The following is a 230,686-nucleotide window of genomic DNA, read 5'->3' as shown; positions in this document are numbered from 1 at the left end:
TTTTGTAAGGAAGGCAAGTGCAAACATCAAGGCACTCACGATTAACACGGTCACATACATGCTGGCGGAAAAAGTGTTGAACAAGAACCCGTACATCATTTGCCCGAGCGGTGCAGCACATTGAGAGACCATTGTTAGATTGGCCATGACTTTTCCTAATTGAGCATTGGGTGTTTTCTTTTGCACATGTGAGATAACAACGATCGAAATCATGGTGAGCAGCATAGCAATTGGGAGACACCCTGCTAAAAAGAGAAAATAGGCTGGAAATGTACCAAATTGAAGAGCCACCTTGGATGTTGAAAATGCAACAGGCAGCAAAATGACTGCGATGACGAGCAGCCAGCGATACAAAGTAGGAATACGCCAATGTTTCGCTACAAGCCCAACTAGCAGGGCACCTGCGATGACGGCAAACTCAATGATGCCCATTCCTATTCCATACATGATGTCACTGCTTTTCATTGTGACTCTTAAAATAATGGGACCTCCAACGATAAAAAATGGTGTGAGGATGAAATTTAGCAGCGCTGCAAGCAGCATGGCTCTTTTTAAAAATGACTGGCTTCCGATATAGGAAAAGCCTTGTTTCATATCTTTCAAGAGTACTTTGGTCATCGGTTCTGCGAGTGGGCTAGGTGAGAAAGAGATATTTAACCGTAAAAGCATGCATGCTGATAGAAAAAATACAATGCTGCTAGCGCCTATGATGACCTGGCTCCCAATGAGTCCGTATAAAACGCCACCAATGATAGGAGCGACAACACCTGAAAGGGCCTGCACGCCATTCACGATGCCATTCGCTTGTTCTAATTTGTCTTCTTTCACTAGCTGAGGAATACTGGACATCACAGCAGGAGCATAAAACGTACTCATGACACCAAGGAGAATCATGACGGCTCCAATCATATAAAGTGAATCATGACCTGAAAATAACCAGAAATAAAAAGACAGAATCATAATGCCAGTAAGAACATCAAATAAAATCATCAAATTTCTTCTGTTAAACCGGTCAGCAATTGCTCCAGCTAATGGCGAAAGGAGGAGCGGGATATTGGATAAAGCGAAAAGCAGAGCATATAAATCAACACGATGTGTCATATCCAAGACGTGTAAAGATAGAACAAAACGAATCAAGGAAGACCCGAAAACGGAAATAATTTGCCCGAGCACGAGGTAGATAAAGTGGGTGGAACCATTTTTGGCTGATAACGACATGAAAATCACTCTCCTTTTAGACCGACCGTCAGTCTATAATGTATGCAGGATTGGTATTGAAGTGACCAATCACTGATTATTGTCTTCCGGTTCTCCAGTTAAACGTTGGAGAAGGAAGGAGAAACTCCCCTTTTCTGCATGTAATGAGGCTTCAAGGATTGCGATAAATGCTAGAGCTCGTTGTATGCTTTCCGCTGTGGTCCATTGGAAAAGTCCCTCATCAAAGATAACCTGTGCAGAAGCGAGGAGAAATTCGACAGTTTCTTGCGGGTAATCCGTTTGAAATATCCCTTCTTCTACCCCTTGCTGAATGACTTCTGCTAAAACGGGTGATAGCTCTGTAATGGCTTTGATCAAGCTTTTTTGATGCATCTCTGCATTAGCAGGCTGATGAAATTGTTCGATCATGCCTTCTTTATGGCTGCCCTGTTTAGGAGATTGTGCCATGATGATGCGAAATAATTTATCAACCACTGAGATATCTGGATCAGCGGCAATACGCTTTGCCTCGATGATATCTGCTTTTATGATCCGGTCAATGATTGCATCCATCACTTCTTCTTTGGAAGTAAAGTAATAATAGAATGTGCCTTTTGCAATGCCAACGGCTTTGAGGATGTCAATAATTGTGGTTTGCTGATAGCCTTTGGTTGAAAAAAGCTTCTCTGCTGCATTTAAGATGTCATTTTTGCGTTCCTCAGGATGTTTAACGGTTCTCATAAAGCCATCCTTTCTTTTGACTAGACTGTCGGTCGGTCCCTTGATTCGATTAAACACTTTTTGGCGTATCTTTGTCAATGGCTGTTTTTTTTAGCTTTGCATTTATTGTGCAATGACACTATGATACATTGAATGAAAACCCCTTCAGGAGAGATGCTGAATGCAATTTTTAACCAGTGAATTGGCGCAAGAGATGGTTGAACGTACGATGCATATTTTACATCAAAACATCAATGTCATGAATGCAGATGGTGTCATTATTGGGTCTGGTGAACGAAAAAGGATTGGACAAAAACATGATGGAGCACGTCTAGTGCTGTCAAGCGGAGATAGTGTGGAGATTGATCAGGAGACATCCCGCCGCTTAAAAGGCGTGAGACATGGAATCAATCTGCCTATTTGCTTTCGGGAACAAGTTGTTGGTGTCATTGGGATTACGGGTGAGCCAGAGGGCATTCGTCATCATGCTGAGCTGGTGAAAATGGCAGCTGAGCTCGTTTTAGAGCAATCTTTTCTGCTTGAACGCTTCCAGTGGCGGCAGCGAATAGAGAGTGAAATTGTGAATCAGCTCATCTCCGAATCTGACATGGGTGATCATCAGCTGAAGCACCGTGCTGACTGGCTTGGAATGGATTTAGACAAGCGGCGAATGGCTATTGTTTTTCAGCCGATTCCATCGTCTGAGGACACTGTACATAAAATGATGCATGCCATTCAATACGATAAGAATGCGGATGATTTACTAGGCATGACCTTCCGTCATGAATTGATCCTGTTAAGACAGCCGATATGTGACCATCAATTCAAGCATGTGATCGAACAGCTGCAACAAACAATGGCAGGTGCAGTTGATGGACAAGTGCTAGTGGGTGTAGGAACTGTCGCTGAGGACATGAGTCAATTACCGTTGTCCTTTCAGCATGCGAGAGAAGCCCTGCGGTTAGGAAAGGTGCTCCATCCAGAGGAAAGCATATATGTTTTTGAATCTTATCAGCTTGAAAGCTTGTTTATAAAAGCGAGAGCCGCCAAAGAGGGCAAACGGTGGAGTGATTTTTATCATCCGCTGATACAAGAAACGGAACTCGTTCAAACGTTAAAGGTTTACATTGAAGAGGGCGGGGATTTACAAAGAATCGTTGATCGTCTATTTATTCACCGTAATACACTGCGATATCGTTTAGATAAAATCCAGGCATTGACCGGAAAAGATCCTCGTCATGTGAAACAGTTGATGGAGCTGTACATAGCACAATTGGACAATCAACTGTCTTAATTGTGCATTTGCACAACTGGATGAAGAAATAAATAAAAGAAGTTCATCTGGATTCACAACTCGATCCCAATGGGTAAACGCTTACAATTAAGAAAAGACAATCAGGAGGGATGGAGTATGGGTGGAGATGTGACAGTAAGTACATTGGGCGCATTGACTGCGCTTGTGATCGCTATTGTTCTTATTTTAAGAAAAGTATCACCTGCTTATGGCATGCTGGCAGGCGCATTTATTGGCGGTTTGGTTGGCGGTGTAGATGTTGTGCAGACCGTGAACGTCATGATGGAAGGCGCAAAGGACATGATTCCGGCTGTTCTCCGAATCATGGCGGCAGGTGTACTGGCAGGTGTTTTAATTGAGTCGGGTGCTGCGTTATCTATTGCGGAGGCCATCGTGAAAAAGCTTGGAGAGGCGAGGGCACTTTTAGCACTCGCACTTGCAACAATGATTTTAACAACGGTGGGTGTTTTTGTAGATGTAGCAGTCATTACAGTAGCACCAATCGCACTTGCCATTGCCAAGCGTGCAAAACTTTCTAAAACGGGTATTTTACTTGCGATGATTGGAGGAGGGAAGGCTGGGAATATCATGTCACCGAATCCGAATGCCATTGCAGCCTCTGATGCTTTTGGTGTCCCGCTTACTTCCCTGATGGCGGCAGGTGTCATACCGGCTATTTTCGGGATAGCCGTCACGTATGTTTTAGCCAAAAAGCTTGCGAATAAAGGGACACCTGTTTTGGAAGAGGGAGCTGACCAAGGCGAGGTTCAAGTACCTGGTTTTCTACAAGCGCTTGTAGGCCCGCTTGTGACCATTCTCTTGTTAGCCTTGAGGCCGTTGTTTCAAATAAATATTGATCCAATGATTGCCTTACCAATAGGAGGAATTGTTGGCGCTCTTTTCATGAAAAAAGGGAAGTTTCTCAATGATTATGCGATGTCAGGGCTGCATAAAATGTCAGGTGTAGCGATCATGTTACTAGGGACAGGTACATTAGCTGGAATTGTATCGAATTCTTCCATGAAAGAGGTATTTATTCAGGCGCTTGACGCTTCGGGATTACCTCCTTACTTGCTTGCACCAACGTCTGGAATTTTTATGTCAGCAGCCACAGCTTCGACAACTGCAGGGACGGCAGTTGCAAGTGGTGTATTTAGCGGAACTCTTATTGGTCTTGGTGTATCTGCCCTTTCAGGCGCAGCTATGATTCACGCTGGCGCAACTGTGCTAGACCATATGCCACACGGAAGCTTTTTCCATGCAACGGCTGGAAGTGTTCAAATGGATATAAAAGAACGGTTGAAATTAATGCCCTTTGAATCGTTAATTGGTTTGACATTAACCGTTGTATCGACCATTATCTTTGGTATTTTCCAGCTGTTCGGCTGAGGACTTAATGAGAAACGAGGGGTTTTTGGATGAAGATTGTGATCGCACCAGATTCATTTAAAGAAAGTTTATCTGCTTATGAGACAGCATGTGCCATTGAACGAGGATTTCGCTCTATTTTGCCAGATGCAGAATATATGAAAATCCCAATGGCAGATGGAGGAGAAGGCACAGTTCAATCGTTAGTGGATGCGACAGGCGGAACCATTGTCAAGCAAGTGGTCACGGGCCCGCTTGGCAAACCTGTGGATGCCTTTTTTGGTATGTTGGGAGATGGGCAGACAGCTGTCATAGAGATGGCAGCAGCATCAGGATTACATCTTGTCCCGCCAGAAAAACGGAACCCCTTATTCACGACGTCTAGAGGGACAGGAGAATTAATGCTTGCAGCGCTGGATAAAGGAGCGAAGCATTTAATCATTGGGCTTGGCGGAAGCGCAACAAATGATGGTGGCGTTGGCATGATGCAAGGTTTAGGTGCTTCTTTTCTCGATAAAGCAGGCCAAGACCTCACGCCGGGCGGTGGATCACTGAATCAATTAGCTACTATTGATCTATCTCGACTGGATCCAAGATTGCAATCAGTCCGTCTGGAAGTGGCGTGTGATGTGGATAATCCTTTAACGGGTGAAAGAGGAGCGTCTGCTGTGTTCGGTCCTCAAAAGGGAGCAGATACAGAAATGGTTCAACTGTTGGACAAGAATTTATCTCATTTAGCACAAGTGGCTAAGCAGCAGCTTCATGTCTCCTTTGGGGATGCGGCAGGTGCAGGAGCGGCAGGAGGACTTGGTGCGAGTTTATTAGGCTTTTTACAGGCTGATCTGCAAAAGGGAATCAATATTGTACTGAAAGCCGTACATTTTGCTGACGTACTAAAGGACGCTGACCTAGTCATTACAGGGGAAGGGCGGATTGATCAGCAGACCATTTACGGCAAAACGCCAATCGGTGTAGCCAAAGCTGCGAAACAATATGGACTCCCTGTCATTGGCATCGCTGGATCCCTCTCAAAAGACAGTGCAGTCGTACATGATCATGGCATTGATGCACTTTTTAGTATTGTCCCTGGCGTCACGACTCTGGCTGAAGCCATGCATGATGCTAGTGTGCATGTAGAGAGAACAGCAAGGAATATTGCGGCTGCGATACAATTAAGCCGGATGATTTAAAAAACTTGTAGATGTAGATCTACAAGTTTTTTATTATGAAAGTTCTGAAATAACCTTTGAAAACGGATTGAAATCACTATGATATAGGCCCAAAAACAATTTATAACAACTATTCAATTTTGAGATTTTGAATTATAATGTTTAGGATGTCAGTTGGAGGAAATTAGTCCCTCATTGTTGATATATGTTTATGAATTTATAATTTTTGTGAGATTACTTTGTAGTAAGTTGATATAAGTGAAAAATAATTAAAAGGAGTTTTTAAATTTGAAGAACATCAGGGACAAAAAATTGTGGATTTTTAATGCTACTAATTCATTTGTAGGAAATCCTAAATGGTTATTCATTTATGTGAATAAGTATCGTCCAGATATTACTGCATATTGGATGTGTGACGATGAAGAAGTAATTAATAGAATTAGAAGTTTAGGGTACAATGCAGAATTGTACTCTTCTAAAAAAGCAGATAAAATTAAACAGCAGGCAGGGGTTTTTGTTGTACATCAAGTAAAAGAACATATACCTGTATTATTTAAAGACGAAGTTGTCATACTTAATCTATGGCATGGCGTTGGATGTAAATCTATAGAGAGAAAAGTTAATTCAGTCCAATTAAAAGAGAGAATATATAAAAAGTATATTAAATACAATTCTGTCTTTAAGAACAACCAACTCTTTCTAGTCACTTCCCCTTTAATGGAGAATCATTTTAAAGAACAAGTAGGCATAGATGATGACAAAATAATTAGAGCAGGATATCCTGCTGTAACTTATAAAGAGCCATTCTCTTCTTATAATCATGATGTTTTAAAAGAAAAAGGGCTACCTGAAGATACAAAAATTGCATTATATGCTCCTACATTTAGGGATGGATCTACTACTGCATTTTTCGGAAGAGCAATTCCTGATATGGAAAAATTAGTAGAAACACTAAAAGAACAAAATATACTAATGATCTTTAAAATGCACTATTTGGTAAATAATGATTATCAATATAATCTTCTGAAAGAAAAGTACAAAGATTGTCCACATTTACTATTCTGGAATGAAGATAATGATATCTATGAGATCTTCAATAAAATTGATATCGCTATAATGGATTATTCTTCAATATTTTATGATTTGCTTGCAGCTGGTGTCAAACATTTCACACGATATATCTTTGATTATGATGAGTATAATAATTTGCGAGATTTCGTTTTTGATTATAAAGAGATGACTTTTGGAAAAATTAGTAATAATTTTGGAGAGTTATTGGATTACCTGAGCTCTTACGAAGATAATAATGAAGAAGATAGAAGAGAAGAAATTTATGATTTGTTTTGGAAATACACAAATGATCATTCCTTTGAGGAAATTATTGAAAAAACTCTAAAGTTTAGTCCTGAAAAGAGGGACTTTCCTACTTTATATAGTTTTGATCTTTTTGATACGCTCATTCAAAGAAAAACTCTGGAGCCTGTAGGGATATTTTTCTATGTTGGAGAGGCTGCTAGATACAGTGGCCTTAAATTCCCTTCATATTTAGTTGAAAACTATCCACGTGTTAGATCTCAAGCTGAATCTTATGTAAGGGATTATTATAAGAAATCTTTAATTATTCGGGAAGATGATAGATTAGAAATCTTCTTCGATGATATTATGTCGAGGTTACAGGAGCTATATCATTTAACTGATCAACAAGTGGAATTTTTAAGAGCAGAAGAATTTAAGGCAGAAATAGAAAATATTGAACCTATGAAAGATAGAGTACAATACGTTGTAGATCTAATTAATCAAGGGAATGATGTTGTTCTTATTAGTGATATGTATTTACCTAAAGCGGTTATCCTCGAGATGCTAAAAAATGCAGATGAACGTCTTGCTGAATTACCTTTATTTTTATCAAGTGATTATGGAGATCAAAAAACAACAAGAAAACTCTATTTAAGAGTGTTTGAGGAAATGAACTATAATTACAGTAAGTGGGTACATTATGGGGATAATCAAGTGGCTGATTTTAAAGCAGCAAAGTCTTTAAATATTGAAGCTATACATCATAAAATGACAAAATTTAATGCATACGAAAAGCAGCTAGTCAATAGAACAAGAACCTATGATTCTTATTTAACTTCAAATTTATTTGCAAGATTTAGAGAGACAAATAAAGATGAAACTAGTTATTATGCTTATTCCTATGTAAGTCTGTATTTTGTTCCCTATATTCATTGGGCAATTAAACATGCAATGAGAAAAGGAATTGATACGCTTTATTTTATTTCTAGAGATGGTTATTATCTTAAGCTTATAGCGGATTCAATTATTGAGGCGAATAAATATGATATAAAGACCAAATATATTTATGGTTCAAGAAAGGCATGGAGGATTCCATCTTTTATCGATAAAGTGGATGAAGAATTCTATTCTGTGTTTGGAAATTTTGAAGGAATGACAGATTTCGCAAGTGTACTAGATGCACTATCAATGAATGAATCTAAATTCGATGAGATTTTCCCAGAATTAAGTCATTTAAAATCTATTGATAAGATTGATAAGAACACAAAAGAAGCGATTAAAACAACAGCCAAAAACTCTCTAAAATACGAAGCCTATTTATTAAGTAAAGCAAAAGAAGATAGAGAGATCATTACCAAATATTTAAAACAAGAAATAGATTTTAATGAGCGTTTTGCATTTGTAGAATATTGGGGAAGAGGTTACACTCAAGATTGCTTAGATCGGTTACTAAATGACGCATATGGAAGCGAAATAGAGACAATATTTTACTATGCAAGAAGTATTTATCCAACAACAGGGACTTCAGTGCGTTATAATTACACTTCTAAAATGACATCACTAATATTCGTTGAGTCATTATTTGCCAATATACCATATCAAAGCATCACGAGCTATTTTGAAAAAGATGGTATAATTAAGCCGGTGATCAAATCAAGAAGGTACGAAAAGAAACTTCATGATGCCATTAAAGATTATACTGTAGAATTTATTAACCATTTCTATGCTCTACCGCTTACAGATGAGGACAATATTGAGAGAAGTTTATATGATTATGCGGTTGATTATTTCCGAGTACACCCTACAGATCCATACATCTTGAATGTATTTGCTCCTCTGAAGGATTCAGTGAGACTATATGAACCGGAAGTTGAATATGCGCCTGAGATTACGTTAAAAAAGGTCATGCCCAAATTGATCGGGAAACCGATTGATTTGGAGACAAAAAATATGAAAATGTCGGTCGCAAGGTCTTCAAAAAGTATTAAATTTCTGCATAGGTTAGAAAAGAAATATCTTGAGAAAATACAAAAGAGAATAAGAAATAGAATGGCAAGAAATAAAAAAATACTCAAAAATATATCTAATGTATTTAAAGTCTAATTAATAAATCGGAAGGATATCTGTGAGGTGTCTTTCCGACCACTTTATTCTTTGGAGGAAACACAAATGTCTAATCTACCGAATTGTCCATCGTGCAGTTCAACTTATACATACGAGGATGGCAGCATGCTTATTTGTCCAGAATGTGCGCATGAATGGTCGCTAGAACAAGAACAAGCGGAAGAGGAACAGCTTGTTGTCAAAGATGCGAATGGAAATCTATTAAGTGATGGTGACACGGTCACTGTGATCAAAGATTTAAAAGTCAAAGGTTCTTCTTCGGTTTTAAAAATAGGAACGAAGGTCAAAGGGATTCGTTTAGTCGAAGGTGATCATAATATTGATTGTAAAATTCCTAGCTTTGGCGCGATGAAGTTAAAATCGGAGTTTGTGAAGAAAGTATAATATATGAAAAGAGGCTGTCGATCATCAGCCTCTTTTTTATTTCGATATTTATAGGTGAAAGGTATAATCTTAAACATCATTTCATACATATGTACCTATTGAAAATCATTCTTTTTTAAAAAAATCAAGCCTCTTTTCTTATAAAAATTCACTCTTTTCTTAACTCTACCTTAAAAAAGGCAGATGATTCTCTAAATTTTGCCTAATCCCCTTCACAACTTTTGGGCATTGCTGTACCATATGGAAGTGTTCTTCTATTTTTGACGGATCATGGTGTTTATCAGGAAATAGATGATAGATGATACTTAGACAAAGAAGGAGAGGTAACGTGACGAACGTTTTAGAACTGCAAAATGTATCTAGGCATATTCGCGGGAAAAAGATTGTTCAAGACTTGAGTTTCTCTGTTCAAGCGGGCGAAGTCTTTGGCTTCTTAGGGCCGAATGGCGCAGGAAAAACGACAACCATTCGCATGATGGTCGGTCTTTCTCCCATTACATCCGGTGACATTCTGATTAATGGTCATAGTATTCAAACCTCATATCAGCATGCCATCCAAGATGTCGGTGCAATTATTGAAAATCCAGAAATGTATAATCATTTAACGGCAAGACAAAACCTTGTTCATTTTGCCAGAATGAATGGAAAAGTGGATGAAGGTCGAATTGATGAACTGCTAGAACTAGTTAGTTTGCAGCATGTGAAACATAAGCGTGTCCGTACGTTTTCATTAGGAATGAAGCAGCGTTTGGGGATTGCTCAGGCATTGATACATAAACCGAAACTGCTAATCTTAGATGAGCCGACCAATGGACTAGATCCAGAGGGAATTCGTATGATACGAGATTACTTGAGAAGGCTGGCAAAGGAAGAAGGGCTTGCTGTCATTGTTTCAAGTCACCTCATGTCAGAAATGGAATTGATGTGTGATCGTTTTGCTATTATCCAAAAAGGAAAGCTGATTGCGATTGAGGATCAGCGTGCAGAGACGAAGCAGGATGATTTGGTCAATTATCGAATGAAAGTAGCATCAAGTGAGCTTGAAGAAGCTCAAAAGCTCATTGAAGCATTTGAGGAAGGCATCACAGTTAGAGAAGAGGAGCAGTACTTATTCTTCTCCATCCTAGAAGAGAAAATGCCACAATTGATTCGTCATTTGAGTGAGGCTTCTATTCATTTGTACGAAATCAAAATAGAAAAACAAACCTTAGAAGATAAGTTCTTAAGCTTAACAGGTAAAAAGGAGGCAGACGTATGATTCGCCTCATTCAAAACGAGTGGATGAAAATCAGTTATCGTGTGGGTACTTGGATTATGGTTGGGCTTCTTGTTTTAGGTATGATTGCGACGTTGATTTTTGCTGTTAAGACAAATGACGGAGATCAAGCATCCGGTGATTGGAAAACTGAGTTACAAGAAATCAATAAAGCAAAGAAGCAAGAATTGAAAGAGGATAATATAAGATTTTATAAGAGATCCCTTGAAACCGAAATAGCGATCAATGAGTATCGAATCAAACATGATTTACCTCCAGCCGATCAATTCGGTAAAAATGCATGGACTTATGTGAAAACAAATGCTAATTTGCTTCAGCTGGTCGGTGTATTTGTGATTATTATTGCAGCCACAATTGTCTCGGCTGAATATAAGCATGGTACAATTAAATTATTACTGATTCGTCCGCCATCCAGGTTGAAGGTTCTTTTGTCTAAATACTTTACCGTTCAACTATATTCACTTTTCCTGATCGCTGTCCTATTTATCTTATCCTTTATCTTAGGTGCGATATTCTTTGGACTAAACAATGATTATGTGTATTTGGCTTATCAAAATGGTGAAGTCATTGAACGGTCTCAGTTTGCAAATATGGTCTCTTATTATTTGGCGCATTGTGCTATGTTTGTTGTATTAGGGACACTTTCTTTTGCCATCTCAACGGTGTTTAGAAGTGAGGCCATTTCCATAGCGATTAGTGTATTAGCCTATGTTGTCGGAGCATCCATCACAAGCATTTTGATGTTCTTCTTTGATTGGGCGAAATACTTATTGTTTGCCAACGATCCTGTACAGTATTTCGCAGAAACACCTACTTATATCGAAGGCATGTCCCTAGGTTTCTCACTAACGGTCCTAGTCATTTATTGGGCCATCTTCTTGGCGGTTGCTTTAATCGTCTTCCAAAAGCGAGAAGTAAAAACAGGTTAATTTAACTTTTTAGGAGGTTTCTATCAATGATTAAGCGTAAAGGTGAAAAAATTATGGGGATTATCAGTATTGTCCTCAACGTAATTGGTGTTGGTTTTGGGGCGTTGATGCTTTCTGTGGACCCAGCATTTTATGAAGAAATGAATGAAGTGTTAAAAGAGGAAGGCAGCGCCTTGCCAGTTGAAACACTTGAGGCATCGGTTCATGCCTTTGGCGTTCAGTTTATGGTTGTTTCCGCAATTGCGGCTGTCTTAGCCCTTGTTGGTGTGATTGTTTTGAAAACAGACCGCCGTGCCGTGCTTTCTGGTATTCTTTTCTTGGTTTCGGCTGTGACTCTTTTAATTGGAACTGTTGGTCTTGCTTTCGTTCCGATGATCTTGTTGCTGATCGTTGGATTGATGTCACTCATTAGAAAACCGAAAACAGACATTCACACGAGTGAATATCCTTCATAATTCAAAAGAAAAAGACATGCGCTGGTTTGCGCATGTCTTTCTTTTTATATGATGCCAATCAGTTTGGCGATGATGAGTAAAACGATACTGAACCCCCACATCCAAAAGAAGGAGTAGCGGATATGTTTCCCCATATCGACCCCTGCAAGACCGATGGCAAGCCATACAGCAGGTGCAAGGGGGCTGACAAAGGTGCCGATGATATTTCCAATCATCATGGCGTATGCCGCAGATGTCCCTGACACACCAACCTCTGATGTAATCGATTCGACAATCGGCAAGAGTGCATAATAATAGGCATCCGTACTTGTCAGCATATCAAGCGGAACCCCAAATATCCCCACAATGATATGTAAAAATGGCAGTAAGAAAGCTGGCAAAATGTGAATACTGTCTACTGCAATCGCCTTCAGCATGCCCGTTCCTTCAAGAATTCCTAAAAAAGAACCTGCGGAGAAAATTACAGCTGCCATCATTAGTGCACTTGGAGCATGCGCCTTAATTCTCTCCATTTGTACATTCACATTCGGATAGTTCACCAAAAGTGCTAGTGAAAGACCAATCATAAACATATAACTAGCAGGAATCACGTTCAGCACGAGAAGGACAACAACAGCTAAAAATAGAATGAGGTTGACCCACATTAAGTGATAACGCTTTAAAGACGCATCGCCTGTTTCGCTGATCGATTGAATAGCACGATCCCAATCGGCGCCTTCTAATTGGACAGCAGCTATTTCATTTGCCGCGATTTTCACCCGAATTCGTTTTTCTTCTCTTTTTCCTAAAATGAATGCCATTCCTAATATGAGCACAACCCCGATCAACTGAATTGGAATGAGCGGTACCCACAGTTCAGATGGGTCCATATTAAGGACACTCGCTGCCCGTCCTGTGGGGCCGGCCCAAGGCACCATATTGGTTAATCCAGCACTTGTCCCGATTAACAATAGTAGTAAGTAAGGACTCATATGTAATTTTTTATAAAGTGGAAGCAGTGCAGGTACAGTTAATAAAAAGGTTGTAGCGCCTGCTCCGTCTAAGTGTGCGATGACTCCAATCAAGGCAGTTCCCATCGCAACTGTGACAACATTCCCTCTGGTCAGCTTGATTAACGTTTTAATTACAGGTTCAAAGAACCCTGTATCTTGTAAAATGCCAAAAAATAAAATGGCGAAGATGAACATGGTCGCCACTGGCAAAACTTTGATAATCCCTTGTTCAAAGAAAGTTTGAATGTCATTGATACCAAATCCCGCGATGAGCGCCCCTATTAAAGGCACCATGACCATGGCGACAATTGGACTTGCTTTCCCCCAAATCAGCAAAACAACAATCGTTAAAATAATCAACAATCCAACAAACGTTAACATAAGCCCCTCCCCCTACAATAAACCGTTTACATTTGTTTGTTTTTTTACCAATGCAATCCCACATTTGCATTGAAAAAAAGAGTATCAAAAATATGAGTATTAGGCAACCGCTTTCATACCTATACAATGGTAAAAAAGGATGGTGAATCCAATCGTGGCGCGGTGTTCAACATGTCAAAAAATTTAGAAAAAAATCCACTTAAAATGGTAAAATAAAAAACGTCTGTTTCGGACGTTTTTTATTAACAGTTGATAATTTACTTGATCCAGAAAAATGTCACTATAATTAATAGTAATAAATATAATGCAGAGCAACCTCTATAAATTCCTTTATTAAATTGTAGGGGAGGAGATATAAAAGTCACTAAAATGGTTGGACCAAACAAAGTGATTAAAAAAAATCTATAATCAAAAAAGAAAGTACAGATTGATAAGAGTATTGAAAAATAAAATACAATTATAAAAGAACTATTAATTGTGTTTTTAGAATCTCCCTTGTTTTCCTCTAAATGATCATCTAGTAATTTATCTATCTTTTTTTTATTAATAAACATAAGGACCTCCTATTGAATTTTTTTTAGTAAAAAGGGCGTTAATAATGCTTCTGTTAAAGCAGCAAGTAATGTCAACAGACATATCACCATAGTAAAAAATAAAATATCCGAAAAGAAATGTTTCTTGGGGGAATGTAGCCCTCTTATTTTTAAGTAGACAAAGTCTAACAATTTGAAACCAAGTGAACCTGATAATATCATGGCAGGAATTTCAAAGATACCATGAGGAATTAAAGCAGTTAATATATATAACAAATTGTTACCATGATCGGTAATACTTTGTAAAGAGGATAAGCCTACTAAAAATCCATTTAATAATAATAAGATAGATGTCAAAATACCAAATGTAAACATTGAGAAAATGAGAAATAAATTTGCAGCAAAGTTATGTTTGAAATATCCCAGAACTGTAACTTCATCAACAGTTTCTGGACTAAGACTAGGTAGAATATTGTTAAAAATAACCCCAAGAACTATACCTGCTATGTATAAAATACTTGCTATATAAAGTATACGTTTATTTCTGATTATTATTCCTGTCATTTTAGTAAAGTATCCATATCTTTTATAATTAAATCTTCAAAGTGCTGAATGTTTGTAAGGTGATCATATTCTTTAACAAGAGCACCGTTAATTAAAATACCAACTCTATCACATAGTTGTTGAGCGATATTAACAAGGTGTGTAGACATGATCACAGTATTACCTTGTTCGGCATAACGTTTAAGAAAGTTTTTCATCATCTTTGTAGTGGGAGGATCGAACGCACCTAATGGTTCGTCTAATATTAAAACTTCAGGTTCATGAATTATGGCTCCAGCAACAGATAATTTATGTTTCATACCAAATGAAAATGTAGAAATCATATCATTCTCATTTTGTTTTAAGTTAAATTGATCTAACAAAACTTCAATTCTATTATCCTTTATTTCAGAGGGTACGTCTTGTAAGTCAGCAATAAATTCCAGGTACTCTCTAGGGGTTAAATAATGATAGATAAAAGGAGAATCAGGAACATAACCTATATACTTAAGATAGGAAGATCTCTCAGAATATATAGTTTTCTCCTTGATAGTAATATTACCTTCGTATGGTTTCATAATCCCGAGAATACATTTTAAAAGTGTTGATTTTCCAGCACCATTCGGTCCTAGTAATCCATATACCTTACCTTGCTCTATTTTTAAATTTATAGATTTTAAAATTTGTTTATCTTTATATTTGAAAGATAGATTCTCAATTTTCATGTTTTCATCTCCCAATGTTTCGTTCCTATTCTTTTAATCCAAAAATAATAAAATAGAGAAATTCCAATGAAAAATAGACATGTTCCAGTCACAATAAGTAAAAAGAATATACTCCTATCAATAATTTCAAAAGTAACGAGAGCACCTGAGACCCCATACAATTGAAGGTAAAATGCTAGTAGTACCCCAAGAATAGTATGTTCAAAAAATGAGGCTTTAACAGACGAACCAATATCCTCTAAATTTTCCCAGTCTAAACGAGGATAGAGGAAAGTACCTATCACTTGGCCAGAACCTATAATAAGACTAATTGAATTAATCATGATATACAAAATAATTTGAGTCATAGTATCTAAGTTGAATAATAATAATATAACTAAAAATAATGAATTCATTATAATAAGAATTATAGATAAATGCAGTATTGATTTTCCTGCAATCAACTTGAAGATAGAAGCGCCTGAATTCTTATAAATATATAGATTTTCGCGCTCCGCATCTGCTGAAGTTATCCCAAGCAAGCCTTCTCCTAATAAAGAAGTGTTGTAAGTTACGGCAAATAAAATTGGATAAATAACAAAAAGTTCCGAGAAGTCAAACCACTTTTGATTTAAACTAATTCCTACCAATACACCTAATTCTATTGCAATCATATTTACAGATAGCACTAAGCGTCTCTTGATAGTAAAATTAGCTCTTAATAGAGCAGTAAGATCCTTTTTTAAAATTGCGATATTTTGCCGGGGAAAGAAATTTATTAAATAATTTAAAAAAGGTAATTTGATTGGTTTTATTCTCGGCAAAAGATTATTAGGTGTTGCTTCCTTTATAAGCAACACTTTCAAAACTATTAGATAGGAAATAGAGAGTAAAAGAAATCCTAGTGCAATTAAACCTAAAGAATATATGATAAATAAATAGATATCACTTTTTGTTGAAAGTAGGTACCAGTTAGTAGGCAGCCATGTGTTTGTTAATATCGTCTCTAATCTAAATACAGATATGAAATTTTCAATAGCTTCAAGAAGATCTTTTTCATAAAAGTAGTTAAGTCCGATCCAACCAAAAAAAGTAGTTGAAAGAGCAGATAAGAGTGCAATTCCTATAAAAGATAACAGACTAATTAACCTAGAATTCAAGATTTTGTATAAAAATTTAGAATAAGTGATATATGTGAGTAATGAGTAAATGCATGTAAGGCCAAAGATAAATATAAATAGTGGTACAAATGATAAAAAAAGGTATAATTTATTACTTGTATAAAAATTTATGAAAAAAAGTATAGGGAATACTATTATTGTTAATTTGAATAAAACATTTAGAAAAATTGTTGTGAAAAATCTCGATAATAGAACTTTTTTGGGATCTGTCTTTAAAGTATGTAAAAGAAGGAAATCTTCAGGGTATACATATCGATGTAAAATATCAGTTGATGATTTTAAAATATTCAAAACAAAAAAAAGAATAATAAAATTTGTACCTAATGATAAGATATGGACTGGTACATTAGGCAAAAGAGTAGTTGAAGCCTTATATAGAATAAAAAGGTAGACTAAAAAAAAGGGTGTAAAAACAAAAATAAGTCTATTTGATTTTAGTAAATTTTCGCTTGATGGGAAAAAGTAAATCAAACGGTTTAAAGTACGTCTATATGTAAGTTTAAAGTTTGCCATAAAAACTTTTTTGTTGAGCATTATATTCCTCCTAGACGAAAAGAAGGAGGAGTATAATTATACTCCTCAATTTCTTCACTTTGGATTTTACCATTCTGCAGCGTATTTTTTGCCGTGTTTTGTAGCCAATTTTTTCGCAGTAGCTACCATAGCAGCAGTGACAAGGCCAGTTCCACCCAAAACAACAGCTAATAGACTAAGTATTGTTAGGACATCGCCAGTAGTCATGATAACACCTATAGCAGCATAAGCGGTCTTGCGACTAATTCCTAAGTTTGTTGCAAGGTCTAATGCAAATTGATTACCTGAATTGAAATCAATAGAAGCTAAACTTGCAATACCTTCTGAAGAACCCATAAGGAAAGTAGCGATGGCAAAAAGAGAAACTATACTTGTAACACTCGCAATTTTAAAAAGATTGCTATTTTTCATATTTGAATTCACCTCCTTTCAGTTTACAAAAATAAGCTAGTTGAAAAAAGAGAAATAATACCTAAAGACATTGTTATACAAACGATTATGACAGTTTTTATATAGGAAATTTTGTGTATTTCTTTAATTGCAATACACCCTAGAATGGTAGACCACCAAAAAAAGGGGTCGATGATAATATTCAATATAATATCAATTGGCTTTTGAGAATTTGGATAAATAACTGAAAATGCAAAATCACTACCTAAAAAGAAAGAAAAGATAATGAGAATTATAAATTTGATAGCAACCGGTATGATAGAATAAATAAAACTTGGGAAAAACTCTTTAGCAGTAGCAACACCACCAAATAATATCCCAATGATATGTATTATAAAGAAGCTTACAAGAACCATTGCTGTAAATTGAACAATCCCTAATGCTAGTGTAATCATCATAATGAGTATGCTCATATCAGCAGTATAATCAATCCCATTTGTTTTAAAAGAATGATTAATTAATGTAGAGATTGTGGGGAAAATAGCTAAATAAAACCCTAAAAACAGACTTAACACAGCCAGGAAAACAAACCAAGAATGACGATAATTTTTTTCACTAGAGTATTTGATTAAGAGAAAGTTCTTAGGAGAAAAGACGAAATGATGTATTAGAGTAATAAAGTTGTGTTTATTATCCATAAATGCTCCTTGATTCAAAAAGTGTTTTTTTGCTAATTCTCACAAATAATGTATCATGTTTTGCCATATTATTTCAAGTTAGAATTTTGTTTATAAGCTGAATTTAAGCTGAATTTAAGGTTGGTTCTTGCATAAAAAGAAAAAAAGAATGTCTTTAAAGACATTCTTTTTTTCTTTTTAATATAAAATATTCATAGGCATCTAGTATTATTTTTCCTGTTAAATTTGAAGAGTGGAATGCATCTTCATAAGTGATTTGATCTTCTAACAAAATTACCTTTTTACTATCTGTAAAATTCATCATAAACACAAAGTCCTGCGATCCATCTGTTCGTTTCTGGACACTGACTCCCTCTGGAATTGAAGAGGATAGGATCGGTTTTATCCCTATTCCTGTGATGAGATCTTCGTAAAAATCATCATAAAACGCTTGCTCATTTTCAGAAGCCATATAGTATGCTTTCCCTTTGCCAAATGGACGGACAGTAAGGGCGGGCTGCCCTTCATAGCAGCCATTCTCAAAATGCCCTAACACAGAGGCTGATTCTGGGTGAATGGATTCGCAATATTGCCCGACATGGTAGGTGCGTCCATTTCCTGTGGTCATTAAAACGTGTTCATCTGGCATCAATGTGTTGATTTCCTCTGCCCAAACACCAAGTACATGGCGGAGAGGGCCAGGGAAACCACCGAGGAAACAGAGGTCGTTTTCATCAACCATGCCGCTCCAGTACGTTGCTACAAAAATGCCACCCTCTTTGACAAATGCTTCGATCTTTTCTGCCACGCCTGGTTTGATCATGTAGAGCATTGGCCCCACAAGCACTCGATAGGATGAGAAATCCTTTTCCATCCCGACAATATCAACAGGGATGCCCTTTTTCCAGAAACTGCGATAGTGAGTTTGGCAAGCCTCTACATAGCGTTTGTTGGTATTATTTAAGCCTTGCGCATCATCAATTGCCCAATGGTTTTCCCAATCATATATGATGGCGACCTCTGGTTGAACGGATGTACCCGCAATCGGTTGAAGCTGCTCCAGCTGTTTTCCTAAATCAGCGACTTCTTGAAACACACGCGTGTGTTCATGTCCTGAATGATCCACAACGGCTCCATGGAATTTTTCAGAGGCGCCCCGGCCTTGTCTCCACTGGAAATAAAGGACGGAGTCGGACCCGTGGGCAATCGCCTGCATGGCAGAGAGGTGTGCCATTCCTTTATGCTTTACCTTATTCACTTCATGCCAGTTCACGAGGCTTGGTGTGCTTTCCATCACAAGAAACGGCTGACCGCCCTTTAATGAACGATATAAATCGTGAACGAAGGCGACGTTTGACGCTAATTCTGCAGTGGTTTCTCTGCCGCTATGCCATGCTGGATAGCTATCCCATGAGATCACGTCGACTTCTTTTGCAAATTGATGATAATCCAGTCCAAGGAATGGACGCATATGCGGATAGTCGCCCATAAAATTGGTGGTTACTGGCACATGAGGTGTTAATTCTCTCAGCGGTTCAATCTCATTTTGATAAAAATTGATCGTTTGTGCTGTGACAAAACGCTTCCAGTCTAGGTTCATGCCATGAATCATGTGCTCGCCATGAGGGGCTGGTGACTCGATTTGTGACCAATCACTATATGTGTGGCTCCAAAACCCCGTCCACCATGCTTGGTTCAAAGCTTCAAGGTCATGGTTGTATTTGTCTTTCAAATAGTCTCTAAATGCTTCTTGGCAAAGATCACAATGACATTCACCGCCGTATTCATTTGAAATGTGCCACATGATCAGCGCTGGATGATCCTTGTAGCGTTCAGCGAGCAAACGATTGAGTGTATTCGTTTTTTCTCGATAAACCGGTGAGGTGAAGCAATGATTATGGCGAAGTCCGTGTAAGTTGCGCTGGCGGTTTGCTTCAACGCGTAAGACTTCTGGATATGTTTGCGAGAGCCAAGCAGGTCTTGCTCCGCTTGGCGTGGCGAGAATGGCGTGAGCTCCCTGCGCTGCCAAGCGATCCATGATATCATCCAGCCAGGCAAAATCATATTCCCCTTCTTTTGGCTCGAGCTTGCTCCAAGCGAAAATGTTGATAGAGAATGTTTGACAGTGTGCAAGCTTCATTAATCGAAAATCTTCGTCAATGATCTCCGGCATATGAAGCCATTGATCAGGATTATAGTCGCCACCATGCAAAAAGCCTTTCACATTTGGGTGAACGAGTGGGTAACGCTTTCCCATTTTGTCACGTCCTATCTGTTTAATTACGGTGTCATTTGTTTAAATACATCAAGAGAAGGCAGGGCTTTTCCGTTGAAATCAAACATGGCCTGATTTTCCCAAGCATTCCCGACTGTGCCGGTTGTTTGAATATAAGCGAGCCCGTATTGACTAGACCACGGAGCACCTTTTGCTGGAATCCAAAGCGGCTCCCAATAAAAGAACCCTTTCCCGCGATTGTTTTTTACTTGTGAAATTTTTTCTGATAGATCTCGTATAAAAGATGCCTGCCCTTGTGGTGATGCTGGATAACCGGCCGTATTGACTGAATCTTGGTTAAATGAGTTATCGAGGTTGTCACCATTTGCTGTTGTAAAGCCGTAGGCGGTTTCTACCACGATGACATCTTTGTTATAGCGGGCGCTAATATCATTCATGTTGTTAGTAAGACCGCTAAATCCCCCGTCCCAATACGGGTAGTAAGATAAACCGATCGTATCGAACGAAACGCCTCGTTTGGTGATTTCATCAAACCACCAGCGAGATGCACCATTGTCCCCTCCATGTGCAAGATGAAGCATGACTTTGATGTTTGAATCGACAGAGCGGACAGCATTTGTCCCCGCTTTTAGCAAAGCAGCGAGTCGGTCAAATTCACCGCCGCCTTCACCCCAGCTCTTTCCGTTCGGCCAAAGCATACCTGAATTTAATTCATTCCCGACCTGTACCATATTTGGTAGGGCATTTTGTGCTTTCATCGCTTTAAGTACATCGCTTGTGTAAGTGCCAACAGCTTTTTCTAAATCGCTTTGGGAGAGATTGATCCAAGCTTTCGGTTTGAACTGTTTACCGGGATCGGTCCAGAAATCACTGTAGTGAAAATCAAGCAGCACTTTCATGTTTTGTGCTTTTGCACGTTTCGAGAGAGCAATGGCGGTATTTAAATCGTTTGTCCCCCCGTTATAGGCACGGCCTTGGTTGTCGTATGGATGGTTCCAGAGTCTGATGCGCACATAGTTGACACCTTTCTCTTTTAATAGCTTGAGCGGATCAACCTGCTGCCAGTTTTGGTTGTAGTATTTGCCGCCGCTTCGCTCCACTTCTGCGAGCATGGAGATATCGGCTCCTTTGATGAAATCACCTTGCAATCCATTGATCGGTTTCACCGAAATCGTATCAGCCTTTGCTTCAGGCAGAATACCTAACCCCATCAGAAAGAAAACGACAACAGTGACAAGCAACCATTTCTTCATCAAATCTCCCCTTATCCTTTTGTCCCGCCTTGTGTGAGGCCGGATACAAATTGTTTTTGTAAAACAAGAAACAATAAAGCAACTGGAATCGCAATGAGTAAAGCCCCTGCTGCAAAGGTCGTGTAGCTGGCACCCATTTTGTCTGATACAAGATTGTATAGACCGATTGGGAGCGTATACATTTCGGGTGAGCGGACAATGACACTGGAGATAATGAAATCACCGAGCGGTCCTGTAAATGAGTTGATGGCAACAACGGCTAAAATCGGCTTGGCAAGCGGCATAATAATTTGGATGAAAATCCGGAAATGCCCTGCGCCATCCATTCTGGCTGATTCATCGAGATCCTTTGGAATCGCATCAAGATAGCCTTTCATTAAATACGTATTCATCGGAATTTGTCCGCCTGCATAAATCAAAATCAATGCGAGGTGGCTGTTAATGAGTCCAAGCATTTGAGCCAATACAAATATGGCAATCAGCGCTGAAAATTGAGGAATCATTTGCAGCAGCAAAAAGAGCATCAGTCCATTCTTGCGTCCTTTGAATCGGAACCTAGAAAAGGCATAACCTGTAAAGCTGACAAGGATCAACGTTAAGAGCATAGTCGCAATACTGATTTTCATTGAGTTCCAATACCATTTTGCATAAAGTGCCCCCTGACCGAAGAAGAGTTCTGTAAAGTGGCTGAACGTTGGATTCTTCGGAAACATGCTTGTGCTCATCAGGCTGTTCCCAGGATTAAAGGAAGCGCCGATCGTCCAAAGGAGTGGATATAGAATACAAACGGAGGCAATGAAAAGGATGAAATAAGTAATACTCAGGCGAATGAGCTTATTTTGTTTTGATCCCATATCACATCATGTCCTCCTCTTTAAATGAATTCGTTCTCTTAAATTGCCAAAGTGCAATGGCAATGACGAAGATTGACAGTAAGATCGTAACAGCGGCAGCGAGTGCATATTGAGAAGACTGCATCGTCAGTTTGTAAATCCAAGACACCAAGATGTCTGTGCCCCCAGCAGTTGAGCCAGCCACAGGCGGTCCTCCGCCATTAAATAAGTAGATGATATTAAAGTTGTTAAAGTTAAATGTATATTGCGTGATTAATATAGGTGCAATTGAATAGAGGACAAGCGGTAATGTGATGGAACGGAATTTCTGAAAGAAATTTGCCCCATCAATGGTTGCAGCCTCGTATAAATCTTCAGGAATGGCCTGCAAAACGCCAGTTGTCATAATGAACACAAAAGGAAAACCAAGCCAAGTCTGCATCGCAATAAGAGCGATTTTGCTCCAAAATGGATCTGTCAGCCATGGTTTTGGATCAATTCCAATCGATGCAAAAAGGGTATTGTTGATCGCACCAAACGTGTCGTTAAACAATCCAGCAAACACCAAAATGGTCACAAATCCTGGAACAGCCCACGGCAGAATCAAAATCGTTCTGAAAAACCGTTTTCCTTTTAAATCTTTTTGATTGAGCAGAACCGCTAGGAAAATGCCGACAGCACATTGAAGGGTCGATGCAGCCAACGTCCATACGACCGTCCAGCCTAGTACATCAATGAATGTGTCTCTCCAAATATCGATTGAAAAGATATTTTGAAAGTTTTTGATGCCTACCCAATCAATGAGATTGGCAGGAGGCGAGTGGTATAAATCATAGTTTGTAAAGGCCAGCGCAAAGCTGAACATAATAGGAAAGACAACAGAGAATAGAAGTAAAAAGAAAGCAGGAGTGCTCATTAAGTAAGGAAAGCCTTGGTCGATGAGCTGATGGTATTGAGCACGGATGGAATGAAGCGGAACCCCTTGATCACGTTTCTTTCCGTTCATAAATGCATCACGTATCATGAGTACATAAAAACCGATGCCAAATCCAGCTGTTAAAAGTGCAATAATTCCTTTTGCTAAAAGGAAAACAGAGTTGTCACGAGGCAGCATCGTACCAAGTGTGAACAGCCCCCAGAAGCCAATATTGAATAAATCATAAAACACAAGTAGAAAAGAAACGCCAAACAGGAAAAAGAGTGTCCCTTTGCCATACTGTTTGTTGTATATTTGCCCCATCCCGGGTATAAGAGAGAACATTAGCGCCCGTCTCCGGTGTGTCTTTGATTCCACTATGTGTGTGCGGTCTAGTTCAAGGTTACCCGTCACGTTTAACACCTACTTCATATGAAATTAGATCAAGTGCAGGCAGCATGACAGATGAACAGCTACCTGCGCTTGGTGTTTATTTGGAGTGATTCGCTTTAATTTGCGAGTCGATTTGTTTAACCGCATCATCAAATGCTTTTTTCACATCGGTACGGCCAGTCGCAATCAGCCCTAATGCGCTGTCAATTGGCTTCCACACCTCTGCCATCTCTGGATTGTTCGGTGTCAGTGTGGCATATTTCGTTTGCTTTGAAACAGCATCCGCATTAGCGTTTTCAGTAATGACTGGGTCTTTCATCAGTTTTTTCACTGGTGGAATTTCCTCTGTTACTTCAAAGCGCTTTTTCGAATTTTTTTCGTTCGTGATAAACTCAACAAATTTCTCGGCAAGTTCTTTATTTTTAGAATAAGAGGAGACGTTGTAGCTCTTTACACCTAAGAACGAGCTCATATGTTTTCCGTTAGGGAGTGTTGGTAGCTCGGACACGCCATAGTCGATACCCGCTTCTTTATAAGGACCAAATGACCATGGACCAGAAATCACAGCCGCTGCCTTTTTCTCAGTGAATAAGGAATTGAGGACATTGATTCCTTGCTCACCAATGATGCCTTTCGGGAAAAGTCCTTCGCTAAAGAATGTCTGAATGTATTTTCCGCCTTCGATGGCACCATCGTTATTAAGACCAATATCATTGACGTCATAAGAACCATCGTTTTTCTGTTTGAAAATATAGCCACCTGAACCGCCTAATACACTTTGTGCGTAGTAAATTTCATCCCACTTCGCAACAAAACCGTATTTCCCGTCCTTTGTCAGCTTTTTCGAAAGGTCATACCAGCCATCGAGTGTCGTTGGTGCCTTTTTCACAAGGTCTTTGTTATAGAAAAGCACAGTGGTTTCAACGGATTTTGGCAGGCCATATAGCTTACCATCTATCGTTTGTGATTGAATCGATTCGTCTGTGAAGGAATTGATCACTTTTTCATCTGGTTTGATTTCTTGTAACAATCCCTCTGTGACAGCTGATCCAATTTGGTCGTGAGGCATGGTGATGACATCTGGACCAGTGCCGGCTGCGCCATCAAGACGAAGCGCTTCAATTTGGTCGGCATATGCTTTTTCGACCACTTTGACTTTCACGTCGTTTTGTTTTTCAAATTCTTTGACGGCGTCTTGAATCCCATCAGACTTTTTGACATCCTCCCACACTAGCAAGGTCTTTGTACCTGTAGATGCCGGCTGTGTACCGCTTGAATTGTCATCTCCTGGTCCGCATGCTGACAGTAGCAGCACAGCAGTACCAACGACTGCCGATAATGTCGCCCATTTTCCCTTTTTCATTCGTAATCCCCTCTCGTTCTTTTTTCACAGATGATAAGAAAACGCTTTCTTAATGTGAGAATATCAACTTGAGTAAAAAAAGTAAACACATTTTATTAAATTTATTAAGTAAAATTTTTTACTGAAATAAAGAGAAAAGAAGCCCACCATATACGGCAGGCCTTCCAGCTGTTTATATCGTGCTTTTCCGAAAGACAGGTTCTGAGGCAATCAGCACGGTTTTTGGTAATGTTCTGCCATCAACAAGTCTTTCTAAAAGTAAATCGACAGCTGTTTCGCAAAGTAAAGAGGTATGGATGTGATAAGTTGTGAGCGGTGGTGACACATATTGAGAGACGTGAATATCGTTGATACTAAAGACACTCACTCGATTTGGTAAAGAAAAACCGCGTTCATTTAATGCTTGTAAACAGCCTATCGCAAGAGGATCACTTGCGACACAAAAAGCGGTTGGCAGGTGATCGCCGAGCTCGTCGATCGCCTTCATCATCAATGAATAGCCTTCATCTACAGAGAAGTGGTGACCGATATAGACCAATTGTTCATCCAGTTTGTTGTGTGCTGTCATGTACTGGCGGAAGGTCGTTTCACGAATATCTGGAATACGCCTATTTGTATTGAGATCAAGATCTGTCCCGCCAATAAATCCGATGGATGTGTGCTGTTTTTCGATAAAAGAATCGATAATCTTTTCTACAATTCGTTTCAGGTTTGGTTTCACAGAATCAAAGCGGTCTTCATCTGGTGATGTATCAATAAAGACGATATGTTTTGTGATTGCATATAATTGATCAAGCTCAGTTTTTTTAAATCGACCGATGGCGATGATGCCTTCTGTAGAAGGATCAATCGATTGAAGACCATCAGATGGGTTGTAAGCGGTAACATTTAAGCTTCTGGTATTGGTGAGTTCCTCAATGCCTAGACGAATGGATTTGAAATAAATATCTTCAAGCTCTTCTTTTTCGGTCATCCAATAGAGAAAGGCAATTTTTTTTAGTGAATGTTTGAATGTCTTTTTTTGATAGGACAAAGCTTCTGCTGCCGCGTATACTCTCTCACGTGTTTGATCCGTAACCGATAGGTTGGGATCTTGGTTCAGTACGCGAGACACGGTGGCGATGGATAATCCGGCTTTTTCCGCAATGTCCTTTATTTTAGCTGCCAAGTCAGCACCTCCTATAGAAAATATCTCCTTTCAGTATAGAGTCTTTAAAAAAATTAGTAAATATTTTTATTAAATTGATTGGTTTAGGCTGTTCTTTACGAGTTGGAAAGGAATTAGTAAGATATATGTATTGAAGATGTAGGATTAAGATTTCTGATAGGAGAGGGACAGATGTATTATGATGCACTGAAGACATTTGTGACAGTGGTAGAAGAGAAAAACTTTACAAAAGCAGCTCAGAAGCTACGGATTTCTCAACCGAGTGTCAGTCTTCACATTAAGAACTTGGAGCAGGAATTTCAGACGGTTCTGCTCAATCGTTCGCCAAAGCAATTAACGGTGACGCCAACTGGGGATATGCTGTACCATCGATCAAAACAAATCATTCGTTTATATGAACAGGCGAAGCAGGATATTTATGAGCATCATCATCTGGCACGAGGGAAGCTCACGATTGGAGCGAGTTTTACCATTGGGGAGTATGTGCTGCCGCAAATTTTGGCACAATTTCATCAGCTCTATCCGCATGTTGATATTGAGGTAGTCATTGATAATACAGAGGCGATCGCTAGACATGTTCGGTTGTTCCATGTCGACATCGGACTGATTGAAGGACAAACCAATGACAAAGAACTCTCTGTAGAAACGTTCCTAGAGGATGAACTGTATATCGTTGCCCCATTAGACCATCCGTTTGCAAAGAAAAAGGATGTCACCATTGATCAATTGCAAAATGAAACATGGATCACAAGAGAAGAAGGATCTGGGACAGGAGAATACTTACAGCACGTCCTGAAATCAAATGGACTGAAAGCGCGGACCTTTGTGACATTTAGCAGCAATCAAGCGATTAAAGAAGCTGTCATTCATGGAATGGGGCTGTCTGTTTTATCTAAATATGTCCTTCAGCGGGGCAGCATTGGCGGGGAATTGGCTGTCATTTCTGTGAGGGGAATGGACTTTAAACGGACATTTTCCTATGTCGAATCCCCGATGACAGGTGGGAATAAAAATAAGGAATTGCTTGTTGAGTTGTTGAGAAAAGAGAAAAAAGACGCTTCTCCGCAGTAGGAGAAACGTCTTTTTTTATAATCCTTTGATGTTGATTTCATCGACTGGTAGGAAAATCTCACCTGTATCTGTATACTTCATGGTGACTTGATCCCCTTCTTTTAAATAAATAATAAGAGGCTCTTTTTCAGATGACATGGTGTAGTTTTTTCCATCGTCTAGTAAGAAGGTGACGGTTGTATAATCACCGGTCTTTTCCTTATACACCCTCTTCACTTTGCCTGTTGACTCTTTCTTTTCTTGCTTTGATGAACTATTGACGGTACCGCCGCCTTTTTGAAGAGCAGTTTTATAGGCTCTTAGTGCTTCATTTGGAGTAGAAGCGTATGCGGCGATTTCAGGATTGGCTGCCGAAACAATAAAGTAGTTTTGCAGGAACCCGTTTGAATCGAGAACAGGTGTAAGCCAGCTGGCTTCCCCGTAGAAATTATAAAGAATCGGCATGCGGCCCTTCCATTTCTTCTCGATAAATCGTTTCTCAATAATTTGCAAAGCTCCCTGTGAATCCATGTAGGATTCTTCAAGATTACCCGTATAATACGTGGCTTTTCCTGTTCGGGCATTTGTTAGTGCATACCCGAGCATGGAATCAACGCCCTCTTTTGGACTGGTGAAATCTGTGAAGTAATACATATCCCCTTTTGAATCAAACACTGGACTTACATTGGCTTCCGTTCCCTCGTCTGAAGGCAGCTTCACATCTGATTTTCCAAAGAGGCTGTTCCAGAAACCATGTACATAGTTGCCGAAGTAACTATTTTGTAGACTGACCGCCTCTGGTGACACAGCGCCATCAATAAAGGCTGGTACTTTGTCTAAGGAATATTTCTTCGTTGCACCCGTTTTGGCATCCACAACAACCACACCTGAAGCTTTAAACCCGTTTCGTGCAGAGATGAAATCTCCAAATGTTTGGATGTAATAAGGCTTGCCATCATCATTGATCTCTAGCTGCGTGTCTCCATAGAAAATCAAATCTGGGTACTGAAGACGGATATGCCGCTCAATTTCCTTATTGAAATAGGAAGAAGGCGTATAGACCATCTCGGTTTTCACAAACTTTGGATTGGCAGATGAGTCGGTCGCACTTAATGTAAAGTAACCCGGTGTGCTACCAGAACGAATCCATTTAAAGAAATCGGAGAACTCGACGGGTGCGATATACACATACTCACCATTGACTTTCTGAATTTGCAAGCTGCCAAGCTCGTAGTAACTCGTGTTTGGCACCTGCCCGAACGATTTCTTCATCTTATTGCGAGCAAATTGCGGTGGTACACTCGCAGGTGTCTCTGTCTCATCGAACGCTTTGATTTCGACTTTTTGCTCCATTTTAGACACGTCGAATTTCTCATTTGCATTAAATAGAAAAGCGGTTGCCATATAAACACCGAGCAGCAATAATATGAGAAATAAAACGCCCTTGATCTTCCGCTCCAATCCCACTGATAAAAAGGCACCTGCTGCTGTCACAACAAGTCCAATGAGCCACAGTGATGATGGGTTGCGGTCTAAATTGGTGATGTAGTAGAAGCCGAAAATCCCGATGATAAACAGCAGTGCCAGTCCCGCAATCCACATAAGCGGCACCTGTTGTTCAGTCCCTTTCTTTCTAACGATTAACCTGAGTGGTGTGAGCAAAAGGGTCAGGACAAGACCGATCACAACCGAAAATAACAACATATATCCCACAAACAGATCTCCTTTCAAATCAATCACTCTTTTAGTATATACGAGTGAGACGGGGAAAAGATTCATCGGATGGCAGGTTCATTTAAATGCCGATCGAATCAATGGCGGATTGAACATCTTCCTTCAGCTCAAAAAATGTGAGTCTTTTTTCAATTTTTTCGATTAAGGCGTCAATGGCTTCACCTGACATATGGGTTTGGATGTTCCTTTGATGTTTGTACACGTTAATCAGAAGGTCATCAATCAGATCTACTATTTTTTTGGCTTCTTGGCGATCCTCTGCAAATTCATTTTGAAGTTGATGCCGGATGGCTCTGATCAGCGCTGTTTTCTGTTCTTCTTTGATCTTTGCCTTCAAAGCAGCCAGCTCTGCTGGTGTCATGTCTTCCGTGTTAAAGTTTGCTTGAGAGAAGATGGAGCTTGATGTATGCGTATCTGTCACTCTCTGCAAAAAACGATCTGCGTCTGTTGGTTGTTTCTTTGAAAATTCCATTTGTCGTACTCCTTAAGAAATACCCATATTCTTGGCAAGGGTTGTATCTGCATCGTGGTATTGTTTTCCTAGCTGGCTCATATCATCTGATATTGAATCCATCCACCTTTTCATATCCATCGCATGATCAATCGCTGCATCATACTTTTTGACCGAATAGAACTCATTTTCAAGACCCTCTGTTTTTAAGTGGCGAATCACAGCATCCACATCTGAAGCCGTCAGCTGATCATACGAGCCAAAACCGACAATTTGTTTGTATCTTGAACGGACGCGTTCCACCGATTGATCCACTTTGTCATCGAGTTTCTCAATTTTACGAATGATTTGCTGCATATGGTGCTCGGCATATGTAGAGAATTTACGACCTGTGTTCATGAGAACATGCGACTTGATTAAAATCGCTACCACACTTTGCGGATGGACATTTGATTGGCTCAATTGATGTAACATGGCGGCAGTGAGAGAAGGGTTTTTTCTCAACATATCATCAATGGTTTGAACGGAGCCATCTGACGAAAAGGAATACCGGTCTAAGCCATGGCTGCCGGCGAGGGCTTCAAGAAATAAATTCGCATCAAGTGAAGGGTTCACACTCATTGCCTGATTGAGGAGATTTTTCATAAATTGGACGGCCTTTGAGGAGTCCTCAGTGTAATCGACGCCTTCAGGTAAAGCGGCATCATACATCACTTTCACACGACCGATTTCTGTCGTATGACGATTTAAGAGAGATAGCCCGTCATTGAGATTGATATATTCTGTTAATCTACTACGGTAATCACCTTTTAATGCTTTGGCTTGCAGACCATCCGATAGATTTGGGTAAATATTCGGATTCTCAAAGGTGACCCCGCCTTTAATAAAATCATTTTTGACAAGAACATAGGAAGCATTTGATCCGCCAAGTGAATGCCCTGTCACATACATCTTCGCATTCGGCATTTTCTTATGGATCTCTTTTGCATACCGGTCCGCCTGCACCATTTGATTCTCTGCACCGTGTTCAAAGGGGATATTTTTAATCAAATACTTCGTATCTGAAATCAACCAATCTTGCACAATCTCATTTGTATAGGTCGTTGTCCCTGTCGTCATCTTCGTCGTGACTTCCTTTGACGTCTCTGACTGGCTAAAAGGAGGCAGCTTTGTCAAAATGGTAGAAAGAAGATCATCTGACTCTTTTTTTCCATGTTTTTTAATGGTATCTTTATATTGGCCTGCCCCAATCGGTTCTGAGCCGCGGTAGGCGATGACGGCGTTTTTGATTTTGGTGAGGTCTTTTCCGCCATTTGAGCGAGTGAAATCCTCTTCAGAAACAAGAGTTAAGGCATTGAGCCCTTTTTCGGTTTCTTTATAGTCAATGACGTACATGTTGTTACCATTACTTATTTTTATCATGTTTGAATCGCTATAATTATCTATTTTATAGGATTCGTCCGAAATCTTATTGTAGTCTTCGTCGCTAAGCGTATTTCTTGATATTTTTTTAGATAAAAATGTCACTCCTGTAATATTTATCATAATGATTATATTATAGAATGTATTAAATATCTATTATAGTCTGGGTTTATAGAGCATAAAGGTTAAAAATATATTTTAAATTTCAAAAGGTGGATATTGGTGCTAATGAAAAATACATTAAAAGTTTTATTTGCTCTAATTGTAATAATAATCATATCTGTGTTAGTGCTTTTAAACCAACATGATAAGCAAAATAAAACTAGCGATCCAGGAGGAAGGGATACTGTGCAAGAAAAAAAGAAAAGTGATCAACAAAAGGCAGAAGAATTCGCAGACAAAATGAAGCCAAAAATAGAAGAGGATCTTTATGAAATGGACATCCATCATTTCATAAAAAATATAACGTTTAAAAAGGAAGTTACCATAAGTCCAATGGGTTATATTGTAGTTGAAGGATACATTAACGATGAACCTGAGAAGTTCAATTTTTCTGCATCTTTAAAGTATAGAACTAACGAAATTAGTTCAATGAGTTATTCATACGAGTTATCAATTCGTTTCAGGGATTGGGAAAAATATAAAGATGAACCACAATTAAAAGAGAATTTCCTAAAAAGTCTCCCCAAAAAAGAACGAGAACAATATCTCAAAGACATTGGAGAAAAAGAGTAGAACAGGTACTAGCCTACCTGTTTTTATTTTGTCAAATTCAATAGTCAGCTGATTAAAGTTCATCAAGGAGTTTTGCTTTTTATGAAAAATATCATGAAATTTTCTATCATAATTGTGGTCGCCGTCATCTCCGTAACTGTGTTTGTTGTAGAGTACATTCATCAGAGTTTTTCAGATGAAGTAGTGCAAGAGAAAAGCGATCAAGAAAAGGCCGAAGAATTCGCAGAAAAGATGAAACCAAAAATTGAAGAATATTTACATGAAAAAGATATTCACAATTTTATTAAAACCATCACATTTAAAAAAAATGTATCTATAAGCCCTATGGGTTATGTCACAGTTGATGGATATATAAATAAAGATGCAGAAAAATATCATTTTTCTGCATCATTAATATACAAATCTAATGAAATAGGTTCGATGAGTCATTCTCCTGATTTATCATATCGCTTTAAAGACTGGGATAAATATAAAGATGAGCCTGAAATAAAGGAAAACTATCTTAAAAGACTCTCTGAAAAAGAACGTGAACAGTACCTCAAGGATATTGGGGATAAATAACAAAAAGTTAATTTTTCATTATTAAGAAGGTGGCAACGGTAGACATGAAAAACACAATAAAACTTGTATCTGTTTTGGTCGTTATCATCATTGTCTCAGTGACTTCGTTAATCACTCAGCACAATAAGCAAAGTAAAACAAATGATGTGGTAAAAGAAAAGAGCGATCAAGAAAAAGCAGAAGAGCTCGCAGAAAAAATGAAGCCTAAAATAGAAGAATGTTTACGCAAAGAAGACATCCATCACTTTATTAAGACCATAACGTTTAAGGAGAGGGTAACTATTAATCCTATGGGCTACATCGTAATTAGAGGATATATAAATGATGAGCCAGAAAAGTACGAGTTCTCCGCTTCATTAAAGTATAGAACAAAAGAAATCGGTTCAATGAGTTATTCAGCAGAACTAGGAGATCGTTTTGAGAACTGGGAAGATTTTGATCCTCAAGTGAAAGAAGACTATCTAAATAGTTTATCTAAAAAAGAACGCGAACAATATTTGAAAGACATTGGAGAAAAAGTGAAATAACAAGTCGACAAAGCCGATTGATTCCCTAAATCAATTTCAAAATATGCTATCATTCCCCTAACAACACTTACAAACAAGGGAGAGCTTTCAAACATGGCAAATAAAAAGAAATTGATCTTGGATGTAGACACTGGAATTGATGATGCGATTGGTATTTTGCTTGCAGTGAAAAGTAAGCGGTTTGATATGTTGGGGATCACAACGGTGTGCGGGAATGTGTCTGTTGAAGCTGCGACGTTGAGTACGTGTAAAGTGCTTGAGTTGGTTGAGGCAGAGGAAATCCCTGTCATCAAAGGTGCAGTAACGCCTCTTTTGAGAGCCCCTCATTATGAACATCGGGTGCATGGGGAGGATGGAATTGGCGGCGCTTTAAAAGATGTCGAGCCTAAGAAGACCGCAGATGAAGGTTTTGCGCCTGATTTTATCATTGACCAAGTACTGAAGTATTCGAAGCAGGTTACGCTTGTGTTGACAGGACCGTTAACGAATTTAGCCCTTGCGGTAAAAAAATGCCCTGAGCTGATTCATCACGTGAAAGAAGTCATTTTTATGGGGGGTGTCGTGCAGGGACAGGGGAATGTCACACCGGTTGCGGAATTTAATACATATGCAGATCCAGAAGCGGCGAAATTGGTGCTGGAGGCTGGTTTCCCTTCATTGACTCAAGTAGGGCTGGATGTCACGAGACAGGTCTTGTTAACGGATGAGAGAATTGATGCCATTCAAAATGAAACGTTAGCCAGTTATATCAGAGAGAGCACAAGCATTTACCGCCAGCGCTATTTTGAGCGGAATGGGGTGTGGGCATGTGCCATGCATGATCCGCTTGCTGTAAGTCTTGCAATTGATAAACAACTTGTGAATACACAGGCTTTTCATGTAGAAGTGGAGACGAAGAGTGAGTTCTGCGATGGTCAAATGATATGTGATTTTCAGCATCAATGGGGAAAAGATCGCAATCTTCAAGTGTGTATGGATGTAGATGCTGAAAGGTTTTTTGATTTAATGATCAAAGTCTTGAATTCTTAAAAAAGAAGTCTGTGCAAACGGGCTTCTTTTTTATAAGATGGGAACATGAGGAAATGTATGCGCTCACATGAATGAGGAAGGAGTGAAGTCAATTGGCTTTTGTCGGTTTAAGTAGTATGGATAAGATAAGGGCAGCAAGCAGAGGATTGCCGCCAAAACTGAAAGCAATTGCTGAGCACATTACGAGTGAGCCCCGCGACATCATCCATTTGTCGATTGTCGAGCTTGCCAAAAAGACAGCGAGCTCAGAGGCAACGATTTTTCGTCTTTGTAAAAGGCTTGGATTTGAGGGGTATCAAGATTTGAAGATTGCTATTGCCCAGGAAATAGACCAAACGAAGCCTGATTATGTAGATGAAGAGATGAGTCTTGACGATGATACTGCCGTTTTTATGCAAAAGGTATTTCAGGCGAACATCACTGCATTAAAGGATAGTTTTCAATTGTTGAATCCAGAAGATGTAGAAAGAGCCGTACAATTAATCCATGAAGCAGAGCGCTTAGAGTTTTATGGCAGCGGTGGGTCTGGTCTCATCGCCACAGATGCTTTTCACAAATTTATGAGAACAGGCATCAACTGTATTGTTCATACAGATTCTCACTTTCAAGCGATGTCGGCAGGTCTGCTTGATCAAAAGAGCACAGTGCTTGGTATATCTCATTCTGGTCGAAATAAGGATTTACTGGATGCGATGAAAACAGCCAAGGAAAAAGGAGCGAAAACCATTGGCATTACAAGCTATCAGCGTTCTCCATTGAGTCAGCTTGCAGATGTCACGCTGTATACATCAACGCAAGAAACGGCTTTCCGAACGGAAGCGATGTCTGCTAGGCTTGCCCAGCTTACTGTGATTGATGTGCTATATTTTGCGCTTGCACATTTAAGGCAGCAGGAAACATTAACAAACTTAAAGCAAATGAGAGAAACCATTTCTCAAAAAAGAGTGTAATGGTTTCAAAAATAAATTTTTCTATTAGTGAAAAATGCTGTTGTGGTAACGATTCTGAGGTTTTTAGTGAAAATTATTTTCTTTTTGATCGTTGAATGTCGAAAAAAATATTCCTATAATGGGATTTATCAGGTACACCGGCACCACGACACTTTATTTCAAATCAATGATTGGGCGTGATACAGATGAAGGGAAACCAGGCGGTAATTGGTTTGGATATTGGAACAACAAGTACAAAGGCGGTTCTATTTGGACCACAGGGGAAAGTCATATCAAAGCATTCTGTTCCTTATGACCTCATTCACCCCCAGCCAGCATGGGTTGAGCAGAACCCTGAACATATTTTAGATGCTGTGATTGCGAGTGTAAGAGGCGCATTGACGAAAGCAGCATTTGATGCAAAAAACCTCATAGGTGTGGGAATTAGTACGGCGATGCATTCCTTAATCGTCATGGATGAGAATGGAAAAGCATTAACAAACAGTATCATTTGGGCTGATAACAGAAGTGCAGAACAAGCGAAACGAATCATAACGGACTTAGATGGCTTTCAAATTTATAAAAGAACCGGAACACCGATCCATCCAATGTCACCGCTTTCAAAAATACGATGGATCAAGGAAATGACACCTGACGTCTTCAATCAGGCAGCAAAATTCATTTCCATCAAAGAGTATGTTCTTTATCATTTCTTCGGTCAGTATGTGGTCGATTATTCAATCGCATCAGCAACAGGACTGTTCCGATTGGAAACGCTTCAATGGGACGAGGAGGCACTACGTATTGCAGGAATTCAGGTGAATCAGCTGTCTGAACTTGTTCCAACGACGCATCAGCTGCGTGGGCTTCAGCCAGAAATTGCGCTGCGAATGGGCATTGAAAAAGATACACCATTTGTTGTGGGTGCAAATGACGGTGTATTAGCGAATCTTGGTGTTGGTGCGATTGGCAAAGGTGAGGTAGCAGTCACGATTGGGACAAGTGGTGCAGTACGTACAGTCGTAGATCAGCCAATTACAGATGAGCAATCAAGAACATTTTGCTATGCATTGACGGACAAGCATTGGGTGGTCGGAGGACCGACCAATAACGGCGGGATTATGCTGAGATGGCTGAAGGATGAATTTGGGTCGTCAGAGGTGGAGGTAGCGAAGCGTCTAGGTGTAGACCCTTACGATCTGATGATTGATATTGCAGAAAAGGTTCCAGCTGGCTCAGAAGGACTGCTGTTTCTTCCATTTTTAACAGGTGAGCGAGCACCTTATTGGAATCCAAACGCAAGAGGCACGTTCTTCGGGATCGGTCTTCAGCATAAGCGCGAGCACTTTATTAGAGCCGTGTTAGAAGGCGTCATTATGAGTGTTTTCTCGATCGGTGTGGCACTAAGAGATTTAACAGGTCCAGCGAAGGATGTCAGGGCTTCTGGTGGATTTGCGAGATCCCCGCTATGGCGGCAGATTTTGGCGGATACAATGGGCAGAGAAGTGCTCGTTCCAGAGAGCTACGAGGCTTCCGCACTTGGGGCGGCTGTCCTTGCACTTCATAGTTTAGGTCATATGGAAGAGATAGAAGAGGTGCAGGAATGGATTCGTATTTCTGCCCGCCATGAACCAAATATGAAGAACAACGAAACATACATAGAGCTGTTTTATTTATATGAGCGTCTCTATGACAAACTGAAGGATGAATTTGATGTCATTAGTGCGTTGCAATTAAAACAAAATCGTTAAACATCGGGGAAAAGGTGGGAGAACATGCTTTTATTCATTGTGATTGCGGCGATTGTCCTTTTACTCATTCTCATTACAGTCGCTAAGTTGAATCCGTTTGTGAGTTTGATCATTACCTCTATGCTAGTAGGCTTTGCTACAGGAATGGATTTACAGGAAATCATTCAATCGATTAAAACGGGATTAGGGAACACGTTATCGTTACTGGCGATTGTGCTAGCGCTTGGGACCATGCTTGGGAAAATGATGGCTGAGTCAGGGGGCGCTGAGCGGATAGCTCAAACACTCATCAGTCGTTTTGGGACGAAGAATGTGCATTGGGCGATGATGTTTGTAGCCTTTATCGTGGGGATACCTGTCTTTTTCCAGGTCGGATTCGTTCTTCTCATTCCCTTACTCTTTACCATTGCAATTGAAACGGGCATTTCGCTCGTGACGATTGGGATTTCATTAATCGCAGGATTGTCTGTTGTGCATGGGCTAGTTCCGCCTCACCCAGCTGCCATGGCAGCAGTAGGCATCTATCATGCCAACGTGGGAAAAACGATTTTCTTTTCAATCATCGTCGGTTTGCCAACAGCTATTATTGCTGGACCGCTGTACGGTAAGTGGATTGGAAAGCGGATACATAAACCAGTTCCAGAGCTGCTCAGAAAGCAATTCACGGAACGAAATGCTGATCGAAAGCTTCCTGGTTTTGCGAATACGATGTTTACCATTTTGGTGCCGGTCATTCTTATGCTGCTTGCCACGTTGGCGGATATTATTTTGCCAGAGGATAGTATGTGGTATCAGATGTTCAAGTACATTGGAGATCCCATAACAGCTTTATTGATTGCGACAGTGTATTCTTTCTTTAGTCTTGGCTTTATACAAGGGATGAGCCGTGACCGAGTGCTGTCATTCAGTAACGATTGTTTGGGACCGATCGCTTCCATTCTGCTTGTGATTGGTGCAGGCGGAGCGTTCAATAATGTACTGATCGATTCAGGCGTTGGGGATTATATTGCTGATTTAGCCAAACACTCCCCAATCTCACCGATTTTACTTAGCTGGCTGATTGCTGCGGTTATTCGTGTGGCAACAGGATCAGCTACAGTATCCATGATGACAGCGGCCGGAATTGTAGCCCCAATCGCTGCATCCATGCCGGATGTGAGCAGAGAGCTGCTTGTTTTAGCAACAGGAGCGGGTTCACTGATTTTGTCTCATGTCAATGACTCTGGTTTTTGGCTGATCAAAGAGTATTTTGGTATGACTATTAAAGAGACGTTCTTGACATGGACGGCTATGGAGACCATCATTTCCGTTAGCGCCATTGCATTTATTATGATCATAAATATGTTTATATAACGGGACAACAGCTCAATTCTTCGGGATTGGGCTGTTTTTGGCTTGTTGTTATGCCGCTTTTGACAATTTAGGATAAAATAATGATATTGAGCTATGGGAGGCGGACATGATCGAACCATTAAAACATGTATATAATGAACCATTTATTCAACATTTAGCAGAAAAACTGGCGCAAGCGTCAACTGTATTTGATGCTGATCACTTTCAGCAGCTCGTGTTTCAAGAGGATTGGGAGCAGCTGGAGTTAAAAGGACGAATGAGAAGAGTGACTGAATCGATGCACGCCTGTCTGCCTGAGGATTATGAGAAGGCAATCGATGTACTGCTTCAGACAGCACCGCATTTTACAGGGCTCAGTGCGCTTGTATTTCCAGACTACGTCGAGACATATGGTGTTGACCATTGGGATATCTCGATCAAAGCACTTGAATTCTTTACACCGTTTTCCACTGCTGAATTTGCCGTTCGACCTTTTCTCATTCAAGATCAAGAGAAAATGCTGGCGCAGATGCTTGTGTGGTCACAGGATCAAAATGAACATATTCGCCGTCTCGCTAGTGAAGGATGCAGGCCTCGTTTGCCGTGGGGATTATCCGTCCCTGCGCTGAAAAAGGACCCTTCTGTCACGCTGCCCATTTTAGAAAATTTGAAGTCAGATTCGGCCAAGTATGTGCAAAAAAGTGTAGCGAATCATTTAAATGATATTTCTGCAATTCAGCCAGACCTCATGAAGCAAATGGTCAAAAGCTGGTATGGAACCAATGAACATACAAACTGGATTGTCAAACATGCATCCCGTACGTTATTAAAAAAAGGAGATCCAGATATCATGGCTTTATTTGGCTATGGAGATGATCCGTCTATCCAAGTAACGGATTTGAAGGTGACGCAAGACCCCGTTCGTATTGGAGAGAAGCTGACCTTTCATTTTATTCTTCAGGTTGATAAGCCATTAAAGCTGCGCGTAGAGTATGCCGTTGATTACGTGAAAGCTCGTGGTACACGCAATCAAAAGGTATTTAAAATCACAGAATTTGAAACAGGATCTGCGCTGTATAGAGAATTTGTCCGGTCACAGTCGTTTCAAAATATGACAACGAGAAAGCACTATGAGGGCATTCATACATTAACCATCATCATCAACGGCATCCCAAAAGCGTCTGTTGATTTCGAAGTCACAGCAGCTGCTCATGAAAAAACCCGCCACTGAGGCGGGTTTCAGCGTGTAGACAAACCCTCGCATTCGGTGTCAGTCCTGCGTGCTGGTGCTCACGAATGTCACATTCGCTCCGCGCCAGTACTCGTCCTTCCTAGACTGCAAAGGTTTTCTATCACGCTGAAAAGAAGACAAAGGGCTAAAATCAAGTTCATTTTAGCCCTTTATCAACAATCTGATACCCGCCACTGAGGCGGGTTTTTGCTTGCGTTTCTAAGCTTTCTTTTTCATTAAGAATGAAGCAATGATGGCGGCTGCTAAGAAACCGATGCTGATAATCGAGCTAGGTAAGTTCTCTGGTCTGAATAGGAACAGAACAAAACTGACACTGAGTACAAGACCAGCAAATAAAGTGAAATACGGGAATAACCAAACTTTGAAATACGGCTCCTGCGGATATCTTGGACGCAGTTTCAAATGAGCCAGACAGATGCTGATCCAAATAAGAGAAACCGCAAAACCAGGGATAGCCAGCATATAGCTGAAAATTTGATCTGGGTACAAGTAAGCAAAGAATGTTCCGATTAAAAGAAATAGAACGGTCACCCATAAACTTAAAATAGGTACACCTCTTTTGTTGACCTGTGCCAGCTTTTTTGGACCGCCGTCTGATTTAGATAGAGAATGAATCATTCTCGTCGTGCCGTAAATACCAGAGTTGGCGGCAGATAGAACGGCTGTAATTAAGACGAAATTAATGAAGTGAGAGGCACCTTGCATGCCAGCTGCTGAAAAGACTTGGACAAAAGGACTGTTATTCGGATCAATTTGATTCCAAGGAATGAGTCCACAAATAATCAAAATCGGCAGTGTGTAAAACAAGATGATGCGCCACATCATACTTTTGACAACACCAGGTAATACCTTTTCTGCATCCTTTGTTTCTGTAATGGTCAGCCCGATCAATTCAGAGCCTCCATACGAGAAGATCACCACTAATAATGAGGCAAAGACAGCACCCCATCCGTTCGGGACAAAGTTTTGGTAATTGGTGAGAACAGGCGTGCTTTGTTCGCTCGGAATGATTCCAAATAATAATGCAGCACCGAGAAGAATAAACACAATAATAACGAAAATCTTCATTCCAGCGAACCAAAACTCAATTTCACCAAAGTATTTTACATTATTTAAATTAATTCCGATGACTAAGAGCGAGCAAAGTAAACATAAAGACCATAATGGTACGTTCGGCAACCAATATTGAAGCAAACTGCCCGCTGCAATGATTTCAATGACACATACAGTGAGCCACATAAAACAGTAAACCCATCCTACAACAAATGAAAAACGTTGACCAAGCGCAATCTGTATGAGGTCGCGAAGGTTATTCCCCGGGTAGACGATGGCCATTTCAGCTAAAGCCGCCATGACAATGAGAAGAAGCAATCCAGCAAATACATAGGAAAAGATGACTCCAGGACCTGCTAAGCCGATTGTATCGGCACTTCCTTTAAAGATTCCTGTACCAATGACCCCGCCCATCGCAATCATGCGAATATGACGCGGCGATAAAAGCTTTTTTAATTCGTGTTGTTCCTGATTCGCGCTCATGACGTTCTCCTTTTTTAAAATGCTTATGTTCCATTTTCTTTTTTCGAGCGGTCAGTGTCAATATAAAAAAAGAGATTTTTCAGACAAAATAGGCGGTTGATTCTATCAATTGAGCCGTTTTCTTCCATAAATCTTTTCCATGACCCATCCCCAAAATCTAAAACTTCGTGAAAAAATGAACATTTGCCTTCATTCTGACATAAACAATTTTCAGTTTTTGTCGATATATCTTTTGTATTACTAAAGTCCTAATAAAGAATTGTTTATAAATGTAAAATATTTCAAAAATGTATGAAAGAATGAAAGGAGTTATTGAAGATGTTTATGAGAAAAGCAAGTGATTCATCGTCGGAAGCCCTTCTTAGTGAAAGCAGTCAATTAGTTGAACGAATTGAGAAGGGAGATTTTTCAGCCAGAATTGATACTGCTGCATTCTCTTCTAGTCAAACAATAGAAGCAGTGGCTCAAATAAATGAAGCGTTGCAAAAGATGCAAGAAGTGCAAGAAGATATTCATATGCGTATGAATTTAGTGACAAAAGCGATTCAAGTGGGTCTATGGGATATGACGGTTGTAGCAGGAGATCCTGTGAATCCAAAAAACGAATTCACATGGACAGACGATTTCCGCAAAATGCTAGGTTTTCAAAATGAAAACGATTTTCCGAATGTCTTAGACAGCTGGGCATCTCGAATTCATCCAGATGAGCAGGGATACACCTTGAATGCATTCTCTACGCATTTATTGGATCATTCTGGCCGTACACCGTATGATATCGAATATCGTCTGAAGTTGAAAAATGGCGAGTATCGCTGGTTCAAAGCAACTGGAACGACGATTCGAGATCGAAATGGGGTACCTCTTCGTGTGGCAGGAGCTCTTTTTGATATTCATGATCAGAAATTGAAAGAAGAAGAGCTGCAAGCATTCGTGACAAGATATGACTTGATCAACCGTGCGCTTGTGGAAGCGCCTTGGGATATGGTTGTAGAGGCTGGCGATCCTGTCAATCCAAACAATGAATTCTGGTGGTCTCCGCAGTTTAGAAAAACGCTTGGTTTTACAGATGAAAAGGATTTCCCGAACGTGTTGAGCAGCTGGAGTGATCGTTTGCATCCTGAAGATAAAGAATCGGCTCTCCAAGCTTTTGCGGATCACTTAAATGATCATTCTGGCCGTACACCATTTGACATTGATTATAGATTGCAGAGTAAAAATGGCGAGTACCGCTGGTATCATGCGGGCGGTGAAACCATTCGTGATGAGAAGGGTGTCCCTTTACGTGTCGCAGGAACGATTCGTGATATTACGTTAGAAAAAAATAAAGAAAAAACAGCCCATGAAATGGCTTCTCAAGTAGAGCAGCTTTCAAGTTCTATTAGTGAAATGGTATCTGGCATCAGTTCTGTAACAAACCAAGCACAAGAGCTCGCTGTCGCCCAAGAGCAGTCAACGTCTGCTGCTAATCTGGCGAAAAACAGTGCAGATGAGACGAAGAACATTTCAGACTTAATCAAAGAAGTGGCAAACCAAACGAATCTGCTTGGTTTGAATGCCGCAATTGAAGCAGCAAGAGCAGGCGAGCAGGGACGCGGTTTCTCAGTCGTTGCCGATGAAGTACGTAAGCTAGCGCTTCATAGTGCCAATGCGACAGAAAATATCGAATCTAGTTTAACTGAAATGAAAACACAAATCGATCAAATTCTTGAAAATATCTCCAATATGACAGCTCTTACGCAAACACAGGCTGCTTTAACAGAGCAAGTGAACGCTTCAGTTGATGAAGTGAATCATATGTCTCAGCGTCTAGTGGCATATTCAAAGAGTATCTAATGTCAAAAAACCGCCTTTTCGTCAGAAGGCGGTTTTTTTATTTAAGCATGATCCGCTGAGAAAACAATACCGGCGTCTTTCCTAGCGGCTTCAAGAACCTTCATGACAGAAAGACTGTCATCAAGCCATTCATAACACTTTTCGACATTTCCTGTTTCAATGATATGCTGAAATGCTTCTGCTTCATAAAACAGGCGGTTTGAATTGGTTTGTGCATTGAGTGAAGTGACTTGTTCTCCTATATGCAGCAACACTTCCTCACAGCCATTCGCACCATTTTTCACATGCAGGAACCCTTTTTCCCCTTGAATCAAAGCGAAATTCATACTGCTTGTATCTTTGCTGCCAACACTTGTGGCGATGAAATCATTGTAAGTAAAAGTTAAAACACCCGATGTGTCGATGCCGTTTGGATGGCGGTTGGCCTGATAACGAATGTCTTTCGGTGAACCAAATAGATTCATAATGAAATGAACATTGTAAATGTTAATATCCATGAGGGCACCGCCAGAAAACTCTGGGTTAAAGACATTCGGCGTTTCCCCGGCGAGCAGCTGATTATATTTACTTGAATATTGACTATAGTTACATTGAACGAGTTTGATTCTGCCTAATTGATGAAGGTGTTTTTTGATTAAATGATAGTTGGGCATATGAACGGTCGTAATGGCTTCAAATAGGAAGAGCTGCTTTTCCTTTGCGAGAGCGATTAAGGCTTCTAGCTCTTTCACATTAGAGGTAAAAGGCTTTTCGCAAATCACATGTTTTCCGTGTTTCAATGCAGCCGTAGCATGCTCGCTATGTAAACGATTGGGTGATGCGATATATACCGCTTCTATGTGGGGATCTTCTAACATAGTGGTTAAATCCGTATAAGTCGTTTGCACCCCAAATTGATCTGCGAGTTTCTTTGCCGTAGCTTCCTTTCTTGAATAGACAGCGTGGCAAGAAGCACCTTCAAGCTGTTCAATTGCCTGGAGGAAACCTTCCACAATCACACCTGTTCCAATGGTTGCTATTTTCATTCTATTCATAACCCCTTTCATACGATTGATGTCACGTCAAGCTGTCTCTAGTATACCTGATGTTTTCATACAACGTGTACTTAACAGCTAGGCGCAGAGGGGTGCCAGTAAAAAATACCGGCACATCTTTGGCAGTCTCTACAATTAACTAATGTTAGCTAATGTTTGTTTCGTTAACAGTTGAATGGCCGCCTTCCTCTTTTTTAATTCTTGAATGGATTTTTGAATATCTTCTACTTTTTGTTCGAGCAGCTGTTCCGCTTCTGTTTTCGACTGTTTCTCGAATAGTGACGTGATAATTTCTCGAATTTCTTTGAGTGAGAAATCTAGCTTTCTTGCTTCAGTGATAAAGGATAGCATGAGTACATATTTTTTATCATATAAACGATAGCCGTTATGTGCTCTCTTAGGCTCGGGGAGCACACCCTCATTTTCATAAAAACGAATGGTTTCAATATGTACACCAGACATTTTTGACAATTTTCCTCTCGTAAATGTAATCATTCCCTTCACCTCCTTTCTTTGCTATCCATCATACAATTAGATTTGCTAGTTTCAAAATATTCTCCGATGAACATTTGTTCCTTTTCATACTCTTAAAATGACAGGTCTCTTCTATTCACAGCGGATTCTATAGAATAGGTTATAATAGATGAGGATGAAGTGATTTTTTGTTACAGATAGGAACAAGTAGACAGCGTGAGAAAAAAACGATAGGCTAAAATAGGTACATAGTATGATGAACAGTATGTGATCATGTAGATGATCACTCAAAATAGTGACAGCGCGTTTTGCTGAGAAAAGGGGAGCAGTGAATGTATAAATTAGTCGCAATTGATATGGATGGTACGTTATTAAATGATCAGCATATGGTGCCGGATGAGGTGTTTGCTGCGATTCAACAGGCGAAGGCAGAAGGCGTTAAAATTGTTTTATGTACAGGCCGGCCGATTGGCGGGGTGCACCGCTATTTAAAAGAGCTGCAGCTTGATCAAGAGGGGGATTATGTCATCGCCTATAACGGAGCGCTTGTACAAAACAGCCATACAAATGAAGTCGTATCAGAATTAACTTTATCCTATGATGATTTGACTTCTTTATATGAACTGAGCCGTCAGCTGGATACACCTATGCATTATTTCGATTCGGCTCATCTATACACACCAAATCGGGATATTAGTGAATACACGGTACTTGAATCGTATTTAACGAAATTGCCGCTTAAGTATTTACCTGTCGAAGAGGCAGACCCATCCATGAGACTTCCGAAGATGATGTATATAGATCAGCCGGAACGTTTGGAAAAGACGATACAAGCCATTCCATCTGAAGTGAAGGATCAGTACATGATGGTAAAAAGCACAGATTTCTTCCTAGAAATTCTTCATCCTGATGTGAGCAAAGGGAATGCCGTGAAGCTTCTAGCGCATGAACTTGGGATTTCTCGTGAAGAAGTGATGGCGATTGGTGACAATGGGAACGACGTGTCGATGCTAGAATTTGCGGGCTGTGGCGTTGCGATGGGAAATGCCATTGAAGATGTCAAAGCAGTTGCGGATGTTGTGACAAAATCCAATAACGAAGCAGGAGTCGCACATGTCCTGCATGAGCGAGTCATCGGAAAATAAAGAAAGAGCGGTCTACCAATGAGGTAGCCGCTTTTTTATATGTGTGAGAAAAAGTAAACAAGCATACGTCTGCTGTTCAAATTTGTTTTTTCGAGCATCGCCTTTACATGATCATGCACCGTATGAGGCGAGATAAATAACGTACTGGCAATTTCTTTTGTGGATTGTCCTTTTATTAAACAGTCAAGGACGTTCATTTCTCTTTCTGTCAGCCGATATGTTTTCGCTATATAAGGAAGGATTTCACTTGTTTGAGCTCGCTTAATATGAATCATGGCAGCCTCTTCCTGCCCGGCTGCCTGTGCTAAACGAAATGCTTGAAGAGAGAGAAAACGCCCTGTCGGCATTCTGGTGATGCTGACCGCTGTTTGGTCACCGCCGCCATATAAAAGCTTAGCACCTAATGCTCTAAACGGACGGGGCATGATGGCACCGTCATGAATTTGCTCAAAGGTTTGGAAGGTGTGGAGCCAATGAAGTCCGGTTTCATTTCCATAAAGAAGATGGTAATCGTGTGAAAGAATGAGGAAGCCTTGGTGTTCCGCCGTTTCATCTTCTTCCGTTTCTCTTCTTTTAAAAAGTTCATCTCTCAGTTTGGCTGCGAGTGCTGGTGTTTGGCGACTAACCGCTTGTATATCTTGTTCATGAAAAGGTTCCTTCTCCTTTTTCCGATAAAGGCTGGCGATTCCCCAGCATTCACCTTGAATTACAAGGGCTGCCCGCAATTCATCTGCCCATCCGTTAGGTAACAAAATGTGCTGGTATCGACCACTGTTGATGTATTCTCCGCTTTGGACGAGACTGGCAGCGTGGACAGGACCTTTCGCTAGATCTTCATGCTGGTGCACATCTTTTTTTAAATATTCATTTTGAAACAGCTCGTTATGTATGGCTTCAATCGGTTCATCTGTAAAAGAACCCGTCGAGAGGAGAGTAGCTGGATCAATGGTTGTGATACAGGCAGCATCAAAATCACAGATAGCAGCAAGTTCATCTCGAATGTTTTTTCTCAGCTGCTGAAAATGAGCGGCTGGATTGTTCATTTGATCTCCTCCTCAATATCCCTACTTTTAGGGATCGTTTTTTCTCATCTATCTTCTTACAATGAAGATAACATACCGTTAGTGTAAAGGAAACGAAGCAAAGCGGAAACTGGAGGGGAAGACATATGAGTGTAAATCAACATTGGCATGATCCTGTTGCTGAATCCTATGCAGCGACAATTGCACATAAAGTACCGGGCTATCATCTTTTGCATGAGCTGACAGTGGATAGAGTAGAAATCGAATTAATGGGAGCGGCTTCTCGCATGTTAACAGTCGGAGCAGGTGGGGGCGAAGAGATTATCAACATGCTTCAAAGAAATAAAGACTGGCATATCACAGGGGTTGATCCATCTCCATCCATGCTTGATATGGCCAAGCGCAGAGTGGCACAGCTTCATATGCAAGATCGCGTCACATGGTATGAGATGGCCTTAGACAAAGTGCCGGTTGAAAAGTCGTACGATGCAGCAGTAAGTTTGCTTGTCATTCATTTTGTAAAAGATCAGCTGACCTTTTTACAGGAGATCGCCCGCCGGCTTCAACCAGGGGCGCCTCTCGTGTTGGCGTTTATTCAAGGAGACCCGGAAACGCCGACATTTCAGCAGGAGCTTCATATGCTTTCTCTATTCATGAAGCGTCAAGGCTTGGGAAAGGAAGTGTTTACGTCCTTCCGAGAAAGGCTGGGTGTCACAACATATCCCGTGTCTGAAGAAAAGATGACAGCACAATTAACCGAAGCAGGATTTCAAGACATCAGACCTTATTTTCAAGCGGGCATGATCAAAGGGATTGTTTGTAAAAGAGGCGATAGAAAGGCGGTTGGAAAATGAGGTCAAAAGTGATGGTGATAGGCGGTTATGGACATGTGGGGCAGCAAATATGTCTTCAATTAAGTGACGTGTATCCTGGGCAAGTCTTTGCGGCTGGCCGAAGTTATGAGAAGGCTGAACAATTTGCACGCCAAACGAATGGGCGTGTACGTCCATTTCAGATAGACGTAAGACAACCAATGGATACGGACTGGATGGATGAAACGAAACTCGTGATCATGTGTCTGGATCAAGATGACACGTCATTTGCTGAAACATGCTTACGGTCAGGTATTGATTATCTCGATATTTCGGCAAAAGGAGCCTATATTGAGAAGCTAGCAAAGGTGCATCAACAGCAATTGAACGCAACGGCTGTGCTGAGCGTAGGTCTTGCACCTGGTCTCACCAATTTGCTTGCAGCGAAGGCGGCATCTATTCTGACCTCTGTGGAGCAAATTGATATTAGTATCATGCTTGGGCTCGGTGACCAGCATGGAAAAGCAGCTATTGAATGGACGCTTGATCATGTGCATACGGATTATGAGCTGACGAAGAATCATCAGCGAAAGAAAGTCAAAAGTTTTACTGGAGGGAAACGCATTGATTTTGGCAAAAAGCTTGGAAAGCGGCAAGCCTATCAGTTTCCTTTCTCTGACCAGCAAACATTGCCTTCGACGCTCCATGTGCCTTCTGTGACAACAAGGCTCTGTTTTGATTCTGGTGTAGCGACACGTGCATTTGCTCTCACAAGGAAACTCGGAATGACGTCCCTTCTCACGATGCCGAAAATCAAGGAACGAGCCATTTCACTGATTCAATCTGCTCAAATGGGTACAGATCAATATGCAGTGAAAGTGGAAGCGGTAGGAATGAAGGGTAACGAAATTCATCAAACAGCGCTTGGAATAAAAGGTCGCGATGAGTCTCAAGCAACGGCTCAAGTCGCAAGTGCTGTGGCACTGCATGTATTGAGTAGGCAGTTGCAGGCAGGTGTTTTTCATATCGAAGAATTATTTTCATTAGCGTATGAGAATGGTGATTTTGCGTTGGTGGATCAAAAAACGAAGGAAAAGCACGCATTAGCATTGAGAGCCAGCCTTTTAACAGCATAAAAGAAAACGACAAAAGATACGCATCAGCTCAAAAGAACAGGTCAGTCATGTGGGCGCTTTATTCATGATCCATTTCAAAACAAGGTGTCTATGATCCGAAAACAACAGCTTGCTCTCCATGTAAATGGCCGAGAGGTGAAAGAGATTCAAATCGAGGATTGTAGACTGAACTGACATAATGGTTATATTTGAAAAATAAATCTCAAGTGGGTGTTTACAAGTGCTAGATACAGAACAAGATGTAGTGAAGAATTATATAGATTCACCCCAAAAATTGAAAAAATTATATAAACGAGTATTGTTCGTTGTCAGTCTATCGCAAATATTTGGAGGGGCTGGAATAGCTGCAGGAATTACGGTAGGTGCCATTTTAGCACAACAAATGCTTGGAACTGAAGCCTATGCAGGAGTCCCAATCGCTTTATTTACTTTGGGGTCAGCTGGGTCAGCTTTCATTGTAGGAAAGCTTTCACAACGTTATGGACGACGCATCGGTTTATCGACAGGTTTTGTTGTTGGAGGGCTCGGAGCAATTGGCGTTGTGCTGGCAGCTATGATGAATAGTGTCATTTTATTATTTGCATCGCTCTTCATTTACGGAGCAGGAACATCCACGAACTTACAAGCGCGTTATGCTGGGACGGACTTAGCAAATTCTAAACAGCGTGCAACTGCAATTAGTACAACAATGGTCATGACAACATTTGGAGCAGTAGCAGGTCCGAATTTAGTTGAAGTGATGGGTAAATTTGCAGTGTCCATTGGTGTTCCAGCACTTGCCGGTCCTTTTATTTTATCAGCAGTAGCATTTATTGTAGCTGGTCTTGTCCTTTTTATTCTGCTGCGTCCTGATCCATTAGACATTGCCCGAAGAATAGCAACTTACAAAGCAGAACATGGGCATGGAAATAAACCAGATGCTGCTGATAAAAAAACAGATAAAAAAGGGCTTACAGTAGGTGCCACAGTGATGATCTTAACTCAAATTGTCATGGTGGCACTCATGACCATGACACCGGTGCATATGCAGCATCATGGTCATGGATTAGCCGAAGTGGGCATTGTGATTGGTTTTCATATAGGAGCCATGTATCTTCCTTCACCTATCACGGGTGTACTTGTAGATAAACTAGGACGAACAGCTATGAGCATAGCGTCGGGCATCACATTGTTACTTGCTGGTTTATTAGCAGCATTCGCACCAAGTGATTCAATGATTCTATTAATCATTGCTTTGTCTTTACTTGGATTGGGATGGAACTTTGGTTTAATTAGTGGTACTGCTCAAATAGTGGATTCTACAGAACCATCAAACCGGGCAAAAACCCAAGGAACACTCGATGTTTTTGTTGCGTTAGCAGGTGCTTCTGGCGGTGCCCTTTCAGGAATGGTCATGGCGAATACGAGTTATGCTACATTATCTTTAAGCGGAGGAATTTTATCGTTAATTCTCATCCCTGTCATCGTTTGGTCTTTTAAAAGTAAAACATAATGCAGCTCCGTGCTCATCCATCACAAAAAAGACATGCCTCCAATCATAGGAAAGCATGTCTTTTTTGAATCTCTCTTCACAGGATGCTAGTCTTCTTATGATGCCGAGGACACATCACCTTTTTTCTTGATACTGGCTTTAATGAGCTCAGTCAATGTGTCAGAGCCTTTTGTGGAAAGGTGAACACCATCTGGCTGAAAATAGGATGGCTGTCCGGTAGCCGCTGAATGCCAATCGACTAAGCTCACATTGTGGTGTTGATTGGCCACACGCTCAATGACTGCATTCACATCATTTTCCCAAGCTCTTGGAACGCGAGTGTTCACAAGAAAAATATGTGCCTTCGAGAAATGTTGAATGAATGAGGTCAAAGTCCCCTCTGTAAAATAACCATTTGTGCCAAGCTCAATAATAACAGCGGCATCAGCCTTGTTAAAAGAAGCATATTGAGGGGCGATGCGGATGGCTTCGTTCATTTGCCTTCCGACCCTTGCGTCAATGGTGATGGATTCATAGGCCTTTTCTAAATTTGAAGCAATGTCTAACATGACGGAATCACCAATGGCAAGAACTTGGTGAAATTGTTTACGATCCGCTGCTTTTTTCTCATGTTTGTCTTTCTTTTTCTTCACTTTTGATTCTGTCTGACCGCCTGCCTTTTGGGGCGCTGTCTTAATTTGTGTGACTTCTTGCGCATGCGGGGATGTATGAGACGAGCTAGACATGCCAATGGTAAATAAAATCAAAAGGACTGCGGCAATCCCAAGAAACACTTTATTGGACATAGACCATTGCTTGATTCCTGTTTTCCAAATCGACCAAGAGGCAAAATAGTGTCTAAACCCGAGTTTACGAATCGGCTGTTCGATCAAACGATAGGAAGCCTCTGATATGAGTAGAATTGCGATGAGCTGCAATGTGACACGTCCCATGGAAGGCTGTCCAATCTCAATGACCGGTGTGGTCAGCACGATAATTGGATAATGCCATAAGTAGATGCCATAAGACCGCTTTCCGAGCCAAACGAGTGGTTGAAAAGACAGCCATTTCCCAATAAGACTGGCAGGATGGCAGACACACGCAATTAAGATCGCTGCATTCAAACAGAATAAAAGCATACCGCCTTGATAGAGAAAGCCGTCAAATTCGTCGACTGCATAAACACATAAGAGGAAAATGACCATCGAACCGAATCCGGCTATTTGTAACATACGTCTGCCGACAGGAAGTAATTTTCTGCTGGAAAGTCTGTGCATGGGCCAGACAAATGCAAGACTGCACCCGATGAGGAGTGCAAACGCACGTGTGTCTGTTCCATAATAGATCCTGCTCGGGTCAGTATCCGGTGAATAGAGAATGGCCATCCATAAAGCAGATACAAGTGCCAGACCAAAGGTGATCATAGGAAGATGGGATCTATTTTTCACCCATTTCAGTCCAGAAATCAACAGTACCGGCCAAATGAGATAAAATTGCTCTTCAATCGCCAAAGACCATAAATTTTTTAGTGGAGATACAGCATTGAAGCTGTCAAAGTAAGAGAGCTGATGAAAAATATACCACCAGTTACTCACATAAAAAAAGGACGATAAGGCATCGCCACGAATGGACATTAATGCATTTGAACCAGCAATGGCGCACCAGCTGACGATTAAAAAAATCATGACGTAGGCAGCTGGAAGCAGCCTTCTGATGCGGCCCATCCAAAAAGGCAGAAGCTCTTGATAGCCCAAATCCTGCTTATGCAGCAAGATGGTTGTAATCAAGTAACCAGAAATCACAAAAAATAAATCAACGCCAAGAAACCCGCCGCTTGCGGGTTCAATATGTAAGTGATAAGCAATGACCGCCAATACGGCAACAGCTCTCAGCCCATCTAATCCTAATATGTAACGTAAACGGTTTTCCTTGCTGTTCATGAAAAAGAATCCCCCATCAATGTCAAACGCGTCTTTTTTGTTGTCACTCCAAAAGAACAACGATTCTTTTATTTTATATAAGATTAGACGAATCAGCATTACATTTTGTTGGCGAATTTCTGTCTTTTTTAAAATTTTTTTATATGAAGAAACATTCTAAGGCTTGAGGGATTCTTATTTTTATACTCAAACCGAAAATCCCTGTCATAATAAAAGAAGAAGGAAAGGGGATGTGTTGAATGAAAACGATTGAAAATGATCTGTTATTGGTTCAAATCAATGAGCGAGGTGCCGAGGTGAGAGAGGTGCTTCATAAAGAAAGTGGACGTCAATATATGTGGTCTGGTGACCCTGCTTATTGGGGCAGGGTGTCGCCCGTCTTATTTCCGATTGTCGGACGGTTGAAGGATGATCAATACAAGATAGACGATCAAACGTATCAACTATCGCAGCATGGATTTTTGCGTGATGTTGATTTTGAACTATTTGAAGAAGCAAAAGATCAGGTGGTTTATCAATATCAATCAAATGGCCGTCACACGTCACAATATCCGTATGAATTTACAGCGCGCATCAGTTATGCACTGTCGGAAAATGGACTAACGATTTCCTGGGAAATTGTTCATGAAGGAGATGGCACGATGTATTTCTCGATTGGTGGACATCCGGCATTTCATGTCCCGCTTGTTGAAGGCGAGCAGACAGCTGATTATTCACTCACATTGATACCTTCCACCGAACATGATCCAGTTCAATATGAACTTCATGATTCACTTGTGAGAGAGAAGGAGAAAGGTGTTGAGTTTGAGCCGATTCAACTTCGCCCAGAACTTTTTCAGAACGATGCAATGATCTTTAGTCATATTGATCAAGTATCATTGACTTCTCAAGCAGGTCACGGCGTTGAGGTCGATCTCAGTGGTTTTCCGTTCGTTGGTATTTGGTCTCCATATGATCAAGAAAAGGGAACAATGGCTCCTTTTGTTTGTATTGAGCCTTGGTATGGGATCGCTGATATGGAAGGGACAAACGGGCAGTATAAGGAGAAATTCGGCATTCAAACCTTAGAGAAGCAAGAGACCTTTCACGCAGCTTACACCATTTTCTTTAAATGAACATTTGTGCATGATGAAGTGAACAATTTGTTATGATAGAGGAAAAAAGGAGGCGTACGAATGGATCGGGAGAAACAGCAATTAAGTATTGAAGCAGCAAGGCTCTATTACTTATCTGATTACAGTCAGCAGGAAATCGCCAAGCAGCTTGACCTGTCGAGGCCAACGGTGTCTCGTCTGCTTCAGTATGCGAAGGAAAAAGGGTACGTCCAAATTACAGTGATGGACCCATTTGAGGATTTAAATGAGCTGTCCTTATTGCTGAAAGAAAAATATGATCTGCTCGAGGCTCATGTGGTATTTTCGCCAAAGGACGATTATCCAACGATTACTGATTACTTGAGCCGGTTTGGTGCAGATTATCTTCAGAATACGGTGAAAGACGGCGATATCGTTGGAGTGAGCTGGGGCACCACGATGTATCAAATTGCTCAAAAGATGCAACCTAAACAGGTAAAAGGGGTAGAAGTTGTTCAGCTGAAAGGCGGAATCAGCCATTCACATGTGAATACATATTCTGCGGAAACGATCCAGCTGTTTGCATCAGCTTTTCAAACGGCACCACGCTATTTGCCACTGCCTGTTGTGTTCGATAGTGCCGCCGTTAAAGAGATGGTCGAACAGGACAGACATATTCAGCGCATTATTGAAATGGGCAAACAGGCAAATATCGCTGTGTTTACTGTTGGGACGGTAAGAGATGAGGCGCTTTTGTTTAGGCTTGGTTATTTCCGTGAAGAAGAAAAGGCGCTGCTCAAGACATCCAGTGTCGGAGATATCTGTTCGCGTTTTTATGATCAAGAAGGACGCATTTGCAGTGAAGCGATTAACAATCGCACAATCGGTGTGGAGCTGGATGATTTGAGAACAAAAGAGCGCTCCATTCTTGTGGCTGGTGGACATCGAAAGATTGCCTCTATCCATGGGGCGCTGAGAGGAAAATATGCGAACGTATTGGTGATCGATCAGCACACAGCAAGAGCTCTTTTAAATGTCACAAAATAGATGAACAAAATTTCATAACTATATTTACAATTGTTCAATAGTCATTTAAGATGAAAGTATCATATTTAAAAGGAAGTGTGAATCATGACAATAGCAAAGCTCATTGATCATACAGCACTAAAACCAGATACATCTAAAGCTGCGATCATGCAGTTATTAGAAGAAGCAAAGACATACCAATTTGCTTCCGTTTGTGTGAACCCAACTTGGGTATCTCTTGCGGCGAAAGAACTAGAAGGAACAGGCGTTGATGTATGTACAGTCATCGGTTTCCCGTTAGGTGCAAACACCACAGCAGTGAAAGCATTTGAAACAAAGGATGCCATTGAAAACGGTGCAACTGAAGTGGACATGGTCATCAATATTGCGGCATTGAAAGATGGCGAATATGATGCAGTTGAACAAGATATTCGTGCCGTTGTAGACGCAGCAAAAGGCAAAGCCTTAGTGAAAGTCATCATTGAAACTTGTTTACTCACAGATGAAGAAAAAGTACGAGCTTGTGAACTTTCTGTAAAAGCTGGCGCTGATTTCGTCAAAACATCGACTGGATTTAGTACAGGCGGTGCAACAGCTGAGGACATCGCATTAATGCGTAAAACAGTTGGACCTGACATCGGTGTCAAAGCATCAGGCGGCGTGAGAACAAAAGAAGACGTAGAAGCGATGACAGCTGCAGGCGCAACCCGTATTGGTGCCAGTGCAGGCGTTTCCATTATTAAAGGGGATCAATCAGCTCCTTCTAAAGACTATTAATTCATACGATCCTATGGTAGGATAACAATCATGACTCATTAGATGATGAAAAAGTCATATGCGGAAGGGTCTCATTTCTGGGATTTTCTTCCGCAATTTGTTTGCGAAATAGGGTTTGTTCCATACAAGCACATTAATGTAAACGAATTCATTCAAGGAGGAAAAACATGAAATACGTCATTGGTATTATCGGTTTGCTGGTGATTCTCGCCATTGCATGGCTGGCAAGTAACGGGAAAAAGCGAGTGAAATTCCGTCCAGTCATTGTCATGATTGTACTGCAATTTATTTTAGGTTATATTCTGCTCAATACAGGTGTTGGAAACTTCCTAGTCGGGGGCTTTGCAAAAGGATTCCAAATGCTTCTAGGCTATGCTGGTGAAGGGATCAACTTCGTATTTGGCGGTTTAATGAATGATAATGCGTCAACTTTCTTTATCAATGTCTTGCTACCGATCGTCTTCATTTCTGCCTTGATTGGTATCCTGCAGCATTGGCGTATCCTTCCGCTGATCGTACGCGGAATTGGGTATTTGCTTAGTAAAGTCAATGGAATGGGGAAACTAGAATCTTACAACGCCGTAGCGTCAGCGATTTTAGGTCAATCCGAAGTGTTCATTTCCATTAAGAAGCAGCTTGGATTATTACCTCAACAGCGTCTTTATACATTGTGTGCATCTGCGATGTCGACTGTATCAATGTCCATTGTCGGTGCGTATATGCAAATGATTAAACCGGAGTACGTTGTTACAGCACTTGTGCTGAACCTATTTGGTGGATTTATTATTGCGTCTATCATCAATCCATATGAAGTGTCTAAAGACGAAGACATGCTTGAAGTCGTAGAAGAAGAAAGACAATCTTTCTTCGAAATGCTCGGCGAATACATTATGGATGGTTTCAAAGTAGCCATTGTTGTGGCTGCGATGTTGATTGGATTCGTTGCATTAATTGCGATGATTAATGGCATTTTCACAGCTGCCATCGGTGTTTCTTTCCAAGATGTACTTGGATATGTGTTTGCACCATTTGCTTTCCTTGTTGGTGTACCTTGGAGTGAAGCGGTACAAGCAGGAAGTATTATGGCGACCAAAATGGTATCTAACGAATTTGTAGCGATGCTTGCTCTATCTGGCGACGGTCTTCATTTCACTGCTCGTACAGAAGCGATCATTTCTGTATTCCTTGTGTCATTTGCGAACTTCTCGTCTATCGGTATCATTGCTGGAGCAGTGAAAGGCTTAAATGAAAAACAAGGAAACGTTGTCGCACGCTTTGGATTAAAGCTGTTATTCGGTGCAACACTCGTCAGCTTCTTAACAGCAGGCGTTGTCGGTTTGATTTACTAAACTAAAAAAGGAATGGTGAAAACAATGAGAATGGTAGATATCATTGCGAAAAAACGTGACGGAAAAGAATTATCTTCAGAGGAAATTTCTTTCTTTGTCAAAGGTTATACGGACGGAACAATTCCTGACTACCAAGCAAGTGCCTTGGCGATGGCGATTTTCTTCCAAGATATGACGGATCAAGAACGTGCAGATTTAACACTCGCTATGGCAAACTCAGGGGACACAATTGACCTGTCTGCTATCGACGGCATTAAAGTAGACAAGCATTCAACAGGCGGTGTAGGCGATACAACAACGCTTGTACTCGCTCCTCTTGTTGCAGCACTTGATGTGCCTGTTGCAAAAATGTCTGGGCGTGGTCTTGGACATACGGGTGGAACTGTCGACAAGCTAGAGGCAGTCAAAGGCTTCCATGTTGAAATTACAAAAGACGAGTTCATCGAGCTGGTGAACCGTCATAAAGTAGCGGTCATTGGACAATCAGGCAACCTGACACCTGCTGATAAAAAACTTTATGCCCTTCGTGATGTAACAGGAACTGTTAACTCAATCCCGCTCATTGCAAGTTCGATTATGAGTAAGAAAATCGCTGCTGGCGCAGATGCAATCGTATTAGATGTGAAAACAGGTGCAGGTGCTTTCATGAAAACACCTGAAGACTCTGAGAAGCTTGCAAAAGCAATGGTTCGTATCGGAAATAATGTTGGCAGACAAACGATGGCTGTCATCTCAGACATGTCTCAGCCGCTAGGATTAGCGATTGGAAATTCCCTTGAAGTGAAAGAGGCGATTGACACGCTTAAAGGCGAAGGCCCTGAAGACTTAAACGAGCTTGTGCTCACATTAGGAAGTCAAATGGTCGTTCTTGCGAAAAAAGCAGAGACACTTGATGAAGCAAGAGAAAAGCTAATTGAAGTCATGAAAAACGGCAAAGCACTTGAGAAATTCAAGGAATTTTTAGAAAACCAAGGTGGAGACGGCTCGATTGTAGATCAACCGGAAAAACTGCCTCAAGCACCATATCAAATCGAAGTGCCGGCAAAAGAATCAGGTGTGATCGCTGAAATCGTCGCAGACGAAATCGGTGTTGCAGCGATGATTCTTGGAGCAGGACGTGCAACAAAAGAAGACGATATCGATCTATCTGTTGGCATCATGCTCAACAAAAAAGTAGGCGATCGTGTAGAAAAAGGCGAATCTCTCGTGACGCTGCATGCAAATCGTGAAGATGTTGCGAATGTCATGGAGAAAATTTATGACAACATCCGCATCGCTGACCAGGCTGATGCTCCGACTTTGATTCATACAGTGATTACAGAATAAAGAGAAAAAGACAAAAGTGATGAATCGCTTTTGTCTTTTTTATGTAAATTTTAGGCAGCGCTTCTTCTAGATATGATAAGTTAGATGAGTGGGAGGGGATAAACCATGAGAATGCTCAAACTCATTCTCTTTATTTTTGTAGTCTTGATGATCATTGGATTTATCAGCTACTATGTGGGACCAACAACAACACCAAGTTCTTAAGGCGAGCAAAAGCTCGTCCCAGCGTGAAGACAAACCCTCGCATTCGGTGTCAGTCCTGCGCGCTGGTGCTCACGAATGTCAAATTCGCTCCGCTCCATTGCTCGTCCTTCCTAGACTGCAAAGGTTTTCTTTCACGCTGAAAAGAAGACAAAGGGCTAAAACAAACTACATTTTAGCCCTTTGTCTACGGTCTGAGACGAGCAAAAGCTCGTCTTTTTTAATTGAAATAAAAAATTTCACTTTATGAAACAAACCTCTTGCAATCATGAAACAATGGGTGTATATTAGTTGACGAGTCAATGATTGATATATCAACTAATTGATCTGAATAGAAAAGAGGGGATGGCATTGACTGCATTTTGCTCTGAAGAAGCAGAGGTATTATATCGTTTGCAGTGCGTGAACCGTATGATGGGTGTGAAGTTCGAAGCATGCACGGGCATCAGCCAATCAAGACTAGAGTTGCTATCACTGTTATTCCAAGCCGACGAAATCAGCCAATCCGATTTGCAGAAAAAAGTAAATATTGATAGTGCGGCTGTGACGCGTCACTTAAAACAGTTAGAAACAAAAGGAATGGTCACGCGCAGAAGAAAGCCGGAAGATAATCGCGTCACGCTTGTTCGTCTGACAGATGAAGGCAGAACAAGAATCGAAGCTTCTAAAAAAGAAAAAGAACGATTTATCTCAGAAATGCTTGAAAACGTAAGTGATGAAGAACGAAAGCTTCTCACTGATGTGCTCATCCGTATACAACAAAACATCGAGAAGATTCAAACAACCTAAAGGAGTGTTACACATGGCTACAACATTAAAAACAAACGATTTTATGGATATTATGAAAGGGCGCCGCTCCATTCGTAACTATGATCCAGCAGTGAAAATTAGCAAAGAAGAAATGACGGAGATTTTAGAAGAGGCAACAACAGCACCATCATCAGTGAATGCACAGCCTTGGCGCTTCATGGTCATTGACAGCCCAGAAGGAAAAGAAAAGCTTGCACCACTCGCAAAATTCAACCAAACACAAGTAGCTACATCATCAGCCGTCATCGCTGTGTTTGCAGATATGAAAAACAATGAATACTTAGAAGAAATTTATTCAAAAGCAGTAGAAAATGGCTACATGCCGCAGGAAGTAAAAGAAAGACAAATTGCTGCATTAACTGCACATTTTGAAGCTCTTCCAGAGCAAGTGAATCGTGAAACGATCTTAATTGACGGTGGACTTGTGTCAATGCAGCTGATGCTTGCTGCTCGTGCGCATGGCTATGATACAAACCCAATTGGCGGATATGACAAAGAAGTCATCGCTGAAACATTCGGCTGGGATAAAGAGCGCTATGTACCAGTTATGCTTCTATCCATTGGGAAAGCGGCTGATGAAGGTTATGCTTCTTACCGTTTACCGATCGATCGCATCACAGAGTGGAAATAATTTTTAAAAAAAGGGAGACGATCATATGATTATTATTCATGCAGGGATGACCATTCATCCAGAGAAAGAAAACGTATTTCTACAAGAAATCAACGGTTTAATGAAAGCTTCACAGGAAGAAGAAGGCAATGTGTCCTACAAGCTTTTCAAGGATACAGAGAAAGAAAACACCTTTTTAATGGTCGAAGTGTGGAAAGATGAAGCAGCGGTTCAAAGCCATAATGCAAGTGCACATTTCCAAGCTTTCGTCGCAAAGGCAAAAGAATTTTTAGCCGCTCCACTTGATGTTGTTGCATATCAAGGAGAGCAGCTTTCATAGAAAAACAACAAACACCCTAGGCATTTATAGCCTAGGGTTCTTTTATTTTCGACAATTCGTTCCACCTATTTCAATCTCGTATTGTGCATTTTCCACAAAGTTTCTGAAAATAAAATGTTTTTCGACTTAAGTATATTGGAATATGCTAGAATTAGATATTATTTATTACCAAATTAGGGAGGAACCAATATGAAAAAAGGGAAATGGACGAGCATCGCACTAACAGCTGTCCTCAGTTTAGGCACATTGACAGCTTTCAGCACCCCTCTATCTGCCCACACCTCAGAAAAGTCAACATCCTCAGATGGCGGTCATTATTCAGGTATTCCATTCGACGCAAGTGTTGTCAATGAAGACCGCCTCATCAAAGCCTTGAAAAAACAAGGAAAGATCAAAAAGAATGCCAATGAGGCAGAAACCCAAAAAGCATTAAAGAACTACCTAAAGAAAAAAGAAGAAGCAGCGATGAAACAAAGCGCAAGTACCTTAACAGAAGAACCTGAATTCCTAAAAGAATACAAACAAAATGTACATAATAAACTAGCCAAAAAGAAAAAGTTAAAGAAGCATAAAGGAAAAGAAGGCAATCAAGTAAAGCCGGTGAAAAAGGAAAAATATAAAGGAGACGTCCGTAATGATAAAGTTTTGGTATTATTAGTAGATTTTAAAGATTATAAGCATAATAGTATTAAAAAAGAAGAGACTGATATGTACTATGACAAGTACGATCAGCAGCATTACCAAGATATGCTTTTCGGAAAAAATGGCTACATCGGTCCAGATGGTAAAAGAAAAGTATCTATGAAGCAGTATTATGAAAAGCAGTCCGGTGGAAGCTACACGATTAGTGGAACAGTAGCTGGATGGTATACAGCCAAGCATGAAGCAGCATATTATGGCGGGAACGTACCAGACGAATCAGGCAGTGACGGCAGACCGCGCGAATTGGTGAAAGAAGCCCTCGAAGCAGCGGCAAAGGATCCAAACATTGACCTTGGTGAATATGATCAATGGGACCGCTATGATATGGATGGAGACGGTGTTTATAATGAGCCGGACGGTATCATTGACCACCTCATGGTTGTACACGCTGGCGTAGGTGAAGAAGCTGGCGGCGGACAGCTTGGCTCTGACGCGATTTGGTCGCATCGCTGGTCACTTGGTGATGTATTTGAGATTCCAAACACTGAATCAGAAGTGGGTCAAGGCGGAAAGTTAGGCGCTCTAGATTATACAATTGAGCCTGAAGATGGCGCAGCAGGCGTGTTCACACATGAATTTGGACATGATCTTGGTCTGCCTGATGAATACGATACACAATACACAGGCAGAGGAGAGCCCGTTTCTTATTGGTCTATCATGTCAAGCGGAAGCTGGGCAGGTAAAGTACCTGGTACGGAACCAACAGGTTTTAGTCCATATGCAAAAGAAATGCTTCAAAACCTGCATGGCGGCAATTGGCTTTCTGGAAAAACCATTGATGGTAAGACATTAACAAAAAGCAAAACAGTTTTAATCGATGAAGCAGCAACAAAAGGAACCAACCATGATGCGGTTCGAGTCGATTTGCCAGATAAAGAGATTGTGGTCACTCAGCCTGCACAAGGGCAATATTCATACTTCAGCGGAACAGGTGACAATTTGAATGCTACCATGACGACATCAGGGATTGATTTGTCGAAGGGAAGCAAAGCCGAGCTTACGTTTAAAGCATGGTACGATATCGAAGAAGATTATGACTATGCGTATGTAGAAGTTCGTGAAACTGGGACAGACAAATGGACAACCATTGCTGGTAATATTACGAATGATCGAAATGAGGCAGGAGCGAATGAAGGCAATGGCATCGATGGAAAATCAGATGGCTGGGTAGATGCAACTTTTGACCTTTCTGCTTATGCAGGGAAGAAGATCGATCTGCAATTCCGCTATACAACCGATGCAGGATATTCACTGCCAGGTTTATTTGTAGATGATCTAAAGATTACAGCAGATGGAGCAAAAGTGTGGTCAGATGATGCCGAAGGAACGTCCACGTTCACTTTTAACGGATTCTCTCAATCTAATGGAAAACAATATGCCGCTCAGTATTATTTACTAGAATGGCGCTCTTATGCTGATGTCGATAAAGGCTTAAAGCATATCAAACGAGGAGCAAGTCTGATGAGCTATAATAACGGTTTGGTCGTGTGGTACGTCGATCAATCGTACAGTGATAACTGGGTTGGAAAACATCCAGGGAACGGCTTCCTTGGAGTCGTAGATGCAGATCAACAAGTGTTGAAATGGAGTGACGGCTCTATTGCAGCGACAGGTTTCCAAGTACATGATGCAGCATTCTCTTTGAATCCAAGCACGAAGCTGAATATTGATTATACAGCGACAACAGGCTTAACCTTAGAGGATCGCTATATCCGCCCAACGCGTACATTTAGTGATAAAAAGAACTATGTGAATCCAAATAACCCGGATGCAGGACGTGATGTGCCAACATACGGCCTATCCTTTAAAGTCGTCGGACAAAGTAAGGACCGTTCTGTTGGAAAGGTATTAATTTCTAAAAGCAACTAAACAAAAAGCCGGATTCTATCCATGAATCCGGCTTTTTGATACGTTAAGACATGGATTTTTAGCGTATGACTCGTCTTTGATCGAATGTTTGTTCTTTTTTATTTTGATATCCGAATGAAACCATTATATAATAGAGATTGGAAGGTTTTTCTTTCATTCAATGTTCTTTTTAGTTGTTAAAAAACCAAGAAAGGATGAGCGTTACCAATGAGTTGTGTCACTGCCAAGCAATTAAAGGTGATTCGAGGGACGATGCAGACTTTTTGCAGCCATTTAGAGTATGATGGCCACGGTAAGCTTCATATTAATACCATCATGGCTTTTATTAAAAAGGAATTTGGTGTAAGAAAAATGAAAGACATTCCACAAAGTCGTTTTCATGAGGCGTTAGAGCTAATCCAAGACTTTGATTTATACACGGACAAAATACAAATACGAGACCGTCTATCAGAAAGGAATTCACTAAATTGAATATTTTAGCAATGATTTTAGTAGGAATTGTCGCTTTAGAGCACATTGTCATCATGTTACTAGAAATGTTTTTTATGGAATCAAAAATGGCGAAAAGATCTTTCAATCTGCCTGAACACTTACAAAAGGATCCAAATGTGAAAGTGATGTTTGCTAATCAAGGGCTATACAATGGCTTTCTAGCTGCTGGACTCATTTGGGGGCTCATTCTTGGTTCGAATACCGTAGGATATATGATTCAGCTATTTTTCGTTCTTTGTGTGTTCATCGCAGCAGTATTTGGCGGTGTGACGTCTAATAAATCGATTATCATCAAACAAGGGTTACCAGCGTTTCTTGCATTAATTGCACTTATCCTGGCTATATAATCCTATCAGCGTGATAGAAAACCTTTGCAGTTTAGGAAGGACGAGCATCGGAGCGAATTTGACATTGGTAAGCACTGAAGCACAGGACTGACACGGAATGCGAGGGTTTGTCTACACGGTAAAGCCGCCCTAGAGGGCGGCTTTTATCTTTTACGCATTCCCATCAAACGAATAATGGACGTAAGACAAAGGGCAACAGCGACAGCCAATATGATTTTTCCATACATGACGCCCGTAAGATTCATTAAAAAGACAGCCAATATGATACAGAGCGTGATGATAATCATCACAATCGAATAGGTTTTCATCTCTTTTTCCACTCCTTTTAAATTCCCTCTAGCGCAAGAGGTCTGTCAATTGTTTCTCATATTATATCATTTCATCACAATTTTACATGAAATTCCCTGTCAATAGAATGTGACAGAATGATTAGATTTGAAGTGAGGCTATATTTTTTAAAAAATCGGGTATAACATAAAGAGTTGTATCCAAGTCTGATTGCTTGATATTTAATTGTGCAAAATATAAAATAGCCACATGATAAATAGAAAGGATGATAAAGTTGAGCAAGAACGTTTTATTAGTATCAACAAGCAGCTCAGAAATGAACGGACACCCAACAGGCTTATGGCTTGAAGAATTAGCCGAGCCATTTCATATTTTTAAAGAAAATGGACTCAACGTGCAAATTGTTTCAATAAAAGGTGGAACAGTACCGATCGATAAAAATTCAATTCCTGAAGGAGTTCCAGCACAATATCAAGATGTGTATGAATTACTTCAAGACACAAAGGCACTGACCGATGTAAATCCAGCTGAGTATGATGGCATTTTCTTTGCTGGAGGACATGGCCCAATGATCGACTTTGCGTCCAATCAATTGGTTGCCGATGCGATCTTAGCGATTTCAGACAAAAATGGAGCCGTTGGGGCAGTTTGCCATGGCGTTTCTGCCTTTGTTGATGTGAAGGATCGTGATGGAAAATCATTTATCGACGGCAAGAAAATAACAGGATTCACAAATGAGGAAGAGGATGCTGTTCAGCTGACATCTAAAGTTCCATTTTTATTGGAAACAAAACTTCGCGAGCAAGGGGCAGCATTTGAAAAAGGCGATGCATTTGCGCCATTCGCCGTTGTAGACGGACAAATCATTACTGGACAAAATCCAGGATCAAGTGCAGAAACAGCACGTTTATTTGTCAAAACCATTGCATAAATCATCAAATAAACCAGTCGTGACTCATACGGCTGGTTTTTTGTTATAAAAATTTCCTGAAAAGTCCAAAACAAGTATTAGAAAAATGGTAAAATAATCACAGGGTAAAAAACCCAAATTAGGGAAAAGGGGATGTTCCTGTGAGAGCATTTTATGTCAAAATCACCGCCGCCTTACTGTCTATTTTATTGGTCACAACAGGTTTATTTTCAACAGCAATCAAAGCAGAAGATGCACCAAAATCAAGTGAAAAAGTATCGCCACTGACTGAAAAAGCCATTCAGCAAGTGCAAGAGTCGTTTGAAAAGCAGGATAAAGGGACTGCGGTTCAACAGAAGGAAGTAAAAAAATCATTTAAAGTAGATAAGAAAAAGGGAATAAGTATTAAACGAAAAGCGGCTGCAGATGGAAAGATGCGCACGTCTGCCGTTCGCTCTATTGATGGACTAGCCATTAATCAATCGGCAGTTTTAAACGAGGAAGATCCAGTTGATTTATGGTTCTTAAGTACATCGTCCCCTCAGGCGCTCATCAGCCGGATTACCTCTCCAAATGCTGATTATTTCGTTCAGTTATTTGTTATTGATTATGAAGAAGGACAAGCTTATCCAACGGATCTGATTCAACCGGCAGGCAGTCTGCTTGCGTTAAGCAATTTACCAGCGGGTGATTATGCGTTTGGTATTACTAGCGGTGGAGACTTTGGAGACTCATATACATTACAGGTGAATGCAAAAAACCCACCAAATTTCACAGGTGCTGAATCCCTGTCATCAACATTGCAATACTTTGTTGCTTCGTATGCCAATGGGGATGTTTTCGCAAATGGTACAAAAGTGTATAACAAACAATCTAAGACCGCTGATTATAAATGGGAGCGTGTATTTTATTTCTCATATGATGGAAAATATCAACAGAGAACGCATTCTGTTGACAGTGTAAAAGTGAAGAGTATTTCGGCACCAGTATCGTACTCTGCTCCATACGCGAGTTCCTCTGAGGCCATTCTTGTCTACTTAGATGTGGAGACATTATTTATGTATCATGAATCATCGTTTGCTAGTGGGCAGTACTACCATAGCAGCTTTGTTGATACTCTCGGAAAGACAACGCCAAGGCGTTTAGACATTGATGACCTGACAAATTACGGCGATCATATTTTGGCTGTTGATTTAAAGACAGGAAAGCCAATTGATTTCTTCAGTGTCCTTAATTTCTACTATGCAGCAGGGATCGAGAAGCTGCCAACGATCAATACATTGAATTAAGATCGGCGGTTGACATCAAATCGTCACATGTGTAGAGTAAAGATAATTAAATGACAAAAGTCCACTAGGGGAGTCATGTATGACTGAGACAAGAGGAAATCTTGGACCCTTTGAACCTGATCTAGTTTGTACTAGCGGAGGGAAGTGGAGCTGGACCTTGTCTTATTCATGATTGAATCGATAAGAAGGCCGCTCCATTTGGGGTGGCTTTTTCATTTATTCAACTGAAAAAGAGGAGGCTTTTTTTATGACATTTTCAACCCAATTAAGGCAAGAAGCAGAACCATTATTTGAAGCGATTTATCAGCATCCGTTTGTGAGAGGACTCGCAGCAGGAGAACTCGAAAAGGAACAGATCATTCATTATGTCAAACAGGATACAGAATATTTAAATGCCTTTATTAAAATTTATGCGGCAGCCATCAGCAGATGTACAGACAGAGAGGACATTACCTTTTTCCATCAACAAATGGCTTTTGTCCTTGATAGTGAGACACATCCTCATCAAAACCTTTGCCGAGTGGCAGGTGTCGCTTATGATGAACTGCAAGGTGCGTCTTTGGCGCCAAGTGCTCATCACTATATTCATCACATGCTGCAAGTCGCCGAGGAAGGGACGCTAGGAGAAATCATTGCGGTTTTGCTCCCTTGCCCTTGGACCTATTGGGAAATAGGCAAACGAATGCTTAAAGATGTTGAGCCCGACCCTGCCCATCCATTCTATGAGTGGATCATGTTTTATGGCGGGTTAACGGACTCTGTTACAGTGGAGCTTTGCAAACGGCTTGATCAGTGGGCGGAAGGAGCAAGTGAGAAGGAAAAGGAGAAAATGAAACAGCACTTCATCTTAAGCTGTCAGCTTGAGTATAAATTTTGGGACATGGCCTTTACTGTCGAAGAGTGGCCTGTCCGAATGGAGGTGCATTCTTCATGACATGGAAGATGAAAGAAGTCGTTCTTGCTGTCATTTTATCAGTGGCATGCGGAGTTATCTATTTAGGGTGGTCGACTCTTTATTTACCGATTACAGCCCTTGTCGGTCCAGCAGGAGGCAACATCATGTTCGGAATTTGGGTCATTGCCAGTCCAATCGTTGCTTACATTATCCAAAAGCCTGGCGCTGCCCTCATCGCAGAAACAGCTGCCGCTGCCGTGGAATTACTGACAGGCAGCCACTTCGGTCTTTCTGCGCTTTTGATTGGTGTATGCCAAGGACTTGGAGCAGAAATCGCCTTCGCTCTTTTTGGCTATAAGCGATATCGCATGTGGACACTCATGTTGTCTGGTGCCTTTGCAGCAGTAGGGGCAATGGCATATAGCCTCATTGCCAATGGATTCGGCTATTACACGCCTCAAGTGTTACTCATGACACTTGTCACTCAAGTCATCAGCGGTATGTTACTCGGCGGTTGCTTGGCAAAGGTTGTGGTGGATGCTTTATCTAAAACGGGTGTGCTGAATCAATATGCCATCATGAAAGAAAAACGAAGTAAGGGTGACCAGCATGGATTCATTTCTCGCGTGCAGTAATCTCACTGTCCGTTTTTATGAACAGCCGAATCCCGTTCTTCATCAAGTATCTCTTTCTATTCAAAAGGGGGAAAAGGTGCTGATATTAGGACCAAGTGGAAGCGGGAAATCTACGCTGATTTCTGTGCTTGCTGGCATTATTCCAGAGCATATGGAAGCTGAAGTACAGGGAGAAGTGATGCGGCAAAGGCATACTGGTGTCATGTTTCAAGACCCAGATTCGCAGTTTTGTATGCACCGAGTCAATGAAGAAATTGCGTTTAGCTTAGAGAATCGATCTGTCCCTCGTGAACAAATGGATGACATGATTCAGCATCTCATGAAAAAGGTACAGCTGGATGTCGACCCAAATACAGATATTCATACCTTATCTGGCGGAATGAAGCAGCGGTTGGCGCTTGCTTGTTTACTAGCATTAGAGCCAGATGTCCTGTTCTTTGATGAACCGACAGCACAGCTTGACCCAGCAGGAAGAATGGAGATATTTCAATTACTTCAGCAGCTTTCAGCTGAACAGAATCAGACGATGATTTTTGTGGAGCATGTGTTAGACGGTGTCATCGAGTGGATGGATCGGGTGATCTTGGTAGATCATCAAGGCTGTATCATAGCAGATGGAACGCCAAAAGACGTGATGAATACATTTGAGGGAGAAATGAAAGATGCCGGCATTTGGCGTCCGAAAATATTTCCCGAGAAATGGTCCAATGTCTTACAAAATCCGTTTCATCCACTGAGTCAAACACTCTTGCAAACCTTTGAGGCGAGAAAAGAACGTCATGAGAAATTGTCAACAACAGATCGAGAGGTCATTATTCGCACAGATCATCTACAATTAAGCTACGGGAAAAAAAGCATTATAGATGACCTGCATCTTGATATAAAAGCAGGTGATTGGGTTGCGATCATCGGTGAAAATGGAAGCGGAAAAAGTACGTTTCTTAAACATGTCATCCGTTTAGAGCCAATAAAGAAAGGTCACATTTTTTTAAAAGGAAAACACCTGAAAAAGTGGTCTGACCGAACATTATATGAAAAAGCAGGCTTTGTATTTCAAAATCCAGAACTTCAATTTATACAGGATACAGTGTTTGATGAAATCGCATTTGGTGGGAGACAGCGAAATTGGCCAGAGTCTGTGGTGCAAGAAAAAACGAATCAACTATTAGCAGAGTTCGGCCTAGAGAAGCATAGAGACGCGCATCCTTTCACCTTAAGCTTAGGACAAAAAAGAAGATTAAGTGTTGCCACGATGCTTCTTTTTGATCAGGATGTACTCATTTTAGATGAGCCGACCTTCGGGCAGGATGAGAAAACGGCGAGGGAGTTAATCCGGCGTTTAAAAGAATGTCAACGACAAGGCACCACTATTATCATGGTCACACATGATATGGAACTCGTTGATGAGTGCGCTGATCAGGTGCTTGTTTTTCATCAAGGGGAGCATGTTTATGATGGTACGCCTTTTGATTTGTTTTCTCATCAGGAACTTGTCACTTCCTGTGAGTTGAGAGTGCCGTTACATTATCGCTATATGGCTGAAAGAAAGGAAGTGATGACGATTGCAAAGTAATCACTCCTTTCTATCCACTGTAAATCCAGTCATGAAATTACTCGCCCATCTCCTTGCGATGTGCTGTCTGATGGCGATTTCTGATCCTAAAACGACGTTCATCATCTGGCTGTTTGCACTTGGAATTGGACTTGTCCTAGGCGGCTGGAATTTGAAATACCTCATCACCAGACTTGTACCTTATCTGCTCTTTTTCATTCTCGTGTTTTGGATGATCGCGGCCTTTGGCAAGGGAGATCATACAGTTTGGAAGTGGGCATGGTTTCATATCACAGAGGAGAGTTTAAGAAATGGGCTGACCATTTCTTTTAGAATGCTGGGCTTTGTGACATTTGGTCTCCTTTTTACATCAACAACTGATTTGACGGCCTTTATGATGAGCTTAATCCATCAATGCCGAATGTCACCCAAATGGGCATATGGAATGCTGGCAGGCTTCCGGTTTATCCCGTTGTTTCAAAGTGAATTGAAGCAAATGAAGGCTGCACATAAAATTAGAGGTTACAAGCAAAAAAACAGCTGGAAAGCCTTTATACGTTATGCACTCCCACTTTTCACGCAAGGTGTACGGAAATCTGAACGACTAGCCATTGCGATGGAAGCAAGAGGCTTCACAGGGACGAGGGAGAGAACGTATTATCATGTCATCAGCACTTCATGGATCGACTGCATGTATCTTTTTTTCATCGTCATCAGTGTGTTGATATGCATCTTCTTCTTTTAAAAACAGCCACATTCTCTTGATAGAATGTGGCTGTTTTATATGTCTTAGGTCATTTGGTTGATATTAGTACACATTGCAGGCTGTAATAGATCATATAAAGAACCGATAAAGAGAGTGTACTGAGAAAAAGAGAGGATGAACGTGAGCGAATGTCACAGAGAATTGATAACATAATAGACGCTTTACCAATCGTTGGACTAGCTATGAGAGAGCAGCTAACCTTTTCTGTGTTAGGGAAAGAGAAGGTTCTTTATTATCAGCAGCACGGGAACATTGACTTAGGGTTTAAAGCAGGGGATGTTGTAGCTCCCGGGTTCCAAAACTTTTCGATGTTGAAAAATGGGAGAGAGCCATCGTTTATCCAGATTCCTAAAGAGGTGTACGGAATTCCTATGGACATCGTCGCCGTCCCGATTAAAGATGACAATGGTCAAGTGATCGCTGCCTTCTGTGTAGCATATGACCAAACGAATCAACAACGATTAGAACACATTATGACGGAAAGCAACGAAGCTTCCGAAAAACTAGTCGCAATGGTACAGCAAGTGGCTGCACATTCAGAGGAACTACAAGCGACAAGTGAACAAATTCTACAAAATACAAAAACCACTGTCGAAAATTCCTCTAAAATCAATCAAGTGTCTAATCTCATCAAAGGTATCTCTGATCAAACGAACTTACTTGGACTCAATGCATCCATTGAGGCTGCAAGAGTAGGTGAAGCAGGAGCAGGCTTTGGGGTGGTTGCTACAGAAGTGAGAAAGCTGTCTACTCACGCGAAGCAAGCAACGACTGATATTGAAACAGCGCTAAAAGATGTGCAAGGCTCTATCAAAGGAATGGAAGAAGAAATAGCACAAATCGTGGCTTCTTCTGAACATCAAGCAGAACTCGTTGGCACTTTCACAAAAATTATTGAGGGGCTGCACGAAACGAACGAAACGATGAAAACATTGGCAACAGACTTAGTGAATTATCAAGTGAAATAAATAAACGAATCACAAAACCTCCAGCCGTATCGGAGGTTTTTTAACGTGTTGAAGTGAGTTTTTTGTCATGATATTGACGGGTTTTTCACTGACAGGGAAGTTACACTTCTGTATGATAGAAAAAGAGAGACCTGTATTGATCATTAGACCTATTCATAAGGAGGAAGACCATCTTGACACAATCAGCAAAGCTGCAAGAAGTACTTGCGCCTTACCGTCCATTGTTAGATCAAACCGAAAAACCACTGATTCAATTACAGATAAAACAAGGAAAAACAGGACCATATGACAGCAAAATAGCAGGTGATCCTTATTTCCCAAAAAACGACGAATATCCCATTGATGGAGAAGGCCATCCTATGAAGCTGCTGGCACAAATCAATTTCGGCCAGCTGCCAAAGCTGAAAGATTACCCAGAAACAGGACTTTTGCAAGTGTTTATTTCTGTACATGATGATCTTTATGGGATGAATATTGACCAAAAAACAGAGCAAAAAGATTTTCGGATCAAATTTATTGAGGAACCTTTCTTAGCTGAAGAAGACTTATTGACTGATTTTTCATTCGTGAAAATTCCTGACGATTTTTATTTTCCAGTTACGAAGGAAGGTGCGATTACAGGTGAATTATCAAGCGAAACGATCAGTGTAGGAGATTTCCGCTTTGAAAAAGTCACAGGAAAGCAAAGCTGGGATCTATTCGAAGATGCTGTTGGTATTGATGGTGATGAAGCAGATCAATTGCTAGATGAATTTTATGAGACAGCAAGTGGTTTTGGCCATAAAGTTGGCGGATACCCAGGTTTTACACAAGAAGACCCGCGTACCTATGTAGACCAAGAACATACTGTGCTATTATTGCAAATTGACTCAGATGATGAAGTGGACATGTTGTGGGGAGATTGCGGCATTGCCAACTTTTTTATCAAACCAGAAGACCTCAAACGAAAACATTTCGAAAATGTCGTCTATAACTGGGATTGCTCCTAATTTTGTAAAAAACACTCTTTTTGAAGAGTGTTTTTTGTCTATTTTTAGCCTTTTTGCCCCTAAATCGTCATTTCTGAGAGGTAATATGTCATTCTTTCTAGTTGACCGTATCAAAAAAAAATGTAAAATCATCTTAAAGTCCTCTTTTTTGAAAATAATAATAACATGACATATCAATCAACAATGAAATGCTCGAAAAAGCGGAATGTACTGGGGGGGATCAATTGATCATTTCGAAAGTAATCAACAATAATGTGGTCAGTGCGTATGATGACGAGCAGCATGAGCTGGTCATTATGGGCAGAGGGATTGCGTTTCAAAAGAAAAGCGGAGACCCGATTGACGAAGAACGTATCGAAAAAGTATTTTCCATTCAAAATAAAGATATATCAGAAAAATTCAAAACCCTGCTTTATGATATTCCGATCGAGTATATGCAAGTGTGTGAGGCAATTATCGATCACGCGAGAACGACCCTTAACAAAAATTTAAATGATAGTATCTATGTCACGTTAACGGATCATATTACCTTTGCTATTGAACGTCATCAAAAAGGAATGGACATTAAAAATGCCTTGCTTTGGGAAATCAAACGGCTGTACAAAGAGGAATTCATGTGTGGTGTAGAAGCGATTCGGATCATACAGGACAAGCTCAACATCCATCTTCCCGAGGATGAAGCAGGCTTTATTGCGATGCATATTGTCAATGCAGAACTGAATGAGGAAATGCCGAATGTCATTCAAATTACAAAACTGATTCAAGATATTTTGAACATCGTAAAGTATCATTTCCAAATTGATTTGGACGAAGAATCATTAAATTATTTCCGTTTTGTCACGCATTTGAAGTTTTTTGGACAGCGTCTGTTTAACGAAACACAAATGGAAAATCAAAATGAGTTTCTGTATGAAGTGGTAAAGGAAAAAAATACAGCCGCTTTTCAATGTGCGGAGAAAATTAATGACTATGTTCAAAAAGAATACAACCGAAGTCTCATAGAAGATGAGATGTTATACTTAACTTTGCACATCGATCGAGTCATAAAAAGAAAATAAATCAAAAAGAAAGCGTTGACATATCAAAATTAACATGCTAATTTATAACTATAAACTCAATAACCCACAATCTTTTAGGATTGTTACTGGTCAAGCAGGCAAAACCTAAATCATTGTCCCTATCTTTGATAAGGCGTGATTTAGGTTTTTTTGTATCTAAAGGCTTATAAAATTGAATAACGATCAATCGCTATGAAGGATTGTTACTGGTTAAGCAGGCAAAACCTAAATATCGATTAATGTCTGAATCGCTATTTTTCGGGCATTAATGGATGTTTAGGTTTTTTCTATATCAAGATGAAATCAACGATTGGAGGGTTACACAATGAACCACAAACAAACAGCAAAAGAAGTTCTAGAGCTTGTCGGCGGTGAAAAGAATGTAAAGCAAGCCACGCATTGTATGACAAGGCTCCGCTTCAACCTATACGATGAAAGCAAAGCGGATAAAGAGAAGCTGCAATCAACAGACGGCGTCATGGGCGTGAATCAAAGCGGCGGTCAATACCATGTCATTATTGGCAACGACGTATCAAACGTCTATCAAGCAATGATTGCTGATTCTGGGTTATCAGCCGATGTGAAATCAGGCGGTTCAGAAGAAGCTTCAAAACAAAATGTGATTTCTAAACTTTTCGATTTTATCTCTGGTGTCTTCACACCGATTCTTCCAGCCATCGCTGGAGCTGGTATGATCAAAGGGATCTTGGCATTAATGCTGACGTTCCAATGGATCTCAGATAAAAGCAGCACATATGCGATTTTAACAGCTATCGGAGACGGAGCCTTTTACTTCTTACCGATTCTGCTTGCTGTAAGCGTAGCCAAAAAAATTGGCACAAATCAATATATCGCCGCTGCCATTGCAGCAGCCGCACTGCACCCGCAGTTAACGGCTTTACTAGGCGCAGGAAATACAGAATTTCTAGGGCTACCAGTGGTTGCCGTTGTGTACTCTTCATCGGTGATTCCAATTCTACTCACTATCTGGCTCGGCTCATATGTTGAAAGATTCGCGGAAAAATATAGTCCGAAATCACTAAAAATCATTCTTGTTCCAACAGTTACACTTCTTGTCGTGGTACCAGTTATGCTCATCGCGGTTGGACCGCTTGGTGGTATTATCGGAAATGGCCTTTCAGGTGGAATTGATTTATTGTTCAAACATGCAGGTATTTTGGCCGGACTCTTAATCGGTGGCTTTATGTCACCATTGATCATTACGGGCATGCACTATGCACTACTTCCAATCATGATCAACAACATTACATTAAACGGTTTTGACTTCATTCTTCCAATGATGTTTGTAGCGAATATGGCACAAGCAGGCGCAGCATTCGGTGTCTTCTTAAGATCAAAAAACAAAACATTCAAATCATTGGCGATGTCTACAAGTATCACTGCGTTAATGGGTATTACTGAACCTGCTATGTATGGTGTGAACATGCGATTGAAAAAACCGTTCCTTGCAGCCCTCATTGGTGCAGCAGCAGGCGGCGTGTTCATGTCTATCTTCAAAGTAAAGTCATATGTGATATCAGGATCAGCAGGTCTTCCAGGTCTCCCAACGTTCATTGGACCGACATTTGTTTACTCCATCATTGGATTAGTGATCGGCTTTGTTGTAGCAACCATCATGACACTTGTTCTAGGGTTCAAAGATGTACCAGTGAAAGATGATACAAAAGCAGACAAACCAGAAGAAAAGAAAGACACAGTAGCGCTTCAAAATGAAGTGGTACAAAGCCCGCTTGAAGGTCAACTAAAGCCGCTCAATCAAGTAAATGATGCAACATTCTCTAATGAAATCATGGGTAAAGGAACAGCCATTGTCCCAACAGTTGGACGTGTAGTAGCACCGTTCAACGGCAAGGTTGAAACCATTTTCCAAACGAAACATGCCATTGGTTTAAAGAGTGATCAAGGCACAGAACTTCTCATCCATGTGGGGATTGATACAGTAAAACTTGGCGGTAAACATTTCATAAGTCATGTGCAGTCAGGTGATCTTGTTCAAGCAGGAGATGTGCTCGTTGAATTTGATATCGAGGGCATTCAGCAAGAAGGCTATGATGTAACAACGCCAATTATCGTCACCAACACAAATGATTATGCACAAGTTAATGCGAAAACAGATGGGGCGATTACAGTAAAAGAGACATTGCTTACAGTCAGTGTAGAAGAAAATGAGGAGGGCATTCAACATGACCAATTTAGAAAAAACATTTCCTAAAGGTTTCTTATGGGGCGGCGCAGTAGCCGCCAACCAAATTGAAGGTGCTTATAACAAAGATGGAAAAGGCTTATCAACAGCGGATGTATCACCACACGGTATTATGCACCCATTCGATGAATCAATGAAAGACCTTAACTTATATCATGATGCGATCGACTTCTATCATCGCTACAAAGAAGATATTGCCCTGTTTGCAGAAATGGGATTCAAGTGCTTCAGACTATCCATTTCTTGGCCACGTATTTTCCCAAATGGCGACGATGCGGAACCGAATGAAGCGGGCCTCGCTTTCTATGAAAAAGTATTTGATGAACTGCATAAGCATGGAATTGAGCCAGTTGTCACGATCTCTCACTATGAAATGCCACTTGCACTTGTGAAAAACTACGGCGGATGGAGAAACCGTAAGCTTGTGGGTCTTTATGAAACATACGCTAAAACATTGTTCACTCGCTTTAAAGATAAAGTGAAATATTGGATGACCTTCAATGAAATTAACGTCGTCTTACATGCTCCATTCACAGGGGGCGGCCTTGTATTTGAAGAAGGCGAAGACGAGAAGAGCATTCAATATCAAGCAGCGCATCACCAATTTGTTGCAAGTGCTCTAGCTGTTAAAGCAGGACACGAAATCATTCCAGATGCGAAAATCGGTTGTATGATTGCAGCGATGACCACATATCCGTACAGCTCAAGACCTGAAGATATGTTTGCTGCGATTGATCAAGATCGTAAAACATTGTTCTTCTCAGATGTACAGGCAAGAGGCTATTACCCTGGATACATGAAACGTTATTTCCTGGAAAATAACATCAACATTGAATTCCAAGACGGTGACGAAGACATTCTAAGAAACCATACAGTCGACTATATCGGCTTCAGCTATTATATGAGTTTTGTGACAAGTACAGATCCAGAGATTCTTGGACAAGTGACTGGTGGTAACCTATTTGAAGGCGTGAAAAACCCTTATCTAGAAGCAAGTGATTGGGGCTGGCAAATTGATCCAAAAGGACTTCGTACAACACTAAACCAACTATATGACCGCTACCAAAAACCATTGTTTATCGTAGAAAATGGATTGGGTGCTGTGGATCAAGTAGAAGAAGACGGCTCCATTCAAGACGATTACCGAATTGATTACCTCAGAAGTCATTTGCTTGAGGCAAGAGAAGCGATCGCAGACGGTGTTGATCTGATCGGCTATACAAGCTGGGGCCCAATTGATCTTGTCAGTGCATCAACAGCTGAAATGAAAAAACGCTACGGCTTCATTTATGTCGACCGTGACAATGAAGGCAACGGTACATTAGATAGAAAGAAAAAGAAAAGCTTTGATTGGTATAAACAAGTGATCGCGACAAATGGAAAGCATTTAGACGCATAAATAGAGAAAATATTGTTTGGTTTCTTTGAGAACACACGGTTTCATAAAACGATGAAAACAATTTGAATCGAGGCATTATCATTCTTTAGGTGTCACTTTGGAATGATAATGCTTTTTGTTTTATGAAAAAGACAAAATTGTACAAAAAATAAACCACACTTTAAATTTTTGTGTGGTTCAAATAAATCATATGATCTTTCGAATATATTTATTTATGCTTTTGGAGAAGAGCTTTGATCTTCAAAAAGTGGTTTTAATTCGATAATATTAAGTAATACTGATTCTTCAAGTCTTTCTTTTATATCTCTAAAGTCTTGATTATTTTGAGATAAAATATCTTTTATGGATTTGATACCATTGATTTTACTTAAAAAAGTAAACCATTCATAATCATCGCGTGAATCAACAAGGTATTCAATGCTATTATTAATAGTGATATATAATAAGTTATCCTCTTGTAAAGGCATTAAAACATCTATGTTTTCTTTTAGTATTGGAACGTGTAATGTATTAATCGTGAGAGCTTCGTCTTGGTTTAAGTTAAAAGTGAAATCGCAATAACAATCAATCTGCTTTTTATAGTCATCGTATCAACCTTTTTTCAAATTCTAATTCATCTTTGACATTTATTCCGTAATTTCCTATAGAGGGAATTGTCGGCTTAAGCATTCTTGCTTTATCAATTGCACCGATATAGATGTTTTTGAAAGAATATCCCTTTCTTTGATAAAACCTAATGGCATTTAAGTTATCATTACTAGTGATTAAATTAATAGATTGTATATTTTGTGTTTTTAGATGTTGTTCTAACTCAAAAAGCAATTTACTGCCAACCCCATGGTACTTTTCTAGAGCCTCTAAAGTCAGGATTTCCGCCTCTTCTTTGAATATTTTGTAAACTAATATTCCTACTATAGTATCTCCACGTTTAGCCAACATAATGTTTTCATTTAAAACATTATAAGTTGTCCCTTTAGACACCATAGTCGTTCCACCCCAATGTTCATTGAAAAAACATGTTAACCAAGAAAAGTCTTTTGAACTTGGCTGAGTTACTGTCAATTCTTCTGAAAGAGACCATTTTTTTGAAAGCTGGATATGAGCTATTTCGTTGTCATTCGCTTGATCCTTAGAAAAATTGATTGAGATACCTAGTTTTTCGGCGTTTATTTGAGCAAGTTTTTGTGCGTAGTTCGAAAAATCTTCAGGGTCAATACCAAAATAAAAAAAACTTTCAGGTGGATTCTTTTTGTACCACAATTTGCTACTGATGACATATTCGTTTTGTTTTGTTTCAGTTATGTTGATATCATCATATAATAGTGCTCTTCCTTCAATAAACTCTACGACAAATTCATCTAATTTGTTTTGAGTAAATAAACGGTTTTTTTCTTGAAAATATCCTATTGCACTTAATTTACTGTGAATCCAATTAATTAAATCATCCTCGTTTAGTTCATGATCTCTTGCTAGTGCCATTAGCATTGCAATGTAATTAACGATTGTTTTGCTTCTCTTAGTTGAAATGTTTTTATAGATGTTTTCTAGAATATCATCATTCAGTTTATTCATTTTACATATACAACTTCCTTTTCAATTAATTGTTTACTCAATGCTTGGAGGTCTTTGATACAAGTTTGAACATCTGTATCATATTCTTCAGCAAATTCCGTTACTATTGAAATAAAAAATAAACTCTCTTTGTCCGTCAATTCGTTCATAAAAATCAGTTGCGACTTGATTTAGGGACATGCCCGGTTCGATAATGATACCTTTTAAGTACTTTCTTGTTCATTATCAGTATTTTTCACGAAAATTGTATTATTTTCCATTGTGATTCCTCCATTCTTTTTTTCTATAACAAGGTACCAAGATTATAGCTTTGGCTCGTTTGTGTCAGGGTATGATTTAAGATTTTATTATCTTCAAAGGATATATGTATAGTTGATTTTCTTTGACAAAATCATTATATAAATAACATTCGTCATGAGTCAGCAAAGATTATACACTCCTTTCATAAAGTGTTGGGGGATGAAAAACTAGTTATTAATGTCCTCCAGCAACAACTACATTACGAATCTCAACAAGACATGGAGTTTTATTTTTTTGATGTAACATTCCTCCTGTATATGTATTAAATTCCTATTTTATATCCTAACAAAAGTGATAATAGCATGTCATTTATATTTTTTTCAATATTTAAACAATGATTTTTTGACAAATTTTATGTTTATAAAGTAATAGTGATGAGTAGATTGATGTTGCAAATAGATTGATAGTTTGTAAAAAAGAAATTGGAGAAAATACAAAAGATGGCTAGAATCATCGGTTATTTTAATCTAGGAAGGCGTTTATGGTTTTAGAGAGCTGTATATCCACTAAATTGAATTCTAAATGGTATAGGATAATCTTTTAGGCTTGCCTGAGGGAACAATGGCAAAAGCAGTATTGTACGCTGCTAAAGAATCAGCTGGATTTTCAGCACATTTTGATGCGTATTGCAATTTCATTTTTCAACTTAAAGGGAAAAAGAAATGGAAGTTGGCTGAAAATTTTAATACAGTGAATCCACTTCAACATTATGAATTAATTGAGGCTCCTCATTTGCCAGATCCATTAAAGTCGTATTGGAATGGTGATTTTCCTGATGAAAATTTATCTAATGGAAGGGAATTGATTTTGGATACGGGATCATTTTTATTTCTTCCAAGAGGTTGTTGGCATTCAACTAGTTCTTCTGAAGAAACCATTGCATTAAACTTTACCTTCGGTCAGCCAGCTTGGCTAGATCTAATTTTAATAGAATTAAGGAATCGATTGATTCAAAAAGACGAATGGAGAGAACTCGTTAATATTGATCTTTTGGATGAAAATGAACGAAAAAAGGTAGAAGAAAAATTAAAATCAATGATAAATAATTTACCAAACGATTTCAAGGGAATTTCAGTAGGGGATATACTGGCAAGAAAGATGACTTAGATGCATATCAATCTACACAACTTGTTGTAAGACAACTTATGAGTATAAAAGATGGTTTTTAAGAAGATAACTTATATTCATTATCTTCTTAACTCTACTATAGAAGTATGACGATTAAACTTAATATAATGTTGATAGAGATGACAAAAAATAAAGAACCGCCAAAAAAGCGGTTCTTTATTATGAAGGTAAGCTTTTTCTGCAGATTTCCGCCTATTTCCACACTTGATCTGCAATCTCAATCACATGACGCAACTTTTCCCATTGCTGTTCTTCTGTTAACAAATTGCCTTCCTCTGTTGAGGCGAATCCGCATTGTGGGCTCAAACAGATTTGGTTGATGTCCACATATTGAGCCGCTTCCTCGATTCTTCTTTTGATCTGATCAACGGGTTCAAGTTCCCCATACTTTGAAGTGACAAGACCTAGTACGATTTGAAGGTTTGGATTTTTCACATAACGCAGGGGTTCAAATCCGCCAGAACGGTCATCGTCGAATTCTAAGAAGAGACCATCCAAATCGAGACCCGCAAAAATCGTTTCTGCCGCTGCCTCGTAACCACCTTCGGCTGCCCATGTTGATTTAAAGTTACCACGGCAAATGTGCATGGTGATCACTAAATCATCTGGTCGATCGGCAACCGCTTCATTGATTGTTTTCGCAAACGATTCACGCAGTTCATCTTCCTCGCGGCCAAAAGCTTTGATTTGTTCATGTCCTTTTTCAGAAAAGAACACAGCCCAAGCTGTATCATCTAGCTGTAAGTAACGGCAGCCTGCATCATAAAAAGCACGAATGGCTTTTTTATAAGCTTGTGCCACGTCATGGTGAAAATCATCTAAACTGTCGTACACACCTTCTTCAAGCTTTCCACGGAAAAAGAGCATATTCGGACTTGGAATCGTCATTTTAGCCGTATGATCACCCGCGATGCTGTGAAGGAAGCGATAATCCTCCAGCATTGGATGATCAGTAAAATCAATCTTACCTGTTACTTTGATGCCTCTGGCTTTTGTTGTCGTATTGTGGAATTGAATGCCTTGGTCTGCTTCAAATCCTTCGACCCCATCAAGCCCTTCTAGAAAGTCAAAATGCCACCATGCACGTCTGAATTCTCCATCTGTGACAACCTCTAATCCAATTTCTTTTTGCTTCTCTACAATACGAGTGATTTCTTCATTTTCAATTTGTCTGAGCTGTTCTGCTGTCAGTATACCGTCTGCTTTTTGCTTGCGGGCTTCTTTGATGCGTTCAGAACGAAGTAAACTCCCTACTTGATCTGCGCGAAATGGCGGCTTTGTTGTTTTCTTACCAATGGTTTGTACTTGTGTCATGCTGAATCCCTTCTTTCTTCAGGTTATAAATCAAATAAAAAAGCTCTTCCTTGGATAAGGAAGAGCATCATATACTGTGAGATCTCTGCCTTATCTTCAAACAAGCATTAGCTTGCTTAAGGAATTAGCACCATTCTGTTCCAAGGAACAGCGGTTGCCGGGTTTCACAGGGCCAGTCCCTCCACCACTCTTAATAAGGTTACCTTTGATTCAATTTTCTTAATAAACACAATTATTCAATCTTTTCGAGAAAAAGTCAATGGTTTTTCCTATTTATTTTCCTACATAAACAAATCAGCGACGAGAACACCGGCTAATCCAACAAGTGATAGAACAGTCACCATTAATGTCCAAGTTTTAAAAGTTTGAGCCATCGACAAATTAAAGTATTCTTTGTAAATCCAGAAACCTGCATCATTCACATGAGAGAATGTTATACTGCCGGCGCCTGTTGCAATTACCATTAATTCTGGGCTGACTCCCGTCAAGCCAATCAGCGGTGCAGAAATGCCAGCTGCTGTGAGACCCGCGACAGTCGCTGACCCTAAAGAGACACGAAGGACAGCTGCAATCAGCCAAGTGAGGAGCAGAGGAGACAGTGTGCTTCCTTGCATAATCCCTGCAATGTATTGATCAACGCCGCTGTCAATGAGCACCTGTTTAAAGGCGCCGCCGCCTGCAATGATCAATAGAATCATCGCAATGGAGCCAATTGAATCCGTAATCGATTTCATGACGTCCTGCATGCTCTTTCCTCTGCCAAGACCAAATGTGTAGATGGCAAGCAGCACAGAGATTAATAGGGCAATCGCCGGCTCACCTAAAAACTCAGCCGCCGGTAGCAGCGGGGAGGACGGGAAGAAAATTTCTAAACATGCTCTGAATGTCATGAGCAATACAGGTAAAATAGCGGTGAAAATACTAATGCCGAAGCTTGGCATTTCCTCTTCTGTAAATTCCTTTGGATTAAACAAGTCCTTTGGAATGTGTGCATGCAGTTGATCTTTCTTAAATAGTTTCGTAAACAAAAGTCCGCCTACTAAAACAGCAGGAATGGCTAAAATAATTCCAACCAATAAGGTTTGTCCCATGTTGGCTTGAAATACATTGGCAATGGCTGTCGGCCCTGGGTGAGGAGGGAGGAAGCCATGTGTTGTAATGAGTGCAGCGACGAGCGGCATTCCCACATACAACACAGGAAGTCTTGCGGCTTGAGCAATGGTAAAGACTAATGGAATAAGAATAATGAATCCGGTTTCATAAAATAGAGCAATTCCGATAACAAATCCAGTCAGCATCGTCGCCCATTGGATTTTCCCGATACCAAAGCGGTCGATGAGTGTCATGGCAATACGCTGAGCACCGCCAGAATCAGCCATCAATTTACCAAGCATCGCTCCAAAGCCAAGAACCAACGCCAGATGGCCGAGTGTACTTCCAAGCCCTTTTTCGACTGAAGCAATCGCTTCAAGTGGTGACATGCCTTCTAAAACGGCAACGATTAAAGAGACAATAATCAACGAAATGAAAGCGTTTAACTTAAAGACAACCATGAGTAAAAGTAATAACAAAACGCCAAGTCCGATAAAAACTAACGACATGATCTTTCCTCCTTTGTGCTGCATAAGGGAGCGTGAACGCTCCCTCTGCTTTATCCTTCAAGTATGTCTACTGCTTCTTTTAACGTATCCTTTGAGCCAACATTTCCCGGGAAAATCACATAAGACATAAATGGGAATTTGCTTTCTTCTCCTGTTTGCCAAACGGGAATACCTGGTCTGATTTGACCTGCGACGGTCGCACGTTTGACGCTGAGTCCTCTTGTTCCAATATCGCTAGAGGTGATTCCACCTTTGGCAATGAGGTACTTAGGGCGAATGGAGAGGCGCTGAACAATGCTTGTCACAGCATCACTAATCTGAACAGACAGTTTCAATTCTTCCTCTTGACGATCGTCCCCAAGATCAAGCCGTTCTCTCCTTGTATAAACAGCAACCGATTGCCCGGTTGTTAAAAGCCGTTCAGTTTGTTGAATCACGCGGTCAATTTCCTCTTGAAATGCTTCAGGTTCTAACACGAGGTGTGTATCAAATTCAATAAATGCGATGTCTTTATTTTGCTGCAGCGCTCGCAATTGTTCGGTTGTTTTTTTGACATGGGAACCGACCATGATGAGGCCACCGTGCGTGCTTTCTTCCTGTATTAAGTCTTGTCTAGTTAATAGTGCTTGATCCTCAACACCGCCAAGCACTTTTGTGAGAGCTGCCGCACTTCTAAATAGAAAGTGCTGACCTGCTTTGATGGCATCTATGAGGGCAATGACAAAGACTTTGACATCGTCATAGTCTACTGCATTTACAACCACTTTTTGAAAATCCTTCACGATCATCAGCTGATCCTTGATTTGTTCAATACGTAAAGCCCGGATATCTTCTAAAGAAATATAAGTAGTGTTTTCCTTAGTGAACGATCCATTTGATTTCTCTTCGATCCATTCTCCGAGGTGAGAAGATTGAAATCCGAATGTACGATCTAATGCAAATTCTGTGTCACCAGCAGGAATTAATTCGTGACCTTCCTGTACGTAGTGAATATTGCCAATCGTAAAGCGGCCGCCTTCTTTAAAAAAGGGAAGAAGGATTTCGCCGTCAAATTGGCGGGAGCTTTGCTGTTCAATGGTCGTTCTGAGAATGTCAGTCTCTAGCGGGAAGTGTCCACGCAGGGTGGAGTCCCCCCGGCTGACAATGATGAAATCTTGATCAAGCCGTTCAGCCGTTTTCACAATCGTTGATGCGATCGTTTCATGAAGAACCGCCGTTTCTTTCTCTGTCATACTGCGAGAGTTGGTTAAGATAAAGAACATACGGCTGTCTTCAAGAAAACCAGCTTCAATGCTTTTCTCTGACCAATCGGTGAAAACAGAGACGCCGTGTACGGTTTGAATGCCTGTTGGGTCATCGTCTAATACAATCACTTTATGGTGGAAATGGTTTAGTGCTTGTTCGTATGCTGATTGAATGCGGTCTGAATCCGCTTTCGGAATGGCATTTAGTAACTCAATGCTTTGTTTCATAGAACCTCATCCTTTCTTCACTTCAACATGAGCCATTTTTTCGTAATATTGAACGATCCCACCGTGATCAAGTCCAGACTTTCCGTCCGCTTTGAGGGCGTGGAAGATTTCCAGCAGTTGACTAGAAAGCGGGAGAGGAACGCCGATATCGTGGGCAGTTTCCATGACATTGGTTAAATCCTTTAAGTTGATGTCAATACGTCCGCCAGGCTCAAAGTTTCGTTCTAAAATGAGAGGAACCTTCGCATCGAGTACAGCACTTCCTGCCAGTCCACCTCGGATGGCTTCATACATTTTATCAATCGCAATGCCAGACTTAGCGGCAAGGACGAGTGCTTCGGACATGGCAGCGATATTTAAGTTGACGATGATTTGATTCGCAAGCTTAGCGGTTGTCCCGCTTCCATTTGATCCAACTAATACGACATCTGTGCCCATGGCATGGAGGACATCCTTTACTTGTTCAAAAATCTCTTTTTCTCCGCCCGCCATAATCGCAAGTGTCCCGTCTATCGCCTTTGGCTCTCCGCCACTGACAGGAGCATCGATAAATTCGACTTGATGCTGTTTTGCCAGTGCCGCTAATGCTCTAGAAGTAACAGGTGAAATAGAGCTCATATCTATAATAATCGTGCCAGGTTTTGCTGTAGCCAATATGCCTTGTTCACCTGCTACAACTGCTTCTACATGCTCACCTTTTGGAAGCATCGTGATTATGATATCGCTTTCAGATGCTGCCTCAGCAGCTGATGCAGCGGCATTTGCGCCCAATTCTTTTAATGCTAGAACAGCTGCTGTATGAATATCGAAAACAGTCACAGTATGACCGGCTTTTAATAGATTGAGTGCCATAGGTTTCCCCATAATGCCTAATCCAATGAATCCAATTTGCTTTGCCATTTTGTCCGCCTCCTATTTAGAAACCCCTTACAAAAAGCGCTTTCTTTTCTTTTTGTTAGTATATATACTATCGATTTAAATTAATAGTAGGAAATAAACTATTGTTCATTTAATGTACATGACGAAATAGGAATGTGTCAACGGAAAATATGAGAAAAGTCACAAAAAAAAGACCGGAAACAGCTCCGGTCTATGGTCGATTATGTTTTATTTTTAGCTACAGCTAATCGAGAACGTTTGACGTTGTCGATTGCATTTGATCCTAATTCTAAAACAGCTGTGACGTACAAAACATCAATAATCACAAGCTGATTAATACGAGAAATCATTGAGTCAGAACGATAGGTTGTTTCTCTCGATGAACTGAGCAGATGAAAGTCGGATTTCTTGGCGAGCTCTGATTTCGGATAGCTCGTAATCGAGGCGACCGTTGCACCTTTTTCCTTTGCAAATTGCACGGCATCAAGGATTTCTCTACTTTCTCCTGAATGTGAGATCGCGACGATAAAATCATGTTCCGTTGCATGTGTTGCAATCATATTCATCATATGAGGATCACTGCATAGACTCACTTCAAAGCCAAGCTGGAGAAACTTATGATAGGCATCTCCGGCAATAAAACTGGAGGCACCTGCTCCAAAGAAGACGGTTTTATGTGCCTGTTTCATTTGCTCAATAAATTGTGTCACAGCTTGGTCTTCTAAAATATGTTTCATATCCTGAATAGAGTTGGTTGTTAACTCTATGACCTTATGTTTAATATCTGCGACACTATCAGATGCTTCGATCTCACCGTATATGGATTGAGGTGTATTGGTCGCAATATCCTGCGCGACATGGACACGAAACACTTGATAGGACTCATAGCCGATTTTTCGCAGAAAACGAAAGATCGTCGTTTCACTTGTGTTGCATTCAGCAGCGAGTGCACTAATCGAATGAAGCACAACTTTCTGAGGGTTTTGTAAAATGTAATTGGCAATCTTTTTCTGGGTAGGGGACAAACTATGAAATGTTGTCCGGATATGACTAAAAATATTCTCTTCTATGATAAACACCACACTTCATCTAACATTCTATCTTAAGCATACAGGAACTTATGAAAACGGTAAACAAACCTCACATGAAAAATAAAGAATAATATGGAAGAAAACACTTCTTTTGGTTCTTTTGTCATGGTATACTCAATTGGTAATAGACAAAAATGGGGGTTTTTACTATGACAATGAAAAAAGGCCTAACGATCAGCCTGCTCATTTTTTCGCTGATTGTTTCGTTGTTTGCGCCAGTTGGATCTGCGGATGCCAAACAAGTGAAAAAAGCAAAAGTAAGTACACACTATTATAAAAAGAAAAAAACGTTTAAATATGCACAGGTGAAAAACCTTAGTAAAGCGCATATGAAAACCATCAATCGTGATTTAAAAGATGATATTGCATTCTCTTATTCTACGTACTTGTTCTTAAAGGACGAAGCGAAAAAAGAAGGCATTGGGAAGATCACATACGAGAGATCGTTTAAAACGAAATTTAACAATGGGAAGAAACTAAGTATCCTAAACTATGATTACATGAATGACGGTAGTATGCACGGGGATACGATGGTTACGAGCATGAACTATGTGTTAACAAAGAAAAAAACAAAGCAACTGTACTTTACAGATGTGGTAAAAACAAAGAAAAAGCGTACAAAAGTAAGAGATTATATCTATAACTACACAAAGAAGCATAAAAGTAAATTCTATGCGAATCTGAAAAAAAGCGATATTCAAATCGGCTACGACACGCAGTACTACTTCACGAAAAAGGGAATCGCTGTTGTCTTCCAGCCATATGAAATTTCACCGTACTATGTAGGAATTCCTATGATTCAAGTACCTGCGAAGGTGTATAAATAAACAAGAGAAACGGCCATGAATTTGGTCGTTTTTTTATACATAAAAAGAGCCCCTGGTGATGAGGCTCTTCTTTTTACATTTATACTTGTTTGGGTGCATCGTTTAGTGGGTGACGGCGTTTGCCGTTGTAGTGGCGGCGCATACGAAAGATTTCAAACTCCGAAAGCTCTGCGCTTTTTCGTTTTTGGGTGCGGTTATCTTTTTTGAAAGAGAATAGTAAGTAGCAGCAAAGTGAAGCGATAATCAATAAAATCATCATATGACATTCCTCCAATTCATCCTATTCTTTAAGTGTAGACAGGGTGAGTGATGTTTATAACTGAAAATAGTTAGCAAATAGCGTTTAGTTCTAAAGGTTTATTCTTGCTGCTTTTTTAGGTCTAAAATACTGGTTGTTTTTAACTATTATATTTCCAGTTATTGCACTCGTCAAGAAGAATTTTTCTGGGGTTGTCTCTATTAGTACGATTAAGTGTCATAAAAGTTTCAGAAAATTGTAAACTTTTATTAAAAAACCGTTCCCGAACAGGAACGGTTGTAAACATGTTTATGCTTTTTCTTCAAATAAACGTGCAATTTCCACGATCACTTCTGACGCTTTCAGCATGTTCTCTACAGAGATGAATTCATATTTACCGTGGAAGTTTTCCCCGCCAGTAAAGATGTTTGGCGTTGGAAGTCCTTTATATGAAAGCTGTGAGCCATCTGTACCGCCGCGGATTGGTTCAATGACAGGTGTCACTGAGCGGTTTTCCATGGCTTCATGAGCGATGTCTACGATATGTTTGACTGGCTCAATTTTTTCTCTCATATTGTAATATTGATCCTGAATGCTAAGGGTGATGCTGTTTTCGCCGTAGACCGCTTTTAAGTCGTGTGCGATTTTTTCAAACAGTGCTTTGCGCTTGTTGAATTTCTCTTTATCAAAATCACGAATAATATATTGCAGCTCTGCTTCTTCTACTTCTCCTACAAACCTCGTGAGGTGGAAAAAGCCTTCGTATCCTTCTGTGTATTCTGGAGATTCATCTGAAGGAAGTTTGTTGTGAAAGAGCATGCCGATCTTTGCAGCACTGACCATTTTGTCTTTTGCTGTCCCTGGATGGACGTTGTTTCCTTTAATTGATACTTTTGCACCTGCGGCGTTGAAGCTTTCATATTGAAGCTCTCCTAGCGGGCCGCCGTCAATCGTATAAGCATAAGAAGCGCCAAAGGCATCAACATCGAATTTGTGAGGTCCTCTGCCGATCTCTTCATCTGGTGTGAAGGCGACACGAATTTTTCCATGCTTGATTTCTGGATGCTCAATCAGGTAATGCATGGCGGTCATAATTTCTGCGATACCTGCTTTGTTATCTGCACCAAGCAGGGTCGTGCCATCAGTCGTGATGAGCGTATGTCCTTGGTATTTTTGTAAATTTGGAAACTGTGCTGGAGATAATACGATATGTAGATCTTCGTTTAACGTGATGTCCCCGCCTTGATAGTTCTCATGAATCTGCGGTTTCACGTTCTTGCCAGTGAAGTCAGTGGCTGTGTCGATATGAGCTAGGAAGCCAATGGTTGGCACTTCTTTGTCTGTGTTAGATGGGATCGTGCCCATGACATAACCGTTTTCATCCATTGTCACTTCTTGAATGCCGATGGATTTCATCTCTTCAACTAGCTGCCTTGCTAAGTTCAGCTGTCCTTCAGTGGATGGGCAGCTCTCTATGTCTGCATCAGACTGTGTATCCACTTTTACATAACTTGTGAATCGCTGGATCATTTCCTCTTTCATCAATACGTCACTCCTTTTGTAGAATATGTTCATTTTATCATGTCTTGAATGCGCTTCATAACAAGAAAGGCTTTCTCTGACAATTAGAGAGGAAAAAGACCTACTTTTATTTTGCGATGTGCTGAATGGTTCTTTAGGGTGATTTTTTTGGGTGTCTTTTTATTTATAATGAGGACATATAAAATCATCCATTTGTACGTTAATTTGGGAGAAAGGGGTGCGAAAGTTGGATTCTAGTCAAACACTTGCACTCGCTCAAAAGTTCCAGGAAGCTGCTGATGGCATTCGGCAGTCGAAGCAGCTGCTTGAGAATCGGCTGAAGGCAGTTGGATCAGGCTGGCAAGGGGAAGCAAGAGATAAATTTGATCAAAGCTTTGAGGAAACAGTGGCACGCTATGATCAATTTGAAAAGGACTTGCTTGAAACAAGTCAGGAACTGCGGGATGCTGCTGTCAAAATCGAGGAACGTAAAGCTGAAATCGCCAGAATGGAAGAGCTTGAGCGAAAAAGGCGAGAAGAACGGAGAGAAAGAAACCGAGAAGGGAGATGATGTGATGGCGCGTGACATTGTAGTAGATCCAGATCAGCTGACAGGGCTGGCGAATGATTTTGTAGGAGAGCTTTCGGCCATCGAAACAAAGCACCACGATTTACATAGTGAACTGGATGGCCTCATCCTAGGCTGTGATCCCCGTTATCGAAGCTGTTTTTCTGGAGTAGGAGATGCATGGGGTTCTGGACAAGCCTTAATGAGCAAATTGAGCAGTGACGACATTGCCATTCGTCATGCAACGGATAAAATGGTCGAAGCTGATGATATTTTAAGGAAAATGTACAGTCTGTATGATCAATATGGTACACTCACGAGCCTAGCTGGTATTGTGATGATGCAGGCAAAATACTATGGACTTGGCATGACGACCTTTATTAAAGAAAATGGCCGCTATGCTGCGCAGCATTCAAAGCTCCTTCTTGATGTGACCGGACGGGTAGAAGGAACGAGATTTGACCGGTTGGCAAGGATTTGGCTGAGTAAAAAAGAATTATTAAAACGATCCAATTGGTCGATGGCTGACCTTGTCCATAAGAAATTTACGAAATTTTATCCTAGCGATACAGTTGCGTTCACGAACAGTGTACGTGATTTCACAAAAGGAAGTATCAATTGGAAGGACACAGCTGGCATCAAGTCTGTTCTGAAAAATGGTGCAAGGTTTGCGAAAGGAAATGCCATCATTGCAACGGTCGTCACGGGTGCAACAGAAACGGTTGGCTGCGGTCTGAAAATTGCGGAGAACTATGCGGAATTTGGGGATCAGCCAGAAGTTCTCAAGCGTGAAAATGCAAAGGCTGTTGGAAATGCAGTGAATAATACGGTCTTTATTGCAGGCGGATCTGTTGCAGGTGCCGTTGTGGGCGGCGCTCTTGGAAGTTTTGCAGGACCGATTGGAACAGTCGTTGGCGGTGCGATAGGATCAGCAGTAGGTGGCTTTATTGGTGAAAAAGTCGCCAAGCTTACTTCTGGTTTTGCAGAACAGGTCGCAGTGAAATTAAAAGACCCAATTCATGCGGTTGTCGATAAAGGAAAAAAAGCATTTGAACTGGCAGGTCAAGGTGTTAAAGCAGTCAATGACACCATTGATCAAGCAAATCAGGTGATACATAAAGGAATAGAAAAAACAAAAGAAACCGCAGATTCGCTGTTGAAAGGTGCAGGTGATTTCTTGAAGGGCGCATTTTCTTTTGGATAAGGAGAGATCAAGTTGGATCAGCTAAGTCTAAGTATCGAGGAACTCATCTTTAGTTTTTACAGTGAAGGCTATTTTGAGCAAGGGATGTCTTTAAAGGAAGCCTATTATCCAGATGTAGAGGATGAACGTCTTGGATTTTTATTTGAAATTGCATGTCGCTCTTTGCTGGCAAAAGACGTGCTGGAATTTCGAAATAGACAATACCGTTATAAAGAAAAATACCGGCATTTCATTCAAGCCATGAACGATGCATCACATACCGTGAAAGCTTCAAGGTTTGGTGCATTAGATGAAGAGGTCAGTACGTCCTTTCATACGACTCAGGCAGGTGTGTATGCGCATCATACGCTTTATGATCAACAAGTGCATCAGATTCACAAACTAAAAGACGATCAGCAGACTGTGGAGCAAGTGACAACCTTTTTGAACATACACATGAGTGAACACCTTACACCAGTCATCAATTTGCAGGGGGAAGAATTTGAACTGCTGTTAGAACAAGCCAGTCAAGGGAATGATGATTGTCCTTCTTTTCTAAATAAAGCAGAGAACCAAGAGCTTGTGCGGGCATTTGTTTCTGATGTAAGGGTCAGAAAAGGAAAAATGGATTCTTTGATGAAGGTCACTTATGATAAAAATAATACGCCGGATGTAGAGTCTATGATATTTGTTATTCCGGGGCAGAAGCATTCTTGGCTAGTGTCGGGCATGAAGGAAAATGAATTTCGGATAGAGACGGCTCATAGGGACGGATTACGTTCTATATTCTAATGGAGAAAAGGAGAATGGCGCTTGAATCCAAGTGAAGTAATAGAAGTGAGGAGCAGACCCTTTCTAAGAGTATGGGCATTCTTAGCAACGGGCGGATTTGGCATCATCGGTATTTGGTTATTTTCAGAAGCTCTTACATTTGAATCGAATTATACGTTGTTTTTATTTTTAGGCGGATTATTAGGCATTGTCTATGGGTGGATCTCTTTTTTGATGATTCTTCCGGCTTTTACGAAGAGGGGAAATGTGATTTTTCGCATTCAGCGAGGAGAGAATGGCGCTGTTTTATACCGGCAACAAACAATCCCTTTTCAAGACATTCAATCTATTGATATGCGCAGGCATCGTTACAGTATCAGGGGATTTCTGTTCATGGATGTGCTTATTCGGAAAATGGATGGGAAATTGATCAAGATTCCGGCGTACAGTATTTTAGATGAAGAAGTATTTGAGCAAACGGTGAAACAAGACATTTATCCATATTTACATGAGACCGCCCAAGAGAATTGGAAACAGCAGCATGGTCATGGTGAAAAGCAGAATCAATAGATGTTTTCGCCATCATTCCATGAGGTGAGACGCCACTTTTTTTAAGAAATCGTGTAAGATGTCAGTAAAGACTGAACAATCAAGAGGTGATGAGAGATGGACAAAGAAATGGTAATTGACCTCGTCACAGAACAAATGGCACGAATTCGAAAAGAAAAAGACTATACACAGGACCGCATGGCTGAGGTGCTTGGGCTATCCAAACGGCATTTGCAGCAGGTAGAAAAGAATCGTCTTCGCCTCAACTGGACGCAATCTGCGGCCGTATGTGCATTATTCAGGGATAGTGACATTTTAAAAGGGACACTTGGGGATGATCCGCTTGAGATTTTGGAAGTCGTCGCCCACGATGAATTGCATTTATCTGTTGAACGTACGATTGGCGGAAAGGTTTGGTGGCGGACGTCTGTGAGAAAAGGTACGTTTCGTCTTCAGCAGAATGTGCTAAGTCAGCATTACCGCATCTTAGATGATGAGAATTATCGCTATTATAGTTCCTTTAATAAAGAAGAAGCTAAGCGGCGGTTAGAGGAATTAAGTGAGCTGTCGTAAGCAGAAAAAGAGAGGTCCCTCTATGACAGGGACCTCTCTTTTTTGTGTTGTTTATACTTTCAGAGTGTTTTTCGCCCGAATAAAGGCAACAAGCTGTTTGATTTCTTCATCTGTTAGTGGAACGCCGTCTACATGGATGGTTCCTTCTTTTGCTTCCGTCAGCTCAATTTTGATATCAGAGATTTTGCGTTGTATCTCTGGCTCGTCCGTTCTACCAAGTAAAAAATCAATGGACGTATCATACAAATCAGCCAGCAGTTTCACTGCTTCAAGCGAAGGTCGTCGGTACCCAGATTCGTAACCGGCATAGGTGCTTTTGGCGATACCTAGGCGATCTGCCGTATGCTGGAGAGACCATTTTTTCTTTTTTCTAAGGGTGGTTAAACGATCGAGTATCATACATGAACGCTCCTTTATATACAACAACAGTATATCATATTTTGACAAAGAGTGTACGCGTTATGCGTAATAATTTCTTGATTAATTCGCGTTATGTGACTATAATGGCAATGAAGGTACGCGTAAAGCGTATATTATAGAATAGCACAAGCTGGCTTATAATATGTGTGACAAACGAAGTAATTTTACTGAAAGAGGTGGACCTGTTGAAGAAATTATTGCTTTTAACCACTGGTGGGACGATTGCATCTGTAGAAAGTGAAAATGGTTTAGCTCCAGGTGTTAAAGCTGAGGACCTTTTAAGCTATTTAAACGAAATTAATGCAGACTACACAATGGACACAAAGTCCCTAATGAGTATAGATAGTACCAATATGCAGCCTGAATACTGGGTTGATATCGCAACAGCCATTTATGAAAATTATGATCAATATGACGGATTTGTCGTCACGCATGGTACGGACACAATGGCCTATACATCAGCAGCACTATCGTATATGCTGCAAAATCCTGATAAGCCAATTGTCATTACAGGATCACAAATCCCAATTACGTTTAAGAAAACAGATGCGAAGAAAAACATTACAGATGCGATTCGTTTTGCATGTGACGGTGTTGGCGGCGTGTATGTCGTGTTTGATGGCAGAGTCATTCAAGGAACTCGCGCAATCAAACTAAGAACGAAAAGCTACGATGCATTTGAAAGTATTAACTACCCATATATTGCATCGATTGAAAATCATCAAATTGAATACAATAGCAAAGTAAAAAGATCATCAATGAAACCGCTTAAATTAGATGCATCCTTGAACACAGACGTTTGTTTACTAAAACTGCATCCAGGACTGAAGCCTGAGTTTTTAGATTCAATCAAAGGGTTGTACAAAGGAGTCGTCATTGAAAGCTACGGCAGCGGCGGAATTCCTTTCGAAGGAAGAAACCTTTTAGAAAAAATCAACGAATTGCTGGAAGAAGGCATTTCTGTTGTGATCACCACTCAGTGTCTCGAAGAAGGAGAAGACATGAGTGTGTATGAAGTAGGACGTAAAATCAATCAAGAACTGGTTGCTCGTTCAAGAAACATGAACACAGAAGCCATTGTACCAAAGCTGATGTGGGCATTAGGTAAAACAACAGATCCACGAGAAGTGAAAAAGATTATGGAAACGCCAATCGCAGAAGATTTAGTGATTTAACTATTCTATAGAAAGCAGGTCATACGAGATGGTTCAAGCAACTTATCGTTACGAGAAGGATTTTCTAGGTGAAAAAGAAATTCCCGCAGACGTGTATTATGGTGTTCAAACGCTTCGTGCAAAAGAGAATTTCCCGATTACAGGATATCGCATGCATGAAGAGCTCATTCGAGCATTTGCCATTGTCAAAAAAGCAGCAGCTCAAGCCAACATGGAAGTCGGACGTTTATATGAAGGAATTGGAAATGCGATCGTTCAAGCTTCAGATGAAGTCATTGAAGGCAAATTCCATGAATATTTCATCGTAGACCCGATTCAAGGCGGCGCAGGAACGTCTATGAATATGAATGCCAATGAGGTCATTGGAAACAGAGCCCTCGAGATCATGGGACATCAAAAGGGCGAATACATTCATTTAAGTCCAAACACACATGTGAACATGTCACAATCGACAAATGATTCGTTCCCAACGGCGATCCATATTGCAGTGCTCAAGCAGTTAGACATTTTACTTGAGACGATGCAGGCCATGCATGACGTATTTCAAAAGAAAGCAAAAGAATTCGATCATGTCATCAAAATGGGGCGTACTCATTTACAAGACGCTGTTCCGATCCGTTTAGGACAAGAGTTTGAAGCATACAGCCGTGTGCTGAGCCGTGATATTAAACGAATCAACCAATCAAAACAGCATTTATATGAAGTGAATATGGGTGCGACCGCTGTTGGGACAGGCCTCAATGCAGATCCTCGCTACATCGAAATCGTCGTGAAGAAGCTTGCTGATATTTCTGGACTGCCATTAGTAGGCGCAGAGCACCTCGTAGATGCGACGCAAAATACAGATGCATACACAGAAGTATCTGCTGCCTTAAAAGTATGCATGATGAACATGTCTAAAATTGCGAATGACCTTCGCTTAATGGCATCTGGCCCACGTGCAGGTCTTGCTGAGATTGCATTGCCAGCTCGTCAGCCGGGATCATCCATTATGCCTGGGAAAGTCAATCCAGTCATGGCAGAACTCATTAACCAAATCGCATTCCAGGTCATTGGGAACGACCACACCATCTGTCTTGCTTCTGAAGCAGGCCAGCTTGAGTTAAATGTGATGGAGCCTGTTCTGGTCTTTAACTTGCTTCAATCTATTAGTATAATGAATAACGGATTCCGCTCATTCACAGATCACTGTTTAGCGGACATCGAAGCAAATGAAAAACGTTTGAAAGAATATGTCGAAAAAAGTGCAGGTGTCATTACTGCGGTAAACCCTCACTTAGGCTATGAAGCCGCGGCTAGAATCGCAAGGGAAGCCATTTTAACAGGACAATCGATCAGAGATCTTTGCCTGCAAAATGATGTGTTAACAGAAGAAGAACTTGATATTATCTTGAATCCATTCGAGATGACAAAGCCTGGCATTGCCGGTGCAGAGCTCCTAGAGCGATAATAATATCAAAAATTTTATTTTATTAATATGTGGAATTGCCTGTGAAAGAGAGAAAAACAGGCAATTCACTTTCTTTCGAATTGACACACTTTTTTCACAATATTTTGAAAACGCTTAACGCACGCACAAAGGGAGGAAACAAAATGAAAACACCACGTCTACCGTCTATTTTAGAAGTCGTGTCTGTACTTGGCTTATTTTTAGCAATTGTTTTATCATTCACTCTTTACTTCAAACTAGATATTCAGCTCGCATTGTTCATCTCATGGTTTATGGTTATTGCTTTAGGGATTCGTTTAGGGCATTCATACAAAGATCTTCAAAATGCGATTACAAAAGGGATATCGAATGGTTTAGAGGCTGTTTTAATCTTAATTGCAGTAGGTGCACTTGTTGGTACATGGATTGCCGGCGGTGTTGTACCCACGTTAATTTATTACGGACTGGAATTTATTCATCCTAATATCTTCTTATTAGCTACACTTGTCATCTGTGCGATTATGTCCGTTGCAACAGGAACCTCTTGGGGTACAGTTGGAACAGCAGGTATTGCGATGATCGCAATTGGTGAAGGATTGGGTATCCCATTACCGATCGTAGCTGGGGCTGTTTTATCTGGTGCTTATTTTGGTGATAAATTATCTCCTTTATCTGATAGTACTGTGCTCGCTTCCTCTCTTTCAAAAGTGGACGTGCTGGCGCATGTAAGAGCCATGATGGTTTTATCCATACCGGCCTTTGTTATTACGGCTATTATGTTTACAATTACTGGATTTATGTATGGTGGAAGAAATATTGATCAAGATAAAGTAGAGTTTTTAAAACAAGCATTGCAGGATACATTCACGATTAATATTTGGATGATCATTCCGGCAGTCATTGTTGTCCTATTACTTGTATTGAAAAAACCGTCAATGCCTGTTATCGCAATTGGTGCACTGCTTGGGGCAGTCTGGGCGATGGCATTCCAAGGAATGAACCCAGCTGATGCGCTTGGTACAGCTTATAACGGCTTCTCTATTAATTCAGATGTAGATTTCTTAAATACGCTGTTAAATCGTGGCGGTATTGTGAATATGCTTGGATCGCTAGTGGTCATTATTCTTGGACTTGGTTTTGGTGGAGTTCTTGAATACTTAGGCGTGTTAAAAGTGATCGTCTCAACATTCGAGAAAAAATTGCACAATGCAGGAAATGTGACACTGTCTACACTTGTAGTAGCATTCTTTGCGAATATCTTTGGTTGTGCAATGTATGTCTCATTAATTCTTACACCAAAAATCATGGAAAAAAGCTATGACAAATTAAAATTAGACAGACGTGTGTTATCTAGAAACTCTGAGGTTGGTGGAACACTTACGTCTGGTATGGTTCCGTGGTCAGATAACGGAATTTACATGGCAGGGATTCTAGGCGTCTCGACATTCTCTTATTTACCATTTATGTGGTTGAGCTTTGTTGCCATTGGTCTTGCCATTATCTACGGATATACAGGGAAATTCATTTGGTACGTGAAAAATCAACAAGACTCAGAAGAATCGGCATCATAAGCCGCTGCAAAAGCCGCCCCTCCCCCGGGCGGCTTTTGTTTGTCCTAGGACCGTAAGACTATGTGTGTTTCCAGAAGGGTGGTTGTGTATTTTGACCCCCTATAAAAGAGGGCTTAAGGTGTGGTATGAAGCAGATTGAAAGCATATTTATACCATAAAAAGGGCACAAATCCCTATTCAAACATGAGTCTTTGAACCTTATAATAACAATATTGGAAAAAGTGCGATTCACCATTACGCTCGTTTAGAGGGACTCTAAGCAGCGTTTTTATTTTTGACAGGAGGAGGAACCCATATGAGCCTATCGGATATGCTGTCTGCCCTTAACGGTGGCATTTCAAATAAAAAGGCAGAGATCGAAGAGAAAATTGCTCGACTCAAAAAGGCAAAAAGTAAGGTTGAACGTGAACAAGATGCGGCAGAAACAGATCTAAAACAAATCAAGCAGCCAAAGCTTGGGGCCTCTTGGAAAGGTGAGCGGAGCCAAGATTTCAAATCAGAGCGAAATGAAGCGCATGATGCGCTGCAAACGATCGTAAGCGATAAATACCCACGCTACGTGAGCCGAATCGAATTCAAAATCAGTACACTAGAAGCAGAGCAGGCTGCCTTATCCTTTGCCAGCTCTTTAGCTGGAGATGCCGCACGTTTGGCTGAAAAAGGAGAAGACGCAGTAGAAGACGCAAAACGCTTGATCTCAAAAGCATGGAGCAGCTTGTAAGCGAGCTTCATGCTGAACAAACCTGGAGGATATCATAATGGGACAAATTAAGTTAAACTACCAAACAGTGATGGATAAACTAGATGAAGTCTCCCAAGCAGTTGAAGCTTTAACAATGAAAAAAGCAGCAGATAAAGCTGGTGAAAACAGCCTTGAATTTGTAACCAAATGGACGGCACGTGAAGCAGAGGTGGGCGAAATGGTCTCAAGCTTTAAAGAAGCCTTGATCAAAAACGTTCAGGATACACGCTCAAATGTGAAGACGCTAAAAGAACAGGATGAGGCGATTGCGGCAAAATCATAAGCCCTAATCGTTTTATTGATAGCGTAGCTGAGTACGATGTAAAATATAGTCGTAAAGACTCATATATAATTCGGGATTTATGACCTTAGATTATTCCGTTTTTCTTCCAAACACCATGTTAAAAGGACACCTTTTCCCTATTTAAGCCTAAGGCTTTTCACCTTATACTATACTTAATGAAAGCGAACGATAGAAATGTCAGGACTGGAAAAAGCAGATGATCTGCTCGGTTTCAAAAACGCTGACGCCGTGCTTTCTTATGAGGTCTAATAGAGGTGGATGACATGAGTTTATCCGAGATGCTGCACCATCTGCATATGGGGATTGAAAACAAACGTGCAGAATTTGACGAAATGATCTCTCGGTTAAAGACAGCCAAAAGTAATATTCGAACAGAACAAGATCTTGCGCAGTCTGACATAAAGGAAATCAAGAAGCCTGCTCTAGATTCGTCATGGAAAGGTGAGAGAGGAACGGACTTTCACCGTCATCGGAAAGAAGCCTATCACGTGCTGCACGACATTGTGAACAATGAGTATGAAACCTATATGACGGAGATAGACCAAAAAATTATGCACTTTGAGTTAAAAAAAATGGAACTCGCTGTCGCCAGTAATTTTGCAGGAAGAGCCCAAGATGTGATGGAAAAGGGCGAGGATTTTGCAAAGGATGTCAAACATTTAATTGAACGGGGCTGGAAAGCTCTTTAATAAAATAAACGAAACAGTCGGCTGAACAAGCGGCTGTTTTTTTGGGTTTAGTCACATCCGCCGCTACCACCTGAATCACCACCGCAGGAGGCATCAGAAGCGTGATTTGTATACGAATCAGTATAGTTACTGGTTGTTGAACTGTGATGTGCAGAATGCTTAGAAGATGAACGCTTATCTTTTGGTGTAAACATGTGGGCGGTAATGGCGCCTAAAGAAGCTAGTATGATGATGATAACAAACATGATGTATCCCTCCTCTTGTTTCATATTCATACGTTTGAGCCATAACAAAGTTCCCGGTCGGAAAGAAAAACTGGGCAAAGAGTTCTATTTTCGTTTATGATGATAGGCAAAAGTAATTGACCAAGGGAGGGGAGTCTATGTTATCTCTACGTCAGGAGGAGCTGTTGAGGCGGTTAATGCAGGCAGAGCAGGAGCTGACAAGTGAAGAAATTGCACGCCTGATAGGCGTCACATCACGAACAGTTCGAACAGATATGAAAGCGCTTAAATCAATATTAGAAGCACATGGGGCAACACTTCATATGAAACGTGGAGCAGGGTATACATTGACTGTCGAAGATTATGGAGCATTTCGTACTTTTTTGAAAAACTCAATGAGAGAAAGAAATGAAAAAAAGAATCAAGTCATTCCAAATCAGCCGGAGGATCGTATCTCTTATTTATTGAGAAGGCTTTTATTGTCCGAAGACTATATGAAATTAGATGAATTGGCCGAGGAATTATTTGTGAGTGAATCTACTGTGAAAAATGACCTGAAAGCAGTCAAGCATATTTTCTCTTTACATGGACTCTCTGTTGCACACCGTCCTAAATATGGACTGAGGCTGACTGGAGATGAGATGAAATTAAGGTATTGTCTAGCTGAGCATGTGTTTCAGCAGGAGCATCCGAACCCTGCCCTTTTACCTGAAGAAACGTATCAATTGATTCAAGATATGGTGCGTTCACGTACAAAGGCAAGCGGCCTTCATGTGTCAGAGATCGGTTTAAGCAACTTAGTGACACATATCGCCATTGCGTGCAAACGAATTGAAGAGAAAAAATTGGTGATGATGCCGGAAGGAGAACTCAAAGACATTCAAACACAGCCCGCTTTTCAAGTGGCGAGGCAAATGGCAGAAGATATGCGTCACGTACTCGGTATAGATTTTCCATTATCTGAAATGGCCTATATTGCGATTCATTTAATGGGGGCCAAAATGATGGCGTATGGAGAAACGGGCCACACGCTATTTCACATGCTTGATGAAGAGCATTTCCGTTTAACTCACCAATTACTTGGTTATGTTGAAGAGCACATGTCACTTGATATTCAGACAGACAAGGAATTGATTGTGGGACTAAGTCTTCACCTGAGATCAGCGATTCATCGGTTCCGATATGATATGAACATCCGTAACCCCTATTTATCAGACATAAAAAGGCATTATCCGATTGCTTTTGAAGCAGGTGTCTATATGGGAAGATGGTTGAAGGAAAAAGAGAATGTAGAGATTCATGAAGATGAAATCGGATATTTGGCGCTGCATATTGGTGCTGCCATAGAGCGGACAAAAACTCAGACTGTGAGAAAAAAATGCTTGATTGTGTGCGCAACGGGTGTCGCGAGCAGTCAGCTTCTTCTCCATAAGCTGAAGGCCGCCTTTAGCGAAAGGCTAGAGATTGCTGGAACTGCAAGTGTCAGTGACCTTTTGTCGTATGACCTGAGAAGTATCGATTTGATCATTAGTACCATCCCGCTTCAGAACACACTACCTGTGCCAGTGCTTGATGTACATACGATCCTCAGTGAAGACGATATGTTGAGGCTGAAACGATTTGTACAGGGGTCACAAGAAATGGGGGTCTTGCGATATATCAGTCCGAAGATGACTTTTTTTCAGCAAGATCTACAAACAAGGGATGAGGTTCTTCAATTTTTCGTGAATGTATTGCAGGAACAAAACCGAATCCCCGATGATTTTGAACAGCTATTGCTGGAAAGAGAGGAAGTGTCACCTACGTCGTTCGGTCATTTGGTCGCAATTCCTCACCCAATCAAACCGGCAACAGATGATACGTTTTGTGCGATCTGTACATTGAGAAAACCAGTGCTGTGGGGCGAAGAGCGGGTACAGGTCGTCTGTTTGTTAAGTATACAGAAGACGTATCAGAAAGAATTGCAGTCACTTTATCAATTTCTTGTGCGTTTGACAGAGCAGAAGGAAGTGGTGGAGCAAATCATCAAAGCTGCTTCATTTGAAGAACTGACGGCGGCGCTGCACGTGTTGGAACAGCCAGATGAAAAAAAAGGACACCCATTTCCGCATCTGTGAGGAAAAAGATTAGATGTTAATGAAAGCGCTTTTAAAATAACATCAAAAAGGAGGATGATCACGAGTTTTTGTAAAGGGGGAGACGGATCATGAGCTTTAAAGAGAGAGCGGCCGACGTCATGGGACATGTCGCTTATCGTATTACAAATCAGAAGTATATTATGGCGATTAAGCAAGCATTTGTCACATTAATGCCAATCATCATTACGGGGGCATTTGCTGTACTGGTCGCAAATATGATCATGAGCCCGGAAACGGGGCTTGCCCATTTTGAGATATTCAGGTTTTTAGCAGAGCTTCAGCCAATTATGAAGGCAATCAATTATGCCACGCTGAACTTTTTAACGATCGGGGCTGTGTTCCTCATCGGGATTGAGCTTGGGAAAATCAATGGACATAAATCATTATTCCCAGGGTTAATGGCATTGATTTCATTTATATCCGTTATTCCGACGACACTTCTTCTTGAAGTCGATGGATCGATGCGTGAGGTTGTCGATGTGCTAGCGAGGCAATTCTCCGATCCAAAAAGCTTATTTTTGGGTATGATCATTGCCATCGTCTCTGTAGAGATCTTTTGTAAGCTTACCGAGGTGAAGTGGCTGCAAATTAAGATGCCAGATTCTGTTCCATCAAATGTGGCGACGTCTTTTTCTTCACTTTTCCCATCAATTATTACAATTACAATCATTAGTTCATTCGGGTTTGCGTTTCACCGTGTGACAGGCATTTATTTGCATGAAGCGGTGTATAACGTCGTGCAGCGTCCGCTTGAAAGTGTTGTGCAGGGACTGCCTGGTATTTTAACGTTAATGTTTGTGGCTCAATTTTTCTGGGTGATCGGTATTCATGGCAACCAAATGATTAAACCGATTCGCGAGCCGCTGTTATTAGGATCAATTGCAGTGAATATGACAGCATTTCAAGAGGGAAAAGAGATTCCAAATATTATCACGATGCCATTTTGGGATGTGTATATGAGCATTGGTGGTTCGGGTGTGACGATTGGTCTGTTGATTGCCATTTTTATAGCAGGAAGAAGGGAAGAAATGCGTAGCATTGCCAAGCTTTCATCAGGACCTGGACTGTTTAACATCAATGAACCAGTTATTTTCGGATTACCTGTCATGTTGAACCCTGTGATGGCGATTCCGTTTATCGTTACACCACTCGTAACAGGTACGATTGGTTATATCGCAACTGCTACAGGTTTTGCCGGGAAAGCGGTGGTGATGGTGCCGTGGACGACACCTCCGATTGTGAATGCTTGGCTGTCTACCGCTGGCAGTATGGGGGCTGTCATCACACAGCTCATCTGTATTGTTGTCGCTGTTTTCATCTATTTACCTTTTGTCCTCTTATCCAACCGGAAGCCAGAAGCAGTACCTGATTCAGAATAGAAGGAGGGCTCATGAATGAACATGCAATTTAGATGGTATGGCAAAGAAGATCCTGTCTCCCTTTCATATATTCGGCAAATTCCCGGCATGAAAGGGATTGTCAGTGCAGTCTATGATGTGCCGGCTGGTGATCTGTGGCCGGAGGAAAGTATTGCTCATTTAAAAGCGGAAATCGAACGTCACGATCTTGCTTTTGAAGTCATAGAAAGTCTCCCGGTCCATGAAGATATTAAGCTGGGAAAGCCTAGCCGGGATGCTTATATCGATCATTATCAAGAAAATATCCGGAGATTAGCAAGACATGGTGTGAAGGTCATTTGTTATAACTTCATGCCAGTCCTTGATTGGACACGAACACAGCTCGATTTCCCACTAGCTGATCAATCGACGACCCTTGTTTATTTTCAGCATCAGCTTGAACAGATGGATATAGAAAAAAATCAACTTTCCTTACCAGGGTGGGATACGTCTTATACGCAGGAAGAAATGAGAAAGTTGATGGCTGCATACAGGGCATTGGGGGCGGAAGGGTTGTTTGAGAACCTAGACTATTTCTTGGGAAATATCCTTCCAGTTGCAGCGGAAGAGAACATGAACATGGCACTGCATCCAGATGACCCTCCTTGGAACATATTTGGTCTGCCCCGCATTGTCAGTTGTGAAGAACAAATAGATCGTATCCTTCAGCTCGATGAACGCTCACAGCATGGACTGACCTTTTGTTCCGGTTCCCTAGGCTGTAATGCGAAAAATGATGTTCCTTCACTTGCGAGAAAGTATGCCAAAAAAGGGCGTATACACTTTGCTCATTTACGCAATGTCAATTTGTATGAAAACGGTGATTTTGAAGAGTCGGCACACCTGTCGTCAGCAGGTAGCCTCGATATGGGAGCGATTGTGAACGCATTGTTTAAGGAAGGATTTGCTGGCTATGTTCGGCCAGATCATGGACGAATGATCTTTGGTGAGACGGGCAGACCTGGCTATGGATTATACGACCGAGCACTTGGAGCTATGTATTTACAAGGGATGTGGGAAGGACTTCAAATTCATACGAAGAAAGGTCAGGTGGCAACATGAACAAAATCGACATACCCAATGACTTTATTCTAGGTGCTGCGGCTTCTGCTTGGCAGACGGAGGGTTGGAAAGGGAAGAAACCGCATCAGGATTCGTTTATAGACCTTTGGTATAAGGAGGGGTATCACGTATGGCACGAAGGATACGGACCAGCAGGAGCAACGAATTTTTACGAGCGCTATCCTGAAGATGTCGCCCTTATGAAGGAAATTGGGTTATCTCATTACCGGACATCGATCAATTGGTCGAGGTTTCTCATAGATTACGAGAATGGAATTGTAGATGAGACCTATGCTCGTTATATTGATGATTTCATCAATGAATTACTTGAAGCAGGTGTAGAGCCGATGTTTTGCTTAGAGCATTATGAGCTTCCTGCTGTTTTGCTTGAAAAGTACGGCGGCTGGTCATCTAAACATGTTGTCGAGCTGTTTGTTCTGTATGCAGAAAAGGTGTTTGAACGCTATGGAGACCGGGTCAAACATTGGTTTACCTTTAATGAACCAATTGTTGTTCAGACTCGTGTGTATCTAGATGCTATTCGTTATCCTTTCGAGCAAAATACGAAGAAATGGATGCAGTGGAACTATCATAAAGCCTTGGCGACATCAAAAGTGGTGAAGCTTTTTCAGGAAATGGGCTTGAAGGAATCAGCCGGTGCAAAAATCGGGGTCATTCTCAATCCAGAAGTGACGTATGCGAGATCGACTGCTCCGCATGATCAAGAAGCGGCCCGCATGTATGATTTGTTTTTTAATCGCGTGTTCTTAGATCCCTCCATTAAAGGCGAGTATCCAGAAGAACTGCTTGATGTATTGAAAAAGCATGACATTTTTTTCGATGCAACGGAAGAAGAGCTTCAGATCATTAAAGATCATACAGTCGATGTGGTCGGTCTTAATTTATACTATCCGCATCGCGTTAAGGCACCTAGCAAGGCTTGGAACGAAAACACACCGTTTCATCCATCTTATTATTACGATCTATTTGAGCTCCCAGGGAGAAAAATGAATCCATTCAGAGGCTGGGAAATCTATCCGAATATCGTCTATGATATGGGCATGAGAATAAAAGAAGAATACGGCAATATCGAGTGGTTTGTGGCTGAAAACGGTATGGGGGTCGAGCAGGAAGAGCGGTTTAAAAACGAAGACGGCATCATTGATGATCAGTACCGAATTTCATTTATCAGCCAGCATTTGAAAAAAGCCCTCCAAGCGAAAAAAGAAGGTTCAAACTGCAAGGGATATATGCTCTGGGCTTTTACGGATAATGTCTCACCGATGAATGCATTCAAGAATCGCTACGGATTAGTAGAGGTCCAGCTGGAGAATGAACGGAATCGTCAGATGAAAGCGTCAGGGTACTGGTTCAAAACATTAATCCAAACGAGGAAATTAAGGGATGAACCAGATGTCATTTATCAATAGGAGTGATGGGATATGAAGCGAATCATTCTCGCTTGTGCAGCAGGAATGTCGACGTCGATTGTGGTATCTAAAATGAAGGCAGCCGCAGAAGGAAAAGGGCTGGATTATGAAATTTATGCGATACCTGAAGGGGCCATTGCGGACGAATTAGAAGAGCATGGGGACGATGTAAAAGTCATTTTGCTAGGACCGCAAGTTAGCTTTATGAGAAAGGCAGCAGAAAAAACAGCGGCACCTTATCATATACCTGTCGATGTGGTAAATGTAAGATTATATGGAACAGCGAATGGAGAAAAAATTCTAGAACATGCACTGAAACTAGCAAATGAATCTTGAGCAATCGGAGGAGAAGCAGATGACGGTATTAGAGGAAATGCAGGGAGCGGCCTTTCAAATCATTGCCCATGCAGGTGAGGCACGAAGCCATTATGTAGAAGCCATTCGTCTAGCAAGAGCGGATGACTTTGAAGCAGCACAGCAGTTGATTGAAAAAGGGGAGGAAGCGTTTCGAAGCATCCATGACCTGCACTTGTCGCTGATACAAAAAGAGGCGGCAGGGGAACAGCTTCCCTTTTCTTTACTGCTCATACATGCAGAAGACCAAATGCTCACAACAGAGACCATCCATCTGCTTGCCATTGAAATGATCGAAATGTGTAAAAAAATGAATACCCTGTCAAAATAGATATCAGTTATTAACCAATTTCTGTTATAATCATTCGGTAGATAAAGAGAAAGCAGGATTGGTGAATGAAAAAAACATGTATGTGGCTTGCAGTTGGTTTAGTCATGCTGCTCATTTCGGGCTGTATGGGTACGAAACAGCAAACAGAAGGAAACCAGCAAGCCATCAAAGAGGTAAAGGGTCAAGTACAAACGAAAGAAACAACAGAAACGCAGCAAATTGAAGCGGCAGAGATAGACAAACAAAACTGGATTCAGCAAAAGGAACCCGTTGCGCTTCCAATCTTGATGTATCACAGTATTTCCAGCGGTAATTCGTTACGTGTGCCAAAAAGCGAATTTGCGGCTCATATGAAATGGCTGAAAGACAACGGCTATGTCACGCTGTCGCCGAAAGAGGCATATCAAGTTCTCGCGACCAATTCGACACCAAGTGAAAAGTATGTTCTTATCACATTTGACGATGGATACACGGATAACTACACAAAGGCATTTCCGATTTTAAAGGAATATGGAATGAAAGCCACTATTTTTATGATCGAGCAGTCCATTGGCCGCCCGCATCATTTAACCGATGCTCAAATGGATGATATGATGGCGCATGGTATTTCAATAGAGAGTCACACCATTCATCATTTAGAACTCAATCGTTTAACACAGAAGCAGCAGGAAGAAGAATTAAAAGGATCGAAGGTATTCTTTGACCAGCGTTTTTCTCAACAAACGATCATGGTCAGCTATCCGGTCGGTCGCTATAACGAAGACACACTGAAGCTGGCGAAGGAAGCAGGATATGAAATGGCTGTGACCACTGAACCAGGACATGCGAAAAAGGAACAAGGCATGATGTCCTTACACCGCCTTCGCATTTCACCAGGACTTTCACCCGAAAGCTTCGGCAGGCTGATAGAGGGAAATTGATCAATATTAGATCACAGATGTTTCACATGAAACATTTTACGACACGTTTCGTGGAGATGATTTGTGGATCGACAACATCATCGGGCTTGAGTACACATCTAGATATATTCTTCAGACGTGATCGTCACACATAATGTTTTTTAAATGATGTGAAAAGGGAGAGAGCAAAGATGTCAAATTTTCTTGGAATTGATCATGTCCAGTTAGCTGCCCCAAAGGGGAGTGAAGAGAAGGCACGTTTGTTTTTTGGGGAGATTCTAGGAATGAAGGAAATACCTAAGCCTGTTCACCTAGCAAAACGTGGTGGTGTTTGGTTTCAGTGTGGCAATCAACAGCTTCACATTGGCATTGAAGATCAGTTTCAAGCAGCGAAAAAAGCTCATCCAGCTTTTCAAGTAAAAAAATTATCAAATTTAAAAGAGACATTAATGAAACACCATATTCTTATAAAGGAAGATCAGCCGTTAGATGGAGCCATCAGGTTTTATGTAGATGATCCATTTGGAAATCGAATTGAATTTTTAGAGAGACTGTAGAAAATAAATCTTGTGAGAAACAATAAGGATGTCGAGAAAATCTCGACATCCTTATTTTATGAAAGTAGGTTAGGTTATTGATAAACAGGATAACCCGTTATCTTTATATCTTTTCCGAGTGGTTCAAGAGAGAGTTGATCGAGTTCAATTGCATCACTCATGAGGCGTATGCCTTCGCCTCCGAAAAAAGAAGGAGAGAGTCGTCCGCCAATGAGCTTGGGCGCCATGTAGATGACGAGTTTATCGACAAGCTGCTGTTCTAAAAATGAGGCATTGATTTGTCCGCCGCCTTCAATCATCAGGGAGGAGATATTTCTTTCTCCAAGCACTTGAAGTACTTCTTGTAAGGGCACTCGGATATCGCTATCCGTCATGATGACGCTGACGCCAGCTGCTTCTAAAGCGGCTCGTTTTTCTTCATCGGCTTGTTTTGTTGTAAAGATCCATGTTGGCGCCATTTGATCTGTGACCACCTTTGCTGTCAGCGGGATAGACAGCTTAGAGTCTAAGACAATTCGAATTGGATGATGACCGTTTGGAATCCGTGCTGTTAATGAAGGATCGTCGTGAATGACGGTTTGCGCACCGACCAAGATCGCATCGTTGATACTGCGAATGTGATGTGCATCATAACGGGACGTTTCTGATGTAATCCACTTGCTGTCAGACGTAGCAGATGCAATTTTTCCGTCTAACGTAATGCCTGCTTTGAGTGTCACGAAAGGTGTTTTTTTCGTAATAAAGTGGTTGAACACTTCATTCATGAGAATGGATTCCTGCTCCATGACGCCTGTGATGACTTGAATGCCTGCATCTTGTAAAATGGCAATCCCGCGCCCGGCAACAAGCGGGTTCGGATCCAGTGCAGCAACGACAACTGTTTCTACGCCAGCTTTCACAAGTGCTTCAGCGCATGGGCCTGTGCGGCCATGGTGGGAACAAGGCTCTAGTGTCACATAGATCGTGGCACCTTTTGCCTTATCTCCAGCCATTTTGAGCGCATGGATTTCTGCATGTGGTTCGCCGGCCTTCATATGCGCCCCGACCCCAACAATTTCATTTTCTCGCACAATCACAGCCCCGACGAGCGGATTGGGAGATGTCTGACCTTTCATTGCTTCGGCATTTTCAAGGGCTAGTTTCATATATCGCTCATGATGTGGCAATCGTACGCACCTCTTGATCCGCCTTCATATGGCCTGAGCGGTTAATTTTTGTCTGCAAGTATTTTTCATTGAACTCAGAGACATCACCCCAAAGTGGAATCCGTCCAGAAAGAGAAAGGCCTGCATGACTGATAGCATCGGTCTTTTTCGGATTATTGGTAATAAGTCTGACTGGTTTTGTACGCAATGTTTGAAGAACAGCAATCGCTTCTTCATATTGACGTGTATCATCTTCAAAGCCTAGTGCTTCGTTTGCCTCTACTGTATCGTAGCCGTTTTCTTGCAAGATGTAGGCCATGGCTTTACTGAAAAGACCGATCCCGCGTCCTTCATGGTTGGCTAAATAAAACAGTGCGCCTGCTCCATTGTCCTCAATCATCCGCATAGACTGTTTCAATTGGAACCCGCAATCGCAGCGTTTGCTTCCGAAAATATCGCCGGTGTGGCAGATGGAATGCATGCGGATCAGCGCTTCATCAGCATGTTCGAAATCTCCGTAAACAAGGACACTTGATTGCTGATGATCTGCAAGCTCACGGGAGGAAAGGCTTTCGATTAAAGCTTCATCTGATAATGGTTCTTTCCCGTCATCTTTTAACCATGAATACCAGTTAAACATGACCGTTCTACCGTCTAAATTCACTGGCAGTTTAATAGGTCCAGTGATATATATAAATCCGTCTTCTTGCTGTACTCGTTTGATTTTATCTTTTAAAATGGCTGTTTTAACCTCTGTGTGTTTGTCCATATTCTGCACCTTCTTTTTTGTCTGTTTCTTCAATCTGTAAACGAACGAGAACGCCAAATGGATCAATAAATTCGTTACTTTTTCCTGTCGTGTTCATGTGAACGCCTGCTTTTGTCAGACGTTCGACGACGGATGTTCTATCGTCTTCTTTTGGGAAAACCAGTGTATAGCTTCTAATTCCTGAAAAACGTGGATCAATGGCTCCTTTTCTCCCGCGTCCCCATGCATTAAAGGCAAGGTGGTGATGATAGACGCCACCAGCAACGAATAAGCTGGCTGGGGGAGCCATTCGGATATGAAAACCGAGCGTGTTCACATAAAAGGAATCGGCTTCTTCTGGGTTGAGATGGAAATGCAAGTGTCCCATGACTGTACCAGCCGGGAGTCCTTCCCAGGTGGAATCAGCGGCTTCTTGCAGGAGACCATCTCCATCAAGCGGAGCATTTCCGCCACCTTTCACTTCTCCATGCTCACCTACCCATATGTCCTGAGGACGATCAGCATAAATCTCAACGCCGATGCCATCTGGATCACTTAAATAAATGGCTTCACTGAAAAAGTGATCGCTTGCTCCAATTAAAGGATAGCCTTTTTTGAGCACATGCGCCAGCCATGTGCCCAGGTTTTTTCTGGTAGGTAATAAAACCGCAAAATGATAAAGTCCTGGCTCATGATCCGGCTTCTCTTTCAGCTGCACATCTTCTTTCAGCACAAGGATTGGTTCCTTTGCGTTGCTGCCAAGCGTGACAGTAGAATCCGTCTGTTCTAATAAAGTAAAACCTAAAATGTCTGTATAAAAAGGCAAAGAACGCTCAAAGCTGGACACATGTAATTCTGTTACACCTAATCTTACCTGCTCTATTGTATTCAAAGCTCGGTCATCTCCTTCATGTTATATGCATCTGCATGTTCAATGGTTTATTGAAAATTGATAAAAATGATTACCTTGTTACTTTTAGTAACTAAACTATATAATAGTTAGTGACTTATTTCAAGTAATTAATTATGTTATAATGAAAAAAAGTAGAGAAAAGCAGGAGGGAGTAAAGTATGGCTCAAGTAGATGGCTGCCCAATTACAGATGCCATGGAGATTTTAGGGAAGAAGTGGGTGATTCTGATCATCAATCAGCTTTTGACAGGGCCAAAACGTTTTTGTCAGCTAGAAAATGAAATGAACATCAGCGGACGGTTATTATCAGAAAGGCTGAAAGATTTAGAAGCTGAAGGCCTTGTTGAGAAAAAAGTTTATCCCGACATTCCCGTGCGGATTGAATATGAACTAACAGAACAAGGAAAGAAAATTGAACCAGTCATACGGGAAATGTATGCTTGGTCTTTAGAGCGCAAAAATAGTGAAAAGGGTGAACATGTCCCTTCTTAATCGATTTCGATCAGTGTCCCTGATCGATTTTTTTTGTGATTTTCCAGAAATCTAAGTCAATAGTATGAAAAATGATGTTGACAATAATTTCATTCATCATATAATATCAAGGAGAAGAGGGTTCTTTTCCCTGTAATGGAATGGGGAGGTTATGCCATGGTATCATGAATGGGACAGATTACCTAAACCGTGTATCACTACATCATGTAGCAACAGACATCTTTGACTTGTCGAAAGCAAAGATTTATTTTTTGGTCTCTATTGATAATGATTATCATAATCATTTATGAGTGTGATTCATACGCTGATAAAGGTTATTTTTTTTATTGTCTATTGAGAATAATTATCAATATCATTTAGGAGGATATATATGAAATCACTTCGTTCAGCATCACACGTCTTATTATTCTTTAGCTTTGTTCTATTGTTTGCTCTAGCCCCGGTTAGCTCTGCCTCAGCAGCAGGTTTAGCAGATGGTCAATATTCAGCACAATATGTTGTATGGAAAGCAGACAGTGATTCAACGTCAACAGCAAATACGTATTTTGAAAAACCAGCTAAGCTTGTTGTGAAGGACGGAAAAATCAAAGCGCAAGTCACGTTAACGAACAGCTCTTGGATTACAAGCTTTAAAACATTGGATCAAGGTGTCTACAAAGATGCGAAGGTGATCAGTACAAACACAGCTGCTAATAAGAGAACGGTAGAGTTCAATGTCAACAGCCTGACAGATGTTGTACCAGCTAAAGTGAGTGTGACTGTACCGGTCATTGGATATACAGGCAATTACGATATTCGCGTCAAGTTTGATGCAGCAACTGTTCAATAAAAAGGGAGGAAATTCATTTGATGAAAAAATGGATCAGGATGCCAGCCTTCATGGCTGCATTGCTTCTGGCACTTATACTGCCTTTTTCAAATGCACAGGCTGCTTCATTAAATGATGGTACATACTCCGTCAATTACACTGTGATGAAGGCCGAAGGAACTGCCGTTTCGATGGCAAATGATTACTGGCTGAAGCCGGCAAAAGTGATCGTGAAAAATGGCAAGCTGACTGTGCAAATGACCATTAAAAACAGCAGCTGGGTAACGGAATTTAAAGTGCCGGGAAATGGTGGCTATGTCGATACGACGGTTCTATCAACGAATAAGAAAGCCAATACAAGGCTTGTTCAATTCCAAGCACAGAGTTTAACTAAACCAATCAAGTCAAAAATCCATGTCACAGTCAAATCGGCTGATTATGATCACGACTATACCATCCAGCTGAAATTCGATGAAAGCAGCATCAAGTCACTTTCTTCTGACAGTTCAAAAGAAACAGCAGGTGCAGCAAAACATCAAGAATCATCAAAAGAAACAACCAAAACAACTGATTCATCCACCAAAACAAAACAAGAAGAAAATCCTCAAACTGGTGATACAAGCCAGATGGGATGGCTCTTTGTGCTTGTCTTATGTTCAGGCGGGTTTTTAGCGAGAAAGTGGATCATCAAGCATTAACGGAAGGAAGTGTCATCTTTTGAAACGTCTTTTTCATCTACAGACAGCTATTCTGCTCGTTTTATTCAGTTTGTTGACTGCGTTTCAGCTGCCTCAAGGAACGGCTCAGGCGGCATCATTGGTTGATGGTGAATATACGGCCGGATTCACCATTTTAAAAAATGGCAGCACTGAAGCATCCATGATGGATACGTATACAGAAAAGCCAGCTAAGCTCGTCATCGAAAATGGCAAGACGACTGCCTATCTTACGCTGAAGCAAAGCAAAGAAATCACAGATTTCAAGGTCGAACAAAATGGCTCTCTCGTCACCACTGAAACGGTCAGTGAAGATGAGACAGCGAATACGCGTGTGATCAAATTTGATGTAGCAGATGTATCAGCCAAATTAAATGGCTGGGTCAAAATTTACTGGGACTTAGGCGGCTTTATTTATGATGAGGCGTATGACGTACAGATCGCTTTCGACGAGAGCAGTCTCACACTTGTCACGCCTGCGAAGCCAGACGATAGTGAAACAACACCAGATGATCAAAACGGTACGACGCCAGGCGACAGTGAAACAACACCAGATGACCAAAATGGCACGAAGCCGGGCGACAGTGAAACAAAGCCGGATGATCAAAGCGGTACAACACCAGACGATCAGCCGACCACTCCTGATAATAACAATGGCACAACACCAGTTGATTCACCGCAGAACCAATTAAAAGATGGTGTGTATCGTATCAACTACAGTGTGCTGAAGGGCGATGAGGATGAGGCATCTCGGATGAGCCAATACTTCTCACATCCAGCATCGTTAACCGTTAAAAATGGAACGCAAACCGTTTCCTTTACGGTGAAGGATCATACGTCAGTTGATTCTTTGAAAATAGAGAAAAACGGTTCTTATCAAGAAGTGGAAAACGTGAGCACAGATCAAGCAAAGAACACAAGAGTGGTTTCATTTGAAGTGTCTGATCTGAAAAAAGCAGTTAACGGAAAAGTACACATTGTGGTAGCAGCCGCTCACTATGATCAAACGTACGATATTCGTTTTCAATTTGATTCAAAAAGTATCTTTCCACTGAAGGACGGTCAAATAGAGGAAGAAACACCGGCTACACCAGAAACACCAAAACCAAATAAACCAGCACCAGACACAACGAACGGCGGAACGAATCAAGAGACAGTTCAGCTAAAAGACGGGGTGTACAAGCTTCCTTTCTCAATGAAGAAAGCGGACAAGGATGAGCTTTCTCGCATGAACGATTACGTCGTGAGCCCTGCGACATTGGTGGTGAAAAATGGCCGCCATTTCGTTTCATACACTGTGAAGAACAGCTCAGCCATCACGTCGTTCCAAGTAGGAACCGGCGGTAAATTTGAAGAGACGCTAGTTGCAAAGACTGATCAAAAAGCAGATACACGAGTGATTCAATATGAAGCAAAAAGTGTAAGCAGTGATCAGGCAGCACGCGTGAAAATTGACATTCCAGCTGCCAATTATCATGAGCAGTACGATGTCAAACTTGTCTATGATACGAAAGGCATTTCACTTGGTGAAGGAAGCGGAATTGCGACGGTGATCGGAGACGATGAGAGCATCGGCTTTGTGAAAAATCCGAATGATCACGATTCTCAACCAAGCCAGCTTGCGAATCTCGCCCCTGAGGAAACGGGTGCAGAGCAGATGACCTTTACGCCATCAGATGACCAAACCAAGTCTGAGACAAGTCAGCTGAACCCAAAAACAGGAGATACTTCACTTCTTTGGGTGTACATTCTTTTATTCGGCGGATCACTATTCGTGCTCGTCAGAAAGTATCAAACTCGTACAAGATAAAGAATCTATGTTAAGTGAGGTGCGCCATTCATCTCGGCGCATCCACTTCCTTTTTTCGAAAGGAGGCTTCTGTTTTTTGAAGCATCGAATGTTATGTACCCTGATCACGGCTCTATGTGTGTGCGTCTTCTTAGCAGGCTGCTCACAATCAGCTGAAAGCTCAGCGAAAGGCAAAAAAAGCACAGCATCAAATGCCCGCATTGTGGCAACGACTGTAGCTGCTGCTGAGATCATGGATGCGCTAGAGGTAGATCTTGTCGGGGTGCCAACAAGTCAAAAATCCTTGCCGGCTCGATACAAAGGACTCCCAGCAGTCGGTAACCCAATGAGCCCAGACATGGAAATCATCCAATCACTTCAACCGACAGATGTCCTGTCTGTCACGACCCTTCAATATGATTTAGAAACGCCTTTTCAACAAGCTTCTGTCCCTGCGACATACCTCAACCTTGAGAGCCTGGACAAGATGGAGAACACCATCACAAAGCTTGGAGAAAAATATGATAGAAAGACACAAGCGAAACGCATTGTGGATGATTTTGAACAAAAAAAGAAAGACATACAAGAGAGAACGAAGGGAAAGACGAAGCCATCCGTTCTCATTTTGCTTGGTGTACCAGGCAGTTATTTAGTGGCAACAGAGAATTCGTATATCGGTGATCTTGTGCGTATTGCAGGAGGAAAGAACATCGTAAAAGGTGAGAAAATGGAGTATTTGGCATCCAATACGGAGTATTTACAAAAAGCCAATCCAGATATCATTCTCCGAGCCGCACATGGGATGCCGGATGAAGTCGTCAAAATGTTTGATCAAGAATTTAAAACAAATGACATCTGGAAACATTTCCATGCGGTCAAACAAGACCGGGTGTACGACCTCGAAGAAAGCTTATTCGGGACAACAGGCAATTTAAAGGCAGCAGAGGCATTAGATGAATTGACTCGTATGTTGTATCCGTCATAAGCGGCGAATCTTAATGATAAAAGGACGTTCAAGATGAAAAAAACAGGGATTTTATTTCTGATAGTCAGTCTCTTACTAGCCGGCGTATTTATTTATTCCGCCATTACGGGGAGCATTCATGTTACACCGATTGAATTATTGGAAGGGCTTATGACCGGTCAACATGCACAGGTAGAAATCATTAAAGATTTAAGAATCCCCCGCATGCTCATTGCGATGTTTACAGGGGCGGCTTTATCTGTCTCCGGTGTCCTCTTGCAGTCTGTGATGAGGAATCCATTAGCAGATGCCGGTGTTATTGGTATTTCATCAGGAGCTAGCTTCTTTTCTTTAATGGCAATTACAGCGCTTCCTCAATTTTATTTCTACTCTCCTTTATTTTCAGTTTTAGGCGGGGCAATTGCCTGCTTCCTCGTATACGTGTTGTCTTGGAAAGGCGGCTTAAGCCCGATTCGAATGATTCTGGTGGGGATCGCCATCAATGCCATGTTTACAGGGATGGCAGAAGCGTTTGTGACCATTTGCAGCTATTTCAATATCACCATTAATCAGTCTGGACAGTCAAATCTGACGATGAAAACGTGGGGAGATGTCCGTTTAATCGGTGTCTATGGCGTCATTGGGCTTGTGGTTGCGCTTTTCTTTAGCAGATGGTGTAACTTGCTTGCCCTTCAAGATAAGACGGCGAAAAACTTGGGATTGCGTGTGACCAGAATGCGCCTTTTGATTTCAATCACGGCGGTGTTATTAGCAGCGGTGACTGCTGCGGTAGCGGGCGTGATTGCCTTTGTCGGTTTGCTCATTCCCCATATCTCTAGAAGGCTCGTCGGCTCGGACCATCGGGTACTGATTCCATTTTCTGCGTTAAGCGGGGCCTTGCTCATTTTGACTGCTGATACGCTCGGCAGAACGCTTGTGGCACCAAATGAAATCCCTGCTTCTACAATCATGGCTGTCATCGGCGGGCCGTTTCTGATCTTTTTATTAAGAAGGGGGGATCGTCTGCATGGACATTCGTGAGGTGTCGTTTTCCTATGATCGGCAGAGGAACATTGTTCAATCGGTCACCACGCACATCGAAAAGGGGAAAATTACGACCATTATCGGTCCAAATGGCTCGGGCAAAACCACGCTGCTTTCCTTGATGGCACATAACCATTGTCCACATAAAGGACAGATTCACTTAGATGGACAAGAGCTGAATGCGTTCAAGCCAAGGGAACTCGCGAGAAAGCTGGCAGTCGTACATCAGCAAAATGAAGCGCCGCTCGATTTAACGATCGAACGAGTCGTGGCATTTGGGAGAACGCCGTACCAGACGATGCGCGGCAGTGACAAGGAAGAAGATGAGAAAGCAATTGAGTGGGCACTGTCCTGTACAAAGCTGACGGATAAGCGAAAGGTGCCTCTCGCCTCATTGTCAGGTGGAGAACGGCAGCGTGTATGGATTGCGATGGCTTTAGCGCAAAAAACACCGATCCTTTTCTTAGATGAACCGACGACTTATTTGGATATGTATTATCAATTTGACATTCTGGAGCTCATTCGAGAGCTCAATGTCGAGCATGGATTAACCATCGTGATGGTCCTGCACGATATGAATCAGGCGATTCGCTATAGTGATGTCATCATCGCCATGAAAGATGGACAAATTATCCGCGAAGGACGGCCAAATGATGTGTTAACAGAAGAGATGGTGCGGCACATTTATCATGTGTCCGTCACAATTAAGCAGGATGCAGAAACAGGGATGTATATCGTGCCTGTAGGCATATAAGTTGTGCAAAAAGCAGGTGAGACAGTGTGAAACGAGGGAAAAGAATCGGGCAGCGAATGCTGACGATCGTCTGTTTAGGTGTTTTTCTATATAGCGGTACTGCCATTGGCTTGGAGCTCTTTGGTTATTATCAAAATCGTCAGGTGCTTGCAAAGGCTCAGACACTTTACACACACGAGGATGGAATGAAACAGCGAAAACCTGGAGAAATCCGTCAGTCATTTGATGATTTGCGAAAGGTGAATCAAGACATTGTCGGTTGGATTGATATGAAGGACACGATGATTCAGTATCCAATTGTTCAGTCAAACGATAATGCATTCTATTTAACTCGTAATTATGTAAAGGATGACACACGGGCAGGCAGTATCTTTATGGATTACCGTAATGACGTCTTGCATGAAAGTCCCAATACAGTGTTGTACGGTCATCGGATGAGGGATGGGTCTATGTTTGCTGGTCTCACAAACTATTTGAAAAAAGATTTCTTCCAAGATCATCGCACATTTCAGTACGATACGCTGTACCAAAGCTATGAAGCAGAGATTTTTGCTGTGTATGAGACGACAGTCGATTTCGATTATATTCAGACTGATTTTCAAGATCTTGGTGAATATGCGCACTACTTGCAAGCTGTGCGTAAGAAGTCCATCTATCAAACGAAAACAGACGTATCCACAGATGACTTGATTCTCACATTATCGACCTGTGATCACGTGCTGGCACCTAAAAACAAGCGTCTCGTGGTACAGGCGAAGCTAAAGAAAGTTTACTAGAAAAGGAGAGACAGACGGTTGAAATGTTTACATGTGGTTTGGGCAGGACTCGTCGTCGTGCTTCTCCTCGGCGGATGCAGCCAGGCGGCGCCTGTCGAGAATGGGAGCGGGCAAGGTGCGCTCAACATTCAGGATTTTGCCGGCAGAACATTATCGTTTCATGAATCACCTGAACGGATCGTCTCGTTGTCAACTGGCGACATGAGCATCATTTATGCCTTAGGTGGCCAGGTGGTCGGCCGGCCAACTGCCGAATTGCCAGACAATCTACAAAAGGCAAAGTCCGTACAATCAATTGGCACAACCCATCAATTTGATGTCGAGCTGATCACGAGTTTAAAGCCCGATGTGGTGCTTGGGAATGAATCATTAAACAGCAAGGATATCTCTACTATAGAAGGAATTGGTTCACAGCTTCTTTTGACAAGTGCCAACTCAGTGAAGGACATCCAGCGTCAAGTTACTTTATTTGGTGATTTACTTGGAAAGCAGCAAAAGGCCAAAGCGCTCAATGCTCAAATCGATCAGCGGATCAAGCAAGTGAAGCAGCCTGAGAAAAAAGTAAAGACACTCGTTGTATATGGTGCGCCCGGCACATATATGGCGGCACTTCCACAATCTTTAAGCGGTGATCTGCTGCGGATCGCTGGTGGGGCGAATATTGCTGAAAATGAACCAGCACTCGAAAAGTTTCCGCAATATGCACAAATCAATGCAGAAAAGGTAATCGAGGCCGATCCAGATCTCATTTTGCTGATGACACATAGCAATCCTGAAGATGTCAAAGCAGGCTTTATGAGTGAAATGAAGCAAAATGCGGCGTGGCACGATGTATCAGCTGTCAAAAATGGACACGTTGAGATTCTGCCAAGTGACCTATTCGGGACAAATCCAGGCGCAGAAGTCATCAGAGCGATCGATGAATTAGAGAAGAAATTGAAGCGATTGTCATCATGAAGATGAATGCAGAACTAGATTTTCAAAAAAGGCAGTCAAGACGAAAATGGCTGTTACCAGGATTGTTTCTCTCTTTATGTGTGGGCGTCTGTCTAGGACTTGCGGTAGGTTCTGTCCAATTATCGCTGACGGATTTAATGGCTGTGTTCACGGGATCAGGTCTGCCTGTTCATGAAAAAATTGTCATGGATTTACGGCTGCCGCGTGTGCTCATTGGTTTTCTCGTTGGGGCCTGTCTCGCAGCATCAGGGGCGATTTTACAAGGAGTTGTCCGAAATCCACTTGCTGACCCTGGGATCATTGGTGTGACTGCGGGCGGCGGGTTAGCTGCTGTACTCAGCATGATTGTTCTTCCGCAATTCACGTATTTGCTTCCGGCAGCCGCTTTTCTGGGCGCCTTATTAGCAGCTCTTGTCGTGTATATGCTGTCATTTGATCAAGGGGTTTCACCGCTTAAATTGATCTTGGCAGGTGTTGCCGTCAATGCCCTGCTTGGTGCGGTGATGAATGGGTTTATGGTGCTTTATAGTGAGCGTGTGCAGGCTGTTTTGCCTTTTCTATCAGGGGGGTTAAACGGACGGAGCTGGCATCATCTTAGCTTTGTGTCGCCATATGCGCTGGCTGGATTATGTCTTTGTTTTTTTGCCATTAAACCGTCCAATCTCCTTTTGCTTGGCGATGAATCGGCTCAGCTATTGGGCCTTCGAGTAGAACGGACTCGATTTTTTCTCATTGCGCTGGCCGCTCTTTTAGCTGGAGCGGCTGTCAGTGTCAGCGGTTTAATCGGTTTTGTCGGACTTGTGGTGCCTCATTTTATCCGTCTTTTAATCGGAGATGATTACCGGTATTTGCTGCCGATTTCAATGCTTGGAGGGGGCGTGCTTGTGGTCTTTGCCGATACAGCAGCACGGGTCTGGTTTACACCGGTTGAATTGCCTGTCGGGATTTTGCTTGCCTGCATCGGTGCACCTTTCTTCCTCTATTTATTAAAAAAGAAAGGGAGGGGTTAAGATGGATGTCATTGCAATGCATGACGTGAGTCTCAGTCAAGGCGGCTTTCGGCTGTCTTCCATTTCAGCAGCTGTTCCTAAAGGGAGTGTAACCGGAATCATTGGCCCGAATGGGTCAGGTAAGTCGACTTTTATCAAAGCGGCCGCACGACTGACCTCAATCGAAAGCGGCATGATTTACATTCACGACATCCCGCAAAAAGAGATGACGGCAAAGGAGATCGCCAAGGAGGTGGCGGTTCTCATGCAAACAAGAACCGCCATTCCATCGATGACAGTACGTGAACTGGTCGCACTTGGACGCAGTCCGCACCGTTCCATCTGGAAAAAAAGCAGTACGTCAGATCATGAAGCGATTGAGTGGGCGCTTGAGGTGACGAATAGCCGCATCAATGAAAACAGAATGCTTCATACATTGTCAGGCGGAGAAAGACAAAAGGCATATATTGCAATGGCACTGGCTCAGAAGACAGAGACCATCATTCTGGATGAGCCAACCACTTATTTAGACATTGCGCATCAGCTTGAATTACTGGAGCTGCTCAAACAGCTGAATCAAACACATGGCATCACCATTTTAATGGTTCTCCATGACTTGCAGCAGGCCGCAAAATATTGTGACCGTCTCATTGCTATGAAGCGAGGTCAGGTGCATCAAATTGGCTCACCAAAAGAAGTGTTAACAGAAGACTTTTTCAAGGAGGTTTTTGGGATTCAGGCAGAGGTTCACTTAGACGGTGAGCATCCACTCATTATCCCAATCGCCTCCATTCAACAACCAAAGGGAGATGAACCAAACATGATTATTGTAAATAACCAAGTAAGAGTAGAAAAAGGCAGTGCCGACCACCTTGTTAAACGGTTTAACAAGCAGGGACAAGTAGAATTTATGGAAGGCTTTTTAGGTATGGAAGTATGGGTCACTCAGCAGACAACTGATTACGATGAAGTGACCATTCACACCCGCTGGAATCGAAAAGAAGATTTTGTGAATTGGACAAAATCTCAGGCATTTGGTGATGCGCATGCTCATGGAAAGGCGAAACCTGAAGGCCTGTTAAAAAACAAAATTACGTACTATGAAGTGCAAGTCACAAGACCCGCTTTACAGAAAAAAGCCTAAATATTCAAAAGCGCTGCAGCGAAAAAGCAGCGCTATTTTTTTTGTGATTGTCTCTTTCCGTCACATATTTTTGACAAAGTATTCAAACAACTGACACAATCCTATCCAAATTTTAGGTAAAATTTACTTTATTTTTGAAGCGCATGGGTGTAAAGTACAGGTATAAATAACTAACCGAATGAAAATCAAGAGTAAAATTTCACCGAGTGAACTATATCAAATGGACTTTCACTTGTGAATCATTGAACAAATAGTGAACTTTTTGTGAAATAGTGAGCATAAATATCTCGAATCATTCGGCATGCGAAAGTAAGGGAGGATGTAAGGCTGTGAGTGAGCTGTTTTTAGCAAGATTTCAATTTGCCTCAACGACATTATTTCATTTTATTTTTGTTCCTATGTCTATAGGTTTGGTATTTATCGTTGCTTTGATGCAAACCCTTTATGTGGTGAAGAAAAAAGACATCTATAAAAAGATGGCAAAATTTTGGGGTCACCTTTTCTTAATTAACTTTGCAGTAGGTGTGGTGACAGGGATTCTGCAAGAATTCCAGTTTGGGATGAACTGGTCAGATTATTCAAGGTTTGTCGGTGATGTCTTTGGTGCACCGCTTGCCATTGAAGCGCTATTGGCCTTTTTCCTTGAATCGACCTTTATTGGTCTTTGGATATTCGGCTGGGACCGTCTACCGAAAAAAATTCATTTGTTATGTATTTGGCTTGTTTCTCTTGGTACGATCTTTTCGGCGTTTTGGATTTTACTCGCCAACTCATTTATGCAGGAGCCAGTCGGATTTGTGATTAAAAATGGCCGTGCAGAAATGAATGACTTTGGCGCTCTTGTAACGAACCCGCAACTTTGGGTAGAGTTCCCGCACGTTCTGTTTGGTGCATTGGCAACCGGTGCTTTCTTTATCGCAGGAGTTAGTGCCTTTAAAATGATCAAAAAACAAGAAGTCGCCTTTTTCAAAAAATCTTTCCAGATTGCCATGGTGCTTGCTTTCATTTCTGGCGTAGGTGTGGCGTTCTCTGGACATGATCAAGCGAAGCACTTAATGGAATCACAGCCGATGAAGATGGCAGCAAGTGAAGCCCTTTGGAAGGATAGTGGAGATCCAGCGGCTTGGACACTATTTGCCAACATTGACACAGATAAAAAAGAAAACTCTGCGGAGATCAATATTCCGTTTGCTTTAAGTTACTTGGCTTACTCGAAGTTTAGTGGAGATGTGCCAGGTATGCTGACCCTTCAAAAAGAATATGAAGCAAAGTTTGGTCCTGGAGATTACATTCCGCCAGTCAAAACAACCTTCTGGAGCTTTAGAATCATGGTGGGTGCCGGCATGTTGATGATTTTTGCTAGTATGATTGGTTTGTATTTGAGCTTTAGAAAAAAACTAGAATCAAACAAATGGTATTTACGCTTCATGGTATGGATGATTGCGTTCCCGTTTATTGCAAACTCAGCGGGCTGGATCATGACGGAAATTGGGCGTCAGCCGTGGACAGTCTTTGGTATGATGACAACCGCACAATCCATTTCACCAAACGTATCGTACGGCATGTTGCTATTCTCAGTCATTAGCTTTACGACCATTTATCTGATTCTTGCCATCGTGCTTGCCTACTTATTCATTCGAGAAATTAAAAAAGGTGCACATTCTGAAGAGAATACAGATCAAAAGGATGAAACGGACCTGTCTACAGATCCATTTGATGGAGGCGCATATCATGGCATATCTTAACGAGATTTGGTTTATTCTTGTCGCAGTATTGTTTGTTGGATTTTTCTTCTTAGAAGGATTTGATTTTGGTGTCGGGATGTCCATGCAACTGCTTGGAAAAGATGCACATGAGCGCCGCATTTTAATCAATACGATTGGCCCTTTCTGGGATGCGAATGAGGTCTGGCTGATTACAGCTGGCGGGGCTATTTTCGCCGCTTTTCCTCACTGGTACGCTACGATGTTCAGCGGATACTATATTCCATTTACGATTCTCCTATTAGCGCTCATTGGGCGGGGGGTCGCCTTTGAATTTAGAGGGAAGGTCGAGAAGGCTTCATGGATCAAAACGTGGGACTGGGTTATCTTCTTTGGTAGCCTGCTTCCGCCATTTTTACTCGGAGTGCTTTTCACAAGTATGTTACGAGGAATGCCCATTGATCAAAGCATGAATATGTACGCTGGATTTACAGACTTTGTGAATCTTTATTCAGTAATCGGCGGGGTAGCTGTGACGGTGCTTTGCCTCCTGCATGGATTGATTTTCGTCACACTCCGCACTGAGGGTGATTTAAGAAATCGTGCAAGAAAGCTCGGTCAGCGTGTTTTATTGATTGCACTACCAGTTCTTGTTCTATTTGTTGGTGTGTCTATTCTTGAAACAGACATTTATACCGTGCGTCCGATCATCACAATCCCTTTAACTGTACTCATTGTGGTTTGTTATGTAGCGGCTCTATTCTTTATGAGAAAAGAGCGTGATGGATGGACATTTTTATTCACAGGTGCAGGTATTATGGTGACGGTGACCATGCTTTTCACAGCATTATTCCCGCGTGTCATGATTAGTTCGATCAACCATGCATTCGACCTCACCATTCAAAACGCTGCATCAGGATCTTATTCACTGACGGTCATGACGATTGTTGCCATTTCTTTGCTACCTTTTGTGCTTGGGTATCAAATCTGGAGCTACTATGTCTTCCGTAAACGTGTAAGCGGTAAGGAGCCAATGACCTACTAATGGATAAACGTTTGCTTCAACTAAAAGGAATGAGGGGGCTTCTTGCCCTCTTAGGTATTGTGTCAATCATCCAAGGAGCAAGTATTATTTTTCAAGCACAGTGGCTGGCACATGCCATAACAACGCTGTTTGACGGGAAGAGCCTCATGCAGGCAACGCCTTATGTCTTGCTGTTTCTTGCTGCCTTTCTGGTGCGGCACGGTCTCACCTTGATGCGGGAGAAGGTCATGTTCACCTATTCTTCCCGGATTGGAGCAGACGTGAGAAAGCAGCTGCTGGACCAGCTTTTCCGTTTAGGTCCAGCTTTCACGAAGAAAAAAGGAACAGGAAAGCTTGTGACATTGGCGATGGAGGGCATTGCCCAATATCGTCAGTATTTACAGTTGTTTTTGCCGAAAATGGTGAACATGGCAGTTATTCCGGTGATGGTGCTTGTCTATGTTTGGACATTAGATGAAACATCTGCTGTCATTCTCATTGTCACGCTGCCGATTTTAATTGTTTTTATGATTTTGCTAGGACTTGTCGCTCAGCGTAAAGCGGCCAAACAATGGAAATCGTATGAGAAATTATCCAATCATTTTACTGATTCTCTCCGTGGCCTTGAAACGCTTCGCTACTTAGGGATTAGCAAAAAGCATTCTCGTAATATTGGAGAGGTCTCAAAGCGTTATCGAAAGGCGACGATGAGCACACTGAAAGTCGCCTTTCTTTCATCTTTTGCTCTTGATTTCTTTTCTATGCTGTCCATTGCGACTGTCGCTGTATTTCTCGGCTTGCGCTTAATTGAAGGAGATCTTTTGTTATTGCCCGCTTTGACCGCACTGATGCTTGCGGCAGAATATTTCTTGCCAGTCCGTGAAGTGGGAAATGATTATCATGCGACGTTAAACGGTAAAGAAGCGAATGAGGCGATTCAAGTGATTTTAGAGGAAAAGGGCTTCCGAGAGCAGGAGACACAATCCGTGCAGCTGAACGAGTGGAATGAGCAATCTGAGCTCACACTGCAAGGTGTCAGTGTGTTGCATGATGAACATGCTCCTTATTCGATTCAGGATGTCGATTTCACTGTGAAAGGAAAGAAAAAGATTGGGATCATCGGTGCCAGTGGTTCGGGGAAATCGACGTTAACGGATGTTCTCGGCGGTTTTGTTGAACCGTCTGCAGGTGAAATCATCCTAAACGGCAAGCCGCTTGCTCATTTACAGCTGGCGGCATGGCAAAAAGAAGTCGTTTATATGCCGCAGCATCCTTATTTATTTCACATGACACTGAGAGAAAACATTCGTTTTTATGAACCGAATGCAACAGATGAAGACGTCGAAAGAGCGGTGCAAGAGGCAGGTTTGTCTCAGCTCGTAGCCGATCTCCCCAATGGACTGGATGAGGTCATTGGCGAACAGGGCAGAGGACTGAGCGGTGGACAAGCGCAGCGGATTGCCCTCGCTCGCACAGTGCTCGGCCAGCGATCCATTATGCTGTTAGATGAACCAACGGCTCATCTGGATATTGAGACAGAGTATGAATTGAAGAAAACAATGCTTCCATTGTTTGAAGATAAACTTGTGTTTTTAGCCACACACAGACTTCATTGGATGACGGATATGGATGAAATCATTGTGATGGATCATGGGACGATTGCAGAGATGGGAACTCATGAATCATTAATGGAAAGAAAAGGTGTGTACTATCAATTGGTACAGGAACAAATGGGGGCGGTCACACATGGTCAGTAAAGGCTGGTTTATACCTTATATCAAGGAGAATCAAAAGCTGTTTGCCTTGGTGCTTTTTTTAGGAGCGATTGCGGTGTTTTCTGCTTCTATGCTCATGTATACGTCAGGGTTCCTCATTTCAAAAGCTGCCACAAGACCTGAGAATATCTTGATGGTCTATGTCCCAATCGTGGCAGTACGTACCTTTGGTATTTCACGCTCAGCTGCTCGTTATGCAGAGAGACTGGCGAGTCATCAGCTCATTTTGACGATGATTGAAAAAATGCGGGTACGTCTTTATGACATGGCTGAACGAAGTGCCAAACAGACTAAGCTTGGAACAGGTGAAATGCTTGGGCTGTTATCAGAAGATGTGGAGAGATTACAGGATGCGTATTTAAAAACAATTTTTCCATCCATCGGTGCGCTGCTTTTATATGCCGCTTCGATTGGAGCACTTGGGCTTTTCTCATGGCCTTTTGCCGGGTTGATGCTGCTTTATATGGCGCTGCTCGTATTTGTATTCCCATATATCACAGTACTTGTGAACCGGGCACGACAAATTCAAATGAAGAAAGGCAGAAATGAACTGTACAGCCATTTAACAGATGCCGTCATGGGCGTGAGTGACTGGTTGTTTAGCGGCAGACAGAACGATTTTGTTGAAGGCTATGAACGAAAAGAAGCAAAGCTATTAGCGCTCGAAGCGGCAAAGCATCGGTTTATCCGTCTACGCCAACTTTTAGCACAACTAGTCATTGGAGGAGCAGTCGTCCTTGTTGTGTATTGGAGTGGCTCAGTCGTTCAGGTTGGTTCTATGCCACACACGCTCATCGCAGCCTTTGTGCTTGTGCTGTTTCCATTAACAGAAGCCTTTCTTCCGCTGTCAGATGCAGCAGGTGATATTCCTGTTTATCAGCATGCCGTCAGCAGATTAAATCATTATGAAGAGCAGTCGTATGAAGGATTAATGAAGAGGGAGGCAGCAGACGAGACACCCGTCTCTGATGGCGTTGAAGCGGTCTGTTTTGATCAAGTCACCTTCGGATATGAAGTAGATCAACATGTACTAAAGCATTTTTCGTTTTCCCTGAAGCAAGGTGAATCGCTCGCTCTTTTAGGAAAAAGCGGTGCAGGCAAATCGACCATTTTAAAATTGTTAGAAGGGGCAGTCGTGCCAAATCAAGGGGTTGTCAGCATTCAGGGGAAACCAGTACAAAGCATTCAAGAGGAGATATCCTCTTATGTGTCTGTGCTCAATCAACAGCCCTATTTATTCGATACGTCTGTTTTAAACAACATTCGCTTAGGTTCTCCAGAAGCGACAGAAGAGCAAGTAAAAGAAGCCGCGCGGCAAGTGCAGCTGCACGATTACATTGAGTCTTTGCCAGAAGGTTATCACACAGGTGTACAAGAGACAGGGGTTCGTTTCTCTGGTGGAGAAAGACAGCGTATGGCTCTAGCACGGATTTTGCTGCAAAACACACCGATTGTTGTATTAGATGAGCCAACTGTCGGGCTTGATCCACGCACAGAGCGTGAATTGCTTGAAACGATCTTTCGCGTGTTAAAAGGAAAAACAGTCATTTGGATCACCCATCATCTCACTGGCTGTGAGGCATGTGACCGTATGATGTTTATTGAAGGTGGACGCATTGAGATGGAGGGGCAGCATTATGATTTGCTGAAAGAAAATGTGCGTTATCAAAAGCTGTATGAAATGGATCGTCCATTTTCGAACGTGTAAAAAATGTATGACAAGAACGTTCGGACAGAAGATTTCTGCCCGAACGTTTTTTTGAGCTTAAGGGTTTACTTTTCCTACACCCGCATTTGATACAACTTCTGATTTCACATTGTTCACGTTAAGCAAAGAGTAGTTATATGGAGGGTTGTACGTACCTGTTGAAGACGTTGGCAGACTGCCTGTGCTATTAATATATGAGTTGTTGATGACATGCCATGTACCGACTTGACGGCTGTCCCAGCTGCCAATGGCATTGTTTGTATTTTCAAATACGTTGTGCTCAATTCTCATTTTTGCGCCCATACGAGAGTTAATCGCAGTTGTATGGATGCCTTTGTAGTAGTTGTTATACACATGACCTTCTCCGTAGCGCATAGACGGTACACGAGAGTTCAAGTTTTCAAAGCGGTTGTTGTGGAATGTGATTTTTCTGTTGTAGTTATCGTTATCGGAGCTGCCCATCAGCATTGTTTTCCAGCTGTCATGGACATAGTTCCATGAGAACGTAATGTAATCGGAGTCATTTTTCACATCGAATAACCCATCATAGTCATCTTTCCCAGAGTTCAAAGTGTTGTAGAGTTCATTATGGTCGACCCATACGTTTTTAGAACCACCTTCGATTCCGATGGCATCTTTATCACCGATTTTGCTGTGATGGATTTTGAGGTTGCGGATGATGACGTTATTAGCACGCCATACTTTAATACCAATCCCATTAAATTCGCCGTTTTTCCCTTTACCGACGATGGAGACATTGTTTGTATCTTTCACATCAATTTTATTGGCCGAAGTATTAGAAGGAGTAATCGTTCCGTCTACCACGATTTTCAATTTTTCATTTGTTCCTTTGCTTTTGAGGGCAGCTAATAGTTCATTTCCGGTTTTCACCGTCACCGTTTTACCACCGTCACCGCCTGTTGTACCGCCATTTAATGTGGAGAATCCTTGCTGATTAAAATTGGCCATAATCGAAGGGCTTTCTGGATATTTCGTTGCTGCTTTTGCCTCCCCATTTGGCGCAAATAATGAAGTCACGAGACCAACCGCTAACACACCAGCTAACATTGGAACTTTTTTCTTCAACATGAACATCTCCATTCTATATTTTGTTTTAATGTAAACGTTTCCAAAATAAGCTGCGATTCAACCGCTCCTCCTTCCTTCGCCAGCATCGCCTCTTTCGGAATGTAGGAAGAGCATAGCACGCAAAAAGGTATCATCGGCTAAGAATTGGAACGAAGTATTCCACGATTTTCAAGGAAACTAAGGCAATGATTATTTCAATTTATCTACATGAGACAAGGATCATTGACGATAGGTATTGGGGTAACCTAGTGATTATGAAAAGGACGTTCTTCTTTTCAAGGAAAATCAAGATGATTACGAAAGCGTCATTTTGTTAGAGACAAAGACATGTCATAATCATTACATAAGAAAAAATTGGATATCAAATAGATCCATGCGCTAAACAGCAGATAGAAAAGGCTCTAATTTAAAAAAAGAAGGTCTATTTTAAACGATGCGATCACCGGTGTCGTCTAATCAATAAGAGATAGAAAGGAAGGAGGGACGTGTTTGGAGCAGACCGAGGAGACTTTATGGATCAAGCGGGCAAAACAGGGGGATGATGCCGCATTTACCGCCCTTTATCGGCATCATTATTCGTTTCTTTACCGTTATTTGATGAAATTGACCCTTCAACAAGAGCTGACAGAGGAGATCATGCAAGAAACGATGCTCAAAGCGTACATGAAACTTTCTTCTTTTAGAGGAGATTCATTATTTTCAACATGGCTCATGTCCATTGCATCTAGACAATTTTTAGATCATCAAAAGAAAAGAAAACGTGAACAAACGAGAGAAGGAAAGGCGAATCAAGAAGCCATCCGCCGGTTCAAATGGGATGTTCAGCAAAAAGGCTATACTTGGCATGACATGTGGGATGCTCTAAATGAGTTAAAGGCTCAGGAGAGAGCACCGATCCTTCTCCATTACTATTATGGCTTTACTTACCCTGAAATCGCTTCGATGCTCGGGGTGAGAGAAGGTACGGTGAAATCGAGGGTTCATCATGGGATCAAGAAAATTCGAAAGGAGTGGGACTGATGAAAGAAGATCGTTTCGCCGATCGTTTAAAAGAAGAGCTGCAGGAGCTCGATGAACAAATCGAAGTAGAAAAGCCGAGTGAACAAGCTTTGATGTTGATGCTAAAGCAGGCAAAGGAAAAAGAGAAAAAACGTTTTAAACAAGAAGTGCTGGCGTACATCATCGTCAGTCTGACCATCATGACACTTGTTGCAGCTGCCATTACTCATTTGCCCATCATCTTCATTCTTCTCCAAGTGGTGAGCGTGCCACTCTGTGTGGTTGTCGGCATCAAGGAATACCAACATATTAAAGGAGGGTCCTCCTTATGAGTCAGACGGAAATGATCATCTTATTGTGCGCATTACCGTTACTGTTTGCACAAGGATTTCTCTTATTTATGGATGCTAAGAAAAGAGGGCGTTATAAATGGTTCTGGGGCATCATTGGGTTAATCAACTTCCCATCTTCTTCTATTTTATATTGGCTGTGTGTTGTCTTACCTGATCGTAAAAGAGGAGAAAAGCTCAGGAAAGATTGAAAGACGTTGTAAAACTTTTGACCTTTTTTTGAATGATCATCATCTAGAAAAAATGAAAGTTTCATGAATGTGTCAAAGAAAGCGGGATGTTGAACGTCCAGTTCGTCATTTCTAGCACGATAGTCATTCTTTGAGCGGGTCATTTTCATGACGGAAGGTGATTCTGCTTGATCTATCTCATTTCGGCATCGTTTTCATCTGTTATCAATATTGATCAGTTTTTACAAATGGTGTTAAATTAATCTCAATATGCGTTAGAAAATCTAACAACCAAAGAGTGAGATATTGACAAGGAGGCAGATGAGACATGTTGACCTTAGATCGAGCAGCACAAACAGCACAAAGCTACATCCACCGTGTGCTAGAGGATGTAGAAAAACGGAATCCAGGTGAGGCGGAATTCCAACAAGCCGTGAAAGAAATTCTGGAATCCCTCGTCCCGGTTTTTGCAAAACACCCAGAGTATGAAAAACAGGGGATCTTAGAACGCTTAATTGAGCCTGAGCGGCTTGTGATGTTTCGTGTACCGTGGGTAGACGATGAAGGCAAAGTACAGGTGAACAGAGGATTCAGGGTTCAATTTAATAGTGCCATCGGTCCTTATAAGGGGGGCATTCGTTTCCACCCATCGGTCAATGCCAGCATCATCAAGTTTTTAGGGTTTGAACAAATCTTTAAAAACGCACTGACAGGTTTGCCGATCGGCGGAGGAAAAGGTGGATCAGATTTTGACCCTAAAGGGAAATCTGATGGAGAAATCATGCGTTTTGTTCAAAGCTTTATGAGTGAACTCAGTCGTTATATTGGACCTGATCAAGATGTACCGGCAGGAGATATCGGGGTAGGCGCACGCGAAATCGGCTATATGTTCGGCCAGTACAAAAAAATGCGTGGTGCGTATGAAGCAGGTGTCCTGACAGGAAAGAGCCCTGGCTTCGGAGGCAGTTTAGCAAGAAAAGAAGCGACCGGCTACGGACTTGTGTACTTTATGGAAGAAATGTTAAAAGCCCACGGAATGCAATTTGAAGGACGATCTGTTGTTGTGTCTGGGTCAGGAAATGTATCGATTTATGCGATGGAAAAAGTATTGGAATTAGGCGGAAAGGTTGTGGCTTGTAGTGATTCAAGCGGAGCCATTTACGACCCTCAAGGCATTTCACTTGAGACAGTGAAGCAACTGAAGGAAGTCGATAACCAGCGAATTAGTGCCTACATAGACATTCACCCGCATGCTGAATTGATTGAAGATTGCGAACAAATTTGGTCTCTCCCTTGTGACATTGCGCTGCCATGTGCGACCCAAAATGAAATTTCAGAGTCGCAAGCACAGCAGCTAGTGGCAAACGGTGTCATCGCTGTAGGAGAAGGGGCCAATATGCCGTCCACACTTGAGGCCGTCAAAGTATTTGAACAACATGATATTTTGTTTGCACCAGCAAAAGCAGCAAATGCTGGGGGAGTGGGTGTTTCGGCGTTAGAAATGGCGCAAAACAGTGCGAGAATGTCTTGGACTTTTGAAGAAGTAGATGGTCAGTTGAAACAAATGATGCAGTCGATTTATCGTCAGTGTACTGAGACAGCTGAAGAATACGGATACGCTGGAAACTTAATGGTAGGCGCAAATATTGCAGGATTTCGCAAAGTGGCAGATGCCATGATCGCACAAGGCGTCATTTAACTCCTGCTCTCCCGCACCTGTTTATTTCATGACAAGATCGGGAATCGTCTTGTAAGAATGACAATAAGGAGGCGCGGGAGAAAATGAAAAAGTGGCTGAAACAAATTGTCAAATGGGCACCAGTGATTTATCCAGTGGTGAGGAAAATATATAAAGAACGAAAAGCATCCAAAAGTCGTAACGTATCAGCCGGGTAATCCGGCTTTTTTTTATGAAATGCATGAAACAAAAAAATATGCTGTGTGAATGATCCATATCACTTCTCTCTCCGTTAAGTACATAACAAACGGAAAGAGGAGGCAAAACAGATGAAAATGAAAAAAGCATTTTTAACGATCCCGCTTAGTGCAGCATTATTATTACCAACTGCTCAAATGGCAAGTGCACACGAAGGACATATGCATGGGGATGCAAAAAAGTCGTCATCATCACAAGAGGTGTCAAATAAAGCAACGGATCTTCGCGCAGCGCTTGATCAGCTCTTCTCAGAGCATGCTTATTTAGCAGTGATCACGATGCAAAAGGGAATTGACGGCAGTAAAGATTTTGATCAAGCAGCCGCAGCGTTAAATGAAAACACGAATGATCTATCGGATGCGATCGCCTCTGTGTATGGAAAAAAAGCAGGGAAACAATTCAAAGAGATTTGGTCAAGCCATATCGGCTACTTCGTTGATTATGTACAAGCGACAGCGAAAAAAGATGAAGCAGGTAAAAAGAAAGCGGTCAAAGCGCTTGATCAATACCGCATGAAACAAGCTGATATGCTTGATAAAGCAACAGGTGGAAGATTGAAAGCAAGTGAACTTGAAGAAGGGTTAAAGATGCACGTCAATGAACTGCTAAAAGCTTTTGACAGTTACACAGAAAAGGATTTTGATACAACCTATGAAACGGTCAGAAAATCCATTCATCATATGTTTGAAGTAGGTAAAGGTGTATCATGGGCGATTACAGATCAATTTCCTGGGAAATTTGATCAAAAATCAGTCGATACTCCAGCGGCAGATCTTCGTGAGGATTTAAACTACTTGTTCTCAGAGCATTTGGCACTCGCGGTAGTGGCTATGCAAAAAGGGAATGATGGCAGCAAGGACTTTGACCAAGCAGCCGCAGCCTTAAATGAAAATACAAATGATTTATCAGATGCGATCGCTTCTGTTTATGGAAAAGATGCAGGAAAACAATTTAAAACGATCTGGTCAAGTCATATCGGATATTTAGTTGATTATGTTAAAGCAGATGCATCAGGAGACGAGCAAGCAAAAGAAAAGGCTGTCAAAGATTTAGATGCTTACCGTATGAAACAAGCAAAATTTTTAGATCAAGCGACAGATGGACGATTGAAGGCGGCTGACTTAGAAGCTGGGTTGAAAACCCATATTGATGAGCTCATCAAAACGTACACGTCTTATCATCATGGTGAATACGATCAGCTGTACCCGACTGTCAGAGAAGCATACGGTCATATGTTCATGGTTGGTCAAGATGTCGCATCAGCTATTGTCGATCAGCATCCTGACATGTTCAAATCCAACATGCCAAATGAGATGCCGAAAACAGGTATGGGAGGCACAGCCGGTCCATTAGGTATGTTATATGAAGCATTTGCTGGGATGATGGCGAGTCTCATCTTAGCCGGAGGTGCAGTGGGGGCGTTCTTCCTCATTCGCCGCAAACCATCAAATTAAGCAGGCATCAAGACAAGAGGGAACGTGCACAATCGTGCCGTTCCTTTCTTCAAAAGGAGGTCGACTTGCGTGAAAAGATGGCTGTTTGGTATTCTGACGCTTTTCATCATCACGGGCTGCGCATCCCAATCAATAGATGAAAAGTCATCCTCTGAAACTGCATCATCTCCTGAGCCAATGACAGCAAAACAAGCCAAGAATCCATCTCATTCACACGACACGTTAAAAGATGAGCCATCGGGTATTGTTCCCGCTGACATCTCCATTCCAGCGATTGATGTCCAAGCAAAAGTGGAGAAAACGACTTTATCAAAGGATGGCAGTATGGGTGTTCCGCAAAATACAGATCACACAGCTTGGTTTGAAGATGGTCCGAAGCCTGGTGATAAAGGGAATGCTGTCATAAATGGTCATGTTGATAATAAATGGGGTCCTTCTGTTTTTTATCGACTAAAGGAGCTAAAAAAGGGAGACAAAGTCATTGTGACATCCTCGTCAGGGGAAAAGCGAACCTTTGAGGTTCTCAAGGTGAAAAGCTATCCGCGCGAAGAGAAACCAAATGCTTTTTTCGGGTACGCCTTTACACGGAATCTCAATTTCATCACATGTACGGGAACTTTTGATCATGCAGCCGGTACACATGAAAAAAGATTGGTTGTCTTTACACAACTGATTTCTTCATAAGAAAAAGGCGGATACACGGAGGTGTAACGCCTTTTTTTCATGATTTCCACAACAGCATCTTAGAAGAAGATTCATAGGTCATTAGATATGGTTGGTTGTATAAATAGGGGCGTTTGTCATATAAATGAGTTGGCAATTTTTATTTCTTTTCAGTAGAATATGAGTAATGAAGAGAACTGTAAGCGTATACAACCTGTCCAAACAAGGCAGATTCTCCACCCTAAATGAAGGAGGCAGACCTAATGCTGAGTAAAAGACTGGCGCACATTTTAAGTCAGCTGATGGCAGCTGAGACTCCTCTCACGAGCGCTGCGCTTTCTGTCAGTTTACAAGTGACAAGCCGCACCATCCGAACAGACATCAAGGAACTGAATGAGCGTCTAGCCCCTTATCAAGCAGCTGTATCAGCTGTTAGAGGCGCTGGCTATGAGCTGTTGATCAACGATGAGAATGCCTTTCGCCGTTTTATGAAGGAAGAAGTCGAACAGGAAGAACCGCTTGCTATTCTTCCAGAAGAACGAGTTCGATTTATTTTGAAAAAGCTGCTTCTAGCGGAATCATATGTGAAGCTGGAAGACTTACAGGAGCAGCTGTTTATTAGTAAATCGACGATGAGTAATGACATGAAATGGGTCAAACGTAAGCTCGAACCCTTTGATCTGAAGCTGGAAGCAAAGCCGAATAAAGGCTGCCGGATCAAAGGATCTGAGATGAAAATCCGTTATTGCATGTCAGAATATTTATTCAATGAACGGCGTTCCTATCAAACAATGCTGAACACGGCGGTTACGATTTTGCCAAAACATGAGCTGGAATTGATTCAGAGAACCATGATTGATTATATCAACGAGGAAAAAATGAATCTATCAGACATTTGCATGAATAATTTAATTGTTCATATTGCTATTGCCTGTAAACGGATTAGACACGGAAACTATGTATCTGTGCTGCCTGAAGAAATCAACGAAATTCCAAGGGCAAAAGAATACAAGGTAGCCAAAAAAATGGTTGAGCGTCTTGAAGGGCTGCTGGATGTCTCATTTCCACAAGAGGAAATCGTTTATATCGCCATTCATTTGCTAGGAACAGCCAAAATGGTACAGTCTTTTTCAACGGGCGGTCAAAAACAAATTGTGGATGATGACACGAGCCGTCTTGTTCAGCTGATGCTGAAAGCCATTGATCAAAAATTGCAGCTGGATTTAGCGGGAGATGCGGAATTGCTGATTGGCCTCAGTTTGCACTTAAAGCCAGCGATCAATCGGTGTAAGTATGGAATGAATTTAAGAAATCCAATGCTTGATGAGATCAAAGCGGGCTATCCAATTGCCTTTGAAGCAGGGATTGTGGCGAGCAGGGTCATTGAAGAAGAGACAGGTTTGTCCATTCATGAAAATGAGATCGGCTATATGGCACTTCATTTTGGTGCGGCCTTAGAGCGCAGGAAAATGGAGATACCACCGAAGCGATGCCTGATTGTCTGTGCGTCTGGTGCAGGGAGTGCAAGGCTACTTCAAGATCGTTTGCGGTCACAATTTGGGTCGAAGCTGACCATTTTAGGAACAGCAGAGCTTTATTCCCTTCCGCATGTCTCTTTACATGCATTGGATTTAATTATTTCGACCATTCCCATTCATATGGATTTACCGATTCCGGTCATTCAAGTGAACACGATTTTAGGAGGCAGTGATTTTTTAAAAATAGAAGAAGCTTTGACAAGTGAAACAAGAGTGACATTAGCCACGCAATATATGAAAAAGGAATTGGTCTTTACAAAACGCGCCTTTCAAACAAAGGAAGAGGTCATACACTTTCTCACGCAAAAGGTCATTGACATGGGCTTAGCGCCAGCAGAACTTACACAATCTGTGATGGAAAGAGAAGAGTCTGCACCGACTTCATTTGGGCATTATACAGCGATTCCGCATCCGATGACCCCGCTGACAGAAGAGACGTTTTGGGCGATCTGTACATTAGAAAAACCGATTATTTGGGGAGAGAAAAAAGTTCAATTTGTGTGCTTGCTTTGTGTCGAAAAAGAGAATGCCAAAGACTTAAAAGGCATGTACCGTCTGCTTGGAGAGCTTGTCCATCATGTGAAATTTATTCAGCACCTCATCACCTGTGACACCTTTGAAGACATGCTGGATGTCATGGATAAAAAAGCGCCTTCGTACAAGAACTAATGGTGTGATATTAACTTTTTCCGCTTCCTAAAGGAAAAAGTATGGGTGTTTATGAAAGCGTTTTCATAATATGATGAATGTGTAAAGAAAAGCTTCATACTTCAAAAAGGGGGCGTTTACAATGAACATTTTATTAGTTTGTGCAGCAGGTATGTCAACAAGCTTACTTGTCACAAAAATGGAGAAAAGTGCACAAGAACAAGGAAAAGACTATCGTATTTGGGCAGTATCTGGAGATGCTGCAAAAAATCATATTGATCAAGCCGATGTGCTTTTATTAGGACCTCAAGTTCGTTATTTATTACCGCAAATGAAAAAACTCGGAGAAGACAAAGGAATTCCAGTAGACGTGATTAATACCGTGCATTATGGCGTATGTAATGGTGCTGAGGTTTTAAAATCTGCTGAACAGTTAGTGAACGGATAAAGGGGGCGGAAGGGATGAATGGATTCAACCGATTTCTAGAAGAGAAGGTTATGCCGTTTGCAGGGAAGATTGCCGCTCAAAGACATTTACAAGCATTGCGTGACGGAATTGTTTTAACCATGCCTCTCATTATCGTCGGTTCACTGTTTCTTATTTTAGCCAACCTTCCGATTCCAGGATACAGCGATTTTATGGCAAGTGTCTTCGGAGCCGAATGGGCCACGAAACTATCCTATCCTGTGAATGCCACCTTTGACATTATGGCACTTGTTGCGACCTTTGGGATCGCGTACAGGTTAGCTGAAAAGTATGCAGTCGATGCACTGTCATCTGGTGCAATTGCTGTCGCAGCGTTCCTCCTAGCCACACCTTATCAAGTACCGTTCACACCTGAAGGATCAACAGAAGCTATCCTAGTGAATGGTGGTATTCCCGTCACACTGATGGGCAGTAAAGGGCTATTCGTTGCCATGATTATTGCCATGCTTTCCACCGAAATTTACCGCTTTATTGTACAGCGGAATATCGTCATCAAAATGCCTGATGGTGTACCGCCAGCAGTTAGTAAATCGTTTATCGCACTTATTCCAGGTTTTGTGGTCATCACGCTGATCTGGGTCGCTAGGCTTCTGATTGAGATGACACCTTTTGAGAGTATTCATAATATCATTACGGTCTTAATCGGCACACCACTATCCATTCTTGGTGGAAGCTTAGGCGGAAGTATCGTTGCCATCGGTGTGCAAATGCTCCTCTGGGCATGTGGTATTCACGGAGCCACCATTGTCGGTGGAGTCATGGGTCCGATTTGGCTCGGTGCGATGGATGAAAACCGTCTTGCCTTCCAAGCAGGAGAAGTGCTGCCGAATATTTTCACAGCACAGTTCTTTGAAATCTTTATCAATGTCGGCGGAAGCGGCGCGACGCTTGCTTTGGTACTGACCATGATCTTGCGTGCGAGAAGTAAGCAAATGAAACAGCTTGGCCGTCTTGCGATTGGGCCAGCCATCTTTAACATCAACGAACCGATCATTTTTGGAATGCCGATTGTGATGAACCCAATGCTTCTCATTCCGTTTATCCTTACCCCAATTATGATGATCATCACCACATATATCGGAATGAGCACAGGACTTGTAGCAAAACCGGCAGGGATTGCTGTCCCGTGGACAATGCCGCCAATCATTTCAGGCTATCTCGCAACAGGCGGGAAAATCTCTGGCGCGGTCATGCAGCTGATTAACCTTGCCTTGTCATTTGCGCTATACTATCCATTCTTTAGAATGTGGGATAAGCAGAAATTGAAAGAAGAAAATGAGCTTGAAGCAAAAGCATCAACAGATGAAAATGTCGTCAGCATGTAATAGAGGGAACAAGGGGGATGCGGCCGATGGAAATGGAACAAATTGTGTTTCAACTCATCTTGCACGGTGGTAATGGTAGAAGCTCGGCCATGGAGGCCATTACATGTGCAAAGCAAGGCAATTTTGATGAGGCGAAGCAAAAATTGCAGGAAGCACAAGACGCGTTAAATGAGGCGCATCACGCACAGACAGAGCTGATCCAAGGAGAAATCAGAGGAGAGAAAACCGACGTCAGTCTCTTGATGATTCATGCACAGGATCATCTGATGAACGCAATGACCGTCAAGGAGCTTGCAGCTGAAATCATTGAGCTCCATGAAAAAATGAAGCAATTCGGAGGTGTCAATTCATGAAAGACGGAATCAAAATTGTCACAATAGGCGGAGGATCAAGCTATACGCCTGAGCTCGTCGAAGGGTTTATTAAACGATATCAAGAATTGCCTGTAAAGGAATTATGGCTTGTGGATATTGAAGCAGGTCAGGAAAAGTTGAACATTGTGGGTGCCCTTGCAAAACGTATGGTTGAAAAAGCAGGTTTGCCGATTGAAGTGCACCTCACCCTTGACCGCCGGGCAGCTCTGAAAGATGCGGACTTTGTCACGACACAATTTCGTGTAGGACTGCTCGAAGCCAGAGCCAAGGATGAAAGAATCCCACTTAAATATGGCGTCATTGGACAGGAAACGAATGGTCCAGGCGGGTTATTTAAAGGTCTACGCACCATTCCAGTCATTCTAGACATCGTGAAGGATATGGAAGAGCTTTGCCCAGATGCCTGGCTGGTGAACTTTACAAATCCAGCAGGCATGGTCACAGAGGCGGTGTTACGCTACACGAATCTGAAAAAAGTGGTCGGTCTATGCAATGTGCCGATTGGAATCAAAATGGGCATTGCAAAAGCGCTGGATGTCGATGTCGAACGCATTGAAGTACAATTTGCAGGCCTCAATCACATGGTCTATGGCTTAGATGTGTATTTAGACGGGGTCAGCATTATGGATCAAGTGCTCGATGAATTAGGAAATCCAAATAGCCAGTGGTCCATGAGGAATATTGAAGCGAAAAACTGGGAGCCTTCTTTCGTCAAAGGCTTAGGGGTCATTCCATGTCCGTATCATCGTTATTACTATAAAACGAAAGATATGCTGGAGGAAGAACAAAAAGCGGCTCAAGAAAAAGGAACAAGAGCAGAGGTTGTTCAGCAAGTCGAGCATGAACTATTTGAGTTATATAAAGACCCAGATTTATCGATTAAACCGCCGCAGCTCGAAAAAAGAGGCGGGGCTTATTACAGCGATGCAGCATGTAATTTGATCAGCTCCATCTATAATGATAAACATGACATTCAACCGGTAAATACAGTGAACAGAGGAGCGATTGCCAGCATTCCGGCCGAATCAGCGGTTGAAGTGAACTGTATTATTACAAAGGACGGACCGAAACCAATCGCGACAGGTGATCTGCCTGTGGCTGTGAGAGGACTCGTTCAACAAATCAAGTCCTTCGAGCGTGTGGCAGCTGAAGCAGCTGTGACAGGAGATTACGAGACGGCTCTTGTCGCCATGACCATCAATCCACTCGTTCCTTCTGACGAAATTGCAAAGCAAATCTTAGATGAAATGCTTGAAGCGCACCGTGAATATTTACCGCAGTTCTTCAAATCAGTGAATGCGTAAAATAAAATGGCCCCTTTATGGGGTCGTTTTTTATGATTTTTTCATATGGAAACCGGAGAAAGCAGTGTATGATAGAAAAAACAACATGTATGGCTTCAAAGAAAGGACGGTTAGAATATGGTGGCAATTGGTTTAATGCTTTACGGCTTTATCGTTCAACCTCTACTGAGTTACGGCACAGTGGTTTTGTTTTTGTATGGAATCATCGCTTCATTTATTGGTCTGATTCGGCATAGACAGGATGTGTGGATGTATGTTCTCCGCTTGCTCGTTTGTTTTACCATTCCAGTAACCAATCTGTTAATGTATTTCGCAACCATCGGTGGAGATGAAAGAGACTTTGATTTCCAGCCGATGCCGCCAGTTTATCATCTTGTTTTTATCCTAGAAATCATCATCGTCTTTTTACCAGAGATCTTTTTACTGATCGAGAGAAAGCGGAGTATCAAAGGGAAACAGTGGATATATGCAGGGGCCATTGTGGGGATCTCGGTCTTGTTTTGGTGCACGATTTGATTGAAGGCTGACTGACATCTAAGTCTTTTTCGCCTTTTTGTTGCGTAACCTCTTTCGCCTCACTTTTACAAAAGTAATCGAAAGAACAAAGATAGAAATTCCGAGAAACTTAAATAGAAAACGGGTGAAGAACGGTGAATCATCGAAACCTGTAGCGATGATGATCGATCCGATGCAAATCCCAAAGAACGCTAGTAAATAAGTAAAAAACATATCATCATTCCTTAAGCGTGGAATAGATCCATATTTTCCATTATGAGGTAGAGAAGGAGATAAAGAAACAAAAAAAGAACCCTTCATCAAATGAAAGGTTCTTTCGCTTGCTTATGCCTGTTTGACAACCGAATCGACTTCTACTGTCCAGCCGAAGATGTCTGGCTGAGTTCCTTTTTGGATTCCAGTAATCGCTTCGTACAATTTCTTCGATACTTCGCCTGTTTGACCATTTTGAATGACGTATGGCTGATCGTGATAAATTAATTCACCGACAGGAGAAATGACGGCTGCCGTTCCTGTCCCGAAGATTTCTTCAAGTTCACCTGACTGATGTGCTTCGATTAACTCATCAATTGAAATTTTACGTTCTGTCACAGGGATTTCCCAATGCTTTAACAGCTCAAGCACAGAATTCCGTGTGATCCCTTCTAAAATGCTGCCGTTCAGTTCAGGCGTCACGATTTCTCCGTTGATTTTAAAGAAGATATTCATACTACCGACTTCTTCAATGTACTTTTTCTCGATGCCATCAAGCCACAGGACTTGTGAAAATCCTTTCGTTTCAGCAACTTGCTGTGCTTTCAGGCTTGATGCATAGTTTCCAGCTGTTTTGGCATTTCCTGTTCCGCCTTTAACAGCGCGGACAAATTCGTTTTCCACCGCAATTTTGACCGGATGGATGCCTTCTTTATAATAAGAACCTACTGGAGATAAAATGATGATCAGCTTATAGGTGCTTGACGGTGCAACACCTAAATAGGGCTCAGTAGAAATAATGAATGGACGAATATACAAAGAAGTGCCCTCTGCATCAGGTACCCAATCCTTATCAATGCGAATGAGTTCATTTAAGCCTTCTAAAACCGTTTCTGTATCAATTTGCGGGATACATAGGCGGTCGTTTGATCTGTTTAAGCGTTCCATATTTTTTTCGGGACGGAATAAAAGAATCTTTTGATCCTCAGACACATACGCCTTCAAGCCTTCAAAAACAGATTGGCCATAATGATAAACCATAGAAGCTGGATCCATTGGAATCGCCTGATAAGGGATAATTCTCGGATCATACCAGCCTTTATCAATTGAATAATCCATCACAAACATGTGGTCTGTGAAGATTTTTCCGAATTCAAGTTGATCAGATTGAGGTTTTTGTTTTTTTGTTGAACTAAGTTCAACGCGGATGGGTTGTTTTGGCATCGTAAATCTCCTTGCTGTTTGATTATTTGAAAATTCTAATAATATGAAATAATTATGATTCTATTCTATACCTTCACAAAATATTAGCAATAGGTTTTCTGGAATTCAGACAAGAAAAATCTGTTAAAGCGCTTTCCTCCTCTCTGTCGTGGTTTTACTGAAGTTTCCCCTTAGAAATAAAATCCAATTTCATTATTAACTGATTAATCTGACAATTTAAAAGCGATTTGTTTTCCTGTAAGATATTCTTTCAACCATACACCTTTTGACTAGTACATTGCAAGGGGCATTGCCATATTTTAATCCTCTTTTTTTTAACCGATAAAGGTAGAAGAGAGTGGAAGGGAGCAAACAACGAGATGAAACGAATGATATCAGGCGCCTTATTGATTTTATTGATGACCGCCATTAGTTTTGGCTGTCAAGCGATGACGGAGGAGGCTGGTGCGAAGCAAGGTACTGCCTATTACGTCGCAGCAAATGGGAACGACAAACATCCAGGGACAAAGCAAAAGCCTTTCCGTACGCTGAAAAAAGCGGCAAGTATCGCGAAAGCTGGGACAACAGTTTATATGAGAGGCGGTACATACAAAGAGAGATTGATTGTCCGCCATTCTGGAACAAAGAAAGCACCAGTTGTTTTTCAAGCGTATGGAAAAGAGAAGCCTGTCATTAGCGGAGCATCTCTTAAAGGAAATCAAGCAGACGGTGGTCTTGTGAAGATTGATCAAAAAAGCTATATCACCCTGAAAGGTTTGACAGTCGGTCATATTAAAACGAATCAAGAAGATGTGACACCCATCGGTATATTCATCACAGGAAGCGGCAAAGGCGTCAAACTGCTTAACAACCGTGTGTACGACATTCAGACGACACATCAAAATGGGAATGCTCATGGCATTGCGGTCTATGGAACGAAAGCACCTGCAGCCATTGAAGACATCGAAATCAAAGGCAACACTGTGGAAAAGTTAAAGCTGGGTTTTAGTGAAGCCCTTGTGCTAAACGGAAACGTGAAAAAATTCCGCGTGACACATAATACAGTCCGGCATACGGACAATATCGGGATTGATTTAATTGGTTTTGAGAATGTCGCACCTTCTAAAAAGTATGATCAAGTGCGAAATGGTGTCGTATCTAGAAACAAAGTTTATGAGATTACGAGTGTTGGGAATCCAGCTTACGGCAAGGACATCTCCGCAGGAGGAATCTATGTGGATGGCGGAAAAGACATCGTGATTGATCATAACATCAGCCATCATAATGACCTTGGGATTGAGGTCACAAGTGAACATAAAGGGAAGATGGCCGAACGCATTCGCATTGAGCACAATCAAGTATATTTAAATCGTTATACAGGCATCTCCATCGGCGGCTATGACAAGAAGCGGGGCGGAACCACAAACACGACCATCTCCCATAACATTTTGTACAAAAATGACACAGCCGGCTTAGAAGGCGGTCAATTGCTCATGCAATATCAATCGGTGAACAATCGAATCACGAATAATATCATGACAGCCAGTGCTTCGCATTACTTAGTCGTGAATCTTTACGAAGTGAACAAGAAGAATACATTCCAAAAGAATGTCTACGATGACCGCAAAGGTGCAAAAGCCTCACAGTGGGTATGGCGCGGGAAATGGCTGGAAGGCTACAAAACGTATCGCTCGAAAAGCGGTCAAGATAAAGGATCAGCACACCTCAATCCCCAATTTGTGAATGAGAAAAAATATGATTTCCGTCTTAAGGCATCATCACCTGCTAAGAAAATCATCGGCAGTTAAACAAGGCATTCGGTGCAAATGATCATTTTAGAAATTTTCAAAAAAGTCATTGACATTGATGAGACATCACATTAAAGTAAAGAAGACATTTCAACTAAAACAAATTTCATAACGGATCTCTTATCAAGAGAGGCAGAGGGACTGGCCCTATGACGCCCAGCAACCGTTTCTATTTAAGAAATTGGTGCTAATTCCTGCAAAGCTGTTACAGCTTTGACAGATAAGAGAGGAAGACTTCCCGATACATGTTTCATGCAACGGTGATCAAGCCTCTCTTTATCAAGAGAGGCTTTTTTGATCTCTTTTTTTAGAATCAAAAGACTGGGTTCACAGGCATATTTCCACTTCTTTACCTGGTTTTCCGATGTGAAAAATAAAACAACTTGAGGAGGAACAGCAATGAAACGTAAATATTGGACATCATCTCTTGTATTATTGACGGTCCTGACCGTGCTATTATCTGGTTGCGGTACGGGATCAAGCGCAGGCTCAAAGGCTAATGCAAACGAAAAGGTCTCCTTTGACAATGTCCCGAAGCGATTTGCAAAAGGACAGGGAGCAAAAATTAAAGTGATCCGTAAAATTGGCGGGGACGATCATACTGCTCAGTTTTTAGCAGGAACGAAGGCAGAAGGTGAAGCGCTAGGCTTTACAGTAGATGTCTACACGGCAAATGGTGATACGGCGAAGTTTCATGATGCTATTTCTCAAGCACTAGAAGAAAACTATGATGGCTTTATCATCTCTCATGGGGATGATGAGGCGACAGTCGCTGATGTGAAGAAGATCACAGCGAAAGGCATTCCAGTTGTGGCGTTTGATTCAAATCCGAAGCTGAAGGACATCAAAGGGGTCACAGTGACGTCTCAAGATGACGAGCAATTAGCGAAAAAATCATTAGATGCACTCGTGGCTGATTTTAAAGGGAAAGCAAATATTGCGTATCTTTGGGTAGACGGATTCCCTCCAATGGTGAGACGAAACAAGGTGTACCAAGAAACGCTCAAACAGCATACAGGAATCAAGGAACTTGACCGATTTGGCGTTGCGGCCTCTGATACATCAGTTCAAACACAAAATGCGGTTGCGGCTATGCTAAATAAATATCCAAAGGGTAAACTGGATGCGATTTTTGCCACGTGGGATGCATTTGCGATTGGTGCCGCAAGAGCTTTAAAAGAAGCAGGGAGAACCGAAGTGAAGATTTACGGTATTGATGTGTCTAATGCCGATCTGCAAGAAATGACTGCGAAAGACAGTCCTTGGAAGTACACTGCCGCTGTCGATCCGAAGCTCATTGGCGCAATCGACGTAAGGATTCTTGCGAAGAAACTAGCTGGCGAGAAAACGCCATCTTCCTATGACCTTGAGGCCTCTCTCATTTCACAAAAGCAGCTTCAGGATGCAGGAAAGGCCATCAATATGGTCAATCTTGCAGATGAAGTAAAAGGATTCGGATCATCGACTGCTTTTGAAGAAGACTGGATGAAGACCTTGAAGAAGCATTATGCAAAATAAACAACGTGCACTCTCTTTTCATAGAGGGTGTTTCGTTTTTCAATTGACGATCAGGAGAGAAGGAGGACACCTATGACAACGCCGCTTGTTCATATGAAAAACATTTCGATTGAATTCCCAGGAGTCAAAGCGTTAGATCAAGCAAATTTCACATTAAGAAAAGGCACAGTCCATGCCCTGATTGGGGCGAACGGCGCTGGGAAGTCAACGTTAATGAAAGTTCTCTCTGGTGCTCATTCACATTTTGAAGGAACCATCCACATCAATGGCGAGGCGGCGACTATTCATACACCGAAGGATGCGGCCTCATACGGTGTGCAGACCGTCCATCAAGAAGTGGATACAGCTCTAGTGCCATATTTAAGTGTTGGCGAAAATATGATGATTCATGAAATTGAGAAAAAACCATTCGTCCGTTGGAAAGAGATTCACCGCAAGGCAGCACAGCTGTTAAAAGAGATGGACATTGACATCTCAACGAAGCGTCTTGTGAGTGATTTGACACTGGCAGAAAAACAAATGGTGCTCATTGCCAAGGCTGTGTCGATCAAATGCAGCATTTTAATTTTAGATGAACCAACCGCTCCACTTAGTCATGCAGAAACAAGCAAGCTATTCTCAATGATTCATCAATTGAAAAAGAACGGCACAGGCATCATTTTTATTTCGCATCGCATGCCAGAAATTTTCAACATCTGTGATGAACTGACTGTGATGAAGAATGGAACCGATGTGGCGGCACACCTCATTAAAGAAACCGATCCAAAGCAGGTCATTGAAGAAATGCTTGGCGCGCCATTAGAGGATCAATTCCCATTCTGTACACCGCTAGAGGATGCACCGATTGTGCTTGATGTGAAAGAGTTGCATGACCAGCATAAATTAAACAACATTCATCTTCATGTGAAAAAAGGAGAAATTCTCGGGATTGCAGGACTAGTCGGTGCTGGTAAAACAGAATTGTGCAAAGCCCTATTCGGCGCCTCAGAAAAAAAGTCAGGCACTGTGCAGCTGCATGGTCAAACCATTCATATCAAGTCGCCTCATCACGCTGTGAGAGCGGGTATTGCCCTTGTGCCTGAGGAACGGAGAAAAGAAGGGATTCTAACAGAAGAAACTGTTGGATGGAACGTAACAGCTGCAAGTCTACGTTCGTTTACACGGCCGTTCAGCTTCTTACATCGTTCTAAGGAACGGAAGGCAGCAGATGGAATCGTCAAGCGGCTTGGCGTCAAGACACCTTCTCTTGAAGCGAAGGTGAAGCATCTATCTGGTGGAAATCAACAAAAGATTGCGATTGGAAAATGGCTGTTGGCTGAGGCGGATGTCTATCTCTTTGATGAACCAACCAAAGGTGTAGACGTTGGAGCCAAAAAGGACATTTTCTCCCTCATTGCAGAACTAGCTGCAAGAGGAAAAGCGGTTATTTATGCTTCAAGTGAGCTTTCAGAAATTGCAGGAATTGCCGACCGAGTATACGTCTTATATGATGGCAGCATTGCCCGGGAAATGACGGCACCAATGACTGAAGAAGAGCTTTTATATCATTCAACAGGAGGACAATCATGAGTGAACGACAAGTTTCAGCCCCAGTTCAACAAATCAAGAAACAGCGGCCATCCTTTCATCTGTTTGATTTCTTTTATCAATATGGCACCATCTTAACGATTGTCGTATTGATTGTTGTCTTTGCGGCAGCCAATCCGGCATTTTTACAGTCAGGAAATATCATCAATATTTTACGATCGATCTCGATTGTAACCATCATTGCGGTAGGGCTGACGATCTCCCTAGCAGTGAATGGCTTTGATTTATCTGTAGGCTCAGTTGCTACGTTATCAAATGCAATTGTGATCTCCATGTTTGTATGGTTCTCGCAAAACCCACTCATTGCGATCCTTTCTGCGCTGGCGGCTTCTCTTATTGTCGGTTTGCTGAATGCTTGGATGATTGTCAAAATGAAGATTCCAGATATGCTCATGACACTAGCCATGATGTTTATCATTCAAGGGCTTGCACAAACCTATACGAAAGGTGCGACCATTTCTGAAAATATGGTGCTGCCTGATGGCACTTTTTCAACTGGCACCATCCCTGCCTTTTTCAGCAAGATTGGGCAGGTCCCCTATATCATTTTGATTATGGCGGCCATTGTGCTTTTTGCCCATGTTTTTATGACTTACACAAAGCATGGGCGATTGATGTATATCATTGGTGGAAATAAAGAAGCCGCTCGATTATCTGGTATTCATGTGAACAAATACAAAATCGCAGCATATCTGTTGTCTGCTTTATTTGCGGCGATCGGTGGTATCGTGCTGGCATCAAGGGTGATGACAGCAGAAATTAACGCAGGAACGCCATATTTAATGGATGGGGTAGCTGCTGCTTTTATTGGGTTTTCAGTCATGGGAGCAGGTAAACCAAACGCATTCGGTACATTTATTGGTGCGGTGCTCATCGGTATTTTGCAAAATGGACTTGTGATGATGTCTGTCCCGTATTATGCAATGGATATCGTGAAAGGATCTGTGCTTGCACTGGCACTCGCGCTGACTTATTACAAACAGCGTGGCTAAGATGTATTTTTTAAAACCATTTGCGTCCTCTCTCCGTCTAGTAAACGGAAAGCAGTGTAACAGCTGTTTGCCAAAAGGAGATGACAAAAAGAATGAATATGTCAGCAACTCATGTAGAAGATTTGAAAAGTGTCATGGAAGACTGGAAAAATGAATTATTAGTATATAAATTTGCATTAGATGAAATGGATACAAAGTTTTCGATTATTAGTCAGGAATATAATTTAATCCATGGACACAACCCAATAGAGCATACAAAATCACGGATCAAATCCTTTGAAAGTATCGTGAATAAACTAGCGAGAAAAGGATGTGACATCACCACACAATGTGCCAAGGAGTACATACATGATATCGCTGGTGTCCGCATCATCTGTTCGTTTATTCAAGATATCTATAACATTATTGATGTTTTGAGGCAAAGAGAGGATTTAAAGATTCTTGAAGTGAAGGATTACATTCAGCATCCGAAACCAAATGGCTATCGAAGTCTTCATTTAATTGTTGAGATTCCTGTTTACTTAACGAATCGTGTAGAGCATGTGAAGGTTGAAATTCAGGTGCGGACCATTGCGATGGATTTCTGGGCGAGTCTCGAACATAAAATCTATTATAAACTGCAAAACGATGTTCCTCATCAGCTCACCGATGAACTAAAGGAAGCGGCAGATATCGCTCACTACTTAGATGAAAAAATGCAAAATATCAAACGAGAAATTGATTAAACAATAAAAAGAGTAGCTGTTTTGAATGACAGCTACTCTTTTCAGTCTTATTAAGGGTTGGTGCCTCGATCTCTCTTTTGAATGATCGTACCGTCATCTTGCGATTGTGCAGACGGGCTGCCTTTTTGTGTAGAAGTACCAATCCAAACACCTGTGAACAAGAGCGCAAAAATCGCACTTGAGATCAGCCATTTTTTCATCATACATCACTCCATCTTCTTAACAAGTTTTGAATGACAATGCCTTGTTCTGAAAATACATCGCTTCTTTCGGAAGACCATTTTCAGTTAAGTAGGCGGCTACATCCTGACAGATAGCCTCAAGATCAACAAGGAAATTCATAGATTCTAATTGATCACAATAAGAAATGATCTGCTCAATCATGTTGTCTGGCTGGAGCATCAATGTTTCTAAAATGGATAATTTAAGTGAAATGTTTCGTTGTTTTAAATTTTCTGCTTTTTGAAGTGAAAGCTGTACATAATAGTGGAACAAACCAGGCTTTTTCAGCTTAAACAGCGCTTTCGTGTAGGCATACAAGGCCAGTAAGTAGCCACCTGGAGAAGAAGTTTCGAATGCCTCAATCAATAAAGCCTTTTCTAGGAGCGGTACAGCTTCACTGTATTCATTTCTTAGACTTTTAATAAAGGCTGCATTGCAATATGCGTGACCAAGTAAATCTGGGTCCTCCATCTGTTCTAGTGAGTGAATCACCTGTTCAAACAAAGTTTCTGCCTCTTCATATTTCGATTGATCCGCATAATTCAGAGCAAGCATCATTTGACAGCTGATTGATTTTTTCACATAACATGGATCTGCGTCGTAAATAGACGAAGCCTTTTTTAAGTGGTGGATGGAGAGAAGTGTGGATCTTATATTATAGTATAGACATCCTGTTTTATAATGGAATTCTGCCTTTTCAATGTCATCATGTACGAGATCTAATTTATCCTCGGCCAATTTCAAATGGTGAAATGCTGTATTTTGATTCCCTCTGCGCATTTCATACATGCCTTTAAAGAAATAGAAATAGTAGCTGAGCATATCATCTGTACGAATCGCATTTTCATCCACAAAAAGACTGTGATCTAACGAAGCTGTATCTTCGACTAAATCTTTGAAACGGTATTCTAAAAGTTGATAGTAGAGTAAGACGTCTTGATTCTCTTCCATTCGATCAAATGCTTGAAGAATCTCTTCTTTTAGCTGTATTGCTTCTTGTATGTCTCTTTTTTTCATCAAGACATACCAGTCATTTAGCATATTTGCTACATCAACGGATGACAAAACACCTGTTTCTGCCAATTGGTATCCTCCTTTCTTCACCTATTCATTTCTGCTGATTCTTATTTGTCTGAATCATCTTTCCATATTAAGTATCTTCTTATATTTTAAGCGGTCTATCTCAATTTGTAAAACATGTTTTTTGATGTAAATTCAACCATTAGTGAAAAAAATAGGGAGTAACGATCGAATTGTATACGCTTACATTTTTTTAGGTAAAAAGAGGATATTGAAAAAAATATATCAGGATATCAATAGAGGAAGAGAGACAGTGAAAGAGGGTTTTTTCATAGGTGAGAAAGAAGTGTTATTTATAAAGGAGTGTTCTCGGTTTTTGTGAGATTATATCACATGAATATTGTGAAACATGCTTCTTTCAGAATAAAATGAGTTATTCGCAAAAAAGTAAAATTTAAAGAGACTATAGATCTAGAATTGTATGGATCTTTGGTATTGATAAAAAATATCACACAGTATAGCTTTAGCGTGGTATAGTAAGATTGTTGTTGCGAATATTTAGACAAAACTGACAATTGGGGGTCGTGTTTTATGAAGAAATCGATGTTACTGATCATGGGACTAATTGTTGTGCTCGTCATGGCAGCCTGTGGTTCAAAATCAGACAGCGGTTCGGGAGAAGGCAAAGGCACATATAAAATCGGGATAGATGTAACATATCCGCCATTTGAATTTGAAAAAGGCGGTAAAACGGTGGGAATAGACGTTGATTTAATTAACGCCATTGCGAAAGACCAAGACTTCAAAGTGAAGCTTGAAGCAATGGATTTCTCAGGGATTATTCCAGCGATGCAAGCAGGTCAGCTTGATGTTGGAATGGGTGGTATGAGTATTACAGATGAGCGTAAAAAGAAAGTGGATTTCTCAGATCCATACTTCGACGCTGGTCTGACAGTTGTTGTGAAAAAGGACAGCAGCATCAAATCGATTGATGATTTAAAGGGGAAAAAGCTAGCTGTTAAAAATGGGACAACAGGTGCAAAATTTGCAACAGATAACGCAGACAAATATGGGTATGAAGTAGTTCAATTCAATGACAGTCCATCTATGTTCCAAGAAGTATCTAATGGAAATGCAGATGCTTTAATTGAGGATTATCCTGTCATTACGTATGCGATCGCACAGCAAGATTTGAAATTGAAAACAGTTGGAGATCGCTTGAATGGAGACCAATACGGGATCTCAGTGATGAAGGGGAAAAACCAGGACTTATTGAAGAAAATCAATAAAGGGCTGGAAAACCTAAAGAAAAACGGTGAATATGACAAGATTATTGAGAAATATTTGAAGTCATAACACAAGCGAGGCGCGCTCAGAGCGCGCTTTCTTTATGTGTCAACCGTATGTGAATTAGGGAGGGAGAAACATGGATACGATTGTTAATGCATTTCCGTATTTAATGGAGGGTTTGCAAACCACTTTATATATCTTTGTTGTTGCTATCATTTTAGGTTTTATCATCGGTTTGATTGTGGCGCTATTCCGCCTGTCACCATTTAAAATCTTGAACTTTATTTCACTCGTTTTTGTCAATGCCATTCGAGGTACGCCATTTATCGTACAGCTATTCTTTATTTATTTTGGGCTAAATACACTTGAATTCATTTCACTTGACCGAGTGCCGGCAGGGATTATTACAGTAGCGATTAACGCAGGAGCTTATTTCTCAGAAATTATTCGTGCAGGGATTCAGTCCATCGATAAAGGACAAACTGAAGCCGCACGCTCTTTAGGATTCACAGGTGGACAAAACATGCGCTTTATCGTCCTTCCACAGGCATTTCGCCGTATGCTTCCAGCCATTACTAACCAAGCCATCATCAGTTTGAAGGACACCTCTCTCTTATCGATTATCGGCATTGCTGATATCATGCAGCGGGGACAAGTTCAAGCATCGGCTACCTTTGATCCTTTGAATGTCTGGCTCATTGTCGGTGTCATTTATTTCGTGATCATTTATTTACTTTCTCTACTGGCTAGCTACGCAGAAAGGAGATTTGATGTGAAATGAGTATGATTACGGTGAAAAACTTAAAGAAATCCTTTGGTGACAACGAAGTTTTAAAGGATATTAATGCAGTCATCGAGGAAAAAGAGGTTGTATGTGTCATTGGTCCTTCAGGGTCAGGGAAAAGCACATTTCTAAGATGTCTCAATAAATTAGAGGATATTACGGCTGGGGAAGTTGTTGTCCACGGACATACGATTACAGACCCAAAAGTGAATATCAATAAAGTACGACAAGAAGTTGGTATGGTGTTTCAGCACTTTAATTTATTTCCTCATAAAACCGTGTTAGAAAATATCACGATCGCACCGGTGAAAGTAAAAGGGATGGAGAAGAAAGCCGCAGTCGATAAAGCATTAGACTTGCTTGAAAAGGTCGGCTTGAAAGACAAGGCCAAAAGTTACCCTAACCAATTATCCGGTGGACAAAAACAGCGTGTTGCCATTGCAAGAGCCTTGGCGATGGACCCGAAAGTGCTCTTATTCGATGAACCGACATCTGCTCTTGACCCTGAGGTCGTTGGGGATGTTTTAGCTGTTATGAAACAATTAGCAGTCGAAGGAATGACGATGATTGTCGTCACACATGAAATGGGCTTTGCAAGAGAAGTGGGAGACCGCGTGATCTTTATGGATGGTGGATATATCGTCGAAGAAGACAAACCAGAAGCACTCTTTGGAAACCCACAGCACGAGCGTACCAAATTGTTTCTTAGTAAGGTGCTATAAAAAAAGAGTAAGAGCAGGTATGCTCTTACTCTTTTTCTTTTGTGACGAAATAAAGACATGTGATGAGAATGAACAGACCGATGCTTACACTGCCTACAATGACGCGTTGTTCGAGCAATAAATTAAGAAGTGCAATGATGGCAAGGAATATGACACCGATAATAGGGAGTATCCGTCTAATGTGCATTTTCATAAATGTTAAAAACCTCCAATTATGTTATATTATATGATACATACATTTTATTATCATATTGAATAAGGCAAAAGGAGTGTTTTCAAAAAAATGAGGAAGTTTGTTATTTTAACCTTAATTTTTTCTTTGTGCAGCTGTATGTTTAATAGTGAAGTGAAAGCTTCAGTACAGCTAAGCTCTGATGTGGAGGGGTTTCATTCGGTAAAAGCAATCTTGCAAGCAATTGAAGAAATACCTGAGTATATAATAGATGAGGGTTCAGTAAAAACTGCTAGATGGATAGAAGAGAATTCGGGATTAAAAACGACCATCCAAGGTGAGAGGCTTTTATTCGATCTTAATGAGAAGAAAGAGATAGGTATTAAAAACATAAATATTCCTGCATGTGTCGGTGCAATAGGAGTCGCCATTATTTCTAATGGTATACCGATTTCAAAGATTTTAAAACTAAAGAAAGCGATTGGGATGTTTGGTGGGACGATAAAACTGGTAGAATCCATTAAATATTTTTATGATCAATATAGAAAACAAGGTAACTCAAGAAAAGTGGCTTTAAAAAAAGCGAGCCAAAAAGTTTCCAACCAGGTGGATAAAAACCTAAGGCCGGCACTCTTAGATTTTTTCAATATTTCAGCTGTTATAGGTGCGTGTACTTAAAAATAGATAGGGCAAAAACCAAAAATGTTTTTGCCTATCAAATGTTTTTAACGAGCCTCCATGCATTTCCTAGGAAATATTATCGTTGGAAGAACTCAATCCACTCTTGGTCTGGCCCTCGGAAAAAGAAGTAGCAATAGCCATTGGGCAATGTTGTGATTTCTTCATCTATTAGCTCAATTTGCAGCTTTTGAATACGGTTGAATTCCGCGTGAATATTATCTGTTGTGAAGGCGAGGTGGTGGACCTTTCCTTCAGATGGAAGGTCACTGCTATACCCTTGAATGAGTTCAATTTCCGTTTCCGCTTCGTCTTTAAAGCCAAGAAAGGCAAGTTCAATGACTCCGTTTGTATGAGTGATGCGATCCTTTAATTTCATGCCCACCACTTTTTCATAAAAATCAATGGACTGATCAATATTTGTCACCATAATCCCTGTATGATCTAAGCGTAATGTTGTCAAAAAAGAGCCTCCTCTATGTCGAGTTGATATTTTTCTCCTCATCTTATCATAATAGAAGTAACGTATACATTCATATGGTAGGATAGAGAGAGTCAATTTAGGATAAGGATGACACAAATGAAAAAAATCTCATTAAAACAAACATTTGCAGAACAAGTGAAAAAGGGATATCCGCTTATTTCAAAAGATGCTGTGTCGCGTGTGAACGGTGTACAGGAAGGCGAGCTCATTGAATGGGTAGATGAAAGAGGCTCTTTTTTAGGGAAAGGATATTATGGTGTGCAAAATAAAGGCATCGGTTGGGTGCTTTCCTTTGACGCTAACGAAAAAATAGATCAGGCCTTTTTTGTTTCTAAACTTGAACAGGCATCCAAAAGCAGAACGCATTTATTTCGTGATGCACAAACGACGGCTTTCCGTGTGTTCAATGGGGAAGGGGATGGAATTGGTGGAATCACGATTGATCATTATGATGGATTCTATCTCATCCAATGGTATAGCGAAGGTGTTTATACATTAAAAGAAGATGTATTGGCTGCGATTGAGCAGGTGTACCCTGACTATAAAGGCATTTATGAAAAGAAGCGATTTGATACGTCTGGACAATATATCGAAGATGACGATTTTGTAAAAGGGGAGAAAGGTGAATTTCCTCTTATCGTCAAAGAAAATGGGATGAACGTGGCGGTTTATCTAAATGATGGTGCGATGACAGGTATTTTCCTTGATCAGCGTCATGTGCGAAAAGCAATTCGAGATCGCTATGCAAAAGGAAAGACCGTCCTTAATACGTTCTCTTATACCGGCGCTTTCTCTGTAGCAGCAGCGCTTGGCGGGGCAAGCCGTACGACAAGTGTAGATGTTGCAAACCGCAGTTTGAAAAAAACATCTGAGCAGTTTGAAGTGAATGGCATTGATGTAGACGGGCAGGATATCAAAGTCATGGATGTCTTTAAATATTTCCCGTTTGCAGCGAAAAAAGGCTGGAGCTATGATGTCGTGATTTTGGACCCACCTTCCTTTGCACGAACGAAGAAACACACATTCAGTGCAGCGAAGGATTATAAGAAACTATTAAAAGAAGCCATCCAGATCACAGCTGAGAACGGCGTCATTGTGGCGTCAACCAATAGCAGTGCATTTGGGATGAAAAAGTTTAAAGGATTTATTGCACAGGCCTTTAAAGAATCTGGGAAAACGTATCGTATTCTTGAGGAATATACACTTCCTGAGGACTTCCGTACAACGAAAAATTATCCTGAGGGGAATTATTTAAAGGTTGTCTTCATCCAAGCATAAGAAAAAGCCATTTTCCGATAAGGGGAAATGGCTTTTTCTATAAGGCAAACGACATCAGGATAGGCGCTGCACATAATGTAATAATGGCCGAAATGATCATGGACACACTTGAGATCGTGCCTGAGACGGAGCTCAGTTCAAAGGCCTTCGATGTGCCTGCACCATGTGCTCCTGTACCAAGCAGAACGCCCATTGCAATGTTATTATCAATACGGAAATAACGGATAACCAATGGCCCAATGATTGAGCCAAATAATGCTGTTAAAATGACGAATACAGCCGTAACGGACGGCATCCCGCCAATCATTTCAGACACACTCATCGCAACGGGTGTTGTGACGGATCTTGGGACGAGGCTCTCGATCAGACTCGTATCCAAATGAAACAATTTGGCGATAAACGCTGTTGATAAAATTGCAACGATAGAACCGCAAGCCACATTCAAAATAATTTCTACTGCATGCTTCTTCAGAATGTGAAAATACTTATATAATGGAATGGCAAATGCCACAGTCGCAGGTTGAAGCATATTTGTCAGCCATTTTCCGCCTTGATTGTAAGCATCGTAAGGAATGTTCACGATTAACAGCAAGACCACAAGAACAACCGGTGTCACAAGTAAAGGGGAGACATAGACTTTCGGATGACGTTTATAAACCGCTTTTGATCCGAGATAGATCAGAATGGTTAGGATCAAGAATAGTCCGCCAACTAACATAGTTTTTTTCGCTCCTTTCTTTTCGCAATCATCTGCGTCATCATGCCAGTCGAGAGCATGACCACAAAGGTACTAAGTAAAACCACAAGGACAATACTTGTGCCAGATTGAGAAAGTAATGTGCCGTAATCAATCACACCTACTGCTGAAGGGATAAAGAAGAGCAGCAGTTCTCCGAGCAGCCATACGGCGCCAAGTTCAATCCATTTTAATTTAATGATGTTAAAATGAAGTAATAAGAAAATGACAAGAATGCCTAAGATCGTGCCCGGAATTCTTAAATGCAAAAAGGCCGCCAGCACATTCATCAATTTCGCAAAAGCAAATAAAGCTATAATCTGAAGGGTAGCAATCAGCGACGTTTTGAGCAATTGCACTTTCTGTTCACTCCTTTTTCTATATAAATTGTTCACTGTTTCACAAAAACAACACAACGTTCTAATCGGTGAGCTTACTTTAAAGTGTACAGCACGTTCTATTATAGGTAAAATACATATATCGAATAGTTAGTATTCCTTTTGTCTATAGAAAGGGTGAACCATGTGGACATCAGACATTTAACATATTTCTTAGAAGTGGCACGGTTAAAGAGTTTTACGAAAGCATCGCAATCGCTCTATGTGTCGCAGCCGACCATTTCCAAGATGGTCAAAAACCTAGAGGATGAGCTAGGTGTGCAGTTGTTTTACCGTAATGGCAGACAGGTTGAAATGACAGATGCTGGACAAACCATGTATACACAGGCGAGTGAAATCACACAATCCTTTCAGAATTTAACGAGTGAATTAAATGATTTAATGAATGTGAAAAAAGGACATATCCGAATAGGACTGCCGCCCATGATTGGATCAAGCTTTTTCCCAAATGTGATGGGGGAATTCCGCCAGCAGTATCCAGATGTCACCTTTCAATTGGTGGAGCACGGCTCCATTAAAGTAGAGGAAGGGGTAGAGGATGGATCATTAGATATTGGTGTCATTGTTCTGCCTGCAAATGATAAAATTTTTCATACATACACCATCATTAAAGAGAATATGAAGCTTGTCACCCATCCATCACATCCGATGGCAGGACGTGATGAGGTTCATTTGGCTGATTTAAAGGAAGAGTCTTTTATTTTCTTTCGAGAAGATTTCGTTCTGCACAGCCGAATCTTAAATGAATGTATGAATGCGGGATTCAGGCCGAACGTTATTTATGAAACGTCACAATGGGATTTCATCAGTGAAATGGTTGCTGAGAACCTTGGAATCGGGCTTCTACCTGAACGGATTTGCCGTGATCTAGATCCTGATAAAGTGAGGATCATTTCCTTAAATCCGTCTATTCCGTGGCATTTGGGTGTCATTTGGCGAAAGGACCGCTACTTGTCCTTTGCTGCAAGAGAATGGTTAAAGCATACAAAATCCTATGTGTGGGATGCAGAGTAAAAGGGAGGACGATACAGATGAAATTAAGCTGCGTGTCTCATCTTTTGGAAAAGGTTCGAGCGGAAAATCCGCTTGTCCATAATATCACCAACCAAGTTGTGACGAACTTTACAGCGAATGGACTGCTTGCTTTAGGTGCTTCTCCAGTCATGGCAAATGCCAAAGAAGAAGTGGCAGAAATGGCGCAATTAGCGGATGCACTTGTGCTGAATATCGGCACACTAACAAAGGATACGGTGGAGGCGATGGTCATTGCTGGACAAGCGGCCAATGAAAAAGGTGTACCGGTTCTATTAGATCCTGTTGGTGTTGGTGCGACAACGTTTCGGACGAGTGCGGCGAAACAGCTGTTACAGCAAGTGGGCATCACTGTTGTCAGAGGGAATGCTGCTGAAATAGCTCATTTAATTGGAGTGAAAGGCTGGCAGTCAAAAGGGGTTGATGCAAAAGGGGCAAATGGAGATGTATCGTCTTTAGCAAAGCAGGCGGCAAAAGCCCTTCAAACCGTTGTGGCGATTACGGGAAAAGTGGATGTCGTGTCAGATGGAGAAGAGGTTCTATCTATTCATAATGGACACGAATGGTTAACCAAGGTGACAGGGACTGGCTGTTTACTCACCTCTGTCATAGGGGCATTTTGTGCAACAGGGGAACGGCCCATTCATGCGTCGGCATCAGCTCTGCTGTTTTATGGTGTCGCTGCAGAAAAGGCAGCTCAGCAGACAGAAGAGAAAGGGCCAGGCACCTTTCAAATCGAATTGTTAAACGCGCTATCCAATACAAATGGTCAAGATGTGATCACGTTAGGGAAAATAGGGGGAGTTTTGCATGACGAAGGTTGATCAGCAGCTAATCAAACAGCAATTATCGGTTTATTTTATTATGGGAACAGCGAATACAAGCCGGCATCCGCTTGATGTGGTGAAAGAGGCCATTCAAGGCGGGATCACGATGTTTCAGTTTCGTGAAAAGGGTGAAGGTGCTCTGCAAGGTGAAGAAAAGAAAAAAATCGCTGAGCAGATTCAAGCACTTTGCCAAGAAGCGAATATCCCCTTTATCGTAAATGATGATGTACAGCTTGCAATAGATCTTGATGCAGATGGTGTCCATGTTGGGCAGGAAGATACACTTGCACAAGATGTACGGCAAAGAATCGGGAATAAAATATTAGGCGTGTCCACGCACAATCTAGATGAAGTGAGGCAAGCGATGAAGGACGGGGCAGACTACGTTGGGATGGGTCCAGTCTATCCTACAGAAACAAAAAAGGATACACGCAGTGTCCAGGGTGTTTCTTTAATCAACGAAGTACGTCAACACGGTCTTCACATTCCTATTGTGGGCATCGGCGGGATCACGTATGAAAATGCGGCACCAGTCATCCAAGCGGGAGCCGATGGCATTAGCATCATCAGCGCCATTTGCCAAAGCGCTGATCCGAAAAAAGCTGCGGAAGAACTAACATCTCTTGTCGAGTCAGAGAAAGCAGCTCTTTCATCTGTAAAAGACATGGATTGACTCATCCATGTCTCAGCGTGTAGACAAACCCTCGCATTCGGTGTCAGTCCTGCGCGCTGGTACTCACGAATGTCAAATTCGCTCCGTGCCAGTGCTCGTCCTTCCTAGACTTCAAAGGTTTTCTATCACGCTGAAAAGAAGACAAAGGGCTAAAATAAAGTTCATTTTAGCCCTTTGTCAACAATCTGAGACATGGATTAACTCATCCATGTCTTTTCTTATCTGCGTGAAAAATAGACAGTAGAGATACAATTGTGTACAATCTAATTGTTTGATTGTTTTCGAAATGACAGGTAAATAAAGGAGAATGAATGATGGAAGTGCTCGATACGTATTTTCGCCGATATGATGAAGCGGGAAAAGGGCAAGAGCAAATGAACGAATTGCTGGCATTGTTTTCAGATGATGTCATGATTGTCTTAAATGGTGTTGAAAAGCCTGGCATCCAAGCGTTCACACAGTTTTTGAACACATTTTTCCACGTACATGAAGACATTAAGCATATGTGGGATGGCTGGGTGAAACGTGAAGATGGAAAGTATGAAACAAACTGGGCTGTTTGCGGAAAGTTAACAGACGGTCGTGTATATACAGCAGAAGGCATTGATATTGCGGAGCTGGATGATCAAGGAAAGATCGTTTATTTAGAAAACGTCCCGAAAAACCCAGAGTTATTCCAGCGATATTAAGAAGCCGGCAGAGCGGATATTATCCCCTCTAATTAGACAGTATGAGATAATAAGCAAGCATGAGGCTTGCTTATTATTAGATTTATTTATCCGTAAATAGCTTATCAATCAAACTTATAGCAACAAAGCAAAATGGAAATGCAATGAAAATGTACAGAACATTTTTAGGTACAAACATATTGTAATAATAGAAAAATACACTCATAAATAAAATCATCACTGCATACTTGATCATACTCTTCAAAACATTCCTCCTAATATATATCTACCAACCATTATTAGTGCGCTTATCCCTCTTATCTAACTGTTTAGCAATTTGAGTTTCAATATCCAGATCATTTAATGAAATTGCGACAGCAACACCAATAGAGATCGCTAATTTTTTAGCTTCCGCTTTACTTTTTTAATAATAAATGATTGTATAATACCTACACCACCCCTACAGCAAAACCAATCACTGCATTGAAAACTGCACCTGCAAACTTAACAGGCACACCGACCTTTATCTCTAATGATAGCAGCTTGAATTTCTTTCACTTCAAAAGAAGAAACAAATACATCTTTATCAAATACAAAATCATCATTCTCTTCTAGTGTTGGCATCATTTATTCCCTCCACTATCTCTTTTTGTGCTGCTGTCAATTAATCATTCCATTCAATTCTATAATCACGATCGATTCCAGAAAAAATTAAACCAGTGTGCTCCGATAGAATACCGTCACACACTGGTAGCTTAGACTTCTTTTATTTGTCTAACGAATAAGCATCAATCGCTTCTTTAGCAGATATTTCTTGATCAAAAAGAAGATATCGGCTGTACACTTCGCTTAAATGCAGGGGGCCTTCATCTAAGTTTTCAACTAGCTCAAAGATATCTAGTACGGCTACTAGTTTTGTGGTTGTTTGTCCATGATCTCCATTTTCAAATGTCTCATCTGGAAAATGGTCTTTGACGATTTGTTTCACTTTTCGATTGTTTTTTGCTCTCACTAAAATAATTCGTTCCTCAAAGATTTTATCCGGTCTCACCTTTGGTGAGGAGTTAGATTCAAATAATAATTTTGCTGAGTACAATTTATGCATATGTTTCACTTCTTCCTTGTAGGGTGAATTTCCAGTATGTGTTTAAAATGATAACATAAGAATAACAAGAGAATTGAAGTCTATGGGGGTAATAGGGTTGAAAAGAATCATTGATAACAGAGGAGAAGTTCATGAAATTCTGCTGATCATCATCACATGCTGTTCGTTGATCACGTTGAGGAAATGTGACAAGTTAGAAAGATATAAAGAGAGATTAAAAGGCCAATTTATCCCATATTGAGTACAGTTTTGAAATAGCAAGAACACTGAAAAAGCCGGCAGAGCAGCCGGCTTTTTCTCATCAATCTGTATCCATATGCATACCTGTGTGTGCTTTTACTTGAATTTCTGTAAAGGTGTCTTCATCTGCTTTTTCAGAGGAGAAAATGGTGCCTAAGTAAGCCGCAAGGAATCCAAGCGGGATCGAGATAATCCCAGGGTTCGATAGTGGGATAAGCGGCTCTCCTGTGAAAATGGCTGCCCCTGATGGGTCCCAGACGCTTGGGCTGAGTGACACGATCAGGAGTGCGCTCAGAAGACCTGTTAAGCTTCCTGCGATAGCCCCTGTTGAGTTAAATCGTTTCCAAAAGACAGTGGAGATAATCAACGGTAAATTCGCACTTGCTGCCACTGCGAAGGCAAGAGATACAAGAAAAGCAACGTTTAGGGATTGGGCAAATAATGCAAGAATGATGGAAAGGATGGCCACGCCGATAGAAGCAAAGCGTGCCGCCTTCACCTGTTCCCGTTCACTCGCTTTCCCTTTGCGGATAATCTGGCTATAAAAGTCATGAGCAAAGGCAGACGCGGCCGATAAAACAAGACCGGTCACCACTGCCAAAATGGTCGCAAAGGCAATAGCGGAAACAAAGGCAAATAATAAATCTCCCCCTAGGGCCTGTGCAAGCAGTGGTGCTGCCATGTTTCCTGCTGCATCGGCTGCCGTAATTGCACCTGTTCCGACAAAAGCAGCGGCACCGAAGCCGAGGAAAACCGTCATTAAATAAAAAATCCCGATGATCCACGTAGCGGATAGAACAGATTTACGCGCAGAAATGGCATCCTTTACCGTATAAAAACGGATCAAAATATGCGGCAAACCTGCTGTTCCAAGTACAAGTGCAAGGTTCAGAGACAGGGTCTCTAAAGGCACATCATATTTATTTCCCGGGTGAAGAAAAGCTTCACCAAGCGGGGTCGCTGTTTTCATCTGCTCAAACATCTTCAGCAGACTAAAATCAAACTTGGCAAACACAAGCAGCGAAATAATCAGCGTGCCCAGCATGAGAAGCACAGCTTTCGTGATCTGTACCCAGCTTGTTGCGATCATGCCGCCAAACACGACATAAATGGTCATCAAGACACCTACGATCAGCACCGCAATCCAGTAATCAATGCCAAGAAGCAGTTTGATTAATGCACCTGCCCCAACAAGCTGCGCAATCATATAAAAAGTGGAAACCGTGATGGTGTTAAAAGCAGCCACGCCTCGAATAGCAGGGCGTTTGAATCGTGCAGCAATCATATCAGCCATCGTATATTTTCCTAGATTTCGAAGCGGTTCAGCCACGACATAAAGGACGACAAGATACGCTACAAGAAAACCAATACTATAGAAAAAGCCGTCAAATCCATTTAAGGCGATCATGCCGGCGATCCCTAAAAATGAAGCAGCAGACATATAGTCCCCGGCAATGGCAAGGCCGTTCTGAAACCCAGTCAGACCGCCGCCTGCGGTGTAAAAATCACTCGCATTGCTTGTTTTTTTCGCAGCAAAATACGTGATGACCAATGTGAGCCCTACGATCGCTATGAATAAAATAAAAGCGGTCATGCTCATTCGTCATCACCTCTTGATTCAACTTTTAAAGCGCTTACATACTTGTCGAACTGAGCTGCCTTTTTTGCATAAAGTCCACATAAAACCCATGTCATCACAAATTGCGTGAGGGCAAATAACCAAGCCCACGTGATCGCTCCAATTGCTGGCGTGTTCAAAAAGGTGAAGTAGGATGTAGCAACCGGAAGTGAAAAGTAAAAGAGAAAAAAGAAAATCGTCATCGGTACGATAAATCTGCGTTTTTCCTCAAGAAGTTTTCGAAAATCCTTTGAAGCGGCAACCTTCTTATAATGAACGTTTTTGTCTGCCATTGTTTCCTCCTTTGTACGAATTAGGGACAAGGTACTCCAATGCATATTAGACGATCTGGCTGTTTATGACAGTATATCATAAAAAAGGCACCCGAAAAGGGTGCTTTCTACCGATAATGCGCAAGAAATGTTTGTCTTGCTTTTTCATATGCTTCTGCATCAAAATGATCTCCGCATTTGTGAATACACCAGGGCTCTTCTTGCCTTGCAATCCCAACCTCATATCCCTGCTGTGCAAACTCAAAAGATTGTGACACATCATAAAAATGAAACCCGTCTAAGAGGTCCTCACGCCACTTGATATCATATTGTGTTGCCATAAAAAGCCCGTCAATAGCAGAAGCTTTGATATAACCTTGGGGCTCTGTCTGTGGATGACCAGATTCAAACGTTAGCAGCTGATAGGTGTCGTGCCGATATTCAATGACTTTCCCTCTACAATCATGGCTCTCCCACCAGATTCCATTGTCTGGCACACTTTCTGCACCTATTACCCCAAGCATGCCAAGTGACGGATTTTGCAAGAAAAGTGGAATCAGCTCGAGAAGCATATGCTGTTTGACGATGAGTGTATCTTGATGAAGGTAAATTTTAAACTGTGCAGGATGAGTGAGAGCTTCATTGTATGCAGAGGCCATACTTGATGCATGTCTAATGGGCAAAACCTCTACATGATACCCGTGCGGAGCAGGAAGTGAAGCGAGCTGCCGGAAGCAAGCTTGGAACATCGACTCATCATTTACACATAAAACAAATAAGATGGTGGGGCTACTCATTGAGTTGAACCGCCTCAACCACGTATTGATAGGCTGTCGCTGCCTCGTTAAAATCAAAACGGATGCCATGTTTTACGAGTAATTCATGTAGATCATTCATGACGCCCGTATAGGAAGGGTGTTGTACACGAATGGTTTCAAGCTCACGAACATGAAACCCGGCTGACTGAAAGAGGGCATGAATTTCGTGAAGGGTAAAGAAGCGTAAATGTGTTTGATCCATTAACCCTGCATCTGTATAAGAAAATCTCCCAGCCAGTAATTCTAAAACCGTTGAAATATGACCAATATTCGGAATGGAAGACAAGATGGCCCCTTCCCTTTTTAGAAAGGGTTTGACCTTTTTTAAAACGGCCCAAGGGTCCAATAAATGTTCAAGAACATCTCCGAAAATGATGCAGTCAAATTGTTCATGCTGATAAGGCATCGCCATCTGTTCAATATTGCCGCATAAAACATGATCCAGCGCTTTCTCAGCCTGCTTTGCCGCATCTTCAAAAGATTCAATTCCATATATGGTACGGTCTTGCTGTTTTAGGACTTTGCCAAGCTGGCCTGTGCCGCATCCGATATCCAAGATAGACGTCCATTCCTTGCGAATACGATGGACAATCACAGGGTTCACACCGTGATAATATTGATCCTTCTTTTGATGATAATAAGATAGGGAATCTGAACTCACGCGCCACCCACCTTTCTTCTTTTTGTGTCTTATGCTTAATATATGGGTGGGGAGCTTGGTTTTATAACGAAAATGGGCAATTTCCATGAATGACAGCTAAAAAGGGGTCATATAAAGAACAGGGAACGGACTGTCCTCCTAAAAATAGAAAGACAGAACCCCATTGAGTGGAAGGGATTGGTATGATGAGGTGTTCAATTATTGTAGCGTATCGTCATGAAAGGATGTTTAAAAGGTCAATTGACAGGTTAGAACTTTAGCCAAAGCAATCTGAAAGACAAAGGATAACGGCGTTGATTACGGTTTGTTTATCATCTTCTGATCACCGTTGGATGTTAAAAAAGCTTGTATTTCCTCGATGCCTAGTCCAATTTTTTTCGCTTCTTGAATCAAATAAACCCACTCTTCGTCAACTCTTCTTTTCACTTGCGTATCCATAATATCCTCCAGTTCAATAAGACATATTCATCTGCAACCAATGACTTGAACAAACCGTCTAGTAACTGTACGTGTATGTGAATGGAGTACAAAAATAGATTTTTGTCGAAAAATGATGACATTTAACCTATTTTGTAAAATCTATCACCTACCACGTCCCTAAAAAAATGACTAAAAAACCCATAAATATTGAATTCTTACTTCTCATAATAAACAATTGTAAAGTCAGTTAAAAGATTATAAATTAAAATAATGATAAAGACCTAAATCATTTGACTCATATAAACCGATAAGGTTGACATATGCCATCAGTGTGAACAAATTTCATCTTTACAGGACGCACATATTGTTCGTTTGGGAAGTTCTTCTTAAGATGGTATTCTAAAAGAAACAGAATTCACCAAGAAGGAATGAAGAAAGACATGTATAGCCTTTTTCAAAAGTATCAAGAAGTTGTCATGTATCTGATCATGGGTGTGTGTACAACCATTGTCAACATAGTCAGCTTCTATTTATTCGTTGAGATGTTTTCTATGGATTACAAAACAGCAACGGTTGTTTCATGGGTATTTGCTGTGCTCTTTGCTTATATCACCAATAAGAAGTATGTCTTCAAGCAAAAGGCTCGTGACACAAAAAGCCTGATGCGTGAGCTTTCTTCATTTTTTAGTGTCCGTCTCATGTCTCTAGGTGTAGATCTGGGGCTGATGATTTTATTTGTGAGCCAAATGGCGCTCAACGAAACCGTCGCAAAAATTCTTGTTAACTTTGTGATTGTCGTGGTCAATTATGTCGCCAGTAAATGGTTCGTCTTCAAGAAAACAAAAGAAGATGCGATTTAACACATGAAAAAGATAGGTGATGTGAAATGAGCAGCAGGCCAGACGAATTATATGATGCCATATATCAACAAACAGAAAAGCAGCATGAACAAGTGTTGAGGCTAGTCAAAGAAATGACCGCACATCCAGAAGCATTTTCTGAACAAGAAAAGGAAAAGATCAACCGGATGGACATTGCGCTTCAAACAGCAACGGACATTTTAGAAAATTTAATGACCCCTGATACGCAAATGACCATTGTTTTAAGACAAGGGAGAATTCGTGTTGACCTAACGAAAGCGTAAAAGAAGCAGCCAATTGAAAAGCGGCTGCTTTTTATTATGCATCGCTTGTTTCCCGGAGTTGCTTTGGAGACATGCCGATTTTCTTTCGAAAGACTTTATTCAAGTAATTCGCATTTCGGTAGCCGCACTGTGTGGCGATTTCTTCAATCGAGTATTTCGTTGTTTTCAGTAACGTTTCCGCCTTTTCTAAACGAATATTGGTTAAATAATGAATCGGTGTGAAGCCAGTTGCCTTTTTGAATTCCCTCGTAAAATGACTTTTGGATAAACGTGCCGCAGCTGCCATATCGTCAGGCCCAATCTCCTCGTGAAAATGGTGGCTTGCAAATAAGGCCGCTTGGACGATGGGCTCAGGCCATTTCTCCATTTGTCCCTCAAGCTTTGGCAAATATGAATACAGTTCCATGACAAATTGATAAGCAAGGCTAGACCCCTCAAATGGATTGGTAATCCGTCTTTCACTGGCTTCATCATAAATCTTCTTTAGCAGGCGGATCGGTTTGGAATTCGGATGAAAACGCATGACCTGCTTTCCTTGATCGATAAATTGATCAAAGCAAAGGTCACAGGCTTCCCCATAAAGTGTTAAATAGAGAAATTCCCAATGTTCACTGTCTTCTGGAAAATAGTATTGATAAGCACTGGGGCTTTTCACCAGAAAGGCCTGTCCAGGCAATACTTTGAATCGTTTCTGTCCGATTTCAATCATGCCGTGTCCAGACAGTGTGAGCTGAAAGATGCACTTGCCCTGATCCTTCCGCTCTACGCCATTCCAGCAGTATAACGAAGATGATTGAACTTCCCAGCCAACAGACCAGATTTGGGCTGGCAATGTCACATCAGAATGGTGAAAACGAAATGCAAATGCTTCTTTCTTCAAATTGGAAACCCTCCTTCACAGCAAAAAACAACCTTTTTCTATTTTGAATCATGTTACACCTCATATCACATCGTACCATTCACAGCAAAAAAAGGGTATTTTTTAACGATTTTTTTACCATTGAACTTCAGCTGACGGGGCAACTAAAATAAGATTATCAGAAGAGAAAAGGGGAATGGATATGATCGACACATTACGAGCAGCATTTCACCAGCAATTTGGAGATCAGGAAGAACTCCGCTATTTTTTCGCCCCAGGCAGAGTCAATCTGATTGGTGAACACACAGATTATAATGGGGGCCATGTCTTTCCATGTGCACTCACCCTTGGTACATATGCTGCGGGAGCAAGACGGTCAGATGGACGCGTCAGAATGTATTCCTTGAATTTTGAAGAAGAAGGTGTGAAAGAGTTCGACCTTTTTGAAATCGCTTTCTCAGAATCGGACGGCTGGGCGAACTATCCGAAGGGAGTATTCCAACAGTTTATCGAAGCAGGCATGGATGTGAAAGAAGGCTTTGATATTGTGTATGCCGGCAATATCCCAAATGGCGCAGGCCTGTCATCCTCTGCCTCTATTGAGCTCGTCACGGCTGTCTTGATCAATGAATGGTCGTCATTCGGCGTAACGCAAATCGACCTAGCCCTTCTTGCGCAGCATGCTGAAAATGAGTTTATTGGCGTGAACTGCGGCATTATGGATCAATTTTCAATTAGTCTTGGAAAAGAAGGTCACGCTATTTTGCTCAATTGTGACACGCTTTCCTTTGAATACAGCCCATTTCGGCAAGAGGGTCTGGCACTTGTCATTGCCAATACAAATAAAAAACGAACACTTGCAGATTCCAAATACAATGAACGCCGTTCAGAATGTCAATCTGCTTTAAACGATCTTAGAAAAGAACGAGATATTGCGCATTTATGTGAGCTCACGGTGGATGAATTCGCTAAACATGAACATTTGATACAAGATGAAACGTGTAGAAGACGTGCAAGACATGCCATCACGGAAAACGAGAGGACCATGAAAGCAGTAAATTTTCTGAAAGATGATAAAATGGAAGAACTAGGTGCACTCATGAAGGCATCTCACCTTTCTTTAAAGAATGATTATGAAGTCACTGGGCTTGAGCTAGATGCACTGGCTGAAGCCGCATGGCAACATCCAGGGGCGATTGGTTCTCGTATGACAGGTGCTGGCTTTGGGGGCTGTACCGTCAGCATTGTGAAAGAAGAGCTGCTGGACTCATTTATAGAAGAAACAGGTGCGATTTATCAAGAAAAAACAGGCATTCAAGCCTCTTTTTACACAGCTGGAATTGGAGGCGGCGCTAGAGAATTAACGAAGGAGGACATTTGATGGCAATTTTAGTATGTGGAGGAGCAGGTTTTATTGGCAGTCATGCGGTAGCGGCTCTTTTGGCTAAAGGAGAACAAGTGGTGATTGTGGATAATTTGCAGACAGGTCATAAAGAGGCAGTCGTAAAGGGTGCCGTATTAGAAGAGGGAGATTTAAGGGATCACGCTTTTTTAAGACGTGTTTTTCAAACACATGACATTGAAGCGGTCATGCACTTTGCGGCAGATTCACTTGTTGGAGAAAGTGTAACAGACCCGCTGAAGTACTATGACAACAACGTCGGAGGGGCAACGGCTTTACTTCAGGTGATGAATGAATTTGATGTGAAACGTATTGTATTCTCTTCAACTGCTGCGACATATGGTGAACCAAAGCGTGTACCGATCGTTGAAACGGATGAGACGAACCCAACAAATCCTTATGGGGAAACGAAGCTCGCGATTGAAAAAATGCTGAAGTGGTCTGAGCAGGCATATGGTATCGAATACGTTGTGCTTCGCTATTTTAATGTAGCCGGTGCTCATACAGAAGGGATTGTCGGTGAAGATCATCAGCCAGAAACGCATTTAATCCCAATTATTCTGCAAGTGGCATTAGGAAAACGTGATCAAATCATGATTTACGGTGATGATTATGAAACAGAGGATGGCACATGCATTAGAGACTACATTCATGTCATGGATTTAGTAGAGGCGCACATTCTAGCGGTTGAGCGTCTGCGTGAAGGAAAAGGAAGCGCGACGTACAACTTAGGGAACGGCACAGGCTTCTCTGTGAAGCAGGTCGTAGAAGCCGCAAGAGAAGTGACGGGCCATGCCATTCCAGCACAGGTGGCAGAAAGACGTGCGGGTGATCCAGCTAAGCTGATTGCTTCATCAGAAAAAGCGCTGAAAGAACTAGGATGGAAGCCTCAATATGCAGATCTCCACACCATCATTCAAAGTGCATGGGATTGGTTTCAGAAACATCCAGATGGCTATCAAAGTGAGTAACGTGTAGCAGGCAAGGGAGGAGACAAAGGGAATGGCGATTGATATTTTTGAAAAGCTAGAACAGCTGATTCAATACGGGATCAATAAAGAGCTAATATCACCACTAGATATGGATTATACAAGGAACCGGCTGCTAGAGGTGCTTGGTCTCGATGATGCTGAGCCAAGAACAGTCTCAGGAGACAGCGACCTTGAAGACATCTTAATGCCAATGCTCGATTGGGCAGTTGAAACAGGTCTTATTCCTGACGGGACAGATACGTATCGTGATTTATTAGATGCCAAAATCATGGGCTGCTTGGTGGCGCCTCCGAGTGTCATCTATGCAAAGTTTGAAGAGAAACGCAAGCATTGCGGACCAAAGGCAGCGACATGCTGGTTTTATGAAATGCAGCAGCATGCCCACTATATTCATACAGGCAGAATCGCCAAAAATGTGCAGTGGTTTACACCGACAGAAGATGGTGAGCTTGAGATCACGATTAATCTATCGAAACCGGAAAAGGACCCAAAAACGATCGCTGAAGCCAAAAAGCTGAGTCAAAAGCAATATCCTCTTTGTCTCCTTTGTAAAGAAAACGTTGGGTTTGGAGGACGCATCAATCACCCAGCAAGACAGAATCACCGGATTATTCCGGTGACACTTACAAATGAGTCGTGGTTTATGCAATTCTCGCCGTATGTGTATTACAACGAACATTGTATTGTGTTCAAGGGCGAGCATGAACCAATGCAGATATCTAAAAAGACCTTCGAGCGTCTGCTTTCCTTCATATCTATATATCCGCACTATTTCATAGGATCAAATGCGGATCTTCCCATTGTTGGAGGCAGCATATTAAGTCATGACCACTTTCAAGGTGGTGCTCATGAATTTCCGATGGCGAAAGCAAAGATGGAAGAAGTGTTTTCTCTCGAAAAGTTTCCGAGGGTGAAGGCGGGTATTGTGAAATGGCCGATGTCAGTGATCAGGCTTCAAAGCAGCGACCAGCAGACGCTTGCGGAGGCAGCGGATTTTATATTACATGAGTGGAAAATGTATTCAGATCCAGAAGCGGGGCTGTTCTCTCATACAGGAGATACCCCGCACAATACCATTACACCAATTGCACGTCGTCATGGGGATGAGTACGAATTAGATCTCGTGCTACGAAATAATCGTACAGACAAGCAGCACCCCGACGGAATCTTCCACCCGCACAAAGAAGTTCATCATATTAAAAAAGAGAATATCGGTTTAATTGAGGTCATGGGTCTCGCCGTGCTTCCTGGAAGATTAGCAGAGGAATTAAGCCTGCTAAAAGCGGCGTTGCTATCCAAACACCCTCTTGAAGAAATCAAAGCCTGCCCTTCTATCATGAAGCACGAGTCATGGGCAGAGCGTCTGATCGAAGAGAATACCTTTACGAAGGACAACGTAGAAGCCATTTTACAAAAAGAAATCGGCCTCATTTTTTCTCGTATACTCGCGCAGGCGGGTGTGTTTAAAAGAACAGAGCAAGGGAAAACAGCATTTAAACGTTTCATTCAAACACTCCATACAGGCAGGTGATGAGTTGATGATTGAACAGGTAAGAACTTTAATGGAAGAAAAACAACTCGACGGTGTTCTGATTCAAAAGCGTAATAACTTTTCTTGGCTTACAGGAGGAAGAAGAAACCACATTGTGTTAAACACGCCAGAGGGCGTTTGTCAGCTACTTGTGTTGAAAGACGATATTGTCCTAGTTGTGAATCAAATGGAAGAAAAACGAATCATTGAAGAAGAAATGGCGTATTTTGACCATCCCTTTCAAGTCGTCACAATGGATTGGTTTGAGGATGAGACTCCTTACATTCAAACACTCATAAAAGACAAACGAATTGGTGCGGACATTCAAATGGAAGGAGTGGAATGGATCGAACCTGATTTGTCTCGTGTTCGATCGATCCTTTCAGCGCCACAGCTCAGCCAATACGAAACCCTTTGTCATGACACAGCTGTTATTGTAGAAAGTGTCTGTCAAGAAATCGTTCCAGGACAGACGGAGCATGAAATTGCTTCGCTTGTTGCTCAAAGAGCGATCGGGCAGGGAATGACGATAGAAGTGCTGCTTGTGGCGACAGATGACCGGATTCATCAATATCGCCACCCGATCCCAACAGAAAAAGCACTTCAAAAGCATGCACTGGTTGTCCTTTGTGCTGAACGGCATGGACTCGTGGCAAATGTCACAAGATCCGTTTACTTTGGACAGCTACCAAAGGAGCTTGAAGAAAACAAGGAAAGGCTTGCGCGAATTGACACGGTCATGAATGCGGCTACTCGTCCAGGGAACACCATTGGAGATGTATTGAAGGCCGGCATTGCTCAATATGAAAAAGAAGGATTTCCTGATAGCTGGAAAAAGCTTCACCAAGGTGGCAAGACTGGATTTGTGTCTAGAGAGATCATTGCAGTTCCTACATCGGTGGAAGAGATCCAGCTTCATCAAGTATTCACTTGGAATCCTTCCTTACCAGGATTGAAATCAGAAGATACGATGGTCGTCGAGAAAGAAGGAAATCGCTTTTTAACCTATACAGGCAAGTGGACGTATATAGACATAGAACATGAAGGAAGCATCTATAGACGACCAGACATTTTGGTGAGAGACGAATAATGAGAAGCCGGCGATGAGCCGGTTTTTTGCTGGAAGTCTTTAGTGAGTTTCCACTCATTTATCACCATTACCAATCATTACAGCGCATAGGCGGAGGATCGATACTTTCTTTTCTTGTCGACTTGCGTTAAAATGAGTAAGGTTTTTGTTAAATATGGGGATACCTATTTCAGAATTGTTTACCTAGATAAAATTTCATAAAGTTAAATTGAAATTTGACCAAACTTTTTTATTGTGGTAAACCTAAATTTGACAAAGTTCTTGATTGTATGTCCTTTGCCTTCAACTCTCAACTTTTCAAAATCCTAGAAATTTATTGTGTGTGCAATAATATAAATTTATGGCGAATTTATGACATTTCAATAGAAATCTGTTGAAAAATAAATGAACTTTTGAAAAAAGGGGAGCTAACTCCAACAGATTTTGATAGCATTACAAAGGGAAGAAAAGTTTTCGAAGGCAGATGGCTTTTCACAATTATTCAGCAATTTATACATTATTTAAGGAAGGATGGTGATCTTCTTGTTCAGAGCCATTAAACCTATGCTTTTATTAGCGATGCTCGTGAGTGTTTTTGTATTAGGAGGTTGCAGCAATATCGCTGTTTTAGATCCTAAAGGACCAGTCGCAGCACAACAAAAAGACTTAATCCTATTATCTATTGGATTCATGCTCTTTATCGTTGGTGCGGTATTTGTACTGTTTACCATCATTTTGGTTAAATACCGTGAGCGTAAGGACGTTGGAAACGCCTCTTATAACCCAGAACTACACGGGAATACGCTTCTAGAAGTTGTCTGGACAGTGATCCCAATATTAATCGTTGCTGCCCTTTCAGTTCCAACTGTAAAAACCATTTACTCTTTGGAAGAGGCGCCTCAAGCAACAAGTCATAAAGATCCACTTGTCGTTTATGCTACAGCAGTTGATTGGAAATGGATCTTCAGCTATCCAGAGGAAAATATTGAAACAGTGAACTACTTAAACATTCCAAAAGATCAGCCGGTTTTATTCAAAATCACTTCCGCTGATACAATGGCATCACTATGGATTCCTCAGCTAGGCGGGGAGAAGTATGCGATGGCTGGAATGGAAATGGAACAATATCTTCAAGCTGATGAAGTAGGCACATATGAAGGAAGAAACGCCAACTTCACAGGCGAAGGCTTTGCTCAGCAAAAATTCAAAGTCAATGCGATGACGCAGTCTGACTATGATAAATGGGTAAATAAAACGAAAAAAGAAGCACCGAAGTTAACGAAGAAAACGTATGACTACTTGATGCTTCCTGATGCTGCAGATGTGCAGACATTCTCATCAACACATTTATCTTTTGCGAAGCACGGAGAGGATTCTGAATATGCACTCCAAGCACGCAAACGTTTAGGTTACCAATCAGTTTCTCCGCATTCCAAGACAGATCCTTTCGAGAATGTGAAGAACTATAAAAGAAAACTAGAAAACGAATAAACTGACTAAGGAAAGGAGGAGGCCGTTATGCATTTAAAATGGGATGAGTTTTTTGTAACTGGAGACCCATTAATTCTTGGTGCGCAAATTTCTATCGCTCTTACTTCCATTGCTATTGTGTTTGTTTTAACCTACTTCAAAAAGTGGAAATGGCTCTGGAAAGAATGGCTGACATCAGTTGATCATAAAAAGCTTGGAATCATGTATATCCTTGCTGCTGTGATTATGTTCTTCCGCGGTGGGGTAGACGGACTGATGATGCGCGCGCAGCTGGCGCTTCCTAATAATACGTTTTTAGATTCAAACCACTATAATGAAATTTTCACAACGCATGGTACGATCATGATCTTATTCATGGCGATGCCATTCTTAATTGGTTTAATCAACGTCGTGGTTCCTCTTCAAATTGGTGCACGTGACGTTGCATTCCCGTATTTGAACAACTTGAGCTTCTGGACATTTATGGTCGGAGCAATGCTGTTCAACATTTCCTTCGTTATTGGAGGATCACCAAGTGCAGGCTGGACGAGTTACATGCCGCTCGCCGGAAATGATTTCTCACCAGGACCTGGACAGAACTACTACTTGCTCGGGCTCCAAATTGCAGGTATTGGTACACTAATGACAGGTATTAACTTCATGGTGACCATTTTAAAAATGCGTACAAAAGGTATGACGCTTATGCGTATGCCAATGTTTACATGGACAACATTGATCACGTCTGTCATTATCGTTTTCGCATTCCCTGTTTTAACAGTTGCTTTAGCACTTATGACATTCGATCGTTTATTCGGTTCAGCATTCTTTACACTCGAAGCGGGCGGTATGCCAATGCTTTGGGCGAACCTTTTCTGGATTTGGGGACATCCTGAGGTATATATCGTTATCCTGCCGGCTTTCGGTATTTTCTCAGAAATCTTTGCGACGTTCTCAAGAAAGCAGTTGTTTGGTTACAAAGCGATGGTTGTATCGATTGTGGCAATCTCTGTTCTTAGTTTCCTTGTGTGGGTTCACCACTTCTTTACAATGGGGAACAGTGCAGCGGTTAACTCATTCTTCTCGATCACAACAATGGCGATTTCTGTACCAACAGGTGTGAAAATCTTTAACTGGCTCTTTACAATGTATCGAGGCCGTATCAGTTTTACATCCCCAATGCTTTGGGCACTTGGTTTCATCCCGAACTTCGTAATCGGTGGTGTGACTGGGGTTATGCTTGCGATGGCAGCTGCGGATTACCAGTACCATAATACGTACTTCCTTGTATCCCACTTCCACTATGTATTAATCGCAGGTACTGTCTTTGCATGTTTTGCTGGTCTTGTTTTCTGGTATCCAAAAATGTTTGGTTACAAGTTAAACGAAAGAATCGGCAAATGGTTCTTCTGGGTATTCATGATCGGATTTAACATCTGTTTCTTCCCGCAGTACTTCTTAGGACTGCAAGGAATGCCAAGACGTATTTATACGTATGGACCAGAAGATGGCTGGACTGCACTAAACTTTATTTCAACAATTGGTGCATTCATGATGGGTATCGGATTCATCATCCTTTGCTATAACATTTACTACAGCTGGAGACACGCGAAACGTGAAGTGTCTGGAGACAGCTGGGGAGAAGGACGTACACTTGACTGGGCGACATCTTCTGCAATTCCGCCGCATTATAACTTTGCAGCACTTCCAGAAGTGACGACACCAGATGCATTCCATCATTGGAAGCAAAACAATGTTGACGTTCATCCTGAAAAAGAATTCAAGAAAATTCACATGCCGCACAATTCAGGCAGACCGCTAATCATGTCTGCATTCTTCGGACTTGGTGCATTCGGTCTTGTATTTGAATGGTACTGGATTGGCGTTATCGGCTTAATCGGTGTATTCGCAACAATGATTTTACGTTCATTTGAATATGACGATGGCTACTATATTCCTGTTGAAGAAGTGATTGAAACAGAGAAAAAGAATAAGGAGGCGCAGAAGTAATGGGACATAATGATAGCAGCTATGCAAATGCACCGCTTGAATATCAGTCTGAAACAGGACGTTTAAACATCCTTGGTTTCTGGATATTCCTTGGCGCGGAAATCGTGTTATTCTCAACACTTTTTGCGACCTACTTTGTTCTTCATGGCAGAACAGCTGGCGGCGTTTTGCCAGCTGAGCTATTTGATATGAAGCTTGTATTGATCATGACATTCCTGCTATTGGTGAGTTCATTTACATGTGGGATTGCCGTTCATGAAATGCGCCGTGGAAGTACAAAAGGGGTTGTCATTTGGACGATTCTGACACTGCTTCTAGGTGCAGGTTTCGTTGGTTTTGAGATTTTCGAATTCTTCCATTATGTACATGAGGGTGCGAGCATCCATACAAGTGCATACTGGTCTGCATTCTTTGTTCTTTTAGGAACTCACGGATTACACGTATCCATTGGTATCTTCTGGATTACGGGCGTCTTGTTCCAAATTAAAAAACGTGGATTAACACCACAAACAGCAGCGAAGATCTTTATCTCAAGTCTATACTGGCATTTCCTTGATGTTGTATGGATTTTCATCTTCACAGCTGTGTACTTGATCGGATTAGGGGGGCTTTTGTGATATGGCTGGAAAAACACATTCCTCAGCAGAGCACGAACACTTCCCTTGGAAACACGTAGTCGGCTTCATTCTCTCCATTGTGCTAACCATCTTAGCATTCTGGATTGCCATCGGAGCTGAAATTGGCAGTTCCGCAAAACTATGGATTATCTTTGGTTTTGCCTTCATTCAAGCATTCTTGCAGCTGTTCATGTTCATGCATATGACAGAGAGTGAGAACGGGACTGTTCAAGTCGGAAATACTTTGTTTGGTCTGTTCTGTGCGATCATTTTCGTCATCGGGTCTGTTTGGATCTTCGCGGCTCACTACAGCCACGGAGAGAACAGCAAAGACGGTTATTCACCATCTGCGCCAAAGCAGTCTGAGCATTCAGAGAAATAATAAAAAACCACTCATCTTTCATAGGTGAGTGGTTTTTATGCTGATTGTGATAACGCTTCCAATTGATGATGCAATATCTATCTGCTGCTGAATCTTTTGCGAATGAATGGAAGTCCATAGATGAGGAATGCTGCAATGTGAGCCAGAATCACGTTAATGGCAAAGAATGCGATCATGAAGGTATGTCCTGCTGGAGATAAACTGCTTGTCATGTAAAGACCGAAGAAAATCCACATAATCATGATGGGTGGAATAGATGCTAATGCAATCTTTCTGTTTTCCAACCATAAAAACAGGGGTGTAGCTGTTGCAATACATAGGTACGCAAAGAACATATCCATCGTATCCAACTCCTTTGTAAGTTGATGTTCAATTCAAATGAGAGGTCAGGATGCAATTGTGTCTGTTTTTAGGAGATATTGTGAACATTTTGTTACAAATATTATACCACAATTGACTTTGAAGTAAACTCAATAATTGGAAAATGGGCCATATTCCGCAGAAATTGTTTTTTTCTTATACCTCAGTTAAGCTTATGCTGGCAAGATGTTAACCTTTCATATCGCCACATAAGTCATTGAATTTTCCCCTTAAAATCTGTAAAATAATCTTTTTAAAGGACTTATGATCGGTTGTCATGATAGAGTAGAAAGGGATTTTTCCCTATTATTAGGATGAAAAGTATTTCATTTTTTGAAATTAGAATGGAACCTTTCAGGTGTCACTTCCGTCATATTTAAGGTGAGTTGCTTTTGTGAAAATTTCAATCTAATATAAATAAGGGCTTTTATGTTTTGTAATAAGGGTGGTTAGTTCATGAACAAGCAGAATACATCTCCTTACTATCAAGGAGATTTGATTTTTATATTTTTAGCCTTCTTTGCCATCAGTGTCATCGCTATTTATGCTGCGGGACAGTTTGGGCAATATGGATCTAATGCATGGACCAGACAGATCATTTACTACATGGTCGGGGTCATCTGTATTGTGGCTATTAATTACTTCGATCTGGAACAATTAGAAAAGTTAAGTCTATATATTTTTATAGGCGGCATTATGCTCTTAATTCTTTTGAAAATTGCCCCTGCACAAATTGCAGGTCATGATTTTGCTCCAATTAAAAATGGTGCAAAAAGTTGGTTCGTGTTACCGGGAATTGGAACATTTCAGCCTTCAGAGTTCATGAAAATTGGTTTGATTATGATGCTCGCCTCTGTCATTGGGAAGGCAACCCCAAGAGGAAAACGAACATTAGAAGATGATATTTTCCTACTATTAAAAATTGCTGGTGTGGCTGCTGTACCAGTCGGACTCATCTTTTTGCAAGATGCAGGTACGGCTGCGGTATGTATGTTTATTGTCGTTGTCATGGTCTTTTTATCAGGGGTCAACTGGAAATTGATCTCTCTCATCGGTTCAGTGGTTGTGCTTTTAGTTGCCGCTGTGTTAGCCGTGATTATTCTATTCCCTGATTTCGCACAAAAGATCGGGATTCAGCAGTATCAGATCAACCGGATTACCGCTTGGCTTCCTGATAGTTCTTCGACAGCTAACCAAGCCCAGACACAGGATGCATCGGGATCGGATAAATATCAAGTCGAGCAAGCCATTATGGCAATTGGGGCAGGACAAATTTTCGGGAACGGTGTTAAGAACTTAAAAGTGTATGTTCCAGAAGCTCAGACAGATATGATTTTCTCTATCATAGGGGAAGCTTTTGGTTTTGTCGGCTGCGCATTTGTGGTCATCATGTTCTTCTTCCTGATTTATAGGCTTGTTGTACTGATCGACCGTATCCATCCTTATAGCCGGTTTGCGTCATTTTTCTGTGTAGGATATACAGCATTGATTGTCATCCATACATTCCAGAATATTGGTATGAACATAGGCGTCATGCCTGTAACGGGGATACCACTCTTATTCATCAGCTTCGGGGGAAGCTCTGTTTTATCTGTTCTTATTGGATTTGGTATCGCCTATAATGCAAGTGTTCAATTAACGAAATATCAAAGTTATTTATTTAAATAAAACGGGTAAAGGGCAGTCTAAGCGTAGGCTGCCTTTTTGGCGTGAGTTCTAACTTTTGAAAAGTAATATTCATTTGACTTATGATAGTAGGAGTGAAGGAGGTCTTCGAATTGAATAAAACGATAGAAACCATCTTAAATCATCGGTCCATCCGTTCGTTTACAGATGAGCGTCTGACAATGGAAGAGGTGCTGACACTTATTAAAAGTGCACAGGCTGCTTCGACATCAAGCTATGTACAGGCGTATAGTATCATTGGTGTAACAGATCAGGAGAAGAAGGCGAAGCTTGCTGAACTGGCTGGAAATCAGCCATACGTTGAGAAGAATGGGCATTTTTTTGTTTTCTGTGCAGACTTGAAACGCCACGACTATATCGCAAAAAAAGCAGGAAAGAACCATCAAGAGGCGCTTGAAAATACAGAAGCCTTTCTTATCAGTGTGATTGATGCGGCGCTCGCTGCGCAAAATGTCAGTGTCGCCGCAGAATCTATGGGACTTGGCATCTGCTATATCGGCGGACTGCGTAATCAGCTGAAGGAAGTATCCGAACTACTTGAAACACCTTCCTATGTGCTGCCGCTATTCGGATTGGCTGTAGGACATCCTGCCAATCCATCATCTCAAAAGGAACGGCTGCCCGTTGAGCTAATCTACCATGAAAACACATATCAGCAAGACGAAGCTCATGTGGATCGTTATTTAAAAGAATACGATGATCGTATTTCATCATATTATGAAGAACGAACAAACGGTGAGAGAAAAGATACATGGTCTGAGCAAATGCTTCGAGGCTTTAGTCAGCCAAAACGTGCTTTCCTCGGAGATTTTGTGAAAGAGAAGGGCTTTAATCGAAAATAAATCAGGAAATCCCCCTTTCGAGTGAGAGAGGGGGATTTGTGTAAGAGGTGCGACATCATGAAATTAAGTATACTGGATCAATCTCCTTTGATTGGAGATGCGACGCCTGCTGAGGCACTGAAGCAAACAGTCGAGCTGGCGAAGCAGGCAGAGAAATGGGGCTATCATCGTTTTTGGGTATCAGAGCATCACTTTTCAAACCGGCTCGCAGGATCGAGTCCAGAGGTGCTTCTCGGTCATTTATCTGCTGTGACGTCACATATCCGTATTGGCTCAGGCGGCGTCATGCTGCCCCACTACAGTGCCTATAAAGTAGCAGAGAACTTCAGAGTGCTCGAAGCCTTGGCTCCGGGCAGAATTGATCTTGGCATTGGACGTGCTCCTGGAGGTATGCCGATCTCCTCCATTGCCCTTCATCATGGAGAACGGAAGCGACTTGGTGATCAATACCCTGAGCAGGTAGAAGAATTAAGGGTGTATTTACATGATTTAGCCGATGAATTTTATCCGCTGCCTCACCTGACTGCTTCTCCGAAGGTAGAAACTGCCCCAGAGGTATGGATGTTAGGTTCTTCTGGAGGAAGTGCACGGCTTGCCGCAAAAGTAGGTGCAGGCTATACGTTTGCTCTTTTCATTAATGGAGAAGGCGGAGAAGACTCTGTGTCGCAGTATATCAGCCGATTTGAACCTTCAGAATTTGGTGATGAGCCGCGTGTCAGTCTTGCGGTCTTCGTTTTATGTGCAGAAACAGAGGAACAGGCAGAAAAATTGGCTGTTAGCTTAGATTTATCATTATTAGCTAACGAACAAGGACAGAACCTTGGCGGCTTTCCTTCATTTGAACAGGCAAAGGCCTATTCCTACAGTCCATATGAACAAAAACGAGTAGCAGCCAATCGACAGAGGATGGTTGTTGGCACGCCGTCCTCTGTGAAGCAGCAGCTGACAGCACTCGCAAAGGCGTATCGTACAGATGAAGTGATCGCTGTGACCATCACACATCACATGCAAGACCGTCTCACATCGTATCGTTTATTAAAAGAAGCTTTTGATGCATAACGTATGTCATTTTACCATTTGCGCAGCCAATAAAAGGGATAGAGGAGCATCATGGTGAGAATAAAGGCAGCTGTCATCGCCAAGCTAAGCGGATAAATGCAGGTGGTATAGACAGTCAGTTCACATGCTTGATGAAAAGGACGAGGCTGTTTTGCATGTAAAAAGGTAAAAAAATAAACCAAGGTGATCGTGAGAAAAAAAGCCGACATAAAAGAAACGATCCATAGCCATATCAACATGAATTTCTCTTTCCTCCATACATGATAGAAAAGCCTTGTTGAGCTGATGGGCTCATACAAGGCTTTTTATGTGATTCTTGTTTATTCAGGATAAATATCGAATGGTTCTTTCGTTTGAACCGTATCTGATTTACCTTTCAGGCTCGCATACGCAAGCATTGTATACTCACCTGCTTCTAACTTCTGTCCTTTATTGATCGTGCCATTCCATTTCACACGATGCTCTCCTTTATCAACATGTTGATAAACTCCTGCTTCACCTAAATACTCTCCATCTGTCGAGTAGACGAGGAATGCAAGGTTTTCAGCACCGCCTGGGAGATAGCTGCTAATAACATAGCTTCCAGCACGGTTATCCGGCTCTACAGAAACCGAAGTGACGCGCGGGTAATCAGGCTCTTTTACAATCAATAAAGTAGGGATTTCAGTGACCTTTCTGCCATTTTCGCGAATGGTGATACTGCCTTGGTACGTTCCTTTTTTCGTTTTCCCATAATTCACTTGTACTGCGGAAGTAAAGGACCCTGTGGAATTCCCTTTTACTGTGATTTTTTTCGTGCCGTTTGTGCTAATGCCGTTGCCATCGAACTTGTAATCAATGGTATAGGTTTTCGGTGCTTTTGACAGGTTTTCTACCTTGAACTTCTTCGTTTTGATTTGAACGCCCTTTTCTTTTAAGAAAGTGCCGTACGAATAGCTTGCATCAGACACAATAGAAGACGCTTGAAGTGATTCGATGATTCGAACGCTGCCTGTGCCCTGCGTATTGTGAGGGAACGGGTTACCATTTGGGTCATACAATGTTTCTGCTGTATTCATCATTAACGCTTTAATTTGTTCTGTAGAATAGGATGGTTTTGCTTGTTTAATAATCGCTGCTACTCCGGCTACATGAGGAGATGCCATGCTTGTTCCTTGCTTCGATCCATAGCCGTATGGCTGAGAAGGGTCGTGTGTCGGAATGGTGCTGACAATACTCACGCCAGGTGCTGAAAGATCTGGTTTGATCATCCACGTATCGACAACAGGTCCGCGAGATGAGAAGTCAGCGACTTGTTCACTTAACTCTTTCACAAATTGAATCGAGAAAGTCGTTGTATTGTTACCAGCCTCAATGGCTTTAACAAGTGCTGTTCCTTCCGCTTTTGACAGCTTAATCGTCGGAAGGGCTAGACCTGGTACATCCACAGGGATTTCTCCATCGGTATTGTTGTACATGACAACGCCGATCGCACCAGCAGCTTTCGCATTGTCCACTTTATCAACAAAGGCAATGGCTCCACGTTCAATCACTGCCACCTTTCCTTTGACATCGATGTTTTCAAAAGCTTTTTCGTCACCGATGCCTGCTTGGACGAGTGTGACTTGTTTTTGGTCAAGTGCTTTTAAATCATTTTCTTGATAGTAGCCCATCACTTTTGCTGTTGAATAGTTCGGGAATTTCACGTTGTATAAACTGTACGGAAGCTGAGTGGCTCCGACAGAAATAGCATCTCTTGATGTCCCAGGAGATCCAACGGTCCAGCTGTTCGGCCCGCTGTTTCCATTTGATGTCACAGCGACAACCCCTTCAGACATGGCCCAATCCAGTGCGATGCTTGTTGCATAATCAGGGTTATTCACACTGTTTCCAAGAGAAAGGTTCATGACATCGGCTCCGTCAGTGACAGCCCGATCGATGCCTGCAAGAACATTTTCAGTTGTTCCTGATCCGCCTGGTCCAAGGACACGATAGGCGAGAAGGATAGCATCTTTTGCGACACCTTTAATTTGTCCATTTGCCGCAATTGTTCCTGCGACATGTGTACCATGATCTGTCGATTCGCCTCTAGGATCTCCTTTTGGTGTTTCTTGTGGAGAATAGTCATTATCAACAAAGTCATAGCCTTTGTATAATCCGAAGTTTCCTTTTAAATCAGGGTGGGTATAATCTACTCCAGTATCAATGACAGCGACTTTTACTCCTTTTCCAGAGTAGCCGGCATCCCAAGCTTTTGGGGCACCGATAAATGGAGCACTTTTATCCATGAGTGGAGAGACATCCTCATGAGGAAGCTGGACGCTTTTCTTTTTCACTTCATCTGTTTGATATGTAACATCCGGATAAACGGCTTTTACTCCGTCAACTGCGAGCAGTTTCGGGATTTCGTTTGCAGGAAGTTTCATAGAGAAACCAGAGAAGACTTTTTCATATTCTTGACGAACACTCGCTTTATCTAACTTTTTGAGTGCTGCATTCTTTACTTTAGTTCGAGATTTTTTGAGGGAGGCTTTTGTTTGTGCTTCGCCTTCTTGCTTGGCTTCAACTAAGGATTTTTCCTTTAATTCAACAATGACAGTGGTGTGTTTTCTAGACTTAACATTGATTTCGCCGAAGATTTCTGCTTTTTCCAGTTCCACCTGTTTGTTCGATGGAGCGGCAGCAGCCTGACCTGAAAAGAATGTGGATAAGGTAAAAATAGTGGAGAACAATAGAACAGAAGAACGAGAGATTACTTTTTTCAATTAATTTTCCCCTTTCTAGCTGTGTATTTAGGGAGATAGCCTTTCTTTTTGTGGATAAATAGGAAAGATTCACTGCCCGTTATTAAGTATTCCATACGATGAAACCAATTCCTTTACTGAAATGGTCTTATTTTACATAGTCATAAAGAACTATTTTGTTTATAAAGTCACACTTATGCACAATAATCTGTTGATAACTCAATTATTCAGATATATATATGGAAAATAAAAAAATCTCATACACAAAATCTAGTAAGAGGGTGTTGATATGTGGATAAACCCTGTTGATAAGATGTGCTTATCTTTGGGATAGTGTGTGTATAAAATTTTCATAGAAACATTGTGGAACATGATCATCTTCTGCACTTTTCAACAAAACTTCTGAAAACTAGTTCGTTTTTTCACCCAGATTGTGACAAACCTCTCTTTTTTCTCGGGATATGATAGGAACAGTTAATTTGCTAGAACTGCTAGATTCTAAGGAAAGCGGAGGGATGTTCAGTGAAGAAATGGAAGAACTGGTTGAGTGTATGGTTTGGTTTTGTGATGAATGTGCTTGTGAATCCTGGTGAGCTGCTGAAGAAGCAAGGGGTGAAAGTGGCAGCAGTGGATGGAGGATTCTTTCTTGCGGTGAATGAGAGAAAGCTAGAGAAACTGGCAGATGAAAAGAAGAAGAAGCGCAGGACAGAAAAGCCGTTTCAAGAAAGTCTGATGATGCTTTATGAAAAGACAACGAGAGAGGCGCGTGCCGGTCCGTTCTTATCTTTACAGAAAAGTTGAAACAGGGTAAAATCCCACATAAGACACGTTATCTGTGGGAGAGGATGCCCCTTGAAGATATATAAAATATTGAATAACAATGCAGTGGTTGTAAAGGAGGGTGATCAGGAGAAAATTGTGATGGGGCCCGGAATTGCTTTTCAGAAGGGGAAAAATGACGTCGTTCCTGTTCAAAAAATAGAGAAGATTTTTGTTGTGCGTGAAGAAAATGAGAAGTTTAAACAAATTCTTGCGACATTGCCAGAAGCGCATATTGAGGTGGCAGAGCATATTATTAGTTATGCAGAGGGTGAACTCATGATGCCGCTCAGTGATCATATTCACATTTCACTGACAGATCATTTATCCTTTGCCATTGAACGCGTTCAAAAAGGCATTGTGCTATATAATAAATTGCTTGGTGAGATCAAAGTCTTATATAAGCAGGAATATGATATTGGAAAGTATGCCATTCGTTATGTAAAGGAGCGGCTTGGGGTTGACCTGCCGGACGATGAGGCAGGGTATGTGGCGCTTCATATTCATACGGCCAAAATGAATACGGAGTCCATGAAGAAGACGGTCAAATACACAACGATGATCAAAGAAATGATCGAGCATATCGAAAGCGTTTTTGAGCGCTCGATTGATGAGGATAGTATTTCATATCAGCGGCTTGTGACACATTTGAGGTATGCATTAGGCAGGTTGGAATCGAATGAAGCATTTCAAATCATGGACGATGACATGCTGACTTTTATCCAAACAAAGTATGATTCGGCTTACCGGTGTGCACTTGGACTGGCTGATTTGCTGAAAAAAGAATATGAACTTCATCTCCCTAAATCGGAGATCGGCTACATCACGCTGCATGTCCAGCGTCTGCAGGATGCCGAATTGGTGTAAAGGTTGTGCCTGTCCGCAGGCTTTTTTTTATGCACACTACTCTAATTAGTGTATATGGGTCATTTGATTCGAAAAAATAGGTTGACGCAGGTCACGCTCTTATACTATGATGAAAGCGTAATCAAAAACCAATATCGTGGGATTGTGACTGTCAGGCAGGCAAGACCTAAAATTTGCGTAACGAGGGGACGTGTATGTCCTTTAATCGTTAGTGAATTTTAGGTCTTTTTTGTTTTAAAAAAAGGGGGAGACAACATGGATTATCAAAAAACAGCCAAAGAATTAACAACATTATTAGGTGGCAAAGAAAATGTCATTAGCGCAACACATTGTGCCACACGACTCCGATTGGTGATGAAAGATGAGGCGTTGATTGACAAAGATGCCATTGAAGAACTTGAGGGTGTGAAGGGTGCCTTCTCAAGCTCGGGTCAATTCCAGATCATATTTGGAACAGGTTCTGTCAACAAAGTATATGAGCCTTTTGCTCGTGAGGCGGGTCTTGAGGCAGACGACGAGAATCAAAAACCAGCCAGTCATGATGAAGCCGTGAAGCAAAAAATGAATCCACTTGCACGTTTTGCCAAGACGCTATCGAATATTTTTGTACCAATCATTCCAGCGATTGTAGCAAGCGGTTTATTAATGGGTCTATTAGGTATGATGAAAGCCTTCAAATGGGCTGATCCAAGCTCTGCCATCTTCCAAATGCTAGATATGTTCTCAAGTGCTGCCTTTATCATTTTACCGATTTTAATTGGGGTTAGTGCAGCCAAAGAGTTTGGTGGAAATCCATATTTAGGAGCTGTCATTGGGGGCATTATGATTCACCCGAGCTTGCTGAATCCATGGGGACTGACAGACGCAAAACCAGAATATATGCATCTATTCAACTTTGATATTGCGCTTCTTGGTTACCAAGGAACGGTCATTCCCGTGTTATTAACTGTGTATATCATGTGCGTGATTGAAAAGAATTTAAGAAAAGTTGTGCCGAACAGTATTGATTTACTTGTGACGCCGTTTGTGACGGTGATTGTGACTGGATTTGTGACGTTTATTGCTGTAGGACCGCTAGGGAGAATGCTCGGTACAGGAATCTCAAATGCACTCACTTATGTTTATGACCATGCAGGATTCTTAGCTGGACTTATTTTTGGAGGCGCTTATTCTTTAATTGTACTGACAGGTGTTCATCACAGCTTCCATGCGATTGAGGCAGGACTTCTAAATGATATTGGACGGAATTATTTGCTGCCGATCTGGGCCATGTCTAACGTCGCTCAAGGCGGAGCAGGGCTAGCGGTCTTTTTCTTAGCAAAGCGTGCAAAAACGAAAGAAATTGCATTACCAGCAGCATTTTCTGCTTTCTTAGGTATTACAGAGCCGGTCATATTCGGTGTGAATCTTCGTTATCGTAAGCCATTTATTGCTGCAATGATCGGAGGTGCATTAGGCGGGGCGTTTGTCGTCTTCACGAAGGTAGCCGCCAACGCTTATGGTTTAACAGGGATTCCGATGATTGCAATTGCAGCTCCATTTGGTTTACAAAATGTGGTAAATTATGTTATTGGTATGTTAATAGCTGTTGCTGTTTCATTTATTCTTACCATCATCTTTAAAATCAAAGAAGTCGAAAAATAATCAAGGAGTGGTCACAGTGATGACAACAACGGACGCAGCACTTCGTCAAAAGGTAACAGATCGTATTCGAAACTATGAGCATTTGGTGAAAAAAGATGTGTACCGTCAGAACTTCCATTTAATGCCGCCAGTCGGTCTTTTAAATGACCCGAATGGATTGATTCAGTGGAAGGGAGTCTACCATGTGTTTTATCAGTGGCAGCCATTTAAAACAGGTCATGGGGCAAAATTCTGGGGTCACTACACATCAACCGATCTAGTGAATTGGCAGCATGAAGAGGCTGCCCTCACGCCAAGTGATTGGTTTGATCAAAATGGCTGTTATTCTGGCAGTGCAGTCATTGACGATGGTCGTATGTACGTGATGTATACCGGAAATGTCCGTGACGAGCAAGGGAACCGTGAGACATATCAATGTTTAGCTGTGTCAGAGGATGGGGTTCATTTTGAGAAAAAAGGTGTCGTGGCGACTTTGCCAGCGGGATTCACTGCACATTTTCGTGACCCGAAGGTGTGGAAGCGGAATGGAAAGTGGTACATGGTCCTTGGAGCACAAAGTGAAGATCTCAAAGGACATCTTGTCTTATTTACATCTGATACATTAGACAATTGGACGTTTCAAGGCATTATTGCAGGCAGTGGAAAGAATGGATTAGATCATTTCGGATACATGTGGGAATGTCCAGATCTGTTTGAATTAGACGGTCAGGATGTATTGATCGTGTCACCACAGGGGCTGAAGCCTGATGGATTCAAATACAACAATACATATCAATCTGGTTATTTTGTTGGTACATTGGATGATCGTACCTACCAATATACGCATGGAGCGTTTGAGGAGCTGGATCGTGGCTTTGACTTTTATGCACAGCAGACTTTCCAAGATGAATCGGGCAGACGCATTTTAATGGGATGGATGGGTGTACCAGATCAAGGGGAAGAGCATCACCCAACTGTCTCTTATCAATGGATCCATTGTTTGACGATTCCGAGAGAGCTTCGTTTAGATGATGAAGGGCGTCTTATTCAACAGCCGGTAAGTGAACTTCGATCTATGCGGACAAATGAGCAGGAGCATGTTTTTCACGTTAAACGATCTGTTCACTCCATTCCTGTTGAAGATTTGACGAGCGCAGAGGTATTCATTGATCAAATTGAAACACAAAAAGGATTTGAATGCTGTATCCGTGCTGCTGCTCGTATCATTTATGATAAAGATGAAGGCAAACTAACGTTAGAGCGAGATCGATTTGAAGATCGAACAAAGGAAGTTCGTGAAGTAGAAATTGATGAATTACAGGATTTGCATATCTTTATTGATGCATCATCGATTGAGATTTTTGTCAACGGAGGCCGGGAAGTATTTACTGCACGTTACTTTCCTTCCCCGGGAAATAAATCAATCTCCATCAGTGGTAGAAATGAAACGAAGCTTAAATTGAAGACGTGGCATTTGCAAAAAGAAGCAGATCATTGATCTGCTTTTTTCTAGTGAGATCAGCCTGTATCTTAAAGCCTATATCATGTATATACAAGGTTGGCCTAAAGCGGTTTGATGACGTTTTACATATATGATAACAGGTTCAATTGTGGTATCATTTTAAAATATATACAGCTGAGGCTGACGTTTATCCAAATGCGGTAGGACAAAAAGGGGTTGTTTACTTGAATTCAAAACAGCAGCCGACGACTAGAAAACGCTTGGAGACAATGGCAGATCATGTTGAAGATAAACGTGAAGAATATAAAGAATTGCTGATTCAAGTCCAATCTATTCTCGGTGAACCTTCTCTAGAGCAGGAAGAATTAAAAGAGAAGCTGTCAGATACGTATAAACAAATGAAAGAATATGCCTTATTTGTTGAATCCATTGAAGCCTTTATTCGAAAAATGGCGAAAGAATCTGATCAGCAAAAGTAGGTAAAAAAAGTATGGTGAAAGAGTGTACCTGGGAGCGGGTATGCTTTTTTTATTTTAGTCAGATCATTCAGAAAAATTAAATGAAAGCGTTGACATTTCTTTTGTCATGATACAAAATAAATAAAAATTCATCTGAGCATATACAGGAGGAACGATATGAACCATGCAACCAAGAAATGTCTGATCACCTTTATCATTGTGCTATTTTCTATGAGTTTTCTTCATCCTTCCGTTTCATCTGCCCGAACGCAACACACATCATTTTTTACACCTACTGCCTCCGTACCATCTGGTCAATATTATCGCTCACAAGAGGTGGCACTCCAATCTCAGGTGCCAAAAGCTTCTCTTTATTACACAACAGATGGCAGCCAGCCGACAACTCAAAGTCAGCGATATACAAAGCCTATTCAAATTGATACCGATACGACTTTAAAAGTAAGCGTTTACAAAAATAGGCATCGCCTTGCTACGTCTACGTATAATTATCGTTTTGTCACACGAGAGGACATTGTCTCATCTTTTTTATCTTTTGAATATCAAGGAATGCCTTATCGGTTATACATTCCGAAAAATCATAAGAGAGGTAAAGCTTATCCTCTCGTCCTGTTCTTACATGGAGGAGGGGAGCGGGGGACTGATAATCAAAAGCAGTTACTTGCAAATGATGGTGCAGTTTTATGGGCTTCTCCTGAAGTTCAAAAGAAACATCCTGCATACGTACTAGCACCTCAGGCTCGAAATGCTGTGGATGGGGGTTTTGCTTTAACAAGAAACGTGCAAAATGAAATCGACCTGACAAATGTGTTTCAATTTTCACCAGATTTACACAAAGCGTATGATGTGCTTCAGCATGTGTTAACTTCTTATAAGATTGATCAGAAAAGGATTTATGCGACTGGTTTATCTCAAGGCGGATTTGGCTCGTATCAGTTGAACATCACATATCCTCGTTTGTTTGCAGCGATGATTCCTATTGCGGGGGGTGCAGATCCAAGTAAGGCAGGAATTTTAGCGAACAAACCAATATGGGCATTTCATGCAGAGGATGATTCCATTATTCCTATCAGTTATGCGAGAAATACAATTCAAGCTATTCAAAAAGCTGGTGGAAGACCGATTTATACCGAGTATGCAAGCAAGTATGGGTATGATCATGCATCATGGACGCCTGCTTATGAGACGCCAGGCTTAACAGATTGGTTATTTGCACAGAGACTCAGCTTACGATAAACAAAAAAACCGATTCACCCAAGCGGCGGATCGGTTTTTATTGTTTTATTTGTCCAAACGATGTGCGGAATGTTTCGTTGGTCCGATGTATTCGTTTAGTTGGAAAGAGCCTTTAATGGCAGCTGTGATGAATTCTTTTGCTGCATAAATGGCTTCTTTCACGTCTGAGCCGTTGGCTAGTTCAGCTGTGACTGCGGCTGAGAATGTGCAGCCTGCGCCGTGTGTGTATTCTGTGTCGATCTTATCTGTTTCAAGGCGTTCGAAGGTTTGTCCATCATAAAGCAAGTCAATCGCTTTATCTGGGCTTAGCTTGCCGCCGCCAGTGATGACCACATATTTTGCACCAAGTTCATGGATACGTTTTGCGGCTTCTTCCATTTGTTCCATCGTTTTGATCTCGCCAATGCCGCTTAATTGACCTGCTTCGAAAAGGTTAGGTGTGATAACTGTTGCCAGTGGTGTGAGCTTTTCGCGCAATGCTTCAGCGTGCTCTGGGTAAAGGACTTCGTTCGCACCTTTACATACCATAACAGGATCAATGACGACATTTTTCAGCTCATATGTTTTGATCGTTTCAGCTGCGAGTTCAATGACGTCAACTGTTGGCAGCATACCTGTTTTTAACGCATCTACACCGATGCCTTCCACGATCGTCGAGAGCTGCGCGCGGATGGTTGATGTATCGATTGGAAACACTTGATGATCCCAGTTGTTATGAGGATCCATTGCAACGACAACGGTTAAAGCTGTCATCCCGTAGACGTTTTTTTCTTGAAACGTTTTTAAATCTGCTTGGATACCTGCACCGCCGCTTGAATCCGAACCTGCGATGGTGAGTGCTTTATTCATAGACATAGTTGCTGAACCTCCAATGTGATGTGTAACAGTTACTGTTCTATCCCTTATTATAATCAGCTTTTCCATTTATCACAATGAAACGGCATAAAAAAGCGTTCCACTCTTCTTCCACTCTTCATGGAACGCCTCATTCTTTATCTTTTACAAATCACCAATTTCCCTTTTTTCAGCTCCTCTAAAAGCGTTAAGGCTAATTCTTGATCGGCGCCGGTCGACATCATCTTGGCCATCAGCTCATCATCCCTGGTGCGAATGACATTGGCGATCTGATCTAAAATCCCTTGATCGACAGTTGTCATGCTCTTTGCTTCCGTATACTCAGTAACGGTATCAGAGCGTTCGGGGTCATACGCAAAAACAAACACATCGTCCTTTGCTGAATGTATCTGTTCGATCGTCTGTTTGGCTTCTTTACTATTCTCAACTGTGAAAAATTCCATCATCATCACTCCTTTTCATCAAAAATTCCCATTTTCTCGATCAATCAAACCGTCTTTTATATCATGAGAAGAAAGCCGATTTATGTTTTAATGAAAAAGACGAATCTATTAAAGGAGTTAGGCCGATATGAAGATTTCTTTATTAATTGTGACACATAACCGGTTGAGCGCATTGTGTGAACTGCTTGAATCCATCTCGAGACAAAGCGTACAGCCTTTTGAAATTGTGGTCGTAAATGATGCAGGAGAGCGAGTGGACGTGATTCAGGAACTCTATCCAGAGCTGCCAATCCGCTTGATTCATTTAGATGAGAATGTCCAGCATGTGAACGCAAGAAATGTTGGGGTGCGGGAGCTGACAGGTGACGTCATTATGCTGAGTGATGACGATGATTATTTTACGCCTTGTCATATTGAACGTATGAGCAAGGCGCTAGAAGACGCTGATTTTGTCTTTTCGGATGCGGAAATTGTTTCGTTTGAAGAACGAGGTGCGACTCGAATTCCAGTATCAAGACGTTTGTTTGCTTATACAGCGGACATTGAGGACATGCGTGTTTTTTCTACATATGTTCCTTCTGGTAGTATGTACAAACGCCGCATACATGATGAGATCGGCTATTTTGATCCAGCGATGCATCACTACTGGGACTGGGACTTTTTCCTGCGTGTTACGCAGCATGCACGAGCCAAACGAGTGCCGACTGCCAGTGTGATCTATGCGTTCTTTGATGGTGGGGGCAATCAGTCGAGTGATCTTGGTGAAACAAGGAAGACCTACTTAGATGACCTGAGTGAAAAGCATGGGTTGGGTGATTTGCCGACAGCAAACTTTGCTGTCCTATTAGAAGAACCAGCGATGAAAAAACGAGAATCAGAGAGTGAGATTGTATGGGATGGAAAACCGATGATCTCAAGATTGGCACAGCAGACAGAAGGAGGACAACCGCAATGAAGCCATTTTTAAATGATAGCTGGTGGGCTGTGATGAAAAGTGAATTTGAACAGCCATATTATCAGGAATTACGTGAGTGGGTAAAGGAAGAATATCGTACGCAGATCGTGTTTCCAAAGCCAGATGACATTTATCGTGCCCTCCATTTGACGTCGTATGAAGATGTGAAGGTCGTGATTTTGGGACAAGACCCTTATCATGGTCCAGGACAGGCACACGGATTAAGCTTTTCTGTTCAGCCTGGTGTCAAACATCCGCCATCTTTGAGAAATATTTTTCAGGAGCTAAAGGATGACCTGGGCTGTCCGGTCCCTAACCATGGCTCGCTTGTCAGTTGGGCAGAGCAGGGTGTCTTGCTGTTAAACACCGTGCTCACTGTAAGAAAAGGAGAAGCGAACTCGCATAAAGGCAAAGGCTGGGAACGTGTGACAGACCGCGTCATCGACGTCCTGAATGACCGAGATCAGCCAGTCGTTTTTGTGCTTTGGGGCAGACATGCGCAAAATAAAAAAGAACGAATTGATCAAAGCAAGCATTACATCATTGAGTCACCTCATCCAAGTCCTTTTTCTGCAAGAAACGGCTTTTTTGGCAGCCGTCCGTTCTCAAAAGTAAACGCCTATTTAAAGCAAATGGGGATCGATGAAATCAACTGGTGTATCAAGGACATCGAATCAAAATAGGACGAGGGAAAATCCCTTCGTCCTGTTTATTTTAAAAATTTGCGGACAATGTCGAGTCCGTTTTTCGCATTTGGATATCGGAAAGAAAAATCAAAGCGATTGGTCTGGCGCAGGACACTTTTTTCATGTGTAAAGGTGAAAAAGCTTTCTTTTCCATGATATCGTCCGATACCGCTTTCACCAACGCCTCCAAATGGTAAATATGGAGTGGCGACATGCATCAGCGTATCATTGATGCAGCCTCCGCCAAATGAGAGGTTGTCTAGAATATAGGCTTCTGTTTCTTTATTGGTTGTAAATAAGTAAAGAGCGAGCGGCTTCGGTCTTGCCTGAATCATGTCAGCTGCCTCTTGAAGAGAGTCAAATGTGATGACAGGCAAAATAGGTCCGAAAATTTCCTCCTGCATCACAGGATCTTCCCATGTAATGTGATCTAGAATGGTCGGTGCGATTTTGAGCTCTTGTTCATTACGCTGTCCACCTGTCACAATCGTGCCATTTGAGAGAAATTGTGAAAGTCGATCAAAATGACGCTGGCTGACATTTTTTCCGAAATGCGGATTTGTTTCAGGCTGGTCCCCGTAAAAGTCACGGATACAGGTCGTCATTTCACGCAATAGGTTCTCTTTGATCGATTCATGAACAAGTAAATAGTCTGGTGCAATGCATGTTTGACCAGCATTCGTGAATTTACCAAAGGTGATTCGCTTCGCAGCGAGCTTGATGTCTGCATCAGGCATGACAATGCATGGACTTTTTCCGCCGAGCTCAAGTGTGACAGGTGTGAGATGCTTTGCGGCCGCTTCCATGACGACTTTGCCGACGGCTACACTTCCAGTAAAGAAAATATAATCAAAAGGCAGTTTCAGAAGCTCTGTGCTGACATCCACACCGCCTTCAACGACCGCTGCAAGATCTTCTTGAAACACGCTTTCCACAATCGTGCCAATCACGTTTGAGACGTGCGGCGTTAATTCTGACGGTTTTAAAGTAACGGCATTTCCGGCAGAAATGGCTCCAACTAATGGCGAAAGGGCCAATTGGAAAGGATAGTTCCAAGGGGCAATAATCAGAACACTTCCGTACGGTTCCTTAATGATCATACTTTTCGATCCGATATGGGTCAGAGGTGTTTTCGCGCGAGATGGTTTGGCCCATTTGTGAAGATGTTTGACGGTATGATTGATCTCTTCATATACCATGCCAATTTCTGTTGTATAGGCTTCCTGCTCGGATTTATGTAAATCATGGGCCAAGGCTTGTAATATGTCCTTTTCATGATGTTTAATGGCTTTTTTCAAATCGTTAAGAAGGCGGATTCGATCTTGAACCGCTGGTGTTTGCACGTTTTTTTGTTTGTGAATGAGTTCAGTGAGTTTGCTCATCTTTCAGTCCTTTCAAAGACGATATTGTTTCTTTTTTATTATGTGTGAATCTTGGGTAAGGGTCAAATAAGAGGATCAGAAGCACACAGCTTTGAAAAAAGGAACCCATTCGGTTTGTTCATTTGGTAAAATAATGTTGGAAAACGAATTTTTTAGATTGGAGGGTCTACCCTTGAATATTCATATATCAAGTCTGCTTCAAAAAATGGAGGAAGCCATTCAAAAAGCAAAACAAAGTGGAAATGATGAAGAGGTGAAACGTCAAGCGGCGGTCATCTCTTCACTATGTGATGTCATTCTCGACACATCATCACAGGTGCAAATGCCGCAGTCTTCGGTCATTTCACCACCTCCATCTATACAGACACCATCTGCACCGGCTGTGTCTACGGATCAAGCCATGCTAGAGAAATTGATGGGCACTAGCGGTGCAAAGAAATTTCAGCATAAAGAAGAGGGTCAACAAGAGAAAGATGGCAACGGTGACTCTATTTTTGATTTTTAATGGTCTTGTCACGACAAAGGGAAGGTGATCGGGTTGAAACTATTTTTGGGCGCCATTCAGTGGATGGCATTTTTTATCGCAGCTTCTATTGCTGTGCCGATTGCGATTGCACAAGCATTTGAATTAAATCAAGTGCAGTCGGCGGAACTGATTCAGAGTACATTCTTTTCACTTGGACTTGTGGCGATGGTGCAGTGTTTATGCGGTCATATGTTGCCAATCAATGAAAGTCCAGCAGGGCTGTGGTGGGGGGTATATACCCTTTATGCAGGCATGACAGGGACGATTTTTGCCACATATCCTGAAACCTTGCAAGCATTACAAGGGGCGTTAATTTTTAGTGCTGCGTTCTTTTTTATTTTTAGTCTCTTTAAAATCATTAATTGGCTTGCGTCTTTATTTACGCCGGTTGTCACAGGTATTTATTTGCTGCTACTTGTTGTGCAGTTAAGTCAGCCAATCATGAAAGGGCTAATGGGGATCGGCTATCGGGGAAATCAGGTAGATGGGCTTGTCTTTTGTCTATCGATCTTGATTATTGTCATCACCTTCATGATCAGCCGCTCAAAATGGCATTATTTAAGACAGTTTTCTGTGTTATTCGCACTTGCAGGCGGCTGGCTGTTATTTGCTTTACTCGGACTAGCGAAGCCAGTTCGCATTCCTGAGCAGATCATTGAGTTTCCAAAACTGTTTCCGTTTGGCATGCCGGTCTTTGACAGTGGACTGCTTGTCACGTCCTTTTTTATTACGATCTTACTCATTGTGAATATGCTGGCAAGTATTCGAATTGTGGAAAGTTCCGTGAAGGCATTTGGTGAACTGCGTGAGCGGAAACGAGCCAGACCGGCTGGTTTTGTCGCCGCATTTGGTCATTTGCTAAGCGGACTGATTGGTGCGATTGCGCCTGTCCCTATTTCAGGGGCAGCGGGTTTTATACAAACAACCAAAATTCCATCGAGAAAGCCATTTTTTATTGGCAGTCTGCTCATTGTCCTCATTAGTTTATTTCCATTATTGATGAGCTTTTTCTCTGCATTGCCTTCTCCTGTGGGGCTGGCTGTGAACTTTGTGGTGTTCTCTTCTATGATTGGGATTGCTATGTCTGAATTCGATCAGTATGAAAAAGAAGACATCCCGCGCATTCGATTTGTGCTTGGCATCGCTGTTTTAGCGGGTGTGGGCGCAATGTTTGTGCCGCAGGGGGCATTGAAAGGCATGCATCCTGTGCTGATTTCTTTATTGAGCAATGGTCTTGTGCTTGGCACACTGATTGCGATTGTGGTCGATCAAGTGCTACTGCGAAAGAAGAAGAAATCCGACAATCTCGTGTCAGCATCATAGGAAAGTTGAATGTTGGATAAGACCCACGCTATGATAAACATAATTGATGAGATAAGGAGAATGACGAATGAAACTATTTTTCATATTAGGTGCCATTAACGCCATGCTTGCGGTTGGTCTTGGAGCCTTCGGTGCACATGGATTGGAAGGGAAAATTCCTGAAAAGTATATTGAGATATGGAATAAAGGGGTTCAATATCAGATGTTCCATGCCATTGGCCTATTTATTGTCGCCTTTCTGGCAGATAAACTGTCAGGTGTTTCCCTAGTGCCGACTGCTGGCTGGGTGATGCTGGCAGGCATTCTTTTCTTCTCAGGAAGCCTTTATGTGCTTGCCTTGACTCAGGTGAAGATTCTAGGTGCCATTACACCAATTGGCGGAGTGGCATTTATCGCTTCTTGGATCATGCTAGTGATTGCAGCAGCAAAAAATTTATAAGATAAAAAACCGATGCTCTCATAGGGGCATCGGTTTTTTTCTTAACTCCAATAAGGAGAATAGTTCGGAGGTGCTTGATAATAAGGTACATAGTGGGAAGGGGGGACAGGGTGCGTTTGTGTCTCTTCCTCCCGGTGGCAGAAAGGTCCGATAAACACACCAGGTTTCACAGGCTGCGTCGCCTGCTTCCACTGCGTTTCGTTCATGCAATAAGTATGTGCCATGATGTGAGAAGGCGTGAGGGTTAGAAGGTCTGAACCTAAGATGACTTCTGGCGTCGATGCGTTAAAAATGGCTAACAAATGGGTTTTGTCCTGCAAGGCGACTTCGTAATGCCACCAGCCTTGTGGCACATTGGCTACCTGCCCAGGGGTAATGGTGTAGGTGGACAGCTTTTTTGTAAAAGGGTTCAACATGGATACAGCAGCAGAGCCGGCGATACAATAAACAAGCTCGGCAGCATTTTGATGATAATGAGGCTCTACTACTTTGCTTTTACTCAAATATATATCCAGCAGAGATACTTGATCGAGCGAATTTAATTGTTTTTTTCCTAAAACATTAATCAGGTTGTGTTGGTCATATTTCACAAGGGGGCTTTGGTTCAGGTCAAATGAATATTTGACATTCGGCGATGTATAATCCAGCTCAACAGTCATTGATGTCACCTCTAGGCGTTTAATAAAAACTACTAGGCATCTTATGAGCCTTCCCCCGAAGGTGTGTCAAAAACCTAGACAAAAGAAAAAAGCAAGGGCGTCTGCACCTTGCTGCTGATAGGACCTTGAGGTTATCTCGGAGAATACGTAGACATCGAGTATGGATAGTCATATTGAATTTCCCCATCAAACGTAATGTAATCAAGGTAGATTGTTAACAATAAGTATCGTGTCCCAGTTTTGTTATCACTAATGATAATGTGATCACGTCCTGCGGCCTCAATGACCCCTCTAAAAATCTTAGAGTTCCATTCTTTACTTGCCTCAAACGTCATATAGATCGTGGCTACTTTGCCGCGGTTTAATCGTAAAATATTTTCAATATAGGACTGCTCAAGCGGCAGCTGACCGGTGACGTTCTGCTGATAAATCGGTCCCGAAGGAATTTGATAGGGCTGCCCGCCACTTTGCCCACCTTGGCCTCCTTGTGAAGTACCAGTAGACGGCATTGGCGAATACCCCTGCTGCATTTGACCTTGCATTTGACCCTGCGTTTGGGGAGGGACTGAATAACCCATCTGCTGCGCAGGATACGGATTTGCTCCATATTGTTGCTGGCGAAAATCTTGACCTTCGAAACCCGAACCTTGCCCAAATTGATTTTTCAATTTCATAACGTTCCTCCTCTTTCCTCATGGTGTTCTAAACAGAAGGCAGAAAAGCGCCTGTTGTTTCCATAGCATTCTTTTTCTCTTTCACACTATGAGACAGGAAGAGAGAATATGTACATTGAACGAAAAAAAGGAACTGCTTTGTGCAGTTCCTCAGCGTGTAGACAAACCCTCGCATTCGGTGTCAGTCCTGCGCTTAGGTGCTCACGAATGTCAAATTCGCTCCGCGCCGATGCTCGTCCTTCCTAGACTGCAAAGGTTTTCTATCACGCTGAAAAGAAGACAAACCCCATATTCGTACTGCCTAGACTGCAAAGGTTTCCAACAATCTAAGGAATGCCTGTTTACATCAACCAATTCATAGCCCGCTGGACGTCATAGAGAAGGGTCATGATGAGAAAAAATAAGGCGATCGGTGTGATGGCAATGATAAAGGCCTGCCATATTCTCAGCTTCATCACAGCGACAAGGCCTAAAACAGCCATCCCAAATATCCATGTCTTGGTATACGCATCAACCAGTGGTAAAACACTGAGATAATACCATAATTCATAGTGCTGGTCTAAATAGGGTGAGATTTTCACAAATGTATACGGACCAAGCAACCCCACAGTAAAAATCCAAGTAAGAGCAAATAAGGTGGAAGGAAAAATGACCGTCAGTGTGCAAGCTTTGAGCACATCTCGATACGGCGCTTTACTGCCAAAAAACAGTCGCCCTAACCACTGTAAAATGAATGAACCGAAAAATAGAAGGAAATTGCCTACTAAAATACCAAAACCTGCTCCGTGTAACAGAATAAAAGGATATGGAATATGATTGCCCATATACTCACTAAAATACCCTTCGTACATCCAGCTAGTACCAGCGATACTTGCAAGGAGTATCATCAGCCACATGGGAATAGAGGTATGTTCATATGAGCGAATAATCGTTTTTGTCGCGACAAAAATTTTAAAGAATCGAAAAAAACCTTTTGCTTCCTCTTCTTGGGAGAGATCACTCTTCATATACTCCAATGTTCTTTACTCCTTTAATACACATAAATGATTACTTATATTACCAAAATTTTTACGTTTTTCAAAGATAGATCATGAAAAAAATCCAATTTTATAAAAAATAGGTCACTCTACAGTCTCTTTAAGAGGAGACACATATGATAACCATAGTTTAAAAGAGACCGAGGTGAAAACATTGACGAAAGTAACGGTCATTATGACGAGCTACAACAAAGCGGCCTACGTTGGAAGATCAATTGAAGCGGTGCTGCAGCAGACCTTGTCAGACTTTGAACTTTTTATCATGGATGATGGATCAAACGAACAAACCCTTGCTGCTATTGAGCCTTTCCGTAAAGATCCACGCATCCATTTTATCCAAAGCGGGGTGAAAACGCTGGAGGAAAGAACGGCGAAAACACGCTATGCCGTCCTCATTAATCAAGCATTAGAACAGGCAAAGGGCGAGTATATTTCCTATGCCACAGATGACAATGTCTATGCACCAGACCGTTTAGAGAAGCTCACGAATTATTTAGATGCTCGTCCGAATGAACATATTGTCTATTCTAGTTCAAAAGTTATCTATTTAAATAGCGAAAAAGAGCCAGTAAAGGAAACGATTCGACCTGCGCAAACGGTGCAGTGGAATGCACCTTGTGCTATTGATCACTGTTCAGTTGTACATCGTGCATCCATTTTAACAAAGATTCGAGCTGAGTTTGGATCCTACTGGGACGAGAGTCCGCATTTTTATCGAATAGGGGATGCGCGGTTCTTTTTTAGATTAAATCACTTTTATCCGTTCTACCCTTTTGATGAGGTATTGGATACAAACTACATCACAGAACAGTCTATTCATTATCAGTTGGCAGAAGATGAGAAAAGCGATTTTATTCAAGCACTTCCTCCGCAGTCTACCTGCAGGGAGCTCCGTCATATATTAAAACAAAGACATGGGAGGTGACCTTAAGTGTCGCATTATATTCATCATTATTGGCAGGTGTACTTTGAGTATGTGAATCTGATGAAAGACTTATCCTATCGCCACATACCCCTTGGATTAATCAGTAATTTTTATCAATACATCAGCCCTGAAGTGAGGGAACGTATGGAAGATAAGGCGTTTGGTGAAGAGCTGACAACAACTTGTCCAAAGCCACAAGACATTCAGCCATTTTTTGATCAGCATAAACAGCAGATCAAGCGTATCCCTTATCGTCCGAGTCATGGAAAGGTGCTGCTTCACTTTGAACACCTGCGTTTTACTGAACAAAATTACATGCGGTTCCATCCGAACCAAACAGTGGTGCTCGCACGCTGGAAGAAGGCTGATTATTTCGGATTACCAGTGATCAGCAAGCCGGAATTAGCCGGAGAGGTTAATAAAGAAGCCCATGTTGAATATATTGAAAAAGCAAATGCTCTATTGAAACCTTACGCCCACCATCCTGTCTTTGGCAATGTCTTTTTTAGAGAAAAGCTTCGGAAGGACCTTGTGCAATTTATTGATGTGATTGACCAAATAGAAACGCTATTTGAGATGCAGCCGATCACAGCTGTCGTTGTTGGTACGACGGAGGACGCCTACAGCCGTGTGCTCGCCTTGCAAACCGTGAAGCGCCATCTCACAAGTATTTGTCTTCAGCACGGTGCGCTCATGGGAGACGAAGCCTTTTTGCCGATTTTCACCACCTGCCACGGGGTGTTTGGAAAATATGAAAAGGACTGGTATGTAGACAAAGGCTGTCAGCCTGAGCAGGTGGAGATCACAGGTCACCCGAGATTTGATTTGGTGCAGGAGCGAACACCGCTTCAACAGGAAATGGTCTTTCGTAAATTGAACTTCAATCCTGCCAAAAAGACTGTGCTCGTGGCAACACAGCCGTTTTCAGAAGCCTTTTACGGTGATGTGCTTAAAACGATTGCAAAACGGAAAGACATTCAGCTGATTATGAAGCCGCATCCGTGGGAAATCGCTCGAAATCGATTAAATGACTACACAGCGATTGAACGTGCGGGGAACCATGTGAGATTAATTAAAAAAGAGATCGACTTGTATGACCTCCTGCCGTATATGGATATGGTCATTACGCTCACATCAACAGTTGGTCTGGAAGCAATGCTCTTTAAAAAGAGTGTACTGATTGGAAAAATGACAGAAGGCAGAAGATACCCTTATTACGAGTCGCTTGGCAGCTGCCACATGGAAAACCCTATTGAGTTGGCCGAGAAAGCGATCCGTATTTTATCGGATGAACAAGAAATGAAGCTGGCGAAACAGCAAGGAGCTCGTTTCATTCAAGAGCATTATCCGCATGCACAATCGACCGATGTTCTGCTTTCTCTGCTCAAAACAAAAACAGGCGTGGATTTTCAGAGATGAAGATAGGGGTGTGCAAGCGATATGGGACAAAAGAGAGCACAATTTCTTCCTTATGCACTGCCTTTTATTGAACAGGAAGAAATTGATGAAGTCATTGGAACATTAAAGTCCGGCTGGTTGTCCACCGGACCAAAAGTTAGACAGTTTGAAGAAGAGTTTAGGCAGCTGACTGGAGCGAAGCACGCAATAGCAGTTAATTCATGTACAGCTGCTCTATTTTTAGCGTTAAAGGCGAGAGGCATTGGAGCTGGTGATGAGGTCATCACAACGCCTCTGACGTTCTGCGCAACAGCCAATACGATCATCCATACGGGGGCAGCCCCTATTTTCGTGGATATTGATCCGGCGACACTCAATCTAGATGCGAAAAAATTAGAAGCGGCCATTACACCACATACGAAAGCGGTTGTCCCTGTACATTTTGCTGGTCAATCGTGTGATATGGACCAAATTTTAACGATTGCCAAAAAGTATGATTTGTTCGTGCTGGAGGATGCCGCTCATGCCCTCTATACGACCTATCATGATCAACCGATTGGATCAATTGGTGATGCGACCGCTTTTAGCTTCTATGCAACGAAAAACATAGCGACTGGTGAAGGTGGCATGCTGACGACAAATGATGATGCACTTGCGGCTAGAATCAGAAGGCTGGCGCTTCACGGGATGAGTAAGGGAGCGTGGAATCGTTATGGAGAAAAGGGAACATGGTATTACGAGGTCGAGGAACCGGGCTATAAAATGAACATGTTTGACGTGCAAGCATCGTTAGGGCTCGTTCAGCTAAGCCGGTTGAAGGAGATGCAGACACGTAGAGAACAGATTGCGAAGACATACAATCAGGCATTTCAACATGAAGCTGGTCTCATCTTGCCGCCTGTACATGATGAGGGAAGACATGCGTGGCATTTATATGTGCTGCAAGTTGATCCAAAAGAAGCAATGATCACACGCGATGACATGATTGATCAGCTGCAAAAGGAATATAAAATCGGCACGAGTGTTCATTTTATTCCCGTTCACTTGCATCCATATTATCAAGAGACCTACAACCATTCACCAGAGGATTTCCCTGAGGCACTCACTTATTACAAACGAACGCTTTCGCTCCCACTCTATCCAAGTATGACAGATGAAGATGTGCAGGATGTCATCACCGCAGTCGTGTCAATTTTAAAAGACAAGAAGGCCTCTTCATGAAAGTCGTTCATGCAATAGACGATCAGGTGCTGGCAGCTTGGCTGAAAACATATGGGCATGAAGCGGAACGCATGGCAGGATTCAAGCAGTTTGCTCTTGTCAGTGGCGCTAAGCTCAAAGCAGTGCTGCTATACGAATGGTCCAAATGGGAAAGCGGCATTTTTGACAAGCATATTTTTCATGTGAAGTTTGTGGAAGCTGAATCAGCGCTGCTCTTTAAAGAATTGATGGAGAGATTCATCAATTGGATGAGAACAGAAAAATGTGATTTTTTCTTTTTACGTCTTGAGGCGGCTGATCTTGAAAGAAACCGCATTGTTCAAAAACTATCCCATGTGTATTATGTCGGTGGTCTCACTAGGCTTGAGGCACCGCCTGCCCTCATGGAGATGCCATCATCAGATCAAGATGTGGTGATGGGTGTGCCAGATGAAAAGGATTACGATGAGGCGGTCTTACTAGGTGATCGGGCTTTTGTGAAAAGCCGTTATGCCCTTGATCCATATTTAGACCAGCGTGTTGTTCAGCATTTTTATCAGGAGTGGATGAGAAACAACCTACTCGGACGCGCAGATATCAACCTCGTTGCCAAGGTAAATGATGAAGTGGTTGGCTTGATTCAAGGTATGACAAAGGGGCATGAGATGGGGCTTGAGCTTTTTGCGATCAGACCGGATGTTCAAGGGAAAGGGATCGGAAAAAAGCTGTTTATTGAGATGATGAAAGTGTCTCATCACAGAGGGCATCACTTCATTTCTGCGGGGACACAGCTTCATAATACGACAGCCATCCAGCTGTACGAAAAGATGGGGTTTAGAACAACAAATGCCTTTTTGTATTACCATGTGTGGCCGAAAAAAGGAGAGAGGTAAGATGGCGCATTTCTATATCGGAGATCGCAAAGTGGGAGATGATGCGCCTGTCTTTATCATTGCAGAGGCAGGCATTAACCATGATGGAAAGCTGGATCAGGCACTTGCTTTAATTGATGTGGCAAAAGAAGCAGGGGCTGATGCGGTGAAGTTTCAAATGTTTCAAGCGGATCGGATGTATCAAAAGGAACCGGGGTTATACGAAACGGCCAAAGGAGAAGAAGTGTCTATTTTTTCTTTAGTGGAACAAATGGAGCTGCCGCCTGAATGGCTACCTGTCTTATTGAGACGTTGTAAGGAAAAAGGACTGATGTTTTTAAGCACCGTGTGTGATGAAGAATCGGCTGATTTATTGAATCAAACGAATCCGCCTGCTTTTAAACTGGCATCCTATGAAATCAACCATTTGCCTCTTTTGCGTCATACGGCTTCTTTTCACAAGCCGATCATTTTTTCAACAGCTGGGGCCACCATTGCTGATGTTCATGAAGCATACGAAACGATTACGAGCCAGCAAAATAAGCAAGTCGCCATCATGCATTGTGTGGCAAAGTATCCAGCTCCTAGAGCATATACGAACCTGCGGGTAATTCAAACCTTAAGGTCCGCTTTCCCTGAAGCAGTCATTGGCTTTTCAGATCATAGTGAACACCCGACGGAAGCGCCAGTAGCCGCTGTGAAGCTCGGTGCAGCAATGATTGAAAAACATTTTACAATAGATAAAACATTACCCGGAGCGGATCATTCATTTGCTCTTAGTCCTGAAGAATTAAAGGAAATGGTTCAGCACATTCGAGCAGCAGAAAAGCAGCGGAATCAAGCGGAAATAGACGTTCATTCATTACCAGAGGAGCTTCTTGGCAGTTCTTATAAAACGACAACAGCCATTGAAGGGCAGATTCGAGAATTTGCGTATCGAGGAATTTTTACGACAAAAGGCATTGCAAAGGGAGAGACCCTCACGTCAGAAAATGTAGCTGTGCTGCGCCCTGGACAAAAAAATCAGGGGTTGCATCCGCGATATATGCCGATTTTACTTGGCACAAAGGCTGTGAGAGACATCCCAGCCCATACAGGCGTTTCGTGGAAAGACGTACTCATGCAGGAGTCTCGAGATGATGCATGATGTACTTTTTGTCATTCAGGCTAGGATGGGGTCAACAAGACTGCCCAAAAAAGTGATGAAACCGATCGGCGGCATGGCGCTGATTGATTTGATTGTGGAGCGGGTGAAGCAATCAGATGATTACCATCACAAAATGCAAAACCTTATGATTGCCACAACGGTCGAGCCAGAGGATGACTATTTGGCTCAATACTGTATGTCAAAGGGTTATAAGGTGTTTCGAGGCAGTGAGGCAGATGTGCTTGAGCGGTTTGCGCAGATTGTCCGCCAATTTGAACCTAAAACGGTTGTACGTTTAACGGGAGACAATCCATTTATAGATCCTTCGCTTTTGTCGAAAATGCTTGAAAAACATAGACAGGAAAAGGCTGATTACACATATACGAACGGAACACCACTCGGTATTTCCGGGGAAATGATTGAGGCATCTATTTTATGTGAAATCGACAAATTTCCCCTCACTTATTCAGAACGTGAGCATGTCACGCTGTATATCAGAAAGCATCCCGAGCAATTTCACCTTCAATTATTCACACCGCCCAAAGAACTTGCATATTCTGCTTATCGATTCACGATTGATACAGAAGAAGATTATGTGTTTGCTACCCGTTTATTAGAGAAAGCTGGTGGTTCTATTGCTGTGCCGACAGCTGAGCTCATTTCCATCTGTGAACAACATCCAGACATTGTTCGTTTGAATCAATCTGTGAGACAGAAGGATGCTGAATGAACAAAAAAATCATGATTGTTGTTTATGGGGGTTTTTTAAGAGGAATGGGTCATGTCGCCAGAATGAAACGTTTGGCAAAAGAACTGCTTCAGGAAGGGAACGACTTATATTTCTATACAAATGATCAGATTTGTGTAGAAATGCTTTCGCACCCAGAGTGGCACGTTCAGAGGGTGCATGAGTCGAATGCGCTTCTACAAATCCAACAAGACATCAAAAAGCTAAAGCCTGACCTTTTAGTCATAGATGTCCTTGATTGTGATCTTCAGTTTCTTCAAACGATCAAAGATTCCTGCGATAGTGCGAGGCTGGTCTTATTTGAGGAAAAAAGAGAGGAAGCCTGTCAGCTTGCAGACACGGTCATAAACGGCATTTATGGCGGTCTGGACGGGAAGCACGAGCAGGTTAATGGCACGGCTTATTATCATGGAACGCCCTATTTATTGTTAGATCACGAGATTAATCGATTCAAAGACACATATGAGGTTCGGAAAGAATGTAAAAAGGTGGTCATCAGCCTTGGCGGAAGTGATCCGTGCGGCCTGTTATCAAAGGCTGTATCGGCGCTTCTTCAAACAAATCACCTAGACATTTTAGCGGTCGCAGGAAAAGCCTCTCACATCAAAGAGCAAGTAGAGGCGGAACATATCCAATTCATTCAACATACAGATCAACTACCGGTTCTTTTATCAGAAGCTGATGTGGCTATCGTAGCAGGCGGTATGACGTTATATGAGGTAATTTGTATCGGGGTGCCCAGCATTGTCCTATCGCAAGTAGACCACCAAGCAGTGACAGCGAGCATGTTTGCGCAAAAGGGCGCTTGTTTTCACCTTGGATTAGGTGACCTTGTGGAAGAAAAAGACCTGTTGCAAGCTGTTCAAAAACTGTCTGACAGCTATTTTCTCCGCAGAAGCATTCATCTTAATGGACGTTCACTCATTGATGGAAAAGGAATCGAACGAGTGAAAAACATTCTTATACACCTCATGAATTCACACCAAAAAGAACATAAGGATGTGTAGATGTGAAGGGAGTTATTTTAGCAGGAGGAAAAGGATCACGGCTGGCACCATTAACGAAGATTTTCAACAAACACTTGCTGCCGGTTGGTCCATACCCGATGATTTATTGGTCATTATTCAAACTGAAAGAAGCAGGAATTGTAGATGTGATGCTGATTTCACAGGAAGAACAAATTCCGTTGTTTCAAAAGTTACTGGAAGATGATCGTGAACTTGGGATGAACATTGTGTATCAAGTACAGCCAGAAGCGTCTGGTATTTCCGATGGTTTATCCTATGCAAAGCCCTTTGCTCAAGGGGAAAAATTTGTGCTGATGCTTGGTGATAATGTTTTTGAAGATTCATTACGCCCTTTTGTCGACGCCTTTCGGCAGCAAGAAAGCGGAGCCAAGGTTTTATTGAAAGAGGTGGCAGATCCAAAACGGTTTGGCATTGCAGAAATTGATACTGCTCATCACCGAATTTTATCAATAGAAGAAAAGCCAGAGCACCCGAGGTCATCTTACTGCGTCACGGGCATCTATTTTTATGATCAAGACGTCTTTCAATATATCGAGGAAATCTCGCCGTCAGATCGAGGTGAACTAGAGATTACTGATGTGAATAATCTCTACATCTCAAATAGCCAGCTGACCTATGATATGTTAAAAGGGTGGTGGATTGATGCAGGAACACATGAATCTCTCCACGAAGCATCTACAAAAATGTTTGAAACGATGAAGGAAAAAGAGGGATACGAATGACGAAGTCTTATTTAATTACAGGTGGAGCAGGGTTTATTGGACTGAATTTTGTGAAGCTGCTGCTTCAAGAGTCCGATGTCCGGCTTACCGTATTTGATAAATTAACATATGCCAGTCATCCAGAGGAGATGGAATATTTATCAAAGCTGCCTCATTTCCGTTTTGTTCAGGGAGATATTACGCTGCAAGACGAACTGGATCAAGTATTTGATGAAGCCTATGATGCCATCATTCATTTCGCAGCAGAATCACATGTCGATCGCAGTATTGAGTCAGCAGAACCCTTTATCCAAACAAATGTCCTTGGTACCTATCGTATGCTTGAAGCTGTTTTAAAGGGAAAGGCGAAAAAACTTATTCATATTTCGACAGATGAAGTATATGGAGATTTGGAGCCGGATGATCCTGCTTTCACAGAACAAACACCACTCTCACCGAATAATCCTTATTCAGCAAGCAAGGCAAGTTCAGACCTGCTTGTGAAATCTTATATCCACACCCACCAACTACCCGCCATGATCACAAGATGCAGCAACAACTACGGACCTTATCAGCATGAAGAAAAATTAATCCCAACCATTATTAGAAAAGCGGTCAATGGTGAAAAGATTCCGATATACGGAGACGGCCAGCAGATCCGCGATTGGCTGTATGTAGAGGATCATGCGAGAGCCGTAAAACAAGTAGTAGAAAACGGAACAGCCGGTCAGGTGTACAATATTGGCGGCGGCAACGAGAAAACAAATCTTGATTTAACCAAAACCATTCTCACACATCTAGGCATCTCTCATGACCAAATCGCGTTTATTCAAGACCGGAAAGGGCATGACAGGCGGTATGCCATTGATGCCAGTAAGCTAAAAGAAGAGCTTGGCTGGGTGCAGGCAACTTCATTCGAAAAAGGTATCGAAAAAACGATCGATTGGTATCGTGCAAAATATGATCAAAGTGAAGAAGGGTGACCGATGAAAGTTTTAATCACCGGTGCAGGCGGCCAATTAGGGAAAGAATTGACGAAACAGCTGAAAGAAAAAGACATCACAGTCATTGCTTTAACAAGGAGTATGCTGAATATCACAGATCAACAGGCAGTCAGACATGCAATGAGACATTTCCGTCCGGATATTGTTGTCAGTGCGGCTGCTTATACGTCTGTGGATCAATGCGAAACAGAAACGGAAAAAGCCTATCTTGTGAATGGGATTGGCGCCTACTATACAGCGCTTGAGGCTAAGAACGTAGGGGCTGATGTATTACATGTCAGCACAGATTATGTGTTTGATGGGCAAGCGGATACCCCTTACCAAGTTGATGCACAAGCAGATCCGCAAACCATTTATGGGAAAAGTAAAAAACTTGGAGAAGAATTGATTCATCTTGTGTCAGATGAAGTGAAGATCATTCGGACATCGTGGCTTTATGGACATGAGGGACATAACTTTGTGAATACCATTCTTCGGCTGGCTGAAACGAAGGATCATTTGCGCATCGTCAATGATCAGTTAGGGTCTCCTACTTATACAAAGGATGCCGCAGAAGCTTTGATTCACTTGTTTGACCAGAAAGCAGGTATTTATCATGTCAGTAACCGAGCAAGCTGTTCATGGTTTGACTTTGCGACAGAAATTGTGGCAACAAGCGGTCTGTCTACGACAATTGAGCCCATTTCCACTGAAGAGTATGGTTTCCAAACACCTCGGCCCGCCTACTCTGTTTTAGACCTGCAAGCGATTGAAGCGACAGGTTGGAAGCCAAGACATTGGAAGGATGCACTTCACGAATACTTGCAGAAAGAAGGGAGATTCGAGCAGCATGATTGATGGTGTACAAACGAAAAAACTCATGAAACATTGTGATGATCGCGGCTTTTTCGCAGAGCTTATTCGAGATGACGAACCGATGCTGAAACGATTTGGGCAGGCGTCGTGGTCGAAAAGTTTCCCAGGAGTGATCAAAGCCTTTCATTATCATGAAAAGCAAGACGATGTTTGGTTTTTCCCAGCAGGTCATGCACAGGTCGTTTTATACGATTTGAGAGAAGATTCCCCGACAAAGGGTCAAACCGATGTGTATTATATGGGAGAAGATAATCCGATGCTGCTCCTCATCCCAAAGGGAGTTGCCCATGGCTACCGCGTATTAGGGGAGACGCCGCTGCAGATTGTGTATTTTACAACAGAATCGTACGACCCAAAAAACCCAGATGAGAAGAGAATTGCGTGGAATGATGAGGCGATCGGATTTAATTGGGAAACGACATTTAAATAGAGAAGAGAGGCCTTTCGCAGGAGAAAGGTCTTTTTTTGTTGAAATACATTCTGTATGTGTCATTTTATGTATATTGATGAAAAGGGATGTGGATGAGTTTGTCTAAAAGAATTGCATTTGTAACAGGGGCAAGTACAGGCATTGGAAAGGCAATCGCAATAAAACTTGCCGCCCAGAGCGATATGAAGGTGATCATCAACTCTAGAAATATGGCCTCACTTGAACAGACGAAACAGCATATTCAAGATATGATAGAAACAAAGGAACCGCTGTCTCTATTCTGTGGAGATATGTCGGTTGAAGCGGTGAGGTCGGAAGCCTTTGAAGAAATAGAAAAGGAGTTTGGCAGACTCGATGTGCTGATCAATAACATTCCAGGAGGAAAACCAGATACATTTGATTCATGTGAACCTGACCAGATGCTGGCTGCTTTCTCCCAAAAAGCCATCGCCTACGTAGATACAATGAAGCGTGCAGTAGCATTGATGAAAAGACATGAATATGGACGGATCATTCAAATTGTCGGGAACCTGTGGAAGGAACCTGGTGAACAAATGTTTACGAATAGTATGATGAATGCAGCGATTATTAATGCCAGTAAAAATGCAGCCACACAGCTTGCGTCGTCTAGTATTACGGTGAATTGTTTAAATCCTGGTTTTATTGCAACCGATCGGTATGAACAATTTATCGGCAATATGATGACGAAGCAGGGAGTGTCACGAGAGCAGGCTGTACAAGCTGTCGCATCAGGTATCCCAATGCAAAGAGTAGGCTCAGCGAGTGAGATGGCGTCATTGGCAGCTTTTATGGCATCAGAGGAAGCTTCTTATATCACAGGCCAACAAATCTCCGTAGACGGTGGAACGATGAAAAGTATATAAACTGAAAAAAACCCGCTATAGGCGGGTTTTTTGATGAAATCGAATGGGGAGGATGGACAGACGGTCGATAAAGAGAGCAAGCTCTTCAATCGGGGCAACCATTGAAATGCGTACATGACGGCTCCCATTGGCTCCAAATACTCCTCCAGGCGTGACGACAACATCGGCATGTTCGAGTAAATAGTCAGCAAAGGCATGAGAATGTTCAAAGTCATCAGGAATCGGAGCCCATAAATAAAAGGCGCCGGGTGGACGTTTGATTGTCCAGCCAAGCTTTCTCGCCGCTTGCCGGATGAAGAAATTGATTCGTTCAAGGTATATCGCTCTTAATGATTGAATATGACAGTCATCACTTTGCAAGGCAGCAGTCGCTGCATGTTGAAATCCGCCATACATACTGACAAACACGTGGTCTTGGAAGGTATTGATGGCATGAATGATCTCCTCATTTCCAACAGCAAAAGCGACTCTCCATCCTGCCATATTAAAAGTCTTTGATAGAGAATATAATTCGACGCCTACACTTTTCCCGAGAGGAGTATTCATGAAGCTCACAGGTGTTTGTTCGTAATGAAATGACCCATAGGCGAAATCATGAATAACATACAGCTCGTGAGCGGCGGCAAAGGTAGCAGCCTCTTCAAAGAATGCCTCATTTGCGACAGCACCCGTGGGGTTATTCGGATAATTCAAGAACAGTACTTTTGCTTTTTTGACTACGTCACGATCAATAGAGGAGAGATCTGGTAAATAGCCATTTTTCTCTTCAAGTTTGATACTGTATGGCTGGGCGTCCGCCATCAAAATGCCTGAATGATATTCAGGGTATCCTGGATCGGGAACGAGTGCGATATCTCCTGGATCAAGCAGACACTGACTCATGACATACAGTCCCGTTTTTCCGCCAGTGAAAAGAGCAATTTCCTTCTGCGGATCAATCTCAGCACCGAATTCCGATCTGTAAAAATCTGCAATGGCTTGTTTGAAAAAGTCAAAGCCTCTAAAAGGGGCATATTGTTGAAATGGCAAAACACCCGCTGACTCCTTTAGGGCACTCACGATATGGGGAGGAGTTGGTAGATCAGGGTTTCCCTGACCTAGATTCATGATGGTTGCTCCGTTTTTTGTCTTTTGAGCAATTTTTTCAAAGACGGTGCCGAATTTCTGTTCAGGCAGCCGTTCAATCATTTTAGATGCTAACATTTTCACCACAGCAGCCTCTCTTTCTATCCCTTCACTAATTCATCCATTAACTGAATCGTTGCCTGTTTCTGAATGTTGCGGATGGACGCGGCAACGTCTTGTGAGGATGATCCTTTTAATTCAAGAGATACGATTCCATTAAAAGCTTCAAATAAAGCAAGATCCACAATAGCCCCTTTGGCAGGGAATGATTGACTGACAATCGCAGTATCTCCAACGAATGCCTCCTCTGGAATAGACACATGATCAATGGTGATATGTGTGGCTTCAGGTGGGATAAGCCCACTCTCTTTAAAATGCTGAGGGTACAGGTGGCAGTCCGCTACATAAAATGTATGTCCAGAAAGCAGCTGTTTTGGCAGTACAGCCTTTTTACCATCAACTAATACATCAATCAATAGCTTGGCCATATCGACGCCAAAGACCTTTTTAATATTCGGGATCATATTCCAGCCAGCGAATCGAGCCGCTGATTCGATCAATCCAGTTTCTCGATTTTTCATGAGTTTGATTTCTGTATGGGTTGCACAATGTTCAAGACCGAGTCCTTCATTTGCCTTTCTTGCTGCTTCAATGATGATTTGTTTTGCTTCATTGTCTAAGATCGTCGGAGTGATATGAGCCGTTTCTGTAAAACCGATTTGAGGGGTTTTATCATGTATGACAAAAGGGAGATATTCGCCCTCTACGACCAGCCCTTCTACACTGACATAATCAGCATATCCTTCATCTTCATACCAATCTTCGTAAGCACCCTCTAAATACGTTTCAGCGACAAACGGTGCTTCATACGTGACAGCGTCTGGGACTGGTATGGTTTCCAAATACGATTGTACTTGTAAAAACAGATCATCACTTCCAGCCTTGTCATGAAACAAGGTGACGCCAATAGAACTGGCTAAATATGTAGGCTTTAAAATGAGCGGTGTTCCGATAGACTCAATGGCTTTTTGGAAATCAGATAAAGTCGTGACAGGCTGAGTTTTCACCGCTTTGACGCCAGAGGCGTTGAATGCAGCCCTCATTTGGCTTTTATCACGCGCCATTTCGGCTGCCTTGACACCAGCACCTCGCAGCCCAAGACGTTCAGCGGCCTTTGCCATCGGTGCAATGAATAATTCATTATTGGTGGTGATTGCATCTGCTTTGAAAAAGGAAGCCACTCGAATGAAGTCTTCCACAACTTCTTCTTCTGATTTTGGATAATCATCATGTGCCCAGTAAATAGAATCAGGGTGTTCAAAAGAAGGGTGTGTCTCAAAATAATCACGGTCTTTGATGACGGCAATGGAGTATTTTTCGATTAGCTCGGCATGTCCCTTTGTAATCGCAAAGGGTCTCGGGATATAAGAAACGATATGGTATGATGCCGCCACGCTTTCATAAAACATATGGGGCGGGCACCCACCTAGATCAGCAATGACAAGTACAGTTTTTTTACTCAATGAAAGCACTCCTTTTTATCTAGCGGTGTAACCTCCGTCTGCTGTGACGACACTTCCAGTCATATAGCTGGATAGATCAGAGGCGAGAAAGAGCATCACGCCAGCAATTTCTTCAGGTTTTCCAAGCCGCAGCATAGGGTTCACCTTTGCCTTTTCCTTTTTGACGATCTCGAGACTTTCTGTGTGGTTGTCTAAAAAGGACTTCTCGTTTAATGGTGTATCAATGATGCCAGGGGCAATACAATTCACCCTGATTTGATGAGCGGCATAGTCAATGGCCATTGATTTGGTGAGCTGAATGACACCGCCTTTTGTTGCATTGTATGCCGGAATGTCAGGCCAGCCCACAAGACCTCCGACAGATCCGGTATTGATAATACTTCCACTCTTCTTTTCAAGCATATGCGGCAAAGTATGCTTACTCATGAGAAAGACGCCGGTCAGGTTGACCTGAAGAATACGATGCCAATCCTCCAGTGCCATCTCATGAATAGGTGAGACAATTTCGATGCCTGCATTGTTAATGAGGACATCAATGGCACCGAATCGGCTCAGCACGCTCTGAACGGTTTGGTGACAGTCAGACTCCTTCGTAATATCTGTTTTAAAAAATGCAAGGTGCTCATGCGGCAATGATTCAATTAGTTGGTTGCCGCTGCTTTCATTGATGTCAGCGACAGCTACTTTTGCTCCATGCTCGAGGAAGAGCTTGACAGCAGCAAGCCCAATCCCCGACGCACCCCCTGTAATGAGGACAACTTTTCCATCCAGCTTCATTTCTTCACCTTAGATGCCTCTGGTTTTAAGCGATTATAGCGAGGAGGGAAGAAGAGATTAATAGACTTTGATGCTTCTGGCTTTGGATTGATGGCCCCATGATCTTCCCTTGGATCACAGAAATAGGTGGTGCCAAATTCCATCTTTTCTGTAAAGCCTTCGATCGTCATATCATACCCTCCGCTGATGCAAATGCCGATTTGTTCATTTCTATGTTTATGAAAAGGCATTTCTCCGCCGTTTCCAGGAATATTGGCAATCATCAGCTCCATCCAATCCTCCACAAAAAAAGTCACTTCCATGCCAGGGAGTAAATCCCGTGTTTTGAAAATGTCTAAGAAATAAGTGGGGGGAGCTGTATAATCTTCGTCATCCTTTAATCTCTTAATATCAATGGCGATCACTTCTTCATCTGTCAGATTTGAAGCGCCGTGAGGGACAAACGGTGGTGCGATATAGGCTGATTCTAATGGGGTGAGCAGTTGAGTCGATTGGCCGACAGTCATTTGAAGCTCGCCCTTTAACACAATACCGATTTGTGCTTCGGGGTGTTCGTGAGGTTCAATGATCGTGCGGGGAGGGACGTATGAAATTAACACTTCCGTACCGCCTCTTACAGTGGAATATTGGATAACGCCATTATCCCATTCTAATTTTTTCGCTTGAGGAAAATATCGTTCTTGCGTCTTTTGTTCAGTTTGCATCTTACATCTCTCCTTTTCCGAATATGGACCAACTCATGGGTATACTTTTAAACGTTCGAATGAAGATGAGGCCATATGTGGCTCTTGCCACCTCATTCGTTAAAGCAAAATCAAATTCGCCGTCTCTTACTTTCTGCGCGGCAGTACTTGTAGAATTAACAAGTTCAAATTCAGCATTTTGGTGAATGAAATATTGAATTAAATTGACAGGTGCAGGATGTGAGACAATTTTTAATTGGTGGAGCATTTGTTCATTGAATGGGAAATCAGGTCTGACAGCCAAACCATACATGGGCGTGTCACATCTGAAAATTTGTAAAAGCTGTAGATCTGGTCTCATGTAGAAGTGTTTGATGCCTTCATATGCGTGTGGAACGAGAGTAAATTGAAGTGGTTGAGAGAGAGTATGTTCAATGCAAGTTTCGAATGTGTCATAAAGGGATAGTTTCGTATGAGTGCCGAGTGTAGTGGTGGATTGAGAGATGAAATGTTTTGCTGCGTATTCACTGCTTGTCCCCTTAGGGCCTAGTGTGTTGACTGTAAACATCTTAGGTGAAGGGCTTGGCTCTTCTTTGAAATGAAACACATCATCATTCTTTAGGATCATGTTTACCATCCAATCTTTTTCAAATTTTTACTAGATTATAAAATTTAAAATTGGCAATTGTCAACAAAATTTATAAAAAATGTAATATATGACGATATTAAAAATTGATCTAAAAAACTGCACATATCGAGATGTGCAGTGAAATGTGCTTACGTTTCAAGAGTAGTTGGCTGTTTTTTCTGTAAGGCACGTTCTCGTTTATAGCTGCCGAAGCTGATGATGAAACCAACAAGTGTGATCAATGCACAGACAAGACCTACCGTATGATATCCGAAATGGACATAAACGGGTCCCATCAGTGCGGAACCGAGCATAACAGCAAGGTTGGAGGCCAGGCTGTAAAAAGCCATCACTTTCCCGCGATGGGTTTGAGAGCAGTCGCTTAGAACGGTGCTTAGAAGCGTGACAGATAAGCTTTGCATAGCACCCCAAATAAATAGGGCGAAAATCAGCAACATCCACGAGAATGGCGCATAAGGAAGCAAGGCTAGAACAAGCGCAATTCCACCCAGCACAAAGACAAGGGAACGGGTTTTACCGAACCAGTCTGCTAATTTTCCAGTAAACATACTCATAGAAAAGCCGACGCCATAAGCCATAATAAGAAGTCCAGCTGTTGATTGTCCGCCATCAAACAGACTTTGCAAATAAGCACCTAAAAACGAGTACATGCCGTAAAATCCAAGCATATTGCAAAACGTCACAGTCAAATAGGCAGGCACACGATCGATTTTCAAAGCTCCCCATAAAGCGCCTGTTTTCTCTCTAGCATGAGGTGCCTTCGGATCAGCTGCTCTGACTTGTTTTCTTGATTCAAGGATGACAAGCAGCAGGACAATGAGACTCATCATAGCGAAGATCCAAAACGTCCAGCGCCAGTTTAAACTCTGGCCGATAAAGGCGCCAATGGGCACACCAAGGACAAGAGAAAGAGACCAGCTCGAAACAATAAGTCCCATCACTTTGCCGCGATATTCGTATGGAACCCGGTCGCCCACAAGAGCATAGGCTGTTGGCACAAATACACCAGTTGCCAGCCCTGAAATAGCACGGCCTGCAAAAAACACGGCCAAATTTGGGGCAGCAGCACACATCACTGTTCCAATCAAAAAGAAAGACAGCCCAATCATCAAACACAGCTCTCTTGAATATCGGTCCCCTAAAGGAACGAGCAGCGGAGCTCCAACCAACACAGCTAACCCATAAATGCTGATGGAAAGAGCGAGAACATCAAGAGAGTGCTGAAAGGAGTTTGATAAATCAGGCAGCAGTGGTGAAATCACCAGTTCCTCCGATCCCGCCGCAAAAACGCCAAGTGTGAGTGCAATGGCAAGTGTGATGGGAAATGTTTTAGAAGCCTGGCTGTCTAAAGATTCTTTCATCAAGTGATCCCTCCATACTTGCTTTTTCATTCAATTCCGTTAAAATAAATTCTACCATTATTTAGTTTTATTTTACATTTCGTATCATAAGTATCATCATAAAATACTTTTCAAATGGAACGATTTTGGGATAGGAGCGTAACGAATGAAAATCACGGATGTGGATGTGCATATTTTAAACGAATTGAGAGAAGATGCCCGCTTATCAATGAGGGAATTGTCCAAACGAGTGAATTTATCGGCGCCTGCGGTAGCAGAAAGAGTGCGAAAACTAGAGGATGCAGGGATTATTGAAGGGTATTCTGTTCAGGTCAATTATAAAAAGCTGGGTCTGATGATTGACTGTTTACTGGAAGTCACCGTATTAAATGGGGAGTATCAGCGTTTTGTGACATTTATGAACCAGCATCCACGTGCGTTCTTTGCTTATCGAGTGGCAGGACAGTCCTGTTTTTTCATTAAGCTGTCTGTTTCTTCTCTTGAAGAAATTGAAGCGTTTATTCAAGATGTGTCTGGTTTTACAAAAACGGTCTCCCATATTGTCTTGTCAGAGCACTCTTTTTCTCATCCTATTCAGGAACGTGTGAAACAAATAGAAGAGCCAGAAATGACCGTGGTGAAATAGAAAAAGGACCTGCCCTCAGGTCCTTTTTCCTCTATACTAAAATATTCGTATAGTAATCATTTGTGATTAAAGGAGTTAATTCTTTTGAAGCTTTTAAAAGTAATAGATTACGCAGCATTAATGGATATGCACAGGACAAGAAGCAAAGAAAGTCACTATAGTCATTTGCCTATTGACGTAGGTAACAGGGATCGTTTTTTTAGGGCTCAGCCAATTGATTTACAATTTCACATCAATAACCATACAGCAAACTTAAAAAGTGGAATATTTTCTTTTCATGCAAGCATCAAATCTGGTGAAGATAAGAATGACAAGGTTTCTGGGGAAGTGTTTTTACGAAAAGAGTCAAAGCACAAACCCAATGTAATCTTTGTACATGGATGGAGAATGGATTCATACGACAGAATCAAGAAGATTTTTCACGATAAAATTGTTAAAAATTATGATTGGAATATGTATTACTACACGCTGCCTTATCATTTCGATAGGGAACCACAAAATTCAACATATTCTGGTGAACACATGATTAGCGCCAATATCAGTCGAACAGTGCAATCCTCCCAGCAAGCTATTGTTGAACTTAGAGGGCTGATTAAATGGATCAAGGAAAATGAAGGTGGGGAAATAATCGTAGTTGGTATTAGTTTAGGAGGATGGCTAACAAACTTATTAGCAACAGTCGAGAAAGACGTGAATATTGTTGTATCAGCTTTTTATGCGAATAATATTGCGCATTCCATCTGGAACACTCTTCCTGGGAAGTATATACGAAGAGATCTGGAGGAACATGGAACAACGTATGAAGAACTCGACAAAGCTTGGGATATTATGAATCCTAGTAAAGCAAAACTTCTCGTAGACAAAGAAAATGTACTCTTAATATCAGGAAAATATGACATGTATATTGACATAAACGATGCTGATACACTGTGGAATAGCTGGAATCAACCTAAAAGGTACGTATACAGTTGTGGGCATGCTGGAATTGTTCTATCTAGAAATAGAATAGCAGCTGACACACTTCAATTTATTGAAAGGAGGCTAAAGGAATAAAATGATGCTCATCCTCACTGCATTGTTGTGGGTCATGAGTTTAGTTTTGTTTCTTACTTATCCTGAAAATGAAAAACAAGATGGGGAAGTTTTTCATGATGAGATCACCTTTCTAAACAAATACATAAAAAGGCTTCGGAGAGATCCGAAGCCTTAAGAGTTTATCATACATGGAAATAAGACGCTAGTTGCTCGTTTGCTAATCGGTTTCCAACAAAGAAGGAACCAAATTCGCCGTAACGTGCACTTACTTCATCAAATCGCATTTCGTAAACCAATTTTTTAAATTGAAGCACATCATCAGAGAAAAGGGTGACGCCCCACTCATAATCATCAAAGCCAACAGAACCTGTAATGATCTGTTTTACTTTCCCAGCATAGCTTCTGCCAATTAAGCCATGGCTTCTCATAAGGGATTTGCGCTCATCCATTGAAAGCATGTACCAGTTGTCATTGCCAGAACGTCTTTTATCCATTGGATAGAAACAGACATATTGAGAAGAAGGAAGCTCAGGATAGAGGCGCGCACGTACATGCGGGTTCTCGTAAGGGTCTCCGCCATCTCCGCCTCCTGCTAAGTAGTTGCTGAGTTCAACAACTGACACGTAAGAATAAGCTGGAATCGTAAACTCTGCTAGTCGTGTCTTGTTGAATTCAAGTTCAATTTCACCCAGTTCTTCCATGGTCGGACGTAAAATCATGAGCATAATATCTGCTTTTTGGCCGACAATACTATAGATTGTTTGGCTTCCAGCCTGATTGTGCTCAGCTGTTTTCCATTTTTCTAATAGACCTGTGAACTCATGAATGATGGCTTGACGCTCATCGCTTGTCAGCAGCTTCCAAGCTGTCCAGTCGATCGTTCTAAAATCATGCAGTGCATACCAGCCATCTAGTGTTTGAGCTGCTTCATTTGTAGTATGTTGTTCGCTCATTTCTTTCACTCCTATTTACAGTTTTCCATCTGTTCCAACTATAACATAGTTTGTCCAAATGAAGATGTGATCAAAACTTGAACGACGAAAACGCTTTTCTAGAAATTGATTTAATTAGTTTGAAAAATAAGAATTTAAATTGTAAGCGCTATAATGTAAGTTGGTAGTTTGAATTTATGTAGAAGAAGAGTATGCTTAAAAGAGAACGCTTTTTTTGTAAAATCAAGGAGGGTATTGAAGTGGCAGATATTTTTTCAACAGTTCAGGAAAAGGTTGCAGGTAAAGGAGTTAAGATCGTTTTTCCTGAGGGAATGGACGAACGCATTCTAACAGCCGTTCAAAAACTAGCAGATGGCAAAGTATTGCAGCCAATTGTTGTAGGTAAGAAAGAAGAAGTAGAAGCAAAAGCAAAAGAATTAGGTCTTACACTTGATGGTGTTGACGTGTATGATCCTCATACATATGAAGGTTTTGAAGATCTTGTACAAGCTTTCGTCGAAAGACGTAAAGGCAAAGCGACAGAAGAGCAAGCGAGAAAAGCATTACTGGATGAAAACTACTTCGGTACAATGCTTGTGTATAAAGGTCTTGCAGACGGCCTTGTAAGCGGAGCAGCACACTCAACTGCTGACACAGTGCGCCCAGCACTTCAAATCATTAAAACAAAAGAAGGCGTAAAGAAAACTTCTGGCGTCTTCATTATGGCTCGCGGCGAAGAGCAATATGTGTTTGCTGATTGTGCGATCAACATTGCACCAGACAGCCAAGATCTTGCTGAAATTGCGATCGAAAGTGCAAACACAGCAAAAATGTTTGACATCGAACCACGTGTAGCAATGCTTAGCTTCTCTACAAAAGGTTCAGCAAAATCAGACGAAACAGACAAAGTATCTGAAGCGGTTCGCATTGCAAAAGAAAAAGCACCTGAGCTTGTTCTTGATGGAGAGTTCCAATTCGATGCAGCTTTCGTTCCTTCAGTGGCAGCGAAAAAAGCACCAGATTCCGTCATCAAAGGCGATGCTAGCGTATTTGTTTTCCCTAGCCTTGAAGCTGGAAACATTGGCTACAAAATTGCCCAGCGCTTAGGTAACTTTGAAGCTGTAGGTCCAATCCTACAAGGTCTAAATCAGCCAGTAAACGATCTTTCAAGAGGCTGTAATGCTGAAGACGTTTACAATCTTGCGCTTATTACAGCAGCTCAAGCACTATAAAATAGCATCTCGACTAGAGCAGTCAGTACGATAGATTCGTGCTGGCTGTTTTTTTATTTTGTCCAAATGTGTACAATAAAGGGTGAAAAGAAAACACAAATCGTAGATAAGCCGATAGGATAGGCAGGTGCTATAATGGAGGATTTAATATATAAACTTCAGCATAAGGTCGCATTTTTAACCGATGCGCAGAGGAGAATTGCAGATTATATCGTACAAAATCCAATGGAAGTCGCTTTTTTAACTGTCGATAAATTGGCGTCAAAAGTCGGGACGAGTACAGCAACGATCATGCGATTCTCTGCTGCTGTGGGGTATTCCGGTTTTTCTGAGTTCCAAAAAGAGCTTCAATCAGCTATGAAGCATAAAGCCGACCCTCAAACGAGACTTGAAGCGAATCTCAAGCATTCAAATAAGAATAAGCTCTTGCATGACCATGTAGAACTTCAATTTCAAAATATCCAGTACGCACTAGACAATATCACGGAAGAAACCTTTCAGCAGATTGTTGGGAAAATAGCCAGCGCACGCCACGTTTTGTGTACAAGTGTTCGAAGTGGAAGACCTGTTGGCGAATACATGTCGTTAGGAATCAATCGGCTATTGGGGAATTGCCAGTATATTGATGCAGATCAAAGTGACTGGGTGGATGATTTGGTTCATTTCAACTCGAGTGATTTCATTATAGCTGTCAGCTATCCGCGCTATGCAAAGCGTATGAAAGATTTGATGGAAGCAGCGAAGTCTTATGGGGTGGAAGTCCTTTTAATTACAGACAGTTACAGCTCTCCATTAACCAAATATGCACAATATGTATTACCATGTTCCTCAGCAAGTGTAGGCTCCCATAACTCTGTCGTATCTGCTATCTTTATCGTCGATTACATTTTAAGTGCCTTAGCGATGAATGATCCTGAAAGAACAAAACCACGTTTAGATCAAATCAATCATATGTTAACGAAAATGAGTTATCACACAACACATTAGTCGTGTGGAACTCATTTTTTATTTTTTGAAAGCGCTTTACTAATTGAAAATGAGGTGGTATGATCATATCACAAAAGTAATAAATATTACTTTAATAAAAATAAATGTAATAAATATAACTCAAAGGGGATGATGGAAACAATGAGTACTGTTCATGTCGTGTCAAATGATCTTATCGCTAGGGCAAAAAAGCTTAACTCGACCTTGCTGTCAGACGTAATGGGATGCACCGGCGCGATGGATCATCAAATCAAACCAGTTGCGAAAGGCATGAATGTAGTCGGCACAGCTTTTACTGTTAGCTTACGGCCAGGGGATAATTTATTTCTTCATCAAGCGATTTACTCTGCTAAAGAAGGAGATGTACTGATTGTTGATGGGAAAGACCATAAGGGTCATGCCTATTTAGGGGAATTGATGGCACATTCAGCAAAGGCTGTAGGAATAGAAGGAATCGTGATTGACGGGCTTGTTCGCGACAAACTCGCTTTAGAGGAGCTGGCTTTGCCAATCTACAGTAAGGGATTTATGCCAAACGGACCTTATAAAGATGGTCCTGGGGAATTGAATCAAACCATCTCGTGCGGCGGTGTCAAAGTAGCCCCAGGCGATTTAGTCATTGCTGACGATGATGGAGTCGTCATCGTTCCAAAGGAAAAGGCGGAACACCTGCTGACACTAGCGGAAGAGAAACAAGCGTATGAACATCAGAGATTAAAAACGATTCAACAGTATGTGGACGAAGGAAAGCAAGACATCAGTCTCTTAGCACCGGCATGGCTGGAAGGCAGAATGAAAAAATTTCAGGAATAGGGGAATCGGTGATGAAAATAGGCTTTATCGGATATGGTGAAGCAGCATATCAGCTGTCAACGGGATTGAAAACAGAAGGATTAAATCAATTTTATGCATATGATGTCCTATTACAAAGTGAGAAATTAGCTGGCTCGTTGAAAGAAAAAGCATCGCAGACAGGCGTTCAATTAACGAGCAGTATTAGCGAACTCATTGAGAAATCTGATCTTGTGATTGCAGCTGTACCAGCGAATAAAACCTTGGAAGTGGCACAATCTGTATCGGGAAGTTTGAAAAAGAATCAATTATATGTAGATGTATCTGCATCAACACCAGACATCAAAAAACAAGTAGCAAACGAAATTGAAAAGCAAGAAGCGCTATTTGTAGATGCCGCCATGCTGGGGTCTCTTCCAGTCAACAAACACAAGGTTCCGATCACGGCAAGCGGCAGTGGAATTGACCAATTCATGAAAGTCATGAATGCTTATGGCATGAATATCACAAAAATTAGTGACCAGCCAGGAGATGCTTCGGCACTAAAGCTAATCAGAAGCATTTATATGAAGGGGATTGTCGGTCTCTTGATTGAATTTTTGGAAATTTCCAAAAAATATAATGTGGAACATCAAGTGATTTCTTCACTAAGCGATACAATGGACAGCAAAAGTTTTGAAGAGACCATGAATCGTCTTGTGACAGGGAGTGCATTGCATGCAAAAAGACGGGCAGTAGAGCTTCTTGGCTCTATTGATATGCTAGATGAAGCAGAGATTGATGCCAGTATGTCTCGGGCAGCACAACAGAAGCTTGAGAGATTAGCAGACTTTCACTTTGCTGAACGATTTGACGGGGTAAAACCTGCTAGTTGGGAAGAAGTCATTGACGTGATGCAGCAAGGGGAATAAATTGTAAGCGTTTTATTTAATAAAGGGGAGGCGAAGAAACGATATGGGTTTTATTGCGTTGATTGTGTTCATAGCTGTCATCATTATATGGAATGTCGTCGTGAAGCGGAATATGGGAGAAGCCATGCTATTAGGCTTTATTGCGACCACATTATTTGGCGGATTGGATGCGTTAAGACTTTTCTGGGATGGTTTAATATTTGCATCCACATATGAGGTGCTTTATGCAGCTGTCGCATTTGTATTCATGGCCTATTTAATCGAAAAGTTGGAATTAATTCATGCACTCTTACGAATCCTAAATTCGGTTGTAGGCAAACTTCCTGGTGGAGCAGCTTATATGAGTACGTTAGGTTCAGCAGTGTTAGGCGCTCTTTCAGGTTCAAATTCTGCAAACACAGCTGCGACTGGCTCTATCACGGCCTCTTGGATGATTAAATCCGGGTGGAGCCGGACCCATACGGCCACGATTCTAGCAGGGAATGGCGGACTTGGAGCGGCACTGCCTCCGAACTCTTCCATGTTTATCATGCTTGGGTTTGCACCAGTTGCCGCCCTTGTATCTGAGGGAGATTTATATATTGCCCTTCTAATAGGAGGACTGTATCAAGTCGTATACCGATTTATTTTGGTGTATCTTCTGGTGAAAAAGAATAAAATCCAGGCCATGCCGCCAGATGATATTCTTCCTTTCTGGGAAGCTGTGAAACAAGGGTGGAAGTCGATCTTTATTTTTTTCGGTGCCTTGATTCCTATCATTGTCACGATTGGTCCTCTGGCAAACTATTTAAAAAGTAACCCAAACATCGGACCAGAGGCAATGGATCAAATATCTTTAATTACATGGATTCCGATTCTCATGATGCTGATTAGTTTAACAATTGGAAGAAGCAAGGCGTCTGCTTTAGATTGGTCTCAATTTTTCAAATCAGCCATTCCTAAATTCACAACGATTGGCGCCTTGATGCTGTTTGCAGTGGCTGCTAGTCAAGTGCTTGCTGAATTAGGACTCGCAGAAGATTTGACGCAAATCACATCAGTACTTACCATTCCGAAATGGCTCATGGTGCTCATTGTGGGTGTTCTTGTCACACTGGTGGCAGGCCCTCTATCTTCAACAGCGACATTAACAGCTGTTGGGCTTGTCTCATTTTCAGCTTTAATCTCAGTTGGAGTGGACCCAGTTGTGGCTGTAGTTGCCATTCTTGCTTTTTCATCAACAGAAGGCGCTTCCCCGCCTGCATCAGGGTCCATATTTATCGCTTCTGGTCTAGCAGGGGCCAGACCAGAAAAAACCTTTATCCCACTGATCCTCTATTATATGCTTCCGATCGTTGGCATTGGCTGGCTCATTGGAATGGAGATACTTCCCGTATAGAAAGGAGAAACAGATGAGAGTATTGATGGAATTCTTATTTAAAGTGCTGCTTGTCCTATTCCTAACGTCAGGAACGTTGTTGGTATTCGGTCAAATACTAGGAATACTCTTGCAAAAGGGAGATATGATCATTGCTAGTACGAACCTATTTAAAAACCCAACACTGGTGTTAAGTGCCTTTTTTAGCCTTGTCGGGTTTTCACTCCATTATATCCCTGAGAAGAAAGACGCTGCATGTAACGATCATGACCCAGCATCAGTCACTGAAACTTTAAAATAACCATCAAAAGCTGGATCCTATCGAAGGATTCAGCTTTTTTATGTGAATTAGGTATAAAAACCCAATACATACGATTCATTTTTTAGTGAATTCGTTTTCAATCATATGCCTCTTGTGCTAGTGAATGGTAACATAACGGAGGACTATTTGAGGAATAGAGGTGTTTGACGATGTCTGGAGCTATCATCGGTTATACAACAGCCTTGTATTCGTTAAAGGCAGACATATCCATAAAAAAAGAACAAATCATAGAACTGAACATGTGTCGAAAAGAAATCAAAGAAGCAAAGTCTGCTCTGGCAGATGCTAACAAGAAAATGACTCATCCAGATCTGACATCACATACATGGTTTGGCCATCTCGCAGATACGTTTGATGACATTCGAGACGAGATGGCATCCGCCAGTGAAGACATAAAAAGTGTACAGCTGACCAATCTATTGAATCGAATTGATGAGAAAATCAGCGACTTAAAATCAGAGATCCATTCATTAGAACATGAAATTCATTCGGTTGAAAGAAAAATAGAGAAAGAAAAGCAGAAACAATTGGAAGAAAAAAGAGGGTAGTCACATGAGCAGAGAAATTAAAATAGATGCCAGTCAGGTCAAACGAGTATTACAGCATGCAAAACAATCAGGCGCTCAAATGAATGCAACACTTCCAACAACCATCAAAGGAAGAAATCAGCTCCTGACGGCAGACACATTAGAAAAAATCAATCAGCAGCTGAACGAATTAAGTACATCCTATATAGACATTCTTCAGAAACAACTTGTACAAACAGAACAAGCGGTGAACACCATGATCGAAACGGACAAGGCGCTTGCTTCCAGCAGTAAAAGAAAATAAAGGAGAAACGATCCATACCTGCGACTTTATCATCTGTTATTGGATCTCTTCCTGTAATAACCCGACCCAATGCACAACCATATACAGGTACGCTTAAGTCGAGTGCTGGGTATGGTAAAGTTGTTGGTAGGCAGTCTGTTGACGGAAAAGTAAGATGGAGATTAGATTATGATCCTAATAAGGGACCACATATAAATATTGAAGATTTTCGTAATGGTAAAGGAGCTAATGCAAAGAAAATCGCTATACCATTTGAAGGTAACGAAGGTACTTTTAAATCTTTATTAAAACATCTGAATAGATAAGGAGATTTTATATGAGTTTATTTGAAGAATGTATTGAGGCACTTGGTGAGAATGTACACGTTTTATATGATAATAGTAGGGATAAAATATTAATCCATTTTGAAAGTTCATTTCCATTTTCTGATTGGGGGCAAATTGAATGGAAGAATTTATCTTCTTATGCTGAAGTGAATACGTTTGATGAGATACAATCCTTTTTAAATCAAAAAATGGATGAGTATAATGATGTTGTTTATGTAATTTGGGATGAAGGGACGTTACCAATTATTCAATCTACTTTAGATAAAGTTTTTGAAGCTATAGATGATGTTACTGCAGTCAGTTTTGATACATGGATTTTTTCACCATCTTCTGGTTATGTTATTGAAATATTTCATGATGGTGAAGTGAAAGTAGGATCAAAGTAGGGATGTAATAGAATGATGAATAATGATTGGATATCTGTTCTGGAAATTGAAGATGATACTCAAATTTGGACCGGAACCGTAGTTAGAGTTTTTACGGAGGAATTAAATAAGGATAACCTAGAAGGTAATTTCTATGATTACATCGTTTCTTTTATTTATGATAACAATGAATATTTACAATTAACCTGTCTAACTCAAGGTGAGGGTGGAAATATTGTTTGTGTATTGCAAACAGAACCAAATTCTAATTATTCATTAGGTAAGGAATTGAAAAGAATGATGGATGATGGTACAAACTCTGTTTTTGTGAAATTTTCACCTGAATGTATCGTTAAGTAAACATCTAATATGAGCGGTGAACACCATGATCGAAACGGACAAGGCGCTTGCTTCCAGCAGTAAAAGAAAATAAAGGAGAACGTAATGAAAACCCTTGATGCTTTTGCGATAATAAACGGAATTGACCAAACGCTGAATACATTAAAACAGCAATCACAACAGATTAGCTCCATAGAAAAACAAATCCAACAGATCATCTCACTTGATGGCGCACTAAAGGGAGAGGCGGGACAAGCCATCCGCTCCTTTTATACAGAATGCCATATTCCCTTCCTGCAATTTTTTCAGGTCATCATTGAGGATTATAGCGCTGCATTGAAAAACACAAAGCAGGCGCTTCATGCCCTTGAATCAAATCAGCACGGCTTTATATCACAAGCATTTATTGAACACGAACTTGATCAAGGCTTAAAAAAAGCTGAACGAACAATTTCTGAAATCGTATCAGAGGTGAACCACGCCATTGGCAGAGTTGGTCATATTGTTCACTTGCCAAGTGTAGATGAATCAGCTTTTCAGCAAAACTATCAAAAGGCATGGCTTGAGACGTCAAGAACCATTGGTCTGCTTCATGCATTTGACAGGGAGCAGACGAGTGCTTTACATGAAACAAAAAGCTCCCTTCAAACAATGAAACAATTCATCAACACGCTAAGCACCATGTTCACCGGCCCAAAAATCGACATCACGAGCTATCAAAAAGGATCTATTTTCAAAGATGGAAAAGAAGAAAAAGTGAACAGCACCATCAGTGGATTGAGCGACAAAATAGACAACCTAAAAGACAATCCAATGATAATCATGCTGAAGAAACTGAAAGAGAAACAACAGGCGAATGTGGAGACGGTTGTTCGGAATGACACCCATAAAAACATCAGTAAACAAATCACAGTAAACGATCCATCGCTTACGCCATTGCAAAGGGAAGCCGTGAACGGGAAAAACAAGATTCATAGAGACATCAGGGTCATAAAGGGTAAACTATTCAACGTAAAAGGCATCAAAAAGCTAAAAGAATTCGACATCGCTGATGAAGTTGTCACAGATCCGTCGGACATTAATTTTATAGGCGGGAGATACACCGTTTACGCCAATAAACAAATCATTCGAACGTATATCGCAAACGGTGAAGTTAGAATAGAAGAAGTAGATAAAATCCCAGAAAGCCGGAGCCGCGGAAATGCCAAACGTATACTAGACGGTGAGGTCGTTTCAACCGCCGAAAACATCATTTTAGAATACAGCGGCATCTACGACGGCTACCGAGCCGTTACTGGCAAAGACCCAGAAACCAGCAAAAATATTAGCAGCACCGACCAAGCCCTATCCGCAGCCTCTATTATCCCATTTATGAAAATCATTAAAGGCGGGAAATATGTCTTTAAGATTGATCAAGGGAAGAATGTGGTGAAGAGAGTTGAGAAGACAAGAAAGGGTACGGGTGAACTGATTAAATTCAAAGGTGATGAAGCTATTATTCATTTTGAAAAGCATAGTAAAGAGATAATGGGTGCAATCGGCAAAAACAAATACAATATCAAAAATTATCTTGAAGATGCAAATCACCTTATTCAAAAGGGACAATATGTACCAGAACTGAATGGATATGTAAGAATTGTTGGTGGAAAGGGAAGTGCAAAATACGGATTTGTTGGGCTCGATAGAAAAACAGGAAATATCACCACATTTCATATAAAATCGGTTAAAGAACTTTCTAAAAAAGCACCAAGTTTAGGGATAAAAACAAAGAAGTAAAAAAAGGGTGATCGTATTGAAAATAAAAAAAATAAACTGGATTTCACAAGAAGCCTCAGAAGCTGAAGTGATTGTAACAGATGGCGAACTGGAAATAATGTGTTTTGCTCAACCATTAAATTACCTTGAAGAAAATGAACTATTAGAACCCATTTATTGTTTAGATGTGTCAGACTTAGTGAAAGCTGAATTGTCAGAGTATAGAATTGAAAAATTAGATGATAATTTCAGTTATAGTTTTTTAGGACAATTAATTGATAAGCGTGATGAAAAAGTGAAGGTAGGCGGACTTTTATTAGAATTGGATTGCAATATACCGGGAGATATAAATGAAGGCGATTTTATAAGTTTTAATTGTCAACGGTTAGATATTTATTAGTATGAGCCGAAGTTTTAAGGAGCATTAAATGAACAAAAAACAAGAACTAACGAAACAAATTCAAACGGTCATCAACATCCTAGAAAAAGAATATTCTCAAGAGATCAATCAAGGTGTACTTGAATTAATATATAGAAGATACAAGAATGCCCAAAGAATCATGCAAGCCAATGATAATCTCCAAAAAGTCTTTATCATTGGCGGAGTTAGGGCTTACTTGGATAGTCATAATGACTATCTAAATCCATTCTTAGATGAATTACATAAAGCGGAAAGTCTACTAAAAGAATTGTTGTATTGATTATATAGTGATATGTAGAAGTCTTTGTATTAGAAAGCGATACAAAAACACAGAAAGGAATTCGTATGAATCAGAAAAAACACATCAACAAAAAAACAGTCAATTGGCTATTAAGCATCAGTGTTCTTCTCGTCATTGGGACAGCTTTTATGAGAGGGGTTTATGTCCCACATGCCGGTTCGGATTATCGAGGATTTCCCATTGATTGGCTAGTCCTGCATTCAAATTATGGTGTTGAATTTCTATTTTTTGGTTTTATACTCGATGTCATCATTTTCTATTTTCTATTAAAAGTGCTCCTGCGGGTGTATAAAAGAATTATGCCAAAATCAGCTGAATAAACGCTTGTACATCCTTTTAGGAGGCTTTCAAAATGATTCGTTTTTCTCAGATTCCCAACCTGGTCATAAACAAACCAGCAAGTGATATACATATCAAAGAGGCAGAATCCGAGCTAAACATGGTTCTGCCCCATACATATAAAGCATTACTACAACAGACAAATGGATGTTCCGTCGAAGGCAATGTTCTACTATACGGAACTGAGGACATAGTGGAACGCAATAAAACATGGGAAGTCCATCATTATGCCAGCGGCTATGTAGCCATTGGTGACGATGGCGGTGGGCGAGTACTTCTCATGCGGCAGGCAGAAGAGGAGAAAAAAGTGTGGATCGTCGATGCTGGTGTGATGGACCCTCAGCATGCGGAATTAGTGGCTGAAGATTTGTTAAGCTGGGTAAGTCACGGCTGTTTCATAGAAGTTTAGTCTATTAAGGAGATGATCGATTTGCCGTGGAACACATTGATCGCTGCGGGCCTCGTGGTTGGGGTTCCTGTCGTTTTGATTGCAGCTGTTTATTTCATCTCGAAAAGGAAGAACAAGAAAACCAAAGCATCCAGTTGAAAAGCTCTGTGACGTTCCTTGTCATAGAGCTTTTTTCTCGCTCATTCTCCCTCCATGTTATAATAAACACAGTTTATGAACGAGAGGATATGCAGGACATGAAAAATGAACCTATTGAGTTATTGACGCAGCCGACATGGCGAATCATAGATCAATCGAGCCTTGGTCTTTATGTGGACCCGAAGCAATCTTTTGCGATGGATGATACGCTTTGTGCGTCGGTCGGGAAAGGACTCTCACCAGCGACAGCGCGTTCTTGGGTGCACCACAATACGATCGTTCTTGGGATTCAGGATACAAGACTTCCATTTCTCCAAGAGGGTGTAAAGCTTCTTGAGGAAGAGGGATATCGCGTCATTGTGCGGAATTCAGGTGGTCTTGCTGTTGTGCTGGATGAAGGCGTACTAAATGTGTCTTTAATCTTTGCGGAACAAAAGAAGGGCATTGATATTGACCGAGGATATGATGCGATGGTGGAATTGATCCGCCGGATGCTGTCGATGTATGAGGTGGACATTGAAGCCTATGAAATTGTCGGCTCTTACTGTCCCGGTAGCTACGATTTGAGCATCAATGGAAAGAAATTTGCCGGCATTTCTCAGCGTAGATTACGCGGAGGGGTCGCTGTGCAAATCTATTTGTGTGCAGATGGAAGCGGTCGAAAACGAGCTGATTTGATACGCCGTTTTTATGAGGCGGCCTTAAAGGATAGAAGGCATGAGGTGAAAGCGGTATTCCCTGATATACAGCCAGATACGATGGCGTCTTTATCAGAATTAACTGGAGAATCCATTGATTGTGCACTTCTCATGCGTCTTTTACTAGAAGAACTTCAAAAGCTGAGCGAGCAACTGACTGCTTCAGGGTTGACCACCGAGGAACAACTGGAGTTTGAGAAAAACATGACACGGATGATTGAGCGGAATGAGAAAGTGTTCTCGTAAACATATCGTCCCATCTTAAAAATAGGGGTGATGTAATGGAAACGAAACTTCTGAAAGCTATTGAACTTCGAGAAAGTGGACATCTTCAAGAATCCAATGACATGCTCATCCGTCTTGTAGAAGAGTATCCAGATCATGCCTCCATTCACTATCAATGTGCTTGGAGTTATGATGTGTTAGGGAAGGAAAAACAAGCTGTCTTTTTTTATGAGAGGGCCCTTGAACTAGGTTTGTCTTCAGAAGAAAGAGAAGATGCTTTCTTAGGATTAGGAAGTACATACAGAACCTTAGGGGAATATGAAAAGTCAAAACAAATATTCCTCCATGCGATGGAAGCTTATCCGCATAATAAAGCCATTCAAACGTTTTATGCCATGACTTTGTATAATTTAAATGAACATAGCAAAGCAATGGAAATATTACTGAACTGTTTAACTGAGACGACAAATGATCCTGCTATTTTGAGTTATCGAAGGGCCATTGATTTTTATTCAAATCAGTTAGATCGATTGTGGAAATGATTTATATAGAAATGGAGGGGCAATCTAATGGAAGAATCCCCTCCTTTGTTATGACATTTTATATGTGATAGTCCTTTATGACATAAGAAAGAAGGAAAATGTATTGTCATTCATCACCACGTATTACCCGCTGTTTATGCTTTGTATTTTGTCTCTGTTGTATATGATATATCGTATCCAGCCAATGGCCTCTACTGTGAAAAAAGTCATCATTGTGCTATGTGTGTTAACAAATGCTGCCTATATTTGCTGGCGTCTCTTCTTTACATTGCCGCATGAAGGTACTTTTAATGTTGTCATGGGCATTTTGCTTGTTGTCTGTGAATGCATTGGGTTTATCCAGTTGCTTGTGTTTTATACGCTGGTTTGGAAGCCTTCAAATCGGAAACAAGTCATGATCAGTGATCTTGAAAGGCTGCCAACAGTTGATATTTTCATAGCTACATATAATGAACCAATTGAGGTGCTGAAACGCACTGTTGCAGGTTGTTTGAATCTCTCTTATCCGAAGGAAAGCGTTCAAATTTATTTATGTGATGATGGCAATAGGGAAGCTGTAGCGCAGCTTGCTTCTGCGTTTGGTGTTCATTACCTGACAAGAACAGATAACAGATTTGCTAAGGCAGGTAATTTAAATCATGCGATGTCTCAAACGGATGGAGAGCTGATTCTGACACTTGATGCAGATATGGTCCCTCTTCCTTCCTTTTTAGAAAAAACAGTGCCCTATTTTCATGATGGAGCAACTGCGTTTGTTCAAGTTCCACAGGCGTTTTATAACGAAGATCCTTTCCAATATAATATGTTCTCGAAAGATCGAATTCCAAATGAGCAGGACTTCTTCATGCAAACTCTCCAAGCTGGTAAGGATCGGTTTAATGCCGTCATGTATGTTGGGAGTAATACGGTATTTAGAAGAACGGCATTAGATGAAATTGGCGGATTTGCTACTGGAGTGATTACAGAAGACATGGCAACAGGAATGCTTCTTCAGGGGAAATTCAAATCTGTGTCTGTCGGAGAAGTATTAGCCGTCGGTCTGGCACCTGAAAGCTGGCTTGATCTGTTAAAGCAAAGAGATCGCTGGTCGAGAGGGAACATTCAGTGTGCCCGTAAGTTTAATCCTTTGAAGGTGCGCGGCTTAACGCTTATGCAGCGTGTTCTTTATTTAGATGGCATTGTATATTGGTTTAACGGTTTGTTTAAAATGATTTATATTCTCACACCGATTTTGTTTTTATTGTTTGGTATTCAAAGTTTCTGGGCAGATTTCCAGTCCGTTTTCATGTTTTGGCTGCCGGCGTTCTTTAGCTCGTATTTAGCGTTTAAACTTGTGTCGAATCAAAAAAGAAGTATGTTTTGGAGTCATATTTATGAAAGTTCAATGGCATTCCACTTAGCTGGTGTGGCACTCAGTGAACTGTTCTTGAAGAAACGGGTTGAATTTCTGGTGACACCGAAGGGAATTCAAACGGACAAAAGGCATTTTCATTTGAAAACGATGATTCCCCATCTGATCTTCTTGCTGCTCTCATTGCTTGCCCTTGTGAAAATAGGTTACGATGTGAAGGTAAATGGGACGATGAACGCTGATCTCATGTTGATTAATATTTTTTGGGTGCTTTATAACGGTGCAGGCTTATTCATGGCACTGCTTGTGGCGTTTGATCGACCGCGTTATCGGAAATCAGAGCGGTTTGTCATTGAAAAAGAGGGGCATCTTCGTTCTGATCATCAAGATCAGTCGATTGCTTGTTTTCTACTAGATATGAGTGATTCAGGTGCACGTCTGTCCATTCCATTGGACCAAGAGTCTTCTCTTTATCAAGGACAAACGCAATTGTTTTTTTCAGAGAATGAAAGCGTGTCGTGTGACGTGGTTTGGAGCTATCCAGAGGGAGACCAGCTGATGGTTGGTGTTGCTTTTACTGACACAAAAAAATCAGAGTATTTATCACTGATCCGTTTCTTATTCACACGAGAGCATGTAGCGATGACGGATCGTGAGAAAAAATCGTATGCCGTTCGGACGTTTCTCCGCTTTTTAAGAGAAACGGAGAAGGTACCAAAGGCTCTACGTCGCAAATGGATGAGAAGGCCATTGCAAGGTGTGACAGGTACGATCGCCTATGAGGACCGACTAGAAGAGAAGGTGCCGGTGATCATACATGATATCAGTTTATCTGGGTGCAAAATTGAGTTTGAAGATTCAATTGAATTAAATGGGAAAGTGCTGATCACCATTGACACAGAGTCTCTAACGGATCAGCCGGCGATTGCGGTTTGGACATCACAAAAACGCAGACGTACAATGGCCGGACTCAAATTTGTTCAGCCTGAAATCAAGCAGATAGAAGAAAGAGAGGGAGTGGTTTCTTGAAATCTAAAAATGGCGGTTACCTCTATTTACTATGGCTTCCTGTCATCATAGGAGCCGGCTACGGCATTTCGCTTTTCGTGCCGTTTCTTCAGCCTGTACTGACGCTTGGTATCGCAGGGCTTTATATTTTTATGTTTGGTGATTTTCAGGTGAGGCAAGTCAGGTACATTTTTATGTTCGTCTTCTTGATCAATGTCCTTTTTAGCGTGATGCTATTTTTGGATATTTAAAAAAGTGCTTCCCGCAGGTGGGGAGCACTTTTTGGTTATTCAGCCATTTTTTCAAGGTTGCCGTTACGATCCATTTTAAAGGTTGGTGCGGCACTGTCGTCCTCTTCAAACAAAACTAGTTTTCTTGCACGGTTCATGATTTTGAC

At 41.6% G+C, this 230,686-nt stretch carries 233 protein-coding genes, 2 pseudogenes and 3 riboswitches (2 of these 238 only partly in view); of the genes and pseudogenes, 165 read left to right on the top strand and 70 right to left on the bottom strand.

From position 1 onward, the window contains the following. Together M2369_RS07775 and M2369_RS07770 are read right to left on the bottom strand one after the other, a co-directional pair. A protein-coding gene (locus M2369_RS07775) for an MFS transporter (RefSeq protein ID WP_259253933.1) crosses the window boundary here: on the bottom strand, window positions 1-1,218 show its 5' portion. 36 nt of this gene lie to the left of the window's left edge; the window shows 1,218 of its 1,254 coding nt (coding positions 1-1,218); it begins with the start codon at window positions 1,216-1,218; its stop codon lies off the left edge, out of view. A 69-nt stretch (window positions 1,219-1,287) separates the two neighbouring features. Next, the gene (locus tag M2369_RS07770) at window positions 1,288-1,938 is read right to left on the bottom strand and encodes a TetR/AcrR family transcriptional regulator (RefSeq protein WP_008347371.1); all 651 of its coding nucleotides are present in this window, start codon (window positions 1,936-1,938) and stop codon (window positions 1,288-1,290) included. A gap of 160 nt (window positions 1,939-2,098) precedes the next feature. Here M2369_RS07770 and M2369_RS07765 point away from each other — a divergent pair, with 160 nt between their 5' ends. From M2369_RS07765 to M2369_RS07730, 8 genes are all read left to right on the top strand, one after another. Further along, entirely contained in the window at window positions 2,099-3,211 is a 1,113-nt protein-coding gene (locus M2369_RS07765) for a CdaR family transcriptional regulator (protein WP_259253932.1), read from the top strand. A gap of 117 nt (window positions 3,212-3,328) precedes the next feature. Then, window positions 3,329-4,600: a GntP family permease gene (locus M2369_RS07760; protein ID WP_098680419.1), complete on the top strand. Its 1,272-nt coding sequence runs from the start codon at window positions 3,329-3,331 to the stop codon at window positions 4,598-4,600. Between the two features lie 29 nt (window positions 4,601-4,629). Beyond that, entirely contained in the window at window positions 4,630-5,769 is a 1,140-nt protein-coding gene (locus tag M2369_RS07755) for a glycerate kinase (protein ID WP_259253931.1), read from the top strand. Window positions 5,770-6,036: 267 nt separating this feature from the next. Further along, complete coding sequence (locus tag M2369_RS07750; RefSeq protein ID WP_259253930.1) at window positions 6,037-9,147, top strand: CDP-glycerol glycerophosphotransferase family protein; 3,111 nt, start codon at window positions 6,037-6,039, stop codon at window positions 9,145-9,147. A gap of 66 nt (window positions 9,148-9,213) precedes the next feature. Continuing rightward, complete coding sequence (locus tag M2369_RS07745; RefSeq protein ID WP_024720449.1) at window positions 9,214-9,552, top strand: zinc ribbon domain-containing protein YjdM; 339 nt, start codon at window positions 9,214-9,216, stop codon at window positions 9,550-9,552. 328 nt (window positions 9,553-9,880) lie between these two features. Further along, window positions 9,881-10,810, top strand: a complete 930-nt coding sequence (locus tag M2369_RS07740; RefSeq protein ID WP_008347360.1) for an ABC transporter ATP-binding protein — start codon at window positions 9,881-9,883, stop codon at window positions 10,808-10,810. Continuing rightward, the gene (locus M2369_RS07735) at window positions 10,807-11,757 is read left to right on the top strand and encodes an ABC transporter permease subunit (RefSeq protein WP_061420727.1); all 951 of its coding nucleotides are present in this window, start codon (window positions 10,807-10,809) and stop codon (window positions 11,755-11,757) included. The genes M2369_RS07740 and M2369_RS07735 overlap by 4 nt, the downstream gene beginning before the upstream one ends. A 26-nt stretch (window positions 11,758-11,783) precedes the next feature. Then, window positions 11,784-12,212 carry a DUF4064 domain-containing protein gene (locus tag M2369_RS07730; RefSeq protein ID WP_047946709.1) on the top strand — a complete coding sequence of 143 codons (429 nt, stop codon included), beginning with the start codon at window positions 11,784-11,786 and terminating at the stop codon, window positions 12,210-12,212. A gap of 44 nt (window positions 12,213-12,256) precedes the next feature. Here the strand turns inward: M2369_RS07730 and M2369_RS07725 are convergent, their stop codons facing one another. From M2369_RS07725 to M2369_RS07665, 13 genes are all read right to left on the bottom strand, one after another. Continuing rightward, complete coding sequence (locus M2369_RS07725) at window positions 12,257-13,585, bottom strand: CitMHS family transporter (protein ID WP_061420725.1); 1,329 nt, start codon at window positions 13,583-13,585, stop codon at window positions 12,257-12,259. Between the two features lie 257 nt (window positions 13,586-13,842). Next, window positions 13,843-14,139 carry a hypothetical protein gene (locus M2369_RS07720; RefSeq protein WP_041508030.1) on the bottom strand — a complete coding sequence of 99 codons (297 nt, stop codon included), beginning with the start codon at window positions 14,137-14,139 and terminating at the stop codon, window positions 13,843-13,845. A 9-nt stretch (window positions 14,140-14,148) separates the two neighbouring features. Continuing rightward, window positions 14,149-14,682, bottom strand: coding sequence for a stage II sporulation protein M (locus M2369_RS07715; RefSeq protein ID WP_025208269.1), 534 nt, complete (start codon window positions 14,680-14,682; stop codon window positions 14,149-14,151). Beyond that, window positions 14,679-15,386: an ABC transporter ATP-binding protein gene (locus M2369_RS07710; protein WP_061420723.1), complete on the bottom strand. Its 708-nt coding sequence runs from the start codon at window positions 15,384-15,386 to the stop codon at window positions 14,679-14,681. Before M2369_RS07710 ends, M2369_RS07715 begins: the two co-directional genes overlap by 4 nt. Beyond that, window positions 15,383-17,080 carry a hypothetical protein gene (locus M2369_RS07705; RefSeq protein ID WP_041508028.1) on the bottom strand — a complete coding sequence of 566 codons (1,698 nt, stop codon included), beginning with the start codon at window positions 17,078-17,080 and terminating at the stop codon, window positions 15,383-15,385. Before M2369_RS07705 ends, M2369_RS07710 begins: the two co-directional genes overlap by 4 nt. A 66-nt stretch (window positions 17,081-17,146) precedes the next feature. Further along, window positions 17,147-17,491: a circular bacteriocin, circularin A/uberolysin family gene (locus tag M2369_RS07700; protein ID WP_025208266.1), complete on the bottom strand. Its 345-nt coding sequence runs from the start codon at window positions 17,489-17,491 to the stop codon at window positions 17,147-17,149. 23 nt (window positions 17,492-17,514) lie between these two features. After that, window positions 17,515-18,168, bottom strand: a complete 654-nt coding sequence (locus M2369_RS07695) for a YIP1 family protein (RefSeq protein WP_025208265.1) — start codon at window positions 18,166-18,168, stop codon at window positions 17,515-17,517. A gap of 154 nt (window positions 18,169-18,322) precedes the next feature. Then, window positions 18,323-20,404 carry a beta-galactosidase gene (locus M2369_RS07690; protein ID WP_061420720.1) on the bottom strand — a complete coding sequence of 694 codons (2,082 nt, stop codon included), beginning with the start codon at window positions 20,402-20,404 and terminating at the stop codon, window positions 18,323-18,325. Between the two features lie 23 nt (window positions 20,405-20,427). After that, window positions 20,428-21,636 (bottom strand): glycoside hydrolase family 53 protein, encoded by a 1,209-nt coding sequence (locus M2369_RS07685; RefSeq protein WP_144679007.1) that lies wholly within the window; start codon window positions 21,634-21,636, stop codon window positions 20,428-20,430. Between the two features lie 11 nt (window positions 21,637-21,647). Next, on the bottom strand, window positions 21,648-22,490 hold the full coding sequence (gene ganQ / locus M2369_RS07680) for a galactooligosaccharide ABC transporter permease GanQ (protein WP_007497274.1): 843 nt from the start codon (window positions 22,488-22,490) through the stop codon (window positions 21,648-21,650). A 1-nt stretch (window position 22,491) separates the two neighbouring features. After that, complete coding sequence (locus M2369_RS07675) at window positions 22,492-23,730, bottom strand: carbohydrate ABC transporter permease (RefSeq protein ID WP_024720443.1); 1,239 nt, start codon at window positions 23,728-23,730, stop codon at window positions 22,492-22,494. A gap of 145 nt (window positions 23,731-23,875) precedes the next feature. Then, on the bottom strand, window positions 23,876-25,141 hold the full coding sequence (ganS, locus tag M2369_RS07670) for a galactooligosaccharide ABC transporter substrate-binding protein GanS (protein WP_259253929.1): 1,266 nt from the start codon (window positions 25,139-25,141) through the stop codon (window positions 23,876-23,878). 172 nt (window positions 25,142-25,313) lie between these two features. Continuing rightward, window positions 25,314-26,309, bottom strand: coding sequence for a LacI family DNA-binding transcriptional regulator (locus tag M2369_RS07665; RefSeq protein ID WP_024720441.1), 996 nt, complete (start codon window positions 26,307-26,309; stop codon window positions 25,314-25,316). A gap of 171 nt (window positions 26,310-26,480) precedes the next feature. On the opposite strand from M2369_RS07665, the gene M2369_RS07660 reads away from it, so the two are divergent. Then, window positions 26,481-27,380 carry a LysR family transcriptional regulator gene (locus M2369_RS07660; protein ID WP_025208260.1) on the top strand — a complete coding sequence of 300 codons (900 nt, stop codon included), beginning with the start codon at window positions 26,481-26,483 and terminating at the stop codon, window positions 27,378-27,380. Between the two features lie 15 nt (window positions 27,381-27,395). Here M2369_RS07660 and M2369_RS07655 read toward each other — a convergent pair whose 3' ends face one another. From M2369_RS07655 to M2369_RS07645, 3 genes are all read right to left on the bottom strand, one after another. Beyond that, complete coding sequence (locus M2369_RS07655) at window positions 27,396-29,072, bottom strand: hypothetical protein (protein ID WP_047946714.1); 1,677 nt, start codon at window positions 29,070-29,072, stop codon at window positions 27,396-27,398. 82 nt (window positions 29,073-29,154) lie between these two features. Continuing rightward, window positions 29,155-29,565, bottom strand: a complete 411-nt coding sequence (locus tag M2369_RS07650) for a hypothetical protein (RefSeq protein WP_024720438.1) — start codon at window positions 29,563-29,565, stop codon at window positions 29,155-29,157. A 12-nt stretch (window positions 29,566-29,577) separates the two neighbouring features. Further along, a complete protein-coding gene (locus M2369_RS07645; protein WP_310503967.1) occupies window positions 29,578-31,089 on the bottom strand; it encodes a lipase family protein in 1,512 nt (503 codons plus the stop codon). A gap of 105 nt (window positions 31,090-31,194) precedes the next feature. On the opposite strand from M2369_RS07645, the gene M2369_RS07640 reads away from it, so the two are divergent. From M2369_RS07640 to M2369_RS07605, 8 genes are all read left to right on the top strand, one after another. Beyond that, the gene (locus M2369_RS07640) at window positions 31,195-31,701 is read left to right on the top strand and encodes a DUF1433 domain-containing protein (protein WP_047946721.1); all 507 of its coding nucleotides are present in this window, start codon (window positions 31,195-31,197) and stop codon (window positions 31,699-31,701) included. An 81-nt stretch (window positions 31,702-31,782) separates the two neighbouring features. Beyond that, a complete protein-coding gene (locus M2369_RS07635) occupies window positions 31,783-32,262 on the top strand; it encodes a DUF1433 domain-containing protein (protein ID WP_058337128.1) in 480 nt (159 codons plus the stop codon). Between the two features lie 44 nt (window positions 32,263-32,306). Next, complete coding sequence (locus tag M2369_RS07630; protein WP_045033679.1) at window positions 32,307-32,789, top strand: DUF1433 domain-containing protein; 483 nt, start codon at window positions 32,307-32,309, stop codon at window positions 32,787-32,789. 93 nt (window positions 32,790-32,882) lie between these two features. Next, window positions 32,883-33,818: a nucleoside hydrolase gene (locus M2369_RS07625; protein ID WP_259253927.1), complete on the top strand. Its 936-nt coding sequence runs from the start codon at window positions 32,883-32,885 to the stop codon at window positions 33,816-33,818. Window positions 33,819-33,934: 116 nt separating this feature from the next. After that, window positions 33,935-34,768 carry a MurR/RpiR family transcriptional regulator gene (locus M2369_RS07620; RefSeq protein WP_039165382.1) on the top strand — a complete coding sequence of 278 codons (834 nt, stop codon included), beginning with the start codon at window positions 33,935-33,937 and terminating at the stop codon, window positions 34,766-34,768. A 185-nt stretch (window positions 34,769-34,953) separates the two neighbouring features. Then, window positions 34,954-36,498, top strand: coding sequence for a gluconokinase (gene gntK, locus M2369_RS07615; protein ID WP_073413229.1), 1,545 nt, complete (start codon window positions 34,954-34,956; stop codon window positions 36,496-36,498). 24 nt (window positions 36,499-36,522) lie between these two features. After that, window positions 36,523-37,851, top strand: a complete 1,329-nt coding sequence (locus tag M2369_RS07610) for a GntP family permease (RefSeq protein WP_039164961.1) — start codon at window positions 36,523-36,525, stop codon at window positions 37,849-37,851. Window positions 37,852-37,960: 109 nt separating this feature from the next. Next, on the top strand, window positions 37,961-39,061 hold the full coding sequence (locus tag M2369_RS07605; RefSeq protein WP_396126107.1) for a DNA alkylation repair protein: 1,101 nt from the start codon (window positions 37,961-37,963) through the stop codon (window positions 39,059-39,061). Window positions 39,062-39,280: 219 nt separating this feature from the next. On the opposite strand, the gene M2369_RS07600 is transcribed toward M2369_RS07605, so the two are convergent. Next, a complete protein-coding gene (locus tag M2369_RS07600) occupies window positions 39,281-40,618 on the bottom strand; it encodes an amino acid permease (RefSeq protein ID WP_024719206.1) in 1,338 nt (445 codons plus the stop codon). A gap of 318 nt (window positions 40,619-40,936) precedes the next feature. Here M2369_RS07600 and M2369_RS07595 point away from each other — a divergent pair, with 318 nt between their 5' ends. Next, entirely contained in the window at window positions 40,937-42,451 is a 1,515-nt protein-coding gene (locus M2369_RS07595; protein WP_259253925.1) for a methyl-accepting chemotaxis protein, read from the top strand. A 41-nt stretch (window positions 42,452-42,492) separates the two neighbouring features. On the opposite strand, the gene M2369_RS07590 is transcribed toward M2369_RS07595, so the two are convergent. Both M2369_RS07590 and M2369_RS07585 read right to left on the bottom strand, forming a co-directional pair. Beyond that, window positions 42,493-43,476 (bottom strand): Gfo/Idh/MocA family protein, encoded by a 984-nt coding sequence (locus tag M2369_RS07590; RefSeq protein ID WP_259253924.1) that lies wholly within the window; start codon window positions 43,474-43,476, stop codon window positions 42,493-42,495. A gap of 144 nt (window positions 43,477-43,620) precedes the next feature. Continuing rightward, window positions 43,621-43,980 (bottom strand): MerR family transcriptional regulator, encoded by a 360-nt coding sequence (locus tag M2369_RS07585; protein WP_007498034.1) that lies wholly within the window; start codon window positions 43,978-43,980, stop codon window positions 43,621-43,623. Between the two features lie 311 nt (window positions 43,981-44,291). Between M2369_RS07585 and yidA the strand changes: the two genes are divergently transcribed. Beyond that, complete coding sequence (gene yidA, locus M2369_RS07580) at window positions 44,292-45,104, top strand: sugar-phosphatase (RefSeq protein ID WP_024719208.1); 813 nt, start codon at window positions 44,292-44,294, stop codon at window positions 45,102-45,104. Window positions 45,105-45,139: 35 nt separating this feature from the next. Here the strand turns inward: yidA and M2369_RS07575 are convergent, their stop codons facing one another. Continuing rightward, window positions 45,140-46,147 carry a helix-turn-helix transcriptional regulator gene (locus tag M2369_RS07575; protein ID WP_159145253.1) on the bottom strand — a complete coding sequence of 336 codons (1,008 nt, stop codon included), beginning with the start codon at window positions 46,145-46,147 and terminating at the stop codon, window positions 45,140-45,142. Window positions 46,148-46,272: 125 nt separating this feature from the next. Between M2369_RS07575 and M2369_RS07570 the strand changes: the two genes are divergently transcribed. From M2369_RS07570 to M2369_RS07560, 3 genes are all read left to right on the top strand, one after another. Continuing rightward, window positions 46,273-46,980: a class I SAM-dependent methyltransferase gene (locus tag M2369_RS07570; RefSeq protein WP_138279179.1), complete on the top strand. Its 708-nt coding sequence runs from the start codon at window positions 46,273-46,275 to the stop codon at window positions 46,978-46,980. Continuing rightward, the gene (locus M2369_RS07565; RefSeq protein WP_251185138.1) at window positions 46,977-48,074 is read left to right on the top strand and encodes a saccharopine dehydrogenase family protein; all 1,098 of its coding nucleotides are present in this window, start codon (window positions 46,977-46,979) and stop codon (window positions 48,072-48,074) included. The genes M2369_RS07570 and M2369_RS07565 overlap by 4 nt, the downstream gene beginning before the upstream one ends. A gap of 220 nt (window positions 48,075-48,294) precedes the next feature. After that, entirely contained in the window at window positions 48,295-49,566 is a 1,272-nt protein-coding gene (locus tag M2369_RS07560; RefSeq protein ID WP_259253923.1) for an MFS transporter, read from the top strand. Window positions 49,567-49,661: 95 nt separating this feature from the next. Here M2369_RS07560 and M2369_RS07555 read toward each other — a convergent pair whose 3' ends face one another. Then, entirely contained in the window at window positions 49,662-51,485 is a 1,824-nt protein-coding gene (locus M2369_RS07555) for an acyltransferase family protein (protein ID WP_193803938.1), read from the bottom strand. Between the two features lie 239 nt (window positions 51,486-51,724). On the opposite strand from M2369_RS07555, the gene M2369_RS07550 reads away from it, so the two are divergent. From M2369_RS07550 to M2369_RS07500, 11 genes are all read left to right on the top strand, one after another. Beyond that, window positions 51,725-52,600 (top strand): aldose 1-epimerase family protein, encoded by an 876-nt coding sequence (locus tag M2369_RS07550; protein WP_193803936.1) that lies wholly within the window; start codon window positions 51,725-51,727, stop codon window positions 52,598-52,600. A gap of 60 nt (window positions 52,601-52,660) precedes the next feature. Further along, a complete protein-coding gene (locus tag M2369_RS07545) occupies window positions 52,661-53,605 on the top strand; it encodes a DNA-binding transcriptional repressor DeoR (protein ID WP_047947036.1) in 945 nt (314 codons plus the stop codon). 84 nt (window positions 53,606-53,689) lie between these two features. Further along, on the top strand, window positions 53,690-54,361 hold the full coding sequence (gene deoC, locus M2369_RS07540) for a deoxyribose-phosphate aldolase (RefSeq protein WP_007498018.1): 672 nt from the start codon (window positions 53,690-53,692) through the stop codon (window positions 54,359-54,361). A gap of 167 nt (window positions 54,362-54,528) precedes the next feature. Continuing rightward, complete coding sequence (locus M2369_RS07535; RefSeq protein WP_017358632.1) at window positions 54,529-55,710, top strand: NupC/NupG family nucleoside CNT transporter; 1,182 nt, start codon at window positions 54,529-54,531, stop codon at window positions 55,708-55,710. 24 nt (window positions 55,711-55,734) lie between these two features. Further along, window positions 55,735-57,036 carry a pyrimidine-nucleoside phosphorylase gene (locus M2369_RS07530; protein ID WP_259253922.1) on the top strand — a complete coding sequence of 434 codons (1,302 nt, stop codon included), beginning with the start codon at window positions 55,735-55,737 and terminating at the stop codon, window positions 57,034-57,036. A gap of 546 nt (window positions 57,037-57,582) precedes the next feature. After that, window positions 57,583-58,026 carry a MarR family winged helix-turn-helix transcriptional regulator gene (locus M2369_RS07525; protein ID WP_045033720.1) on the top strand — a complete coding sequence of 148 codons (444 nt, stop codon included), beginning with the start codon at window positions 57,583-57,585 and terminating at the stop codon, window positions 58,024-58,026. Window positions 58,027-58,039: 13 nt separating this feature from the next. Next, window positions 58,040-58,678: a nitroreductase family protein gene (locus tag M2369_RS07520; RefSeq protein ID WP_017368360.1), complete on the top strand. Its 639-nt coding sequence runs from the start codon at window positions 58,040-58,042 to the stop codon at window positions 58,676-58,678. A 25-nt stretch (window positions 58,679-58,703) separates the two neighbouring features. Further along, window positions 58,704-58,997 (top strand): putative quinol monooxygenase, encoded by a 294-nt coding sequence (locus M2369_RS07515; protein ID WP_041508007.1) that lies wholly within the window; start codon window positions 58,704-58,706, stop codon window positions 58,995-58,997. A gap of 189 nt (window positions 58,998-59,186) precedes the next feature. Beyond that, window positions 59,187-61,568 carry an immune inhibitor A domain-containing protein gene (locus M2369_RS07510; RefSeq protein WP_041508006.1) on the top strand — a complete coding sequence of 794 codons (2,382 nt, stop codon included), beginning with the start codon at window positions 59,187-59,189 and terminating at the stop codon, window positions 61,566-61,568. A 207-nt stretch (window positions 61,569-61,775) separates the two neighbouring features. Then, window positions 61,776-62,039 carry an ORF6C domain-containing protein gene (locus tag M2369_RS07505; protein ID WP_008345710.1) on the top strand — a complete coding sequence of 88 codons (264 nt, stop codon included), beginning with the start codon at window positions 61,776-61,778 and terminating at the stop codon, window positions 62,037-62,039. Next, window positions 62,036-62,407 carry a DUF1304 domain-containing protein gene (locus M2369_RS07500; protein ID WP_007498006.1) on the top strand — a complete coding sequence of 124 codons (372 nt, stop codon included), beginning with the start codon at window positions 62,036-62,038 and terminating at the stop codon, window positions 62,405-62,407. Before M2369_RS07505 ends, M2369_RS07500 begins: the two co-directional genes overlap by 4 nt. Window positions 62,408-62,550: 143 nt before the next feature. Here the strand turns inward: M2369_RS07500 and M2369_RS07495 are convergent. Further along, window positions 62,551-62,745: pseudogene (locus M2369_RS07495) on the bottom strand (hypothetical protein); the annotation flags it as partial. 224 nt (window positions 62,746-62,969) lie between these two features. On the opposite strand from M2369_RS07495, the gene M2369_RS07490 reads away from it, so the two are divergent. The 11 genes from M2369_RS07490 to bglH all read left to right on the top strand — a co-directional run bounded on the left by M2369_RS07490 (window position 62,970) and on the right by bglH (window position 75,380). After that, window positions 62,970-63,626 (top strand): type 1 glutamine amidotransferase domain-containing protein, encoded by a 657-nt coding sequence (locus tag M2369_RS07490; protein ID WP_017358640.1) that lies wholly within the window; start codon window positions 62,970-62,972, stop codon window positions 63,624-63,626. A gap of 140 nt (window positions 63,627-63,766) precedes the next feature. Then, window positions 63,767-64,894: a hypothetical protein gene (locus M2369_RS07485; protein WP_045033726.1), complete on the top strand. Its 1,128-nt coding sequence runs from the start codon at window positions 63,767-63,769 to the stop codon at window positions 64,892-64,894. 56 nt (window positions 64,895-64,950) lie between these two features. Then, window positions 64,951-65,054: riboswitch (TPP riboswitch) on the top strand. Window positions 65,055-65,141: 87 nt separating this feature from the next. Further along, the gene (gene tenA / locus M2369_RS07480) at window positions 65,142-65,828 is read left to right on the top strand and encodes a thiaminase II (protein ID WP_045033728.1); all 687 of its coding nucleotides are present in this window, start codon (window positions 65,142-65,144) and stop codon (window positions 65,826-65,828) included. After that, window positions 65,825-66,424, top strand: a complete 600-nt coding sequence (locus M2369_RS07475) for an ECF transporter S component (RefSeq protein WP_019743666.1) — start codon at window positions 65,825-65,827, stop codon at window positions 66,422-66,424. The genes tenA and M2369_RS07475 overlap by 4 nt, the downstream gene beginning before the upstream one ends. Continuing rightward, window positions 66,399-67,997 carry an ABC transporter ATP-binding protein gene (locus tag M2369_RS07470; protein WP_259253911.1) on the top strand — a complete coding sequence of 533 codons (1,599 nt, stop codon included), beginning with the start codon at window positions 66,399-66,401 and terminating at the stop codon, window positions 67,995-67,997. The genes M2369_RS07475 and M2369_RS07470 overlap by 26 nt, the downstream gene beginning before the upstream one ends. Continuing rightward, window positions 67,987-68,721, top strand: a complete 735-nt coding sequence (locus tag M2369_RS07465; protein ID WP_024719222.1) for an energy-coupling factor transporter transmembrane component T family protein — start codon at window positions 67,987-67,989, stop codon at window positions 68,719-68,721. The genes M2369_RS07470 and M2369_RS07465 overlap by 11 nt, the downstream gene beginning before the upstream one ends. Window positions 68,722-68,870: 149 nt before the next feature. Continuing rightward, window positions 68,871-69,710, top strand: a complete 840-nt coding sequence (locus M2369_RS07460; RefSeq protein ID WP_259253907.1) for a methyl-accepting chemotaxis protein — start codon at window positions 68,871-68,873, stop codon at window positions 69,708-69,710. Window positions 69,711-69,883: 173 nt separating this feature from the next. Continuing rightward, window positions 69,884-70,699: a YwqG family protein gene (locus M2369_RS07455; RefSeq protein WP_259253905.1), complete on the top strand. Its 816-nt coding sequence runs from the start codon at window positions 69,884-69,886 to the stop codon at window positions 70,697-70,699. 224 nt (window positions 70,700-70,923) lie between these two features. Continuing rightward, window positions 70,924-71,757, top strand: a complete 834-nt coding sequence (licT, locus tag M2369_RS07450; RefSeq protein ID WP_017368351.1) for a BglG family transcription antiterminator LicT — start codon at window positions 70,924-70,926, stop codon at window positions 71,755-71,757. A 325-nt stretch (window positions 71,758-72,082) separates the two neighbouring features. Beyond that, entirely contained in the window at window positions 72,083-73,990 is a 1,908-nt protein-coding gene (locus tag M2369_RS07445) for a beta-glucoside-specific PTS transporter subunit IIABC (RefSeq protein ID WP_041508001.1), read from the top strand. Next, a complete protein-coding gene (gene bglH / locus M2369_RS07440) occupies window positions 73,962-75,380 on the top strand; it encodes an aryl-phospho-beta-d-glucosidase (RefSeq protein ID WP_041508000.1) in 1,419 nt (472 codons plus the stop codon). Before M2369_RS07445 ends, bglH begins: the two co-directional genes overlap by 29 nt. 212 nt (window positions 75,381-75,592) lie before the next feature. Here the strand turns inward: bglH and M2369_RS07435 are convergent, their stop codons facing one another. Both M2369_RS07435 and M2369_RS07430 read right to left on the bottom strand, forming a co-directional pair. Next, window positions 75,593-75,847, bottom strand: coding sequence for a hypothetical protein (locus M2369_RS07435; RefSeq protein WP_041507999.1), 255 nt, complete (start codon window positions 75,845-75,847; stop codon window positions 75,593-75,595). Between the two features lie 115 nt (window positions 75,848-75,962). Next, entirely contained in the window at window positions 75,963-76,952 is a 990-nt protein-coding gene (locus tag M2369_RS07430) for a GNAT family N-acetyltransferase (protein WP_017358651.1), read from the bottom strand. Window positions 76,953-77,813: 861 nt separating this feature from the next. Between M2369_RS07430 and M2369_RS07425 the strand changes: the two genes are divergently transcribed. After that, window positions 77,814-78,359 carry a JmjC domain-containing protein gene (locus tag M2369_RS07425; protein ID WP_228003901.1) on the top strand — a complete coding sequence of 182 codons (546 nt, stop codon included), beginning with the start codon at window positions 77,814-77,816 and terminating at the stop codon, window positions 78,357-78,359. A 213-nt stretch (window positions 78,360-78,572) separates the two neighbouring features. Here the strand turns inward: M2369_RS07425 and M2369_RS07420 are convergent, their stop codons facing one another. From M2369_RS07420 to M2369_RS07400, 5 genes are all read right to left on the bottom strand, one after another. Beyond that, window positions 78,573-79,694, bottom strand: coding sequence for a 5-methyltetrahydropteroyltriglutamate--homocysteine S-methyltransferase (locus M2369_RS07420; RefSeq protein ID WP_045033736.1), 1,122 nt, complete (start codon window positions 79,692-79,694; stop codon window positions 78,573-78,575). 87 nt (window positions 79,695-79,781) lie between these two features. Then, a riboswitch (SAM riboswitch) is annotated at window positions 79,782-79,894 on the bottom strand. A gap of 81 nt (window positions 79,895-79,975) precedes the next feature. After that, the gene (locus tag M2369_RS07415) at window positions 79,976-81,295 is read right to left on the bottom strand and encodes a gluconate:H+ symporter (RefSeq protein ID WP_008345676.1); all 1,320 of its coding nucleotides are present in this window, start codon (window positions 81,293-81,295) and stop codon (window positions 79,976-79,978) included. Window positions 81,296-81,345: 50 nt separating this feature from the next. Further along, window positions 81,346-82,767, bottom strand: coding sequence for a four-carbon acid sugar kinase family protein (locus M2369_RS07410; RefSeq protein ID WP_259253894.1), 1,422 nt, complete (start codon window positions 82,765-82,767; stop codon window positions 81,346-81,348). Between the two features lie 6 nt (window positions 82,768-82,773). Then, window positions 82,774-83,667, bottom strand: coding sequence for a 2-hydroxy-3-oxopropionate reductase (gene garR, locus M2369_RS07405; RefSeq protein WP_110487201.1), 894 nt, complete (start codon window positions 83,665-83,667; stop codon window positions 82,774-82,776). 200 nt (window positions 83,668-83,867) lie between these two features. Next, window positions 83,868-84,725: a MurR/RpiR family transcriptional regulator gene (locus M2369_RS07400; RefSeq protein ID WP_024719230.1), complete on the bottom strand. Its 858-nt coding sequence runs from the start codon at window positions 84,723-84,725 to the stop codon at window positions 83,868-83,870. Window positions 84,726-84,886: 161 nt separating this feature from the next. On the opposite strand from M2369_RS07400, the gene M2369_RS07395 reads away from it, so the two are divergent. Further along, window positions 84,887-85,564, top strand: coding sequence for a DUF3298 and DUF4163 domain-containing protein (locus tag M2369_RS07395; protein ID WP_024719231.1), 678 nt, complete (start codon window positions 84,887-84,889; stop codon window positions 85,562-85,564). Window positions 85,565-85,643: 79 nt separating this feature from the next. Here M2369_RS07395 and M2369_RS07390 read toward each other — a convergent pair whose 3' ends face one another. Beyond that, window positions 85,644-85,823 carry a hypothetical protein gene (locus tag M2369_RS07390; RefSeq protein WP_008345664.1) on the bottom strand — a complete coding sequence of 60 codons (180 nt, stop codon included), beginning with the start codon at window positions 85,821-85,823 and terminating at the stop codon, window positions 85,644-85,646. Between the two features lie 288 nt (window positions 85,824-86,111). Next, on the bottom strand, window positions 86,112-87,344 hold the full coding sequence (gene pepT / locus M2369_RS07385) for a peptidase T (protein ID WP_024719540.1): 1,233 nt from the start codon (window positions 87,342-87,344) through the stop codon (window positions 86,112-86,114). A gap of 226 nt (window positions 87,345-87,570) precedes the next feature. Here pepT and M2369_RS07380 point away from each other — a divergent pair, with 226 nt between their 5' ends. The 5 genes from M2369_RS07380 to M2369_RS07360 all read left to right on the top strand — a co-directional run bounded on the left by M2369_RS07380 (window position 87,571) and on the right by M2369_RS07360 (window position 90,967). Next, window positions 87,571-87,894, top strand: a complete 324-nt coding sequence (locus M2369_RS07380) for a WXG100 family type VII secretion target (RefSeq protein WP_017358661.1) — start codon at window positions 87,571-87,573, stop codon at window positions 87,892-87,894. A 4-nt stretch (window positions 87,895-87,898) separates the two neighbouring features. Further along, window positions 87,899-89,095: a DUF6861 domain-containing protein gene (locus M2369_RS07375; protein ID WP_017358662.1), complete on the top strand. Its 1,197-nt coding sequence runs from the start codon at window positions 87,899-87,901 to the stop codon at window positions 89,093-89,095. A gap of 12 nt (window positions 89,096-89,107) precedes the next feature. Next, window positions 89,108-89,866, top strand: coding sequence for a hypothetical protein (locus M2369_RS07370; protein WP_251185136.1), 759 nt, complete (start codon window positions 89,108-89,110; stop codon window positions 89,864-89,866). Between the two features lie 21 nt (window positions 89,867-89,887). After that, on the top strand, window positions 89,888-90,415 hold the full coding sequence (locus tag M2369_RS07365; protein ID WP_008345653.1) for a YfjD family protein: 528 nt from the start codon (window positions 89,888-89,890) through the stop codon (window positions 90,413-90,415). Between the two features lie 96 nt (window positions 90,416-90,511). Next, complete coding sequence (locus tag M2369_RS07360) at window positions 90,512-90,967, top strand: helix-turn-helix domain-containing protein (protein ID WP_008345651.1); 456 nt, start codon at window positions 90,512-90,514, stop codon at window positions 90,965-90,967. A 51-nt stretch (window positions 90,968-91,018) separates the two neighbouring features. On the opposite strand, the gene M2369_RS07355 is transcribed toward M2369_RS07360, so the two are convergent. Next, complete coding sequence (locus tag M2369_RS07355; RefSeq protein WP_017368336.1) at window positions 91,019-91,366, bottom strand: helix-turn-helix domain-containing protein; 348 nt, start codon at window positions 91,364-91,366, stop codon at window positions 91,019-91,021. 206 nt (window positions 91,367-91,572) lie between these two features. Here M2369_RS07355 and M2369_RS07350 point away from each other — a divergent pair, with 206 nt between their 5' ends. The 6 genes from M2369_RS07350 (at window position 91,573) to M2369_RS07325 (ending at window position 97,297) form a co-directional block, all read left to right on the top strand. Further along, a complete protein-coding gene (locus M2369_RS07350; protein WP_017358664.1) occupies window positions 91,573-92,562 on the top strand; it encodes an asparaginase in 990 nt (329 codons plus the stop codon). Between the two features lie 28 nt (window positions 92,563-92,590). After that, window positions 92,591-94,012 carry an aspartate ammonia-lyase gene (gene aspA / locus M2369_RS07345; protein WP_045033751.1) on the top strand — a complete coding sequence of 474 codons (1,422 nt, stop codon included), beginning with the start codon at window positions 92,591-92,593 and terminating at the stop codon, window positions 94,010-94,012. 143 nt (window positions 94,013-94,155) lie between these two features. Then, window positions 94,156-95,562 carry a Na+/H+ antiporter NhaC gene (gene nhaC, locus M2369_RS07340; protein ID WP_061420955.1) on the top strand — a complete coding sequence of 469 codons (1,407 nt, stop codon included), beginning with the start codon at window positions 94,156-94,158 and terminating at the stop codon, window positions 95,560-95,562. 295 nt (window positions 95,563-95,857) lie between these two features. After that, window positions 95,858-96,283 carry a YwqH-like family protein gene (locus tag M2369_RS07335; protein WP_008345637.1) on the top strand — a complete coding sequence of 142 codons (426 nt, stop codon included), beginning with the start codon at window positions 95,858-95,860 and terminating at the stop codon, window positions 96,281-96,283. A 37-nt stretch (window positions 96,284-96,320) separates the two neighbouring features. Then, window positions 96,321-96,587 (top strand): YwqI/YxiC family protein, encoded by a 267-nt coding sequence (locus tag M2369_RS07330; RefSeq protein ID WP_008345634.1) that lies wholly within the window; start codon window positions 96,321-96,323, stop codon window positions 96,585-96,587. A 284-nt stretch (window positions 96,588-96,871) separates the two neighbouring features. Beyond that, window positions 96,872-97,297, top strand: coding sequence for a YwqH-like family protein (locus tag M2369_RS07325; protein ID WP_024719536.1), 426 nt, complete (start codon window positions 96,872-96,874; stop codon window positions 97,295-97,297). A 47-nt stretch (window positions 97,298-97,344) separates the two neighbouring features. Here the strand turns inward: M2369_RS07325 and M2369_RS07320 are convergent, their stop codons facing one another. Next, window positions 97,345-97,542 (bottom strand): hypothetical protein, encoded by a 198-nt coding sequence (locus M2369_RS07320; RefSeq protein WP_041507994.1) that lies wholly within the window; start codon window positions 97,540-97,542, stop codon window positions 97,345-97,347. Window positions 97,543-97,679: 137 nt separating this feature from the next. Between M2369_RS07320 and M2369_RS07315 the strand changes: the two genes are divergently transcribed. The 8 genes from M2369_RS07315 (at window position 97,680) to M2369_RS07280 (ending at window position 105,689) form a co-directional block, all read left to right on the top strand. Further along, the gene (locus M2369_RS07315) at window positions 97,680-99,638 is read left to right on the top strand and encodes a BglG family transcription antiterminator (RefSeq protein WP_041507993.1); all 1,959 of its coding nucleotides are present in this window, start codon (window positions 97,680-97,682) and stop codon (window positions 99,636-99,638) included. A gap of 89 nt (window positions 99,639-99,727) precedes the next feature. Continuing rightward, window positions 99,728-101,038 (top strand): PTS sugar transporter subunit IIC, encoded by a 1,311-nt coding sequence (locus M2369_RS07310; RefSeq protein WP_041507992.1) that lies wholly within the window; start codon window positions 99,728-99,730, stop codon window positions 101,036-101,038. Window positions 101,039-101,053: 15 nt separating this feature from the next. Continuing rightward, a complete protein-coding gene (gene uxuA / locus M2369_RS07305; RefSeq protein WP_041507991.1) occupies window positions 101,054-102,118 on the top strand; it encodes a mannonate dehydratase in 1,065 nt (354 codons plus the stop codon). Then, window positions 102,115-103,548, top strand: a complete 1,434-nt coding sequence (locus tag M2369_RS07300) for a glycoside hydrolase family 1 protein (protein ID WP_041507990.1) — start codon at window positions 102,115-102,117, stop codon at window positions 103,546-103,548. Before uxuA ends, M2369_RS07300 begins: the two co-directional genes overlap by 4 nt. Before the next feature lie 12 nt (window positions 103,549-103,560). Next, window positions 103,561-103,884, top strand: a complete 324-nt coding sequence (locus M2369_RS07295) for a PTS sugar transporter subunit IIB (RefSeq protein WP_008345616.1) — start codon at window positions 103,561-103,563, stop codon at window positions 103,882-103,884. A gap of 19 nt (window positions 103,885-103,903) precedes the next feature. Beyond that, the gene (locus M2369_RS07290) at window positions 103,904-104,233 is read left to right on the top strand and encodes a PTS sugar transporter subunit IIA (RefSeq protein WP_008345614.1); all 330 of its coding nucleotides are present in this window, start codon (window positions 103,904-103,906) and stop codon (window positions 104,231-104,233) included. A gap of 65 nt (window positions 104,234-104,298) precedes the next feature. Further along, window positions 104,299-105,153: a polysaccharide deacetylase family protein gene (locus tag M2369_RS07285; protein WP_024719530.1), complete on the top strand. Its 855-nt coding sequence runs from the start codon at window positions 104,299-104,301 to the stop codon at window positions 105,151-105,153. A gap of 170 nt (window positions 105,154-105,323) precedes the next feature. After that, entirely contained in the window at window positions 105,324-105,689 is a 366-nt protein-coding gene (locus M2369_RS07280) for a VOC family protein (RefSeq protein WP_024719529.1), read from the top strand. Between the two features lie 74 nt (window positions 105,690-105,763). On the opposite strand, the gene ribD is transcribed toward M2369_RS07280, so the two are convergent. From ribD to M2369_RS07265, 3 genes are read right to left on the bottom strand one after another with little or no spacing between them, the layout of a single operon-like run. Continuing rightward, window positions 105,764-106,855, bottom strand: coding sequence for a bifunctional diaminohydroxyphosphoribosylaminopyrimidine deaminase/5-amino-6-(5-phosphoribosylamino)uracil reductase RibD (ribD, locus tag M2369_RS07275; RefSeq protein WP_045033766.1), 1,092 nt, complete (start codon window positions 106,853-106,855; stop codon window positions 105,764-105,766). Next, a complete protein-coding gene (locus M2369_RS07270) occupies window positions 106,842-107,603 on the bottom strand; it encodes a GTP cyclohydrolase II (RefSeq protein WP_008345606.1) in 762 nt (253 codons plus the stop codon). Before M2369_RS07270 ends, ribD begins: the two co-directional genes overlap by 14 nt. Further along, window positions 107,581-108,474 carry a VOC family protein gene (locus M2369_RS07265; RefSeq protein ID WP_039165081.1) on the bottom strand — a complete coding sequence of 298 codons (894 nt, stop codon included), beginning with the start codon at window positions 108,472-108,474 and terminating at the stop codon, window positions 107,581-107,583. Before M2369_RS07265 ends, M2369_RS07270 begins: the two co-directional genes overlap by 23 nt. Before the next feature lie 179 nt (window positions 108,475-108,653). Here M2369_RS07265 and M2369_RS07260 point away from each other — a divergent pair, with 179 nt between their 5' ends. From M2369_RS07260 to cydC, 15 genes are all read left to right on the top strand, one after another. After that, the gene (locus M2369_RS07260; protein ID WP_007497926.1) at window positions 108,654-108,986 is read left to right on the top strand and encodes a winged helix-turn-helix transcriptional regulator; all 333 of its coding nucleotides are present in this window, start codon (window positions 108,654-108,656) and stop codon (window positions 108,984-108,986) included. A gap of 370 nt (window positions 108,987-109,356) precedes the next feature. Continuing rightward, window positions 109,357-109,815: an NEAT domain-containing protein gene (locus M2369_RS07255; RefSeq protein ID WP_007497924.1), complete on the top strand. Its 459-nt coding sequence runs from the start codon at window positions 109,357-109,359 to the stop codon at window positions 109,813-109,815. 20 nt (window positions 109,816-109,835) lie between these two features. Then, on the top strand, window positions 109,836-110,492 hold the full coding sequence (gene isdC / locus M2369_RS07250) for a heme uptake protein IsdC (protein WP_061420953.1): 657 nt from the start codon (window positions 109,836-109,838) through the stop codon (window positions 110,490-110,492). 19 nt (window positions 110,493-110,511) lie between these two features. After that, window positions 110,512-112,320: an NEAT domain-containing protein gene (locus M2369_RS07245; protein WP_041507987.1), complete on the top strand. Its 1,809-nt coding sequence runs from the start codon at window positions 110,512-110,514 to the stop codon at window positions 112,318-112,320. 76 nt (window positions 112,321-112,396) lie between these two features. After that, on the top strand, window positions 112,397-113,284 hold the full coding sequence (gene isdE / locus M2369_RS07240; RefSeq protein ID WP_061420671.1) for a heme ABC transporter substrate-binding protein IsdE: 888 nt from the start codon (window positions 112,397-112,399) through the stop codon (window positions 113,282-113,284). 33 nt (window positions 113,285-113,317) lie between these two features. Continuing rightward, window positions 113,318-114,304 (top strand): FecCD family ABC transporter permease, encoded by a 987-nt coding sequence (locus M2369_RS07235; protein WP_007497915.1) that lies wholly within the window; start codon window positions 113,318-113,320, stop codon window positions 114,302-114,304. Further along, the gene (locus M2369_RS07230) at window positions 114,291-115,061 is read left to right on the top strand and encodes an ABC transporter ATP-binding protein (protein WP_041507985.1); all 771 of its coding nucleotides are present in this window, start codon (window positions 114,291-114,293) and stop codon (window positions 115,059-115,061) included. The genes M2369_RS07235 and M2369_RS07230 overlap by 14 nt, the downstream gene beginning before the upstream one ends. 26 nt (window positions 115,062-115,087) lie before the next feature. Then, complete coding sequence (gene srtB, locus M2369_RS07225; protein WP_168948368.1) at window positions 115,088-115,837, top strand: class B sortase; 750 nt, start codon at window positions 115,088-115,090, stop codon at window positions 115,835-115,837. 18 nt (window positions 115,838-115,855) lie between these two features. Beyond that, complete coding sequence (locus tag M2369_RS07220; RefSeq protein ID WP_061420669.1) at window positions 115,856-116,794, top strand: ABC transporter substrate-binding protein; 939 nt, start codon at window positions 115,856-115,858, stop codon at window positions 116,792-116,794. After that, complete coding sequence (locus tag M2369_RS07215; RefSeq protein ID WP_008345586.1) at window positions 116,791-117,804, top strand: FecCD family ABC transporter permease; 1,014 nt, start codon at window positions 116,791-116,793, stop codon at window positions 117,802-117,804. Before M2369_RS07220 ends, M2369_RS07215 begins: the two co-directional genes overlap by 4 nt. Before the next feature lies 1 nt (window position 117,805). Beyond that, entirely contained in the window at window positions 117,806-118,927 is a 1,122-nt protein-coding gene (isdG, locus tag M2369_RS19350) for a heme oxygenase (RefSeq protein ID WP_193803934.1), read from the top strand. A gap of 329 nt (window positions 118,928-119,256) precedes the next feature. Continuing rightward, a complete protein-coding gene (locus tag M2369_RS07200; protein ID WP_041507981.1) occupies window positions 119,257-120,672 on the top strand; it encodes a cytochrome ubiquinol oxidase subunit I in 1,416 nt (471 codons plus the stop codon). Next, window positions 120,659-121,675: a cytochrome d ubiquinol oxidase subunit II gene (cydB, locus tag M2369_RS07195; RefSeq protein WP_163116100.1), complete on the top strand. Its 1,017-nt coding sequence runs from the start codon at window positions 120,659-120,661 to the stop codon at window positions 121,673-121,675. The genes M2369_RS07200 and cydB overlap by 14 nt, the downstream gene beginning before the upstream one ends. After that, complete coding sequence (cydD, locus tag M2369_RS07190) at window positions 121,675-123,411, top strand: thiol reductant ABC exporter subunit CydD (protein WP_251185127.1); 1,737 nt, start codon at window positions 121,675-121,677, stop codon at window positions 123,409-123,411. Before cydB ends, cydD begins: the two co-directional genes overlap by 1 nt. Continuing rightward, complete coding sequence (cydC, locus tag M2369_RS07185; protein ID WP_193803930.1) at window positions 123,401-125,137, top strand: thiol reductant ABC exporter subunit CydC; 1,737 nt, start codon at window positions 123,401-123,403, stop codon at window positions 125,135-125,137. The genes cydD and cydC overlap by 11 nt, the downstream gene beginning before the upstream one ends. A 57-nt stretch (window positions 125,138-125,194) precedes the next feature. Here the strand turns inward: cydC and M2369_RS07180 are convergent, their stop codons facing one another. Next, window positions 125,195-126,226 (bottom strand): pectate lyase family protein, encoded by a 1,032-nt coding sequence (locus M2369_RS07180; RefSeq protein WP_193803928.1) that lies wholly within the window; start codon window positions 126,224-126,226, stop codon window positions 125,195-125,197. Between the two features lie 489 nt (window positions 126,227-126,715). Here M2369_RS07180 and sigY point away from each other — a divergent pair, with 489 nt between their 5' ends. The 13 genes from sigY to M2369_RS07115 all read left to right on the top strand — a co-directional run bounded on the left by sigY (window position 126,716) and on the right by M2369_RS07115 (window position 137,990). Further along, window positions 126,716-127,246, top strand: a complete 531-nt coding sequence (sigY, locus tag M2369_RS07175; RefSeq protein WP_251185126.1) for an RNA polymerase sigma factor SigY — start codon at window positions 126,716-126,718, stop codon at window positions 127,244-127,246. Beyond that, on the top strand, window positions 127,246-127,557 hold the full coding sequence (locus tag M2369_RS07170; RefSeq protein WP_251185125.1) for a YxlC family protein: 312 nt from the start codon (window positions 127,246-127,248) through the stop codon (window positions 127,555-127,557). Before sigY ends, M2369_RS07170 begins: the two co-directional genes overlap by 1 nt. Next, window positions 127,554-127,766 (top strand): hypothetical protein, encoded by a 213-nt coding sequence (locus M2369_RS07165; RefSeq protein WP_008345569.1) that lies wholly within the window; start codon window positions 127,554-127,556, stop codon window positions 127,764-127,766. The genes M2369_RS07170 and M2369_RS07165 overlap by 4 nt, the downstream gene beginning before the upstream one ends. Window positions 127,767-128,073: 307 nt before the next feature. Further along, window positions 128,074-129,444, top strand: coding sequence for an NADP-specific glutamate dehydrogenase (gdhA, locus tag M2369_RS07160; protein WP_008345568.1), 1,371 nt, complete (start codon window positions 128,074-128,076; stop codon window positions 129,442-129,444). An 83-nt stretch (window positions 129,445-129,527) separates the two neighbouring features. Next, entirely contained in the window at window positions 129,528-129,641 is a 114-nt protein-coding gene (locus M2369_RS07155; protein ID WP_008345567.1) for a hypothetical protein, read from the top strand. Between the two features lie 111 nt (window positions 129,642-129,752). Beyond that, the gene (locus M2369_RS07150; RefSeq protein WP_259253818.1) at window positions 129,753-131,135 is read left to right on the top strand and encodes a copper amine oxidase; all 1,383 of its coding nucleotides are present in this window, start codon (window positions 129,753-129,755) and stop codon (window positions 131,133-131,135) included. Between the two features lie 69 nt (window positions 131,136-131,204). Continuing rightward, window positions 131,205-131,819, top strand: coding sequence for a class F sortase (locus tag M2369_RS07145; RefSeq protein WP_045033791.1), 615 nt, complete (start codon window positions 131,205-131,207; stop codon window positions 131,817-131,819). 242 nt (window positions 131,820-132,061) lie between these two features. Beyond that, entirely contained in the window at window positions 132,062-134,005 is a 1,944-nt protein-coding gene (locus M2369_RS07140; RefSeq protein WP_041091541.1) for a BglG family transcription antiterminator, read from the top strand. A gap of 121 nt (window positions 134,006-134,126) precedes the next feature. Next, the gene (locus tag M2369_RS07135; RefSeq protein ID WP_007497889.1) at window positions 134,127-134,432 is read left to right on the top strand and encodes a PTS sugar transporter subunit IIB; all 306 of its coding nucleotides are present in this window, start codon (window positions 134,127-134,129) and stop codon (window positions 134,430-134,432) included. 14 nt (window positions 134,433-134,446) lie between these two features. Then, window positions 134,447-135,796 (top strand): PTS cellobiose transporter subunit IIC, encoded by a 1,350-nt coding sequence (gene celB / locus M2369_RS07130; protein ID WP_007497888.1) that lies wholly within the window; start codon window positions 134,447-134,449, stop codon window positions 135,794-135,796. Window positions 135,797-135,822: 26 nt separating this feature from the next. After that, on the top strand, window positions 135,823-136,149 hold the full coding sequence (locus tag M2369_RS07125) for a PTS lactose/cellobiose transporter subunit IIA (RefSeq protein ID WP_008345561.1): 327 nt from the start codon (window positions 135,823-135,825) through the stop codon (window positions 136,147-136,149). Beyond that, window positions 136,146-137,474, top strand: a complete 1,329-nt coding sequence (locus tag M2369_RS07120) for a 6-phospho-beta-glucosidase (protein WP_007497885.1) — start codon at window positions 136,146-136,148, stop codon at window positions 137,472-137,474. The genes M2369_RS07125 and M2369_RS07120 overlap by 4 nt, the downstream gene beginning before the upstream one ends. 117 nt (window positions 137,475-137,591) lie before the next feature. Further along, window positions 137,592-137,990 (top strand): hypothetical protein, encoded by a 399-nt coding sequence (locus M2369_RS07115; RefSeq protein ID WP_025208200.1) that lies wholly within the window; start codon window positions 137,592-137,594, stop codon window positions 137,988-137,990. A 324-nt stretch (window positions 137,991-138,314) separates the two neighbouring features. Here the strand turns inward: M2369_RS07115 and M2369_RS07110 are convergent, their stop codons facing one another. Next, window positions 138,315-139,406, bottom strand: a complete 1,092-nt coding sequence (locus M2369_RS07110; protein ID WP_259253814.1) for a branched-chain amino acid aminotransferase — start codon at window positions 139,404-139,406, stop codon at window positions 138,315-138,317. A 359-nt stretch (window positions 139,407-139,765) separates the two neighbouring features. Here M2369_RS07110 and M2369_RS07105 point away from each other — a divergent pair, with 359 nt between their 5' ends. The 5 genes from M2369_RS07105 to ywaC all read left to right on the top strand — a co-directional run bounded on the left by M2369_RS07105 (window position 139,766) and on the right by ywaC (window position 146,015). Continuing rightward, window positions 139,766-141,193, top strand: coding sequence for a DUF1565 domain-containing protein (locus M2369_RS07105; RefSeq protein ID WP_160757830.1), 1,428 nt, complete (start codon window positions 139,766-139,768; stop codon window positions 141,191-141,193). A 117-nt stretch (window positions 141,194-141,310) separates the two neighbouring features. Next, window positions 141,311-141,420, top strand: a riboswitch (SAM riboswitch). 172 nt (window positions 141,421-141,592) lie between these two features. Then, entirely contained in the window at window positions 141,593-142,711 is a 1,119-nt protein-coding gene (locus M2369_RS07100) for a sugar ABC transporter substrate-binding protein (protein ID WP_007497873.1), read from the top strand. Between the two features lie 72 nt (window positions 142,712-142,783). After that, complete coding sequence (locus tag M2369_RS07095) at window positions 142,784-144,280, top strand: sugar ABC transporter ATP-binding protein (protein ID WP_259253813.1); 1,497 nt, start codon at window positions 142,784-142,786, stop codon at window positions 144,278-144,280. Next, window positions 144,277-145,290: an ABC transporter permease gene (locus M2369_RS07090; RefSeq protein ID WP_017368303.1), complete on the top strand. Its 1,014-nt coding sequence runs from the start codon at window positions 144,277-144,279 to the stop codon at window positions 145,288-145,290. The genes M2369_RS07095 and M2369_RS07090 overlap by 4 nt, the downstream gene beginning before the upstream one ends. Window positions 145,291-145,382: 92 nt before the next feature. Then, window positions 145,383-146,015: a GTP pyrophosphokinase YwaC gene (gene ywaC / locus M2369_RS07085; protein WP_007497867.1), complete on the top strand. Its 633-nt coding sequence runs from the start codon at window positions 145,383-145,385 to the stop codon at window positions 146,013-146,015. Window positions 146,016-146,065: 50 nt separating this feature from the next. Here the strand turns inward: ywaC and M2369_RS07080 are convergent, their stop codons facing one another. Together M2369_RS07080 and M2369_RS07075 are read right to left on the bottom strand one after the other, a co-directional pair. Continuing rightward, complete coding sequence (locus tag M2369_RS07080) at window positions 146,066-146,215, bottom strand: hypothetical protein (protein WP_017368302.1); 150 nt, start codon at window positions 146,213-146,215, stop codon at window positions 146,066-146,068. A 19-nt stretch (window positions 146,216-146,234) separates the two neighbouring features. Further along, window positions 146,235-147,320, bottom strand: coding sequence for a Rap family tetratricopeptide repeat protein (locus M2369_RS07075; protein ID WP_041507967.1), 1,086 nt, complete (start codon window positions 147,318-147,320; stop codon window positions 146,235-146,237). A gap of 528 nt (window positions 147,321-147,848) precedes the next feature. Between M2369_RS07075 and M2369_RS07070 the strand changes: the two genes are divergently transcribed. The 3 genes from M2369_RS07070 (at window position 147,849) to M2369_RS07060 (ending at window position 150,053) form a co-directional block, all read left to right on the top strand. After that, window positions 147,849-148,613 (top strand): transporter substrate-binding domain-containing protein, encoded by a 765-nt coding sequence (locus tag M2369_RS07070; protein ID WP_007497862.1) that lies wholly within the window; start codon window positions 147,849-147,851, stop codon window positions 148,611-148,613. Window positions 148,614-148,683: 70 nt separating this feature from the next. Further along, entirely contained in the window at window positions 148,684-149,328 is a 645-nt protein-coding gene (locus M2369_RS07065; RefSeq protein ID WP_024719504.1) for an amino acid ABC transporter permease, read from the top strand. Continuing rightward, window positions 149,325-150,053: an amino acid ABC transporter ATP-binding protein gene (locus M2369_RS07060; protein ID WP_007497858.1), complete on the top strand. Its 729-nt coding sequence runs from the start codon at window positions 149,325-149,327 to the stop codon at window positions 150,051-150,053. The genes M2369_RS07065 and M2369_RS07060 overlap by 4 nt, the downstream gene beginning before the upstream one ends. Before the next feature lie 25 nt (window positions 150,054-150,078). Here the strand turns inward: M2369_RS07060 and M2369_RS07055 are convergent, their stop codons facing one another. Beyond that, window positions 150,079-150,246, bottom strand: a complete 168-nt coding sequence (locus M2369_RS07055) for a hypothetical protein (RefSeq protein ID WP_157957368.1) — start codon at window positions 150,244-150,246, stop codon at window positions 150,079-150,081. Between the two features lie 90 nt (window positions 150,247-150,336). On the opposite strand from M2369_RS07055, the gene M2369_RS07050 reads away from it, so the two are divergent. Then, window positions 150,337-150,903 carry a hypothetical protein gene (locus M2369_RS07050; protein WP_052472206.1) on the top strand — a complete coding sequence of 189 codons (567 nt, stop codon included), beginning with the start codon at window positions 150,337-150,339 and terminating at the stop codon, window positions 150,901-150,903. 79 nt (window positions 150,904-150,982) lie between these two features. Here M2369_RS07050 and M2369_RS07045 read toward each other — a convergent pair whose 3' ends face one another. After that, the gene (locus M2369_RS07045; protein WP_008345541.1) at window positions 150,983-151,366 is read right to left on the bottom strand and encodes a glyoxalase GlxA; all 384 of its coding nucleotides are present in this window, start codon (window positions 151,364-151,366) and stop codon (window positions 150,983-150,985) included. Between the two features lie 117 nt (window positions 151,367-151,483). On the opposite strand from M2369_RS07045, the gene M2369_RS07040 reads away from it, so the two are divergent. Continuing rightward, window positions 151,484-152,665: a class I SAM-dependent rRNA methyltransferase gene (locus M2369_RS07040; RefSeq protein ID WP_041507966.1), complete on the top strand. Its 1,182-nt coding sequence runs from the start codon at window positions 151,484-151,486 to the stop codon at window positions 152,663-152,665. Between the two features lie 37 nt (window positions 152,666-152,702). Here M2369_RS07040 and M2369_RS07035 read toward each other — a convergent pair whose 3' ends face one another. Continuing rightward, window positions 152,703-153,383 (bottom strand): CidB/LrgB family autolysis modulator, encoded by a 681-nt coding sequence (locus tag M2369_RS07035; protein ID WP_259253798.1) that lies wholly within the window; start codon window positions 153,381-153,383, stop codon window positions 152,703-152,705. After that, a complete protein-coding gene (locus M2369_RS07030; RefSeq protein WP_041507965.1) occupies window positions 153,377-153,760 on the bottom strand; it encodes a CidA/LrgA family holin-like protein in 384 nt (127 codons plus the stop codon). The genes M2369_RS07035 and M2369_RS07030 overlap by 7 nt, the downstream gene beginning before the upstream one ends. Window positions 153,761-153,925: 165 nt before the next feature. Here M2369_RS07030 and cidR point away from each other — a divergent pair, with 165 nt between their 5' ends. The 4 genes from cidR (at window position 153,926) to M2369_RS07010 (ending at window position 157,020) form a co-directional block, all read left to right on the top strand. Beyond that, window positions 153,926-154,813: a cidABC operon transcriptional activator CidR gene (cidR, locus tag M2369_RS07025; RefSeq protein WP_008345526.1), complete on the top strand. Its 888-nt coding sequence runs from the start codon at window positions 153,926-153,928 to the stop codon at window positions 154,811-154,813. Window positions 154,814-154,830: 17 nt separating this feature from the next. Next, window positions 154,831-155,655, top strand: a complete 825-nt coding sequence (gene thiM, locus M2369_RS07020) for a hydroxyethylthiazole kinase (protein ID WP_035702492.1) — start codon at window positions 154,831-154,833, stop codon at window positions 155,653-155,655. After that, window positions 155,642-156,331 carry a thiamine phosphate synthase gene (gene thiE, locus M2369_RS07015; RefSeq protein ID WP_168948372.1) on the top strand — a complete coding sequence of 230 codons (690 nt, stop codon included), beginning with the start codon at window positions 155,642-155,644 and terminating at the stop codon, window positions 156,329-156,331. The genes thiM and thiE overlap by 14 nt, the downstream gene beginning before the upstream one ends. A gap of 314 nt (window positions 156,332-156,645) precedes the next feature. Then, window positions 156,646-157,020, top strand: a complete 375-nt coding sequence (locus tag M2369_RS07010; protein ID WP_100324633.1) for a nuclear transport factor 2 family protein — start codon at window positions 156,646-156,648, stop codon at window positions 157,018-157,020. Between the two features lie 745 nt (window positions 157,021-157,765). Here the strand turns inward: M2369_RS07010 and M2369_RS07005 are convergent. From M2369_RS07005 to M2369_RS06980, 6 genes are all read right to left on the bottom strand, one after another. Then, the gene (locus M2369_RS07005; protein ID WP_159145225.1) at window positions 157,766-158,104 is read right to left on the bottom strand and encodes a DUF4288 domain-containing protein; all 339 of its coding nucleotides are present in this window, start codon (window positions 158,102-158,104) and stop codon (window positions 157,766-157,768) included. A 301-nt stretch (window positions 158,105-158,405) separates the two neighbouring features. Then, window positions 158,406-159,944 carry a solute symporter family protein gene (locus M2369_RS07000; protein WP_259253787.1) on the bottom strand — a complete coding sequence of 513 codons (1,539 nt, stop codon included), beginning with the start codon at window positions 159,942-159,944 and terminating at the stop codon, window positions 158,406-158,408. Beyond that, window positions 159,941-160,255 carry a DUF485 domain-containing protein gene (locus tag M2369_RS06995; protein WP_024719499.1) on the bottom strand — a complete coding sequence of 105 codons (315 nt, stop codon included), beginning with the start codon at window positions 160,253-160,255 and terminating at the stop codon, window positions 159,941-159,943. Before M2369_RS06995 ends, M2369_RS07000 begins: the two co-directional genes overlap by 4 nt. 107 nt (window positions 160,256-160,362) lie before the next feature. Beyond that, window positions 160,363-161,031 (bottom strand): glycosyltransferase family protein, encoded by a 669-nt coding sequence (locus tag M2369_RS06990; protein ID WP_039165142.1) that lies wholly within the window; start codon window positions 161,029-161,031, stop codon window positions 160,363-160,365. Then, window positions 161,024-161,713 carry a class I SAM-dependent methyltransferase gene (locus M2369_RS06985; RefSeq protein WP_041507959.1) on the bottom strand — a complete coding sequence of 230 codons (690 nt, stop codon included), beginning with the start codon at window positions 161,711-161,713 and terminating at the stop codon, window positions 161,024-161,026. The genes M2369_RS06990 and M2369_RS06985 overlap by 8 nt, the downstream gene beginning before the upstream one ends. 297 nt (window positions 161,714-162,010) lie before the next feature. After that, window positions 162,011-162,151, bottom strand: coding sequence for an anti-repressor SinI family protein (locus tag M2369_RS06980; protein WP_008345506.1), 141 nt, complete (start codon window positions 162,149-162,151; stop codon window positions 162,011-162,013). Between the two features lie 458 nt (window positions 162,152-162,609). On the opposite strand from M2369_RS06980, the gene M2369_RS06975 reads away from it, so the two are divergent. Next, window positions 162,610-162,993, top strand: coding sequence for a GtrA family protein (locus M2369_RS06975; RefSeq protein WP_024719496.1), 384 nt, complete (start codon window positions 162,610-162,612; stop codon window positions 162,991-162,993). Between the two features lie 26 nt (window positions 162,994-163,019). Further along, window positions 163,020-163,277, top strand: coding sequence for a hypothetical protein (locus tag M2369_RS06970; protein ID WP_008345502.1), 258 nt, complete (start codon window positions 163,020-163,022; stop codon window positions 163,275-163,277). A gap of 34 nt (window positions 163,278-163,311) precedes the next feature. On the opposite strand, the gene M2369_RS06965 is transcribed toward M2369_RS06970, so the two are convergent. Continuing rightward, complete coding sequence (locus M2369_RS06965; RefSeq protein WP_041507958.1) at window positions 163,312-164,157, bottom strand: AraC family transcriptional regulator; 846 nt, start codon at window positions 164,155-164,157, stop codon at window positions 163,312-163,314. Between the two features lie 181 nt (window positions 164,158-164,338). Between M2369_RS06965 and M2369_RS06960 the strand changes: the two genes are divergently transcribed. The 8 genes from M2369_RS06960 to qoxD all read left to right on the top strand — a co-directional run bounded on the left by M2369_RS06960 (window position 164,339) and on the right by qoxD (window position 173,606). Beyond that, a complete protein-coding gene (locus M2369_RS06960; protein ID WP_041508125.1) occupies window positions 164,339-165,517 on the top strand; it encodes a galactokinase in 1,179 nt (392 codons plus the stop codon). After that, on the top strand, window positions 165,517-166,509 hold the full coding sequence (gene galE / locus M2369_RS06955) for a UDP-glucose 4-epimerase GalE (protein ID WP_024719494.1): 993 nt from the start codon (window positions 165,517-165,519) through the stop codon (window positions 166,507-166,509). Before M2369_RS06960 ends, galE begins: the two co-directional genes overlap by 1 nt. Before the next feature lie 31 nt (window positions 166,510-166,540). Continuing rightward, a complete protein-coding gene (gene galT / locus M2369_RS06950; RefSeq protein WP_259253783.1) occupies window positions 166,541-168,061 on the top strand; it encodes a UDP-glucose--hexose-1-phosphate uridylyltransferase in 1,521 nt (506 codons plus the stop codon). 7 nt (window positions 168,062-168,068) lie between these two features. Next, window positions 168,069-169,151: a M24 family metallopeptidase gene (locus M2369_RS06945; protein ID WP_035389879.1), complete on the top strand. Its 1,083-nt coding sequence runs from the start codon at window positions 168,069-168,071 to the stop codon at window positions 169,149-169,151. 513 nt (window positions 169,152-169,664) lie between these two features. Then, entirely contained in the window at window positions 169,665-170,621 is a 957-nt protein-coding gene (gene qoxA, locus M2369_RS06940; RefSeq protein WP_089374137.1) for a cytochrome aa3 quinol oxidase subunit II, read from the top strand. Window positions 170,622-170,648: 27 nt separating this feature from the next. Beyond that, window positions 170,649-172,607, top strand: coding sequence for a cytochrome aa3 quinol oxidase subunit I (gene qoxB / locus M2369_RS06935; RefSeq protein WP_007497822.1), 1,959 nt, complete (start codon window positions 170,649-170,651; stop codon window positions 172,605-172,607). Continuing rightward, the gene (gene qoxC / locus M2369_RS06930; RefSeq protein ID WP_007497820.1) at window positions 172,607-173,224 is read left to right on the top strand and encodes a cytochrome aa3 quinol oxidase subunit III; all 618 of its coding nucleotides are present in this window, start codon (window positions 172,607-172,609) and stop codon (window positions 173,222-173,224) included. The genes qoxB and qoxC overlap by 1 nt, the downstream gene beginning before the upstream one ends. 1 nt (window position 173,225) lies before the next feature. Continuing rightward, entirely contained in the window at window positions 173,226-173,606 is a 381-nt protein-coding gene (qoxD, locus tag M2369_RS06925; protein WP_007497818.1) for a cytochrome aa3 quinol oxidase subunit IV, read from the top strand. 77 nt (window positions 173,607-173,683) lie between these two features. On the opposite strand, the gene M2369_RS06920 is transcribed toward qoxD, so the two are convergent. Further along, window positions 173,684-173,947, bottom strand: a complete 264-nt coding sequence (locus M2369_RS06920) for a spore morphogenesis/germination protein YwcE (protein WP_008345491.1) — start codon at window positions 173,945-173,947, stop codon at window positions 173,684-173,686. A gap of 475 nt (window positions 173,948-174,422) precedes the next feature. Here M2369_RS06920 and M2369_RS06915 point away from each other — a divergent pair, with 475 nt between their 5' ends. The 3 genes from M2369_RS06915 to M2369_RS06905 all read left to right on the top strand — a co-directional run bounded on the left by M2369_RS06915 (window position 174,423) and on the right by M2369_RS06905 (window position 177,553). After that, entirely contained in the window at window positions 174,423-175,634 is a 1,212-nt protein-coding gene (locus tag M2369_RS06915; protein WP_008345489.1) for an FtsW/RodA/SpoVE family cell cycle protein, read from the top strand. Between the two features lie 110 nt (window positions 175,635-175,744). Beyond that, entirely contained in the window at window positions 175,745-176,494 is a 750-nt protein-coding gene (nfsA, locus tag M2369_RS06910; protein WP_041507956.1) for an oxygen-insensitive NADPH nitroreductase, read from the top strand. 54 nt (window positions 176,495-176,548) lie between these two features. Continuing rightward, entirely contained in the window at window positions 176,549-177,553 is a 1,005-nt protein-coding gene (locus M2369_RS06905; protein WP_041508124.1) for an LLM class flavin-dependent oxidoreductase, read from the top strand. Between the two features lie 11 nt (window positions 177,554-177,564). On the opposite strand, the gene M2369_RS06900 is transcribed toward M2369_RS06905, so the two are convergent. Both M2369_RS06900 and M2369_RS06895 read right to left on the bottom strand, forming a co-directional pair. Next, on the bottom strand, window positions 177,565-177,792 hold the full coding sequence (locus M2369_RS06900) for a hypothetical protein (RefSeq protein ID WP_041507955.1): 228 nt from the start codon (window positions 177,790-177,792) through the stop codon (window positions 177,565-177,567). Window positions 177,793-177,873: 81 nt separating this feature from the next. After that, the gene (locus tag M2369_RS06895) at window positions 177,874-180,297 is read right to left on the bottom strand and encodes a S8 family peptidase (protein ID WP_041507954.1); all 2,424 of its coding nucleotides are present in this window, start codon (window positions 180,295-180,297) and stop codon (window positions 177,874-177,876) included. Window positions 180,298-180,798: 501 nt separating this feature from the next. On the opposite strand from M2369_RS06895, the gene M2369_RS06890 reads away from it, so the two are divergent. The 6 genes from M2369_RS06890 (at window position 180,799) to M2369_RS06865 (ending at window position 186,759) form a co-directional block, all read left to right on the top strand. Next, entirely contained in the window at window positions 180,799-181,077 is a 279-nt protein-coding gene (locus tag M2369_RS06890) for a hypothetical protein (RefSeq protein WP_024719488.1), read from the top strand. A gap of 51 nt (window positions 181,078-181,128) precedes the next feature. Next, window positions 181,129-181,962, top strand: a complete 834-nt coding sequence (locus tag M2369_RS06885) for a PRD domain-containing protein (protein ID WP_041507953.1) — start codon at window positions 181,129-181,131, stop codon at window positions 181,960-181,962. Window positions 181,963-182,217: 255 nt separating this feature from the next. After that, window positions 182,218-183,606: a sucrose-specific PTS transporter subunit IIBC gene (locus M2369_RS06880; protein WP_035702471.1), complete on the top strand. Its 1,389-nt coding sequence runs from the start codon at window positions 182,218-182,220 to the stop codon at window positions 183,604-183,606. Between the two features lie 19 nt (window positions 183,607-183,625). Then, on the top strand, window positions 183,626-185,083 hold the full coding sequence (locus M2369_RS06875) for a sucrose-6-phosphate hydrolase (protein WP_041507952.1): 1,458 nt from the start codon (window positions 183,626-183,628) through the stop codon (window positions 185,081-185,083). Window positions 185,084-185,271: 188 nt separating this feature from the next. Further along, on the top strand, window positions 185,272-185,526 hold the full coding sequence (locus M2369_RS06870; protein WP_008359596.1) for a hypothetical protein: 255 nt from the start codon (window positions 185,272-185,274) through the stop codon (window positions 185,524-185,526). A 156-nt stretch (window positions 185,527-185,682) separates the two neighbouring features. Continuing rightward, window positions 185,683-186,759: a chitobiase/beta-hexosaminidase C-terminal domain-containing protein gene (locus M2369_RS06865; protein ID WP_041507951.1), complete on the top strand. Its 1,077-nt coding sequence runs from the start codon at window positions 185,683-185,685 to the stop codon at window positions 186,757-186,759. 45 nt (window positions 186,760-186,804) lie between these two features. On the opposite strand, the gene M2369_RS06860 is transcribed toward M2369_RS06865, so the two are convergent. Both M2369_RS06860 and M2369_RS06855 read right to left on the bottom strand, forming a co-directional pair. Next, window positions 186,805-187,614, bottom strand: a complete 810-nt coding sequence (locus M2369_RS06860; RefSeq protein WP_008343648.1) for a bifunctional hydroxymethylpyrimidine kinase/phosphomethylpyrimidine kinase — start codon at window positions 187,612-187,614, stop codon at window positions 186,805-186,807. A 137-nt stretch (window positions 187,615-187,751) separates the two neighbouring features. Further along, complete coding sequence (locus M2369_RS06855) at window positions 187,752-188,057, bottom strand: general stress protein (protein ID WP_041507950.1); 306 nt, start codon at window positions 188,055-188,057, stop codon at window positions 187,752-187,754. 127 nt (window positions 188,058-188,184) lie between these two features. Between M2369_RS06855 and M2369_RS06850 the strand changes: the two genes are divergently transcribed. Then, window positions 188,185-189,012, top strand: a complete 828-nt coding sequence (locus M2369_RS06850; RefSeq protein ID WP_041507949.1) for a glycosyltransferase family 2 protein — start codon at window positions 188,185-188,187, stop codon at window positions 189,010-189,012. Beyond that, entirely contained in the window at window positions 189,009-189,695 is a 687-nt protein-coding gene (locus M2369_RS06845) for a uracil-DNA glycosylase (RefSeq protein WP_017360124.1), read from the top strand. Before M2369_RS06850 ends, M2369_RS06845 begins: the two co-directional genes overlap by 4 nt. 26 nt (window positions 189,696-189,721) lie before the next feature. On the opposite strand, the gene M2369_RS06840 is transcribed toward M2369_RS06845, so the two are convergent. Further along, entirely contained in the window at window positions 189,722-191,080 is a 1,359-nt protein-coding gene (locus tag M2369_RS06840; RefSeq protein WP_041507948.1) for an aldehyde dehydrogenase, read from the bottom strand. Between the two features lie 172 nt (window positions 191,081-191,252). Between M2369_RS06840 and M2369_RS06835 the strand changes: the two genes are divergently transcribed. From M2369_RS06835 to M2369_RS06825, 3 genes are all read left to right on the top strand, one after another. Continuing rightward, window positions 191,253-191,585 (top strand): YwdI family protein, encoded by a 333-nt coding sequence (locus tag M2369_RS06835; protein ID WP_008343634.1) that lies wholly within the window; start codon window positions 191,253-191,255, stop codon window positions 191,583-191,585. A 33-nt stretch (window positions 191,586-191,618) separates the two neighbouring features. Further along, entirely contained in the window at window positions 191,619-192,929 is a 1,311-nt protein-coding gene (locus M2369_RS06830; RefSeq protein ID WP_041507947.1) for a purine/pyrimidine permease, read from the top strand. A gap of 67 nt (window positions 192,930-192,996) precedes the next feature. Beyond that, window positions 192,997-193,368 carry a DUF423 domain-containing protein gene (locus tag M2369_RS06825; RefSeq protein ID WP_003215282.1) on the top strand — a complete coding sequence of 124 codons (372 nt, stop codon included), beginning with the start codon at window positions 192,997-192,999 and terminating at the stop codon, window positions 193,366-193,368. Between the two features lie 41 nt (window positions 193,369-193,409). Here M2369_RS06825 and M2369_RS06820 read toward each other — a convergent pair whose 3' ends face one another. The 3 genes from M2369_RS06820 to M2369_RS06810 form a co-directional block, all read right to left on the bottom strand. Next, a complete protein-coding gene (locus M2369_RS06820; protein WP_019743221.1) occupies window positions 193,410-194,027 on the bottom strand; it encodes a cupin domain-containing protein in 618 nt (205 codons plus the stop codon). Window positions 194,028-194,158: 131 nt separating this feature from the next. Next, window positions 194,159-194,701 carry a spore coat protein GerQ gene (gene gerQ, locus M2369_RS06815; RefSeq protein WP_007497781.1) on the bottom strand — a complete coding sequence of 181 codons (543 nt, stop codon included), beginning with the start codon at window positions 194,699-194,701 and terminating at the stop codon, window positions 194,159-194,161. A gap of 341 nt (window positions 194,702-195,042) precedes the next feature. Next, complete coding sequence (locus M2369_RS06810) at window positions 195,043-195,717, bottom strand: YIP1 family protein (RefSeq protein WP_024719479.1); 675 nt, start codon at window positions 195,715-195,717, stop codon at window positions 195,043-195,045. Between the two features lie 175 nt (window positions 195,718-195,892). Between M2369_RS06810 and M2369_RS06805 the strand changes: the two genes are divergently transcribed. From M2369_RS06805 to M2369_RS06750, 12 genes are all read left to right on the top strand, one after another. Continuing rightward, on the top strand, window positions 195,893-196,663 hold the full coding sequence (locus M2369_RS06805) for a glycosyltransferase family 2 protein (RefSeq protein WP_041508123.1): 771 nt from the start codon (window positions 195,893-195,895) through the stop codon (window positions 196,661-196,663). Window positions 196,664-196,669: 6 nt separating this feature from the next. Then, window positions 196,670-198,082, top strand: a complete 1,413-nt coding sequence (locus M2369_RS06800) for a capsular polysaccharide export protein, LipB/KpsS family (RefSeq protein WP_041507946.1) — start codon at window positions 196,670-196,672, stop codon at window positions 198,080-198,082. A gap of 21 nt (window positions 198,083-198,103) precedes the next feature. Next, the gene (locus M2369_RS06795; RefSeq protein WP_251185112.1) at window positions 198,104-199,282 is read left to right on the top strand and encodes a DegT/DnrJ/EryC1/StrS family aminotransferase; all 1,179 of its coding nucleotides are present in this window, start codon (window positions 198,104-198,106) and stop codon (window positions 199,280-199,282) included. Beyond that, the gene (locus M2369_RS06790) at window positions 199,279-200,154 is read left to right on the top strand and encodes a GNAT family N-acetyltransferase (RefSeq protein WP_193803918.1); all 876 of its coding nucleotides are present in this window, start codon (window positions 199,279-199,281) and stop codon (window positions 200,152-200,154) included. Before M2369_RS06795 ends, M2369_RS06790 begins: the two co-directional genes overlap by 4 nt. Before the next feature lies 1 nt (window position 200,155). Next, window positions 200,156-201,280 (top strand): N-acetylneuraminate synthase family protein, encoded by a 1,125-nt coding sequence (locus M2369_RS06785; RefSeq protein WP_041507943.1) that lies wholly within the window; start codon window positions 200,156-200,158, stop codon window positions 201,278-201,280. Next, window positions 201,270-202,010, top strand: coding sequence for a cytidylyltransferase domain-containing protein (locus M2369_RS06780; protein WP_041507942.1), 741 nt, complete (start codon window positions 201,270-201,272; stop codon window positions 202,008-202,010). Before M2369_RS06785 ends, M2369_RS06780 begins: the two co-directional genes overlap by 11 nt. Next, window positions 202,007-203,035 (top strand): glycosyltransferase, encoded by a 1,029-nt coding sequence (locus M2369_RS06775; RefSeq protein ID WP_041507941.1) that lies wholly within the window; start codon window positions 202,007-202,009, stop codon window positions 203,033-203,035. Before M2369_RS06780 ends, M2369_RS06775 begins: the two co-directional genes overlap by 4 nt. 2 nt (window positions 203,036-203,037) lie before the next feature. Then, complete coding sequence (locus tag M2369_RS06770; protein WP_041507940.1) at window positions 203,038-203,778, top strand: sugar phosphate nucleotidyltransferase; 741 nt, start codon at window positions 203,038-203,040, stop codon at window positions 203,776-203,778. Continuing rightward, entirely contained in the window at window positions 203,775-204,740 is a 966-nt protein-coding gene (gene rfbB, locus M2369_RS06765; RefSeq protein WP_024719470.1) for a dTDP-glucose 4,6-dehydratase, read from the top strand. Before M2369_RS06770 ends, rfbB begins: the two co-directional genes overlap by 4 nt. 3 nt (window positions 204,741-204,743) lie before the next feature. Continuing rightward, complete coding sequence (gene rfbD / locus M2369_RS06760; RefSeq protein WP_041507939.1) at window positions 204,744-205,598, top strand: dTDP-4-dehydrorhamnose reductase; 855 nt, start codon at window positions 204,744-204,746, stop codon at window positions 205,596-205,598. Continuing rightward, window positions 205,591-206,046 (top strand): dTDP-4-dehydrorhamnose 3,5-epimerase family protein, encoded by a 456-nt coding sequence (locus M2369_RS06755; protein ID WP_008343612.1) that lies wholly within the window; start codon window positions 205,591-205,593, stop codon window positions 206,044-206,046. The genes rfbD and M2369_RS06755 overlap by 8 nt, the downstream gene beginning before the upstream one ends. Before the next feature lie 92 nt (window positions 206,047-206,138). Continuing rightward, complete coding sequence (locus M2369_RS06750) at window positions 206,139-206,930, top strand: SDR family oxidoreductase (protein ID WP_285891444.1); 792 nt, start codon at window positions 206,139-206,141, stop codon at window positions 206,928-206,930. Between the two features lie 15 nt (window positions 206,931-206,945). Here the strand turns inward: M2369_RS06750 and M2369_RS06745 are convergent, their stop codons facing one another. The 6 genes from M2369_RS06745 to M2369_RS06720 form a co-directional block, all read right to left on the bottom strand. Then, window positions 206,946-208,139, bottom strand: coding sequence for an aminotransferase class I/II-fold pyridoxal phosphate-dependent enzyme (locus tag M2369_RS06745; RefSeq protein ID WP_041508122.1), 1,194 nt, complete (start codon window positions 208,137-208,139; stop codon window positions 206,946-206,948). A 17-nt stretch (window positions 208,140-208,156) separates the two neighbouring features. Continuing rightward, window positions 208,157-209,578: an alanine--anticapsin ligase gene (bacD, locus tag M2369_RS06740; protein WP_039165202.1), complete on the bottom strand. Its 1,422-nt coding sequence runs from the start codon at window positions 209,576-209,578 to the stop codon at window positions 208,157-208,159. Between the two features lie 15 nt (window positions 209,579-209,593). Beyond that, window positions 209,594-210,355 (bottom strand): SDR family NAD(P)-dependent oxidoreductase, encoded by a 762-nt coding sequence (locus M2369_RS06735; protein WP_008343608.1) that lies wholly within the window; start codon window positions 210,353-210,355, stop codon window positions 209,594-209,596. Beyond that, window positions 210,352-211,059 (bottom strand): 3-((4R)-4-hydroxycyclohexa-1,5-dien-1-yl)-2-oxopropanoate isomerase, encoded by a 708-nt coding sequence (gene bacB, locus M2369_RS06730; RefSeq protein WP_041507938.1) that lies wholly within the window; start codon window positions 211,057-211,059, stop codon window positions 210,352-210,354. Before bacB ends, M2369_RS06735 begins: the two co-directional genes overlap by 4 nt. A 1-nt stretch (window position 211,060) precedes the next feature. Beyond that, window positions 211,061-211,666, bottom strand: coding sequence for a bacilysin biosynthesis protein BacA (locus tag M2369_RS06725; RefSeq protein WP_039165206.1), 606 nt, complete (start codon window positions 211,664-211,666; stop codon window positions 211,061-211,063). A gap of 149 nt (window positions 211,667-211,815) precedes the next feature. Further along, a complete protein-coding gene (locus M2369_RS06720) occupies window positions 211,816-213,048 on the bottom strand; it encodes an MFS transporter (protein WP_259253719.1) in 1,233 nt (410 codons plus the stop codon). Window positions 213,049-213,193: 145 nt separating this feature from the next. Here M2369_RS06720 and M2369_RS06715 point away from each other — a divergent pair, with 145 nt between their 5' ends. After that, entirely contained in the window at window positions 213,194-213,673 is a 480-nt protein-coding gene (locus M2369_RS06715; protein ID WP_056408380.1) for an Lrp/AsnC family transcriptional regulator, read from the top strand. Between the two features lie 84 nt (window positions 213,674-213,757). Next, window positions 213,758-214,726 carry an alpha/beta hydrolase family protein gene (locus M2369_RS06710; RefSeq protein ID WP_163115996.1) on the top strand — a complete coding sequence of 323 codons (969 nt, stop codon included), beginning with the start codon at window positions 213,758-213,760 and terminating at the stop codon, window positions 214,724-214,726. Between the two features lie 164 nt (window positions 214,727-214,890). Here M2369_RS06710 and hemQ read toward each other — a convergent pair whose 3' ends face one another. After that, window positions 214,891-215,661: a hydrogen peroxide-dependent heme synthase gene (hemQ, locus tag M2369_RS06705; RefSeq protein ID WP_024719459.1), complete on the bottom strand. Its 771-nt coding sequence runs from the start codon at window positions 215,659-215,661 to the stop codon at window positions 214,891-214,893. 239 nt (window positions 215,662-215,900) lie between these two features. Here hemQ and pta point away from each other — a divergent pair, with 239 nt between their 5' ends. The 20 genes and pseudogenes from pta to M2369_RS06605 all read left to right on the top strand — a co-directional run bounded on the left by pta (window position 215,901) and on the right by M2369_RS06605 (window position 230,540). Continuing rightward, window positions 215,901-216,872, top strand: coding sequence for a phosphate acetyltransferase (gene pta, locus M2369_RS06700; protein WP_008343597.1), 972 nt, complete (start codon window positions 215,901-215,903; stop codon window positions 216,870-216,872). A 135-nt stretch (window positions 216,873-217,007) separates the two neighbouring features. Beyond that, window positions 217,008-217,859, top strand: a complete 852-nt coding sequence (locus tag M2369_RS06695) for a MurR/RpiR family transcriptional regulator (RefSeq protein ID WP_061420556.1) — start codon at window positions 217,008-217,010, stop codon at window positions 217,857-217,859. Window positions 217,860-218,000: 141 nt separating this feature from the next. After that, window positions 218,001-218,672 (top strand): RraA family protein, encoded by a 672-nt coding sequence (locus tag M2369_RS06690; protein ID WP_061420554.1) that lies wholly within the window; start codon window positions 218,001-218,003, stop codon window positions 218,670-218,672. 11 nt (window positions 218,673-218,683) lie between these two features. After that, complete coding sequence (locus M2369_RS06685) at window positions 218,684-219,562, top strand: prephenate dehydrogenase/arogenate dehydrogenase family protein (protein ID WP_203143794.1); 879 nt, start codon at window positions 218,684-218,686, stop codon at window positions 219,560-219,562. A gap of 43 nt (window positions 219,563-219,605) precedes the next feature. After that, a complete protein-coding gene (locus tag M2369_RS06680; RefSeq protein ID WP_045033885.1) occupies window positions 219,606-220,940 on the top strand; it encodes a TRAP transporter large permease subunit in 1,335 nt (444 codons plus the stop codon). 13 nt (window positions 220,941-220,953) lie between these two features. Beyond that, window positions 220,954-221,220 (top strand): hypothetical protein, encoded by a 267-nt coding sequence (locus tag M2369_RS06675; RefSeq protein ID WP_045033886.1) that lies wholly within the window; start codon window positions 220,954-220,956, stop codon window positions 221,218-221,220. A gap of 170 nt (window positions 221,221-221,390) precedes the next feature. Next, window positions 221,391-221,789, top strand: coding sequence for a YwqH-like family protein (locus M2369_RS06670; protein ID WP_045033888.1), 399 nt, complete (start codon window positions 221,391-221,393; stop codon window positions 221,787-221,789). A gap of 4 nt (window positions 221,790-221,793) precedes the next feature. Further along, on the top strand, window positions 221,794-222,072 hold the full coding sequence (locus M2369_RS06665; protein ID WP_008343583.1) for a YwqI/YxiC family protein: 279 nt from the start codon (window positions 221,794-221,796) through the stop codon (window positions 222,070-222,072). Window positions 222,073-222,140: 68 nt separating this feature from the next. Then, window positions 222,141-222,377 (top strand): annotated as a pseudogene (locus M2369_RS06660) (T7SS effector LXG polymorphic toxin); the annotation flags it as partial. An 11-nt stretch (window positions 222,378-222,388) separates the two neighbouring features. Beyond that, window positions 222,389-222,784, top strand: a complete 396-nt coding sequence (locus M2369_RS06655; protein ID WP_008343580.1) for a CDI toxin immunity protein — start codon at window positions 222,389-222,391, stop codon at window positions 222,782-222,784. A gap of 12 nt (window positions 222,785-222,796) precedes the next feature. Further along, complete coding sequence (locus M2369_RS06650; RefSeq protein ID WP_019743227.1) at window positions 222,797-223,123, top strand: hypothetical protein; 327 nt, start codon at window positions 222,797-222,799, stop codon at window positions 223,121-223,123. A gap of 84 nt (window positions 223,124-223,207) precedes the next feature. Next, on the top strand, window positions 223,208-224,878 hold the full coding sequence (locus M2369_RS06645; protein WP_008343575.1) for a T7SS effector LXG polymorphic toxin: 1,671 nt from the start codon (window positions 223,208-223,210) through the stop codon (window positions 224,876-224,878). A gap of 16 nt (window positions 224,879-224,894) precedes the next feature. Further along, window positions 224,895-225,257, top strand: coding sequence for a hypothetical protein (locus M2369_RS06640; protein ID WP_008343573.1), 363 nt, complete (start codon window positions 224,895-224,897; stop codon window positions 225,255-225,257). A gap of 28 nt (window positions 225,258-225,285) precedes the next feature. Beyond that, complete coding sequence (locus tag M2369_RS06635) at window positions 225,286-225,558, top strand: hypothetical protein (protein WP_008343571.1); 273 nt, start codon at window positions 225,286-225,288, stop codon at window positions 225,556-225,558. A gap of 65 nt (window positions 225,559-225,623) precedes the next feature. Further along, the gene (locus tag M2369_RS06630) at window positions 225,624-225,899 is read left to right on the top strand and encodes a hypothetical protein (protein ID WP_008343569.1); all 276 of its coding nucleotides are present in this window, start codon (window positions 225,624-225,626) and stop codon (window positions 225,897-225,899) included. Window positions 225,900-225,931: 32 nt separating this feature from the next. Further along, a complete protein-coding gene (locus M2369_RS06625) occupies window positions 225,932-226,327 on the top strand; it encodes an SMI1/KNR4 family protein (protein WP_008343566.1) in 396 nt (131 codons plus the stop codon). A gap of 236 nt (window positions 226,328-226,563) precedes the next feature. Continuing rightward, the gene (lipL, locus tag M2369_RS06620; protein WP_259253701.1) at window positions 226,564-227,409 is read left to right on the top strand and encodes an octanoyl-[GcvH]:protein N-octanoyltransferase; all 846 of its coding nucleotides are present in this window, start codon (window positions 226,564-226,566) and stop codon (window positions 227,407-227,409) included. A gap of 35 nt (window positions 227,410-227,444) precedes the next feature. Next, window positions 227,445-227,930, top strand: coding sequence for a tetratricopeptide repeat protein (locus M2369_RS06615; RefSeq protein ID WP_061420532.1), 486 nt, complete (start codon window positions 227,445-227,447; stop codon window positions 227,928-227,930). A 103-nt stretch (window positions 227,931-228,033) separates the two neighbouring features. Further along, complete coding sequence (locus tag M2369_RS06610; RefSeq protein ID WP_259253699.1) at window positions 228,034-230,310, top strand: glycosyltransferase; 2,277 nt, start codon at window positions 228,034-228,036, stop codon at window positions 230,308-230,310. Next, entirely contained in the window at window positions 230,307-230,540 is a 234-nt protein-coding gene (locus M2369_RS06605; protein WP_035702387.1) for a DUF5970 family protein, read from the top strand. Before M2369_RS06610 ends, M2369_RS06605 begins: the two co-directional genes overlap by 4 nt. Window positions 230,541-230,575: 35 nt before the next feature. Here M2369_RS06605 and M2369_RS06600 read toward each other — a convergent pair whose 3' ends face one another. After that, on the bottom strand, window positions 230,576-230,686 hold the 3' end of the coding sequence (locus tag M2369_RS06600; RefSeq protein ID WP_039165221.1) for an RsfA family transcriptional regulator. It continues 690 nt past the right edge of the window; 111 of the gene's 801 nt are visible here — the last part of the coding sequence; the start codon falls outside the window, past its right edge — the gene reads right to left on this strand; its stop codon occupies window positions 230,576-230,578.

Source organism: Bacillus sp. JUb11 (assembly GCF_024807925.1).
GTDB classification, from domain to species: domain Bacteria; phylum Bacillota; class Bacilli; order Bacillales; family Bacillaceae; genus Bacillus; species Bacillus altitudinis.
The sequence above is the reverse complement of the archived record's forward strand: the minus strand, read 5'-3'. Positions and strand labels throughout refer to the sequence as shown.

Coding starts and splice junctions, on each gene's coding strand:
- M2369_RS07725 (WP_061420725.1), bottom strand. CDS start 13,585: ATGTTAACGTTTGTTGGATTGTTGATTATTTTAACGATTGTTGTTTTG.
- M2369_RS07510 (WP_041508006.1), top strand. CDS start 59,187: ATGAAAAAAGGGAAATGGACGAGCATCGCACTAACAGCTGTCCTCAGT.
- thiE (WP_168948372.1), top strand. CDS start 155,642: ATGACGAAGGTTGATCAGCAGCTAATCAAACAGCAATTATCGGTTTAT.
- M2369_RS06780 (WP_041507942.1), top strand. CDS start 201,270: ATGATGCATGATGTACTTTTTGTCATTCAGGCTAGGATGGGGTCAACA.
- M2369_RS07325 (WP_024719536.1), top strand. CDS start 96,872: ATGAGTTTATCCGAGATGCTGCACCATCTGCATATGGGGATTGAAAAC.
- M2369_RS07730 (WP_047946709.1), top strand. CDS start 11,784: ATGATTAAGCGTAAAGGTGAAAAAATTATGGGGATTATCAGTATTGTC.
- M2369_RS07285 (WP_024719530.1), top strand. CDS start 104,299: ATGAAAAAAACATGTATGTGGCTTGCAGTTGGTTTAGTCATGCTGCTC.
- M2369_RS06875 (WP_041507952.1), top strand. CDS start 183,626: ATGACAACAACGGACGCAGCACTTCGTCAAAAGGTAACAGATCGTATT.
- isdG (WP_193803934.1), top strand. CDS start 117,806: ATGGATGTCATTGCAATGCATGACGTGAGTCTCAGTCAAGGCGGCTTT.
- M2369_RS07420 (WP_045033736.1), bottom strand. CDS start 79,694: ATGACACAAGTACAAACCATTGGTAAGAAAACAACAAAGCCGCCATTT.
- M2369_RS07595 (WP_259253925.1), top strand. CDS start 40,937: ATGTTTATGAGAAAAGCAAGTGATTCATCGTCGGAAGCCCTTCTTAGT.
- M2369_RS07000 (WP_259253787.1), bottom strand. CDS start 159,944: ATGAGCATGACCGCTTTTATTTTATTCATAGCGATCGTAGGGCTCACA.
- M2369_RS07630 (WP_045033679.1), top strand. CDS start 32,307: ATGAAAAACACAATAAAACTTGTATCTGTTTTGGTCGTTATCATCATT.
- M2369_RS07335 (WP_008345637.1), top strand. CDS start 95,858: ATGAGCCTATCGGATATGCTGTCTGCCCTTAACGGTGGCATTTCAAAT.
- M2369_RS07435 (WP_041507999.1), bottom strand. CDS start 75,847: ATGCCTTTACAAGAGGATAACTTATTATATATCACTATTAATAATAGC.
- M2369_RS07720 (WP_041508030.1), bottom strand. CDS start 14,139: ATGTTTATTAATAAAAAAAAGATAGATAAATTACTAGATGATCATTTA.
- M2369_RS07700 (WP_025208266.1), bottom strand. CDS start 17,491: ATGAAAAATAGCAATCTTTTTAAAATTGCGAGTGTTACAAGTATAGTT.
- M2369_RS07050 (WP_052472206.1), top strand. CDS start 150,337: ATGAGGAAGTTTGTTATTTTAACCTTAATTTTTTCTTTGTGCAGCTGT.
- celB (WP_007497888.1), top strand. CDS start 134,447: ATGAATGGATTCAACCGATTTCTAGAAGAGAAGGTTATGCCGTTTGCA.
- qoxD (WP_007497818.1), top strand. CDS start 173,226: ATGGCTGGAAAAACACATTCCTCAGCAGAGCACGAACACTTCCCTTGG.
- M2369_RS07525 (WP_045033720.1), top strand. CDS start 57,583: ATGGCATTGACTGCATTTTGCTCTGAAGAAGCAGAGGTATTATATCGT.
- M2369_RS06695 (WP_061420556.1), top strand. CDS start 217,008: ATGGAGGATTTAATATATAAACTTCAGCATAAGGTCGCATTTTTAACC.
- M2369_RS07360 (WP_008345651.1), top strand. CDS start 90,512: ATGGACAAAGAAATGGTAATTGACCTCGTCACAGAACAAATGGCACGA.
- M2369_RS07530 (WP_259253922.1), top strand. CDS start 55,735: ATGAGAATGGTAGATATCATTGCGAAAAAACGTGACGGAAAAGAATTA.
- M2369_RS06680 (WP_045033885.1), top strand. CDS start 219,606: ATGGGTTTTATTGCGTTGATTGTGTTCATAGCTGTCATCATTATATGG.
- M2369_RS07695 (WP_025208265.1), bottom strand. CDS start 18,168: ATGGATAATAAACACAACTTTATTACTCTAATACATCATTTCGTCTTT.
- M2369_RS07710 (WP_061420723.1), bottom strand. CDS start 15,386: ATGAAAATTGAGAATCTATCTTTCAAATATAAAGATAAACAAATTTTA.
- M2369_RS07520 (WP_017368360.1), top strand. CDS start 58,040: ATGGCTACAACATTAAAAACAAACGATTTTATGGATATTATGAAAGGG.
- M2369_RS07080 (WP_017368302.1), bottom strand. CDS start 146,215: ATGAAAAAATGGCTGATCTCAAGTGCGATTTTTGCGCTCTTGTTCACA.
- M2369_RS07745 (WP_024720449.1), top strand. CDS start 9,214: ATGTCTAATCTACCGAATTGTCCATCGTGCAGTTCAACTTATACATAC.
- M2369_RS07355 (WP_017368336.1), bottom strand. CDS start 91,366: ATGATACTCGATCGTTTAACCACCCTTAGAAAAAAGAAAAAATGGTCT.
- M2369_RS07715 (WP_025208269.1), bottom strand. CDS start 14,682: ATGACAGGAATAATAATCAGAAATAAACGTATACTTTATATAGCAAGT.
- M2369_RS07545 (WP_047947036.1), top strand. CDS start 52,661: ATGGATCGGGAGAAACAGCAATTAAGTATTGAAGCAGCAAGGCTCTAT.
- M2369_RS07165 (WP_008345569.1), top strand. CDS start 127,554: ATGAGTCAGACGGAAATGATCATCTTATTGTGCGCATTACCGTTACTG.
- M2369_RS06860 (WP_008343648.1), bottom strand. CDS start 187,614: ATGTCTATGAATAAAGCACTCACCATCGCAGGTTCGGATTCAAGCGGC.
- M2369_RS06785 (WP_041507943.1), top strand. CDS start 200,156: ATGGCGCATTTCTATATCGGAGATCGCAAAGTGGGAGATGATGCGCCT.
- M2369_RS07255 (WP_007497924.1), top strand. CDS start 109,357: ATGAAATCACTTCGTTCAGCATCACACGTCTTATTATTCTTTAGCTTT.
- M2369_RS07120 (WP_007497885.1), top strand. CDS start 136,146: ATGAAAGACGGAATCAAAATTGTCACAATAGGCGGAGGATCAAGCTAT.
- M2369_RS07055 (WP_157957368.1), bottom strand. CDS start 150,246: ATGAAAATGCACATTAGACGGATACTCCCTATTATCGGTGTCATATTC.
- M2369_RS06880 (WP_035702471.1), top strand. CDS start 182,218: ATGGATTATCAAAAAACAGCCAAAGAATTAACAACATTATTAGGTGGC.
- M2369_RS07650 (WP_024720438.1), bottom strand. CDS start 29,565: ATGGAATTTTCAAAGAAACAACCAACAGACGCAGATCGTTTTTTGCAG.
- M2369_RS07565 (WP_251185138.1), top strand. CDS start 46,977: ATGAGGTCAAAAGTGATGGTGATAGGCGGTTATGGACATGTGGGGCAG.
- rfbB (WP_024719470.1), top strand. CDS start 203,775: ATGACGAAGTCTTATTTAATTACAGGTGGAGCAGGGTTTATTGGACTG.
- M2369_RS06775 (WP_041507941.1), top strand. CDS start 202,007: ATGAACAAAAAAATCATGATTGTTGTTTATGGGGGTTTTTTAAGAGGA.
- M2369_RS07430 (WP_017358651.1), bottom strand. CDS start 76,952: ATGAATAAACTGAATGATGATATTCTAGAAAACATCTATAAAAACATT.
- M2369_RS07040 (WP_041507966.1), top strand. CDS start 151,484: ATGAAAAAAATCTCATTAAAACAAACATTTGCAGAACAAGTGAAAAAG.
- M2369_RS06850 (WP_041507949.1), top strand. CDS start 188,185: ATGAAGATTTCTTTATTAATTGTGACACATAACCGGTTGAGCGCATTG.
- M2369_RS07290 (WP_008345614.1), top strand. CDS start 103,904: ATGACGGTATTAGAGGAAATGCAGGGAGCGGCCTTTCAAATCATTGCC.
- M2369_RS07765 (WP_259253932.1), top strand. CDS start 2,099: ATGCAATTTTTAACCAGTGAATTGGCGCAAGAGATGGTTGAACGTACG.
- M2369_RS06825 (WP_003215282.1), top strand. CDS start 192,997: ATGAAACTATTTTTCATATTAGGTGCCATTAACGCCATGCTTGCGGTT.
- M2369_RS06645 (WP_008343575.1), top strand. CDS start 223,208: ATGAAAACCCTTGATGCTTTTGCGATAATAAACGGAATTGACCAAACG.
- M2369_RS07100 (WP_007497873.1), top strand. CDS start 141,593: ATGAAACGTAAATATTGGACATCATCTCTTGTATTATTGACGGTCCTG.
- M2369_RS07070 (WP_007497862.1), top strand. CDS start 147,849: ATGAAGAAATCGATGTTACTGATCATGGGACTAATTGTTGTGCTCGTC.
- M2369_RS07110 (WP_259253814.1), bottom strand. CDS start 139,406: ATGCCAAAACAACCCATCCGCGTTGAACTTAGTTCAACAAAAAAACAA.
- M2369_RS07060 (WP_007497858.1), top strand. CDS start 149,325: ATGAGTATGATTACGGTGAAAAACTTAAAGAAATCCTTTGGTGACAAC.
- aspA (WP_045033751.1), top strand. CDS start 92,591: ATGGTTCAAGCAACTTATCGTTACGAGAAGGATTTTCTAGGTGAAAAA.
- M2369_RS07460 (WP_259253907.1), top strand. CDS start 68,871: ATGTCACAGAGAATTGATAACATAATAGACGCTTTACCAATCGTTGGA.
- M2369_RS06615 (WP_061420532.1), top strand. CDS start 227,445: ATGGAAACGAAACTTCTGAAAGCTATTGAACTTCGAGAAAGTGGACAT.
- M2369_RS06865 (WP_041507951.1), top strand. CDS start 185,683: ATGAACCATGCAACCAAGAAATGTCTGATCACCTTTATCATTGTGCTA.
- gdhA (WP_008345568.1), top strand. CDS start 128,074: ATGTTGACCTTAGATCGAGCAGCACAAACAGCACAAAGCTACATCCAC.
- cydC (WP_193803930.1), top strand. CDS start 123,401: ATGGTCAGTAAAGGCTGGTTTATACCTTATATCAAGGAGAATCAAAAG.
- M2369_RS07065 (WP_024719504.1), top strand. CDS start 148,684: ATGGATACGATTGTTAATGCATTTCCGTATTTAATGGAGGGTTTGCAA.
- M2369_RS07115 (WP_025208200.1), top strand. CDS start 137,592: ATGGTGGCAATTGGTTTAATGCTTTACGGCTTTATCGTTCAACCTCTA.
- bglH (WP_041508000.1), top strand. CDS start 73,962: ATGACCAATTTAGAAAAAACATTTCCTAAAGGTTTCTTATGGGGCGGC.
- M2369_RS06975 (WP_024719496.1), top strand. CDS start 162,610: ATGTATCTGATCATGGGTGTGTGTACAACCATTGTCAACATAGTCAGC.
- M2369_RS06625 (WP_008343566.1), top strand. CDS start 225,932: ATGATTCGTTTTTCTCAGATTCCCAACCTGGTCATAAACAAACCAGCA.
- M2369_RS07035 (WP_259253798.1), bottom strand. CDS start 153,383: ATGTTAGTTGGCGGACTATTCTTGATCCTAACCATTCTGATCTATCTC.
- M2369_RS07535 (WP_017358632.1), top strand. CDS start 54,529: ATGAAATACGTCATTGGTATTATCGGTTTGCTGGTGATTCTCGCCATT.
- garR (WP_110487201.1), bottom strand. CDS start 83,667: ATGGCAAAGCAAATTGGATTCATTGGATTAGGCATTATGGGGAAACCT.
- M2369_RS07105 (WP_160757830.1), top strand. CDS start 139,766: ATGAAACGAATGATATCAGGCGCCTTATTGATTTTATTGATGACCGCC.
- M2369_RS07660 (WP_025208260.1), top strand. CDS start 26,481: ATGTATTATGATGCACTGAAGACATTTGTGACAGTGGTAGAAGAGAAA.
- M2369_RS07625 (WP_259253927.1), top strand. CDS start 32,883: ATGGCAAATAAAAAGAAATTGATCTTGGATGTAGACACTGGAATTGAT.
- M2369_RS06755 (WP_008343612.1), top strand. CDS start 205,591: ATGATTGATGGTGTACAAACGAAAAAACTCATGAAACATTGTGATGAT.
- M2369_RS06655 (WP_008343580.1), top strand. CDS start 222,389: ATGAGTTTATTTGAAGAATGTATTGAGGCACTTGGTGAGAATGTACAC.
- cydD (WP_251185127.1), top strand. CDS start 121,675: ATGGATAAACGTTTGCTTCAACTAAAAGGAATGAGGGGGCTTCTTGCC.
- M2369_RS07260 (WP_007497926.1), top strand. CDS start 108,654: ATGGCTCAAGTAGATGGCTGCCCAATTACAGATGCCATGGAGATTTTA.
- M2369_RS07445 (WP_041508001.1), top strand. CDS start 72,083: ATGAACCACAAACAAACAGCAAAAGAAGTTCTAGAGCTTGTCGGCGGT.
- M2369_RS06980 (WP_008345506.1), bottom strand. CDS start 162,151: ATGGATACGCAAGTGAAAAGAAGAGTTGACGAAGAGTGGGTTTATTTG.
- M2369_RS07635 (WP_058337128.1), top strand. CDS start 31,783: ATGAAAAATATCATGAAATTTTCTATCATAATTGTGGTCGCCGTCATC.
- M2369_RS07215 (WP_008345586.1), top strand. CDS start 116,791: ATGAAGATGAATGCAGAACTAGATTTTCAAAAAAGGCAGTCAAGACGA.
- M2369_RS07570 (WP_138279179.1), top strand. CDS start 46,273: ATGAGTGTAAATCAACATTGGCATGATCCTGTTGCTGAATCCTATGCA.
- M2369_RS06665 (WP_008343583.1), top strand. CDS start 221,794: ATGAGCAGAGAAATTAAAATAGATGCCAGTCAGGTCAAACGAGTATTA.
- M2369_RS07555 (WP_193803938.1), bottom strand. CDS start 51,485: ATGAACAGCAAGGAAAACCGTTTACGTTACATATTAGGATTAGATGGG.
- cydB (WP_163116100.1), top strand. CDS start 120,659: ATGGCATATCTTAACGAGATTTGGTTTATTCTTGTCGCAGTATTGTTT.
- M2369_RS06920 (WP_008345491.1), bottom strand. CDS start 173,947: ATGGATATGTTCTTTGCGTACCTATGTATTGCAACAGCTACACCCCTG.
- M2369_RS06970 (WP_008345502.1), top strand. CDS start 163,020: ATGAGCAGCAGGCCAGACGAATTATATGATGCCATATATCAACAAACA.
- M2369_RS06945 (WP_035389879.1), top strand. CDS start 168,069: ATGATTGAACAGGTAAGAACTTTAATGGAAGAAAAACAACTCGACGGT.
- M2369_RS07125 (WP_008345561.1), top strand. CDS start 135,823: ATGGAAATGGAACAAATTGTGTTTCAACTCATCTTGCACGGTGGTAAT.
- isdC (WP_061420953.1), top strand. CDS start 109,836: ATGAAAAAATGGATCAGGATGCCAGCCTTCATGGCTGCATTGCTTCTG.
- M2369_RS06855 (WP_041507950.1), bottom strand. CDS start 188,057: ATGGAATTTTTCACAGTTGAGAATAGTAAAGAAGCCAAACAGACGATC.
- deoC (WP_007498018.1), top strand. CDS start 53,690: ATGACAATAGCAAAGCTCATTGATCATACAGCACTAAAACCAGATACA.
- M2369_RS07010 (WP_100324633.1), top strand. CDS start 156,646: ATGGAAGTGCTCGATACGTATTTTCGCCGATATGATGAAGCGGGAAAA.
- gerQ (WP_007497781.1), bottom strand. CDS start 194,701: ATGAAATTGAAAAATCAATTTGGGCAAGGTTCGGGTTTCGAAGGTCAA.
- M2369_RS06630 (WP_008343569.1), top strand. CDS start 225,624: ATGAATCAGAAAAAACACATCAACAAAAAAACAGTCAATTGGCTATTA.
- M2369_RS07300 (WP_041507990.1), top strand. CDS start 102,115: ATGAACAAAATCGACATACCCAATGACTTTATTCTAGGTGCTGCGGCT.
- uxuA (WP_041507991.1), top strand. CDS start 101,054: ATGAACATGCAATTTAGATGGTATGGCAAAGAAGATCCTGTCTCCCTT.
- M2369_RS07735 (WP_061420727.1), top strand. CDS start 10,807: ATGATTCGCCTCATTCAAAACGAGTGGATGAAAATCAGTTATCGTGTG.
- M2369_RS07375 (WP_017358662.1), top strand. CDS start 87,899: ATGGCGCGTGACATTGTAGTAGATCCAGATCAGCTGACAGGGCTGGCG.
- M2369_RS07295 (WP_008345616.1), top strand. CDS start 103,561: ATGAAGCGAATCATTCTCGCTTGTGCAGCAGGAATGTCGACGTCGATT.
- M2369_RS06715 (WP_056408380.1), top strand. CDS start 213,194: ATGAAAATCACGGATGTGGATGTGCATATTTTAAACGAATTGAGAGAA.
- M2369_RS06750 (WP_285891444.1), top strand. CDS start 206,139: ATGAGTTTGTCTAAAAGAATTGCATTTGTAACAGGGGCAAGTACAGGC.
- M2369_RS06675 (WP_045033886.1), top strand. CDS start 220,954: ATGAGAGTATTGATGGAATTCTTATTTAAAGTGCTGCTTGTCCTATTC.
- M2369_RS07575 (WP_159145253.1), bottom strand. CDS start 46,147: ATGAACAATCCAGCCGCTCATTTTCAGCAGCTGAGAAAAAACATTCGA.
- M2369_RS07150 (WP_259253818.1), top strand. CDS start 129,753: ATGAAAATGAAAAAAGCATTTTTAACGATCCCGCTTAGTGCAGCATTA.
- M2369_RS07310 (WP_041507992.1), top strand. CDS start 99,728: ATGAGCTTTAAAGAGAGAGCGGCCGACGTCATGGGACATGTCGCTTAT.
- M2369_RS06670 (WP_045033888.1), top strand. CDS start 221,391: ATGTCTGGAGCTATCATCGGTTATACAACAGCCTTGTATTCGTTAAAG.
- M2369_RS07470 (WP_259253911.1), top strand. CDS start 66,399: ATGGATTCATTTCTCGCGTGCAGTAATCTCACTGTCCGTTTTTATGAA.
- M2369_RS07320 (WP_041507994.1), bottom strand. CDS start 97,542: ATGTTTGTTATCATCATCATACTAGCTTCTTTAGGCGCCATTACCGCC.
- gntK (WP_073413229.1), top strand. CDS start 34,954: ATGAAGGGAAACCAGGCGGTAATTGGTTTGGATATTGGAACAACAAGT.
- M2369_RS06790 (WP_193803918.1), top strand. CDS start 199,279: ATGAAAGTCGTTCATGCAATAGACGATCAGGTGCTGGCAGCTTGGCTG.
- M2369_RS06650 (WP_019743227.1), top strand. CDS start 222,797: ATGATGAATAATGATTGGATATCTGTTCTGGAAATTGAAGATGATACT.
- M2369_RS06960 (WP_041508125.1), top strand. CDS start 164,339: ATGATCGACACATTACGAGCAGCATTTCACCAGCAATTTGGAGATCAG.
- nhaC (WP_061420955.1), top strand. CDS start 94,156: ATGAAAACACCACGTCTACCGTCTATTTTAGAAGTCGTGTCTGTACTT.
- M2369_RS07170 (WP_251185125.1), top strand. CDS start 127,246: ATGAAAGAAGATCGTTTCGCCGATCGTTTAAAAGAAGAGCTGCAGGAG.
- M2369_RS07425 (WP_228003901.1), top strand. CDS start 77,814: ATGGCAAAAGCAGTATTGTACGCTGCTAAAGAATCAGCTGGATTTTCA.
- M2369_RS07705 (WP_041508028.1), bottom strand. CDS start 17,080: ATGCTCAACAAAAAAGTTTTTATGGCAAACTTTAAACTTACATATAGA.
- M2369_RS07640 (WP_047946721.1), top strand. CDS start 31,195: ATGAAAAATACATTAAAAGTTTTATTTGCTCTAATTGTAATAATAATC.
- M2369_RS06900 (WP_041507955.1), bottom strand. CDS start 177,792: ATGTTGATATGGCTATGGATCGTTTCTTTTATGTCGGCTTTTTTTCTC.
- M2369_RS07770 (WP_008347371.1), bottom strand. CDS start 1,938: ATGAGAACCGTTAAACATCCTGAGGAACGCAAAAATGACATCTTAAAT.
- M2369_RS07585 (WP_007498034.1), bottom strand. CDS start 43,980: ATGATTACATTTACGAGAGGAAAATTGTCAAAAATGTCTGGTGTACAT.
- lipL (WP_259253701.1), top strand. CDS start 226,564: ATGAAAAATGAACCTATTGAGTTATTGACGCAGCCGACATGGCGAATC.
- M2369_RS06725 (WP_039165206.1), bottom strand. CDS start 211,666: ATGATCCTAAAGAATGATGATGTGTTTCATTTCAAAGAAGAGCCAAGC.
- M2369_RS07230 (WP_041507985.1), top strand. CDS start 114,291: ATGGACATTCGTGAGGTGTCGTTTTCCTATGATCGGCAGAGGAACATT.
- M2369_RS07280 (WP_024719529.1), top strand. CDS start 105,324: ATGTCAAATTTTCTTGGAATTGATCATGTCCAGTTAGCTGCCCCAAAG.
- M2369_RS07690 (WP_061420720.1), bottom strand. CDS start 20,404: ATGGGAAAGCGTTACCCACTCGTTCACCCAAATGTGAAAGGCTTTTTG.
- M2369_RS07235 (WP_007497915.1), top strand. CDS start 113,318: ATGAAAAAAACAGGGATTTTATTTCTGATAGTCAGTCTCTTACTAGCC.
- M2369_RS06690 (WP_061420554.1), top strand. CDS start 218,001: ATGAGTACTGTTCATGTCGTGTCAAATGATCTTATCGCTAGGGCAAAA.
- M2369_RS07610 (WP_039164961.1), top strand. CDS start 36,523: ATGCTTTTATTCATTGTGATTGCGGCGATTGTCCTTTTACTCATTCTC.
- bacB (WP_041507938.1), bottom strand. CDS start 211,059: ATGCAAACTGAACAAAAGACGCAAGAACGATATTTTCCTCAAGCGAAA.
- M2369_RS07315 (WP_041507993.1), top strand. CDS start 97,680: ATGTTATCTCTACGTCAGGAGGAGCTGTTGAGGCGGTTAATGCAGGCA.
- M2369_RS06915 (WP_008345489.1), top strand. CDS start 174,423: ATGAACAAGCAGAATACATCTCCTTACTATCAAGGAGATTTGATTTTT.
- M2369_RS06820 (WP_019743221.1), bottom strand. CDS start 194,027: ATGACTGTTGAGCTGGATTATACATCGCCGAATGTCAAATATTCATTT.
- M2369_RS06845 (WP_017360124.1), top strand. CDS start 189,009: ATGAAGCCATTTTTAAATGATAGCTGGTGGGCTGTGATGAAAAGTGAA.
- M2369_RS07155 (WP_008345567.1), top strand. CDS start 129,528: ATGAAAAAGTGGCTGAAACAAATTGTCAAATGGGCACCAGTGATTTAT.
- M2369_RS06635 (WP_008343571.1), top strand. CDS start 225,286: ATGAACAAAAAACAAGAACTAACGAAACAAATTCAAACGGTCATCAAC.
- M2369_RS07415 (WP_008345676.1), bottom strand. CDS start 81,295: ATGTCGTTAGTTTTTATCGGACTTGGCGTTTTGTTATTACTTTTACTC.
- ywaC (WP_007497867.1), top strand. CDS start 145,383: ATGAATATGTCAGCAACTCATGTAGAAGATTTGAAAAGTGTCATGGAA.
- M2369_RS07330 (WP_008345634.1), top strand. CDS start 96,321: ATGGGACAAATTAAGTTAAACTACCAAACAGTGATGGATAAACTAGAT.
- M2369_RS07140 (WP_041091541.1), top strand. CDS start 132,062: ATGCTGAGTAAAAGACTGGCGCACATTTTAAGTCAGCTGATGGCAGCT.
- M2369_RS07600 (WP_024719206.1), bottom strand. CDS start 40,618: ATGAGCGCGAATCAGGAACAACACGAATTAAAAAAGCTTTTATCGCCG.
- M2369_RS07135 (WP_007497889.1), top strand. CDS start 134,127: ATGAACATTTTATTAGTTTGTGCAGCAGGTATGTCAACAAGCTTACTT.
- M2369_RS06990 (WP_039165142.1), bottom strand. CDS start 161,031: ATGAGTAGCCCCACCATCTTATTTGTTTTATGTGTAAATGATGAGTCG.
- M2369_RS07180 (WP_193803928.1), bottom strand. CDS start 126,226: ATGTTGAAGAAAAAAGTTCCAATGTTAGCTGGTGTGTTAGCGGTTGGT.
- M2369_RS07270 (WP_008345606.1), bottom strand. CDS start 107,603: ATGGACAAACACACAGAGGTTAAAACAGCCATTTTAAAAGATAAAATC.
- hemQ (WP_024719459.1), bottom strand. CDS start 215,661: ATGAGCGAACAACATACTACAAATGAAGCAGCTCAAACACTAGATGGC.
- M2369_RS07515 (WP_041508007.1), top strand. CDS start 58,704: ATGATTATTATTCATGCAGGGATGACCATTCATCCAGAGAAAGAAAAC.
- M2369_RS07550 (WP_193803936.1), top strand. CDS start 51,725: ATGAAAACGATTGAAAATGATCTGTTATTGGTTCAAATCAATGAGCGA.
- M2369_RS07005 (WP_159145225.1), bottom strand. CDS start 158,104: ATGCATAAATTGTACTCAGCAAAATTATTATTTGAATCTAACTCCTCA.
- galT (WP_259253783.1), top strand. CDS start 166,541: ATGGCGATTGATATTTTTGAAAAGCTAGAACAGCTGATTCAATACGGG.
- M2369_RS07675 (WP_024720443.1), bottom strand. CDS start 23,730: ATGTTCTCTCTTATACCCGGGATGGGGCAAATATACAACAAACAGTAT.
- M2369_RS07475 (WP_019743666.1), top strand. CDS start 65,825: ATGACATGGAAGATGAAAGAAGTCGTTCTTGCTGTCATTTTATCAGTG.
- ganS (WP_259253929.1), bottom strand. CDS start 25,141: ATGAAAAAGGGAAAATGGGCGACATTATCGGCAGTCGTTGGTACTGCT.
- tenA (WP_045033728.1), top strand. CDS start 65,142: ATGACATTTTCAACCCAATTAAGGCAAGAAGCAGAACCATTATTTGAA.
- M2369_RS07685 (WP_144679007.1), bottom strand. CDS start 21,636: ATGAAGAAATGGTTGCTTGTCACTGTTGTCGTTTTCTTTCTGATGGGG.
- M2369_RS07620 (WP_039165382.1), top strand. CDS start 33,935: ATGGATAAGATAAGGGCAGCAAGCAGAGGATTGCCGCCAAAACTGAAA.
- pepT (WP_024719540.1), bottom strand. CDS start 87,344: ATGAAAGAGGAAATGATCCAGCGATTCACAAGTTATGTAAAAGTGGAT.
- M2369_RS06685 (WP_203143794.1), top strand. CDS start 218,684: ATGAAAATAGGCTTTATCGGATATGGTGAAGCAGCATATCAGCTGTCA.
- rfbD (WP_041507939.1), top strand. CDS start 204,744: ATGAAAGTTTTAATCACCGGTGCAGGCGGCCAATTAGGGAAAGAATTG.
- M2369_RS07395 (WP_024719231.1), top strand. CDS start 84,887: ATGACAATGAAAAAAGGCCTAACGATCAGCCTGCTCATTTTTTCGCTG.
- qoxB (WP_007497822.1), top strand. CDS start 170,649: ATGCATTTAAAATGGGATGAGTTTTTTGTAACTGGAGACCCATTAATT.
- ganQ (WP_007497274.1), bottom strand. CDS start 22,490: ATGGGATCAAAACAAAATAAGCTCATTCGCCTGAGTATTACTTATTTC.
- M2369_RS07095 (WP_259253813.1), top strand. CDS start 142,784: ATGACAACGCCGCTTGTTCATATGAAAAACATTTCGATTGAATTCCCA.
- thiM (WP_035702492.1), top strand. CDS start 154,831: ATGAAATTAAGCTGCGTGTCTCATCTTTTGGAAAAGGTTCGAGCGGAA.
- M2369_RS07760 (WP_098680419.1), top strand. CDS start 3,329: ATGGGTGGAGATGTGACAGTAAGTACATTGGGCGCATTGACTGCGCTT.
- M2369_RS07410 (WP_259253894.1), bottom strand. CDS start 82,767: ATGAAACAAAGCATTGAGTTACTAAATGCCATTCCGAAAGCGGATTCA.
- M2369_RS07645 (WP_310503967.1), bottom strand. CDS start 31,089: ATGATAAATATTACAGGAGTGACATTTTTATCTAAAAAAATATCAAGA.
- M2369_RS06795 (WP_251185112.1), top strand. CDS start 198,104: ATGGGACAAAAGAGAGCACAATTTCTTCCTTATGCACTGCCTTTTATT.
- M2369_RS07090 (WP_017368303.1), top strand. CDS start 144,277: ATGAGTGAACGACAAGTTTCAGCCCCAGTTCAACAAATCAAGAAACAG.
- yidA (WP_024719208.1), top strand. CDS start 44,292: ATGTATAAATTAGTCGCAATTGATATGGATGGTACGTTATTAAATGAT.
- M2369_RS06840 (WP_041507948.1), bottom strand. CDS start 191,080: ATGAGCAAACTCACTGAACTCATTCACAAACAAAAAAACGTGCAAACA.
- M2369_RS06735 (WP_008343608.1), bottom strand. CDS start 210,355: ATGAAGCTGGATGGAAAAGTTGTCCTCATTACAGGGGGTGCGTCGGGG.
- qoxC (WP_007497820.1), top strand. CDS start 172,607: ATGGGACATAATGATAGCAGCTATGCAAATGCACCGCTTGAATATCAG.
- M2369_RS07390 (WP_008345664.1), bottom strand. CDS start 85,823: ATGATGATTTTATTGATTATCGCTTCACTTTGCTGCTACTTACTATTC.
- M2369_RS07505 (WP_008345710.1), top strand. CDS start 61,776: ATGAGTTGTGTCACTGCCAAGCAATTAAAGGTGATTCGAGGGACGATG.
- M2369_RS06995 (WP_024719499.1), bottom strand. CDS start 160,255: ATGGCAGACAAAAACGTTCATTATAAGAAGGTTGCCGCTTCAAAGGAT.
- M2369_RS07590 (WP_259253924.1), bottom strand. CDS start 43,476: ATGAAAATAGCAACCATTGGAACAGGTGTGATTGTGGAAGGTTTCCTC.
- M2369_RS06720 (WP_259253719.1), bottom strand. CDS start 213,048: ATGAAAGAATCTTTAGACAGCCAGGCTTCTAAAACATTTCCCATCACA.
- M2369_RS07755 (WP_259253931.1), top strand. CDS start 4,630: ATGAAGATTGTGATCGCACCAGATTCATTTAAAGAAAGTTTATCTGCT.
- galE (WP_024719494.1), top strand. CDS start 165,517: ATGGCAATTTTAGTATGTGGAGGAGCAGGTTTTATTGGCAGTCATGCG.